At 72.6% G+C, this 227,037-nt stretch carries 199 protein-coding genes and 3 pseudogenes (2 of these 202 only partly in view); 99 read left to right on the forward strand and 103 right to left on the reverse strand.

The genetic code is table 11. The annotated features are described in order from the left end of the window. Together KIS93_RS46100 and KIS93_RS46105 are read right to left on the reverse strand one after the other, a co-directional pair. On the reverse strand, window positions 1–577 hold the 5' portion of the coding sequence (locus KIS93_RS46100) for an alpha/beta fold hydrolase (RefSeq protein ID WP_080041621.1). It extends 470 nt beyond the left edge of the window; only the first 577 of its 1,047 coding nucleotides appear in the window; its start codon is at window positions 575–577; its stop codon lies off the left edge, out of view. Further along, a complete protein-coding gene (locus KIS93_RS46105) occupies window positions 574–1,497 on the reverse strand; it encodes a zinc-binding dehydrogenase (RefSeq protein ID WP_080041622.1) in 924 nt (307 codons plus the stop codon). Before KIS93_RS46105 ends, KIS93_RS46100 begins: the two co-directional genes overlap by 4 nt. A gap of 88 nt (window positions 1,498–1,585) precedes the next feature. Here KIS93_RS46105 and KIS93_RS46110 point away from each other — a divergent pair, with 88 nt between their 5' ends. Continuing rightward, the gene (locus tag KIS93_RS46110; protein WP_080041623.1) at window positions 1,586–2,563 is read left to right on the forward strand and encodes a LysR family transcriptional regulator; all 978 of its coding nucleotides are present in this window, start codon (window positions 1,586–1,588) and stop codon (window positions 2,561–2,563) included. Here KIS93_RS46110 and KIS93_RS46115 read toward each other — a convergent pair. Beyond that, window positions 2,514–3,671, reverse strand: coding sequence for an NAD(P)/FAD-dependent oxidoreductase (locus KIS93_RS46115; protein ID WP_080041624.1), 1,158 nt, complete (start codon window positions 3,669–3,671; stop codon window positions 2,514–2,516). The two genes, KIS93_RS46110 and KIS93_RS46115, sit on opposite strands and share 50 nt — an antisense overlap. Before the next feature lie 70 nt (window positions 3,672–3,741). Continuing rightward, window positions 3,742–4,122, reverse strand: a complete 381-nt coding sequence (locus tag KIS93_RS46120; protein ID WP_080041625.1) for a hypothetical protein — start codon at window positions 4,120–4,122, stop codon at window positions 3,742–3,744. Window positions 4,123–4,260: 138 nt separating this feature from the next. On the opposite strand from KIS93_RS46120, the gene sigJ reads away from it, so the two are divergent. Continuing rightward, on the forward strand, window positions 4,261–5,157 hold the full coding sequence (sigJ, locus tag KIS93_RS46125) for an RNA polymerase sigma factor SigJ (protein WP_080041626.1): 897 nt from the start codon (window positions 4,261–4,263) through the stop codon (window positions 5,155–5,157). A gap of 56 nt (window positions 5,158–5,213) precedes the next feature. On the opposite strand, the gene KIS93_RS46130 is transcribed toward sigJ, so the two are convergent. The 6 genes and pseudogenes from KIS93_RS46130 to KIS93_RS46150 form a co-directional block, all read right to left on the reverse strand. Further along, on the reverse strand, window positions 5,214–5,732 hold the full coding sequence (locus KIS93_RS46130; RefSeq protein WP_080041627.1) for an RICIN domain-containing protein: 519 nt from the start codon (window positions 5,730–5,732) through the stop codon (window positions 5,214–5,216). A gap of 264 nt (window positions 5,733–5,996) precedes the next feature. Beyond that, window positions 5,997–6,116 (reverse strand): annotated as a pseudogene (locus KIS93_RS69295) (IS982 family transposase); the annotation flags it as partial. A 44-nt stretch (window positions 6,117–6,160) separates the two neighbouring features. Next, window positions 6,161–6,826, reverse strand: a complete 666-nt coding sequence (locus KIS93_RS46135) for a lytic polysaccharide monooxygenase auxiliary activity family 9 protein (RefSeq protein ID WP_080041628.1) — start codon at window positions 6,824–6,826, stop codon at window positions 6,161–6,163. A gap of 273 nt (window positions 6,827–7,099) precedes the next feature. After that, window positions 7,100–7,804, reverse strand: coding sequence for a response regulator (locus KIS93_RS46140; RefSeq protein ID WP_080041629.1), 705 nt, complete (start codon window positions 7,802–7,804; stop codon window positions 7,100–7,102). Then, window positions 7,771–8,892, reverse strand: coding sequence for a hypothetical protein (locus KIS93_RS46145; protein ID WP_155128290.1), 1,122 nt, complete (start codon window positions 8,890–8,892; stop codon window positions 7,771–7,773). Before KIS93_RS46145 ends, KIS93_RS46140 begins: the two co-directional genes overlap by 34 nt. Then, window positions 8,889–10,043, reverse strand: a complete 1,155-nt coding sequence (locus KIS93_RS46150) for a sensor histidine kinase (RefSeq protein WP_080041631.1) — start codon at window positions 10,041–10,043, stop codon at window positions 8,889–8,891. The genes KIS93_RS46145 and KIS93_RS46150 overlap by 4 nt, the downstream gene beginning before the upstream one ends. 314 nt (window positions 10,044–10,357) lie before the next feature. On the opposite strand from KIS93_RS46150, the gene KIS93_RS46155 reads away from it, so the two are divergent. The 3 genes from KIS93_RS46155 (at window position 10,358) to KIS93_RS46165 (ending at window position 13,019) form a co-directional block, all read left to right on the forward strand. Continuing rightward, window positions 10,358–11,113, forward strand: coding sequence for a SpoIIE family protein phosphatase (locus KIS93_RS46155; protein WP_155128292.1), 756 nt, complete (start codon window positions 10,358–10,360; stop codon window positions 11,111–11,113). A gap of 25 nt (window positions 11,114–11,138) precedes the next feature. Beyond that, complete coding sequence (locus tag KIS93_RS46160; RefSeq protein ID WP_080041633.1) at window positions 11,139–11,930, forward strand: SAM-dependent methyltransferase; 792 nt, start codon at window positions 11,139–11,141, stop codon at window positions 11,928–11,930. Between the two features lie 99 nt (window positions 11,931–12,029). After that, window positions 12,030–13,019 carry an endonuclease/exonuclease/phosphatase family protein gene (locus KIS93_RS46165; protein ID WP_080041634.1) on the forward strand — a complete coding sequence of 330 codons (990 nt, stop codon included), beginning with the start codon at window positions 12,030–12,032 and terminating at the stop codon, window positions 13,017–13,019. 6 nt (window positions 13,020–13,025) lie between these two features. Here the strand turns inward: KIS93_RS46165 and KIS93_RS66370 are convergent, their stop codons facing one another. The 3 genes from KIS93_RS66370 to KIS93_RS46175 all read right to left on the reverse strand — a co-directional run bounded on the left by KIS93_RS66370 (window position 13,026) and on the right by KIS93_RS46175 (window position 15,823). Then, the gene (locus KIS93_RS66370; protein WP_246005465.1) at window positions 13,026–13,928 is read right to left on the reverse strand and encodes a glycoside hydrolase family 3 C-terminal domain-containing protein; all 903 of its coding nucleotides are present in this window, start codon (window positions 13,926–13,928) and stop codon (window positions 13,026–13,028) included. Further along, entirely contained in the window at window positions 13,925–15,376 is a 1,452-nt protein-coding gene (locus KIS93_RS66375) for a glycoside hydrolase family 3 protein (protein ID WP_246005466.1), read from the reverse strand. Before KIS93_RS66375 ends, KIS93_RS66370 begins: the two co-directional genes overlap by 4 nt. Before the next feature lie 255 nt (window positions 15,377–15,631). Beyond that, a complete protein-coding gene (locus tag KIS93_RS46175) occupies window positions 15,632–15,823 on the reverse strand; it encodes a hypothetical protein (protein ID WP_155128294.1) in 192 nt (63 codons plus the stop codon). A gap of 332 nt (window positions 15,824–16,155) precedes the next feature. Here KIS93_RS46175 and KIS93_RS46180 point away from each other — a divergent pair, with 332 nt between their 5' ends. Genes KIS93_RS46180 through KIS93_RS46190 form a run of 3 tightly spaced genes read left to right on the forward strand, consistent with a single transcriptional unit; the run spans window position 16,156 to window position 18,644 of the window. After that, window positions 16,156–17,112, forward strand: a complete 957-nt coding sequence (locus KIS93_RS46180) for an ArsR/SmtB family transcription factor (protein WP_155128296.1) — start codon at window positions 16,156–16,158, stop codon at window positions 17,110–17,112. A gap of 19 nt (window positions 17,113–17,131) precedes the next feature. After that, window positions 17,132–17,407, forward strand: coding sequence for a hypothetical protein (locus tag KIS93_RS46185; protein ID WP_080041638.1), 276 nt, complete (start codon window positions 17,132–17,134; stop codon window positions 17,405–17,407). A gap of 37 nt (window positions 17,408–17,444) precedes the next feature. Further along, window positions 17,445–18,644 (forward strand): transglycosylase SLT domain-containing protein, encoded by a 1,200-nt coding sequence (locus KIS93_RS46190; RefSeq protein WP_080041639.1) that lies wholly within the window; start codon window positions 17,445–17,447, stop codon window positions 18,642–18,644. On the opposite strand, the gene eccB is transcribed toward KIS93_RS46190, so the two are convergent. After that, window positions 18,638–20,032, reverse strand: a complete 1,395-nt coding sequence (gene eccB / locus KIS93_RS46195) for a type VII secretion protein EccB (RefSeq protein WP_080041640.1) — start codon at window positions 20,030–20,032, stop codon at window positions 18,638–18,640. The genes KIS93_RS46190 and eccB overlap by 7 nt on opposite strands. A 148-nt stretch (window positions 20,033–20,180) precedes the next feature. On the opposite strand from eccB, the gene KIS93_RS46200 reads away from it, so the two are divergent. Further along, window positions 20,181–20,495, forward strand: a complete 315-nt coding sequence (locus tag KIS93_RS46200) for a hypothetical protein (RefSeq protein ID WP_155128298.1) — start codon at window positions 20,181–20,183, stop codon at window positions 20,493–20,495. A gap of 40 nt (window positions 20,496–20,535) precedes the next feature. Next, on the forward strand, window positions 20,536–21,357 hold the full coding sequence (locus tag KIS93_RS46205) for a hypothetical protein (RefSeq protein ID WP_080041642.1): 822 nt from the start codon (window positions 20,536–20,538) through the stop codon (window positions 21,355–21,357). A gap of 94 nt (window positions 21,358–21,451) precedes the next feature. On the opposite strand, the gene eccCa is transcribed toward KIS93_RS46205, so the two are convergent. Beyond that, on the reverse strand, window positions 21,452–25,417 hold the full coding sequence (gene eccCa, locus KIS93_RS46210) for a type VII secretion protein EccCa (protein ID WP_080047101.1): 3,966 nt from the start codon (window positions 25,415–25,417) through the stop codon (window positions 21,452–21,454). Window positions 25,418–25,521: 104 nt separating this feature from the next. On the opposite strand from eccCa, the gene eccD reads away from it, so the two are divergent. Beyond that, complete coding sequence (gene eccD, locus KIS93_RS46215; protein ID WP_186404817.1) at window positions 25,522–26,907, forward strand: type VII secretion integral membrane protein EccD; 1,386 nt, start codon at window positions 25,522–25,524, stop codon at window positions 26,905–26,907. On the opposite strand, the gene KIS93_RS46220 is transcribed toward eccD, so the two are convergent. The 9 genes from KIS93_RS46220 to mycP all read right to left on the reverse strand — a co-directional run bounded on the left by KIS93_RS46220 (window position 26,904) and on the right by mycP (window position 31,994). Then, the gene (locus tag KIS93_RS46220) at window positions 26,904–27,323 is read right to left on the reverse strand and encodes a hypothetical protein (RefSeq protein WP_155128302.1); all 420 of its coding nucleotides are present in this window, start codon (window positions 27,321–27,323) and stop codon (window positions 26,904–26,906) included. The genes eccD and KIS93_RS46220 overlap by 4 nt on opposite strands. 53 nt (window positions 27,324–27,376) lie before the next feature. Then, window positions 27,377–28,135 carry a hypothetical protein gene (locus KIS93_RS46225; protein ID WP_155128304.1) on the reverse strand — a complete coding sequence of 253 codons (759 nt, stop codon included), beginning with the start codon at window positions 28,133–28,135 and terminating at the stop codon, window positions 27,377–27,379. Next, window positions 28,132–28,455: a hypothetical protein gene (locus KIS93_RS46230; protein WP_080041646.1), complete on the reverse strand. Its 324-nt coding sequence runs from the start codon at window positions 28,453–28,455 to the stop codon at window positions 28,132–28,134. Before KIS93_RS46230 ends, KIS93_RS46225 begins: the two co-directional genes overlap by 4 nt. Before the next feature lie 4 nt (window positions 28,456–28,459). Beyond that, on the reverse strand, window positions 28,460–28,663 hold the full coding sequence (locus KIS93_RS46235; RefSeq protein ID WP_186404818.1) for a hypothetical protein: 204 nt from the start codon (window positions 28,661–28,663) through the stop codon (window positions 28,460–28,462). A gap of 116 nt (window positions 28,664–28,779) precedes the next feature. Further along, window positions 28,780–29,748: a hypothetical protein gene (locus tag KIS93_RS46240; RefSeq protein WP_186404819.1), complete on the reverse strand. Its 969-nt coding sequence runs from the start codon at window positions 29,746–29,748 to the stop codon at window positions 28,780–28,782. Beyond that, window positions 29,748–30,077 carry a hypothetical protein gene (locus KIS93_RS46245; protein WP_080041648.1) on the reverse strand — a complete coding sequence of 110 codons (330 nt, stop codon included), beginning with the start codon at window positions 30,075–30,077 and terminating at the stop codon, window positions 29,748–29,750. Before KIS93_RS46245 ends, KIS93_RS46240 begins: the two co-directional genes overlap by 1 nt. A 6-nt stretch (window positions 30,078–30,083) precedes the next feature. Beyond that, window positions 30,084–30,383: a WXG100 family type VII secretion target gene (locus KIS93_RS46250; RefSeq protein ID WP_080041649.1), complete on the reverse strand. Its 300-nt coding sequence runs from the start codon at window positions 30,381–30,383 to the stop codon at window positions 30,084–30,086. Window positions 30,384–30,401: 18 nt separating this feature from the next. Continuing rightward, the gene (locus KIS93_RS46255) at window positions 30,402–30,728 is read right to left on the reverse strand and encodes a WXG100 family type VII secretion target (RefSeq protein WP_168017471.1); all 327 of its coding nucleotides are present in this window, start codon (window positions 30,726–30,728) and stop codon (window positions 30,402–30,404) included. Between the two features lie 75 nt (window positions 30,729–30,803). Beyond that, window positions 30,804–31,994: a type VII secretion-associated serine protease mycosin gene (gene mycP, locus KIS93_RS46260; protein ID WP_080041651.1), complete on the reverse strand. Its 1,191-nt coding sequence runs from the start codon at window positions 31,992–31,994 to the stop codon at window positions 30,804–30,806. A gap of 130 nt (window positions 31,995–32,124) precedes the next feature. On the opposite strand from mycP, the gene KIS93_RS46265 reads away from it, so the two are divergent. Genes KIS93_RS46265 through KIS93_RS46275 form a run of 3 tightly spaced genes read left to right on the forward strand, consistent with a single transcriptional unit; the run spans window position 32,125 to window position 36,085 of the window. Continuing rightward, window positions 32,125–32,763: a hypothetical protein gene (locus tag KIS93_RS46265; RefSeq protein ID WP_186404820.1), complete on the forward strand. Its 639-nt coding sequence runs from the start codon at window positions 32,125–32,127 to the stop codon at window positions 32,761–32,763. Continuing rightward, complete coding sequence (locus tag KIS93_RS46270) at window positions 32,763–33,986, forward strand: hypothetical protein (RefSeq protein WP_080041653.1); 1,224 nt, start codon at window positions 32,763–32,765, stop codon at window positions 33,984–33,986. Before KIS93_RS46265 ends, KIS93_RS46270 begins: the two co-directional genes overlap by 1 nt. Further along, the gene (locus tag KIS93_RS46275) at window positions 33,983–36,085 is read left to right on the forward strand and encodes a protein kinase domain-containing protein (protein WP_186404821.1); all 2,103 of its coding nucleotides are present in this window, start codon (window positions 33,983–33,985) and stop codon (window positions 36,083–36,085) included. Before KIS93_RS46270 ends, KIS93_RS46275 begins: the two co-directional genes overlap by 4 nt. Window positions 36,086–36,220: 135 nt before the next feature. On the opposite strand, the gene KIS93_RS46280 is transcribed toward KIS93_RS46275, so the two are convergent. The 5 genes from KIS93_RS46280 to KIS93_RS46300 form a co-directional block, all read right to left on the reverse strand. Beyond that, window positions 36,221–38,605, reverse strand: coding sequence for a transglutaminase TgpA family protein (locus KIS93_RS46280; RefSeq protein WP_155128306.1), 2,385 nt, complete (start codon window positions 38,603–38,605; stop codon window positions 36,221–36,223). Between the two features lie 542 nt (window positions 38,606–39,147). Then, window positions 39,148–40,272, reverse strand: a complete 1,125-nt coding sequence (locus KIS93_RS46285) for a DUF58 domain-containing protein (RefSeq protein WP_155128308.1) — start codon at window positions 40,270–40,272, stop codon at window positions 39,148–39,150. Next, window positions 40,269–42,431 (reverse strand): hypothetical protein, encoded by a 2,163-nt coding sequence (locus KIS93_RS46290; protein ID WP_155128310.1) that lies wholly within the window; start codon window positions 42,429–42,431, stop codon window positions 40,269–40,271. The genes KIS93_RS46285 and KIS93_RS46290 overlap by 4 nt, the downstream gene beginning before the upstream one ends. 105 nt (window positions 42,432–42,536) lie before the next feature. Continuing rightward, complete coding sequence (locus KIS93_RS46295) at window positions 42,537–42,944, reverse strand: YbaB/EbfC family nucleoid-associated protein (protein ID WP_186404822.1); 408 nt, start codon at window positions 42,942–42,944, stop codon at window positions 42,537–42,539. A 72-nt stretch (window positions 42,945–43,016) separates the two neighbouring features. Then, on the reverse strand, window positions 43,017–43,742 hold the full coding sequence (locus KIS93_RS46300) for a class I SAM-dependent methyltransferase (RefSeq protein ID WP_080041659.1): 726 nt from the start codon (window positions 43,740–43,742) through the stop codon (window positions 43,017–43,019). A gap of 226 nt (window positions 43,743–43,968) precedes the next feature. Here KIS93_RS46300 and KIS93_RS46305 point away from each other — a divergent pair, with 226 nt between their 5' ends. After that, the gene (locus tag KIS93_RS46305) at window positions 43,969–45,288 is read left to right on the forward strand and encodes a serine hydrolase domain-containing protein (protein WP_080041660.1); all 1,320 of its coding nucleotides are present in this window, start codon (window positions 43,969–43,971) and stop codon (window positions 45,286–45,288) included. A 122-nt stretch (window positions 45,289–45,410) separates the two neighbouring features. Further along, complete coding sequence (locus tag KIS93_RS46310) at window positions 45,411–45,827, forward strand: hypothetical protein (RefSeq protein WP_080041661.1); 417 nt, start codon at window positions 45,411–45,413, stop codon at window positions 45,825–45,827. Between the two features lie 66 nt (window positions 45,828–45,893). Here the strand turns inward: KIS93_RS46310 and KIS93_RS46315 are convergent, their stop codons facing one another. From KIS93_RS46315 to KIS93_RS46325, 3 genes are all read right to left on the reverse strand, one after another. Next, window positions 45,894–47,111, reverse strand: coding sequence for an amidohydrolase family protein (locus KIS93_RS46315; RefSeq protein WP_080041662.1), 1,218 nt, complete (start codon window positions 47,109–47,111; stop codon window positions 45,894–45,896). A 114-nt stretch (window positions 47,112–47,225) separates the two neighbouring features. Next, window positions 47,226–50,120 carry a M36 family metallopeptidase gene (locus KIS93_RS46320; protein ID WP_246005467.1) on the reverse strand — a complete coding sequence of 965 codons (2,895 nt, stop codon included), beginning with the start codon at window positions 50,118–50,120 and terminating at the stop codon, window positions 47,226–47,228. Window positions 50,121–50,638: 518 nt separating this feature from the next. Continuing rightward, a complete protein-coding gene (locus KIS93_RS46325) occupies window positions 50,639–51,214 on the reverse strand; it encodes a TetR/AcrR family transcriptional regulator (RefSeq protein ID WP_080041665.1) in 576 nt (191 codons plus the stop codon). A 97-nt stretch (window positions 51,215–51,311) separates the two neighbouring features. Here KIS93_RS46325 and KIS93_RS46330 point away from each other — a divergent pair, with 97 nt between their 5' ends. Then, complete coding sequence (locus KIS93_RS46330; protein WP_080041666.1) at window positions 51,312–52,499, forward strand: MFS transporter; 1,188 nt, start codon at window positions 51,312–51,314, stop codon at window positions 52,497–52,499. Here KIS93_RS46330 and KIS93_RS46335 read toward each other — a convergent pair. From KIS93_RS46335 to KIS93_RS46345, 3 genes are read right to left on the reverse strand one after another with little or no spacing between them, the layout of a single operon-like run. After that, window positions 52,486–53,082: an NADPH-dependent FMN reductase gene (locus KIS93_RS46335; protein ID WP_080041667.1), complete on the reverse strand. Its 597-nt coding sequence runs from the start codon at window positions 53,080–53,082 to the stop codon at window positions 52,486–52,488. The two genes, KIS93_RS46330 and KIS93_RS46335, sit on opposite strands and share 14 nt — an antisense overlap. Then, complete coding sequence (locus tag KIS93_RS46340; RefSeq protein ID WP_155128312.1) at window positions 53,079–53,225, reverse strand: hypothetical protein; 147 nt, start codon at window positions 53,223–53,225, stop codon at window positions 53,079–53,081. The genes KIS93_RS46335 and KIS93_RS46340 overlap by 4 nt, the downstream gene beginning before the upstream one ends. A 2-nt stretch (window positions 53,226–53,227) precedes the next feature. Beyond that, window positions 53,228–53,971 carry an ABC transporter ATP-binding protein gene (locus KIS93_RS46345; RefSeq protein ID WP_080041668.1) on the reverse strand — a complete coding sequence of 248 codons (744 nt, stop codon included), beginning with the start codon at window positions 53,969–53,971 and terminating at the stop codon, window positions 53,228–53,230. A gap of 116 nt (window positions 53,972–54,087) precedes the next feature. On the opposite strand from KIS93_RS46345, the gene KIS93_RS46350 reads away from it, so the two are divergent. Next, window positions 54,088–54,417 (forward strand): putative quinol monooxygenase, encoded by a 330-nt coding sequence (locus KIS93_RS46350; RefSeq protein WP_080041669.1) that lies wholly within the window; start codon window positions 54,088–54,090, stop codon window positions 54,415–54,417. Between the two features lie 11 nt (window positions 54,418–54,428). Here KIS93_RS46350 and KIS93_RS46355 read toward each other — a convergent pair whose 3' ends face one another. Beyond that, complete coding sequence (locus KIS93_RS46355) at window positions 54,429–57,290, reverse strand: beta-galactosidase (protein ID WP_080041670.1); 2,862 nt, start codon at window positions 57,288–57,290, stop codon at window positions 54,429–54,431. Between the two features lie 245 nt (window positions 57,291–57,535). Here KIS93_RS46355 and KIS93_RS46360 point away from each other — a divergent pair, with 245 nt between their 5' ends. The 8 genes from KIS93_RS46360 to KIS93_RS46395 all read left to right on the forward strand — a co-directional run bounded on the left by KIS93_RS46360 (window position 57,536) and on the right by KIS93_RS46395 (window position 66,461). After that, window positions 57,536–58,780 carry an ROK family transcriptional regulator gene (locus KIS93_RS46360; RefSeq protein WP_080041671.1) on the forward strand — a complete coding sequence of 415 codons (1,245 nt, stop codon included), beginning with the start codon at window positions 57,536–57,538 and terminating at the stop codon, window positions 58,778–58,780. Further along, a complete protein-coding gene (locus tag KIS93_RS46365) occupies window positions 58,777–59,583 on the forward strand; it encodes an ABC transporter permease (protein ID WP_080041672.1) in 807 nt (268 codons plus the stop codon). Before KIS93_RS46360 ends, KIS93_RS46365 begins: the two co-directional genes overlap by 4 nt. Next, complete coding sequence (locus KIS93_RS46370; RefSeq protein WP_080041673.1) at window positions 59,580–60,359, forward strand: ABC transporter ATP-binding protein; 780 nt, start codon at window positions 59,580–59,582, stop codon at window positions 60,357–60,359. The genes KIS93_RS46365 and KIS93_RS46370 overlap by 4 nt, the downstream gene beginning before the upstream one ends. 32 nt (window positions 60,360–60,391) lie before the next feature. Beyond that, on the forward strand, window positions 60,392–61,360 hold the full coding sequence (locus tag KIS93_RS46375) for an aliphatic sulfonate ABC transporter substrate-binding protein (protein ID WP_080041674.1): 969 nt from the start codon (window positions 60,392–60,394) through the stop codon (window positions 61,358–61,360). After that, window positions 61,357–62,823: a sulfatase family protein gene (locus tag KIS93_RS46380; protein WP_080041675.1), complete on the forward strand. Its 1,467-nt coding sequence runs from the start codon at window positions 61,357–61,359 to the stop codon at window positions 62,821–62,823. Before KIS93_RS46375 ends, KIS93_RS46380 begins: the two co-directional genes overlap by 4 nt. After that, window positions 62,823–65,105: a family 43 glycosylhydrolase gene (locus KIS93_RS46385; protein WP_080041676.1), complete on the forward strand. Its 2,283-nt coding sequence runs from the start codon at window positions 62,823–62,825 to the stop codon at window positions 65,103–65,105. The genes KIS93_RS46380 and KIS93_RS46385 overlap by 1 nt, the downstream gene beginning before the upstream one ends. Before the next feature lie 115 nt (window positions 65,106–65,220). Then, entirely contained in the window at window positions 65,221–66,165 is a 945-nt protein-coding gene (locus KIS93_RS46390) for a hypothetical protein (protein WP_080041677.1), read from the forward strand. Then, on the forward strand, window positions 66,132–66,461 hold the full coding sequence (locus tag KIS93_RS46395; RefSeq protein WP_080041678.1) for a hypothetical protein: 330 nt from the start codon (window positions 66,132–66,134) through the stop codon (window positions 66,459–66,461). The genes KIS93_RS46390 and KIS93_RS46395 overlap by 34 nt, the downstream gene beginning before the upstream one ends. A gap of 5 nt (window positions 66,462–66,466) precedes the next feature. Here KIS93_RS46395 and KIS93_RS46400 read toward each other — a convergent pair whose 3' ends face one another. Genes KIS93_RS46400 through KIS93_RS46415 form a run of 4 tightly spaced genes read right to left on the reverse strand, consistent with a single transcriptional unit; the run spans window position 66,467 to window position 70,365 of the window. Beyond that, window positions 66,467–67,273 carry an ABC transporter permease gene (locus tag KIS93_RS46400; RefSeq protein ID WP_080041679.1) on the reverse strand — a complete coding sequence of 269 codons (807 nt, stop codon included), beginning with the start codon at window positions 67,271–67,273 and terminating at the stop codon, window positions 66,467–66,469. Then, on the reverse strand, window positions 67,270–68,100 hold the full coding sequence (locus KIS93_RS46405) for an ABC transporter permease (protein WP_080041680.1): 831 nt from the start codon (window positions 68,098–68,100) through the stop codon (window positions 67,270–67,272). Before KIS93_RS46405 ends, KIS93_RS46400 begins: the two co-directional genes overlap by 4 nt. Further along, window positions 68,097–69,296, reverse strand: coding sequence for an ABC transporter substrate-binding protein (locus KIS93_RS46410; RefSeq protein WP_080041681.1), 1,200 nt, complete (start codon window positions 69,294–69,296; stop codon window positions 68,097–68,099). The genes KIS93_RS46405 and KIS93_RS46410 overlap by 4 nt, the downstream gene beginning before the upstream one ends. A 34-nt stretch (window positions 69,297–69,330) precedes the next feature. Continuing rightward, window positions 69,331–70,365, reverse strand: coding sequence for an ABC transporter ATP-binding protein (locus KIS93_RS46415; protein ID WP_080041682.1), 1,035 nt, complete (start codon window positions 70,363–70,365; stop codon window positions 69,331–69,333). A gap of 84 nt (window positions 70,366–70,449) precedes the next feature. Here KIS93_RS46415 and KIS93_RS46420 point away from each other — a divergent pair, with 84 nt between their 5' ends. From KIS93_RS46420 to KIS93_RS46430, 4 genes and pseudogenes are all read left to right on the forward strand, one after another. Further along, window positions 70,450–71,250 (forward strand): FadR/GntR family transcriptional regulator, encoded by an 801-nt coding sequence (locus KIS93_RS46420; protein ID WP_222107895.1) that lies wholly within the window; start codon window positions 70,450–70,452, stop codon window positions 71,248–71,250. 68 nt (window positions 71,251–71,318) lie between these two features. Further along, window positions 71,319–72,050, forward strand: coding sequence for a cache domain-containing protein (locus tag KIS93_RS46425; RefSeq protein ID WP_080041684.1), 732 nt, complete (start codon window positions 71,319–71,321; stop codon window positions 72,048–72,050). A 101-nt stretch (window positions 72,051–72,151) separates the two neighbouring features. Further along, window positions 72,152–72,792, forward strand: a pseudogene (locus KIS93_RS69300) (glycosyl hydrolase family 28-related protein); the annotation flags it as partial. A 93-nt stretch (window positions 72,793–72,885) separates the two neighbouring features. Continuing rightward, window positions 72,886–74,142: a glycosyl hydrolase family 28-related protein gene (locus KIS93_RS46430; RefSeq protein ID WP_420895889.1), complete on the forward strand. Its 1,257-nt coding sequence runs from the start codon at window positions 72,886–72,888 to the stop codon at window positions 74,140–74,142. A gap of 69 nt (window positions 74,143–74,211) precedes the next feature. Here KIS93_RS46430 and KIS93_RS46435 read toward each other — a convergent pair whose 3' ends face one another. The 3 genes from KIS93_RS46435 to KIS93_RS46445 form a co-directional block, all read right to left on the reverse strand. After that, entirely contained in the window at window positions 74,212–75,078 is an 867-nt protein-coding gene (locus tag KIS93_RS46435) for a fumarylacetoacetate hydrolase family protein (protein ID WP_080041686.1), read from the reverse strand. Window positions 75,079–75,183: 105 nt separating this feature from the next. Next, the gene (locus KIS93_RS46440; protein ID WP_186404823.1) at window positions 75,184–76,662 is read right to left on the reverse strand and encodes a multicopper oxidase family protein; all 1,479 of its coding nucleotides are present in this window, start codon (window positions 76,660–76,662) and stop codon (window positions 75,184–75,186) included. A 121-nt stretch (window positions 76,663–76,783) separates the two neighbouring features. Further along, on the reverse strand, window positions 76,784–77,203 hold the full coding sequence (locus KIS93_RS46445) for a hypothetical protein (RefSeq protein ID WP_080041688.1): 420 nt from the start codon (window positions 77,201–77,203) through the stop codon (window positions 76,784–76,786). 153 nt (window positions 77,204–77,356) lie between these two features. Between KIS93_RS46445 and KIS93_RS67900 the strand changes: the two genes are divergently transcribed. Further along, window positions 77,357–78,505, forward strand: coding sequence for a sensor histidine kinase (locus KIS93_RS67900; protein ID WP_080047103.1), 1,149 nt, complete (start codon window positions 77,357–77,359; stop codon window positions 78,503–78,505). Next, window positions 78,502–79,185 carry a response regulator gene (locus KIS93_RS46455; protein WP_080041689.1) on the forward strand — a complete coding sequence of 228 codons (684 nt, stop codon included), beginning with the start codon at window positions 78,502–78,504 and terminating at the stop codon, window positions 79,183–79,185. Before KIS93_RS67900 ends, KIS93_RS46455 begins: the two co-directional genes overlap by 4 nt. 322 nt (window positions 79,186–79,507) lie before the next feature. On the opposite strand, the gene KIS93_RS46460 is transcribed toward KIS93_RS46455, so the two are convergent. Further along, a complete protein-coding gene (locus KIS93_RS46460) occupies window positions 79,508–80,701 on the reverse strand; it encodes a L,D-transpeptidase (RefSeq protein ID WP_080041690.1) in 1,194 nt (397 codons plus the stop codon). Window positions 80,702–80,823: 122 nt separating this feature from the next. Here KIS93_RS46460 and KIS93_RS46465 point away from each other — a divergent pair, with 122 nt between their 5' ends. Continuing rightward, window positions 80,824–81,519: a hypothetical protein gene (locus tag KIS93_RS46465; RefSeq protein WP_155128314.1), complete on the forward strand. Its 696-nt coding sequence runs from the start codon at window positions 80,824–80,826 to the stop codon at window positions 81,517–81,519. A 96-nt stretch (window positions 81,520–81,615) separates the two neighbouring features. On the opposite strand, the gene KIS93_RS63885 is transcribed toward KIS93_RS46465, so the two are convergent. Then, on the reverse strand, window positions 81,616–81,774 hold the full coding sequence (locus tag KIS93_RS63885) for a hypothetical protein (protein WP_222107898.1): 159 nt from the start codon (window positions 81,772–81,774) through the stop codon (window positions 81,616–81,618). A gap of 22 nt (window positions 81,775–81,796) precedes the next feature. Here KIS93_RS63885 and qcrB (KIS93_RS46470) point away from each other — a divergent pair, with 22 nt between their 5' ends. Together qcrB (KIS93_RS46470) and qcrB (KIS93_RS46475) are read left to right on the forward strand one after the other, a co-directional pair. Beyond that, on the forward strand, window positions 81,797–82,903 hold the full coding sequence (gene qcrB / locus KIS93_RS46470; RefSeq protein ID WP_222107899.1) for a cytochrome bc1 complex cytochrome b subunit: 1,107 nt from the start codon (window positions 81,797–81,799) through the stop codon (window positions 82,901–82,903). 68 nt (window positions 82,904–82,971) lie between these two features. Then, window positions 82,972–84,483 carry a cytochrome bc1 complex cytochrome b subunit gene (gene qcrB, locus KIS93_RS46475; RefSeq protein ID WP_080041693.1) on the forward strand — a complete coding sequence of 504 codons (1,512 nt, stop codon included), beginning with the start codon at window positions 82,972–82,974 and terminating at the stop codon, window positions 84,481–84,483. A gap of 6 nt (window positions 84,484–84,489) precedes the next feature. Here qcrB (KIS93_RS46475) and KIS93_RS46480 read toward each other — a convergent pair whose 3' ends face one another. Continuing rightward, the gene (locus tag KIS93_RS46480) at window positions 84,490–87,750 is read right to left on the reverse strand and encodes a glucodextranase DOMON-like domain-containing protein (RefSeq protein ID WP_080041694.1); all 3,261 of its coding nucleotides are present in this window, start codon (window positions 87,748–87,750) and stop codon (window positions 84,490–84,492) included. Between the two features lie 23 nt (window positions 87,751–87,773). On the opposite strand from KIS93_RS46480, the gene KIS93_RS46485 reads away from it, so the two are divergent. The 7 genes from KIS93_RS46485 to KIS93_RS46510 all read left to right on the forward strand — a co-directional run bounded on the left by KIS93_RS46485 (window position 87,774) and on the right by KIS93_RS46510 (window position 94,007). Further along, on the forward strand, window positions 87,774–88,373 hold the full coding sequence (locus KIS93_RS46485) for a LysR substrate-binding domain-containing protein (RefSeq protein WP_186404824.1): 600 nt from the start codon (window positions 87,774–87,776) through the stop codon (window positions 88,371–88,373). Next, a complete protein-coding gene (locus tag KIS93_RS46490) occupies window positions 88,291–89,379 on the forward strand; it encodes a polysaccharide deacetylase family protein (RefSeq protein ID WP_186404825.1) in 1,089 nt (362 codons plus the stop codon). The genes KIS93_RS46485 and KIS93_RS46490 overlap by 83 nt, the downstream gene beginning before the upstream one ends. 80 nt (window positions 89,380–89,459) lie before the next feature. Next, window positions 89,460–90,134 carry a hypothetical protein gene (locus tag KIS93_RS46495; RefSeq protein WP_080041696.1) on the forward strand — a complete coding sequence of 225 codons (675 nt, stop codon included), beginning with the start codon at window positions 89,460–89,462 and terminating at the stop codon, window positions 90,132–90,134. Between the two features lie 689 nt (window positions 90,135–90,823). Further along, window positions 90,824–92,329, forward strand: coding sequence for a PepSY-associated TM helix domain-containing protein (locus tag KIS93_RS46500; RefSeq protein WP_080041697.1), 1,506 nt, complete (start codon window positions 90,824–90,826; stop codon window positions 92,327–92,329). A 148-nt stretch (window positions 92,330–92,477) separates the two neighbouring features. Continuing rightward, window positions 92,478–93,182, forward strand: a complete 705-nt coding sequence (locus KIS93_RS46505; RefSeq protein ID WP_471633758.1) for an MDR family NADP-dependent oxidoreductase — start codon at window positions 92,478–92,480, stop codon at window positions 93,180–93,182. Between the two features lie 3 nt (window positions 93,183–93,185). Continuing rightward, window positions 93,186–93,497 (forward strand): MDR/zinc-dependent alcohol dehydrogenase-like family protein, encoded by a 312-nt coding sequence (locus KIS93_RS69565; RefSeq protein ID WP_471633759.1) that lies wholly within the window; start codon window positions 93,186–93,188, stop codon window positions 93,495–93,497. A gap of 54 nt (window positions 93,498–93,551) precedes the next feature. Next, the gene (locus KIS93_RS46510; protein WP_080041698.1) at window positions 93,552–94,007 is read left to right on the forward strand and encodes a MerR family transcriptional regulator; all 456 of its coding nucleotides are present in this window, start codon (window positions 93,552–93,554) and stop codon (window positions 94,005–94,007) included. Window positions 94,008–94,073: 66 nt separating this feature from the next. Here KIS93_RS46510 and KIS93_RS46515 read toward each other — a convergent pair whose 3' ends face one another. Genes KIS93_RS46515 through KIS93_RS46535 form a run of 5 tightly spaced genes read right to left on the reverse strand, consistent with a single transcriptional unit; the run spans window position 94,074 to window position 101,345 of the window. Next, window positions 94,074–96,881, reverse strand: a complete 2,808-nt coding sequence (locus tag KIS93_RS46515; RefSeq protein WP_080041699.1) for a DUF5682 family protein — start codon at window positions 96,879–96,881, stop codon at window positions 94,074–94,076. Then, window positions 96,878–97,993 carry an ATP-binding protein gene (locus tag KIS93_RS46520; RefSeq protein WP_080041700.1) on the reverse strand — a complete coding sequence of 372 codons (1,116 nt, stop codon included), beginning with the start codon at window positions 97,991–97,993 and terminating at the stop codon, window positions 96,878–96,880. Before KIS93_RS46520 ends, KIS93_RS46515 begins: the two co-directional genes overlap by 4 nt. Before the next feature lie 12 nt (window positions 97,994–98,005). Then, window positions 98,006–99,349 (reverse strand): vWA domain-containing protein, encoded by a 1,344-nt coding sequence (locus KIS93_RS46525; RefSeq protein ID WP_418113029.1) that lies wholly within the window; start codon window positions 99,347–99,349, stop codon window positions 98,006–98,008. Next, entirely contained in the window at window positions 99,346–100,854 is a 1,509-nt protein-coding gene (locus KIS93_RS46530; RefSeq protein WP_080041702.1) for a hypothetical protein, read from the reverse strand. Before KIS93_RS46530 ends, KIS93_RS46525 begins: the two co-directional genes overlap by 4 nt. Beyond that, on the reverse strand, window positions 100,854–101,345 hold the full coding sequence (locus tag KIS93_RS46535; RefSeq protein WP_080041703.1) for a hypothetical protein: 492 nt from the start codon (window positions 101,343–101,345) through the stop codon (window positions 100,854–100,856). Before KIS93_RS46535 ends, KIS93_RS46530 begins: the two co-directional genes overlap by 1 nt. A gap of 205 nt (window positions 101,346–101,550) precedes the next feature. On the opposite strand from KIS93_RS46535, the gene KIS93_RS46540 reads away from it, so the two are divergent. Then, the gene (locus KIS93_RS46540) at window positions 101,551–102,192 is read left to right on the forward strand and encodes a GntR family transcriptional regulator (RefSeq protein ID WP_080041704.1); all 642 of its coding nucleotides are present in this window, start codon (window positions 101,551–101,553) and stop codon (window positions 102,190–102,192) included. Window positions 102,193–102,196: 4 nt separating this feature from the next. On the opposite strand, the gene KIS93_RS46545 is transcribed toward KIS93_RS46540, so the two are convergent. Beyond that, complete coding sequence (locus tag KIS93_RS46545) at window positions 102,197–102,991, reverse strand: NAD(P)-dependent oxidoreductase (RefSeq protein ID WP_080041705.1); 795 nt, start codon at window positions 102,989–102,991, stop codon at window positions 102,197–102,199. A gap of 119 nt (window positions 102,992–103,110) precedes the next feature. Between KIS93_RS46545 and KIS93_RS46550 the strand changes: the two genes are divergently transcribed. The 4 genes from KIS93_RS46550 to KIS93_RS46565 are packed head-to-tail and all read left to right on the forward strand — an operon-like array spanning window position 103,111 to window position 106,616. After that, entirely contained in the window at window positions 103,111–103,842 is a 732-nt protein-coding gene (locus tag KIS93_RS46550; protein WP_080041706.1) for a PIG-L deacetylase family protein, read from the forward strand. After that, complete coding sequence (locus tag KIS93_RS46555; RefSeq protein WP_080041707.1) at window positions 103,839–104,531, forward strand: 4-carboxy-4-hydroxy-2-oxoadipate aldolase/oxaloacetate decarboxylase; 693 nt, start codon at window positions 103,839–103,841, stop codon at window positions 104,529–104,531. The genes KIS93_RS46550 and KIS93_RS46555 overlap by 4 nt, the downstream gene beginning before the upstream one ends. Beyond that, complete coding sequence (locus KIS93_RS46560) at window positions 104,521–105,663, forward strand: 4-oxalomesaconate tautomerase (protein ID WP_230465467.1); 1,143 nt, start codon at window positions 104,521–104,523, stop codon at window positions 105,661–105,663. The genes KIS93_RS46555 and KIS93_RS46560 overlap by 11 nt, the downstream gene beginning before the upstream one ends. Continuing rightward, window positions 105,660–106,616, forward strand: coding sequence for a catechol 2,3-dioxygenase (locus KIS93_RS46565; protein WP_080041708.1), 957 nt, complete (start codon window positions 105,660–105,662; stop codon window positions 106,614–106,616). The genes KIS93_RS46560 and KIS93_RS46565 overlap by 4 nt, the downstream gene beginning before the upstream one ends. Here KIS93_RS46565 and KIS93_RS46570 read toward each other — a convergent pair. The 5 genes from KIS93_RS46570 to KIS93_RS46590 all read right to left on the reverse strand — a co-directional run bounded on the left by KIS93_RS46570 (window position 106,603) and on the right by KIS93_RS46590 (window position 110,377). Continuing rightward, on the reverse strand, window positions 106,603–107,019 hold the full coding sequence (locus KIS93_RS46570; protein WP_080041709.1) for a cupin domain-containing protein: 417 nt from the start codon (window positions 107,017–107,019) through the stop codon (window positions 106,603–106,605). The genes KIS93_RS46565 and KIS93_RS46570 overlap by 14 nt on opposite strands. An 8-nt stretch (window positions 107,020–107,027) precedes the next feature. Beyond that, window positions 107,028–107,843 carry a phosphoenolpyruvate hydrolase family protein gene (locus tag KIS93_RS46575; protein ID WP_080041710.1) on the reverse strand — a complete coding sequence of 272 codons (816 nt, stop codon included), beginning with the start codon at window positions 107,841–107,843 and terminating at the stop codon, window positions 107,028–107,030. A 136-nt stretch (window positions 107,844–107,979) separates the two neighbouring features. Beyond that, the gene (locus KIS93_RS46580; protein WP_080041711.1) at window positions 107,980–109,278 is read right to left on the reverse strand and encodes a Tm-1-like ATP-binding domain-containing protein; all 1,299 of its coding nucleotides are present in this window, start codon (window positions 109,276–109,278) and stop codon (window positions 107,980–107,982) included. A gap of 83 nt (window positions 109,279–109,361) precedes the next feature. Then, window positions 109,362–109,700, reverse strand: coding sequence for a luciferase domain-containing protein (locus KIS93_RS46585; RefSeq protein ID WP_155128320.1), 339 nt, complete (start codon window positions 109,698–109,700; stop codon window positions 109,362–109,364). Between the two features lie 62 nt (window positions 109,701–109,762). Beyond that, window positions 109,763–110,377 (reverse strand): helix-turn-helix domain-containing protein, encoded by a 615-nt coding sequence (locus KIS93_RS46590; protein ID WP_080041713.1) that lies wholly within the window; start codon window positions 110,375–110,377, stop codon window positions 109,763–109,765. 106 nt (window positions 110,378–110,483) lie between these two features. Here KIS93_RS46590 and KIS93_RS46595 point away from each other — a divergent pair, with 106 nt between their 5' ends. The 3 genes from KIS93_RS46595 (at window position 110,484) to KIS93_RS66385 (ending at window position 114,752) form a co-directional block, all read left to right on the forward strand. Further along, entirely contained in the window at window positions 110,484–111,944 is a 1,461-nt protein-coding gene (locus KIS93_RS46595; protein WP_222107900.1) for an NCS1 family nucleobase:cation symporter-1, read from the forward strand. Beyond that, on the forward strand, window positions 111,941–112,669 hold the full coding sequence (locus tag KIS93_RS46600; protein ID WP_080041715.1) for an aspartate/glutamate racemase family protein: 729 nt from the start codon (window positions 111,941–111,943) through the stop codon (window positions 112,667–112,669). Before KIS93_RS46595 ends, KIS93_RS46600 begins: the two co-directional genes overlap by 4 nt. A gap of 124 nt (window positions 112,670–112,793) precedes the next feature. Further along, window positions 112,794–114,752: a glycosyl hydrolase family 18 protein gene (locus tag KIS93_RS66385; protein ID WP_080041716.1), complete on the forward strand. Its 1,959-nt coding sequence runs from the start codon at window positions 112,794–112,796 to the stop codon at window positions 114,750–114,752. Window positions 114,753–114,805: 53 nt separating this feature from the next. Here the strand turns inward: KIS93_RS66385 and KIS93_RS46610 are convergent, their stop codons facing one another. Beyond that, the gene (locus KIS93_RS46610) at window positions 114,806–115,651 is read right to left on the reverse strand and encodes an aldo/keto reductase (protein WP_080041717.1); all 846 of its coding nucleotides are present in this window, start codon (window positions 115,649–115,651) and stop codon (window positions 114,806–114,808) included. 145 nt (window positions 115,652–115,796) lie between these two features. Between KIS93_RS46610 and KIS93_RS46615 the strand changes: the two genes are divergently transcribed. Then, window positions 115,797–117,341, forward strand: a complete 1,545-nt coding sequence (locus KIS93_RS46615; protein ID WP_080041718.1) for a M28 family metallopeptidase — start codon at window positions 115,797–115,799, stop codon at window positions 117,339–117,341. A 43-nt stretch (window positions 117,342–117,384) separates the two neighbouring features. Here the strand turns inward: KIS93_RS46615 and KIS93_RS46620 are convergent, their stop codons facing one another. After that, window positions 117,385–118,581 (reverse strand): MFS transporter, encoded by a 1,197-nt coding sequence (locus tag KIS93_RS46620; protein ID WP_080041719.1) that lies wholly within the window; start codon window positions 118,579–118,581, stop codon window positions 117,385–117,387. Between the two features lie 5 nt (window positions 118,582–118,586). On the opposite strand from KIS93_RS46620, the gene KIS93_RS46625 reads away from it, so the two are divergent. Next, window positions 118,587–119,105 (forward strand): MarR family winged helix-turn-helix transcriptional regulator, encoded by a 519-nt coding sequence (locus tag KIS93_RS46625; protein ID WP_155128322.1) that lies wholly within the window; start codon window positions 118,587–118,589, stop codon window positions 119,103–119,105. On the opposite strand, the gene KIS93_RS63900 is transcribed toward KIS93_RS46625, so the two are convergent. Genes KIS93_RS63900 through KIS93_RS46650 form a run of 6 tightly spaced genes read right to left on the reverse strand, consistent with a single transcriptional unit; the run spans window position 119,102 to window position 124,455 of the window. Continuing rightward, entirely contained in the window at window positions 119,102–119,464 is a 363-nt protein-coding gene (locus tag KIS93_RS63900; protein ID WP_222107901.1) for an alkaline phosphatase family protein, read from the reverse strand. The two genes, KIS93_RS46625 and KIS93_RS63900, sit on opposite strands and share 4 nt — an antisense overlap. Next, on the reverse strand, window positions 119,461–120,471 hold the full coding sequence (locus KIS93_RS46630) for a sulfatase-like hydrolase/transferase (protein WP_222107902.1): 1,011 nt from the start codon (window positions 120,469–120,471) through the stop codon (window positions 119,461–119,463). The genes KIS93_RS63900 and KIS93_RS46630 overlap by 4 nt, the downstream gene beginning before the upstream one ends. A 13-nt stretch (window positions 120,472–120,484) precedes the next feature. Then, window positions 120,485–121,291, reverse strand: coding sequence for a carbohydrate ABC transporter permease (locus KIS93_RS46635; protein ID WP_080041721.1), 807 nt, complete (start codon window positions 121,289–121,291; stop codon window positions 120,485–120,487). Further along, window positions 121,291–122,175, reverse strand: a complete 885-nt coding sequence (locus KIS93_RS46640; RefSeq protein ID WP_080041722.1) for a carbohydrate ABC transporter permease — start codon at window positions 122,173–122,175, stop codon at window positions 121,291–121,293. Before KIS93_RS46640 ends, KIS93_RS46635 begins: the two co-directional genes overlap by 1 nt. Further along, a complete protein-coding gene (locus KIS93_RS46645) occupies window positions 122,172–123,437 on the reverse strand; it encodes a sugar ABC transporter substrate-binding protein (protein ID WP_080041723.1) in 1,266 nt (421 codons plus the stop codon). The genes KIS93_RS46640 and KIS93_RS46645 overlap by 4 nt, the downstream gene beginning before the upstream one ends. A 16-nt stretch (window positions 123,438–123,453) precedes the next feature. Continuing rightward, complete coding sequence (locus KIS93_RS46650) at window positions 123,454–124,455, reverse strand: LacI family DNA-binding transcriptional regulator (protein ID WP_080041724.1); 1,002 nt, start codon at window positions 124,453–124,455, stop codon at window positions 123,454–123,456. Window positions 124,456–124,707: 252 nt separating this feature from the next. Here KIS93_RS46650 and KIS93_RS46655 point away from each other — a divergent pair, with 252 nt between their 5' ends. After that, the gene (locus tag KIS93_RS46655; RefSeq protein ID WP_230465468.1) at window positions 124,708–126,105 is read left to right on the forward strand and encodes a multicopper oxidase family protein; all 1,398 of its coding nucleotides are present in this window, start codon (window positions 124,708–124,710) and stop codon (window positions 126,103–126,105) included. A 67-nt stretch (window positions 126,106–126,172) separates the two neighbouring features. Further along, window positions 126,173–126,889, forward strand: a complete 717-nt coding sequence (locus KIS93_RS46660; protein ID WP_080041726.1) for a TetR/AcrR family transcriptional regulator — start codon at window positions 126,173–126,175, stop codon at window positions 126,887–126,889. Window positions 126,890–126,897: 8 nt separating this feature from the next. Here the strand turns inward: KIS93_RS46660 and KIS93_RS46665 are convergent, their stop codons facing one another. Further along, window positions 126,898–127,545: a GOLPH3/VPS74 family protein gene (locus KIS93_RS46665; RefSeq protein WP_186404826.1), complete on the reverse strand. Its 648-nt coding sequence runs from the start codon at window positions 127,543–127,545 to the stop codon at window positions 126,898–126,900. A gap of 116 nt (window positions 127,546–127,661) precedes the next feature. Here KIS93_RS46665 and KIS93_RS46670 point away from each other — a divergent pair, with 116 nt between their 5' ends. The 6 genes from KIS93_RS46670 (at window position 127,662) to KIS93_RS46695 (ending at window position 133,655) form a co-directional block, all read left to right on the forward strand. Further along, window positions 127,662–129,065 carry an APC family permease gene (locus KIS93_RS46670; protein WP_186404827.1) on the forward strand — a complete coding sequence of 468 codons (1,404 nt, stop codon included), beginning with the start codon at window positions 127,662–127,664 and terminating at the stop codon, window positions 129,063–129,065. Continuing rightward, window positions 129,065–129,613 (forward strand): GPP34 family phosphoprotein, encoded by a 549-nt coding sequence (locus KIS93_RS46675; protein WP_080041729.1) that lies wholly within the window; start codon window positions 129,065–129,067, stop codon window positions 129,611–129,613. Before KIS93_RS46670 ends, KIS93_RS46675 begins: the two co-directional genes overlap by 1 nt. 100 nt (window positions 129,614–129,713) lie before the next feature. Continuing rightward, the gene (locus KIS93_RS46680; protein WP_186404828.1) at window positions 129,714–130,625 is read left to right on the forward strand and encodes a thermonuclease family protein; all 912 of its coding nucleotides are present in this window, start codon (window positions 129,714–129,716) and stop codon (window positions 130,623–130,625) included. Between the two features lie 192 nt (window positions 130,626–130,817). After that, window positions 130,818–131,489, forward strand: a complete 672-nt coding sequence (locus tag KIS93_RS46685) for a hypothetical protein (protein ID WP_155128324.1) — start codon at window positions 130,818–130,820, stop codon at window positions 131,487–131,489. Between the two features lie 122 nt (window positions 131,490–131,611). Beyond that, window positions 131,612–132,199 carry an SRPBCC family protein gene (locus KIS93_RS46690; RefSeq protein WP_155128326.1) on the forward strand — a complete coding sequence of 196 codons (588 nt, stop codon included), beginning with the start codon at window positions 131,612–131,614 and terminating at the stop codon, window positions 132,197–132,199. A 124-nt stretch (window positions 132,200–132,323) separates the two neighbouring features. Then, the gene (locus tag KIS93_RS46695) at window positions 132,324–133,655 is read left to right on the forward strand and encodes a glycoside hydrolase family 30 protein (protein WP_080041732.1); all 1,332 of its coding nucleotides are present in this window, start codon (window positions 132,324–132,326) and stop codon (window positions 133,653–133,655) included. Between the two features lie 65 nt (window positions 133,656–133,720). On the opposite strand, the gene KIS93_RS46700 is transcribed toward KIS93_RS46695, so the two are convergent. The 4 genes from KIS93_RS46700 to KIS93_RS46715 all read right to left on the reverse strand — a co-directional run bounded on the left by KIS93_RS46700 (window position 133,721) and on the right by KIS93_RS46715 (window position 137,899). Continuing rightward, window positions 133,721–134,536 (reverse strand): carbohydrate ABC transporter permease, encoded by an 816-nt coding sequence (locus KIS93_RS46700; protein WP_080041733.1) that lies wholly within the window; start codon window positions 134,534–134,536, stop codon window positions 133,721–133,723. Continuing rightward, the gene (locus KIS93_RS46705) at window positions 134,529–135,449 is read right to left on the reverse strand and encodes a carbohydrate ABC transporter permease (RefSeq protein ID WP_155128328.1); all 921 of its coding nucleotides are present in this window, start codon (window positions 135,447–135,449) and stop codon (window positions 134,529–134,531) included. Before KIS93_RS46705 ends, KIS93_RS46700 begins: the two co-directional genes overlap by 8 nt. Then, window positions 135,446–136,699 carry an ABC transporter substrate-binding protein gene (locus tag KIS93_RS46710; RefSeq protein WP_080041734.1) on the reverse strand — a complete coding sequence of 418 codons (1,254 nt, stop codon included), beginning with the start codon at window positions 136,697–136,699 and terminating at the stop codon, window positions 135,446–135,448. The genes KIS93_RS46705 and KIS93_RS46710 overlap by 4 nt, the downstream gene beginning before the upstream one ends. A gap of 81 nt (window positions 136,700–136,780) precedes the next feature. Then, the gene (locus KIS93_RS46715; RefSeq protein ID WP_080041735.1) at window positions 136,781–137,899 is read right to left on the reverse strand and encodes an ROK family transcriptional regulator; all 1,119 of its coding nucleotides are present in this window, start codon (window positions 137,897–137,899) and stop codon (window positions 136,781–136,783) included. 73 nt (window positions 137,900–137,972) lie between these two features. Here KIS93_RS46715 and KIS93_RS46720 point away from each other — a divergent pair, with 73 nt between their 5' ends. The 3 genes from KIS93_RS46720 to KIS93_RS46730 are packed head-to-tail and all read left to right on the forward strand — an operon-like array spanning window position 137,973 to window position 142,794. Further along, on the forward strand, window positions 137,973–139,220 hold the full coding sequence (locus KIS93_RS46720) for a Gfo/Idh/MocA family protein (RefSeq protein WP_080041736.1): 1,248 nt from the start codon (window positions 137,973–137,975) through the stop codon (window positions 139,218–139,220). 56 nt (window positions 139,221–139,276) lie between these two features. Beyond that, complete coding sequence (locus KIS93_RS46725; protein ID WP_186404829.1) at window positions 139,277–140,416, forward strand: AfsR/SARP family transcriptional regulator; 1,140 nt, start codon at window positions 139,277–139,279, stop codon at window positions 140,414–140,416. Further along, window positions 140,335–142,794 (forward strand): ATP-binding protein, encoded by a 2,460-nt coding sequence (locus tag KIS93_RS46730; RefSeq protein ID WP_186404830.1) that lies wholly within the window; start codon window positions 140,335–140,337, stop codon window positions 142,792–142,794. Before KIS93_RS46725 ends, KIS93_RS46730 begins: the two co-directional genes overlap by 82 nt. On the opposite strand, the gene KIS93_RS46735 is transcribed toward KIS93_RS46730, so the two are convergent. Next, window positions 142,761–143,462 carry a hemerythrin domain-containing protein gene (locus KIS93_RS46735; protein ID WP_080041738.1) on the reverse strand — a complete coding sequence of 234 codons (702 nt, stop codon included), beginning with the start codon at window positions 143,460–143,462 and terminating at the stop codon, window positions 142,761–142,763. The two genes, KIS93_RS46730 and KIS93_RS46735, sit on opposite strands and share 34 nt — an antisense overlap. A 338-nt stretch (window positions 143,463–143,800) precedes the next feature. Continuing rightward, on the reverse strand, window positions 143,801–144,394 hold the full coding sequence (locus KIS93_RS46740; protein ID WP_080041739.1) for a TetR/AcrR family transcriptional regulator: 594 nt from the start codon (window positions 144,392–144,394) through the stop codon (window positions 143,801–143,803). A 68-nt stretch (window positions 144,395–144,462) separates the two neighbouring features. Here KIS93_RS46740 and KIS93_RS46745 point away from each other — a divergent pair, with 68 nt between their 5' ends. Then, window positions 144,463–145,236: an alpha/beta hydrolase family protein gene (locus KIS93_RS46745; protein ID WP_230465469.1), complete on the forward strand. Its 774-nt coding sequence runs from the start codon at window positions 144,463–144,465 to the stop codon at window positions 145,234–145,236. Between the two features lie 6 nt (window positions 145,237–145,242). On the opposite strand, the gene KIS93_RS46750 is transcribed toward KIS93_RS46745, so the two are convergent. From KIS93_RS46750 to KIS93_RS46760, 4 genes are all read right to left on the reverse strand, one after another. Further along, window positions 145,243–146,352: a 5-methyltetrahydropteroyltriglutamate--homocysteine S-methyltransferase gene (locus tag KIS93_RS46750; RefSeq protein ID WP_080041741.1), complete on the reverse strand. Its 1,110-nt coding sequence runs from the start codon at window positions 146,350–146,352 to the stop codon at window positions 145,243–145,245. Between the two features lie 2 nt (window positions 146,353–146,354). After that, the gene (locus KIS93_RS46755) at window positions 146,355–147,410 is read right to left on the reverse strand and encodes an acyl-CoA synthetase (RefSeq protein ID WP_246005468.1); all 1,056 of its coding nucleotides are present in this window, start codon (window positions 147,408–147,410) and stop codon (window positions 146,355–146,357) included. Then, window positions 147,407–147,778, reverse strand: a complete 372-nt coding sequence (locus KIS93_RS66390) for an AMP-binding protein (protein WP_246005469.1) — start codon at window positions 147,776–147,778, stop codon at window positions 147,407–147,409. The genes KIS93_RS46755 and KIS93_RS66390 overlap by 4 nt, the downstream gene beginning before the upstream one ends. Before the next feature lie 89 nt (window positions 147,779–147,867). Further along, window positions 147,868–148,659, reverse strand: a complete 792-nt coding sequence (locus KIS93_RS46760) for a PaaX family transcriptional regulator (RefSeq protein WP_230465471.1) — start codon at window positions 148,657–148,659, stop codon at window positions 147,868–147,870. A gap of 102 nt (window positions 148,660–148,761) precedes the next feature. Between KIS93_RS46760 and KIS93_RS46765 the strand changes: the two genes are divergently transcribed. From KIS93_RS46765 to KIS93_RS46795, 7 genes are all read left to right on the forward strand, one after another. Continuing rightward, window positions 148,762–149,952 (forward strand): ABC transporter substrate-binding protein, encoded by a 1,191-nt coding sequence (locus tag KIS93_RS46765; RefSeq protein ID WP_080041744.1) that lies wholly within the window; start codon window positions 148,762–148,764, stop codon window positions 149,950–149,952. Window positions 149,953–149,959: 7 nt separating this feature from the next. Beyond that, on the forward strand, window positions 149,960–150,715 hold the full coding sequence (locus KIS93_RS46770) for an ABC transporter ATP-binding protein (RefSeq protein ID WP_080041745.1): 756 nt from the start codon (window positions 149,960–149,962) through the stop codon (window positions 150,713–150,715). Continuing rightward, entirely contained in the window at window positions 150,712–151,371 is a 660-nt protein-coding gene (locus KIS93_RS46775) for an ABC transporter ATP-binding protein (protein WP_080041746.1), read from the forward strand. Before KIS93_RS46770 ends, KIS93_RS46775 begins: the two co-directional genes overlap by 4 nt. A gap of 92 nt (window positions 151,372–151,463) precedes the next feature. Continuing rightward, entirely contained in the window at window positions 151,464–152,324 is an 861-nt protein-coding gene (locus KIS93_RS46780; RefSeq protein WP_080041747.1) for a branched-chain amino acid ABC transporter permease, read from the forward strand. Further along, window positions 152,321–153,301: a branched-chain amino acid ABC transporter permease gene (locus KIS93_RS46785; protein ID WP_230465472.1), complete on the forward strand. Its 981-nt coding sequence runs from the start codon at window positions 152,321–152,323 to the stop codon at window positions 153,299–153,301. The genes KIS93_RS46780 and KIS93_RS46785 overlap by 4 nt, the downstream gene beginning before the upstream one ends. 50 nt (window positions 153,302–153,351) lie before the next feature. Then, window positions 153,352–156,192, forward strand: coding sequence for a helix-turn-helix transcriptional regulator (locus KIS93_RS46790; RefSeq protein ID WP_080041748.1), 2,841 nt, complete (start codon window positions 153,352–153,354; stop codon window positions 156,190–156,192). A gap of 77 nt (window positions 156,193–156,269) precedes the next feature. Then, complete coding sequence (locus KIS93_RS46795) at window positions 156,270–157,181, forward strand: alpha/beta hydrolase family protein (protein ID WP_080041749.1); 912 nt, start codon at window positions 156,270–156,272, stop codon at window positions 157,179–157,181. A 51-nt stretch (window positions 157,182–157,232) separates the two neighbouring features. Here the strand turns inward: KIS93_RS46795 and KIS93_RS46800 are convergent, their stop codons facing one another. Next, entirely contained in the window at window positions 157,233–157,778 is a 546-nt protein-coding gene (locus tag KIS93_RS46800; RefSeq protein ID WP_155128330.1) for a carboxymuconolactone decarboxylase family protein, read from the reverse strand. A 183-nt stretch (window positions 157,779–157,961) separates the two neighbouring features. Here KIS93_RS46800 and KIS93_RS46805 point away from each other — a divergent pair. Beyond that, window positions 157,962–158,677 (forward strand): annotated as a pseudogene (locus KIS93_RS46805) (helix-turn-helix domain-containing protein). 18 nt (window positions 158,678–158,695) lie between these two features. Beyond that, on the forward strand, window positions 158,696–159,205 hold the full coding sequence (locus KIS93_RS46810) for a GNAT family N-acetyltransferase (RefSeq protein ID WP_080041751.1): 510 nt from the start codon (window positions 158,696–158,698) through the stop codon (window positions 159,203–159,205). On the opposite strand, the gene KIS93_RS46815 is transcribed toward KIS93_RS46810, so the two are convergent. Beyond that, the gene (locus tag KIS93_RS46815; RefSeq protein WP_155129882.1) at window positions 159,202–159,843 is read right to left on the reverse strand and encodes a DNA alkylation repair protein; all 642 of its coding nucleotides are present in this window, start codon (window positions 159,841–159,843) and stop codon (window positions 159,202–159,204) included. The two genes, KIS93_RS46810 and KIS93_RS46815, sit on opposite strands and share 4 nt — an antisense overlap. A 190-nt stretch (window positions 159,844–160,033) precedes the next feature. Here KIS93_RS46815 and KIS93_RS46820 point away from each other — a divergent pair, with 190 nt between their 5' ends. Both KIS93_RS46820 and KIS93_RS46825 read left to right on the forward strand, forming a co-directional pair. After that, window positions 160,034–160,435: a hypothetical protein gene (locus KIS93_RS46820; RefSeq protein WP_080041752.1), complete on the forward strand. Its 402-nt coding sequence runs from the start codon at window positions 160,034–160,036 to the stop codon at window positions 160,433–160,435. A 71-nt stretch (window positions 160,436–160,506) separates the two neighbouring features. Beyond that, window positions 160,507–161,268: a TetR/AcrR family transcriptional regulator gene (locus KIS93_RS46825; protein ID WP_186404831.1), complete on the forward strand. Its 762-nt coding sequence runs from the start codon at window positions 160,507–160,509 to the stop codon at window positions 161,266–161,268. A 372-nt stretch (window positions 161,269–161,640) separates the two neighbouring features. Here the strand turns inward: KIS93_RS46825 and KIS93_RS46830 are convergent, their stop codons facing one another. Continuing rightward, window positions 161,641–162,390, reverse strand: coding sequence for a class I SAM-dependent methyltransferase (locus KIS93_RS46830; RefSeq protein WP_080041754.1), 750 nt, complete (start codon window positions 162,388–162,390; stop codon window positions 161,641–161,643). A 43-nt stretch (window positions 162,391–162,433) separates the two neighbouring features. Further along, on the reverse strand, window positions 162,434–163,621 hold the full coding sequence (locus KIS93_RS46835; protein ID WP_080041755.1) for an MFS transporter: 1,188 nt from the start codon (window positions 163,619–163,621) through the stop codon (window positions 162,434–162,436). A gap of 81 nt (window positions 163,622–163,702) precedes the next feature. Here KIS93_RS46835 and KIS93_RS46840 point away from each other — a divergent pair, with 81 nt between their 5' ends. Beyond that, window positions 163,703–164,284 carry a TetR/AcrR family transcriptional regulator gene (locus tag KIS93_RS46840; protein ID WP_080041756.1) on the forward strand — a complete coding sequence of 194 codons (582 nt, stop codon included), beginning with the start codon at window positions 163,703–163,705 and terminating at the stop codon, window positions 164,282–164,284. A gap of 730 nt (window positions 164,285–165,014) precedes the next feature. Beyond that, window positions 165,015–166,043 (forward strand): DUF7507 domain-containing protein, encoded by a 1,029-nt coding sequence (locus KIS93_RS46845; protein WP_186404832.1) that lies wholly within the window; start codon window positions 165,015–165,017, stop codon window positions 166,041–166,043. 8 nt (window positions 166,044–166,051) lie between these two features. Here the strand turns inward: KIS93_RS46845 and KIS93_RS46850 are convergent, their stop codons facing one another. Next, a complete protein-coding gene (locus tag KIS93_RS46850; protein ID WP_080047111.1) occupies window positions 166,052–166,501 on the reverse strand; it encodes an Lrp/AsnC family transcriptional regulator in 450 nt (149 codons plus the stop codon). Window positions 166,502–166,665: 164 nt separating this feature from the next. On the opposite strand from KIS93_RS46850, the gene KIS93_RS46855 reads away from it, so the two are divergent. From KIS93_RS46855 to KIS93_RS46875, 5 genes are all read left to right on the forward strand, one after another. After that, a complete protein-coding gene (locus KIS93_RS46855; protein WP_222107904.1) occupies window positions 166,666–170,007 on the forward strand; it encodes an indolepyruvate ferredoxin oxidoreductase family protein in 3,342 nt (1,113 codons plus the stop codon). A gap of 52 nt (window positions 170,008–170,059) precedes the next feature. After that, window positions 170,060–171,199, forward strand: coding sequence for an acyl-CoA dehydrogenase family protein (locus KIS93_RS46860; protein ID WP_080047112.1), 1,140 nt, complete (start codon window positions 170,060–170,062; stop codon window positions 171,197–171,199). 601 nt (window positions 171,200–171,800) lie between these two features. Then, window positions 171,801–173,561 carry a restriction endonuclease gene (locus KIS93_RS46865; RefSeq protein WP_186404833.1) on the forward strand — a complete coding sequence of 587 codons (1,761 nt, stop codon included), beginning with the start codon at window positions 171,801–171,803 and terminating at the stop codon, window positions 173,559–173,561. Between the two features lie 768 nt (window positions 173,562–174,329). After that, window positions 174,330–174,719: a type II toxin-antitoxin system RelE/ParE family toxin gene (locus KIS93_RS46870; RefSeq protein ID WP_080041760.1), complete on the forward strand. Its 390-nt coding sequence runs from the start codon at window positions 174,330–174,332 to the stop codon at window positions 174,717–174,719. Beyond that, the gene (locus KIS93_RS46875) at window positions 174,716–175,105 is read left to right on the forward strand and encodes a helix-turn-helix domain-containing protein (protein WP_080041761.1); all 390 of its coding nucleotides are present in this window, start codon (window positions 174,716–174,718) and stop codon (window positions 175,103–175,105) included. The genes KIS93_RS46870 and KIS93_RS46875 overlap by 4 nt, the downstream gene beginning before the upstream one ends. A gap of 51 nt (window positions 175,106–175,156) precedes the next feature. On the opposite strand, the gene KIS93_RS46880 is transcribed toward KIS93_RS46875, so the two are convergent. Then, entirely contained in the window at window positions 175,157–176,353 is a 1,197-nt protein-coding gene (locus KIS93_RS46880; protein WP_080041762.1) for an AfsR/SARP family transcriptional regulator, read from the reverse strand. 202 nt (window positions 176,354–176,555) lie between these two features. On the opposite strand from KIS93_RS46880, the gene KIS93_RS46885 reads away from it, so the two are divergent. After that, a complete protein-coding gene (locus KIS93_RS46885) occupies window positions 176,556–178,154 on the forward strand; it encodes a hypothetical protein (RefSeq protein WP_155128332.1) in 1,599 nt (532 codons plus the stop codon). Between the two features lie 165 nt (window positions 178,155–178,319). On the opposite strand, the gene KIS93_RS46890 is transcribed toward KIS93_RS46885, so the two are convergent. Beyond that, window positions 178,320–179,162 (reverse strand): TolB family protein, encoded by an 843-nt coding sequence (locus tag KIS93_RS46890; protein ID WP_080041764.1) that lies wholly within the window; start codon window positions 179,160–179,162, stop codon window positions 178,320–178,322. Window positions 179,163–179,220: 58 nt separating this feature from the next. Then, a complete protein-coding gene (locus KIS93_RS46895) occupies window positions 179,221–179,916 on the reverse strand; it encodes a hypothetical protein (RefSeq protein ID WP_080041765.1) in 696 nt (231 codons plus the stop codon). 255 nt (window positions 179,917–180,171) lie between these two features. Between KIS93_RS46895 and KIS93_RS46900 the strand changes: the two genes are divergently transcribed. Continuing rightward, window positions 180,172–180,840: an HNH endonuclease family protein gene (locus tag KIS93_RS46900; protein WP_230465474.1), complete on the forward strand. Its 669-nt coding sequence runs from the start codon at window positions 180,172–180,174 to the stop codon at window positions 180,838–180,840. 17 nt (window positions 180,841–180,857) lie between these two features. On the opposite strand, the gene KIS93_RS46905 is transcribed toward KIS93_RS46900, so the two are convergent. Together KIS93_RS46905 and KIS93_RS46910 are read right to left on the reverse strand one after the other, a co-directional pair. Then, window positions 180,858–181,091 carry a hypothetical protein gene (locus KIS93_RS46905; RefSeq protein ID WP_155128336.1) on the reverse strand — a complete coding sequence of 78 codons (234 nt, stop codon included), beginning with the start codon at window positions 181,089–181,091 and terminating at the stop codon, window positions 180,858–180,860. 41 nt (window positions 181,092–181,132) lie between these two features. Then, window positions 181,133–181,801: an adenylate kinase family protein gene (locus KIS93_RS46910; RefSeq protein ID WP_080041768.1), complete on the reverse strand. Its 669-nt coding sequence runs from the start codon at window positions 181,799–181,801 to the stop codon at window positions 181,133–181,135. A gap of 154 nt (window positions 181,802–181,955) precedes the next feature. On the opposite strand from KIS93_RS46910, the gene KIS93_RS46915 reads away from it, so the two are divergent. Beyond that, window positions 181,956–183,200, forward strand: a complete 1,245-nt coding sequence (locus KIS93_RS46915) for a C39 family peptidase (RefSeq protein ID WP_080041769.1) — start codon at window positions 181,956–181,958, stop codon at window positions 183,198–183,200. Between the two features lie 89 nt (window positions 183,201–183,289). Here KIS93_RS46915 and KIS93_RS46920 read toward each other — a convergent pair whose 3' ends face one another. Beyond that, the gene (locus KIS93_RS46920; RefSeq protein WP_080041770.1) at window positions 183,290–184,264 is read right to left on the reverse strand and encodes an NAD-dependent epimerase/dehydratase family protein; all 975 of its coding nucleotides are present in this window, start codon (window positions 184,262–184,264) and stop codon (window positions 183,290–183,292) included. 148 nt (window positions 184,265–184,412) lie between these two features. Between KIS93_RS46920 and KIS93_RS46925 the strand changes: the two genes are divergently transcribed. Continuing rightward, complete coding sequence (locus tag KIS93_RS46925) at window positions 184,413–188,885, forward strand: WD40 repeat domain-containing protein (RefSeq protein ID WP_080041771.1); 4,473 nt, start codon at window positions 184,413–184,415, stop codon at window positions 188,883–188,885. Here KIS93_RS46925 and KIS93_RS46930 read toward each other — a convergent pair. The 3 genes from KIS93_RS46930 to KIS93_RS46935 all read right to left on the reverse strand — a co-directional run bounded on the left by KIS93_RS46930 (window position 188,837) and on the right by KIS93_RS46935 (window position 191,012). Then, on the reverse strand, window positions 188,837–190,345 hold the full coding sequence (locus KIS93_RS46930) for a glycoside hydrolase family 43 protein (RefSeq protein WP_080041772.1): 1,509 nt from the start codon (window positions 190,343–190,345) through the stop codon (window positions 188,837–188,839). The genes KIS93_RS46925 and KIS93_RS46930 overlap by 49 nt on opposite strands. Then, on the reverse strand, window positions 190,342–190,467 hold the full coding sequence (locus tag KIS93_RS67905; protein ID WP_268966885.1) for a hypothetical protein: 126 nt from the start codon (window positions 190,465–190,467) through the stop codon (window positions 190,342–190,344). The genes KIS93_RS46930 and KIS93_RS67905 overlap by 4 nt, the downstream gene beginning before the upstream one ends. Before the next feature lie 74 nt (window positions 190,468–190,541). Further along, window positions 190,542–191,012 (reverse strand): DUF2867 domain-containing protein, encoded by a 471-nt coding sequence (locus KIS93_RS46935; RefSeq protein ID WP_080041773.1) that lies wholly within the window; start codon window positions 191,010–191,012, stop codon window positions 190,542–190,544. Between the two features lie 163 nt (window positions 191,013–191,175). Between KIS93_RS46935 and KIS93_RS46940 the strand changes: the two genes are divergently transcribed. The 3 genes from KIS93_RS46940 to KIS93_RS46950 all read left to right on the forward strand — a co-directional run bounded on the left by KIS93_RS46940 (window position 191,176) and on the right by KIS93_RS46950 (window position 192,761). Then, on the forward strand, window positions 191,176–191,505 hold the full coding sequence (locus KIS93_RS46940) for a hypothetical protein (protein ID WP_080041774.1): 330 nt from the start codon (window positions 191,176–191,178) through the stop codon (window positions 191,503–191,505). Between the two features lie 102 nt (window positions 191,506–191,607). Further along, window positions 191,608–192,495 (forward strand): hypothetical protein, encoded by an 888-nt coding sequence (locus tag KIS93_RS46945; protein ID WP_230465475.1) that lies wholly within the window; start codon window positions 191,608–191,610, stop codon window positions 192,493–192,495. A gap of 104 nt (window positions 192,496–192,599) precedes the next feature. Beyond that, entirely contained in the window at window positions 192,600–192,761 is a 162-nt protein-coding gene (locus KIS93_RS46950) for a hypothetical protein (protein ID WP_155128340.1), read from the forward strand. A 28-nt stretch (window positions 192,762–192,789) separates the two neighbouring features. On the opposite strand, the gene KIS93_RS46955 is transcribed toward KIS93_RS46950, so the two are convergent. Then, window positions 192,790–195,852, reverse strand: coding sequence for an endo-1,4-beta-xylanase (locus KIS93_RS46955; protein ID WP_080041776.1), 3,063 nt, complete (start codon window positions 195,850–195,852; stop codon window positions 192,790–192,792). Window positions 195,853–196,071: 219 nt separating this feature from the next. Here KIS93_RS46955 and KIS93_RS46960 point away from each other — a divergent pair, with 219 nt between their 5' ends. The 3 genes from KIS93_RS46960 (at window position 196,072) to KIS93_RS46970 (ending at window position 200,374) form a co-directional block, all read left to right on the forward strand. Then, the gene (locus KIS93_RS46960) at window positions 196,072–198,327 is read left to right on the forward strand and encodes a pectinesterase family protein (RefSeq protein ID WP_186404834.1); all 2,256 of its coding nucleotides are present in this window, start codon (window positions 196,072–196,074) and stop codon (window positions 198,325–198,327) included. Window positions 198,328–198,706: 379 nt separating this feature from the next. Next, window positions 198,707–199,525 (forward strand): helix-turn-helix transcriptional regulator, encoded by an 819-nt coding sequence (locus tag KIS93_RS46965; protein ID WP_080041778.1) that lies wholly within the window; start codon window positions 198,707–198,709, stop codon window positions 199,523–199,525. Between the two features lie 123 nt (window positions 199,526–199,648). After that, entirely contained in the window at window positions 199,649–200,374 is a 726-nt protein-coding gene (locus tag KIS93_RS46970) for an SDR family oxidoreductase (protein WP_080041779.1), read from the forward strand. Between the two features lie 3 nt (window positions 200,375–200,377). On the opposite strand, the gene KIS93_RS46975 is transcribed toward KIS93_RS46970, so the two are convergent. The 3 genes from KIS93_RS46975 to KIS93_RS46985 all read right to left on the reverse strand — a co-directional run bounded on the left by KIS93_RS46975 (window position 200,378) and on the right by KIS93_RS46985 (window position 207,278). Continuing rightward, complete coding sequence (locus KIS93_RS46975; RefSeq protein ID WP_155128344.1) at window positions 200,378–202,483, reverse strand: ATP-binding protein; 2,106 nt, start codon at window positions 202,481–202,483, stop codon at window positions 200,378–200,380. Between the two features lie 176 nt (window positions 202,484–202,659). After that, on the reverse strand, window positions 202,660–205,893 hold the full coding sequence (locus KIS93_RS67910) for a DUF7402 domain-containing protein (protein WP_080041781.1): 3,234 nt from the start codon (window positions 205,891–205,893) through the stop codon (window positions 202,660–202,662). Then, window positions 205,890–207,278 (reverse strand): glycoside hydrolase family 43 protein, encoded by a 1,389-nt coding sequence (locus tag KIS93_RS46985; protein WP_080041782.1) that lies wholly within the window; start codon window positions 207,276–207,278, stop codon window positions 205,890–205,892. The genes KIS93_RS67910 and KIS93_RS46985 overlap by 4 nt, the downstream gene beginning before the upstream one ends. Window positions 207,279–207,612: 334 nt before the next feature. Here KIS93_RS46985 and KIS93_RS46990 point away from each other — a divergent pair, with 334 nt between their 5' ends. The 3 genes from KIS93_RS46990 (at window position 207,613) to KIS93_RS47000 (ending at window position 209,848) form a co-directional block, all read left to right on the forward strand. Then, window positions 207,613–207,981 (forward strand): group I truncated hemoglobin, encoded by a 369-nt coding sequence (locus tag KIS93_RS46990; protein ID WP_080041783.1) that lies wholly within the window; start codon window positions 207,613–207,615, stop codon window positions 207,979–207,981. A gap of 81 nt (window positions 207,982–208,062) precedes the next feature. Beyond that, window positions 208,063–208,869 carry a dioxygenase family protein gene (locus tag KIS93_RS46995; protein ID WP_080041784.1) on the forward strand — a complete coding sequence of 269 codons (807 nt, stop codon included), beginning with the start codon at window positions 208,063–208,065 and terminating at the stop codon, window positions 208,867–208,869. Window positions 208,870–208,978: 109 nt separating this feature from the next. Then, complete coding sequence (locus KIS93_RS47000; protein WP_080041785.1) at window positions 208,979–209,848, forward strand: intradiol ring-cleavage dioxygenase; 870 nt, start codon at window positions 208,979–208,981, stop codon at window positions 209,846–209,848. Here KIS93_RS47000 and KIS93_RS47005 read toward each other — a convergent pair. After that, a complete protein-coding gene (locus KIS93_RS47005; protein ID WP_222107905.1) occupies window positions 209,845–211,821 on the reverse strand; it encodes an elongation factor G in 1,977 nt (658 codons plus the stop codon). The two genes, KIS93_RS47000 and KIS93_RS47005, sit on opposite strands and share 4 nt — an antisense overlap. A 188-nt stretch (window positions 211,822–212,009) precedes the next feature. Here KIS93_RS47005 and KIS93_RS47010 point away from each other — a divergent pair, with 188 nt between their 5' ends. Further along, window positions 212,010–213,992, forward strand: a complete 1,983-nt coding sequence (locus KIS93_RS47010; protein WP_080041787.1) for an APC family permease — start codon at window positions 212,010–212,012, stop codon at window positions 213,990–213,992. On the opposite strand, the gene KIS93_RS47015 is transcribed toward KIS93_RS47010, so the two are convergent. Then, window positions 213,993–214,709, reverse strand: a complete 717-nt coding sequence (locus KIS93_RS47015) for a Crp/Fnr family transcriptional regulator (protein ID WP_080041788.1) — start codon at window positions 214,707–214,709, stop codon at window positions 213,993–213,995. A gap of 84 nt (window positions 214,710–214,793) precedes the next feature. After that, window positions 214,794–215,468 carry a chemotaxis protein CheB gene (locus KIS93_RS47020; RefSeq protein ID WP_186404835.1) on the reverse strand — a complete coding sequence of 225 codons (675 nt, stop codon included), beginning with the start codon at window positions 215,466–215,468 and terminating at the stop codon, window positions 214,794–214,796. 85 nt (window positions 215,469–215,553) lie between these two features. Between KIS93_RS47020 and KIS93_RS47025 the strand changes: the two genes are divergently transcribed. Continuing rightward, window positions 215,554–216,132, forward strand: a complete 579-nt coding sequence (locus KIS93_RS47025; RefSeq protein ID WP_080041790.1) for a TetR/AcrR family transcriptional regulator — start codon at window positions 215,554–215,556, stop codon at window positions 216,130–216,132. Next, window positions 216,129–217,304 (forward strand): FAD-dependent oxidoreductase, encoded by a 1,176-nt coding sequence (locus KIS93_RS47030; RefSeq protein WP_080041791.1) that lies wholly within the window; start codon window positions 216,129–216,131, stop codon window positions 217,302–217,304. The genes KIS93_RS47025 and KIS93_RS47030 overlap by 4 nt, the downstream gene beginning before the upstream one ends. A 101-nt stretch (window positions 217,305–217,405) precedes the next feature. On the opposite strand, the gene KIS93_RS47035 is transcribed toward KIS93_RS47030, so the two are convergent. From KIS93_RS47035 to KIS93_RS47050, 5 genes are all read right to left on the reverse strand, one after another. Continuing rightward, window positions 217,406–217,546 (reverse strand): hypothetical protein, encoded by a 141-nt coding sequence (locus KIS93_RS47035; protein WP_155128346.1) that lies wholly within the window; start codon window positions 217,544–217,546, stop codon window positions 217,406–217,408. A 50-nt stretch (window positions 217,547–217,596) separates the two neighbouring features. Then, entirely contained in the window at window positions 217,597–218,589 is a 993-nt protein-coding gene (locus KIS93_RS63905) for a PEP-utilizing enzyme (protein WP_222107906.1), read from the reverse strand. A gap of 8 nt (window positions 218,590–218,597) precedes the next feature. Then, a complete protein-coding gene (locus KIS93_RS63910; RefSeq protein WP_222107907.1) occupies window positions 218,598–220,085 on the reverse strand; it encodes a PEP/pyruvate-binding domain-containing protein in 1,488 nt (495 codons plus the stop codon). A 12-nt stretch (window positions 220,086–220,097) separates the two neighbouring features. Then, window positions 220,098–220,805, reverse strand: a complete 708-nt coding sequence (locus tag KIS93_RS47045) for a TetR/AcrR family transcriptional regulator (protein ID WP_080041793.1) — start codon at window positions 220,803–220,805, stop codon at window positions 220,098–220,100. Between the two features lie 88 nt (window positions 220,806–220,893). Further along, entirely contained in the window at window positions 220,894–225,960 is a 5,067-nt protein-coding gene (locus KIS93_RS47050; protein WP_080041794.1) for a tetratricopeptide repeat protein, read from the reverse strand. 124 nt (window positions 225,961–226,084) lie between these two features. On the opposite strand from KIS93_RS47050, the gene KIS93_RS47055 reads away from it, so the two are divergent. Beyond that, complete coding sequence (locus KIS93_RS47055; protein WP_080041795.1) at window positions 226,085–226,642, forward strand: hypothetical protein; 558 nt, start codon at window positions 226,085–226,087, stop codon at window positions 226,640–226,642. A 7-nt stretch (window positions 226,643–226,649) separates the two neighbouring features. Here the strand turns inward: KIS93_RS47055 and KIS93_RS47060 are convergent, their stop codons facing one another. Continuing rightward, window positions 226,650–227,037, reverse strand: partial view of a DinB family protein gene (locus KIS93_RS47060; protein ID WP_080041796.1) — the 3' portion only. It continues 116 nt past the right edge of the window; the window shows 388 of its 504 coding nt (coding positions 117–504); the start codon falls outside the window, past its right edge; it ends in the stop codon at window positions 226,650–226,652.

Genomic DNA, 227,037 nt, shown 5'->3' on the forward strand with positions numbered 1-227,037 from the left:
TCGTGGTCGTGGCCGCGAGCACGCCCTGGCCCGGCCCGTCCATGGTGAACACGGTCAGGCCCCTGCGCAGCAGCTCGTCCGTCACGGCGTGGAACTCCTCCTTGCTCGAATCGAGCCCGGGCACCACCACGACCACCGCCCCGCCACCGTCCGGCCCTCCCGGCCCGCCGGCGCGATCCGGCCTCCGCAACCAGCCGGCGAAGCCCGGCCCTTCGACGCGGCGCGCTCGCGGGTCCAGGAGCTCCAGCGCGCGGCCCATGGCGGCGTCGGCCTCGGCGGCGGCGAGCGCGCTCTCCTCGCCCGGCCCCAGCGTGGCGAAGTGGAACCAGCGGGCGGCCGTCATGAAGTGCCCGCCCGCCGAGATCGCCGTGGCGGCCTCGCCGGCCCGCGCCAGATGCCCGCGCGCGACCCGCATGAAGGTCTCGCCCCATCGGCCCAGGTCGGTCAGCTCGCCGGTGACGCGCAGGTACTCGTGCACGTCCAGCCCGGCTCCCGTCGCGCGCGACAGGTTCGCGGCAGCGAAGGCGGCGGCAGCGGACGCGGCGGCCGAGGTGGTGGCGGAGGTGGTGGCGTTCATCGTGATGCTCCGATCGTCAGGACGGCCTTGCCGCGGATCCGGCGTTCACGCAGGTCGGCGAGCACGTCGGCGGTCCGGCTCCAGTCCTCGGTGCGGCCGATCTCGGGGTGCAGCCGCCCATCGGCCACCAGGCGCAGCAGGGTCTCCAGGTCGCGCCGGTAGGGGGCGCCCGCGTAGTGGAAGTGCCTGATCACGCCGTTCTCCGGCCCGGCGAACAGGTCGAAGAAGTTCAGGGTCACCGGTGTGCGGCTGACCTGGCCGAACCAGATCAGCGTCCCGCCGGGGACCAGCCGGGCCAGCGCGGCCGGCAGGGCGGCGCCGCCCGTGGATTCCAGCACCACGTCGAACGGCCCGCCCGCGTCGGCGGCGTCGCGGACGACCGCCGTGGCGCCCAGCTCGCGCAGGCGCGCGCCGCGCTCCTCCGTGGCGGTCACCGCCGTCACCTCGGCCCCGGCCGCCGCGGCCAGCTCGGTCAGGTAGTGGCCTACCCCGCCGGAGGCGCCGGTCAGCAGGATGCGCAGGCCGGCCACCACGCCGGCCGCGCGCAGCAGCCGGAGCGCGGTGATCCCGGCCAGCGGCAGGGCGGCCGCCTGGACGGCGGTGACCTCGCGGGGCAGGACGGCGACCGAATGGGTGGGCACGGTCGCGTACTCGGCCCACCCGGCCATGGGCGGGTGACCGACGACGCGGGCGCCGACGGGCGGGCCCGAGCCGTCCGCGGCGGCCTGCACGACGAGCCCGGCCACGTCCTTGCCCGGTCTGAGCCCGGGTCGCGGCGCTTCCAGCAGGAACGTCTCCCCGCGGTTGGGCGAGAACGCCTCGACCTTGATCAGCACTTCGTCCGGCGCGGGCACGGGCTGGGCGTCCTGCGCGAACTCGACCAGCCGGGCCGGATCCCCTGTGGGCAACAATCTCCGCATGCGGCCATGGAACCGGCATCCGGCCCGCTTCCTCCAACAACGGTCGATCCAGCGCGACAACCATCGGTTGTCGCCTATGGTGACAGGCGTGGACCTCGACCTGGCGCAGGTGCGCGCGTTCGTCCTGGCGGCGGAAGAGCTGCACTTCGGCCACGCGGCTGAGGAACTGTCGATCTCGCAGCAGGCGCTGTCCAAGCGGATCGCCCGCCTGGAGTCCGTCCTCGGCAGGCGGCTGCTCGACCGCGGCGGCCAGGGGGTGCGCCTCACCGAGGCCGGGCGGCGTTTCCTGGAGCCGGCCCGGCAGGCGCTGGCCGCCGCCGACCGGGCCGTGGCGGCCGTCCTCGGCACGCACCGGCCGTTGCGGATCGACGTCTGGGGCCACCTGTACGCGCCGATGCGCACGCTCGCGCTGGTGGCCGGCGGCGAACCGCGGCCCGAGCTCGGCCACGGGCGCGACCTGCCCTCGGTGAGCACCGCGCTGCTGCGCGGCGACATCGACGCCGCTTTCGGCCGCGTCCACGCCCCGCTGCCCGCCGGCCTGCGGTATCGCCTCGTCCGGCTGGAGCCGGTGGACGCGGTCCTCAGCGCGGGCCATCCGCTCGCGCGCGCGGCGGCGATCCGGCCGGCGCAGTTGCGCGACAGCCTGCTGTGGGCGCCCGGGCCGCTGCACCGGCTCGACTTCCTGCACCGCTTCGCCGACTCCTTCGGCATCGGTGCCCGCGCCGAGGGCGCCAACCTGGGGCTGGAGCACTTCCTGGCCGATCTGGCGGCGGACCCGCGCCGCTTCAGCCTGCTGCCCGCCGACGTGCCCCTGCCCGCCGGTCCGGCTGTCAGGACGGTCCCGCTGGTGGAGCCCACTCCCCTGTACGCGTGGTCGCTGCTCTGGCGCTCCGGCGCCGACCATCCGCTGCTGGACACCCTGATCGGCGCGTTCGTCCGGGAGGCCGAGCGCAGCCGGTGGCTCGAATACGATCCGGCCCGCGACTGGCTGCCCGAGAGCGACCCCGCCGGCCGGCTCAGGTCAGGGCCGGCTCCACCGACCGGGGGCGGCCCTTCACCCACCTGACGGAGCCCGGCCTGCGGGCCTCGCCGCGGATCCTGCTCACCGCGAACGCGGAGGTCACCTCCTTGATGACGGCACCGGCGCGCCCGCCGACGTAGACGTTCACGGCGGTGTCGTCCTTGCGGGCGAGCTGCCGGATGCCCGCGTGCCGGCCCAGGCTGGCGCACGCCCCCGTGAAGCGCACGTTGATCGGCTCGGGTTCCGTTCCGGCGATGCGGCTCAGGATCGTGCGGGCGGCCAGGGCGCCGAGCGGGCCGGCGGCGTAGCAGCTCATCCGCAGCGGCCGGCCCGACGGGGCGGCGCAGTCGCCCGCCGCGACGATGCGGTCGTCGTCGAGGCTGGTCAGCGTCTCGTCGGTGAGCAGCCGGCCGAGCCCGTCGGTACGCAGGCCGCTCTCGGCGGCGAGCCGGGGCACGCCGAAGCCGGCCGCCCAGATGGTCACGGCGCTCGGGCGTTCGGTGCCGTCGGCGAGGACGACCGCGTCCGGGGTGACGGCGCTCACCTCGGCGCCCTCGATCACGGTGACGCCGTGCCGGGCCAGCCAGCGGGCGGCGTACCGGCGGCCGCCCGTGCTGAGGTACGGCGCCAGGGTCCGGCCGCACACCAGCGTGACGGCGCGCCCCCGCTCGGCCAGCTCGGCGGCCGTCTCGATGCCGGTCAGCCCGCCGCCGACCACGGTGATCCGGGCGTCGTGGGGCAGCTCGGCCAGCCTGGTACGTAGCCGCCGCGCCGGCTCGTACGCGGAGATGTCGAACGCCAGCCCGGACGCGCCCGGCACCTGCGGCGGCGGGGCGCCGGTGCTGCCGACCGCGTAGATGACGTAGTCGTAACCCAGCGCGCGGCCCGACTCCAGCCGCACCTCGCGGGCGGCGGTGTCGATGCGGGCGGCGCCGTCCACGACCAGCTCGATGCCGTCGCCGAGCAGCGTGCCGTAGTCGATCGCGGCTTCGCCGGTGCCGGCCACGTACTGGTGCAGCCGGATGCGGTCCACGAACCGCGGGCGGGCGTTGACGAGGGTGATGGCGAGGTCGTCGCGCAGGCGCAGGTGGTTGGCGGCGAGCGTGCCCGCGTAACCGCCCCCGATGACGACGACCTTGTGCAGTGCGGGCATGGTGCGGATTCCCTTCCTCGGTGGTCAGCCGGTGGCCAGCCGGGTGGTCAGTCGGGTGGTCAGCCGGTGGTCACGGCGTCTTGAGTACGCGGCTGAGGTGGAGGAGGCTCAGTCCGAACATGAGCACGCCCAGCGGCACGTGCAGCGTCGTCACGTGCGCGATGCCCAGCGCGACCTGCGCCGACGTGGCCGCCAGGAACCCGGCCGCCTGGAGGACGGGCCGGGGCGAGCCGCCGCCCGGCCGCCACGCCAGGACGGCGGCGGCCACGTGCACCACGGCCACCACGAAGATCGTGTAGGCCGCCGCGCTGTGCAGGACGTGCCCGTTGGGCGTGGTCAGCAGCAGCCCGGCGGTCACGGGGGCGGCGAAGACGGCAAGGGTCTGCAGGGCGATCACGGCACGCAGGAACGTGAGGTTGTTGCCCCGCTTGGTCGTCGTCGGTGCGGACATGGTGTGCTCTCCTCATGGTCGGTCAGTACGTCCGACAACACAGCCGCCGGGAATGTGAGGCGGGGGCGGCCTCACAGCTCGCCGTGCTGTCCGGTCGAATGGGAGAGGCCCGACACGAATGAGGGAGTCAGCACCACGATGGGCAGCACCCGACCCGACCCCGCCCTGGCCGTGATCATGAGCGAGCGGCGGCACCTGATCAACCTCGGCTACCGGCTGCTGGGCTCGCTCGCCGACGCCGAGGACGTCGTCCAGGAGACCTACGCCCGCTGGTACGCCATGTCACGGGAGGAGCAGGACGCCATCGAGTCGCCGGGCGCCTGGCTGACGAAGGTCGCCGGCCGCCTCTGCCTGAACGTGCTGTCGTCGGCGCGGGTCCGGCGGGAGACGTACGTGGGCGAGTGGATCCCCGAGCCGCTGCCCGACCTGCCCGAGGGGCCGAACGGCGACCCGGCCGACCGGGTCACCCTCGACGAGTCGGTCAACATGGCCTTCCTCGTCGTCCTGGAGTCGATGACCCCGGCCGAGCGGGTGGCGTTCATCCTGCACGACGTCTTCCGCTACCCGTTCGCCGAGGTGGCCGAGATCGTCGGGCGCAGCCCGGCGGCCTGCCGGCAGCTCGCCACCTCGGCCCGCCGCCGCATCCGCGACGCGCAGGCCCCGACGTCCGGGCAGGCCCGGCAGGCGGGCATCGTCAGGGACTTCAAGCAGGCGTGGGAGGCCAAGGACATCAACGCCCTCGTCGCGCTCCTCGACCCCGGCGCCACCATCACCGCCGACGGCGGCGGCATGGTCAGCACCCTGATCAAGCCGGTGGAGGGGGTGGAGCAGATCGTACGCGGGCTGACCAGGTTCACGCAGGTGCTGCAGGACGTGACGATCCTGGAGCGCACGGTCAACGGCCGGCCGGGGCTGATCGTCCAGCGCGGGGGCGTCACGGTGACGGTGTGCGCGTTCGAGATCGCCGATGATCGCATCAAGCACATCTGGGCCGTCCGCAACCCCGACAAGCTCCGCCTGTGGACCACGCTCTGAGGGGAACGGCCCTGCCGGGCGGGGATGGCCGAACGGCCTACGACATGAACGCATGCTCATATAGACAGGAAGCGCTGCTTACGCGATGAATCTTTCTGAACCAGGGAGATCGTCCCGTCGTCCCAGAATGTCATCGCCTTGTTGCTGTACAGCCCGTCCAGCTGGCTGCAAATAACGTACTGATAAGGACGGTATCCGCCCAGATGCTCTGTATCCACCCTCCAGAGCTGGCCTCGGTCGCCGGTGTTGCACTCACCGCGGGCGAACGGCTTGGACAGGTAGACCTTGGAGCCGTTGGTGTCGAGGCACATGTTCACGTACGTGTTGCGGAACGTGCTTCGGCCGAGGTCGTGTTCCCACTGGGCGCTCCTCAGGTCACATGAGTCCTGTACCGGGGTGGTGCTGAGATTCGCCACCAGACATTTGCCCGAGTGGACACTTTTCAGCCTGACGATCTCTTTGACCGACTCATCCGAGGAAGTCCCGGCTTGCGCGGGTGCGGTGAGAGCGAGCGAACCGAGTGCCACCGGGAGCGCGACAAGCGCACGAAGAGCCCAGCCAGACCTCTCGAACATCGATGTCCTTCCTTTCGTCGAAATCCGCGTCGAACAACGTTCGGCCTTCGATCCGTTCGACATTCCAGCCCTCGCATCAGCAGGCCACAGGCAGCGGCCACGACGGCGAGCCGTTCTCGGCCGCGGCTCACCATGACGCTGAAAGCGGGACGGAGTGATACTCGGCGAAAGGACTGTCCATGCGCCGCTCCACTTATTGACCAAGTTCTGCGGCCGGCATCCCGCGGACGCCCCGTGCGGTGACCGTGCCGATCGCCGCGGGTGCTCGGCCGGGGTCGGCACCGGCCGCCGGCCCCGTTTGCGAGGCCGTGCCCGCGAAGGCATCACGTGATCGTCCAGATAGACATGGAGTGCGGCCAGAAGGGCGTCCAAGTCTGTCTTCACACCGACCATGGACGCCCTTCGTCACCGAATGTCAGATCGGCGATCTAGCTGAAGTTGACGTCGCTGCAGAAGTAGTAGGTCTGGTCCATGTGCGAGGCCTTCCAGACCGTGAACACGATGTGGCGGCCGGTGCGCGAGCCCTTGCTGATGCCGGTGATCGGGTACGTGCCGGCGGGCGCGTACTTGGGCGTCGTGCGGACCAGTTCCAGGTGGTTCCAGCCGAGCGGGGTGGTCGTGGCGTCGTACCCCTGGCGGGTGATGTAGACGAGGATGTAGTCGGCGCCGTGGTAGGCCTGGTCGGTGAGGCGGATGTCGAACGTGCTGCCGAGGTTGGTCGTCTTCCAGGCGCCGGGGGTGTCCATGGAGCGGTAGCGGCCGTCCTGGGTGCGGCCGGCGCTGCAGAGCTGGCCGTTGGGGATGACGCCCTGGTGGTTGCCGGCGACGCCGTCACGGTAGAGGCCGTTCCAGTTCCACATGGCGTTCGGGTTGTCCTGCCATGCCTGCCAGCACATGGGGTCCAACTGGGCCATGGTGGGGTTCTGGAAGTCGCTGCCCCAGCGCAGCCAGCAGCCGTAGTTACGGGAGGCCGGGTCGACGACCGAGCCGTGCGCCGAGGCGGTGCCGGTGAGCGGGACGGTGAAGATCATCGCCAGGGCCATCAGCAGGATCAGGGCGCGCTTCGCCCGGCGGGATGGTGCTCGTTGGGGCATGTGCGGTCTCCGTGTTTCCGGTCGGGGGTTCCGGTGGTGAGGAGCGCTCCCGGTGGGGGACGGTATCTGACCGCGCGTGCCAGGCCAAGTGAGGGCGGGTGTCAGTGGGTGGCGGGCGGGCTGGGCGGCCGGGCTGAACAGCGGAAAGGGCTTTCCGGAGATGGGTCAGAGAGTTGAAAGTTTCAACCCGATCGCTCCGCCCGGCATCTCGATCGGACCTGGACCCCGGCTCTGCCGGCCCCCTCCTGCTGGGAGTGCCGGGGTCCAGGAGCTTCATTCCCGCCGGTCCGCAGGGGCCTGCGCGGCCAGTGACGTGTAGACGGTCACCTCGTCGGGGCGCACCAGGCCGTCCTGGATGGCGCAGATGAGCAGTTTCTCTTTGGTGGGCGCGGGTCTTCCGGCCGCCGCGTATTTGACCCGCGCCCGGTCTATGTACTGCCGCACCGTCCGTTCCTTGATGCCCATGCGGGCCGCCACGGACGCCTTGGACATGGACTGGAACCAGTACAGCAGCGCCGCCCGTTCCTTGTCGGACAGCTGGGGCCGGTGGGGGCCCTCGTCGGTGGCGATGGCCTGGGCCATCGGCGGAGTGACGGTGGGGCGGTCGGCGGCCACCTCCAGGATGGTCTCCAGGCACGACTCGCGGGTGGCGCGGCCCTTGCCGATGAAGGCGGAGGCGCCGGCGTCGAGGACCCTGCGCACGATCTCGGGCTCCTCGTGCTCGGAGAAGACGATGACGCGCTGGCCGCCGGCGCACAGCTCGGCGACCCGGTCCACGACCATGGTGCCGTTGAGGTTGAGGTCGAGCAGCAGGACGTCGGCGGCGGTGCCGCGGACGGACTCGATGGTGGGGCCCTGCGCGACGAGCTCCACGGGTGTGGGCGGCGCGAACCACGACCGTACGCCGTCCACCACCACCTGATGGTCCTCCACGAGGGCGACCGTCACGACGGGCCCTGCCAGATGCTGTTGACCCATACCTCACCTCCCAGCCGCTGATAGCTGACGACGACCCCGCTGGCCTCGTGGACGGGGGTGGGGCTGATGGGCAGGTCGTCGTTGTCGGCCACCACCGCCACGCTCACCATGGTGGACATGGCGGACACGGTGACCCTGGCGCGGGTTCTGGCGCCGTCGAGGGCGCGGACGGGGGCCCGGAGCAGGTCCTCGCGCACGCCGTCCGGCAGGGCGGGCAGGTGCTCGCCGAACGGCGGGGCCGTGACGAGGACCTGGCGGCGTTCGGCGGCGTCGATGCGCTCGCGCAGCACGGAGACCAGCTCGTCGGGGACGTCCTCGCGCTCGGTGATGAGCCGCCGCAGCCGCATGGCGCCGGCGGTGCAGTCCTCGCGGACGCGCGGGTCGCCGGGGTCGGCGCCGTCGGCGAGCTGGGTGAGCAGGGATTCGGCGACGTCGCGGATGGCCTCGTAGCGGCGCAGCCGGTCGGCGTGGATGCGCTGGGCGGACTCGCGCCAGGCGTCGTCGGCGGCGAGCTTGCGGGCCAGCAGCACGGTCTCCTCGGCGCGGGTGCGCAGCAGGTGGCAGCCGGCCATGTAGCCGAGCTGCATGGTGACGCCGCCGGCGATGACGACGAGGTACTTGGCGATGGAGACGCGGTCGAGGGCGCCCGCGACGGCCATGGCGGCCAGCATGATGCCGGCGTTCGCGGACAGGAAGGCGATGATCTCGGTACGCCAGCGCGGCCGCCCCCACGTCAGCATGACGCCGATCCAACCGATGGAGCCCCAGCCCCAGTCGCTGATGCCGAGCAGCTCCTCGGGGCGGGAGGCGACGATGACGGCGACGTCCACGGCGAGGGTGGCGAGGGCGAGCTCCAGGATGCGGCCGGGGCCGCGGGAGGTTCGGGACAGGGTGAGCGCGCCGACGGCGAAGATCGCGGAGTAGAGCACCCAGGCGGCGAGGGCGACCCAGGGCCAGCGGAAGGAGCTCCAGCCGGTGAGGGTGACGGTGAGGTCGTAGCCGAGGTGCCAGACGCCGGCGATGACGACGGCGCCGAGCGCGGTGTAGCGGGCGTAGCGGCGGGCGACCTGCTCGATCTCTTCGGTCATGGCCGCCACCACAGGCTCACGCGGGTGCCCCGGTCGCCGGAGGAGATCCGGGCGCCGCCGTTCGGCAGGGTGCGCATCGTGTCGAGGATGGAGCCGCGCACGCCGAACCGGTCGGGCGGCAGGCGGTGCTGGTCGAAGCCGCGGCCCGCGTCGGCGACCTCGACCACGATCTCGCCGTCGCGCCGGGAGGAGACGAGCTCGGCCTCGCGGACGCCGGCGTGCAGGGCGACGTTCGCCAGGGCCTCGGTGACGGCGCGCGCGAAGCGCTCGGCGACCTCGCCGGGGACGGTCTCGGGGGTGAGGCGGCGGTGCACGTCGAGGCCGGTGGCCCGCCCGGCCACCTGGTCGAGCAGCGCGTCGAGGGCGATGGGCACGGAGCCGGCGTGCGGCTGGTCGCGCAGCTTCTCCAGCGCCGCCAGGTCGGTGGCCACCTGGTCGCGCAGGGTGGGGGACGGCTCGTCGTACGTGCCCAGGCCGACCATGGTGAGCGTGTGCAGCGAGGTCTCGTGGATGCTGCCGACCTGGCGCAGCTCGTCCTCGCGGCGCAGCCGTTCGACCATGAGGGAGATGTCGGCGCGGACGCTCTGCCGCAGGAAGGCGTCGGCGGAGGCGGCCGAGCGCCGCAGCAGCGTCATGAGCAGCACGATCGCGAGGAGCTGCACCAGGTGGATCCCGAGGGAGCCGTACACGTCGTGGGTCGGCGAGGCCAGCCGCACGCCGGCCGCGAACGCCGCGGCCAGGACGAGGCCGGCGGGGATCGCCACGATGGGTCGCCAGGTCACGCCGGCCATGACGACGGTCATCGTGACCAGCCCGTGCACCCAGCTCGACCCCGTGACGAGCGCCTCCGTGGGGACGAGGTGGACCTGCGCGAGGCAGAGCCCGACGGTGATGGCCACATCACCGGCCACCAGCCAGTACGGCAGCAGGTCCGCGCGCCAGAAGACGCGGACGTACAGGAGCGTCCAGGCGAGGTGGACCAGCAGCATGGGCGCCAGCCACGCGAGGGAGACCGGCGGGACCGCGCCGAACAGCGCGGCGACGACCGCCACCGAGCCCACCGCGCTGCGCGCCCCGGCTCCTGTCCGCGCGACGGCCTTGGTGAGCTGCCTGGTGGCCGAGTCGTATCTCGTGGAGCCGGTGAGAGCCATGAGCCGTCCGCACGCGATATGGGCACCGAACGGATCTCACGATAATGGTTGAAAGTCCACACGAAAGGGTTTCTCCCGCGTATTTCGTGGTTTGTATGGTGACGCGTGGCGTCGTGGGCCTCATTGTCGTTTTCCTCGGCTCTGCTGCGGTGGTCCCGCCCCATCCGAACCCTGTCTCGCGGCCCGCCCCGCGGCATGACGGTCGATCGGCCGTCAGAGCGCTACGACGGCCGATCGGCCGTCAGCCGCGTCCCTTCACAAGAGCGTGTACTAGGACGCGATGTGCCGCGGAGATCGCGGCGGGAGGGGACCTCATGACAGCGTTCGTGATCACGGTCCTGCTGGGCTGCCTGTCCGTGATGACGGTCAGGGGCCGGCAGGGGAACTGGCCGGCCGGGATGCCGGTGGCCCGGCCGCGGCTGGTCGCGGTGGGGGGCACGTACGAGGGCGGGCTGGGGCGCCCGTCGGACGCGTACGTCGTCCAGGAGCGGTTGATCGCGGCGGCCAGGGGCGTGGGCGGCGGGGAGGCCGCCCACGCGGCCGCCGCGCTGACCCTCGGCGCGGTCATCGCGGCCCGGCCGCAGTACGGCGAGGAGGGGCTGGACGAGTGCGCGCAGGCGGCGCACCGGGCGGTGCGGACCGCGGCCCTGCGCGACCCGGCCGTGCCCGATCTGGTCGCCACCCTGGACCTGGTGGTGCTGGAGCGGGCGGAGAGCCCGCGGCTGCGGTTCGCGCACGTGGGCGACGGCGAGATCTGGCACTGCCCGAGGGGCGCGGAGCCGCGCCGGCTGACGACGCCGCACGTGGTCGGCGAGGGCCCGCCGGTACGCGGGGTGGGGCTGCCGCCGGCGCTGAACCCGGAGCTCGGCACGGTGACGCTGCGCCCCGGCGACCGCGTGGCGATCGTCACCGACGGGGCCGTCAGGGCGCTCGGCGCGGCGCGGGTGAAGGAGCTGCTGGCCGGGGGCGCGTCCCCGGCGGCGTGCCTGGACCGCATGTACGACGAGATGGCCGCGACGGAGCCGAAGAGCGACGCCACGGTGATCATCGCCGAATTCGTGACCGCGTGACAGTCGCCTGACTTAAGATCGCGGTGTGAGCGCACCGCACGGCATCAACCCGAACATCCCGCACTCCGCCCGGGTCTACGACTACTGGCTCGGCGGCAAGGACAACTTCGAGGCCGATCGCCGGGTGGCCGAGCAGACCATGGCCGCGGTGCCGGGCGTCCGCGAGAGCGCCAGGAACAACCGCGCCTTCCTCGGCCGGGCGGTGCGCCACCTGGCCGGCCTCGGCGTGCGGCAGTTCCTCGACCTGGGCACCGGCATCCCCAGCCAGGGCAACACCCACGAGGTGGCGCAGGCGGTGGCGCCCGAGTCGCGGGTCGTCTACGTCGACAACGACCCGATCGTCATGGCCCACGCCAGGGCACTGCTGACCAGCACGCCCGAGGGCCGCACGGCCTACATCGAGGCCGACGTGCGCGAGCCGCAGTCGATCCTGGAGCACCCCGACGTGCTGGCCACCCTCGACTTCACCCAGCCGATCGCGCTGGTCATGGTCGCCATCCTCATGCACATCCCCGACGAGGACGACCCGGAGCGGCTGGTCAAGACGTACGCGCAGGCTCTGCCGTCCGGCAGCTACCTGGTGCTCAGCCACCTGACGCTCGACCTCGTGCCCCCGCAGGTCGCGGCCGACTACCTGGAGGCGACCCGGCCGCAGGCGATGCACCGCACGCCGCGCACCGGCGAGCGGATCTCCCGCTACTTCGACGGCTTCGACCTGGTGGAGCCGGGCCTGGTGGCCGTGTCGAAGTGGCGCGACGAGCCGCTCTTCCCCGACGAGGCGGCCTGGATGTACGCCGGGGTGGGCCACAAGCGCTAGCCCGAACCTGAGGACGTTCACAGGTGGCGCCGCGCTGCCTGCGGCGATGCCGTTTAAGGTTCAGGCTGTGCATCAGTTCGGGGACGACAGGACGGCGGCGTGAGCACGACGGCCGGCATCGAACGCGCCGAGACCGGGAAGCGGACGAAGCAGAAGAGAAGGCGCAGGCGCTGGTTCTCCTGGACGGTCGCCGTGCTGCTGGCGGTGTGGGCGGTCGTCCGGGTGGGCGGCTGGGAGCAGGGCTCGTTCCCCACGCAGCTCATGACCGTGACGCCGTGGGGCGCGGGGCTGGCGGCGCTGACCGCGGTCGTGGCGCTGCTGCGGCGCAACCGGTGGGCGGCGCTCGTGGCCGCGCTCGCGTGCGTGACGATGGCCGCGGTGGTGGCGCCGCGCGCGTTCCCCGCCGAGCAGCCCCCGGCGAGCGGGCCCGCGCTGCGGGTGCTGGCGGTCAACCTGTTCGGCCGCGGTGACGCCCGGACCGTCGTCGACTTCGTCCGCCGCAACGACGTCGAGGTGTTCAGCGCCCTGGAGCTGACCCACGCCGAGGCCGCGCAGCTCGACGCGGCCGGGCTGAAGCAGCTCATGCCGTACCGGGTGCTGCAGCCGGAGGTCGACGTGACCGGCAGCGGCATCTACTCCAAGCATCCGCTGACCGAGCTGCCCGGCCTGTTCACGCCGATCGGGCACAACATGCCAGCCGCGTCCGTGACGCTGCCCGGCGGCGCCAAGGTCGAGGTGGTGGCCGTGCACCCCAACCCGCCGCTGGGCCGCAAGGAGGCCGAGTGGAACGCCGCCCTGCGCGCCCTCCCCTCCCCCTCGCCCTCCGTCGTGCGGGTGCTGGCGGGCGACTTCAACGCCAGCCTCGACCACCGCGCCTTCCGCGACCTGCTGGGACGCGGATACGTGGACGCGGCCGAGCAGGCGGGCGAGGGCCTGACGCCCACCTGGCCGAACTTCCGGCCGATCCCGCCGATCATCTCCATCGACCACATCGTGGCCGACCCCCGGGTGGCGGTGCGCCGGGTGGACTTCCTGGACGTGCCCAGGACCGACCACCGCGGCATCTTCGCCGAGCTGCGGCTGCCCTGACCGCGTTCAGTCCTCCAGAAGCGTGGCCCTGGTGGTGAGGCGGCGCGGGCCGCGCAGCACGCGGGTGGCGCCGGTGAGCCGGACGTCCTGGCGCAGCGGCGGCTCGTCCGCCGACGGGCCGGCGGACAGCGTGATGAGCCCCGGCTCGACGATGCGGCGCAGCTCCACGCCGGTGTACGAGAACGCGTCCGCCGGCACGTCGAAGACCACCGTGCGGCTCCGCCCCGCCGCCAGGCGCACCCGCGCGAACCCGACGAGCTGGAGGGCCGGCCTCGCGACCTGCGCCACCGGGTCGGAGGCGTAGAGCTGCACGACCTCCTCGGCGGGCCGGTCGCCGGCGTTGCGCACGGTCACCGACACCTCGATCGTGCCGTCCACGGGGTAGTCGGTGCGGTCGGTGGTCATGGAGACGTACTCGATGTCGGCGTACGACAGGCCGTGCCCGAACGCGTACGCCGGGGTCGGGTCGAGCACCGTGATGCCCTCGGCCTTCCTGCCCAGGGGCGGCTGCAGGTAGGTGGAGGGGTTGATGGCGGGCGCGGCCGGGATCTGCACCGGCAGCCGCCCCGACGGGTTGACCCGGCCGCTGAGCACGCCGGCCAGCGCCGCGCCGCCCTCGACGCCGGGGAAGAACGCCTGGATCGCCGCCGCGACCCGGTCCTTGTAAGCGCCCAGCGCGTACGGCCGCCCGGACACCACGACGAGCACCGTCGGCGTGCCGGTGGCCAGCACCGCCTCGACGAGGTCCGGCTGGAGGCCGGGCAGCCGCAGGTCGGCGGCGTCGCAGCCCTCGCCGGAGGTGCCGCCGCCGAACAGCCCGGCCCGGTCGCCGACGAACAGCACCGCCAGGTCGCACCCGGCGGCCAGCTCCGCCGCCGGCGCGATGCCGGACGCGTCCTCGCCGGTCACGTCGGCGCCGAGGGCGTAGCGCAGCTCGGCATGCGGGAACTCGGCCGCCAGCCGCTCCCTGACGGAGGGGATCGGCAGGCCGGTGCCGTGCTCGGGGTAGCGGTCGAGGACGTGGTTGGGGAAGGCGTAGCAGCCGAGCAGCGTACGCGGGTCGTCGGCGCAGGGCCGAGCACGGCGATGCGCGCGGTGGTGGCGGGGTCGAGGGGCAGGACGCGGCCGGTGTTGCCGAGCAGGACGATGGAACGTTCCGCGACGGCGGTGGCGAGGCGGCGGTTGCGGGGGCTGTCCAGGTCCAGCTCCGGGGCCAGCTCCGGGGCCAGGTCCGAGTCCGGGTCGGCGTCCGGGGCGGCGTCGAGCAGGCCGAGCTCGATCTTCTGCCGAAGCACCCGCCGCACCGCCTCGTCCACCAGCGCCTCGTCCACCCGTCCCGCGCGGACGTGGCCCACCAGGTGCGCGCCGTACCCGTGGGTCTCGGGCAGCTCGACGTCGATGCCCGCCAGCATGGCCACCGCCCCCGCGTCGGGCAGGTCCTCGGCCACGCCGTGCATGGACGCCAGGAACGGGATGGACCAGTAGTCGGCCACCACCGTCCCGTCGAACCCCCACTCCTCGCGCAGCACGCCGCGCAGCAGGTGCGGGTTCGCGCCGACGGGCACGCCGTCGACGTCGGTGTAGGAGTTCATGACCGAGCGCGCCCCGCCCTCGCGCAGCGCCGTCTCGAACGGCGGCAGGATCACGTCGGCCAGCTCGCGCGGCCCGATGCTGACGGGCGCCTGGTTGCGGGCCGCGCGCGAGGCGGCGTATCCGGCGAAGTGCTTGAGGGTGGCGATGACGCCGGCGCCCTCCAGGCCGCGGACGTAGGCCGCCCCGAGCTGCCCCACCAGGTACGGGTCCTCCCCCAGCGTCTCCTCGACCCGGCCCCACCGGTAGTCCCTGACGACGTCGAGGACGGGCGAGAGCCCCTGGTGCACTCCGGCGGCGCGCAGGTCGGCGCCGATGGCCGCGGCCATGCGCTCGATCAGGCCGGGGTCGAAGGTGGCCGCCCAGGCCAGCGGCGTCGGGTACGCGGTCGCCCCGTACGTGGCGAACCCGGTCAGGCACTCCTCGTGGGCGATGGCGGGGATGCCGTGCCGGTTGGCGGCCATCACCTGCTCCTGCATGGAGCGCAGCCGGGCCGCGCCCTCGGCGGGGCTGACCGGCGCGGTGCCGTAGACGCGGGTCAGATGGCCCTGACCGTACCGCAGCCGCTCCTCCATGCCGTCGGCCACGGTGAAGCGGTCTTGGAGGGGGGCGACGTTGCCGGGCTCGTCGCTCTGGACCCACACGGACCCGAGCTGCGCGACCTTCTCCTCAAGGGTGAGGTCGGCCAGCAGGCTCTCCACCCGCTCCGCGGTCGTGCGGGCGGCGTCCCGCCAGGGCGCGAGGCCCGGCACGTTGACAGATGTCATGGTTGCGACCTTCGAGAGATTCATCCCGATCATTACGCCGGGACTTTAGGTGTCCCTCGCAAACTCGTCAAGAATATTTCGACACTATTCCGAAAATTTCGGGAACGGATTTCCGGAAGAACGGAAACGGTCCCCCACCACCCCTCTTGACCAGCACTCTTGGCGCTGTTACGCCGGTGAAACTTTCAAGAAACTTGTCCGCACGGAAGCGCCCGCCCCCCTGACAGGGAGCGGGCGCCGTCGTGCTGCGGAAGGTCAGGCCACGTTGCTCCCCTCGGCCTGGCGGTTGAGCGTTTCGAGGTCGAACGCGCCGGACTTGACGGCCGCGGTGAACGCCTCCCAGTCGCGGCGAGGAACCTCCAGCACCGCGTCCGGGTTGTCCACGTGGATGAGCTCCACGTGATCGTTGATCCGCTTCGCCGCGACGCGGCTGGCGTCGTGTGACATCTGCAGCACTCCTCTCGGTGCACCTGCGGTCTCCGCCCCGGTCACCCGTTCGCAGGAGGACCGGGGCGGTTGCGGGCAGCCTCGCATCCCGGCGGGTCGCTCGGCCAGCGATATGGCGAGCCGTCCGGTGAGGAAAACCCCTCCATGGATGACGATCTTTAGACCTCGGTGGTAGAAAGGCTCCCCGCGCGGCGCCTGGAGGGAAGAGAGAGCGCTGGATTTATGGATGTTTCTAGCTTCGTTGAAGCATTCATCCGGCGATGTCCGAGCTGTCTACAGTCCTACCCGTGGGGGCCCAAGTAACAAGGACGAACGTGTGGAGCGAGCTGCGCGTGAGCTCCACACCGAAGCTCTACATCTCGATCTCACCCAACCTCACCGCCCTTGCCATGCTCACCGACGCCCTCGCCGGCCGCCGGCGGGGCCTGCCCGAGTTATGGCGCCGGGCGATCAGCTCGCGCGTCGGCCCGTACGGGCACGAGGCCGTGCGGCCTTTGTCCGCGCCGGGCATCGCGATCGCGCCCGACAGCCTCGTCCCGCACTCCCCCGTCAGCGGCGACTTCTCCATCCAGGCCCAGATCAGCGCGCTGCACGAGCTCCCCGGCGAAGCCCTCGTCGAGGACCTGGAGCGCACGTTCGGCCCCGGCACGCCGCCGCCGCACTGGCGGGCGGCGGCCGAACGGCCCACCCGCTGGCTGCGCGGCTACGCCGGCGCCCTGGCCGACGTCTGGAGCACCACGGAGCCCCTGTGGAAGCGGGCCCGCCCGCTGCTGGACAGAGAGGTCGAGCGGGTCGGCGTGACGACCGTACGGGGCGGCCCCGAGCTGCTGCTCGGCGCCATCAGCGACCGCATCGTGTACGGCGAGCGCGGCCTGCTCCTGCCCGGCCCCGACCTCGGCACGCACGAGCTGGGCGACCGCCGGCTCGTCCTGGTGCCGATGCTGGCCGGCAAGGACGCGGTCGTCCTCGGCCTGGACGACCCCTCCGCCGTGTGGATCGCCTACCCGGTGCCCGGGGCGGAGTCCCTGTGGCGCAAACCCGTCGCGCCCGCCCTGGACGAGCTGTCCGCGCTCGTCGGGCCGGTACGGGCGGACCTGCTCTGCGCGCTCGACCAGCCCATGACCATGTCCATGCTGGCCACGGACATGAAGATCGCGCCCAGCGGCCTGACGTATCACTGCGACCGGCTGCGCGCCGGGCGGCTCATCACGAGGGAGCGGCGGGGGCGCGAGGTGTGGATCGCCCGCACCCACCGGGCCGAGGAGCTGCTGGAGCTGTTCCGGCGCTGAACGTGAGGAAGGGGATCCGGTGCTGAAGTTCCACCGCGACGCGCTGGACGGGTGCGCGGCGGCGGCCAGGGCGGCCTCCGGCGCGTTCGCCGCCCTGACCGGCCCCGCGCCGGACGCCGCGGCCTTCGGGGACGTCTCGGGCTCGGCGGCCATGGCCAGGGCGGCGGGCGACCTCAAGCGCGTCTCGGAGGAGGCGGCCCGGCTCCTGGGCAGCCGCCTGGAGGCGGTGGAGCGCGCCCTGGACGCCGTCGAACGCACCCTCACCACCGCCGACAGCACGGCGGTGCGGCGATGAGCGGGAACGACTCCGCTCGGGGCGGGCGGGTGCGGCGATGAGCGCGATCGACGAGGTCAGGGCGGCTCCCGGGGGTGGGGAGCTGGCCGACCTGGCCGCCAAGCTGGTGGGCGATCCCGGCGCGATCGGCGCGGCGGCCGGTGCGTGGCGCGCCGCCGCCGGCACGGGCGAGCGGCACACCGGCGCGCTGAGCGCCGCGGCGGCCGAGGTGGACGGCGCGTGGGAGGGCACCGGCGCCGACGCGTTCGCCGGCTACCTGGGCAAGGTGACCGGCTGCGGCGACCGGCTCCGGCAGGCGCTCACGGAGTGCGCCGACCACCTCGACGCGGCCGCCCGCACGCTGCGGGACGCGGAGGCGGCGGCACAGGACATCTGCCGCCAGTACGCCACCGCGGCCCAGGAACTACGCGCCACCGCCCAGGCACCGGCCACCCAGGCGACAGGCGGACAGCCTTCGAGCGGGCCGGTTATGAACGGACCGGCTTCGAGCGGGCAGGCGCAGGTCGTGCAGGCGACCGGCGGGCCGGCGCAGGCCGTGCCGCTCACCGAGGAGCAGATCGCGCAGGCGCTGCGTCCCATGCTCGACGAGGCCCGCACCGCGTTGCAGCGACTGGTCACCGACACCGGCGCGACCCTGTCCGGCACCGCAGGAAAGATCCAGGCGGCGCTCGCCGCCGTCCCGAACGTGGCGGCCGAGCTGCCCGAGCCCGACACTCAGCCGTTCACCCCATCGCCGGGCAGGCCGATCGGCTGGTCGCCCGCGCGCCTGGAGGGCCAGGAGACCGCGCTGGCCGCCGCCACCCACGGCTTGGGCAGCGGCGGTTTCGGCGGTTACGGCCCGAGCGGCCCGCCGCCCCCGGGTGGCGGCCCCGCCCCGCAGGGCCAGGTGGCCGACTGGATCAACCAGGCGATCGCGATACTCAAGGCGAACGGTGTCCCCGCCGACAAGATGAACCCGAACGACATCTGGCTGATCATCAAGCACGAGTCGGGCGGCAACCCGCACGCCATCAACAACTGGGACTCCAACGCCGCCAAGGGCACCCCGTCGAAGGGCCTGATGCAGACCATCGACCCCACGTTCAACAGCTACAAGCTGCCCGGCCACGGCGACATCTACAACCCGGTGGACAACATCATCGCCGGGGTGCGGTACAGCATCGCCCGCTACGGCTCGGTCTCGAACGTCCCGGGCGTCGTCGGCATGAAGACCGGCGGCGGTTACCGGGGCTACTGATCGAGCGCGGGCTTCGCGGCCCGCGCCGGGTCGAGGACGGGGCCTTCGGGGATGAGCTGGAGCAGGTTCACGGGCACGGGGGTGGCCTGGGCGGCCTGGTAGCCGAGCTTCTCGAGCACGTCCGTGCCGGGCACGGCGTAGCGGCGGCCGTCCTGGGTGACGAGGTAGTACGACTGCACGGCGTCGAGCCGGCCGTCGCCGGGCAGCACTCCGGCGAGGACGGCCTGGCCGGGCGGCAGGCGTACGAGGTCGGAGGCGTCGCCGTGCGGCGGGGGCAGGGTGGCGCCGGTGGTGAGGCGGACGCGGGTGGAGCCGGTGCCGGCGTAGACGGCGCAGAGCGGGGCGGCCGGGTCGTGGGCGGTCATGCGCGGCATGGCGGCGGGCAGGCCGTCGGCGGCGACGGTGTCGCGGGAGCGGGAGCGGGGGGCGGCGTTGGCGGTGGCCGCGTCCACGGGGATCTCCCTGACCGCGCCCCCGCCGTAGGCGGCCCGGCTGGCGGGGTCGCTGAGCAGGAGCGTGGCCTGGCCTTGGGTGATGGGGGCGAGGCCGTCGCCGAGGAGCACGTACCAGCGGGGGTCGCCGCCGGCCACGCCGTCGGCGCGGAACACCTGGCCGACGGCGGCGGCCTTGCCGCCGGGGCCGGTCACGGGCCGGCCGCGGCCGGGGATGGCGGGGGCCGCCAGGTCGGGGCCTTCGGGCAGCGCGTTCAGCCAGGAGACGGGCACGGCGGCGGGTGTGGCCGAGGTGAGGCCGCGGGCGATGCCGGGGGCCACCCGCATGCGGGTGCCGCGCCAGATCGCCCACGTCTGCCCGCCGACGTCCACGAGCACGGCGTCCCCTTCGGGAACGGGCGTGCCGCCGACCTGGCGGCCGGCGACGAGCGTCACGTACGGCTCGCGCCCGGTCCGCCCGGCCCGCTCCTGCACGCAGGCGGCCCAGGGGCCGCGGGCCAGGCTCGACGGGGCGGGCAGCGAGTCGGGGGCGCCGGGGATGCCGATGGCGGCACCGCGCTCGTACATGGCCAGCGCCTCGCGCGCGACGACCCGCTCCTTGACCTGCCCGGCGGCCAGGACGAGGCGGGCGGAGGCGTAGTTGGCGACGGGGATGAGCCGGCGTTGCTCCTGGCTGTAGACGAAGCGGGCGCCGGTCTCGCGCTCGATGATCAGTGTGCCGGGGCTCTCCAGGGACAGGGTGCCGCCGGGGCGCAGCAGGCCGTACACCGCGAAGCCGACGCAGAGCAGGACGGCGACCATGACGCCGGCCAGGAAGCCGACGGTCTGGCGGCGCAGCGGCCAGTCCGGCTGGTTGGGCTGGGCGCGCAGGAGGGCCAGCCCGATGCGTTGGAGGGTGAGGCGGTAGGCCTGGTAAAGGTCGCGCTGGCTGTGCACTCCGCCCCTCTGATCACACGAGTACCTTCTTACTCCAATTTATCGGGATAAAGGCCGGGAAGCGGGTCGGTTTCCGATTTGCGAACGGTTATTGATCAGTGAATGACATCCGCACCTGACCGCGGCCGGATGTCACAAAGTGGAGAACGTGAAACCGGATACGCGTTATCTCACTCCCGACGCGATCGGCGAGGTCCGGCGCAGCATCAGGGAAGAGCTGCTGCCGATCTTCACCGAGGTGCGCCAGATCTTCGAGGAGAACAAGGCGGTCGACTTCCCCGGCTGGGGGGCCGTGGGCGAGTGGACGGTCGGCGCGCTCTACCGGTCACTGCTCGACTCGTTCCTGCGCGACGCCGACGCCGTGCTCGCCGTCCTCGGCAAGTGGGAGGGCGAGGACCTGAAGCACGCGGAGCAGAACTGGCGCACCGCCGAAGACCTGGCCGTCCAGCGGGTCAAGCCATGAGCCGCAGGGTCGCGGATCCCGCCGTCCAGCGGGTCGAGCCGTGAGCCGCAGGGTCGCGGGCCGGGCCGCGGACGGCTCGGCGCTGCGGCAGGCGAAACGCGCCCCCGACCCGGCCGAGGTGCAGCGCACGCTGCGCCTGGCGGCCAGGCTGGAGCCGTCGATCGCGCTCGGCCTGCTGGCCACCGTCCCGGCCGTCGCGAACGTGCCGGGCATCTGGACCGCGGCCTCCAACCTCCAGGCGGGCGCCGGCGGCCGGCTCGACAAGCCGGCCAACAACGCGCTCAACGACGTGATCAGGACGTCGGGCGAGAAGTGGATCGCCGAGGACCAGAAGGCGTTCGCCGCCGCGGCCACCGAGCTGCGCGCCCACCTCGACGCCTTCCGCACGAACGTGCAGTGGGCGGCCTCGCACGTGGACGGCATCGGCGACGGGTTCGCCGTGTACTGGGGCGCGGCGGCCGGGATCGCCCGCACGACGTACCTGCGGCTGCTGCGGCTGCAGGCGCTCGCGCTGGTCCCGCAGACCAGGGTGGCGGCGCGGGTCGCCATGCGCGCGACCGCCGCTCAGGCGAACGCGGCGCTGGCCGCGGCGGGCGGCCGGTTGCAGGCGTTCCTGGGCTCGACGCTGAGCGCGGTCGCCGCCTACAGCGGCGGCACGGCGGCCCTGCAGCTCAGGTTCATGCGGCCGGACGGGGCCGCGGCGATCGACTTCGGCCGCGCGGCCATCGACACGGCGAAGGCGGGCACGTTCGCCGAGCCGCCCGCGAGCGGGCTGCCCGCCGCGACCAGCACGTTCGGCTGGCGGGTCCGGACACCGGACGGCGACATGGACCTGGACGACGTGGTACGCAACCAGCCATAGGGGACGGCCAGCCGGGTAAGGGGATCAGTCGGCGGAGGGATCAGTCGGCGGGAGGTCAGCCGGCGGAGGCGGCCGGTCGGCCGGTGAAGGGCGGTCAGCCGGCGAAGGCGGTCTGGACGAGCTTCTCGCCCGACCGCCGGTCCACGTGGATGCCCCGCCCGGGAGGCAGCTGCCGTGGCCGCACGTTGCCGAAGAGCTGCCCCTCGTCCCTGGGCCCCGACAGCAGCAGCGCGGGCGTGCTCATCTCCTTCAGCCGCCGCACCACCGGGTCCATCATGCTGCGCCCGGCGCCGCCCATGGCGCGGGCCAGCACCAGGTGCAGCCCGATGTCGCGGGCCTGGGGCAGCAGGTCGCCGAGCACGGCCAGCGGGTTGGCGGAGGTGGCGACGAGGTCGTAGTCGTCCACGATCACGTACAGGTCCTGGCCGGTCCACCAGCTGCGCGTCCTGAGCTGCTCGGAGGTCAGGTCGGGGGGCGGCAGCCGCTCCTGCATGACCTCGTGCACCCCCTTGAGCAGGGTGGTGGCGGCGGTGCTGGAGGCGGCGTAGCCGATGCGGTGCGGGGTGTCGGTGGCGTCGAGCAGCGAGCGCCGGTAGTCGATGACCACGAAGCGGGCCTGCGCGGGCGTGCGCCCGTCCGCGATGCCCCGGGCGATCACCTTCAGCAGGTTGCTCTTGCCGCTCTCGGTGTCGCCGAACACCACGAAGTGCGGGTCGGCGTCGAAGTCGAGCAGGACGGGCGCGAGCGCGGCCTCGTCGATGCCGATCGGCACGCGCGTGCCGTCGGGCGGCGGCGCGGGCAGCGTGTGGGCGGGCAGCAGGGCGGGCAGCAGCCGCACCGGCGGGGCCGGATGGTCGTGCCAGGCCGCCCGCGCGGCCTCGACCAGGGCCGCGACGCCGTCGGCCAGGTCGTCCACGGTGGAGCGGCCGTCGATGCGCGGCAGCGCGGCCAGGAAGTGCAGCGACTCGCGGGTCAGGCCGCGCCCGGGGGCGCGCTCGGGCACGTTCGCGGCGGCCCTGCGGTCGATCTCGGAGTCGAACGCGTCGCCGAGCCGCAGCTCCAGCCGGGTGCCGAGCAGGTCGCGCACGCCGGTGCGGAACTCCATCCACCGGTTCGCGGTGCCGACGACGTGCACGCCGAACCCGAGCCCGCGCGTCACCAGGTCGCCGAGGTCGCCTTCGAGCTGCTCGTACTCCTGGCGCAGCACCGACCACCCGTCCACCACCAGGAACACGTCACCCCAGCCGTCGCCCTCGTAGGCGCCCGAGGCGACCATCCGCCGGTAGGTGGCCATGGAGTCGATGCCGCGCTCCACGAACAACCGCTCGCGCCGCTCCAGCACGCCCCGCACCTCGGCCACGGTCCTGCGCACCGCGTCGGCGTCGAGCCGGGCGGCCACCCCACCGACGTGCGGCAGCCCGGACAGCGCCGACAGCGTGCCGCCGCCGAAGTCCAGGCAGTAGAACTGCACCTCCTTCGGGGTGTGGGTGAGCGCGAGCGAGGCGATCAGCGTGCGCAGCAGCGTGCTCTTGCCCGTCTGCGGCGCGCCGACGATCGCGACGTTGCCCGCCGCGCCCGACAGGTCCAGCCAGTACGGGTCCCGCCGCTGGTCGAACGGGCTGTCCACGATCCCGGCGACGGCGTGCAACCGTCCCGGCCGCTCCGGGGCCGTGCCGGCGGCGGTGAGCCCGTGCGCGGGCGTGGCCTCGATGCGCGGCAGGAGCCGGTCGAGCGAGGCGGGCTCCTTCAGCGGCGGCAGCCAGATGCGGTGCGCCTCGGGGCCCTGCCCGGCCAGCCGCTCCACCACGATGTCGAGCAGCGTGTCCTGCCTGCCCGGGTCGTCCGCCACGGGGGGCGCCTCGACGGCGGGCGGCGCGGGCACCCGTTCCGCGCCGTACCAGACGATCTTGCCGCGGTGGCTCTTGGGGGCGGCCGGCGTGTGCTGCTGCTGCCTCGGCCGGTACGGGCCGGAGACGTAGGCGGCCTTGAACCGGGTCATTCCGGTCGTCTCGAACATCAGGTACGCGTTGCCCGGCTCGGGCGGCAGCGCGTACGCGTCCGCGACGCCCAGCACCGCCCGGCTCTCGGCGGCCGAGAACGTGCGCAGCCCGATCCGGTACGACAGGTGCGTGTCGAGCCCGCGCAGCCGCCCCGCCTCCAGCCGCTGCGAGGCCAGCAGCAGGTGCACGCCGAGCGAGCGGCCGAGCCGCCCGATCATCACGAACAGCTCGATGAACTCCGGCTTGGCCGACAGCAGCTCGCTGAACTCGTCCAGCACGATGAACAGCGTCGGCAGCGGCTCCAGCGCGGCGCCCTGCTCGCGGGCCTGCTCGTAGTCGCGCAGCGAGGCGTAGTTCCCGGCCGCGCGCAACAGCTCCTGGCGGCGTACCAGCTCGCCGTGCAGCGCGTCGTGCATGCGGTCGACCAGCGGCAGCTCGTCCTCCAGGTTGGTGATCACCGCGGAGACGTGCGGCAGCGCGTCGAGCCCGAGGAACGTGGCGCCGCCCTTGAAGTCGACCAGCACGAAGTTCAGCACCTCGGAGGAGTGCGTGATCGCCAGCGCGAGCACCAGCGTGCGCAGCAGCTCCGACTTGCCGGAACCGGTCGCGCCCACCACCAGCCCGTGCGGGCCCATGCCGCCCTGGGCGGCCTCCTTGATGTCCAGCTCGACCGGCCGCCCGTCGGCGCCGAGCCCGATCGGCACCCGCAGCCGGTTCCTGACCGGGCGCGGCTGCCAGGTGAGCCGGGGCGAGAGCTGCCGCGGGTCGCCGAGCCGGAGCAGGTCGGTGAGGGTGGTGTTGGTGGCGAACACGTCCTGCGACTCGGCGCCGCCCCCGGCGGTCGGGGGCCGCAGGGGTGCGAGCTGCCTGGCCAGCGCGGCGAACGCGGCCGGCGCCATCCGGTCAGGACGCCCCAGTACGGTCCTGACCTCCTTGCCCAGCTCGTCCTGCGCGACCCGGACCAGCTCGCCGGGCGTCACCTCCAGCCGCAGGGTGAGCTGCGCCGGCGCCTGCGGGGTCGCGCCGCTCAGGTCGATCACGGTCACGCCCTCGATGACGTCGAGCCCGAGCTGGCTGCCCGCCGGCACCGTCCCGCCGTCCACGACCACCACGTGGTACGGCACCACGTCCGACAGCCCCTTGCTGAACCGGGGCCGGTCCTTCAGCTCGAACCCCAGCAGCTCGTCCAGCTCGCCCAGGTCCCCCGTGATCAGCCGCACCGGCCCGGCCCCGTCCTCCTCCTCGGGGTGCAGAGCGTGCGGCAGCCACTTCACCGGCTCCCACTCGGCGGCGCGCTCGCCCCCGGCGCACACCGAGATCCGCAGGTCCTCCGGCGAGTGCAGCGCCGCCGCCTGGGCCAGCGCCGCCCGCACGAGGTCGCGGGCCGCCGCCGGGTCGCCGGTGAGCACGATCCGCGCGAACGAGTGCAGCGCCAGCGCGACGGGCAGCCCGGGAACGGTCGCGTGCGTGCGCACGAACCGGCGCAGCGCCCCCGCCGTCATCGGGTCGAGGTCCTCGACCGGCCTGGTCTCGGGCGGGATCATCGGCAGCGCCAGCCGCTGCGCCGACGTGGCGATCCTGACCTGCGCGAAGTCGTCGTCGCGTGGCCGCCGCTCCCACAGCCGGGTGGTCATCACCAGCGACCACAGGGCGGTGGGGTCGGGGTGGCTCCACGTCATGGCGCAGTGCTGCTGCGCGGCGGCCTGCCGGACCCGCTTCCTGACCTGCTCCAGGTAGCGGTAGTAGTCGCGGCGCCGGCCGTTGAGCTCGTTCTTGCGCTCGCCGGCGTTGCGCATCATCTGGCCCACGCTCATGCCGACCATGGAGATCGCGAACAGGCCGCTGGAGACCAGCATGATCGGGTTGCCGGTGGAGCCGCCGGTGAACATCAGCGCCATCGCGCCCGCCCCGGCGATCATCGGCAGGTACGTCAGGAGCTGGGTCAGCCCGCCGCCCGTCACGGTCTCCGGGATCTCCGGCGGGGACTCCAGCAGCACCTCACCCCCGGGAGGCTCGGGCGGCCTGCGCCGCTCCGGCCTGCCCACCACGATCAGGCTCACGACCCCCATGGAAGTCGCTGACGTAGGGATATATCCGATATTTCAAATTTCCTAGACGCTTTTCGCCCGCCACACTCGAGATCCGATCCATACACTCGTCCGTTGTGAGCGCCACCGGAACCGACCTGTGCCGGGTCACCGTCGTGACCCCGCGCGGCTTCCTGGACCTGGGCCTGCCGCCGGACATCCCGCTGGGCAACCTCCTGCCGACGCTGCTGCGCATCGCGGGCGAGAGCCTGGCCGAGGCGGGCCTGGCCCACGGCGGCTGGGTGCTCCAGCGGCTGGGCGGGCCGCCGTTCGCCCCCGACGCGACGCTGGCGGAGCTGGCCGTGCACGACGGCGAGCTGCTGCACCTGCGCCCGCGCGGCCACGAGCTGCCCGAGGTCGTCTTCGACGACGTCGCCGACGCGGTCGCCACCGGCGTGCTGGAACGCACCGGCCGCTGGCAGCCCGCCACCACCAGGACCTACGGGCTGCGGGCCGCCGCCGCCCTGCTCGTGCTGGGCGCCGCCGCCCTGCCCACCGTTGGGCCGCCCTGGCCCCCCGTCGCGCTCGTCACCGGAGCCGTCGCGCTCGTGCTGCTGCTGGTCGCCGTGGCCCTGTCGCGGGCGCTCGGCGACGCCGCCTCCGGCGCCGCGATCGGGTACGCGGCCCTGCCCTACGGCTTCCTCGCCGGCCTGACCGGCCCCGCCTCCGGCACGGCGCTCCTCGAACCCGACAACCTGCTGGCGGCCTGCGGCGTGCTGCTGATGCTCGCCACGGCGACCGGGTTCGCGGTGGCCGGCGGGCTGCCCGCCTTCCTCGGCGTGGCCGTCGCCGCGCTCGCCGGGCTGGTCGCGTCCGGGCTGGTCATGGCGTACGACCTGCACGCGGCCGGCGTGGCGTCGGTGCTGGCGGCCCTCGCCGTGGGGCTGACCACCGCGATCCCCGCGCTGTCGGTACGGCTGGCGGGCATGCCGCTGCCCGCGCTGCCCACCACGGCGGAGGAGCTGCGCCGCGAGGGCGGCGACCTGGACGGCGAGCTCGTCCTCGACCGGACCGTGGTGGCCGACCGCTTCTGCACCGGGCTCCTGGGCGCCGTCGCGCTGATCGTGCTCGCCGCCCAGGCGCTGCTCCTGCTGGAGGGCACCTGGACGGCGCTGGCGATGAGCGGCGCGCTGTCGTTGTCGCTGCTCATGCGGGCCCGCGTGTTCGAGGGGCGGGGGCAGCGGGCCTGGCTGCTGTCCGCGACGCTGCTCGGCGTCGCCCTGCCCGCCGCCGGCGCCGTCGTCACGGCGGCGGACCCCACCGTGCTCTACCTGATCGTGCCGGGCCTCGTCGTGCTCGCCCTCGCCGTGGCCGGGACGGCGCTGTGGCTGGCCACCGCCCGCCCGTCCCCCTTCTGGGGCCGGGCCGGCGACATCCTCGACATCCTGCTGATGATCGCGCTGATCCCGCTCGCGCTGGCCGTCATGGACCTGTACGAGACGATTCGCGGGCTGGTGAGCTAGAGAGTGCGCTCGATCCTGGCCAGCTCGGCCGTCGCCCGGTCCATGGCCTCCTCGTACGCCTCCCGCGCGGCACGCAGGCGCACGTCGGCCGGGTTGTTCTCGGCGGCCAGGTCGAGCGGGCCGTCCCCGAGCACGTCGCGCAGCAGCTCCGCCGACCTGGCCTGCATGTCGGCCAGGGACTCGGCGAGCAGCAGCAGGATCGTCTGCGACAGGCGCTGCGAGCCCCAGCGCAGCGCGCGCGGGTCGATGTCCAGCGCCGTGACGCCCTGGGCCCCGCACTCGACCCGGACCAGCCTGTCCGGGTCCTGCGCGACGCCCTTGACGGCCATGACCTGACGGTAGAGCTCGTCCAGGCCCTCCTCGTCCGGTCGCCGGGCCTCGGCGATCAGCTTGTCGATGGCGCCGTCGTCCAACACTGCCTTCGCACCTCCGTCCAGCACTGCCTTCACGCCTCCGTCCAGCACTGCCTTCACGCCTCCGTTCCCGTCGCGTGGCCGGCGGCCGCGTCGAACGGTGACTGCCGCACAGTGGGCCGGCCGGCGCCCGTGGAGGCGTCCAGGGCCGTGCTTCTGAACCGGTCCGCGACCGCCGTCTGCGCCGTCACCCCGCCGGCCACCACCGTCGCGCCGCCCAGCGCGACCTTGCCGCCCGCCGACATGCTCGCCAGCCGCTGCACCACCCGCGACAGCAGCCCGGAGTTGCTCGCGATCCACGCCCTGGCCCTGGCCGCGATCTGCCCGGCCTGCTGGTCGGCGCGGCGGCCGAACCCCGTCGCCGCCACCTCCGCGGCGACCTTCGTGTACGGGTTGAACTGCGCCACCCGGTACATCACCCCGGCCGTCAGGATGCTCGCCCCGGCCAGGAAGGCGGCCTTGCCGAGCACGTCGTACACGTCGGCCGTCAGGTTCAGGCTGTCGGCCGACGCCTGCGGCGAGGCGGCCTTGTTCTCGGCGTCGTCGGCGTACGCGGTCACCTCCTGCGTGGCCAGATCGGCACTGAGCGAGGTCCACTCGACGTCCCGCTTCGCGGCCTCCACCAGCTCCGGGTGCTCGCGCAGGGCCGTGGCCAGCGCCTGGTACGCCTGCGCCGCCGCCCGCTGCTGCGCCGTGTCGCCGTACAGGAGGGGCAGGATCAGCGTCGCGTAGCGGGCCCGGCCCAGGCCGAGCATCATCGCGCCGGCGGCGGCCATCGCGGAGCCCTCGATGACGGAGTACGGCTGCTCCATCATCGCGGCCTCGCCACGTTCGCGGCGCCCCGCTGGTCGGCGTCCAGATAGGCGTTGGCCGAGTCGAACGCCTTGTCGTGGATGCCCGACACCTCGTCGCGCTTGGCCAGCAGGTACCGCTGCGCAGCCCGCTTCACCTCGTCGAACGCGTCCCCGAGCGAGGCGCCGAGCAGGCCGAACGCGCCGTACGCGCCCGAGGAGAGCTCCACCTGCGAGATGCCCCGCAGCATGGTCTCCAGCTCGCTCATGGGCCGGTCGGCCATCGAGCGGCCCAGCGTGCGGATCGACTCGATCTGCGCCGCGACGGCGTCCCGGGAGGTCATGCCGTCACCCCACCACCGGCGGGCCGGCCTCGATCACCGGGCGGAAGAAGTCGTCGTCGGCGCTCCGCGCGGGCGTGGCGCGGCCGGCGGGCCTGCTCTCCTGGGGTGCGGCGCCGCCGAACGGCAGGAACGGCGCTCCCGCCGTGCCGGGCGCGGCCGGCTCGGCGCCGGTCGCGGGCGGGCGGGTGGCGGGCCAGGAGCCGTCCACGACCGGGACGCTGCCGGGCCGCACGGACGGGCCGGCGCCCTGGGCGGCGCTGGCGGTGGACGGGTCGCGGAAGGGGCTGACGACCGGGTTGTGGGCCGGCTCGCCTGCCGGGCTCTTCAGGCCGGGCCGGGCCGAGGGGTGGCCGGGGTGAGGGAGGGGGGTGCGGTGGCCGGCTGCCCGGCTCCCGCATATGGGCCCGCAACGCCTGCCGCGCTACCAGGAACGCCGCCCGCCGGCGTGGTGCCGGGAACGCTGCCCGGCGCGGCGCCGGCCTGACCCTGGCCCGGGCCCTGGCCCGGGGTGAGGCCGCTGAGCTGCCCGGTTCCCGCCGGCGCCGGCACGGTCGGCGGTTGCGCGGAGGCCGCCAGGTTGCCACCGGGTGGCTGCGCCCCAGGGGCCGCCTGGTATCCGGCCGGCTGGTAGGGCTGCGGCGCGGTGGTCGCCTGGCCGCCGGAGTGCTGGGCGAGCTGGGTCGCCGACCGTACCGGCACCGTGTCCTCGTACGGCAGATCGCCCCCGCTCACCGGCGTCGCCGGCCGCTCGGCGGGCGGCAGGTACGGGGCGGGCGAGGCGAGCTGGGCGTCCCACGGCAGCCGGTCCGGCAGCGCCGTGTGCGCGTTGTGGAACGCGCTGTTGAGCCGGGTCATGAACTCCTTGGCCCTCCCGTCCCCGTTGTCGGGCGATCCCGACCCCATCGCGTAGTAGTTGTGAGGCGCGGTCTCCTGCTCGAACCGCTCCTTGGCGGAGGTCAGCGCCTGGCTGACGGTCTGCAGCGAGGGCGGGACGCGGTCCACGGCGTCGCGCAGCGCCATCAGGTACGTCTGGAGCCGGTTCATGCGGGTGAGCATGGCCTTGGCGGACTCCCCGCCCCAGTTCCCGTCGGCCACGAGGCGGGCCGCGGCGTCGCCCAGCGTGGTGATCGCCGTGGTGAGGAGCCGGGAGGTGGCCAGGTACCCGTCCGCGACGTGGCCGAACTCCTCCGGCCTGGTGCCCATGACCAGCGCCTTGATGGCGTCGCGGCCGCCGTACAGGTTGGGGTTGCCGCCTTGCAGGCAGCCGTTCTTGATGGGGGTCGGCTCGGGCACTACTCGCTCCGTGGCACGGCGCGCCGGTCGGCGTCCCGTACGGTGTCGGCGGTGGCGACCAGGTCGTCGATGACGCGCTGGACCTGCTCCGCCACGAACCCCACCGTCTCCCCCGTGGCCTGCCGGGCCCGGCCCACGGTGTCGGCGTACCCCTGCGCGATGTCCCAGGTGCCCGCGGCGCCCTGGGGCAGGTCGGTCACCTGGTAGCGCAGCGCTTCGAGCTGCGGCAGCAGGTCCCTGGAGAGCTTGCCCGCCACGTCGTGCAGCGCCTCCGGCCTGCACCGCGCCTGGTCCTCGGCGGTGTCCGGGTCGATCAGCGGCTCGTTCACGTCGGGTCAGGTGCCCCAGCGGCGGACGTTGGCGTTCTCCGCGTCCCGCATGATCTCGGTCGCGTCGTGCAGCGCGGGCCCGAAGCGCTGCATGGTGTCGCCCATGGTGACGACGGCCTCGTTCCACTGGCGCTTGGCGTCGAGGTAGACGTCCTTGGCCGAGCCCTCCCAGGTCTCCAGGACCTTCAGGTCGGTCTCGAGGTCGGTCAGCTCGCCGACGAGGTTGGCGTACGCGCGGCCCAGCTCGGCCGCGATCTCCTCCATCTCGTCGAAGTTGGCGAGGATGATGTCCGGGTTGCCGCTCATTCTGATCTCCCCTCCGGCTCAGCGGGCGGTGCCGTCGAGCGCGGACCTGAGTGCCGCGGCGACGTCGTTCGCCTGCGTGTTCGCCTCGGTGTACTGGATGCCGGTCGCCTTCAGGTTCTCCGCGATCGTGTTGAGCGCCTGGATGACCTTCGTGAACTGCGGGGTCCACTCGGTGAGCACCTGCGTGTAGACGCGGGCGGCGTCGCCCTGCCAGGACGCGCCGAGCGTCTCCGGGATCTGCTGGAGCCGGTTGCGGATCTGCTCGATGTTGCCGACCGCGAGCTGTGCCCGTTCGGCGGCGCTGTGCTGGCTGCCCTCGGCGTAGGTGGTCGGTTGGAATGCCACGGTGCACCTCTCGGATCTCGTGAACCCGGGTTCGTGAATTGCCGGATCAACGTAAACGGGCCGCGGGGGCCGGATCTACGATTTCAACTTTCCTGTAAATGTCGGGTCCGTCCCGGCGCGCCATCCTCGCCGCCTGGCTCTGGGCAGCATCAGCGCCAGGAACACCACCAGCGCGGTGACCCCGGCCGCGCCGGCGGTGATCGCGACGGCGATGGCGCGCCCGCGCTCGTCCTGGGCCGGCGCGCGGGCCAGCACGACGGCCCCGCCCTCCCCGGCAGCGTGGCTCTCCTGCGCGGCCGGGAGCACCGACGTGACGGCCTGCAACGGGTTGACCAGGCCGGCCCCCGTGCCCGCCGCGCCGCCGCCCTCGGCGGTCCGCTCCAGCCTGCGCTTGACCTGCCAGTGGTCCAGCTCGGGGTGCCTGGCCCTGACCAGGGCGGCCACGCCCGACACGAAGGGGGTGGCGAAGCTCGTGCCGTCCAGTCCCGTACGGTAGCCGCCGCCCGTCCACGCGCTCGTCACGCCCGCGCCCGGCGCGGTCACCGAGATGCGGGTCGCCGCGTTGGAGAACTCCGACTTCTTGCCGTCGGGCGAGGCGGCGCCGACCGCGATGACGCCCGGGTACTCGGCCGGGTAGGCGGGCGTCACGGCGCCGTCGTCCTGCTTGACGTTGCCGGCCGCGGCGACGATGACGGCGTCCTTGCCCTGCGCGTACGTCACCGCCGCCTTCAGCACGGGCGCGTCGTGTGCCTGCACCGACACGTTGATCACGTCCGCGCCGAGGTCGGCGGCCCGCCTGATGCCCTCGGCCAGCCGCGTCACGTCGCCGGAGGTACCCTCGGTCTGCTTGATCGAGACGATCTCCGCCGCCGGGGCGACGCCCAGGACGGGCACGCCGCGCGAGGTGAGGTCGCGCCCGGCGATGATGCCCGCCACCGCCGTGCCGTGGCCGACGCAGTCGCGCAGGTCCGTGCCCGTGAGGTCCACCTGCCGCGCGACCGCTCCGGCGAGCTGCGGGTGGGTGGCGTCGACGCCGCTGTCCACGACGGCCACCGTCACGCCCTCGCCCTTGGTCAGCCGCCACACCTGCTGGAAGCGCAGCCGCTCCTGCGGCCACGGCGTGCCGGTGACCTCGGCGACGCCGGGCTCGGGGTCGCAGGACACGATGCGGGTGGGGGCTGGGGACTGGGCTGGAGACTGGGACGGGGCGGGTGTGGGCGTCAGGGCCAGGAGGACGGCTGTCATGCCGGACCAGAGAACGGACACGTACGGAGTCTGCCGACATTTCCGTTTTGGGCGGCTCTCTTAGAAATATCTTGAAATGAGGATCCGGGCCGGAACGCGCCGGATAGGCATGGTGTCGGCATGTCCATCGACGTGGACGCGGAGTGTGAGCATGACGGCAGTGCCTGAGGCCGAAGGCGGCGACGCGCACGGCAACCCCAGACCGGGCCTCGGTCGTTCGATCGAGACGCGCGAGAAGATGATCGTCGCCGCAGAGGGTGACGTCGCGGGCAGCGAGCCGATTCCCCAGGTCGACGACACCCCGAACAGCATCGAGGACGCCTACTCCGACTTCATCCACAGCCACCGCGTCGGCGGCTATCCCCCCGAGCCGCCCCCCGCCCCGACACAGGCGGATCAGGACGCGCTGCTCGCCCGCAACCGGGTCGACCCCGGCACGGCGAAGAAGACCGCGTTCGTCAAGCTGGCGGAGTACGAGGACGCGGGCGGCCGGCCGCTGCCCTCCTCCCCCGTGGAGCGGCTGCGCCAGGACCTCCAGCGGCTGCAGGGCGAGGGCGGGCAGAGCCTCAAGGTCCACCTCCAGCGCGCCCGCCTCACCGAGAACCAGCTCGGCAAGTGGCAGGCCGCCCAGGACCTGCTCGCCACCACCGAACGGACGCAGACCACGCTGGGCCTGGCCATCGAGCGCGTCTACAGCGTGTACGCCGACATCGTCGAAGCGCTCGCCGCCACCGTGGACACCGCGAAGTCGGCCGACCGGACCGCCGCGAACGGCATCAAGAGGACCTGATGACGACGGGTTACTGGCAGGAACCACTCAAGGAGCAGAAGACCCCGCAGATCGACGGCACCCAGGTCCTGGACGGCGACCCGGAGAGCAGCGACGGCGTCTCCGCCCTCATCCAGAGCACCAAACCCGACGAGATCGTCGCGGCGGGAGGACACTACGGCGAGATCGCGCACATGTGCGAGCTGTCGGTGGACGCCCTGCACCGGGAGGCGGGCCGCATCGCGGAGACGCTCGGCGGCGAGTACCTCCAGCAGATCTTCGAGAAGATCGGCGAGCTGCAACGCGACCTCGCCCGCATCGCCTTCGCCGCCAAGTCGGTCAGCGTGCCTCTGGTCTGGTACGGGGATCAGGTCCTGCCCTGGTTCCACGACAACGTGCCCAGGACGGGCGAGGTCACCTTCCTCGGCCTCAGCGACCTGGACGACTGGGTCGGCGACAACGTCATGAACACCGACACCAACGCCCACGCCCTCGCCCGGCACCACCTGCAGCAGCTCAACCGGTTCATCGTGAACGTGTACGACGCCATCCCCCCTTACGTGGAGCAGCGGGCCGTGGCACCGCGAGGCGGCCTGGGCGACGTGTCCCTGCCGCAGGGGCCCGGCCTGCCGGGCGGGCTCACGGGCGGGCCAGGCGGTCTGGTCGGCGACCCGTACGCGGGCTCCGGCCTGGGCTCCCCGTACGGCGGAACACCGGACCTCGGCGGCCCGACCGGCCTCGACCCCTCCATCCCTTCGGCCCCTTCCGCCCCCTCCACTCCTTCCGATCCGGACGTTCCGAACCTCCAGGATCCGTCTCTGCAGAACCCCTCCCTTCGGGACCCCTCCCTCCAAGATCCTTCGCTCTCGGCCCCCTCCCTGCAGAACCCCCCGAGCACCCCGTCCCTGCAGAACCCCTCCCTCAACACTCCGCAGACCCCCACCACGAACCTGTCCGGCCTCCCCCAGACGACCCTCCCGCCCACGACCGTGCCCGCCCACCCGGTGACCGGCGGCCCCGGCGTCTCGCCCGGCAGCGCGTCGGCCACCCCGTTCACCGGCAACACCCCCGGCCCGGGGAACGCCGGAGCCATGGGGCCGAACGGCATGCCGATGGGCGGCATGTACCCGCCGGGCACCGGGGCCGCGGGGCAGGAGCGCGAGCGGGAGCGGGTCAAGCTGCCGCTGGTCGAGTACGACGCGTTCGCGAGCGATGACCTGGGCGGCGAGTCCGTGATCGCATGACCGTGACCACCGAGCGGGTCCGCGGCTACGAGCTGCTGGAACAGACCGGCCAGGACGGCCCCTGGGCCGTGCACCGCGCCCGCCGCACGTCCGCGGACGGCGGGGAGGTGCTGGTCAAAACGCTCGCGTGCCGCCGCGTGGACAAGCGCGCCCTCAAGCGGATCATGCGCGGCCTCGCCTTCCCCGAGGAGCTGGCCGCACACCCGGGCGTGATCCCGGTGTTGGAGGTGGGCGCGACCGGGGACGGGCGCCCGTACCTGGTGACGCCGCCGCACGAGGGCCTCACCCTGGCCGAACGCCCGGGACGCGGCCGGCCCATGCCCCTGGAGCAGGCGACCGGGCTGCTGCGCGCCGTGGCGCGGGTCGTCGCGGCCACGCACGCGGTGGGCGGGGCGCACGGACGCGTCAAGCCCGAGAACGTCGTCATGACGGCCGGCGGGGTGGTGCTGACCGGGTTCGCCATGTCGGCGCTGATGTCCATCGTCGAGCTGCCCGACGGGACACCGCCCTCGGTGCACGCCTCCCCCGAGGAGCTGGAGGGGCACCCGCCGGTGCCGGCCTCGGACGTGTACGCGCTGGGGTCGATGGCGTACGAACTGCTCGCGGGACGGCCCGCGTTCCCCCTGGACGGGCCGGGCAGCACGGCCCGCTTCGTGCTCGGAGTCCTGACCGAGACCCCGCCCCCACTTCCCTCCTCGGTGCCACCGGACCTGGCCCGCATCCTGTCCAAGGCCATGTCCAAGGACCCGGCCGCCCGCCCCACCGCCGACGAGCTGGCCGCCGCCGCCCGCACGTCCACGCGCGGCCCGGACGTGAGCGGCCCCCGCCTCTCCCCAGCCGGAACGCCCGCCGCCCACCTCCCACCCACCGACCTCAGCCACCCCTCAACACCCCTGCCTCCGACCGGCAGACCCGCACCACAGCTCCCAACCGATGGGCCCGCGCCGCAGCTCCCGGCCGGTGGGCCCGCACCGGGACTTCCGACCGGCGGGCCCGCACCGCAGCTCCCGGCCGGTGGGCCCGCACCGGGACTTCCGACCGGCGGGCCCGCACCACAGCCCCCGGCCGGCGGGCCCGGCGGGCCCGCACCGCAGCCGCCGCTTGGTGAGGCCGGGCGGCAGGTGGCGACCGGTGGGTCCGTGCCGCAGGAGGGGTCCGGGCCGCGTGAGCTGGTGTGGACCGTGGACCCGGACCGATCCCAGGTCAGACCCCCGGCGGGCCCCCGCCCGTTCCTCCCGCCCGCCCCCGAGGCCGCCCCTCACCCAGCGACGCCGCAACAGGCCGCCAAGAAGGGCAGCAAGGTGCCGCTGGTGGTGGCGGGCGTGTCGGCGCTGGCCGTGCTCGTGGGCGTGGGCAGCGTGGCCCTGGCGATGCACGGCGCCGCCAACACCACGACCACCGCCCAGAACCAGGCCGCCGACACCCAGCCCGGCGACGGCAGCGGCAACGGAACCACCGACGGAACGGGCGACGGCGCGGCCAATACGACCGGCGACCAGGGCGGCGACGGTGCGTCCGACGGAACCGGCCACGGGACCGGCGACGGCGCGACCGACACGACGGGTGACCAGACCGCCGACGCGCCGACCGGTGCACCAACCGGGGCCGACCAGAGCCCGCAGCCATCGGCCGGCCCCACCGCATCCTCCGACCCCACCGCGTCCTCGGGCGCCACTACATCACCCGGCCCCGCGGCCTCCCCACCACCCGCCACCCTCCGCACCACGAACCCGGCGACAGTCGCCGCATACCGCCCGAAAAGCCTCAAGCTGGTGGCCGACAACGGGGCCACGGTGACGCTGTCCTGGAAGGCCGTCCGCAAGAACGACTACCCCACGATCATCCAGCAGTCGCCGGGCGACCGCCTGATGACGGCGCCGAGCGGCAGCACCACCTACACGATCGGCGGCCTGGACGCGGCCACCGGCTACTGCTTCAAGGTCGGCACCGTGGTCACCCTGGGCCAGCCGTCCTCGGTGGCATGGTCGTCCGCGCTGTGCATCAGGGGAGCGGCGGAGACAGGCCAGGACGACGAGGTACAGCCGCCGATCGTGCTCCCCCTGGCCACCCCGCCGACCGCGCCACCAGCGCAGGGCTAGTCACCGGAACCACCGAACCAAGGCCGATCACCGGAGCAAGGCTGGCCACCGGAGCAGGGCCGATCACCGGAGCAAGGCTGGCCACCGGAGCAGGGCCGATCACCGGAGCAAGGCTGGCCACCGGAGCAGGGCCGGTCACCGGAGCAGGGACAGCGGCGACAACCTCCGTACTAGTCGGCGCGTCACCGGCACCCGCCGCCTGACCAGCGCGTCCACGGCGGCGTGCTGCCGCCAGGCGAGGTCCGCGTCGGCCTGGTCGACGGGTGCGGCGCCGAACGTGGTGAGGTTTGCGAGGTCGGCGAGCACCGTCAGCGGCTCCCGCGCCTCAGGCCCCAGCTCCGCCTCCGCCCGGGACGCCACCTCCCGCGCGGTCAACGCCCCGGACGACACCGCGACCCCCGCCCGGCGCAGCCGCGCCACGGTCTGTCGCCACGCCCCCGCCACGCGCGCGCCGGGCGACGCGGCCCGCCGCGCCCGAACCCGCCTCACCACCGGCACCACTCCGACCGCGAGCAGGTAGAACACCACCAGAGCAGCCGGCACGACCAGCCACAGAAGCATCAGCCCCCCGGAGCCAGGCCGCGGCTGTGGGGTCGGGGTGGACCGGCCGGTGGGCGTCTTGGCCGGCTTGGGCTCGGAGGAGTCGCTGTTGATCGCCTGCTCGATCTCCCTGGCCTGCTTCGGCGCCCCCTCGGCCACGTCCCCACCCTCGCCGGCCCGCGTACGGGACGGCGTCGGATAGAACGGCACCCACCCGATCCCATCGAACGCGACCTCAGCCCAAGCCAGCACATCCCCGCCCCGCACCTGCCGCACCCCACCGTCGGCCACAGCACTGGCAGCACCATCGGCCACCGCGATGCCTGCACCACCGCGAGCGCCGGCCACAGCGCCAGCCGGAGCGTCGGCAGCACCACCAGCGGCACCGCCAGCCGCATCCCCCGCCAGACCGTCGGCAGGCCCGTGGGCCGCCCCGCTGGTGGCGCCGCTGATCGCAGCGCCGGTCGGGCCCTTGGGTGCGGCGGCGATCGGGTCGCCGGGGCGGAAGCCGACGACGATGCGGGTCGGCAGGCCGATCGAGCGGGCCAGCAGCGCGAACGACGCCGCGAACTGCTCGGTCGTCCCCCGCTTCGACTCCGTCAGGAAGAACTCGATGCTGCGGTACCCGTGTCCGGGCGGCGCGTTGACGTCGTTCACGGCGAGCTTGCGCAGGAACGCGGCCAGCCGGGCGGCCTGCTGCGCCGGGTTGCGCGCCCCGGCCGTGGCGCGGCGGGCGAGATCGCGCAGGCGGGCACGCTGCGGCGGCGTACGCCCGTCGGGCCCATCGGGCAGCCGCAGCGCGGCGGGGTCGGCGGCGGGGGTCGCGTCGCGCAGCTCCTCGGCCGTGTACCGGCGGATCCCCGACGTCACCTGGTACGTCATCCCTTCACGCGCCCGCGCGCCGGCCAGCGCGCCCGTGGCCGGATCGACGACGAGTCCGGGCCCGGTCGCTCGCACGGGCCGGTCGGCGGCGGGCAACCACGGCCCGGGCAGCTTCTGCAGCGTGAACCGCTGCTCGACGATGTCCCGCCGCTCATCGGCCGGGTCCTGCTGTCCGGGGGTGTCACGCTCCCCCGCCGCCTCCGGCACCCGGCCGCCCGTAGGTACGAATCCGGCGCTCGACGTCCAGCTCACCCCGTCGAACGTGTCGAGGACGGCCAGCCGCAGGTTCGCCTCCGACGTGGTGCTGACCGTGAACAGCTCGCGCTGCGGGTTCTGCAGCCAGGCCGACACCTGGTCGAGCGCGCTCACGCCGCTCATCGGGCGCGGCGGCGGCTGCTCCACCAGCTCGCGCACATCGTACGGACGACCGGCCACGGGCAGCACCGGCCCTGCGAGCACACCCACCAGCACCAGGACGGCCAGCATCGGCACCCCGGCCGCGAACGACCCGGGCGACCGGCCCGACCGCACCAGCGCCAGCAGCAGCACCAGCCCGGCGAACACCGCCGCGTACGGCACCGCGCTGCCCGCCCCCACGACGCCGAACACGATCGCGACGGCCAGCACCGGCAGCGCGGCGAGCGCGGGCAGCAGCACCGCCCTCGACCTGAGCGCCAGCTCCGCCCCCGCCGTGGTGGCGGCCCAGACCAGGAAGCTGACCAGCACGACGGCCGTGCTGTCCGGGGCGGCGGGCAGGATCGTGGTCAGCAGCTGCCCGCCCGCGTCCCGCACGCCGACCAGCGCGGCCCGCACGGCGGCCGGGCTCGGCACGAACCCCAGCCACGCCTCCGCCCTGAACAGCGTCGCCGACACCGCCGTCAACCACGCCAGCACGCTGACGGGGATCGCCCCCCAGAGCGGCACCCTCCCGGCGAGCAGCAACGCCACCACCCCGGGCCCTCCGGCCGCCACCGCCACGACCGGCCACAACGCCTCCAGGGCGAACACCCCATCGAACGCCAGCCCGGCCGCCGCCCCCAACAACACCACAACGCCAACGGCCACCAACCGCCGCACGGGCGACTCGACCGGAAGCACGGACGGCACCTCACCCCCCGACCGCCCCCTCGGCCCACCCCGCCCGGACCCGCCGCTTGCGGATGCGGCACCTTGAGACGCGCCGCTGCCGGACGCGACGCCTCCCGACGTGGCGCCATGGGATGCGACGCCTCCCGACGTGGCGCCATGGGATGCGACGCCTCCCGACGTGGCGCCATGGGATGCGACGCCTCCCGACGTGGCGCCATGGGATGCGACGCCTCCCGACGTGGCGCCATGGGATGCGACGCCTCCCGACGTGGCGCCATGGGGTGCGACGCCTCCGGACGCCGCATCCCCGGCCGCGCTCCGAACCGTTCCGGCGAAGGAGCCCGCACCGGGCGCTGCCGCGGGCGCCGAGCCGGCGGCGGCTGAGCGCGCGTGGAGCGGGTTGGTGAGCGGCGAGCCGTCGGAGGCGAAGCCGTCGGGGCCCGAACCGGCGTGCCGTGCCCCGGCGAGCGGCGAGCCGCCCAGCGACGCGGCACCGCTCGCCGGACCGCCGGTGCGTCGGCCAGCCGGTGACGGGCCGGCGGGGGGTGGGGTCAGTGTGGCCATGATGCCGCCAGGTCGGCCAGATCGCCCACCTCGACCACCGTCACCCCCGCCGCCCGCGGCACCGGCCCCTCCCCCGCGTCCCCCACCCGTACGAACACCACCTGGTCGAAGCGTCGCCGCACCGCCGCAGCGTCGGCCAGGGCCGTGAAGGAGCCGCTGACGAGTACGAGCGCGCCACCGCCGCGCACCCGCCGCAACGCGTGCAGTGGTGGTTCGGCGGTGGCGGAGCGGTTCACGGTGGCGAGCCGGTCGAGGACGTCCTCGTCCTCTCCGGGGCCTCCGGTGGCGTGGGCGATCTCGCCTTCCCCCGTGAGGACCCGCACGGGGAAGCGGTCGCGGGTGACGGCGCAGGCGGCGGAGGCCACGACGTCCACGGCGAGCTCGAACTCGTCGTCCCCTTCGTAGGACGACGGCCGGGTGTCGAGGACGGTGACGGTGTCGGGGAGGTTGACGTCGGTGAGTTCCTTCACCATGAGGACGCCGGTGCGCGCGGTCGAGCGCCAGTGCACGTGCCGGAGTTCGTCGCCGATGACGTATTCGCGCAGCCCGTTGAAGCTGCTGGCCCCGGCGGGCGCGGAGCGGGAGGCGAGGCCGTCGAGGTGGCGGCGGCGGCCGGAGTGGAGCGGGGTGAGGGGGACGGTGCGGGGCCGTACGAGGAGGAGGTCGGTGCGGCCGTAGGCGAGGGAGCGCCGGGCGAGCCCGAACGGGTCGGCGCGGTCGAGCAGCAGCGGCCCCACGGGGGTGGGGCCGCGGCGGCGGGTGGGCAGCCGGTAGGAGACGGTGCGCGCGGTGTGCCGGGCGAGCGCGGGCACGTCGACGGTGACGGTGGTGTCGCGGCAGGTGTCGCGGGCGACGAGGCCGGAGTGCCGCCACCGGCCGGTGTTGCGTACGTGCAGGATGGCCACGGCGGGCTCGCCGCGGGTCACCTTCATGGGGGTGACCTCGCGCCGCACCTCCAGCCGGGCGCCGCGCAGCGTCCACAGTGCGCCGGCGCCGACGGCGGCGAGCCCGGCGGCGGCGAGGACCGCCGACTGGGTGTATCCGAACGGCGCGCCGGCGGCGTAGACGAGCACGGAGGCGACCGCGAGCCCCCACCCGGACCTGGTGATCATTCGCATTCCCAGAGCGGGGCCGCCGGGAAGCCCCCCTTCGGGGTGGCCATCATGACGTCGTTGATCCAGCCGTTGCCGTACTGGGTCTCGACCTTGTTCCAGACGTCGCTGCTCTGGCCGTTGTAGGTGTCGGTGTAGGCGGCGCCCTTCTGCTGGCAGAGCACGGTCACGGTGATGTACTGGTCTTTCGGGATCTTGCCTGCCTCCCCGCTGGGGCTGGGCCCCGGGCGGATGATGGTGTTGGTGTCGCCGTTGTTGGCGTTCTGGAACTGGGCGGGCGGCGGGCGCAGGTCGGCGGTGGCCTCGGCGCGGTCCTGGCTCTCGCCGGCCTCGTTCTTGGCGCGCAGGGTCCACGTGTACGACTGGCCGTTCTTGAGCCCGGTCACCTCGGCGCTGGTGCCGTCCGGCTGGGCCGGGTGGGTGCCGGGGCCTTCGAGGAGGTACGTGACGCCGTTCTGGGCGTTGTCCGGGGCGGACCAGGTCAGGTCGGCGCCGTGGTTCTTGCCCTTGGCGGTGAAGCTCGCGGGCCGGCCGGGGGCGACGCAGGGGCGGACGGGGATGGTGGAGGCGGAGGGCACCTCGCCGCCGTCGTACTGGGCGGCGACCTGGAACGTGTACTCCTGCCCGCAGCTCCCGCCGGTGACCTTGAACTGGTAGGGGCCGTCGCGGTCGACGCGGGACGGGGTGACGTCGGCCCCACCGGGCGCGCCCTTGAGCGTGTAGCCGGTGACGCCCTCGCTCTGCCCCGACGGCGTGAAGACGATCTCCATGTAGCCGGGCCCGGACTTGGCGGTGACGGACGCGGGCGGCTCGGGCTTCGGAGGCGTCGGGGTGGGGGTCGGGGTTTCCGAGCGCGTGGGCGTCGGTGTGGGGGTGGGCGTGGGGGTGGCGGTGACGGTCACCGTCGGCCTCGGGGTCTTGGTCCGCGTCGGTACGGACGTCGGCGTCCCCGTCGGTTGCCTGCCCTTGGTGGGCACGATCGTCGGCTGCACCACGGTCGGCGTATAGGTGGGGATCGGCAGGGGTGTGGGCGAGTCCTTCTGGCCCACGGCCTCGTCGTACTTGCCGACCCGGTGCCCCCTGCCGTCCTGCTCGATGACCAGGGCGGTCTCGCTGAACTGGTCGTTGACCCAGAGCAGCCCGTCCTTGACGAACACCTCCAGCGGCCCGGCCTTGCCGGTGACGACCTTGTCGGCCTCGAACTGCTTGGCCACCGTGTCGTACACGATGAGCTTGCCCGTGCTCTCGTCGGCGATGTAGACGCGCCGCCCGAGCGCCTGCGGCGCGCCGAGCTTGCCGCCCTTCACCGACACGGTGGTCAGCGCGCCGGTGCCGGTGTCGACGAGGACGAGCGCGTGCTGCTTGGGCGCCAGCATCGGCACCACCTGGCTCTCGGCGACGGCGGGGACGAGCAGGCCGGCGCGGCCGGCGTCCGTCACCGTGCTCGGCAGGCTGACCTGGAGGCGGGTGCCGGTGGCGCCGATGACGAGGGCGGAGGCGGCGGCGGAGTTGGTGACGAGGGGGACGCCGCTCGCCATCGTCAGCGTGAGCGGGTCGCCCGGCTCGCCGACGGTGACGGCCTTGCCCTGCTGGGCGCCGTTGACCTGGACGAGCGTGCCCTCCTCGGGCACCGGCACCCACAGCGTGCCGTTCTTGTCGATGCCGGCCGCGCCGAGCGGCGGCTTCAGCGCGATGGGCGCGCCGATCGTGTCCACGGTGAGCGGGTCGAGCTGCTGCACGGTGCCGGCGCGCGGGTCGATCCCGTACGCCTTGCCGGCCCCCATCACGATCTGCATGCCGCCGGCGCCGAGCGAGCCTGTCTGGGCGACCTCCAGCTGGGTGGGGTCGATGCGGCTGACCTTGCCGGTGGACTCGTCCATGACCAGCACGGTGTCGCCGTCCTGGACCACCTTGAGCTCCTGCCCGCCGGCGGAGGCCAGGTCCACCCGGGCGTCCACCTGCCCGGACAGGCCGTTGGCATGCACGACCTCGCCGTTGAGGGCGCTGGCCAGCCAGGCGCCGACGTCGGAGAGCTTGGGGCGGGCGCTGGAGACGCCCGTGCCCAGGAACAGCCCGACTCCCACCAGCGCGGCGACCAGCACCCCCGCGACGATCCCCGTCGCCCGCCGTGCCGCCGCGCTCCGCCACCGAAGGGCCACCGATTCACATCCCCGGAAAATGCGTGCGCATACGTGTCCGCGGACGACATTAGGGCGCGCCGCGGCGGTCCCGGCCGTTCTTCAAAAAACCGCGAAATGTCCGGCTCAGGGCGCGTGCCGGTGCCGCTCTTCGAGAGCCTGGAGCTGCTCGTCCATGGACGCCTCGAACGCCTCCATCAGCCCGGCGAACCGCTCGTCGTCGAGGTCGTCCTGCCGGGTGCCGGGGCCCGCCATGATGGTGTCCACCTGGCGGGCGGCGTCGTCGTGCGCCTCCTGGGCGGCCCGCAGCACGGCCTCGGCCAGCTTCTGCGCGTCCAGGCGCAGGGCACGCGGCGCGAGCGTGACGTCCATGAGCCGCCCGGACGCGGCGGCCGTCACGCGCACCTGCCCGTCGGCGGCCTCGCCGCGGCCGACGACGACGTCGATCTCGCCCTTGAGCCGCTCGACGTGGACCAGCATCTCCTCGGCCCGCGCCGTGATCCGTTCCAGGTCCTCGGGGTAGAAGTCGCTCACCGAACCTCCTGTCGCTGTTGCCGGGAGCGTACGGGTTGATGCTGTCATTTCGGAAAAATTCGAAGCATGCCGCTATGGGGCGACGGCCAGCAGGGCGAAGCGGCGGGCGGTGGCCTTGAAAGGGCGGCCGCGGGTCACGTCGTCGTGGATCGCGCGCAGCCGGTCCTCGTACGCGGCCGGCTCGAAGCCCGGCACCTGCCACGCCACGGCCCGCAGGAACAGCACGAGCGCGCCCACGTCGTGGAAGACAGTGGTGAAGGTCCCCTCCTCGCTCCACACGATCTCCAGGCCGAGGTCGGCGCTCGCGCGGGCGAGGTCCCAGTCACGGTGCGGGTGCGGGGGGCCGCCGAGGGCGGTGTTGATCTCCTCCAGGTCGCGGCCCGCCACCTGCTGCGTGAGGTACGTGCCGCCCGGGGCGAGCAGGCGGCGCAGCTCGGCCGGGTCGTAGGGCGAGTGGCGGTTGAGGACGAGGTCGAAGGAGGCGCCGGGGAAGGCACGCGGGTCGGCGGCGACCTCGACCCCCAGGGGTTCCAGGCGGGCGCGGGCGATCGGCAGGTTCGGCGGGTGGCCCTCGGTGGCCGCCGTGCGCGGGGGCAGCGGGGTCAGGGACGACAGCAGCTCGCCACCGCCCGTGCCCAGGTCGAGGAGGGCGGCGGCGGTGGGCAGGCGCTCGCGGGCCAGGCGCTCGTAGTCCCAGGGCAGCGTGCCGTCGTAGGTGACGCGGCCGCGCAGGTGGGAGAAGTCCCAGCCCTCGAACGGGGTGGCCCATGCCTCGGCGATCAGGTGCTCGAAGTCCATGCCAGTGATCATTCAGGACGGGGACGGCGGCCCGCATCGCAATAAATCACCCCCGTGGCGGGGTGCTCTCCCGCAGGACGACGTGCCCGTCAGGCGGGGTCTCCTCCTCCTGGCCGCCGTCCGGCAATCGCCGCCTGCCGAGCCGCACGGCGGATGACTCCTGTCATGCGGAGTGGGTGACACCCGCGACTGCCCCGGAGCGGCCCCGGTCGAGGATGCTGGCGGCATGAAGAGACGAGTGTCCGGAAAGAAAACTTCTCGCCGCCGCGCGTTCGCCGCGCTGGCGCTCGCCGCCCTGCTCGGCCCTCTGCTCGGAGGCGTGTCGCCCGCGCAGGCCGGCACCCCATCCTTAGGAGGCCGGGCGGCCGGCGCGGGTGACGGGCTCGACCGGCGGGCGCTGCGGCAGGCGCTGGACGCCGTGCGCGAGGCCGGCATGTACGGCATCTACTCCGAGGTACGCGCCGGCGCCCAGACCTGGCAGGGCGCCTCCGGCGTCGCGGACGTCGCCACGGGCCGCCCCGTCAAGCCCGGCATGCTGCACCGGGTCGGCAGCATCACCAAGACGTTCACCTCGGTGGCCGTGCTCCAGCAGGTCGCCCGCGGCGCCGTCGAGCTGGACGCCCCGATCGGCCGCTACCTGCCGGACGTGGTGCCGGGCGAGCGCGGCCAGAAGATCACCGTACGGATGTTGCTCAACCACACGAGCCACATCGCCGACCACGTGCTGCCGGCGTTCCCGTCGCTGGCGCAGCCGTCGCCGCAGAGCATCGACGACAACCGCTTCCGCGTCTTCACCCGCGAGGAGCTGGTCCGGCTCGCCCTCGACGCCGCGCCCACGGGCGAGCCCGGCGCCACGCCGGGCATCTACTCCAACACGAACTACCTGATCGCCGGCCTGCTCCTGGAGAGAGTGACGGGCACGAACGCGGAGGAGTACATCACCCGCAACGTCATCCGCCGGGCGGGGCTGCGGCACACGTCGTTCCCGCGCACGCCGCACATCCCCGGCCCGCACTCCAAGGCGTACGAGTCGTTGTACGGCTACATCGACCCGCCCCGCGACTACAGCGTCTACAGCCCGACGTGGATCACGACGGCGGGCTCGATCGTCTCCACGGTGGACGACCTCAACCGCTTCTACCGGGCGCTGCTGCGCGGCGAGCTGATCGGCCCGGCCGAGCTGGCCGAGATGAAGAGGACGGTGCCGGTGCTGGCGGGCGGCGTGCTGAACTACGGCCTCGGCCTCTACTACTTCGACCTGCCCTGCGGCCGGTTCTGGGGGCACAGCGGCAGCGTCTTCGGCATGGGCACGGACTCGATGACCAGCGAGGACGGCACCCGCCAGGTCTCCATCGGGGTCAACCGCGCCAAGTACCAGTCCATCGACGAGAACGGCGCCATCGTCCTGCACCCGATCGACTACGCCAGCGGCGCGTACTTCCTGCTGGCGGCCTGCGGCGAGAGCGCCGCGGCGACGGCCGACGCCAGGGTGGCGCTGCCGCCGTACGTCCCGTTCGCCGTGGACCGGGTGCCGGTGCGGCGCTGAGGTGTGGTCCTGATCACCTCCGGTGTGTGGATTCCTGCACAGATGATCGCTTGAGGTCTCCGTAATGTCCCTGCTGCCGGAACGAACCCCGGCAGCACCGACATGGGGGAGGAAACCCGATCATGCGTAAGACCCTCGCGATCGCCGCTCTGGCCGGCTCGATGGCCGTCACCGGCCTGGCGCTCAGCCCGGCCGCCGCCCAGGCCGCCACGCCCGCCACCACCACCGCTGCGAGCACGGTCACGGTCGTCAAATGGGGCAAGTTCTTCTCCAGCGACCGCAAGGCCTACACCTATGGCAAGACGTGGGCCTCGCACGGCAAGGTGTTCACGAAGTGGTACGGCGTGGACCGTCCCGGCGGCAAGAAGGGCTGGGTGTGGTTCGAGTACTACCAGAACGGCTCGTGGCACAAGTTCAACAAGTCGTGGGACGGCGAGGTCGTCGGCGCCTGGAGCGGCAAGGGGATCAAGAAGGTCTACACCTTCACCTGCTGGGCCGGGAAGTTCGACAACTGCGGCAAGAAGTACCGCATCTACTGATCAGAGGTGGGGCGGGGCTGAGGCGGTGGGGGCCTCAGCCCCGTTCTCATGCCCGGACGTCCGTGCTCACCGCTCGCCCTGGCGCACGCCGGCCCGCCACACGCCGGCGATGGCGCGGGTGGCGGTGATGTCGGTGGTCGGGTCGCCGTCCACGAGCAGCAGGTCGGCGCGCAGGCCGGGCGCGATCCGGCCCCGGTCGGCGAGCCCGAAGCAGCGCGCGGTGACGCTGGTCGCGGCGGCCAGCGCCTGCTCGGGCGTGAGGCCCGCCTCCGTCAGGAGCAGCAGCTCGCGGTGGAAGGCCGCCCCGTGCACGGGCCCGAACGAGGTCGCGTCCGTGCCCGCCAGCACCGGCACGCCGGCCCGCAGCAGCGCGGCCGCGGCGTGCGCGGCGTTGACCACCCCGGCCGGGTGCATGGGGATGTCGCCGAGCTCCGGACCGCCGGGATTCTGATGGAAGGTGGCCTTCGAGCGGTCCGACATCCGCGCGGCGATCCGCGGGTCGCGCAGCAGCTCGCCGCCGCCGGTGCCGCCGGTGACCGCCTCGATGTAGACGATCGTGCTGACGACGAACGCCCCGTACGAGGCGATCCTCGCCGCGGTCTCCTCGGCCGCCTCCGCCGGCACGTCGGAGTAGAGGTGCGCCAGCCCGTCCACCCCGGCGTCGAGCGCGATCAGCGCCTCCCTGGCGGTCACGGTGTGGGCGATGACCTTGAGGCCGGCGGCGTGCCCGGCCTCCACCAGGACGGCGGCGAGCTCGGGGCTGAGGACGGGCAGGCTCAGGCCGGACGCGGAGCCGTCATCGACGGCGATCTTCAGGTAGTCGGCGCCCTCCGCGAGCCGGGCCTCGACGAACGCCTTCGCCTGCCCGGCGTCGGCGACCGTGTCGAGCCCCGTGTCGCTGCCGAGGGCGCGCAGCAGGTCGGGGGTCATGATCTGGGTGGGGTGCCCGCCGGGCGCGGTGGCGATCATGCCGGAGCCGCGCAGGTCCGCGACGTCGTCGCGCTCGGCGGCCAGGCGGCGCTGGGCGGCGAGGATGGGCGGCAGGTTGTTCAGGTCCAGCTCCGTGGTGACGCCGAATCTGAGCGCTTCGGCCAGGTCGCCGTCGAAGGCGTGCGTGTGGGCGTCGATGAGGCCGGGCAGCAGGGTCCTGCCGGCGCCGTCCACCTCCACGTCCGCTTCCACGTCTCCGGGTTCGGCGATGCGGTCGCCGTCGATCAGCACGTCGGCGCCGGGCACGGTCCGCTCGCCGTCGAAGACGCGGACGTTCCGGATCAAGGTACGCATGGTTCTCCCCAAGTGGAGTAGTTTGACGTCAAACTAGCTTTAGACCGAATAGTACGACATCAAACTACAGGGAGGGGCCGCCGCCCGCGCCGGGCGGCGGCCCCCAAAGGTGGATCAGTGGGAGAACGCCTGGAACTCCGCCGCCCTGACGTGTTCCCTGGCCGGGCTGGCCGTCGCGCAGTCCGTCGCCGAGTTCGGGTCGTTGTCCTGCTCGCCGGCGTAGCGCGGGTTGCCGGTGCACTGCGTGGTCAGCGCCCGCAGCATCAGGTGCGTGGCGCTGGTGGCGCGCACGTCGAACGACTTGATCAGCATGTCGGCGCCCCGGGGCCGGGGCAGCGTGGTGTCGAACGCGTCCGCCCTGCTGGTGTAGATCTTCGTGAAGCTCGCCGGGTCCGCGCAGTTCGCGCTGCAGGCCAGCACCTCGAACGAGCGCAGGCTGGAGAAGCGGTTCTGCGTGCCCGGGTCGGCCGCGTCGGCGCCGGGCCGCAGCATGGCGCTCACCTGCACCCTGCGGATCTTGACCGGTTCGTCGCCCGCGAGGTCCACGACGACCGACTTGCCGGCCGGCGCGCCCGTACGGGAGGCCCAGTTCGTGGCCTCGGTCTCGTCGATCAGCCGTGCCTGGTTGACGCCGTCGCCCGTCGCGGTCGCGCCGTTCGCCGCCGAGGCGTGATTGCGCGGCAGGGCCAGCGGGAGCGGCAGCCGCACGCCGGGGACGACCGCGTACTTCAGCCGCTTGTGGCCGAAGCCGGCGCCCACGACGAGGAAGTCGTACAGGCCGGGGGTCATCTCGACCGTGTCGCCGAGCTCGGTCGCCGGGTCGGTGTCGGCGACCGGGACGGCGCGGCCCTCGTAGTCGCCCACGTACAGCCGCAGCGCCGCGCCCTTCGCCTCGCCCAGCGGCTTGAGCTGCAGGGAGCCGTTCCGGCCCGCCGGGTTGACGAAGCTCGGCACCGGGTCGGCGTCGCCGGGCCCGTTGCTCGTCGCGCCCTCGCCGAGGCCGTGCTCGGCGAACGCGCGCCACATGATGTCCTGGTTCGCGCCGCCGAAGCGGATCGCGTCGGCGGCCAGCAGCGCGTCACGGTGATCGACGTAGTCGACCGCGCCCGAGGCCATCAGCAGCAGCGCGTCGAACGAGAGCTGCGCCCAGCGCCGGTTGCCCGGGCACTTGTCCACGGGCGTCTTCCCCTCGGCGCACGAGCGCTGCAGCCTGGCCGTGCCCTGGCCGTACCGCTTGACGAAGCCCGCCCGCACGTCGAACTGCGTGGCCGACCAGATCTCGCCGTCGGCGTGCACCTGCGTGCCGACGATGTCGTAGCCGAGGTCGCTGTAGTTGAGCGGCGACTTCGACATGTCGTAGTTCCTGATGCCGCGCGACCGGTCCCCGGTGACGTAGCCGCCCGTCACGTACGGGGTGTCGCCCGCCGGGCGGGTGCCGTACTCGAAGAGCTGCTCCATGGAGAACAAATCGGAGGTGCTCTCGTTCATGGCCCCGGCCTGGGCGCCGCTCCAGCCGGCGTTCGGCCCGCCGATCATGCGGCCGGAGATGGCGTGCGTGTACTCGTGCCCGATGACCGACATGTCGTAGTCGCCGTCCACGCAGGGCGAGTAGAACGCCCCGGCGATCGGCTGCCACAGGTACATGTTCGTGATCGGCGCCACCCCGTCGGGGCCGGTGATCTGGTTGGCGTTGTCGCGGACGGACAGCACCCGCGCCCCGGCCTGGGCGTTGCCCTGCTCGGGGTCGTTGCCGAGGCCGCCGCGCCCGCCGTTGTCGGCCTGCATGTTCCAGGCGGTCTCGGTGAAGCCGAGGCGGTACGACCAGTCGTGCATGCGGTTGTGCATCGCGTTCAGGTTGGCGATGGCGGCTTCGAGGTCGGCCTCGCCCGGCTGGTCGAACACGGCCGGGTCGCACTTGACCTCGTGCCAGGTGTTCTTCCACGGGTAGACGTAGTTCCTGCTCGGCGTGAGCACGTTCGAGCGGGTGCCGACCGTGAACGGGTCGCCGCTGGCCCGGTTCTCGAAGGTCCTGGCCGCGTTGCCGAAGCTGGTGAACGTGGGCTCGTTCGTCACGTGGTCGACGTCCCACGGCTTGCCGGCCGCCGGGTCGCCGCCGATCACGTAGTCACAGCCGGCGGCGGGCGCCTGGCACCAGATCTGGCGGGTGTCCTCGGCGGAGTAGTCGCCGGACGGGTTGGACGGGAAGGCCGCCCAGCGCGGGTTGTCCGGGTCGAAGTCGTGGTCGACCAGGTTCTCGCGGGTGATGACGGCGCCGGTGACCGCGTCCACCTGCGTGGTGTAGCCCGCCTCGGCGCCCTGAGCCCCGCCGATCAGCACCACCTGGTACGCGCTGTGCACGCCGTCCGGCGCGGGTACCGCCACCGGCGTGGCCTGCTTGGTGATCGCCGAGGCGAGGTCGATGCCGCCGTCCCTGGCCGCGACCTCCATGGCCTGCTGCGCGGTGATGCGGGCGGCGGGCGGCGCCTCGGTGGAGCGTGACAGGGAGGAGGTGACGTGCCTGACCTGGCCGCCGGACACGCCGATGGCGACGAGACCGTCCACGCCGGCCGGCAGGTCGCCGAAGCGCTGCCGCAGCAGCACGGCGGCGCCCGCGCCGATCGGGTTGACCGCGACCGTCTCCAGCGCGTCCACGGCCTCGGCCGTCAGCCCGAAGACGGCCTGGTTGTCCTTGAGATAGGCGCGCGCCGCCTGGACGGGGTCGCTGCCCAGGCCCTCGGCGAGCGGTTCGGCGCCGACGATGGCGGCCGGGGTGCCGAGAGCGTTCCAGCGGATCTTGCCGGCGGAGCCGGCGAGGCGCAGGCCGGCCGGGGGCGGCACCCGGCCCTGCCGGTTGTCCACATCCGGCTTGCCGGAATTTTCCGCCTGGAAGTCGTGGAGCTCGGGGGCCTGCCCGCCGGGTTCGCCCCGGGCGGCCCCCGCGAGGGGCAGGACCGACGCTGTGAGCGCGGTGACGATGAGCGTGCTGCGTAACCAGGACGTGGTCGACACGTTTTCCCTCCTGCGTGCCAGGGATGCGCAGGTTTCGCGCATCTCGCAAGAGGTAACACCGGTTTCTAAGGCTGACAAGATCTTGTAAAACCGGAAATATCAGCGTATAAGCCGAAGATAAGTGGCCGAGGGCGTGCTCGAAGAGGTCGGTCAGCGCCGGGCGGCGCACCGCGATGAGCGCGTCCGCGTCGGGGTGCTCCAGCACGAACGTGACGATCGCCCGCGGCGAGCGTCTCCAGCAGCACCCGGGCGCGCTGCCACAGGAGCGTGCCGGGCACCAGCGCGAGCAGCGCGTAACCCTCGGGGTCGCTCAGCCGGGCGCGCCGGTGGAGCTCCGCGTCGTCCCATACCGGCTCGCCGCCCCTGGACAGCTCCAGCGGCACATCATGCGTCCGGAAATGGGGGAGAAGAGGTGGGGTGTCCACGGAATTCGAGTTCAAGAATGACGAATGAGAAAGGACACCGATTTTCCGGCGCCACGTATTAACAAGCGCCTGCTTTCAGAATGCGGCGGCGTTTCAGCGGGCGGCGAGCGTGCGGACGGCGAAGTCGATGGTGGCGGCCAGCCGCTCCGGGTCGTGACCGGCGCGCTCGCGCACGCGCAGGCCGAGCACGGTGGTGAAGAGCAGGTCCACGGCGGCGTCCACGTCGAGGTCGGCGGGCAGCTCGCCGTCGCGGCAGCCGCGCCGCAGCACCGCTTCCAGCGCTTTCCTGGTGACGTCGAACGCCGCCTCGGTGCGCCGCCGGATGTCGGGGTCGTCGGCGCCGAGCTCGGTGGCGGTGTTGACGACGAGGCAGCCGCGCCCGGCCTCGTCGCCGACCATGCAGATCAGCCACTCGCGCAGGACCTCGCGCACCGGCCCCGCCCGCTCCAGCAGCTCTTCCGCCTGGGAGGTCTCGGTGGCCCGGTAGTGGTCGAGGGCGCGCAGGAAGAGGCCGCGCTTGTCGTGGAAGGTGCGATAGAGGCTGCTCTGGGTGAGCCGCAGCTCGGTGCCCAGGTCACGGACGGAGGTGGCGGTGTAGCCGCGCCGCCAGAACAGCTCGGTCGCCCTGGCCACCACGTCCTGCTCGTCGAACTCCCTCGGCCGTGCCATGCCAGCACCCTACCGCAGTTGTGGAGCGATCGCTCCCGTATTAGGGTGAGCCGCCGTACGGGAGCGATCGCTCCCAAATAGCTGGTGAGGAGACCTCATGACGACGACCCGTGCCACGGAGCCGGACGCGCCGCCCAGGAGCCGCTGGGCGGCGGTGGTCATGGTGACGGTGGCGACGTTCCTGGTGGTGACCGCCGAGCAGCTGCCCATCGGGCTGCTCACCTCCGTCGGCAGCGCGCTGTCGGTCTCGGAGGGCACGGCGGGGCTGATGGTGACACTGCCCAGCCTCATCGCCGCCGTCGCGGCGCCCGTGGTGCCCGTGCTGGCCGGGCGGATGGACCGGCGGCTGCTGCTGATCGGGCTGGTCGCGCTGACCGCGCTCGCCGGGCTGTGCTCCGCCCTCGCGCCGACGTACCCGCTGCTGCTGGCCGCCCGCGCGGTGGTCGGCGTGGCGATCGGCGGGTTCTGGGCCATCGCCGGCGGGCTGGCCGTGCGGCTCGTCGCCCCGGCGCACGTGCCGCGCGCCACCGCGCTCATCTTCGGCGGCGTTGGCACCGCGAACGTGCTCGGCGTCCCCATCGGCACCGTGATCGGCGAGCTGGCCGGCTGGCGGGCGGCGTTCGGGGCGCTCGGCGGGCTCGGGCTCGTCGCCTTCCTCGGGCTGCTCGCGATCCTGCCGCCGCTGGCCGCCACCCGGCCGGTCGGGCTGCGCCACCTCGCCGACCAGCTCCGCAACCCGGGCGTGCGGGCCGGGATCGTGGCCACGTTCCTCATCGTGGTCGGGCACTTCGCGGCCTACACCTACATCAGCCCCGTCTTGCAGGACCTGTCCGGGATCGGCGCGGCGCTCGTCGGGCCGCTGCTGTTCGGCTTCGGGCTGGCGGGCATCGCGGGCAACTTCGCGGCGGGCGCGGCGGTGGCCCGCCGGCCGCACCGGACGGTGCTCGTCATCGTCGCCGCCCTGGCCCTGATCGTGCTGCTCTACCCGCTCGCCGGCGGCACGCCTGTCGGGGGGATCGTGCTGCTGGCCGGGTGGGGGCTGGCGTTCGGCGGGGTGTCGGTCAGCCTGCAGACCTGGATGATCAAGGCGGCGCCGCAGGCGGTGGAGGCGGCCTCGGCGCTGTGGGTGGCGGTGTTCAACCTCGCGATCGGGCTCGGCTCGCTGGCCGGCGGCACGATCGTGAACGCCGTCACGCTCCGGGGCGACCTGTGGGCGGCGGGCGGCCTCCTCGTCCTGGCCGGGGCGGCGGTTTGGACCGCCCGCCGGAACCCTAACCTGAGGTGACGACGGCGGGCTCCGCCACTCCCCCGCCACCGGCCGCTCGGGTGAGCCCGGCCCCGGCCGCTGCCTGTGGGGCCACGCGGTCGGCCCAGGGGGTGATGACCTCCTCCAGGCTCGGGAGCTGGGACTCCAGCACGGCCAGGCCGGGGGTGGGCACGGTGGCGCCCAGCTCCACCAGCAGCGGGCGCAGGTGCACCTCCACCGCCAGCGCGTGCTTGGCGTCCCCCATCACGAGCAGCGGCAGCGCCGCCTTGCCCGCCAGCGCCTGCGGCGGCAGCCGGTCGAGGAACGCCTTGAGCAGCCCCGTGTACGTGCCCTTGTAGGTGGGGCTGGCCACCACCAGCACGCTCGCCTCCCGCACCAGCTCCAGCGCCACCTCCACCTGGGGGGACGCGCCGGGCGCGAGCAGGTGCGGCCCGAGCGCCGCCAGGTCCACCACCTCGTACGGCTCCGCTCCATCGGCTCCCCGGCCGAACCCGTGACCGGCCCGCTCCAGCCGCCGCCCGACGGCGCGGGCGGCCTCGACGGCCACGGTCAGCGTCCTGGAGCCTTCCCTGGGGTTGCCGACCAGCGCGACGACGCTCATCGGGCCACCCCCAGCCGGCCCCACGCCCAGCGCCTCTCGACCGTCTCGTCCGTGTCGTCCGGCACCCAGTCCTCCTCGGCCTCGTCGTCGGGCAGGTCGTACCAGTGGACGTCACCCTCGTACTCGCGCCACTCAGCCATCATGCTCAGGCCGCCACCTTTCGTCCCCGTGCCGCCGCGATCGCGTCGCGCAGCAGCCGTCCCACGTGCCGGCGCGGGTTGCCCGCGCGGGCGCGCACGTCCACGATCTCCTTGATCCGTCCAGGCCCCGGGGTCATCACGGCGACCCGCCGCCCGACCCGCACCGCCTCGCCGACGTCGTGCGTGGCGAGGACGGCGGTGCTGCCGGTGCGCTTCACGATTCGTACGAACTCATCCCCCACCCACTCCCGCGTGCGCCGGTCCAGCCCCGCGAACGGCTCGTCCATGAGCAGCACCCCCGGCGCGAAGGCGAGGCTGCGGGCCAGCGCCACGAGCTCCCGCCGGCCGGCGGACAGCTCCTGCGGATAACACTCCTCATATCCGGACATCCCCACAAGAGCGAGTAGTTCACGCGCTCGCTCCCGTTTCGTCCCAGCGTCGCCTTCCAGTCCGAACTCCACGTTGCCGAGCGCCGTGCGCCAGGGGAACAGCGTGTACTGCTGCACCACCACGCCCCGGTCGAGCGCGGGGCCGGTGACGGGGGCGCCGCCGATGCGGATCTCGCCGGTGGTCGGCTCGGTGAGGCCGGCGATGAGGGCGAAGAGGGTGGACTTGCCGCAACCGCTGGGGCCGACGAGGGTGAGCAGCTCGCCCGCGCGCACGTCCAGGTCGAGCTCGGACAGCGCGGTGTGCGGCCGATCGCCGTGGAACGTCTTGCTCACCTTCCTGAGGCTGAGATGGAGGCCCATGCGTACGAAGGTACGAGCCCCCAGGGCATGAAGTCAACATTTCCTACAGGATAACTAGAGAATTGGCCGATAGTCTCGATCCGTCATGCCGCCGACCAGCGAAGGAGCGTTTTGAGATGATCTTCATTACCGCGAAGTTCCGCGTCCTGCCCGAGCACGCCGACCGCTGGCCGGAGATCACCGCCGCCTTCACCGCGGCCACCCGCGCCGAGCCCGGCTGCCTGTGGTTCGACTGGTCGCGCAGCCTCGACGACCCGAACGAGTACGTCCTCGTGGAGGCGTTCAGGGACGGCGAGGCGGGCGCGGCGCACGTGCAGTCGGCCCACTTCAAGCAGGCCCAGCAGGAGCTGCCCCAGCACCTCGCCGAGACGCCGCGCATCGTCAACACCACCCTCGACCAGGACGACTGGTCCGAGCTGGGCGAGATGGCCGTGCCGAAGGGCTGACCCCGACGGGCTCAGGGCCCGCCGCGGACGTTGCCGTAGGCGAACAGGGTGAGCGGGCCCGGGCCGGTCGCCGGCTGCTCGGCGGTGACGGCCAGGGCCAGCGTGTTCGTCCCGTGCTCGGCCAGGATCCCGGCCGGGAGCGAGAACTCGCGTTGCGGGCCGATGTCGCCGCCGTACTGGCCGACGTTCCAGCCGTTCAGGAAGATCAGCACCCGGTACGCCGGCGACGGGTCGCCGCCGAAGCGCAGGCCGATCGGGACGTCCTGACCCTTGGGCAGGTCCAGCCGGAACGAGGTGCGGTACCAGGTGACGCCGGGGGTCAGGGCGGTCGCCGGGGCGGTCTTCCTCCACGCCTTGTCCTGATATTTCGGCAAATGCCAGCCGACGCGCTCGCCGTACAGGCCGCCGGTGCTGAGAGGGCCGCGCAGCGCGTCCGTGCCGGCTGTGCCCTGGATCTTCCAGGCGATCGGGGTGCCGCCGACAGTGCCGCTGACTGACGCGGCCACCAGACCTCGGGGCTGCTTGAAGCGCAGGTCGTCGGCGATCCAGTCGTCGTTGTGGCCCATGTTGGCGACCAGGACGGCGAGCACGTTGTCCGCGCCCGGCCGGAGCAGGCCGGGCGGGATGGCGAAGTGGCCCGGGCCGGGGTCGGGGTTCGGCGGGGTCGCCTGGTCGCCCGAGTCCGCCTGCACTCCCCCCGCCGCCGCGCCGAGGTAGCGGCCGTTCAGCCAGACGAGGTAGGTGCCGCGCAGGCCGGTGATCGCGTTCAGGTCGATCCCGGTCTCGGCGCCGGTGGCGGTGAAGTGGCCGCGGTACCAGACGTTGCCGTAGTGGTAGCCGTAGTCGTCGGCGTACAGGACGGGCAGGGTCTTGGGCGGGTGCGGGCTGGTGGTCGTGGTGTGGTCGGCGGCCGTCCAGCGGGAGTCGTCGAAGCCGGGCGCCGCCTCGGGCGCCTCGGCGCGCGCCCGCCAGCCGGTCAGCTCGGGCAGCCGCGCGGGGGCCGGCGCCCGCGTGACACCCAGGAGCGAACCACTCGGCGTCCGCGCCACGCGCACGCGTTCACTGGCGCCCTGGCCGGCGGTGAGGTCGAGGCGGGTGGCCGAGGGCGGGGCGAAGACCTCGATCTCGCCGGCGACCGTGTCCGCCGCCAGGCTGACCACGTCCCCGCGCAGGGTGGCCGAGCGGACCAGTTCGGGGCCGCGGACCAGCAGCGGACCGGCCGCCGTGGAGACCCGCCAGAAGCGGGCCGCCTCCTCGTCCGTGCCGATGAGCAGCAGCAGCGGCCGCCGCCCGCCGCCCGTGACCAGCACCCGCGCGAGCCTGTCGTGCGCGTAGTCGAGCCGCAGGTCGCCCCCGCTGTACGCGGCCCGCACCGCCCCTTCGAGCACCTTGACCGAAGGCGCGGACGGGTAGCGGAGGACGGTGGCGCCCGGCGCGCCGGCGGTGCCGTAGAGGAGTGCCACGTCGCGCCCGCCGATGGCGGCGTGGGTCATGATCTCGGAGGTGGAGACGGCGAGCCGCTGCCCGCCGAGGTCGTACCCGGCGACGAGCACGTGCGCGTCCCGCCCCTTCACCCGCACCGGCACCTGGTACCGCCCGTCCGGCGCGGCCCAGTCGAGGGTGGTGGTGTCGGTGCCGGTGGCGGCCCGGTCGGTGTGCCGGACGAGGACGAACTGGGTGCCGGTGTCGGGGTTCGCGCGGGCGACGGTGGTCAGGGCGGCGTCGCCGGGGACGGCGGGCGTGGCGAGGGCGTCGGTCCTGGCCAGCGGCGCGACGGCCTCCAGGAAGTACCCCTGCCGCTTGAACTCGTCGTACTTGGGAGTCGGCCGCCTGGCCTCGGTGAGGGCGGCGCCGTAGTCGTAGGAGGTGTAGACGTCGTTGGGCTGGGCGAGCCAGCCCCAGTTGGTGCCGCCGTAGCCCATGTAGTACGAGAACATCGTGGCGCCGGTCTGGATGAGGTTGTTCTTGTAGAAGAACTTCATGAACGCGGGCCCGGTCAGCTCGCGGCACTTGTCGTATCCGGCGTTGCCGACGTCGATCGCCCCGGCCTGGTACTCGGCGGCGAAGACGGGGATGTCGTCGCGCAGCCGCTCGGTCAGGCCCTCGCCCCACGGCCCCCAGAGGGCGGGGTTCGCGCACTCGAACGACTGCGGGTAGTCGTCCACGCCCGGGATCTGCACCGCGCCGGGCCCGCTGGCCCAGGTCGAGCTCCAGCTCCCGGCGTCGCAGCAGTCGTTGGTGGTGATGGGCACGGTGATGCCGTCGGCCCTGGCCTGGTCCTGGATGTCCTGCATGTAGGCGGCGTCGGTGCCGACCTGGTACTCGTTCTCGGCGTTGTAGAGGATGACCGGGCCGCCGCGCGGGAGCTGGTGGCGGGCGATGATCGGGTTGATGCGGTGCAGCCACTCCCGGTACGCCTCGCGGTAGCCGGGCTCGAAGCTGCGGGCCCGGCCCGGCACGGTCTTGAGCCAGGCGGGGAAGCCGCCGCCGGTGCTCTCGGCGTTGATGTAGGGCCCTGGCCGGGCGATCACGTACAGGCCGGTCTCGCGGGCGGTGCGCAGCAGCCGGTCCACGTCGCGGACGCCACTGAAGTCGTACACGCCGGGCGCCGGCGAGTGGTAGGCCCAGGAGAAGTAGAGCGAGACGGCGTTGAAGCCGGCCGCCTTGAACTTCTCCATCACGTCGCGCCACAGCTCCTGGCTGGGCAGCCGGAAGTAGTGGAACTCGGCCGACTGGAGCACGATCCGGCGGCCGTTCACGATCAGCGAGTACCGGTCGTAGGTGACCTCGGGCGCGCTGCCGGCGCGGGCCGGCGCGACGAGGGCCGCGCAGGTGAGGAGCAGGGCCAGGAGCACCGGGAGCAAGCGCCTCATGGTGGCCTTCCAGGGGGTGGGCTCGGGACGGCACGCGCTCTCATTACTTTGGCCACCATCCAAACAAACGTCAACGATCAGTTCGGCCGCGGGAAACGATCACCACCGGGCGTTACGCGAACGTTACGAGGGGCGCGGAACCCCGCCCGGAACTGTCCTCGCAGCTCACAGGCCCGATGTCAGCAGGGGTAAGTTTTTTTCCGGGTTATTGACGAAAAACACCGCACGTCGGCAGACTCTCCGTCATGTCACACCCCCGTGGCCCCCTGTCACAGCTCCGGCGCGGGCACGAAGAGCTCGTGCTGGGGCTGCTGCGCAAGCACGGCCCCCTCAGCCGGGGCGAGCTGGGCAAGCGTTGCGGGTTGTCGCGTACGACCCTCTACGACATTCTCGCCGAGCTCGTCGCCGGCGGCGCCGTGGTCACCGCCACCTCCCAGGAGGCGCCGCGCGGCCGCGGCAGGCCGGCCGAGACGCTGACCCTCAACCCCGACGCCGGCCAGGCCATCGGCATCGACTTCGCCCGCCGCGCCCTGCACGTCGCCGCCGTCAACCTGGCGCACGAGGTCGTCGGCTCGGCCAGCGAGCCGCACGACGCCGACCTGCCGTGGGAGCAGCGGGTCGAGCTGGCCGTACGGCTCGTCGGCTCGCTCACCGGCACCGGCACGGGCGCGCTGCGGCTGGGCGCGCTCGACGCGATCGGCGTCGGCGTGGTCGGCGTGGTGGGCTCTCAACACGCCGGTGAGGAAGACCGGCCCGCCGAGGAGGGCGGGGCCCAGCCCGGGCCGCATCCCGTGCAAGTGCTGCTGCGCGAGCGGTTCGGCGTCCCGGTGCTGCTGGACAACAACACCCGGCTGGCCGCGCTGGGCGAGAGCATCTGGGGCGCCGCCGCGGGCGGGCAGGACGTGCTGTACCTGCGCCTGTCGCACGGCGTCGGCGGCGGCCTGGTGGTCGGCGGGTCGCTGCACCGCGGCGCGTACGGGCTGTCCGGCGAGTTCGGCCACATCACGGTCGAGCCGGGCGGCGCCCGCTGCGACTGCGGCGGCACCGGCTGCCTGGAGACCGTCGCCTCGATCAGGGCCGTGCTGGACGCCTTCCGCGCCGCCGGCGGCCGGGCCGCGGACGTGCCGGAGCTGGTCAAGGCCGTCCGGGCGGGCGACCAGGCCGCGCTCACCCTGCTCGGCGGCGTCGGCGCCCGGATCGGCGAGGTGCTGGCCGCCCTGTGCAACGCCATCGGCCCGAGCGTGATCGTGATCGGCGGCGAGCTGGCGGAGACCGGCGAGGCGCTGCTGGCGCCGGTCGAGCGGGCGCTGCACGACCACGTCATGCCGGTCTCCCGGCACCGGGTGAGCCTGCGCCGCGCCACGCTCGGCGAGGTCGCCGGCGCGCTCGGCGGCATCGCCCTGGTGCTGCACGAATCCCCCCTGCTTTCCCGCTATCCGGCCGGCCCGGATCTCGCGGAGGACCCGATCCCCGACAAGGAGTCCCGATGACCCAGCTCACCGCGCTGGGCAAGTCGCCGGCGCAGCCCGCCCGGCGCGCCCCCAGCCGCTCGCGGCGCGCCGTCGCGCTCAACCTCGTCGCCGTCGTCATCGGCCTGGTCGTGTGGACGGCGCTGGCCACCGTCGGCGTGCAAGGGCTGCCGGGGCCGCTGGAGGTGGCGGCCAAGGCGGGCGAGCTGATCGCCGACGGCACCCTGCTCACCGACGCGCTGGCCAGCCTGCGCAGGGTGCTCGTCGGCTTCCTGCTCGGCACGCTGCTGGCCGTCCCGGTCGGCTTCCTCATGGGCTGGTACGCCACCGCGCGCGGCCTGCTGGAGCCGTACGTGCAGTTCTTCCGCACGATCCCGCCGCTGGCGATCATCCCGCTGGCCATCGTGCTCATGGGCATCGGCGAGGTGCCCAAGGTCTTCGTGATCTTCCTGGCCGCGTTCCTGTCCAGCGTCGTCTCGACGTTCCAGGGCGTCGTGGACGTGGACAGGACGCTCATCAACGCGGCCCGCGTGCTGGGCGCCTCCGACCGCACCATCTTCCTCAAGGTCGTGGTGCCGGCCTCGACGCCGTTCATCCTGGTCGGGATGCGGGTCGGGCTCGGCTCGGCCTGGGGCACGCTGGTCGCCGCCGAGCTGATCGCCGCCCAGGAGGGGCTGGGCTTCCGGATGCAGCAGGCCCAGCTCTACTACGACCTGTCCACGATCTTCGTGGGCCTGATCGCCATCGGCGTGCTCGGCCTGCTGATGGACCGCCTGCTGCTGCTCGCCGAGCGCCGCCTCACCAACTGGCAGGAGCGCCGATGAACGTCAAGATCTCGTTCAGGGACGTCGTCAAGACGTACCCGTTGAAGGACGACACCTTCACCGCGCTGGACCACGTGTCGCTGGACATCGCCGACCGCGAGTTCGTCACCGTCGTGGGCCCGTCGGGCTGCGGCAAGAGCACGCTGATGAGCATGGCCGCCGGCCTGGTCGAGCCCACGTCGGGCGAGGTGCTGGTGGACGGCTCGCCGGTGGACGGCCCCGGGCCCGACCGGGGGGTGATCTTCCAGCAGTACGCGTTGTTCCCCTGGCTGACCGTGCGCAAGAACGTCGAGTTCGGGCTCAAGCTCATGGACCTGCCCGCCGAGGAGCGCCGGCGGCGCGCCCAGCGGGCGATCGAGCTGGTCGGGCTGGCCGACTTCGCCGACGCGCTGCCCAAGATGCTCTCGGGCGGCATGAAGCAGCGCTGCGCGATCGCCCGCGCGTACGCGGTCGACCCGCAGGTGCTGCTCATGGACGAGCCGTTCGGCGCGCTCGACGCGCTGACCCGGGTGCAGCTCCAGGACCAGCTCCTCGACACGTGGAGCAAGGACCAGCGCACGGTCATGTTCATCACGCACGACGTGGACGAGGCCGTCTACCTGGCCAGCCGGGTGATCGTGATGGCCGCCCGGCCCGGCCGCCTGCACAAGGTCGTCGACGTCGACCTGCCGTACCCGAGGACCGAGGAGATGCGGCTGTCGCCCGAGTTCGGGCGGATCCGCAACGAGGTCTGGCACGCCGTCTACCACCAGGCTCCGGCCGTACCCGCGGCCTAGAAACCCAACCCCCCGGAAAGGACTGATCCGCCATGCGTTCTCTTCGCCGCGCCCTGACGGCCGCCACGGCGGTGAGCCTGCTCGCACTCTCCGTCACCGCCTGCTCCGACGACGGCTCCACGGTCCGGTTCGGCTACATCAGCGACTACAACGGCGCGAGCCTGCTCGCGATCGCGCAGAAGCAGGGCCTCTGGGAGAAGCAGGGGCTCACCCCCGAGATCAAGGTCTTCACGAACGGGCCGCTGCAGATCCAGGCGCTCGGCGCCGGCGACCTCGACTTCGGCTACATCGGCCCGGGCGCCATGTGGCTGCCCGCCACCGGCAAGGCCAAGGTCGTCGCGATCAACACGCTCGCCTACGCCGACCGCGTCATCGGCCGGCCCGGGATCAAGAGCATCGCCGACCTGAAGGGCAAGAAGGTCGGCGTGCCCGAGGGCACGTCCGGTGACATGGTGCTCAACCTGGCCCTGCAGAAGGCCGGCATGAGCGTCAAGGACATCCAGAAGGTGCCGATGGACCCGGCCACCGTCGTCTCGGCGTTCGTCGCCGGGCAGATCGACGCGGCCGGCATCTGGTACCCGCTGATCGACAACATCAAGCAGAAGGTGCCGGACCTGACCGAGCTGGCCAGCACCAAGGAGTGGCCGGACAGCTCGTTCCCGACCGCGTTCGTCGGCGGCACGAAGGTGGACGGCGAGCTCACCAACAAGGTGATCAAGGTGCTGCAGGAGGCCAACGACTGGCGGGCCGCGCACTACGAGGAGTCGATCACGGAGGCGGCGTCACTGCTCAAGCTGGACGCGGCCAAGGTCAAGGCCGACGCCGCCAACGTCAAGGTGATGACCACCGAGGACCTGGTCAACAAGACCAAGGACGGCACCGTGGCGAAGTGGCTCAACAGCCTCGGCGACTTCTTCGTCGGCACCGGCCAGCTCAAGTCCAGGCCCGACCCGGCGACGTACTACACCGGCGACCTCTACACGAAGGCCTTCACCAAGTGAACCTGCTGTTCCTGATGACCGACCAGCACCGCGTCGACACCCTGGGCTGCTACGGCAACCCGCACGTGGCCACGCCCAACCTCGACAGGCTGGCCGCCACCGGCACGCGGTTCGACCGGTTCTACACGCCCACGGCCATCTGCACGCCCGCGCGGGCCAGCCTGCTCACCGGGCAGGCGCCGTTCCGGCACCGGCTGCTGGCGAACTACGAGCGCAACGTCGGCTACCTGGAGGACCTGCGCGAGGACGCGTTCACCTTCCCCGAGGCGCTGAAGGAGCGCGGCTACAACCTGGGGCTGATCGGCAAGTGGCACGGCGGCACCAGCCGCAACGCCGCCTCCTACGGCTTCGACGGCCCCGACCTGCCCGGCTGGCACAACCCGGTCGACCACCCCGACTACCTCGCCTACCTGGAGGAGCGGGGGCTGCCGCCGTACCGGATCTCCGACCTGATCCGCGGCACGACGCCGAACGGCAACCAGGGCAACCTGCTCGCCGCGCGGCTGCACCAGCCGGTCGAGGCCACGTTCGAGCACTACCTGGCGACCCGGGCGATCGAGCACCTGGAGCGGTACGCGGCCGAGGGCAAGCCGTTCTTCCTGGCCACCCACTTCTTCGGGCCGCACCTGCCGTACCTGCTGCCGGACGAGTACTTCGACATGTACGACCCGAGCCTGGTCGAGCTGCCGCCGTCGATCGCGGAGACGTTCGAGGGCAAGCCACCGGTGCAGCGCAACTACAGCGACCACTGGACGTTCGACACGATCCCGATCGAGATCACCCGCAAGCTGATCGCGGTCTACTGGGGCTACGTCACGCTGATCGACCAGCAGATCGGCCGCATCCTCGACCGCATGGACGAGCTGGGCCTGACGGATCAGACGTCGGTGTTCTTCACCTCCGACCACGGCGAGTTCACCGGCGCCCACCGGCTGCACGACAAGGGCCCGGCGATGTACGAGGACATCTACCGCATCTGCGGCATCGTCCGGATCCCGGGGGCTCCGCCGCAGGTCAGGAACGAGTTCGTGTCGCTCACCGACTGCACGGCGACGATCCTGGAGCTGGCCGGCTGCGACCCGAAGTCGGCCGTGGACAGCCGCAGCCTCGTGCCGCTGGTGCGCGGCGAGCACCCCGAGTGGCCGGGCGAGCTGCTCGCCGAGTTCCACGGCCACCACTTCCCCTACCCGCAGCGCATGATCCGCGACGACCGCTACAAGCTGGTCGTCAACCCGGAGTCGGTCAACGAGCTGTACGACCTGCACGCCGACCCGCACGAGCTGAGCAACCGGTACACCCACCCGGAGCTGGCGCCCGTCCGGCGCCGCCTCATGCGCAGGCTGTACGACCTGCTGCGCGAGCGCGGCGACAACTTCTACCACTGGATGACGCCCATGTACGACATCGGCGCCCTCGACTACGACCCGACGCTGAGCTCGTTCGAGAAAGAGACCACTGGTTGATGCGTAAGCTCCTCGGCCTCGCCGCCCTCGCGGCGGGGCTGATCACCCCCCTCCCCGCCGCCGCACCCGCCGCTGGGCAGGCGGCCCCCACCTACTCCAACCCCGTCTCGGCCGGGGTCGTGGACACCTTCCCCGACCCCACGATGATCCGCGCCCAGGACGGCCTCTGGTACGCCTACGGCACCCAGAACCCCGTCTTCAACAGCAAGGGCGAGGACGGCGAGCGCATCCTGCCGATCCTGCGCTCCGCCGACATGGTGACCTGGGAGTACGCCGGCGAGGTGTTCACCCCGCAGACCAAGCCCGCCTGGCACGGCGACGCCCGCCTGTGGGCGCCCGACATCCGCTACATCGGCGGCACCTACTACCTGTACTACTCGCTGGCCAGCGGCGACCTCGGCCTGGCCACCGCCCCCACCCCGACCGGCCCGTGGACCGACCGCGGCGACGTGCTGCCGGCCGCCACCCAGGCGGGCTGCCCCACCGGGCACATCGACCAGGCCCAGTTCACCGACGCCGACGGCGCCCACTACATGTACTGGGGCAGCTACGACGTCATCTGCGTGGCCCGCATGAACGCCGACGCCACCCTCGTCCAGGGCACCGCGACGCAGATCGCCAGGGGCCGCCGCATGGAGGGCGGGTACGTCGTCCGCCGCGGCGGCTACTACTACCTGTTCTACTCCGACGCCGGCTGCTGCGACGGCGCCTACAGCGGTTACCAGGTCAAGGTGGGCCGCTCCACCAGCCCGTCCGGCCCGTTCGTGGACGACGAGGGCGTGGACCTGATGGAGCCGACCAGCAAGGGCGCCATCGTCGTCGGCGCCAACGGCAACAAGTGGGCCGGGCCGGGCCACAGCGGCTTCCAGACCGATCTGTCCGGCCAGGACTGGCTCGTCTACCATGCCATATCCACCGCCGACCCCGACTTCCCGCCGGTCGGCGGCGGGCGGCTGGCCGCGCTGAGCAAGCGGCCGCTGCTGATCGACCGGCTCGACTGGATCGACGGCTGGCCGGTCGTGCGTGCCGGGGCCGGGCCGTCCGAGGGGGCCCAGCCGGCGCCGGTGACCTCGTACGAGGTGGGCGGCACGTTCGGCGAGGGCTCGCTGGCCGGCTGGCGGGCCGAGGGCGGCGCCTGGACGGCCGCGACGGAGCGGGACGCCCACGGCTACGCCTCCTTCAGCGGCGGCCTGTCGTACCTGGCGACGGCCCGCAGGACGGCCTCCGCCGACGTGCGCGCCCAGGCCGACCTGCGGGTCTCGCGGGGTGCGGCGGGGCTGACGCTCGCGTACGTCAACCGCAACAACCACGTGGTGGCCTGGCTGGACAAGGACCGCGGCGTGCTCGTCACCGACGTCGTGATCGGCGGGCGCAGCCGCGGCGAGCAGGTGACCGCGCTGCCCGCCGGGTTCGACCACGACACCTGGCACACGGTGTCCGCCGAGCTGCGCGGCACCGAGCTGTCGGTGCAGGTGAGCGCCGACCGGCTCGGCGACCCGGTCGCGGAGCAGCGGCGCACGCTGCCGCGCGCCGCCGCCCGGCCCGGCTCGGCCGGCGTCGCGGCACGCGGGCGGGCCGACGCCGACAACGTGGGCGCCGCCCAGCTGTACCGGCCGGTCACCCAGCGGGTGCCCGAGCCCGCGCCCGGCGAACTGCTGCCCGAGTTCAGCGACGAGTTCGACGGCGACGCTCTCGGCCCGGCCTGGCAGTGGGTGCGCGGGCCCGCCGCCGGCGTGAGCGTCGCGGGCGGCACGCTGACCTGGCCCACCCAGAACGCCGAGCTGCACCTGGCCAGCAACACCGCCTCCGTGCTGTGGCGGCCGGCGCCGGAAGGCGACTACACGGTCGAGACGAAGGTGCGCTTCGCGCCCACTCAGGCCGCCCAGCAGGCCGGGCTGCTGCTGTACGAGAACGACGACCGCTACTTCAAGATGGCCCACAGCGCGCTGCCGCTCCAGCGGGGCAACGGGGTCGTGCTGCAGATGAGCGAGTTCGGCAAGGAGGGCGAGCGGCCGACGACCACGCCGCCGATCGCCGTCGCGAACGGGCCCATGTTCGGCGGGCCCGCCGCGGAGACGATGTGGCTGCGGCTGTCGTACCACTACGACGCCGCCAACCGCGAGAACGAGGTGCGCGCGGCCACCAGCCGCGACGGCCAGCGCTGGGTGCGCAACGGCGTCTGGACGCTGCCCGCCAAGGGCCCGCTCAAGATCGGTCTCGTCTCGATGAACCGGACGGGCGCGGTCGCCGCGTTCGACTACGTACGGACGTATCGCGACTGAGATCCGAGCCCCCGGTGGCTTCCGTCACCGGGGGCGATTCCCGTTCTGCGAAACGTGTCCCCTCCGGTGCGTCCGGTGTGCTTGACTCCCGCCTGGTGACCTCTTGGGAGGGTTCATGGGGGAGTTGGTGGGGATCGACCCCCGCGGTGCGCACGAGCTGATCCGCCGGATGGAGGCGGTGAAGGCGTTCGTGGGCCGGACGCGGCCCGGGCTCGACGCGGCGATCGCCGAAGCGGGCCAGGACTGGGCCGGCCGCCAGGGCACGACGGCGCTGCACCGCACGTGGGCGTTCCTCGACGAGTCCCAGCGGGACCTGAAGTGGCGGATCGACACGGTGGAGCAGCTCGTGCCGGTGCGCGAGCGCGGCCTGCTGACGGCGGCCTTCCCGTTCGACGCGGAGCCGGAGGCGCGGCGCGCGGCCGAGCAGACCGCCGCCGCCCTCCGCACGGCCCTCGCCACCCCGGACCCGACCGGCCAGGCTCTCGACCAGGTCCTCTCCCCCGCCGCCGCCCAGGTCGCCGACCCGGCCTACGCCGCGGCGCTCCTGGCGGCGCTCGGCCCGGCGCTCTTCGTCCGCGCCCTGCGCCTCCTGACCGAAGCGGGCGCCGGAACGCCCGGCGCACCGCAGGACGCGAGTGGCGCGCACAGCGTGGCGGGCTCGGGTGCCAGGTTGCTGACCAGGGCTTTCGCCAGTGGGGAGCGGACCGGGCGGCTCGGGGACGAGTGGCGGGCGGTGGCGGAGACGGCGCCGCCGGGCGTGCTCGGCGCGCTGGTCTCGCTCGCCCCCCAGTCCGGAACGTTCCTCAACCAGGCGGCGCTCACCCTGCTCGGCCGGCCGGACCCGCCCCACGACGTGCACGGCCTCGTCACGGCCTACGCCGCGAACCCGCTGGCGTTCCAGCAGTTCCTGGCCGAGCACCCCCGCGAGAGCGCGACCCTGCTGGCCGCCGGTGATCCGGCCCTCCAGGAGGCGCTGGACGCGGCGCTCGAGCCGGGCGTGGGCGCGGAAGGGCTGCGGGCGCGGGCGTGGGCGAACGTCCGGGGCAGCTCGGGCGGCTGACGATGCCGACCAGGGACCAGTTGCTCCGCGAGGCCGCCGACAAGGAGGCGCTGGCCGTCACGTTCCTGCGTTACGCCAGGGCGCTGCCGGAGGCGCTGGAGGGCCTGCCGGCGCGCCCGTCCGATCACGAGACCTTCTGGCGGGGCCCGGCCGCGCAGCGGTTCGTCACGCAGGTGATCAGGCTGCGCGGGGAGCTGGACGATTTGGAGGACGCCTGCCTGGCCACCGCCGAGAGCCTGCGCCGCCGCGCCCGGCGGCTGCGCGAGCAGGCCGCCCAGGTCGCCGGCCCGGCCTAGAGGTTTCAGTGGGTGCCCACGTCCGACGACAGCCGCTGGGCGAGGTAGACGGGGATCAGCGAGGCGACGATGAGCGCGGCGGCCACGACGTTCACCACGGGGGCCTGGTTCGGCCGGAAGAGGTTCTCGAAGATCCAGATGGGCAGCGTCCGCACCCCGGCCCCCGCCGTGAACGTGGTCACGATGATCTCGTCGAACGACAGCGCGAACGCCAGCAGCCCGCCCGCCAGCAGCGCCGACCGGATCAGGGGGAACGTCACCAGCCGGAACGTGGTGAAAGGCCCCGCCCCGAGGTCGGCCGACGCCTCCTCCAGGCCGATCCCCGTGCGCCGCAGCCGCGCCAGCACGTTGTTGTAGACGGTCACGACGCAGAACGTGGCGTGCCCGACGACCACGGTGAACAACCCGAGCCCCACCCCGAACGGCTCCAGCACGGTACGGAAGGCGTTGTTGAGCGCGATGCCCGTGACGATGCCGGGCAGCGCGATGGGCAGGATGATCACCAGCGAGACGGCCTGCCGTCCGAAGAAGCGGTGGCGCTGCACGGCGAAGGCCGCCATCGTGCCGAGCACCAGCGCGATCGCGGTGGCCCCGAGCCCGGCCCGGACGGAGGTCCAGAGCGCCTCGCGCACCCCGGAGGAGGCCCAGGCGGCGCCCCACCACCGCAGCGTCAGCCCGGCCGGCGGCCAGCCGAAGGTGCGGTCGGCGTTGACGGAGTTGAGCAGCACGACGGCCAGCGGCACGTAGATGACGGCGAGGCCGGCCGCGAGCGCGAGCCGGAGCAGCAGCCGGGCCGGCCGGGACAGGTTCACAGGCTCTCCAGGGCGCCGGTGCGGCGCACGGCCGCGAGGTAACCGAGCATGACGACGACGGGCACGGTGGCCACGGCGGCGGCGAACGGCAGGTCGCCGGCGGCGCCGATGTTGTCGTAGACGACGTTGCCGATGAGCTGGCTCCGCCCGCCGACGATCTTGACGGCGATGTAGTCGCCCAGCGACAGCGAGAACGTGAAGATCGACCCGGCGATCACGGCCGGGAAGGTCAGCGGCCACACGACCGTACGGAAGACCTGCCAGGAGCGGGCGCCGAGGTCGCCCGCGGCCTCCAGCAGCGAGCCGGGCAACCGCTCCAGCCCCGCGTAGATGGGCAGGATCATGTACGGCAGCCACAGGTAGGCCAGCGTCAGCACCGTGGCGGTCAGGCCGAAGCCCCAGCCGAGCAGCCCGCCGGACGACAGCATCACCCGCCACGCGTACGCCTTGACCAGGTAGCTCGCCCACAGCGGGGTCAGCACGGCGATCACCAGCCAGCGCCGCGTGCGCGGCCCGGCCAGCTTGGCCATCGCGAACGCCATGGGGAAGGCCACCACGAGGTCGATGGCCGTCACCGCGAGCGCCACCCCGACCGAGCGCAGCACGATCGTCCGGTAGACCTCGCCGGTGGCCAGGTCCAGGAAGTTCGCCCAGGTGAACGTCCGGTTCAGGGTGCCGGTGAAGGTGTCCACCGAGTGGAACGCGGTGACGAGCAGCGCCGCCAGCGCCCCCAGGTACGCCAGCCCGAGCCAGGCCAGCGGCGCCGACAGCAGCAGCGCCAGGCGCACCCCCGCCCTGCGGTGCAGGAAGGCGCCGGCCCGGCTCACCCCTTGATCTCCGTCCAGGCCCGCGTCCAGGCGGCGTAGTCCTTGCAGGTGACGTTCGTGCGGCCGTCGAGGCACTGGGCGATCGGGGTGGTCCAGTAGTGCACCTTGGAGAAGTACGCCTCGTCGGTGGCGTGGAAGGTCGCGCAGTGCTGGGGGTCGGCGGTCTCCGCGCACGCCTTCGCGTTCGACGGCGCCTCGCCGAAGTACTCGGCGACCTGCGCGTTCGCGGTGGGCGAGATGATCCAGTCCAGCCACCGGTACGCGCAGTTGGGGTGCGCGGCCCTGGCGGCCACCATCCACGTGTCGGACCAGCCGGTCGCGCCCTCCTTCGGCAGCACGGCCTCGACGGGGGCCCGCTCGCTCTTGGCCACGTTCACGATGACCTGCCAGGTGGTGCCGACGACCGAGTCGCCGCTCTTGAACGCCTGGATCTCCTTGGTGTAGTCGGACCAGTACTCGCCGACGACCTGCTTCTGCTGCTTGAGCAGGTCCACGGCGGCCTGGAACTGCCGGTCGTCCAGCGCGTACGGGCTCCTGATCCCGAGGTCGGGCCGGGTGGCCATGAGGTAGACGGCGGCGTCGGCGAGGTAGATGGGCGAGTCGTAGGCCGTGACCTTGCCCTTGTAGGGCGAGTTCGGGTCGAAGACGACGCTCCAGGAGTCGGGGGCGGGCCTGACCGTGTCGGTGCGCCACATCAGCAGGTTGGCGCCGCGGCCGTGCGGCACCCCGTACGGGACGCCGTTCACGGAGTTCCACGGCTTGCTCTTCAGGCCGTCGAACACGTCGGTGTAGTTGGGGATGAGGCTGGTGTTGACCGGGGCGACGGTGCCGGCCGCGATGAGGCGCAGCGAGGCGTCGCCGGAGGCGGAGACGGCGTCGTACTGGCCGGTGCGCATGAGCGCGACCATCTCGTCCGAGGTGCCGGCCACCTTCACGTTCACCTGGCAGCCGGTCTCCTGCTCGAACGGGGTGACCCAGTCCACCTTGGGGTCGTTGCTCCCGTCCTCGACGTAGCCGGCCCACGCGACGAGGTCGACCTGCCCCTCGCCGGTGCCGAGGGCCTGCGGGGCGCTCAGCCGGGGCGGGACGAACCCGCTCTGGCCGGGGGCGGGGGCGCCCGTGGTGGGGGTGGTGCCGCCGCAGGCGGCGGCGAGCGCGAGGGCCGCCGCCGCGAGGGCCGATCCGATCCGTCGCATGGCCTTCTTCTCCTCCGGGGTCGCGAGGTGGTGGTCAGGTGATGGCGAACTCGTGGCGCCGCTGCCACACGAGCCGGACGCGGGCGCCTCTCAGGCCGAGCACCTCCATGGAGGAGACCTGGAGGTTCTGCTGGAGGGCGATCAGCCGGCCGCCGGCGTCGAGGTCCACGACGAACCGGGTGGCGGGGCCCGCGTACACGACCTCCGCGACCGTCCCCGCCGCCGAGCGCTCGTCGGGGCCGGCCAGGGCGTCCGCGCCGGGCACCACGCGCAGCTTCTCCGGCCGCACGCTGTACGTGCCGGAGCGGCCGAGCAGCTTCTCGGCGGCGGCGCCCGCGATGAGGTTGGACGTGCCGACGAACCCGGCCACGAACGCGGTCGCGGGCCGCTCGTACACCTCGGCGGGCGTGCCGACCTGCTCGATCCGGCCCCGGTCGAACACCGCCACCCGGTCGCTCATCGTCAGCGCCTCCTCCTGGTCGTGCGTGACGAACAGGAACGTGATGCCGACCGCGCGCTGCAGCTCCTTCAGCTCGACCTGCATCTCCTCGCGCAGCTTGAGGTCGAGCGCGCCCAGGGGCTCGTCGAGCAGCAGCACGCGCGGCCGGTTGACCAGCGTCCTGGCCAGCGCGACCCGCTGCCGCTGGCCGCCGGAGAGCTGGGCCGGGCGGCGGGACTCGAAGCCCGCCAGCCGCACCGAGCGCAGCGCGGCCAGGGCCCGCTCGCGCCGCTCGGCCTTGGGGACCTTCTTCACGCGCAGGCCGTACTCGACGTTGGCCAGCACGTTCATGTGCGGGAACAGGGCGTAGTCCTGGAAGACGGTGTTGACGTCGCGCTCGAACGGGGCCAGCCGGGTGACGTCGGCGCCGCCCAGCTCGATCGTGCCGGCCGTGGGCGGCTCGAAGCCGGCGATCATGCGCAGCACCGTGGTCTTGCCCGATCCGGACGGCCCCAGCATCGCGAAGAACTCGCCGTCGCGGACCTCCAGATCGATCCCGTCGACGGCCGTGACCGGCCCGAACTCCTTGCGCAGCCCGCGTAAGCCGACGGCTGTCTCACTGCCTGGCATAACCTGAAACATATGATTTCAAAGGTTTTGCGACAAGGGCGGCTCCTGTATCAATGTCGTTGACGTCGGAGAGGTGGGGGGGCGATGGGCGCGAGTGGATCCCACCCGGCCGTGTTCGCGCCCGTAGGAGGCGCCGGCCGGGTGGACGCGGTCGTGCGCCGCCTGTCCGACGCCATCGCGCTCGGCCTGCTGGCCGACGGGGAGCAGCTGCCCAGCGAGGCCGAGCTGGCCGCCCGGCTCGGCGTCTCCACGGTCACCTTGCGGGAGGCGCTGATGGCGCTGCGCCAGCAGGGGCTGGTCGAGACGCGGCGCGGGCGCGGCGGCGGCAGCTTCGTCCGTACGCCGAGCGAGCCGCCCGAGCTGGGGGCGCGGCTGCGCGCGTTCACCGTGGACGAGCTGCGCGACCTGGGCGACCACTACGCGGCCATCGCGGGCGCGGCGGCCCGGCTGGCGGCCCTGCGCGCCCTGCCCGGCGACATCGCACCCCTGCGGCGCACCCTCGACGCCATGGCCCGCGCCCGCGCCGCCGCGGCGGAGACGGGCGCTGCGGCGGGGGCAGGCGCGGCGGGCGGACCAGGTGCCGCCGCCGATCATGGAGCGGTGTTGCGCCGGCTCGACGGGCGGTTTCACATCGAGGTGGCCGCCGCCTCCCAGTCGGCACGACTCACTCAGGAGGAGATCCGGTTACAGGCCGACATCGGGCCGTTGCTCTGGCTTCCGTACGACGAGCCCGGCAGGCACGATGAGGCCACGGCCCAGCATCGCGCCATCGCCGAGGCCATCCGCCGCGCCGACCCCGACCTGGCCGCGACCTGGCCGAACAGCATGTGCTCGACGCGATCGAACGGCTCATCGAGCTGCGGTTGCGGCTCGGCTGACGGCTGACCGCGCGCCGCGGAGCGGGAGCCTCCGGCCGTGCCGGGCGCGACCACCGGCACGGAGGTAGCAGCGCGATGCCCCAGCCCCCGACTCCCGTCCCGCCCACCGCCGCGACCGCGCCCGTCGGGCGGGCCGTCTCCCGCATCGGCGAGACCGTGCGGGGCGTGTTCACCGTCCTGGACGAGGTGCGCGCCCGCACCGCCGCGCTCGCCCGCGCCCGGCGGCCCCTGACCAGGGGCGACCTGGCGGCCCTGCGGCCGCTGCTCTTCCGCCACCTCGGCGGGCTCATCGCGGGCATCGGGTTCATCGCCGCGCCGGGCCTGCTGGCGGACGCGCCGTGGTACCTGGAGTGGTGGCAGGACGACCCGTCGGGCCCGCCGGTGCAGCTCCTGCGCGACCTCGACCCGGCCAGCAGCGCGTTCTACGACTACACGCACTGGGAGTGGTACGCGGGGCCGAGCGAGGGGGCGGAGCGGACGATCTGCGGGCCGTACGTGGACTACCTGTGCACCGACGAGTACAGCCTCACGCTGTCGGTGCCGGTGACGGCCGGGGGCGCGTTCGTGGGGGTGGCGGCGGCGGACGTGTTCGTGCGGCGGTTCGAGGGGGCGGTGGTGCCGGTGCTGCGGGAGGTGCCGGTGCCGGCGTTCGTGATCAGCGCGGCCGGGCGGGTCGTGGCGTCCAACACCGCCAGGTGGATCGGCGGGTCGGTGTTCCGTGGCGAGGCGGGGTTCGCCGTGCATCCGTGCGACGGGCTGCCGCTGTCGGTCGTCGCCGCAAGCGCCGCAAGCCCCTTGCGGTCTTAACGCAAGAATTTGAGGGATTACTGAAAGTCGTTCACAGGCTCTTGTGGAGCGGTGTGCGCGGGGCCTACTGTCGCCTCACCCCCCGAGAGAATCGAGCACGCATGCCCCGTAGCACCCTCACCGCGGCGCTCCTCGTGGCCGCCGTCGCCTGCGGGCTGACGGCCCCGCCCGCCCTGGCGGCTTCCTCGGCGCCGGCGCCGGAAGTGACGCGGGCGGCGCTGGATCCGGCGCTCGTCGCGGGCCGGGGCGCCGCCGTGGCGTTCGACGAGCAGGAGGCGGAGAACGCGGCCACGAACGGCACGGTCATCGGCCCCGACCGCAGCGCGTACACGCTGCCCGCCGAGGCGTCCGGGCGCAAGGCGGTGCGGCTGGCGCCCGGGCAGCACGTCGAGTTCACGCTGCCCGCCAGGGCGAACGCGATCACCGTGCGCTACAGCATCCCCGACGCGCCCGGCGGGGCGGCATCACCGCGCCGCTCGACGTCACCGTCAACGGCGGGCGCCGCACCACGATGACGCTGACCTCGCAGTACTCCTGGCTCTACAACCAGTACCCGTTCTCCAACGACCCCGGCGCCGGCCTGCTGCACCCCGACTGGTGGATCACCGAGTGCGCCTGCGTGCCCGCCGCGACCACGCCGCCGCCCGTCATCGCCAAGCCGTTCCGGCCCAGCCACTTCTACGACGAGCAGCGCCTGCTCCTCGGCCGCACCTACCGGGCGGGCGACCGCGTCCGGCTGACCGCGCCGGCGGGCCGGGCGGCGGAGTGGACGGTCATCGACCTGCTCGACTCCGAGCTCGTCGGCCCGCCCAAGGTGGAGCTGCGCGCGGCGAACGTGCTGGCCTTCGGCGCGGACCCGACCGGCCGGCGCGACTCCGCGGGCGCGATCGAGCAGGCCATCGCGTACGCCAAGCGCAAGCGGCTGAAGGTGTACCTGCCGCCGGGCACGTACCAGGTGAACCGGCACATCATCGTCGACGACGTGACGATCACCGGCGCGGGCAGCTGGTACACCGTCGTCAAGGGCCGCGAGGTCGCCCTGCCCGAACAGGCGCCCGACGGCTCCGTGCACACCGGCGTCGGCTTCTACGGCAGGCCCGCCGCCGAGGGCGGCAGCCGCAACGTGCACCTGTCGGGCTTCGCGATCGAGGGCGACGTCCGCGAGCGCATCGACACCGACCAGGTCAACGGCATCGGCGGCGCGATGAGCGACTCCACCATCGACGGCCTGCACATCCGGCACACCAAGGCCGGCATGTGGTTCGACGGCCCGATGTCGAACCTGCGCGTCACGAACACGATCATCGTCGACCAGATCGCCGACGCCGTGAACTTCCACACCGGCGTCACGAACTCGTCCGTCTCGAACAGCTTCATCCGCAACAGCGGCGACGACGCCCTGGCCATGTGGTCGGAGAAGAGCGCGAACGCGGGCAACACGTTCGACCACAACACCGTGCAGTCGCCCGTCCTGGCCAACGGCATCGCCGTCTACGGCGGCACCGACAACACGATCTCGGGCAACCTCGTCGCCGACCCCGTCAGGGAGGGCAGCGCGCTCCAGGTCGGCTCCCGCTTCGGCGCCGAGCCGTTCGCCGGCCGCCTCGACATCACCGGCAACACCACCGTGCGCGCCGGCACGTACGAGCTGAACTGGAACATCGGGCTGGGCGCCATCTGGTTCTACGCGCTGGAGCGGGACATCGCCGCCGACATCCGCGTCACCGGCAACGACTTCCTCGACACCACCTACAACGCGATCATGCTGGTGAGCGAGTGGTCGGTGAAGGACCTGTACGCGATCACGAACGTGCACTTCAAGGACCTGCGCGTGGACGGCACCGGCACGTCGGTGGTCAGCGCCCGGGTGAAGGGGTCGGCCACGTTCGAGAACGTCGACGCCCGCAACGTCGGCGCGGTGGGCGTCAACAACTGCGGCTCGTTCGGCTTCCCCGCCACCGGTTCCGAGTTCTCCCTGGAGGATCGCGGCGGGAACGACGGCGGCTGGCTGGCGCCCTGGCTGCTGCCCAACACGATCACCTGCGACGACCGCCCGCCGGTCGTCCCGCCGCCCGCCCCGTCCCCCTGGTGACCCCCGCCTGCCGGGCAGGCGGCCCCCTCCCGGCAGGCGGTGCGGCGGGTCACGCCGTGGCGGGCCCGGTCAGGTCAGGTCGGGGACGCCCCTGACCACGGTGGTGGACAGGGTGCCGATCTCGGCGATGCCGATCGTGACCGTGTCGCCGTCGTGCAGCGTGAACGGCAGGTCCGGCACCAGGCACGTGCCGGTGGCCAGCACGGCGCCGTCGGGGAAGACGTCGGCGCGGTAGAGGTAGCCGGCCAGGTCGTCGAGGCGGCGGTTGAGCTGCGAGGTGCTGGCCTTGCCCTCCCAGACCGTCTCCCCCGCCCGGGCGATGCCGAGCGAGATGTCCAGCGCGTACGGGTCCGCGACCTCCCAGGCGGGCCTGATCGCCGGCCCGACCGCGCAGGCACCGAGGTAGATCTTGGCCTGCGGCAGGTAGAGCGGGTTGACGCCCTCGATGGTGCGGGAGCTGACGTCGTCCACGACGGTGTAGCCGACGATCTCCCCGGCCGCGTTCAGCACCAGGCCGAGCTCCGGCTCCGGCACGTCGATCTCGGAGTCCGCGCGCACCGCGATACGCCCGCCGTGCCCGGCGACCTTCCACGCCACCGACTTGAAGAACAGCTCGGGCCGCTCGGCGTCGTACACCAGCTCGTACACGTCGGCGGCCCGCTCGCTCTCCAGCACGCGCGCCTCCCGCGAGCGGCGGTAGGTGACGCCGGCCGCCCACACCTCCATGCGCCCGTCCACGGGCGGCAGCAGCGGCACGGAGCCGGACGGGTGCCGGGTCCCGTCGGCGGAGGCGCAGCGCTCCCGCAGCTCATCGGAGGACAGCCGGAGCAGCTCGCCCACGCTGGTGATCCCCGACAGCTCCACCACCTGCTCACCGTCGTCCACCCCGACCGCGTCTGCGCTGGTCAGTGGGCTGGTGAACCGTACGATCTGCATGCCTGCTCCTAGCTCCATCGAACGAGGGGGCACATGTCATCCGATGAATGTCCCCTATGGGATCAACTTAGTAGTTTGTCGCAGTGAGCGGGAGGCCCCTCCCCGTCAGATCACGTCGAAGTCCGCCATCATCGCCATGTCCTCGTGCTCCAGATTGTGGCAGTGCAGCATGTAACGGCCCCGGTGGCCGTCGAAGCGGGCCAGCACGTCCACGACCTCGTACGGGCGCACGTCCACCGTGTCCTTCCAGCCCGCGTCCGTCGCCGCCGGCGGCCGGCCGTTCCTGGCCAGCACCTGGAAGTGGGCCAGGTGCAGGTGCACGGGATGGTGGAAGTCGCTGGTCAGCCGCCAGACCTCGGCGGTGCCCAGACGCGGGCGCGCCAGCGGCACCCCCGGCCGGTAGCGGTGGCCGTTGATCGTCCACGACTCGTCCGTCCTGCGGAAGTCGAACGTACGGGCGGCGACGGGACGCGGGCGGCCCGGCGGGCGGGACAGGACGGCGGGCACGGCGGTGTCGTCCGGCGCCCGGCGGGTGACGACGAAACGCATGACGTTGCCCGCCGGGCCGCCGGCCAGCGTGTTCAGCAGCGTGACCGTGCTGCCGGGCGGGTAGGCGGAGAAGTCCACGACGACGTCGAACCGCTCGCCCGGCGCCATCGTGATCGTGTCGTGCGCGACCGGCGCGGCCAGCAGGCCCGCGTCGCTGCCGACCTGCGTGAACCGGCCGCCCGGCGACAGCCGCAGGCGGTACCTGCGGGCGTTGGAGGCGTTCACCAGCCGCAGCCGGTGCCGCGTGGCCGTCACCTCGGCCACCGGCCAGGGCGCCCCGTTGACCAGGATCACGTCACCCTCGACGCCCTCCATGAAGTCGGGGTCGCGCGCGTGCGAGTGCCCGTGCCCGCCGTGGGCTTGGGGGTAGCGGAAGGAGCCGTCCTCCTCGAACGACCGGTCGCAGATCATCAGCGGCAGCTCCCGCTCGCCCCTCGGGAGCGGCAGCGCGTCCTCCTCCTCGTCCCGGACCAGCACCATCCCGGCCAGCCCCCGCCACACCTGCGGCGCGGTGAAGTCCATCCGGTGGTCGTGGTACCAGAGCGTGGCGGCGCGCTGCTCCACCGGGTAGCGGTAGTCCTTGACGACCGGGTGGTGCACCTCGCCCGGATGGCCGTGCGGGGCGGCGTGGCCGGCGGGGACGACGAGGTCGGTCGGGTAGCCGTCCGAGCCGGGCGGGTTGACGCCGCCGTGCAGGTGGGTGGAGGTGGGCACGGGCAGCTCGTTGCGCACGCGGAGCACGGCGGGGGTGCCGCGCCGCAGCTCGAACGTGGGGCCGGGGAAGGTGCCGCCGTACCCCCACACCTCGGTGCGCAGGCCGGGCAGGATCTCGACGGCCGCCACCCGCTGCGTCACCTCGTACCGGCCGGGGCGCACCGGCCTGGCCACCTCGGGGATCGGCAGCGGCACGGTGAACGGCTCCGGCAGGCGCGCCCTGCCGGCCAGCAGCTCACCGGCGCTCTCGGCGTCCCCGCCGCACCCGGCCACGGCCAGCCCGGCCCGCCGAGCAGCCCGAGCAACCCGCGCCGCGACCATCCCCCCGGCCGCCCGGCACCCGCGCCGGGCCTCGTGCCCGCATCGCGCCCGGCACCCGCGCCGGGCCTCGTGCCCGCATCGCGCCCTGCGCCTTCGCCTGTGCCGCGGGCCTGGCTTCGGCTCATGCCGCACCCGCCGCGCTCGTGCGCCGGCGGAGGGCCAGCCAGGTCCAGGCGGTGAAGACGGCCGACAGGCCGAAGATCGCCATCCCGAGCGGGAAGTGGCCGCCGAGCACGCGCCACTGCCCCAGTGCCACCTGCACCGTCTCCACCACCACGAGCCCCGCACTGGCCACCGCCGGCCACCCCGCTCCCCGGCCGGGCCGCCACAGCAGGACGGCCGCCAGGAGTTGCAGGTAGAGCACGGCGTGGGTGAAGCCGCCGTTGTCGCGGTGCCAGGTCAGCAGGTCGACGTCGCCGGTGACGAACAGCCCGGCCAGGGCGGCCTGCGCGAGGACGCCCGCCAGGTGCGCCGTGGCCGTCACCCGCAACGACCAGACGATCCAGGCGCGCGGCGCCGGTGTGGAGTCCGAGGAGGTCATGCCGGGAATGCTCCTTCGGCGGGCGGTCCGGCCACATCCCGCGCGGGGCGGCACCGGGCCGTACTCCCGGGGGCGTACGCGGCGGGTGCGGGGCGGGAAACGTACGCCACGGGGATGACGCCCGCCCAGGGCGGCGATGGCTACCTTATGGGCATGGACAGCCGCAGAACGGACACGCTCATCGCGGTGGGCAGCCTGGTCGCGATCGTGCCGGCCACGTACGCGAACCTGTCGTGGACGGGCCCGTACGAGCGGCCGCTCGACCCGGCGGGCCTGGCGCTGATCACGATCGCGGCCCTGTCGCTCGCCTTCCGGCGCAGCGCCCCGCTGGCCGCCGGGATCGTGGCGGCGGCCTGCGGCGTCGTGTACTACGCCGCCCACTATCCGGGCGTGTTCGCCGCCGCGCCCGCGCTGGCCTCGATCTACACCCTGGCCGTGCTGGGCCGGCGCGGGGACGCGATCTGGCTGGCGCTGGGCCTGGCGGTGCCGGTGTACGGGCTGATGGCGCTGTCGTCGGACGATCCGGCGGCGGGCAACTGGATGATGCTGCTGAGCGGCTGGCTGGTGGCCATGGTGGTGGTGGGCGAGGTGACGCGCGGCCGCCGCGCGTACCTGCACGCGGTGGAACGACGAGCCGAGGCGGAGGCGGAGCGGGCGCGGGAGGCGGAGCGGACCCGGGAGGAGGCGGCGCTGCGGCGGGCCGGCGAGGAGCGGCTGTGGATCGCGCAGGAGCTGCACGACTCGCTGACCCACAGCATCTCGGTGGTGAACGTGCAGGCGGCGCTCGCGATGGAGCTGCTGGAGCGCAGGCCGGAGCGGGTCAAGGAGGCGCTGGCGGCGATCAGGGAGTCGGGCCAGGAGGCGATGCACGAGCTGCGCGCCACCCTGGGCGTCCTGCGGCAGAGCGACCCGGAGGGGGCCGAGGCGGGGCTGTCGGGGCTGCCGCGCCTGGTGTCCAGGGCCGAGGGGGCGGGGCTGCGGGTGGCGCACACGGTGTCGGGCGACCCGTACGCGCTGCCGCCGGAGGTGGACCGGGCCGCGTACCGGATCGCGCAGGAGGCGCTCACGAACGTGCTGCGGCACGCGGGCGCGGCGGCCGTCACGGTGGCGGTCGCCTACGATCGTGCGAAGGTCGTGCTGCTGGTGGAGAACGACGGCGAGCCGGGCACGGCCGGGCCGGGGATGGGGTTGATCGGGATGCGCGAGCGCGCGGTCGCCGTCGGCGGCTGCCTGACGGCGGGCCCCGGCGAGCACGGCGGCTTCACGGTACGCGCGGAGCTCCCGTCCGGAGCGGCGGCGTGAGCGGGGGATCTCAGCCTGTCAGGGTGCTGCTGGCCGACGACCAGCCGCTGATCCGCGCCGGTTTCAGGGCCCTGCTGGAGCTCACCGACGACATCGTGGTGGTGGGCGAGGCCGGCGACGGCGCGCAGGCGGTGGAGCTGGCCGGGCGGCTGCTGCCCGACGTGGCCCTGCTCGACGTGCGCATGCCGCTGCTGGACGGCATCCAGGCCACCCGCAGGATCGGCGCCACCCCGGAGCTGAACGGCGTGCGCGTGGTGATCCTCACGAACTACGCCCTGGACGAGTACGTCTTCGCCGCGCTGAGGGCGGGCGCCAGCGGCTTCCTGCTGAAGGACATCGAGCCGGGCGACCTGCTGCAGTCGGTGCGGGTGGCGGCGCGCGGCGACGCGCTGCTGTCGCCGTCGGTGACGCGCCGCCTGATCGAGGAGTACGTGAGCACCCCGCCCCGCCCGGCCCTCGTCGCGGGCCAGGACCGGCTGACGGCGAGGGAGCGCGAGATCGTCGCCCTGGTGGCGCGCGGCCTGTCGAACGAGGAGATCGCCGAGCACCTGGTGATCAGCGCGGCCACGGCGAAGACCCACGTGAGCAGGTCGATGATCAAGCTGGGCGTGCGCGACCGGGCCCAGCTCGTGGTCTTCGCCTACGAGTCGGGCCTCGTGGTGCCCGGCACCGCGCTCTAGATCGCCAGCAGGAACTCGTAGGCGTTCAGCAGCCAGATCAGCAGCCACAGGGCGATGGCGGGGAGCCGGTGCAGCCCCCGCCAGGCTCCGTAAGCAGGCACCCGTTATCACGCCACCTTCCCTGTGCGCGGAAGCGCCGCCGGCGCGCCTTCACAGCAAGCACGAGGCTTTCCCGAATTCGCCCCTCCAACGGACTCGGTTTATCTGCTCAATTGACCGGGACGGCACTCCTGTTTCCTCCATGGTATGCCGCCGGGGGCCGGTGAAAATATCGGGAATTCGGATTCGGCACCGGAAAATCGGCGCCAAATATCCGGTGAAATCACCCGTTCACGGGCTTGCCGAGCGCGCTCCCGGCCAGCCAGTCCTCCCACGACTTGGCCCAGGGCGTGGGCCCGTTGCCGAAGCGCAGCTTGCGGGAGGTGCCGGTGACCTCGATGATGTCGCCGCGCTGGGTGAACTCGTAGAACCATTTGGCGTTGGCGGGGCTGGCGTTCACGCAGCCGTGGCTGACGTTGGAGCTGCCCTGGGCGCCGGTCGACCAGGGGGCGGCGTGGAAGAAGGTGCCGCTGTAGGTCATGCGGACGTTCCACTTGGTCTTGATGCGGTACTCGCCGGGCTCGCCGATGGTGGCGGAGTCCATGACGGTCTCGGCGGCCTTCTCCTGGGCGATCATGGTGCCGGAGTAGCTGTCGTCGCCGGGTTTGCCGAGGCTGACGGGGATGGTCCTGACGACCTTGCCGTTCGCGCGGACGACGGCCTGGTGGGTCCGGGCGTTGACCTTGGTGATGTGCTCGGGGCCGACGGTGAAGGACAGGCTGCGGTCCTTGGTGCCCCACAGGCCCGGTCCGGCGCGCAGGCCCGCGAGGTGGGCCACGACGGTGACCTTCTCCCCCACCGGCCAGTACTCGCGCGGCCTGAACTGGACCTCGCGGTCGCTCACCCAGCTCCACGCGCCCTCGACCGGCTGCGACATGCGCACCACCAGCGACCGCTCGACGGCGGCCCTGGCCTCGCGGGAGGTGACGGGCTGGGAGAGCAGGAGCTGGACGGGCATGCCGACGCCGACCTTCTCGCCGTCGAGGGGCGACATGCCGCTCTCCAGCGCCCGTTTCGGCTTGAGCGTGGTGAACGTGGAGGTGCCGGTGACCTGCTTGCCGTCGGTGCCCTTCGCCTCGGCGCTGACGGTGTAGGCGGTCGAGGGCCGCAGCGGCCACTCGGGCCGCCACTGGCCGTCGGCTCCGACGGCGCCCTTCACGGCGTGGCCCTTGGCGTCGGCCACGGTCACCTTCGTGACTTGGCCGCCGGTGGCCTTGACGGTGATGCCGGTGTCGGGGGCGACCTTCCTGGTGCCGTCGGCGGGCGTGATCGACAGCTTGGCCACCGGGCCCTGTTGCTGTTCCTGCGACGGTACGGCGGGCGCTTCGCCGCCGCCGGTCGTGCTGCATCCGGCGGCCACGGCCAGTGCCGCCGCGCAGATGGTGAGGATTGTCTGGTTGGTCCGGCCGTTCCGCATCCCTGATGCCTCCCGCGCCTGACGTATAGGCAGTCATTCACATTAGACCGTTATCGGCGATCCGGCGGACCTCTTCCCGTATTGACCGAACCCATGCGAACACGACGGCGCGGCGCGTTGCGATGATCTTGATCTGGCGTTCCGCCGACCACAATCATGGGCCGGTGGACTACTACCTGATCTCCCCGACGGCGGGCGATCGATCGCCCGCAGGGCTTTTGGTGGAGGAGTTCGTCCTGTGTGACGACTACACGGCGGCCGGCATCGACGGCGCCGAGTGGGTGGCGGAGATCGGGGCCTGGTCCGCCTCGGCCGAGCTGAGCCGGGCCATCCGCGCCGACACCGATCTGCGCTCGCGGGTGAAGCCGGTGAGCAGGCAGGAGGCGGTGCGGGCCTTCAAGCTGCTGGGCGGCGGCGGCCTGCCGGAGGAGGCCGGGCTGCGCACGCTCTTCCAGGAGCGCCGCCCGCTGCCCACCACGGCCCCGCTCAACCTCGGCAACGGCTCCTCCAGAGCGCGCCGCTACCGCATCCTGTTCGCCGGTGAGCTCGGCGAGACCGGGCTGGCCAACGCCCGTACGGCACTGCGCCTGGAGCCCACCGGCGACCCGCGCGTGGTCGGCGCGGCCTCCGCCAGCGCCGGCGGCCACGGCTTCACGTGGGAGCTGCGCCGGATCGGGGCGGGCATCGCCTGGTGCGTGGACGTGACCGCGCGCCTCGGCTCGGGCCCGATCACGGCGCTCGGCGCGCTGCTGCACCACCACCGGCAGGCCGTCCGCGAGCAGGGCCTCATCCCCGTCACCGTGGAGCGCTTCGCCTGACGATCCGCCGGCGGCTGTCACGACTCGCCACCCCTGCCCGGTCCTCCGGTACGACGATGAAACCGAGCCGGGTGCGGGGTGGCGATGAAGGGTGGCTCACTGGTCAGGGCGCTGGACGATCGGTTCGGCGGCGCCCGGTTCCTCGACCGGGCGATGCGCAAGGCGTTCAACAACCACTGGTCGTTCCTGCTGGGCGAGATCGCCCTGTACGCCTTCGTGGTCGTGCTGGTCACCGGCGTCGCACCACTGGTCCACGCTGATCTTCCTCGGCGGGATCGTGGTGCACCTGCTGCGCAACTTCTTCACCGGTTCCTTCCGCCGGCCGCGCGAGCTGAACTGGCTGATCGGCGTGGCCCTGTTCGGCCTGGTGATGCTCAACGGCCTGTTCGGGTACTCGCTGCCGGACGACCTGCTGTCGGGGGCCGGGCTGCGGATCCTGCACGGCGTGACGGTGTCGGTGCCGCTGGTGGGGACGTACCTGGCGACGTTCCTGTTCGGCGGCGAGTTCCCCGGCGCCGACATCATCCCCCGCCTCTACAGCCTGCACGTGCTGCTGATCCCCGGGCTCCTACTCGTGCTCATCCCGCTGCACGCGGTGGTGCTGACGTGGCGGCAGACGCACACGCAGTTCCGGGAGAAGGGGGTGGCCGACCACCAGGTGAGCGGGGCGCCGTTCTTCCCCGCGTTCATCGCGAAGACGACGGCGTACCTGCTGCTGGTGGCCGGGGTGGTCGCGCTGATGGCCACCGTCTTCCAGGTCAACCCGATCTGGCTGTACGGGCCGTACGTGCCGAGCACGGTCAGCGCCGGCTCGCAGCCCGACTGGTACATGGGCTTCCTGGAGGGGGCGCTGCGGCTGATGCCGCCGTGGGAGTTCACGGCGTTCGGTCACACGGTGAGCATGAGCGTGCTGATCCCCGCGCTCGCGGCGCCGGCGCTGCTGTTCGCCGGGCTGGCCGCCTACCCGTTCGTCGAGCGGTGGCTCACCGGGGACCGGGCCGTGCACAACCTGCTCGACCGGCCGCGCGACGTGCCGGGGCGGACCGGGCTCGGGATGGCGGGCATCGTGTACTACGGCGTGCTGTGGACGGCCGGCGGCAACGACGTCATCGCCCACACCTTCCACGTCTCGCTGTACGCGACCACGTGGACGCTGCGGATCGCACTCGTGCTCGGGCCGGTGGTGGCGTTCGAGGTCACCCGGCGGCTGTGCCTGGCGCTGCAGGCGCGCGACCGGCACCAGGCCGCGCACGGCGTGGAGACCGGGCTGATCGTGCGCGGTCCGGAGGGGGCTTACACCGAGGTCACGCGGCCGATGACCGAGGAGGAGAAGGGGGTGCTGACGCCGCCCGCCGAGCCCCGGCCGAAATTCATCGGCCGGTGAGTGTCACAATCGGCCGCCCTGCGCCGTCTTGGTTCTGAACGAGAAACCAAGCCGTATGCGGGGTGGCTATGCAAGGCAGCTCTCTGGCCAGAGCGCTGGACGACCGGCTCGGCGGCGCCGGGTTCGTGAAGAAGGCGATGCGCAAGATCTTCCCCGACCACTGGACGTTCCTGCTCGGGGAGATCGCCCTGTACGCCTTCGTGGTGATCCTCCTGACGGGCGTCTTCCTGACGCTCTTCTTCAAGCCGAGCATGCGCGAGGTCGTCTACGACGGCGTCTACGTGCCGCTGCGCGGCGTCACCATGAGCGAGGCGTACGCCTCGTCGCTGGACATCAGCTTCGAGGTGCGCGGCGGCCTGCTGATGCGGCAGATGCACCACTGGGCCACGCTGATCTTCCTGGCCGCCATCGTGGTGCACGCGCTGCGCAACTTCTTCACCGGCGCCTTCCGCAAGCCGCGCGACCTGAACTGGCTGATCGGCGTCGCCCTGTTCGCGCTGGTCATGCTGAACGGCCTGTTCGGCTACTCGCTGCCCGACGACCTGCTCTCGGGCGCCGGGCTGCGGATCCTGCACGGGGTGACGATCTCCGTGCCGCTGGTCGGCACGTACGTCGCGATGTTCCTGTTCGGCGGCGAGTTCCCCGGCGAGGACGTCATCCCCCGGCTCTACAGCATCCACGTGCTGCTCGTGCCCGGGATCCTGCTGCTGCTCATCCCGCTGCACGCGGTGGTGCTGACCTGGCGGCAGACGCACACCCAGTTCCGCGCCAAGGGGCTGAACGACCGGGTGGTGCGCGGGGCGCCGTTCTTCCCCGCGTTCCTGGCCAAGACGACGGTGTTCTTCCTGTGGGTGACCGGGGTGGTCGCGCTGCTGGCCACCGTGTTCCAGATCAACCCGATCTGGCTGTACGGGCCGTACATGCCGGGCCACGTCAGCGCCGGGTCCCAGCCCGACTGGTACATGGGCTTCCTTGAGGGCGCGCTGCGGATCATGCCGCCGTGGGAGTTCACCGTGTTCGGGCAGACGGTCACGATGAGCGTGCTGATCCCCGCGCTGGTGGCGCCGGGGCTGCTGTTCACCGCGCTGGCCGTCTACCCGTTCGTGGAGCGGTGGGTGACCCGCGACCAGGCCATCCACCACCTGCTCGACCGGCCGCGCGACGTGCCGGTGCGGGCCGGGCTCGGGGTCGCCGGCGTCGTGTACTACGGCGTGCTGTGGGCGGCGGGCGGCAACGACCTGATCGCCACCACGTTCCACATCTCGTTGTACGCCACCACGTGGATCTTCCGGGTGGCCGTCGTGGCCGGGCCGGTGCTGGCGTTCGTCGTCACGCGGCGCATCTGCCTGGGGCTGCGGGCCCGCGACCGGCACACGGTCGAGCACGGCGTGGAGACCGGCGTGATCGTGCGCGGCGTCGAAGGCGGCTACACCGAGGTGGAGCGGCCGGTCGGCGAGGAGGAGGCGGCGGTGCTGGTGCCGCCCGCCCGGCCGGAGCTGCCGCCGGTGGTCGAGGGCGACGTGCCGCCCCCGGCCAAGCGGCGGCTCCAGGACGCGTTGCAGCGCTCCTGGGACGGTTGAGCGGAATCAGGGCACCTGCACCGCCGGGACGGTGACGGGGCCGAGGAGCGGGTTCAGCACGTCCGCCTGCGACCGCCCCGGGGGCACGAGCACGTCGAGCGCCTTGGGCACGGTGCCCGGGTCCACCGCGCACAGCGGGGCCGTGCCGCCCTCGGCGCACACCCCGAACTGGTACGGCTGCGGCGTCGCGGCGAACGACCTGGCCTGGTCGGGGCTGAACCCGTCCTGACCGGCGAGCACCACGGCGAAGCGCCACCCCGGGCCCGGCGTGCCGAAGACGGCCCTGGGCAGCGCGATCGTGATCGTCCGCGTGCTGCCTGACGCCCGGACCACGGCCCCGGCCTTCGCCGTCCCGTCCGCCGCCACCCAGACGGGGGCGGCGAAGCCCTGCGCCTCCACCCGCTGGCTCCACCCGTCCTGCTCGGCGATGCGGTGGTTGCGCTGCGGGAACGCGGCCTCCGTCGAGGTGGTGGTGGCCGCCGGGTCCCGGACGTACACGTCGAGGAGCTGCGCGCCCATCTGGTTGCCGAACGTGGGAGTGAGGTCGCGCAGCGCGGCCCGCAGGTAGACGGTGCTGTCGTCGGTGATGACCTGGAACCTGCGCAGGTCGAAGGCGCCGTCGTGGAAGTCGGCGGCGGTCGGGTACGCGTACGTGCCGGGCCCGTCGTCGTCGCCCTCGGGGTCATCGGCGTCGAGCACCGTAGTGGCGCCCACGATGTCACCGACGACCGTTCGCCGGGCGTACCCGGTGCGCCGCCCGTCGGAGGTGGTGGCCGTCACGGCGAGCACGACCTCGCCGAACGCGACCGGGGCCGAGGCGGTGAAGGCGCCGTCCGCGCCCGCCCGTACCGAGACGACCCGGGTGGGCGCGCCGGTGTCGATGGGCGTGGCGGCCACCTCGACGCGGGCGCCGGGGACGGTCGTGCCCGTGACGGCCACCGACGTGCCGGGCACGGCGGTGCCGTCGGCGGGGGCGGTGACGGTGAGCGGGGCGGCCTGGGGCGGGTCGGCGTAGCGGCGGCGCACCACGTCGGGCTGCTCGACCGGCCGGGTGGAGCCGAGGGAGAGGACGAGCCGGACCACCTGGGCCTGCGCCCACGTCAGCGGGGACGCCGAGCCGGCCGGGCCGCCGTCGCGGAAGCCGATCGAGGCGGTGGCCGGGTCGGTGCCGTACGGGGAGGCGGGCAGGGCGACGTTCTCCCACGCTTGCTCGGGGATGAGCCCGGTGCCGGACGCCATCGCCCGCATGGCGGTCAGCAGCCGGGCGGCGCCGGCCTGGTCGCCGGTCTGAAGCGCCTGCTCGGCGCGCTCGCCGGCCAGCACCGGCCACACGTGACCGCTTCCGTTGTTGCCGGTGGGCCACGGCTTGCCGGACGGCGCGCAGGCGGTGGGGTCGGGCTCGTGGCAGTCGCCGTAGCCGTCCTCGGTGCCGGGGGTGTCGGAGCCGTAGCGGTACCAGCCGGGGCCGCTCGCCGTGTCGCGCCTGATCACCCGGTCCACGACGGGCAGGCTGGCCAGCACGTCCGGGTCGTCGGGCGGCAGGATGCCGAGCCTGGTCAGCTCCAGGAAGCCCGCGTCCACCACCCGGCGCTGGTCCTCGGTGGGGCCGCCGTTGCCCAGGTTGTAGCTGACGGCGGCGTCCGGGTCGCCGGTGCGGGACAGGCGCAGGAAGGAGCGGGGGGCGTACGGGCCGGTCGTGGTGACCGTCCACGCCTTGATCGAGCGGGCGAAGTGGTCGGCCGTGGCGCGGTAGACGCGGGCCCGGGCCTGGTCGCCGTTCCCGGTCGCCAGCTCGCCCGCCGCGACGAGCGCGGCGATCTCGGCCGCGATCGTGGACGGCGAGTACCCCGACTGCTCCTCCCACCGCTCCACGCCGAACGCCGGGCCGTGCGAGACGAGGAAGTCGGCCGCCGCCCGCACGTCCTCCCACACGCCGCTCAGCCCGGACTGGTAGGCCATCAGGATCGGGTACGCGGTCTCGTCGAGCTGGTCGCCGCCCGAGTCGGGGGCCAGTTTCCCGTTGAGCAGCGAGTTGCGGGGCAGGCGGCCGTCGGGCAGTTGCTGGCGTTCCAGCAGGAAGCGGGCCGTGGCGCGGGCCGTCGCCAGGTCCCCGGCGGCCAGGAAGCCGGTGAACGCCTCGTACAGGTCGCGGGCGAACACCTCGCGGTAGGAGCCGAAGTAGACGGCCTCGCCGCCGACCAGCTCGCCCGCGCCGATCGCCTGCCCCCACGGGCTGGCCAGGGACGCGACGACCGCGCCGGGGAACGTCTTGTCCTCGCTGGCCTTGAGCACGTTGGCGGAGAGCCGGTAGAAGTCGGCCAGCGCGGCGGGCGGCCTGCGCAGGGTCGCGTCATAGGCGGCCCAGCCGGCCTCGTACCGGGCCCGGGTGACCTCGAACGGGCGCGCGGCGGCGGCGTCGGCGGTCCGCAGCGCGGCGGCCCGGTCGCGGCCGAAGCCCAGCGCGAACGTGACCTCTCCCCTGGCGTCGATCGGCAGCCGGGCGGTGGCCACCACGTTGCCGGCGGGCGCCTCGGTGTAAGGGGTCAGCTCGCGGGCGGCGTCGAGCTGGACGGCGCCGTCACTGGGCGTGCCGGCGTAGCCCACACTCGCCTGCGGCAGGCGCCGCTCCGCGCGCAGCGCCAGGTGGGTGGGGACGGCGTAGTCGCGGGCCGGGGCCGAGGTCCGCGTGTTGTCGTCCCAGACGACGGGGGCGCCGGTCGTGGCGTCCACCACGCCGCTGTCGGGGCCGCCGTTGGGCGTTCCGCCGCCGCCGTTGCCGTTCACGCTCGCGTCCAGCCTGGCGTACAGGCGCAGGGTGGGCGGCTGGAGGCGGGCCCGCACGACCACCGCGTTCCTGTCGGGGTCGGTCAGGTAGGTGGTGGTCAGGCGGTAGCGGCCCGCCCTGCTCGCGGAGGTGATCGTGCACGTCATGCCCGAGTGGTCGGTGCTCACCTCGTAGGTGGTGTCTCGGGCCTGCAGCTCGGTGAACGTCCGGCCGTCGGTGACGGCGAACTGCAGGGTCTCGACGTTCGTGTTGTCGATCGTGGGCTCGTACACGTCGGACAGGACGCCGCCCGCCACCGTGTACCAGACCTTGGAGGCGCGCCCCGCCGCGGTGCCGACGCAGTCCTTGCGGGCCAGGCCGAAGTGCGACGGGACGCCGGGCCCGCCCGGCGCGGGGGTCCGGGCGAGCACCGGGTCTCGGGGGACGGTGATGAGCGCGACGACGACGATCAGGGCCAGCGCGGATCGGCGGATCGCGTTCATGCGGGGCTCCCCTCCCTACCCCGATGGGACGAGAGAAGACCAGCCTCGCGCGGCTGTCAACCCCGTGCCGCGGGAACGACGGCGATCCCTGCGACACCGTCGGCCTCGAGTCCAGCCGGGTCGTGCACCGGCCGCTGGGCGTCGTGCTCCCCGCCGGCCATCCCGCCGCCGAGCAGGACGTCGTCCGCCTGCGCACGCTCGACGGCTGCTCCCTCGTGATCTTCCCCAGGGAGATGGCGCCGCAGCTCTACGACCACGTGCTGGAGGCGTGCCGCGACAACGGCTTCCTGCCCAGCGCCATCCGGCACGCCCGCAACCCCCACTTCGTCCACGGGCTCGTGTGGCGGGCCTGCGCTCGGTCGGCCACGCCTGACATCCGTCGTCCAGAACGCGTTCCGGTGCGAACCAGGAGCAACCGCCAGGAGTCCAACCCTTTGGAACGATCCTGGCGCCCGTCCAGACGCCGGGATCACCACACGGGCCCCACCTGGGGCTCCGTACGGGGAGACGGCACCGGGGGCGGTGCTCACTGGGGGAACCATGCACATCGGCGGGACGCCGCGCGGGCCCGGACGGCCGGCGCGGGACGGGGGCCGCGCGAGCGATCGCCGCGGTCACACTGACGGCGGCGCTCAGCGGGGCGGGCACGCTCGTCACCACGACGCAAGCCGCACGGGCCGCGGTCGTCGCGACCACGCCTGGGCGGCAGACGGGCACGCCTGCGCCGCAGACGGGCACGCCTACACCGCAGACGGGCACGCCTACACCGCAGACGGGCACACCCGCGCCGCAGGCGGGCGCTCTTGCGCCGCAGGCGGGCACGCCCGCGCATCGGACCACCACCACGACCACCATCACGGCGCCGCGGACCACGGTGCCCTCGCCGCACGCCACACCGACGGCGCCGCCGGCAACCACCACCACATCGCCGCCGGCCACACCCACCGGGCCGCCGGCCACGCCGACGGCGACCGCCACCGCCGGGGCGCCTTAGCCGGGGTCGGCAGCACCGCGCCGGCCGACGCCGGCTCGGTCGACTGCCGCCGGGTCAAGTGCGTGGCGCTCACCTTCGACGACGGTCCTGGCCCGTACACGAAGACCCTGCTGCGGACCCTCGCCGCCTACGACGCGCGCGCCACGTTCTTCGTCGTCGGGCAGAACGTCACCGCGTACCCGGGCATCGTGCGCCGGGCGCACGCGGCGGGGCACGAGATCGGCAACCACAGCTGGTCGCACCCCGACCTGTCGAGGTTGCCCGCCAAGGCGATCCGCTCGCAGCTCGCCCGCACCGACCGGGCCGTCGAGGCGGCCACCGGGGTCAGGCCGGCGCTCGTCCGCCCGCCGTACGGCGCGTTCGACGCGAGCGTGCGGCGGCAGGCCAAGCGACCGCTGGTGTTGTGGAGCGTCGACACCCTCGACTGGCGATACCGCAACAGCGCCAGGGTGGCCCGCAAGGCGATCAAGTCGGTCCGTCCGGGCAGCGTCATCCTGTTCCACGACATCCACCCCACGACCGTGCGCGCCATCCCGAAGGTGCTGCGGACCCTGTCCAAGCGCGGCTACCGGTTCGTGACCGTCAGCCAGCTCTTCGGCGGCCGGCCGCCACGCCTCGTCTACAGCCGCGGCTGACTGGCTCGCGAACTTCTCTCACATCCGGTGAACCGGGGCCCGGCGGCCGGCGTATCTGTCGGTGTGAGCGGTGATCGCGCATGAACCCCGACCAGAAAGGATGCGGCACCGGCAGCAGGGACACCGCGCAGGCCGGGCGGCCCGGCCTGCGCGGGCTGCGGGCGGCGGTGTTCGCGGTCGTCTGCGTGCTCGCCGCCCTCGGGATGCACGTCCTGGCCGGCGGGCCGATCACCGGCCTGGGCACGGTGGTCGCGGCGACGGTCGCGACGGGTGCGGGCGCGTTCGCGCTGGCCCGCCGCAGACGATCCCTCGGTACGCTGCTCACCGCCTCCTTCGCCGCCCAGTACGGCATGCACCAGCTCTTCACCGCCGGCACCCTCGCCCCGCCCCACCACCACACCGCCCCTGGCGCCGACACCACCGCCCTCACCACCAGCCTCACCACCGGCCTCACCACCGGCCTCGCCGACCACCATGGCGGCGGCCTCTACAGCGGGATCGGCATGCTGCTGGCACACGTGCTGGTGGCGGCCGTGTCGGCGTGGTGGCTGGACTGCGGCGAGACCGCGCTGGCCGCGCTGCTGCGGCTCCTGGCCTGCTCGCTGCACGACCTGTGGGCCCTTCTGACCGCCCGCGCCACCGCGCTCGCCGCCCTTCCTCTCCGGGCGCCGGCACCGGTGAGCGCGGGCACCACAGCCGTTCTCACCTCCCAGGTGCTCGCCTGGACCCTGTGCCGGCGAGGCCCACCCCGCTGACCAGCGGCCGGCGGCATCGTCCCCGACCTGCGAGGCGCCATCGCGACCTGCGAGGGGCATGGCCACCGCGACCCGCGAGCGGCATCACTCCCGCGACCTGCGTCACCATCGCCACCCGCGAGCGGCATCGCAGCGCGCCCCGCGCGTCACGTCGCCCTCGCGACCCACGGGCGGCATGGCAGCGCGACCCGGAAGCCGCGTCGCCCTCGCCACCCGCGAGCGGCATCGTCCCCGCGAGGCGCGTCACCATCGCCACCCGCGAGCGACATGGCAGCGCGACCTGCGAGCCGCGTCACCACCGCCACTCGCGAGCGACATGGGCGACCTGCCAGCCGTGTCGCCCTCGCAGCCTGCGAGCGGCATGGCAGCGGCAGGTCGTGGCGACCGTCTCCGGTTCGGCCGCGGCTCACGTGACGAGCCGGGTGCGGCACGAAGGTGCCCGCACCTCTCACGTACCTTGCCCTGCCTTGCTGCCTTGACCGCACCTGCGTGAGCCCGGCGCCGGCGCACCCCAGTGCCTGCCTGCCCCGCACTCGTGCGACCACCTGACCGTGGTCTCCCCCGCACACCCCCGCATGCCCTCTCGCGACCGCGTGCGGAGGCTCCCGCGGCGGTGCGGAGGTCGGCCACGCACGCCACCCCAACCCCCTGACTTCATCCAACGCGCGCACTCCGGAACGGAGCCCCCCATGACCTCGGTCGAAACGCGCCCGGAAACCCCCTTCACACCCCCGGCCAAATCCCCCGCCCCCTCCTCGTCCCAGCGTTACCGGGCCGTCTGGCGCTGGCACTTCTACGCCGGCCTCGTCGTCGCCCCCGTCCTGCTCGTCCTGGCCGTCACCGGCGCCATCTACCTGTTCAAGGAGCCTTTCGAGGAGTGGCGCTACCAGGACGTCCGCACCCTCGCCGAGCCCGTGCCCGCCGCCGCGGCGCGTCCGCTGTCGGAGCAGGTCGCCGCCGCCCAGCAGGCCCGGCCGGGCGCGCCCGTCATGTCCGTCATCCCGCCCACCGCGCCTGACCGCACCACCCGCGTCATCCTCCAGGGCGCCGACACGGGCCCCTTCGCGCAGGGCGTCTCCGTGTACGTGGATCCGGGCACGGCGACGGTGGTCGGGCAGATCGACGACGGGGCCACGTTCATGCGCGTCGTCCGGACGATCCACGGCGAGCTCATGTCCGGCACGGTCGGGGACCGGGTCGTGGAGACCGCCGCCTGCTGGGCGCTGATCCTCGTCGCCACCGGCTCCTACCTGTGGTGGAGCGGCCGGCGTACCCGCAGGAAGCCGGCCCGGGCGGGACGCGGCCGGCTGCGGCGGCTGCACATCCTGACGGGGCTGGGCGGCGGCACGGTGGTCGTGTTCCTCGTGCTGTCCGGCCTGCCGTGGTCGGGCGTGTGGGGTGACGGCCTGCAGCGCCTCCAGGAGCGTACGGGCTCGACCTACCCGAGCGCCGACGACTTCCCGCACACCTCGACCCCGCCCCTGTCCGGCGACCTGTCCGCCAACCCGGACGCCAAGGTGCCCTGGGCGGCCGAACGCCTTCCGGTACCGCCCTCCCAGGACGGGCCCTCGCAGAACGGGTCCTCGCAAGACGGGTCCTCGCAGGACGGGCATGCGGGGCACGGTAGCGCGCACGGCGTCCTGCAGCCCGGTGCCCTGCCGATCGAGGACGCCCTGGCCGCCGTCCGGCCCGCGATCCGGTCCTGCCCGCCGGCCGAGTGCGACCTCAAGGTCCTCCTGCCGGACGGGCCCCGAGGGGTCTACACGATCGTGACCGACCCGCGCCGCGACCCGTCGGCCGCGCAGACCCTCCACGTCGACCAGTACAGCGGCCGGGTGCTGGTCTCCTACGGCTGGGCGGAGTACGGCGTGCTGGCCAAGGCCGTCGAGCAGGGCGTCACGCTGCACGAGGGCCGCCGCTACGGCACCGCGAACCTGCTCGTGATGCTGGGCGCCTGCCTGACCATCATCACGCTGGTGGTGACGGGCGCGTGGATGTGGTGGAAGCGCCGCCCGCGAGGCCGCGCCGGCGCCCCGGCCCGCAGCACGGACCGGCGCACCACGTACGGGGTGATCGCCGTGATGGCGGTGCTGGGCCTGCTGTTCCCGCTGGCGGGGGTGACGATGGCGGCGGCGCTGCTGGCGGACCGGCTCCTGCTGCGGCGTGTCCCGGCGCTCGCCCGCCTCCTCGGCTGACCGCTCCCGCCGGGCGGCTCCTGAGCGACCGAACGCCCCTCCGGTGCTTGCCTGAGGGGCGTTCGGGGCTTCAGCTCGACGGACGTGACCGGGTTTGTCGGCGCGAAGCTTGACCTTCACGTATACGTCAATCCTTAGCGTCGCTCCCATGACCACGACCGCGACGAAGAACCGTGAGATCCGCCTGGCCGCCCGCCCCGACGGGCTGCCCGGCCTCGACTCCTTCCAGTTGGCCGAGACCGCCGTCCCCGACGTCGGCCCCGGCCAGGTGCTCATCCGCAACCTCTACATGTCCGTGGACCCCGGCATGCTCATGCTGATCGGCGCCTACCCCGGCCTGCCCATGCCGGCGTACGAGGTCGGGGCCCCGCTGTACGGCGACGCGGTCGGCGAGGTGGTGCTGTCCCGCGACCCGTCCGTCCGGGAGGGCGCGACCGTGGTGCACCGGCTCGGCTGGCGGGAGTACGCGCTGGCCGAGGCGGGCGAGGTGCGCCAGGTGGATCCGGACGCGTACCCGTCGCCGTCGTTCCATCTCGGGTTCGGGCTCGTCGCCTACGCGGGGCTGACGGCGGTGGCGGGGCTGCGTACGGGCGAGACCGTCTTCGTCTCCAGCGCGGCCGGCGCCACCGGCGGCATGGCGGGGCAGATCGCCCGGCTGCTGGGCGCCGGGCGGGTGGTGGGCAGCGCCGGCTCGCCGGAGAAGGTGGCCCGCCTCACCGGGGTGCTCGGTTTCGACGCGGCCTTCGACCACCACGACGCTCCGCTCGCCGAACGGCTGCGCGAGGCCGCGCCCGGCGGCGTGGACGTGTACTTCGACAACGTGGGAGGCGAGCAGTTGCGTGCCGCCCTTTAGGTCATGAACGTGCACGGCCGGGTCGCCCTCTGCGGCGCCCTGTCCCGGCAGAGCGCGGGCGGGAGCCCCGATGCCGGGCCGGTCGGCGATCCGCTGGCGCTGATCGGCAAGCGGATCACGTTGCGTGGCTTCCGGGTGTCCGACCATTTCGACCTCGCGCCCGAGTTCGGCCGGCGGTTGCGCGCGTGGCTGGCGGACGGTTCGATCGTGTACGACGAGACGGTGCTCGACGGGCTCGACAGCGCCCCCGCCGCCCTCCTCGGCCTGATCCGCGGCGCCTACACCGGGAAGGTCGTGGTGCGGCTGGCGCGTTGAGCCGTCCGGATATACAAGCGACCGGACGTACAAGCGAAGGGAACGACCCGCGACATGCTCATCGGCGAACTGGCCCGCGAGACCGGCACCACCCCTCGTGCCCTGCGCTTCTACGAGGAGCAGGGCCTGCTCACCTCCGAGCGCACGCCGGCCGGTTACCGCGTCTACGGGCCGGACGCGGCGCGCCGCGTGCGCAACATCCGCGACCTGCTGACGTCCGGCTTCACCGTCGAGGACGTGCAGTCGTTCCTGCCGCACCTGGACGGTGACCTGCCGCCGGTGATCTGCTACCACCCGAGTTGCGAGGCCGACTACGAGGTGGCCGAGCGGCGCCTGGCCGCCCTGGACGAGCGCATCGCCACCCTCACCCGGCTACGCGACCAGGTGGCCGCGCGCATGCCCTGGCTCGACCGCGCCCGCCGGCCGGCGGGCGAAAGGGCCGAGCCCCACGCCCACCGACCGGCGGACGACCGGGCCGAGGCCCACGCCCACCGACCGGCCGGCGCGTGAGCGGACGCCCCGTACCCGCCGTTCAGCGGACGCGTGAGCCGGGGCCCGCGCGCGGCCCGAGGGCGGTCAGGCCAGCAGGCCCGCGACCGCCAGCACCGGCTCCGGGTGATCGGCCAGCAGGGCGCTCACCTCCTGGTGCTCGCTCCCGGCCGCCCCGGCCGCCCGCCACTCGCCCTCGCAGCCCAGCAGCCCCGCCACCGCGTCGCACGCGTCCGGATGGGCGCCGAGCAGCGAGGCGACCGGCCCGGCGGCCACCGGTGCGGAGGTGGTGGCGGCGGGTTTGGGGCGCGGGGTCCACGGCGGCACCCAGGCGTCCACGGCCGTCAGCGAGCCGGGGAACGTGCGTCCCGCCTCCCGGATGAGCACCGGCACCAGCTCCGCCGCCCCGTCCCGCAGGGTGGTGATCAGCTTGGGCAGCCACGGCAGCAGCACGTTGTCGGGCAGCCGGCCGAACGCCTTGGAGATCACCTCCACCACGAACCCGGACAGGCCGGGAGCCGGCTCCATGGCCTGCACGAACCCCATGATGTAGCGCGGGAACGACGGGATCACCAGCGGGTTGGCCAGCAGCTCGTCCACCCGCTCCCGCAGCGAGGCGATCGGCAGCAGCCCGAGCTGGTGGTGGGCCGCCCACAGCAGTGCCACCTTGTCGGGCGCCTCGGGGTGCGACTGCCGCACCGCGAGCTCGAGCTGGGCCCGGTCGCAGCCGAGCGCCAACGCCAGGCTCTCCATGGTGAACAGGAAGCCCAGCATGGCCGCCACCTGCCGCACGCCCGTCTCGTCGTCCACGAACGCGGTCGGCAGCAGCGTGCAGTAGTGCGCGTAGCCGGCCGTCACGAACGACTCGCACCAGGCGGGCAGCTCCGGCTCGTTCGCCCGGTAGTAGGCGAGCAGCCGCCGGATGCGGCGCAGCACCTCGGGCGCGTCGTCCACGGTGCGTTCGGCGGCGAGCAGCTCCACCGCCCGCGCGCCGAGCTCGTCGGCGAAGCGCCGGCTGCCGAGGAACAGGATGGAGTCCTCGACGGCCGCCAGCGCGACCGCCGCCGTGGCCTTGGGGTCGTGCACCGAGCGCCGCAGCCGCTGCTCCAGCACCTGCTCGATGGTGACGCCCTCGTAGCCGAGCTCGATGATCGAGCGCTGGTGCTTGCCGAACGCCAGGTCCCAGCTCTCCTGGATGGAGCGCTCGCCGAGCCGGCGCTCGCCCATGATGGGCCGCACCGCGTCGGACGGCAGCAGGTAGCGCAGCATCCACAGGAGGTCGGAGCAGGGCACCAGCTCGGGCTGGGCGTTCAGGTCGAGCAGCGCCCGCTGGATGGTGCGTTTCTCCAGGTCGAGGCCGAGCGGCGCGAGCCGGTCGTAGACGTTCCTGGCCAGCGGCGGCAGCGCGTCGTAGCCGACCTCGCCGAGCCGGTCGCCGCCGAGCAGGATCTCGCACAGCCGCCGGACGTCGCGCCGGCCCGGCACGGCGTCCTTCTCGATGCAGGTGACGGCGGCGTCCTGGAAGTCGTACGGGGTGGGCCTGGCGCGGTTGCGCATGCCCGCGAGCAGGATCGAGGTCTCGTAGACGGCGATCGCGTCGGCGGTGCTGGCCAGGTAGCCGTTGCGGCGGGCCAGCCGGACGATGTCCACCGACCAGTTGACCAGCTCGGCGTCGTCGAGCGGGTCGAGCGCGGGCGGCCTGGACAGGAAGCCGGTCAGCTTGTCGGCCACCTCGCCCTGGGGGACGGGCGGGGGCAGCTTGGCCGCACGTTTGCGCGCGCCCTTCTGCCCTTCGAGCTGGAACGGGGTCAGCCTGCTGCGGGTGAGTGCCTTGGCCCAGGTGGCCGCCGCGATCGACACCGAGCCCGAGGCGAGCCCGAACTGCGCCTCGATGGCCGAGTGGCTGGACGGGATGAGGCCGTACAGCCATTTCGTGCCCGTGCGCGGGCTGATCTCGAAGGCGGCCGTGGAGCGCAGGCCGAACTGCTCGACGTGGCTGGCGGCGTGGAAGGCGCCGCACACGTAGAGGCAGTCGGCCGGGTCGGCGCCGGAGGCGGCCAGGTGCTCGCGCATCCTGGTCCACATGTAGCGCTCGCGGTCCTCGTCCACCGTCGTGCGGGCGTCGTCGTCGGGGCGCAGCCGGCGGAACAGGCTGCCGATCAGCACCATGACCTGGCGGTAGGTGTCGTAGTCGGCGCCGGACAGGGGCTGCTCGACGTACTGGTCCCACCACTCCGACCAGTGGCGCACCTTGCCGTGGTGCAGCAGGTGCTCCTCCAGCTCGGCGAAGCGCGGGCGCAGGTCGCCGATCTCGACGCCGACCGCGTCGCCGTGCAGGCCCGCCCCCTCCTCCTTCGCCTGGGCGGGCGGGGGCTCCTCCTTGCCGTCCCACTGGAAGACGTGGTCGACCGAGCGGTCCACCAGCACCAGCTCCACGCCCGGGGTCTCCAGCGCGTACGAGATGGCCTGGTACTCGGCCGACGCCTCCGTGATGGGCGCCACCACGCTGAGCGGCGCCGACTCCTTGGGGAAGCCGTCGAGGTCGGTCGCGAACGCCTGCAGCGCCACCGGCAGCCGGCAGTTGCGCAGCTCGGTCAGCAGCGGCTGCAGGTCCTCGCACAGCTCCAGGTAGATGACCTTCGGCTGCTTCTCGCGCAGCCTGCGCACCATCGCCAGCGCGGAGGCCGGCGAGTGGTGGCAGACCGGGAAGATCTCCAGCTCCTCGCGCAGCGCCCGGTCCACGTCGTCGACCAGGCCCGACAGGATGCCGGACACGGCGACGGGGCTGCCGGCGAACTGCTCGGCGGCGTCGAGGAGCTGCTCGCGCAGCGCGCCGAAGGGGCTGTCGTGAGCGCTCGCCGGGGCGCCGTCCCCGGTGCTCGTACGGCCGGTCATGAGAGCGTCGAGATGGCCTCGCGGCCGCCCTCGAGGAACTCCGGCCACTCGCCGCCGGCCTTCTTGCTGCGCGGCTCGACGACGCCGTGCCAGTACTTGTTGAGGATCGCCAGGTCTTCGGGGCTGCGCCGGGCCAGGGAGCCGACCAGCGACGAGGCCAGCGTCTGGGCGCGCAGCACCCGGTCGCCGAAGAAGTGGCTGTGCAGGATGGCGTCCTCCAGCACGCCGATCTGCTCGGCCGTGGACAGCGCCGACTCCAGCTTCTCGTCGTCGCTGGTGGCCGAGGCCGCCGCCGAGCGCAGGTCGGCGAAGCTCTGCAGCAGGATGTCGAGCAGCGTGGGCGGCAGGTCCAGCTCGATCTGGTGCCGGCGCAGCAGCTCCTCGGTGCGGAAGCGGACGATCTCCGCCTCGCTCTTCTTGTTCGTCACGACCGGGATGCGGACGAAGTTGAAGCGCCGCTTCAGCGCCGAGGACAGGTCGTTGACGCCCCGGTCGCGGCTGTTGGCGGTGGCGATGATGGAGAAGCCGGGCTGGGCGAAGACGATGTTGTCGTCGTCGAGCTCGGGGATGGAGACGTACTTCTCCGACAGGATCGAGATGAGCGCGTCCTGGACGTCGCTGGTGGAGCGGGTCAGCTCCTCGAAGCGGCCGATCACGCCGCGCTCCATCGCCGTCATGATCGGCGAGGGGATCATCGACTCGCGCGACTGGCCCTTGGCGATGACCATGGAGACGTTCCACGAGTACTTGATGTGGTCTTCCGTGGTGCCGGCCGTGCCCTGCACCACCAGGGTCGAGTTGCGGCAGATCGCCGCCGCCAGCAGCTCGGCCAGCCAGCTCTTGCCGGTGCCCGGGTCGCCGATCAGCAGCAGGCCCCGGTCTGAGGCCAGCGTCACGATGGCGCGCTCGACGAAGCTGCGGTCGCCGAACCACTTCTGCGGAATCTCCCGGTCGATGCCGTCGGAGCGCTCGGAGCCGAGGATGAACATCCGGATCATGCGCGGGCTGAGCCGCCACGTGAACGGCTTGGGGCCGTTGTCGATCGACTCCAGGTAGTCGAGCTCCTCCGCGTACTTCACCTCTGCGGGGGCGCGCAGCATGTCGTCACTCATTTGGCGTGTCTCCTAAGTGAGGAAGTTCTTGAGCTCGAAGACGAGCTTGTGGATGTGGCCCGAGATCACCGGGGTGCCCAGGTCCTTGAATTTCTTGCGGAACCACGGATCGACGCTCTGCACGCCGGAGCTGTTGACCGAGCCGACGGGGATGAACTTCACGCCCGACCGGTACACGGCCTCGATGCCCTCGTAGAGCGGCTGTGAGGCGCCGAACTCGTAGAAGTCGGAGATCCAGACCATCACGGTGTTACGCGGATCGCTGATCTTGGGGCGGGCCATGGCCATCGCGACCGGCCCGTTGTTGCCGCCGCCCAGGTTCGTGCGCATCAGCACCTCGAACGGGTCGTGCACCCACGGCGTCAGGTCGATGGCCCTGGTGTCGTACGCGATGAGGTGCACGTCCACCTTCGGCAGCCCCGCGAAGATCGAGGCCAGGATCGTGCAGTTGACCATCGAGTCCGTCATGGAGCCCGACTGGTCGACGACCACGATCAGCCTGGCCGGCGTGGTGCGGTGCGCGGTCTGCTTGTAGAAGAGCCGGTCGACGTAGAGGCGCTCGTCCTCGGCGCTCCAGTTCGTGAGGTTCTTCCAGATCGTGCGCTGCACGTCGAGGTTGCGGAAGACCCGCTTGGGCGGCACCGACCGGTCGATCACGCCCGCGCTGGTCTTCTCCACCTGGGTACGCAGCACCTCGGCGACCTCGTCCACGTACTTGCGGATCAGCGCCTTGGCGTTGGCCAGCGCCACGCCCGACAGGTTCGACTTGTCGCGCAGCAGCTGCTCGATGAGCGACATGCTCGGCGTGAGCTGCGCGGCCAGCGCCGGGTCGGCGAGCACCTCACGCAGGTGCATGCGCTTGACCAGGTCGCCCTCCAGGCCGGCGAGGACCTTGGCCAGTTCCTCGTTGCCGGGGCTGTGGCGCAGCCCGCCCGCCTCGCAGCCCATGCCGCGCTCGAACCAGGCCGCGTCCTGCTTCCAGCTTTCGAGCTGGCCCGCGGTGACGTTGCCGGAGCCGGTCGCGAACACGTTCAGCAGCAGCTTGGAGACCAGCGCCGCGCGGCGCACCTCGTCGCCCGCCTCGTGCTCCTTGTCGGCCATCAGGCCCTCGAACTCGGCGGCCAGGTCGGGGAAGCGCTGCACCAGGTTGTCGACCGACACGCCGGGGTCGAGCAGCGCGAGCGGCAGGCCGAGGTCGCCGACGATGCCGAGGCTCGCGGTCTCCAGCGCGGGCTGCTCGTCGGGGCTGAACAGCCGCGACATCAGCCGCCAGTAGAGCACCTGCCGCCGCGTCTCGTCGGCACTCTGCCCGCCCGCCTCGGGGGGCATGTCCGTCGTTTCCGTCATCTCTGTCATTTCCGCAGCAGCCGTCCCGCTCGCTCGCGCAGCACCGCGACCACGTCGCCGTTCTTCGCCTCGGCCTTGGCCACCTTGGGGTCGGTGGGGCCGAGCGCCCAGTCGCCGTTGTGCGCGGCGACCGGCTGCTTCTTGACCGACGCCTGCACGGCGAGCGGCTGCAGCGACCACTGCCCGCCGTCCCAGCGCACCAGCCCGATGCACGCCGTGGACGCCTTGAGCAGCGCCGGGGTGAGCGGGCCGCAGGACGGCAGCCGGTCGAGGTCGAGCGGGAGCTTGTTGCCGCCCAGGTCGACGCTCTGGCCGTCGCACTTGTAGCCCTCGACGAGGACGGGCTCGGCGATGCGTACGGGATGCCGGTCGAGCGGCGTCACCGGCGGCGGCGTCGCGGCGGCCAGCTGGACTCGCGCCGTGGCGAACGGGTCGCTCTCCTCCGCCGCGCGCGCCCGGTGGTTCTCCCACACGAGGTCGCCGCCGGGCAGCAGCCGCATGTCGGTGATCTCCACGCTGCGGTGCTGGGCCAGCGCGGACAGCAGCACGGGCTGGTCGCGCAGGAGCTTCCACACGGTCGGCCCGACGATGGTGTCCACCTTGGCGGCGGCCATGCTCGCGCGGACCAGCCTCGCGGGCCCGCCGCCGGCCGGCTCGAGGACCGCGTGGATCTGGACGCGGACGACCGTGGCGTGCTCGTGCACGTCGGCCCCGAGGATCAGCAACCGTCCCGACACCAGCTCGGCGCCCCCAGGGCCCCCGGCCCCCGCGGCCCGCTCGGCGCCGGGCCCGCCGGCGTGCCAGGGGCCGTGCTGGGACAGCAGCATGGCGCGCGTCCACAGGTCGGCCCACCTGCGGGCGGGCAGCCGGTCCATCGTGGCGACCGGGCTCGACGCCCGCAGCTCCGCGGCCAGCCCGTCGAGCAGCACCGCCAGCCCGCGCAGCTCGGGCACGGCCAGCAGCGCCTCGATCGTCTGGTCGGCCGCGGAGACCAGGTCGTGGTCGACGCCGCGCCAGCCGACGATGGCCAGCTCACGCAGCCAGACCCGGCATCCGGCCAGCAGGTTGTCGGGCACCCCCGCGCCGCCGCCCGCCGCCTCATTGGAAGAGCCGCCCGCCGAACCATCCGCAGTCGCCGGACCGTCCGCGGAGTCGCCTGCCGGGTTCGAGGCGGGCGGCCACGGGGCGCGGGTGCGGCCCAGCGCCGTGTCGAGGCGGGTGAGCAGCGCGTCGTGCACCGCGCCGAACAGCGCGGCGCGCGCGCCCGCCAGCGCCGCCAGGTGCTCGTCGGCGACGGACCCGGCCGTCACCTTCTCCACGGCCTCGGCCACCCGCTCGCCGATGGGGCTGCCCGCCAGCGCGCCCGCCAGGGCGGCCAGCGCCGCGGCCGGCTCCTCGCCGATCCGGGCCAGCCCGTGGGTGAGCGCGCCGTCGAACCCCGCCACCAGGTCGAGCGCCTCACCGACCCCCGCGGGGGCGTCGCCCAGCAGCTCGCTCAGCTGTACGTCGAGCATCACCTCACCGCCCCTGTCGCCGGGAACCAGTGCAGCTCGGCCAGCGGCTCCGTGCTGTCGGGCACCTCCAGGTAGGCGAGGTGGCGCAGGAACCGGCTGAACACGACGGCCGCCGGGGTGCGCTCGACGTGCCCCGTGATCACGTGCATCAGGTGGCCGCCCTCGGGCACCTCGACCCGCAGGTAGCGGGCCACCCGGTCGAGCCCGTACTGCACGACGGCCTCGTCGGCCAGCATGCGGATGTGCTTGCACGCGTAGCCGTGCAGCGCGCCGCACGGCCGGTTGTTGTTGGTGCTGCAGCTCAGTGCGTGGGTGCCCGCCGTGATCGACGAGACGTAGACCCGTTCGATGTCGGATCCGCTCGACACGACTCCTTGCAGCCGGCCGTCGGCCAGCTCGACGAAGGGCACCTTCGCCAGCTTGCGCGGCTCGACGGGTGACACCACCCGGGCCACGCTGCGCTGCTCCCACGCGGTTTTGTCCGCGTCCACGACCTCAGAACCTCCCGCCCGCCGGCTCGGGAGGGCAGGCGGAAGTGCCCGCACCCGCGCGGCCGGCTGATCAATTGCCCGGGAACTTACCGGAGGCCACCGACAGACTTCGGGTAAATGATCAAAGCTCCCGGCGAGGGCAGGCGCGCACGATCAGGAGAAGATTGTCCATAATATTGTCCATCAGGACACGGAGGAGGACGGCGTGAGCTCAGGGCCCCCGCACGCGGAGACGCTGACCGACCAGGTCAGGGCGGCCATACTCGGCGGGGACTTCGTGCCCAACCAGCGGCTGGTCGAGGCGGACGTGTGCGAGCAGTTCGGCGCCCCGCGCGCCGCCGTGCGCGAGACGTTCAAGGAGCTCGCCGGCGAGGGGCTGGTCGAGATCCTGCGCAACAAGGGCGCCCGCGTCCGGGCGATCTCGAAGGCGGAGGCCGTCGAGATCACGGAGGTGCGGATGGTGCTGGAGGGGCTGTCGGCCGCCAAGGCGGCCGAGCGGGTCACGTCCGAGCAGGCCGCGCGGCTGCGGGAGATCGTCGCCGACATGCGGGCGGCGGTGGAGCGCAACGACCTCGACCGCTACTCGGAGCTGAACGCCGAACTGCACGCCGAGGTGCGCCGGATCGCGGAGCACCGGACGTCCGCGGCGATCATCGAACGGCTGGGGGCGCAGGTGGTGCGGCACAAGTTCCGGCTGGCCCGGCAGCCGGGGCGGGCGGCGGTGTCGTTGCCGCAGCACGAGCTGATCGTGGCGGCCATCGTGGCGCGCGACCCGGAGGCGGCGCAGACGGCCATGCGGCAGCACCTGCGCAGCGTCGCCAAGGCTTTGGAGGCCACTCCCGACTGACGCCTCACGAGGGGATGGGCGGGACGCCGGTGCGGGTGACCTCGTCGAGGGCCACGGTCGTGGCGCGGGTCATCGTGTGCGGCACGCCCAGCGACTCCAGCATGCGGGTGGCGGCCTCCATCTCGTGCACCCGCCGTACGCCGTGCTGCGCCGCCCCCTTCAGCAGCCGCACCACGAACTCCTCGTCGGCCGACGTGACGGTCTCCACCAGATGCCCCCAGAACCACTCCCCCAGCCCGGCCTCCCCGGCGGCCCGCTGCGCCTCGATGACGAGCGCGCTCAGCCCCTTGACCAGCACGCTGCGCAGCAGCTTGCGGGCGGCGGCGTCGCCGGGCGCGCCCCCGATCGGCGTCACGGACATGCCGAGGCCGCCCGCGAACGCGGCGAACCGCTCCGCCTCAGGCCCGCTCGCCAGGATCGGGGTGGCCAGGCCCCGCAGCGGTACGGGGGCCATGATCGCGCCGTCCACGACCGCCGCGCCGACCGGCTCCAGCAGCTCGGCGAGCTGCCGCTTGTCGCCGGGCGCGCCGGTGGACAGGTCGGCGTAGAGGACGCCCGGCCGCAGGTGGGGGCGGGACTCGGCGCCGGCGGTACGGCTGTCGGCCCCGGTGGTCACGGCGATGACGACGTCGGCTTCGCGCACGGCGTCGGCGTTGCGGGCGACCAGCGCGAACCCCTCCGCATCGCCCGGCGGGTACGCGGGGTCGTACACGCGCAGCGGCACCTTCCCCGCCAGCCCGGCGGCGAGAACGCGACCGACCTCGCCGTAGCCGAGCAGTGCCACCCGGGGTGCATCCATGCCACCATTCTCCTCATCGTTGACAATATTGTGCGACAGCAAGGCGCAGCTCGCCACAAACCCGCCGCAATCAGGGAAAGTGTTGACAATATAGTCGCCACGCTCCTAGCGTCAGCGAAGTGACCTCTCCTCGTACCCTGTTGGTGATCAGTGCGCACGCCGGCGACTTCGTCTGGCGCGCGGGCGGCGCGATAGCCCTGGCCACGAGCCGCGGCGAGCGCGCGAAGGTGGTGTGCCTCAGCTACGGCGAGCGCGGCGAGTCCGCGAAGGCGTGGCGCGCGGGCAGGACGCTGCAGGAGATCAAGGCGATCCGGCGCGAGGAGGCGGAGCACGCCGCCGCGGCGCTGGGCGCCGAGATCGAGTTCCTCGACGCGGGCGACTACCCCTTGGTGGAGAGCCGGGAGCTGGTGGACCGGCTGGTCGGCGTCTACCGAGAGGTGGTGCCGGACGTGGTGCTGACGCACCCGATGGCCGACCCGTACAACGGCGATCATCCGGCGGCGGCCCGGATGGCGTTGCAGGCGCGGGTGCTGGCGCAGGCCATCGGGTACGACGCGCCGGGCGAGCCGCTGGGCGCGCCGCCCGTGTTCTTCTTCGAGCCGCACCAGCCGGAGCAGTGCGACTTCAAGCCGGACGTGCTGCTCGACATTACGCCGGTGTTCGGCGCGAAGCGCAAGGCGATGGAGTGCCTGCCGGCCCAGCAGCACATGTGGGACTACTACACCGACCTGGCCAGGCGCCGCGGCGTGCAGCTCAAGCGCAACGCGGGCCCGAACCTGGGGCTGGCGCACGACACGATAGGCGAGGCGTACATGCGGCTGTATCCGCAGGTCACGGACGTGCTGTCGTGAGGAACGTGGTCGTCACCGGCATCCCGCGCGCCGACCTCGGCCGAATCGACACGCTGGCCTCGTACGGCGTCGCGACCGTGCACGAGGCGCTGGGCCGCACCGGCTACCTCGGCCCCGGGCTGCGCCCCGCCTGGCCGGGCGCCCGGACGGGCGGGAACGCGGTCACCGTGCTGTGCTGGCCGGGCGACAACCTGATGATCCACGTCGCGGTCGAGCAGTGCCAGATAGGCGACATCCTGGTCGTCACCACGACGTCGCCGTCCACGGACGGCATGTTCGGTGAGCTGTTCGCGACCGCGCTGAGGTATCGCGGGGTGCGCGGGGTGGTGATCAACGCGGGCGTGCGCGACGTGGCGGAGCTGCGCGCGATGGGCTTCCCGGCCTGGAGCGCGGCCGTCAGCGCGCAGGGCACGGTGAAGGCCACCCCGGGCGCGGTGAACGTGCCGGTCACGATCGGCGGGCAGCTCATCAGGCCCGGCGACACGATCCTCGCCGACGACGACGGCGTGCTCGTCTGCCCGCGCACGGACCTCGACCGGGCCATCGCCGCCTCCGCCGCCCGCGCGGACAAGGAGGCCACCACCCGCGCCGCCTTCCTCAAGGGCGAGCTGGGTCTCGACCGGTACGGCCTGCGCGAGCGCCTGCCGGCGCTGGGCATCACCTACGAGGAGTACGACGGTGACCGATGAGGGCGTGCGCTGCATGCTGATGCGCGGCGGCACCTCCAAGGGCGCGTACTTCCTGGCGGGGGACCTGCCGGCGGACCCCGGGGAGCGCGACGACCTGCTGCTGCGCGTCCTGGGCAGCCCCGACCCGCGCCAGATCGACGGCATCGGCGGCGCGCACCCGCTGACCAGCAAGGTCGCCGTCGTCTCGGCCAGTGCGGACCCGTCCGCGGACGTGGACTACCTCTTCCTCCAGGTGGCGGTGGACGAGCCGGTCGTCTCCGCCCGCCAGAACTGCGGCAACATCCTGGCGGGCGTGGGCCCGTTCGCCGTGGAGCGGGGGCTGGTGGAGCCGGGCGGCGACCGTACGGACGTGCGGATCCGCCTGGTGAACACGGGCGGCTTCGCCACCGCGAGCTTCCCGACGCCGGGCGGCCGGGTGGACTATCGGGGCGGCACCGCGATCTCGGGCGTGCCGGGCACGGCCGCGGCCGTGGTGCTGGGGTTCGAGGACACGGCCGGCTCGGCGACCGGCGGGCTGCTGCCGACCGGCCGGGTACTGGACGTGATCGACGGCGTGGAGGTGACCTGCGTCGACAACGGCATGCCGGTCGTCGTCGCGGCGGCGGAGGACCTGGGGATCACCGGTTACGAGCCGCACGAGGAGCTGGCGCGGGACGCCGCCCTGCTCGACCGGGTCCAGTCGCTGCGGCTCCAGGCGGGCAAGCTGATGGGGCTCGGCGACGTGAGCGCCGCGTCGGTGCCGAAGACCACGCTGGTCGCCCCGCCGAGGGACGGCGGCGTGTTGTGCACGCGCACGTTCATCCCGGTCCGGCCGCACGCGGCGATCGGGGTGCTGGGCGCGATCAGCGTCGTCACGGCCGCCCTGCTGCCGGGCGGCGTGCCGGGCCGGCACGCCCGCCTGCCCGGGGGCGGCCGGTTCGACGTCGAGCACCCGACTGTGGGCGGGCGGTTCGACGTCGAGCACCCGACTGTGGGCGGGCGGTTCGATGTCGAGCACCCGACCGGGCACCTGGAGGTGGAGGTGGAGCTCGACCTGTCCACCGACCCGCCCACCGCGGTGCGCGCGGCCAACGTCCGCACCGCGCGCAAGCTCTTCGACGGAACGGTCTACCCGAGGGAAGGAAATCCGTGAACGCGCTGCTGCACGACGTCGCCCACCTCGGCCACGTCGAACTGCTCACTCCCCAGCCCGAGCGCAGCCTGTGGTTCTTCACCGAGATCCTCGGCATGACGGCCGCGAGCCAGGACGGCGACTCCGTCCACCTGCGCACCTACGACGACTACGAGCACCACAGCCTGACGCTGACCGCGCACCACACCTCTGGCATCCGGGCGACGGGCCTGCGGGCGAGCAGCCAGGAGGCGCTCGACCGCCGGGTGCTGGCGATCAAGGACGCGGGCCTCGGCATCGGCTGGCGCGACGGCGAGCCCGGCCGCGGCCCCACCTACGCCTTCCGCGACCCCGACGGCCACGAGTTCCGGCTGTACTGGGAGTCGGAGTGGTACGAGGCGCCCGAGGAGCTGCGCCCGGCGCTGAAGAACCAGCCCCAGGCGTTCCCCGGGCACGGCGTCGGCGTGCGCCGCCTCGACCACGTCAACTTCCTGGCCGCCGAGGCCGCGGCGAACGGCGCGTTCGTCCGGGACGTGCTCGGCGCGCGCGTCACCGAGCAGATCATGCTCGACTCCGGCCGCGTCTCGGCCCAGTGGCTGCACTTCGCCAGCAAGTCGTACGACCTCGTCTACACCGACGACTGGTCCGGCTCGTCCGGCCGCCTGCACCACCTCGCCTTCGCCACGAACGCGCGCGAGGACATCCTGCGCGCGGCCGACATCTGCCTGGAGAACGGCGTCTTCATCGAGACGGGCCCGCACAAGCACGCCATCCAGCAGACGTTCTTCCTGTACGTCTACGAGCCCGGCGGCAACCGGGTCGAGCTGTGCAACCCGCTGACCAGGCTCATCCTGGCCCCTGACTGGCGGACCATCACGTGGACGGAGGCCGAGCGCGCCAAGGGCCAGGCGTGGGGGCTGAAGACGATCGACTCCTTCCACACGCACGGGACGCCGCCGGTCAGCCCGGCTTGACGGCCTCCCAGGTGGGTTGCTCGCCCGGTGCCAGCTCGACGAAGTCCGGCAGGTCGCGCAGCGCCTCCTCGGCGCCGCCCGGCGTGTACGTGGCGATGATCCGCAGGGGCCGCCACCCCGTGTTGAACGTCGAGTGCATCGTCCCCATCGGGATGTAGACGGCGTCGCCGGCCGTGACCGCGAACTCGGGCCCGTCGCCGACCGTCTGCCTGCCCTCCCCTTCGATGATGTAGAGCACCTCGTCGGAGAGGGGGTGCTGGTGGCGGTCGTGTCCCTTGCCCGGGTTGATCACGACCTCGCCGAACGTGGACGAGGCGCCCGGCACGCTGCCGGGCGTCACGTGCCACTTGATCGAACCCCAGTCGAAGACCATGGTCGGCACGTCGTCCGGTCTGCGGTGCATGCGTTCTCCTAAAGGCCCTTGAAGGCCCGTAGCTGGTCGGCGATGGCGCGCTCGGCGGGCAGGCGCTCCATGGAGGAGGCGCCGAAGAAGCCCGCGACGCCGCTGGTGCGCGCCTGGATGTAGGCGACGTCGTCGGGCTCGGCGATGGGGCCGCCGTGGCACAGGACGATGATGTCGGGGTTCACGGCGACGGCGGCGTCGCGCATCTCCTGGACGCGCACGGCCGACTCGTCGAGGGTGAGCGCGGTCTTGGCGCCGATGGTGCCCTTCGTGGTCAGGCCCATGTGCGGCACGATGATGTCGGCGCCCGCCCGCGCCATGGCCGTGGCCTGCTCGGGGGTGAACACGTACGGGGCGGTGAGCAGGCCGCGCTCGGCGGCCAGCCGGATCATCTCGATCTCCAGGTCGAAGCCCATGCCGGTCTCCTCCAGGTTCGCCCGGAAGACGCCGTCGATGAGGCCGACCGTGGGGAAGTTCTGGACGCCGGCGAAGCCCATGGCCTTGAGCTGGTCGAGGAACTGCGGCATGAGCCGGAACGGGTCGGTGCCGCAGACGCCGGCCAGCACGGGGGTGTCCTTGACGACCGGCAGCACCTCGCCGGCCATCTCGACCACGATCGCGTTGGCGTCACCGTACGGCAGCAGCCCGGCCAGCGAGCCGCGCCCGGCCATCCTGAACCGGCCGGAGTTGTAGATGATGATCAGGTCGGCGCCGCCCAGCTCGGCGGCCTTGGCGGACAGCCCGGTGCCCGCGCCGGCCCCGATGACGAGCCGGCCGCTCTTCTGCTCGGCCCTGAGCCTGCTGAGCGCCTCGTCGCGGTTCATACCGCTCCTTTCCGGATCAGCTCGATCTTTCGGATCGGCTCGATTCCTGCATCAGCCCGATTTCTGGATCAGCCCAGTGTCTGGATCAGCCCAGTGTCTGGATCAGCCCAGTGTCTGGATCAGCCCAGTGTCTGGATCAGCCCGATTTCTGGATCAGCTCGTGCAGCCGGTCGGCGGCGGCGACCGCGAACCGGGGCTGGTTGATGTCGTCGTCGCTGTCCACCACCTGGACGCCGGTGCCCGCCACCGCTTCCGTCACGGCATCGAAGCAGGCGGCGGCGGCCGCGGGGTCGTGGAACGGGCCGCCCTCGACGTCCACGGCGGAGACGCCGCCGCGCGGCACGAACAGCGCCACCGGACCTGTGGCGGCGGCCAGCTTGGCGCCGATCTGCCGGCCGATCGCGGCGCACTCCTCCGCCGTGGTGCGCATCAGCGTCACGGTCGGGTTGTGCACCAGCAGCCGCCGCCGCGCGAACCGCTCGGGGACGGTGTCCATCGGCCCGAAGTTCACCATGTCGACCGCGCCCAGGCTGACGACCTGCGGCACGCCGGCGGCCCCGGCGGCGGACAGGCGGTCGGGCCCCGCCGACAGGACGCCGCCCACCAGCTCGTCGGCCAGCTCGGTGGTGGTCAGGTCGAGCACGCCGGCGAAGTAGCCGTCCCTGATCAGTGCCTCCATGGCGCGCCCGCCGGAGCCGGTGGCGTGGAAGACGACCACCTCGTAGCCCAGCTCCTCCAGCCGGGCCCGGGCGGCGGTCACGGCGGGCGTGGTCACCCCGAACATCGTGGCGGCGACCAGGGGCCGGTCGTCGCGCGGCGCCTCGCGGCGGCGCGCGTCGCAGGCGGCGGCCATCGCGGCGATCGCCGCCGCCGCGTTGCCGAGGATGGGGCGGGAGATCGCGTTGACGCCCGCGACGTCGACGACGCTGTACATGAGCGTCACGTCGCTCTGCCCGACATACGGGGAGACGTCGCCGCTCGCCATCGTGGAGACCAGCAGTTTGGGCACCCCGACGGGCAGCGCGGCCATGGCGGCCGCCGCGATCGAGGAGCCGCCGCTGCCGCCGAGCGCCAGCACGCCGCTCAGCCGGCCGCGCTCCCACAGGTCTCTGGCGAGCCGCGCGGCACCGTCGGCCATGACGCGCAGGGCGGCGCCGCGGTCGCCGTCGCTCCTGAGCCGCGCCAGGCTCGCCCCGCCCGCCTCGGCGACGACCTGCGCCGGCACGTCGGCGACCAGCGCGGGATCGCCCGCGCCGGGATCGCCCGTCACGCCCGCGCCGGGATCGCCCGTGACCCCCGCGCCCGGCTGCGCGGGATCGCCCATGACGCCCGCGTCGAGCAGCACCACCTCCTGCCCGGCCGCCGTGACGAGGTCACGCACGTAGGCGTACTCCGCGCCCTTGGTGTCGAGGGTCCCGATCAGTAACACGGCCATGACCGCTCCTCCTCCGGGTTCGCCGCCACAGTGCAGCCTTTGCCACAGTGCAGCCTCCCCCGCGGTGCGGGCCGTCACGCCTCTCAGGGCACGTGAGCCTTGATGGCCACACTGGTCAGGGCGAGCAGCAGCGCCAGGTCCGGCTCGGCGTCGACGTACACCGCCACCCAGGCCCGGTCCTCGCACGCCTGCACCTGCTCGCACGTGCTCAGGTAGGGCCGCAGCCGGTCGATGGCCGGGGCGGTCAGGCGCACCTGGATCTCGTCGGCGCCGCTGAGCCGGACGATCTCGGTGCCGCTCACGGCGAACGTCGTGCCGCGCCGGCCGTCGCGCGCCGCGAGCGCGGGCCACGACCGCAGCTCCGCCACCGCTCGGGCCACGTACGGCCCCCGACGTTCAGCCTCCCGCCGCCAGGCGGTCATCCCTGCCACACCTCCATGCTGAGGGATGCGCGTACGCGGCGTCATGGTCCGTTCCGCAACCGTTATCGGGCGTGCACGATCAGCCAGATGGCCACCGCCGTCACGCTGCCGGAGCGGTTGCCGATGATGTGCGGGCGGCTGCACGGGAACGTGACCGAGTCGCCCTCGGCCAGGGTGACGGCCTCCGACTCGAACTCGATCGTCAGCTCCCCCGCCGTCACCGTGCCGACCTCGTACCCCTCGTGCCGCAGGAACCGGCCGTGAGCGGTGGAGACGGCGTGCGGCGGATAGGTGGACTCGAAGAACTCGACGTCGGGCGTGGGGCCGGGCGACAACCGCCGGAACGTCACCCCGCCGCCGAGCCGGATCGGCGCCACCTGCCCGGCCCGCCGCACGGCGAGCTCGGGAGCCGGCTCCCGCTCCCCGGCCGGGCCCGGCGCGGGCCCGCGCTCCTCCCGCGGGTCGAACACGGCGGCCAGCGGCACCCCGATGGCCGAGGTGTAGGCGATCAGCCGGCTCACCGAGGGCCGCATCGTGCCCCGCTCGATCTGCGACACGGCGCTGGCCGAGATGCCCAGCTCGCGGGCCACCGCCCGCAGCGACTTGCCGGAGCGGGCGCGCAGCTCCCGCAGCCGGCGGCCGAGCCGCTCGCCGCTGACCGCCTCCAGGTCCTCCATGGCTCCTTCACGGGGTGTTAACACGGACGCAATGCGCGCCCTCGAACCCAGGTGTTAAGTGATGACTTAACACCGTCCGGCGACCTACCCCCCAAGGATGCCGCAGATGACACAGCCCACCGTCGCCCCCGCCCCTTCCTACGACCCCCGGCTCACCAACGAGGATCTGGCCCCGCTGCGCGAGCAGACCTGGTCGTCGTACAACATCTTCGCCTTCTGGATGTCCGACGTGCACAGCGTCGGCGGCTACGTGACCGCGGGCAGCCTGTTCGCGCTCGGCCTGGCGAGCTGGCAGGTGCTGTTCGCGCTGCTGGCCGGCATCGTCATCGTCAACGTCTTCTGCAACCTGGTGGCCAGGCCGAGCCAGGTGACCGGGGTGCCGTACCCGGTGATCAACCGCGCCGTCTTCGGGGTGCTCGGCGCGAACATCCCGGCCATCGTGCGCGGCGCGATCGCGATCGCCTGGTACGGCGTGCAGACGTACCTGGCCTCGCAGTCGCTGATCATCATCTTCCTCAAGTTCTGGCCCGCCACGGCGGCGCTGAACGAGCCGAGCTTCCTCGGCCTGTCCGTGCTCGGCTACCTCTGCTACGCCATCCTGTGGGTGGCGCAGGCGGCGGTGTTCTGGCGCGGCATGGACGCGATCCGCCGGTTCGTGGACTGGGCCGGGCCCGCCGTGTACGTGGTCATGGTCGTGCTGGCCGGCTACCTGGTCAGCCAGGCGGGCTGGGAGAACGTCAGCCTGGACCTGTCGCAGGGGCGCAGCCTCGGGTTCGCCGAGTCGATCCCGGTGATGCTCAGCGCGATCGCGCTGGTCGTGTCGTACTTCTCCGGGCCGATGCTGAACTTCGGGGACTTCTCCCGGTACGGGCGCTCGTTCCGGGCCGTCAAGCGCGGCAACCTCCTCGGCCTGCCGGTCAACTTCCTGTTCTTCTCGCTGCTGACGGTGATCACGGCCTCGGCCACCGTGCCGGTCTTCGGCGAGCTGATCACCGATCCGATCCACACGGTGCAGCGCATCGACACGCCGTTCGCGATCCTGCTGGGCGGGCTGACCTTCGTGATCGCCACGGTCGGCATCAACATCGTGGCCAACTTCATCTCACCGGCCTTCGACTTCTCCAACGTCAGCCCGCAGCGCATCAGCTGGCGCACCGGCGGGATGATCGCCGCGGTCGGGTCGGTGCTGCTGACGCCCTGGAACTGGTACGGCAACCCCGACGCCATCCACTACACGCTGGGCCTGCTCGGGGCGCTGATCGGGCCGCTGTTCGGCATCCTGATCGCCGGTTACTACGTCTGCGCGCGGCAGCGGGTGGCGGTGGACGAGCTGTTCACGCTGGACCCGGGCGGGCGCTACTGGTTCGACCGGGGATACAACCGCAACGCCGTGTGGGCCATGGTGCTCAGCGGCGTGCCCGCCATCGCCTCGGTCCTGGTGCCGAAGCTGGTCACGGCCGCCGGCCTGGCGTGGATCGCGGACTACAGCTGGTTCCTGGGCTGCGGGCTCGGGTTCGTGGCGATGGTCGCGCTGGAGCGCCGTACTCCGCGGATCGTCCCCGCATGACCCACGTCCGCGTGATCAATCCGAACACCGCCCTGGCCATGACCGCCGCCATCGGCCGTCGCGCCAGGGCGGTGGCGTCCCCGGGGACCCTCGTCACGGCCGTGAGCCCGGCCATGGGGCCCGAGTCGATCGAGAGTCACTACGACGAGGCGCTGGCCGTGCCGGGGGTGCTGGCCGAGATCGCGGCCGGCGAGCGGGAGGGGGTGGACGCGTACGTCATCGCCTGCTTCGGCGACCCCGGCCTGGACGCCGCCCGCGAGCTGGCAACCGGCCCCGTGATCGGTGTCGCGGAGGCCGCCATGCACGCCGCCACGCTGGTCGGCCGGCGCTTCAGCGTGGTGACCACGCTGGCCAGGACGACCGGCCGGGCCTGGGAGCTGGCCCACCGCTACGGCTTCGCCGCCGCGTGCGCGGGCGTGCACGCCTGCGACGTCCCGGTCCTGGCCCTGGAGGAGCCGCCGGCCAGGAAGGCGGTGATCGAGCTGTGCGCGGCGGCGCTGGAGCGGGACGGGAGCGACGTGATCGTGCTGGGCTGCGCGGGCATGGCCGATTTCTGCGCGGAGGTGTCACGGGTCACGGGGGTGCCGGTGATCGAGGGGGTGGGCGCGGCGACCCGCTTCGCGGAGTCGCTGGCGGCCCTCGGCCTGCGGACGAGCACCCGCGGCGAGTACGCCCGGCCGCTGCCCAAGCGTTACTCCGGTTTACTGCGCGATTTCACGATCTGACCGTCACGTATTGACTCGTTCCGCAGGTTGGGGATACCGTCGGCCCATAACTAAAAGGAAACTTTCCTAATAGTTTCCTAGGCATCCCACCCCCCATACACCCCCCAACGGATGTCGGAGCATCATGAGACACACCATCCTGAGCAAGGTCCTCGCCGGGCTGGCGGCGTTATCGCTGCCGCTCACCGCGGCCGTCATCGCCCCGCCCACGGCCGCCGCCTCCACCGTGCGGCTCGCCGCCGCCGAATGGGCGGCCTGGACGGCGTACGCGGCGGGCGCGCGCGTCACGTACAACGGCGTCGAGTACGAATGCGTGCAGGCCCACACCTCCCAGCCCGGCTGGGAGCCGCCGAACGTACCGGCCCTGTGGAAGCTCGCGACCGGCGGCGGCACCGACACCACCGCGCCGAGCGTGCCCGGCAACCTCCGCTCGACCGGCGTCACCAACACCAGCGTCAGCCTCGCCTGGGACGCCGCCACCGACAACGTCGGCGTCACCGGCTACGAGATCTACCGCGGCGGCACCCTCGTCACCACCGTCACCGGCACCACCCACACCGACACGGGCCTGAGCGCGAACACCGCGTACAGCTACACCGTCCGCGCCCGCGACGCCGCCGGCAACCGCTCCGCCAACAGCGCCGCGGTCACCGCCACGACGACGGGCGGGGGCGGCACCGACACCACGCCGCCGAGCGTGCCCGGCAACCTGCGCTCGACCGGCGTCTCGAACACCAGCGTCTCCCTCGCGTGGGACGCCGCCAGCGACAACGTCGGCGTCACCGGCTACGAGATCTACCGCGGCGGCACCCTGGTGACGACCGTCACCGGCACCTCGCACACCGACACGGGCCTGTCCGCGAACACCGCGTACAGCTACACCGTCCGCGCCCGCGACGCCGCCGGCAACCGGTCCGCCAACAGCAACACGGTCACCGCCACGACCACCGGCGGCAACGGCGGCGGCGGCAACAAGGTGCTCGGCTACTTCGTGCAGTGGGGCGTCTACCAGCGCGGCTACCACGTCAAGAACATCGACACCAGCGGCTCCGCGGCCAAGCTGACCCACATCAACTACGCGTTCGGCAACGTCCAGAACGGCCAGTGCACGATCGGCGACAGCTACGCCGACTACGACCGCTTCTACCAGGCGGGCGAGAGCGTGGACGGCGTCGCCGACACGTGGGACGCCGGCGCGCTGCGCGGCAGCTTCAACCAGCTGCGCAAGCTCAAGAAGAAGTACCCGCACCTGAAGGTGCTCTTCTCCTTCGGCGGCTGGACCTGGTCCGGCGGCTTCGGCCAGGCCGCCCAGAACCCGGCCGCGTTCGCCGACTCCTGCTACAAGCTGGTCGAGGACCCGCGCTGGGCGGACGTGTTCGACGGCATCGACATCGACTGGGAGTACCCGAACGCCTGCGGCCTGACCTGCGACACCAGCGGCCCGGCCGCGTTCAGGAACGTCATGTCCGCGCTGCGCTCCCGCTTCGGCTCCGGCAACCTCGTCACCGCCGCGATCACCGCCGACGGCACCGACGGCGGCAAGATCGACGCGGCCGACTACGGCGGCGCCGCCCAGTACGTCGACTGGTACAACGTCATGACCTACGACTTCTTCGGCGCGTGGGCGGCGCAGGGCCCGACCGCCCCGCACTCGCCGCTCACCTCCTACTCCGGCATCCCGATCGCCGGCTTCCACTCCGACAGCGCCATCCAGAAGCTGAAGAGCAAGGGCGTGCCGGCGAGCAAGCTGCTGCTCGGCATCGGCTTCTACGGCCGCGGCTGGACCGGCGTCACCCAGGCCGCACCCGGCGGCACCGCCACGGGGCCGGCGCCGGGCACGTACGAGCAGGGCATCGAGGACTACAAGGTCCTCAAGACGCGTTGCCCGGCCACGGGCACGGTCGCGGGCACCGCGTACGCGTTCTGCGGCAACCAGTGGTGGAGCTACGACACGCCGGCCACGATCGGCGGCAAGATGAGCTACTCGAAGAACCAGGGCCTCGGCGGCGCGTTCTTCTGGGAGCTCAGCGGCGACACCACGAACGCCGAGCTGCTCACGGCCATGAAGAACGGCCTGGGCTGACCTCGTGAAAGACCGGGGCCGGCCCTCCGCGCCTGGGGGCCGGCCCCTTCGTCTCAGCCCAGCTCGCGCAGCTGCTCGGCGGTCAGCTTCACGGTGGAGGCTCCCAGGTTCTCCTCCAGGTGCTCGATCGACGACGTGCCGGGGATGGGCAGCGTCATCGGGCTGCGGGCCAGCAGCCAGGCCAGGCTGACCTGCGACGGCGTCGCCCCGACGGCCTTGGCCACGTGCTCCACCGGGCTGTCCGGGCCCGTCAGCGCGCCCTTGGCGACCGGGCTGTAGGGGATGAAGACGATGCCCTGCTCCGTGCAGTGGTCGAGGACCGGGTCGGAGAAGCGGTTGCTCAGGTTGTAGCGGTTCTGGACCGAGACGATGTGCGTGACGCGCCGCGCCTGCTCCAGCTGCTCCACGCTCACCTCCGACAGGCCGATCTCGGCGATCTTGCCTTCGTCGCGGAGCGCGCCCAGCTCGCCGACCTGGTCCTCCAGCGGCACCTGCGGGTCGACGCGGTGGAGCTGCAGCAGGTCGAGCCGCTCGACGCCGAGCCTGCGCAGGCTCATCTCGACCTCCTGCCGCAGGTACTCGGGCCGCCCCACGGGGTGCCACTGGCTCGGCCCCGTACGGACGAAGCCGGCCTTGGTGGCGATCAGCAGGCCCTCCGGGTACGGGTGCAGGGCCTCGCGGATGAGCTCCTCGTTGACGTACGGGCCGTACGAGTCGGCCGTGTCGATGAAGGTGACCCCCAGCTCGACCACCCGCCGCAGCACCCGGACGGCCGCGTCGCGGTCGGCGGGCGGCCCCCAGACGCCCGGCCCCGTCAGGCTCATGGCGCCGTAGCCGAGGCGGTGCACGGTCTTGCCGCCGATGGCCAGCGTGCCGGTGGACGGGAGCGAAATGGACATGTGGTTCCTCACCTCGACTTGCGACGTTCCAGGTCCGTGATGCAACGGATACGTGCTCTCTCTTCCCTACCACGCGACCCATGAATACGTTTCGGGGCATCTGCGCTTTTTGACCTGGTTCACCCTCCACGTTCCGAGGAGCAGCATGAGGTCCCGCTTACGTCAAGGAGTCGTCGGCGCCGTCACCACGGCGGCCCTGGTCCTGTCGCCGATCGCCCTCGCCGGGCCGGCCGACGCCCACGGCGGCAAGGATCCCGCACACAAGCTCGTCAAAGCCGTCTCAGGCAAGAACGTCAAGAAGCATTTGTGGGCGTTGCAGGCCATCGCCAAGGCCCACGGCGGCACCCGCGTCTCCGGCACCCCCGGCTTCGACGCCTCCCGCGACTACGTGGCCGGCAAGCTGCGCCGCGCCGGGTACGACGTCACCATCCAGCCGTTCGAGTTCACCTTCGACGGCTACGTCACCCCGCCCGTGCTCAAGCGGACCAGCGGGGAGCAGAAGACGTACACGTACGGGTTCTTCAGCGACTACGTCGCCATGCAGGACTCCCCCGCCGGAGCCGTCAGCGGCACCCTCCAGGCCGTGGACCTCGTGCTGCCGCCGGGGCCGGCGGCCAACTCCTCGTCCTCCGGCTGCGAGGCGAGCGACTTCGCCGGCTTCACCGCCGGCAACATCGCGCTGATGCAGCGCGGCACCTGCAGCTTCCGCATCAAGGTCGACAACGCCATCGCCGCCGGCGCCTCCGCCGCCATCGTCTTCAACGAGGGGCAGGACGGCCGCACCGAGATCGACCTCAACCCCACCCTCGGCGGGCCCGGCGTCACCATCCCCTCCTTCTTCACCAGCTTCGCGGTCGGCAACGAGCTCGCCGCCACCGCCGGCACCACCGTCCAGATGAACTGGGACCCCATCGTCGAGACCAGGACCACGTACAACGTCATCGCCGAGAGCAGGAAGGGCGACCCGGACAACGTCGTCATGCTCGGCGCCCACCTCGACAGCGTCCAGGAGGGTCCCGGCATCAACGACAACGGGTCGGGCAGCGCGGGCATCCTCGAAGTGGCGCTCCAGATGGCCAGGACCAAGCCGAAGAACAAGATGCGCTTCGCGTTCTGGGGGGCCGAGGAATTCGGGCTGCTCGGCTCGCAGCACTACGTCGACAGCCTGTCCGCCGAGGAACGGGCCAGGATCGCGCTCTACCTCAACTTCGACATGATCGCCTCGCCCAACTACACGTTCGGCATCTACGACGGCGACGGCGACGCCTTCGGCACCGCCGGGCCTCCCGGGTCGGACGTCATCGAGGAGGACTTCGAGAAGTTCTTCGCCGGCCGCGGGCTGCCGTACACGGCCACCGCCTTCACGGGACGCTCCGACTACGGCGCGTTCATCGCGGTCGGCATCCCGTCCGGCGGGCTGTTCACCGGGGCCGAGGTGCGCAAGACCGAGGAGGAGGCGGCGATCTTCGGCGGAACGGCCGGCATCCCGCTCGACCCCTGCTACCACAGCGCCTGCGACACGATCCGCAACATCAACGACCGGGCGCTGGACGTGAACGCGGACGCGATCGCGATGCTGGCGGGCACGTACGCGTTCGCCACCGGCACCATCGGCACGGCCGCACCGGCCCCGGCGGCCCGCGCCGCCGCTGAGGCGCACCCGCACCACCCCGCGGACTCGGCGAGCTGACCGCCGCCGCGACCCGCGCCCGACGAGCACGGGCGCGGGCCGCTCAGGGGTGCTCGTCCTGGGGCAGCGTGCGTCTGCGGACGAGGGCGACGGCCAGGGCGGCGAGCAGGGCGGCGGCCGGGAGGAGGAAGGCCGGGCCGCCGCCGTACCGGTCGCCGAGGGGGCCGGCGAGGGCGGCTCCGACGGCGCTGCCGATCTGGCCGACGGTGGTCAGCCAGCCGTACAGCTCGGCGGCGCGCGGCCCGGCGGCCATGGCGGTGAGGTGGTCGCCGGTGGCCAGCCACGGGGCGAGGGCGACGCCGAACAGGGCGATCGCGACGGCCATCGCCGGAACCGTGCCGGGCAGGGCCAGCGGCAGGGAGGTCGCGGCGAGCGTGCCGAGCAGCCACAGGTAGCGGTCGCGCTGCGCGCCGCGCGGCCCGCGTACGGCCAGGGCCAGGCCGCCGGCGAGGCTGCCGATCGACCAGAGCGCGACCAGCAGCCCCGCCTGGTGCGCGGCGCCGGCGTGGGCGGCGAAGGCGGGCAGGAGCACCCACATCGCCCCCATGCAGATCCAATACGCGAGGTAGGTACTGCCGAGCGTCCGTACGGCGGGCAGGGCGACGAGGGACGGCCCGGCCTGGACGGGCGGGCGCGGGACGGCGGGGGTGACCGCGAGCCCGGCGGCCAGGGCGGCGGCGCCCGCGAGCGCACTGGCGACGAGCGCGGCGGGCGCCCCGGCGAACGCCGCCCAGCCGGTCACCCAGAGGGGCGAGGCGATGTAGACGGTCTCGTTGGCGACGGCGTTGACGGCATACGCCCGGCCCGAACCCGCCTCGGACGCGGCGGCCCGCCGGTGGTCGCCGCCGCCCGCACCCGTCCTGGCCAGGGCTTTGGGGGTGACGAGGTGCGGGAGCATCGAGCGGAGGCTGCTGGAGAGGGGCGGCGTGCACAGGCCGCACAGCGCCGCCGTGGCGACGACCGGCACGAGGCCGTGGGCGGCGGCGAGGGCGAGCTGGGTGGTGAGGAAGAGGGCGCCGGACAGGAGGAGGACGGGCCGGTCGCCGAAGCGGGACAGGGCGCGCGACCACCAGGGGGCCGACACCGCCATGCCCGCGGCCGCCGCCCCGCCGGCGAGGCCGGCCGCGGTGTAGCCGCCCGCCTGCTGGGCGGCCACGAGGGAGATGAGCAGGGGCCGCATCGCCACGGGGAGCTGGGCCGCGTTGTAGGAGACAATCAGCCCGAGAACGCGTACATTCATTAGTGATGAATGTTCAGGAGAAGCAGGTGGCAAACCTGCTGGGCGCATCCGCCCTGCTCGTGGCGGGTGTCGTGCGCGACGCGGTGACCGGCGCGGTCGGGGCGGGCGGCGCGCTGGCGGAGGCGCTGATCGCGATCAAGGACCAGCCGGGCCGCACCGCCGACTGGCTGGGCACGGTGCTGGGCATCTCCCAGCCGGGCACCGCCCACCTGGTGCGCCGGTTGACCGAGCAGGGCTGGGTCGTGCGGGGCAGCCAGGGCCGCGCGCGCCCGCTGCGGCTCACCGCCGAGGGTGAGCGGGTGGCGGCGCGGGCGCTCGCGGCCCGCCAGTCCGCCCTGGAGGAGCTGGTCGGGCGGCTGACGGATGAGCAGCGCGAGCACCTGGTGTCCATCGCGGCGGCGCTGCTCGGGCCGGAGGCGCGCAGCGAGCATCGGCTGGCCGGCCTGTGCCGCCTGTGCGACCGGGGAAGTTGCCCGGAGTGCCCGGTGTACGACGGCTGGCGCCGGGCGAGTTGCTCCGGCTAGGAGGTGGTGCGGGGCTGGTGGCCGTAGCGGACCGGCTCGGGGCCGTTGAGGCGGACCTCCGGGTCGGGCATCGCCTGCTCGCGCCCCGCCCGCGCCCGCGCCGGCTCGATGACGGCCGTCGTGCCCTCGGCCTCGAGGATCCGCCGGACGAGGCGGTCGCGCAGCCCGGCGGCGACCCCGGCGTGCGAGCCGTACCCGGCCAGATTGACCAGCTCGTACGGATCGTGGTCCAGGTCGTACAGGGCCTGCTCGCGGTAGGCGGGCGCGGCGGGGTCGTCCCAGGGGTGGGCGTCCTCGGCGACGGCGTAGTACTTCCACCGGGACGTGCGGATCCCGCGCCCCACCTCCGACTCGCTCACCTGGAAGAACACCTCCTCGGGCCACGGGCGCCGCGCGGGTCGCGCACCAGCGGCAGGAACGAGCGGCCCTGCATCTCGGCGGGCACGGGCAGCCCGGCGGCCTCCAGGAGCGTGGGCGGCAGGTCGAGGGTGCTGACGGGGCGGGAGATGGCGCCGCCGCCGTCGAAGCCGGGGCCGCGCAGCGCAAGCGGCACGCGCAGGGACGCGTCGTGGCAGGAGCGCTTGTACTCGCCGTTGCGGGTCTTGAAGTGGTTGCCGTGGTCGGAGGTGTAGGCCACGATCGTGTCGTCGAGGAGGTCCATGCTGCGCAGGGCGTCGAGGAGCCGCCCCAGCCCTTCGTCGAGCCGCTTGACCTGCCCGAGGTAGCCGCCCATGTGCTGGTGGGCGGTGCCGCCGAGGGCGGCCAGGTCGGGCGGCATCCAGGTGCCCTGGTAGCGCTGCTCGTAGCCGTCGGGGGCGGGGTAGTCGTCCACCTCGTTCTGGTGGTGCGGCTCCAGGAACGACAGGAACAGGTAGAACGGCTCGCCGGCGTGGTCGGCCACGAAGCGGACGGCGGCGTCCACGAGCGCGTCGGAGCGGTAGCCGGGCAGCAGGACGGGCTCGTTCGCCTCGTCGTAGACGATGGTGCGGTACGCGTCGGAGGTGTGCTCCAGGGCGTTGGCGGCCAGCCACGAGCGGTAGCCGCCGCGCCGTTCCTCGGGCACCGGCTCGGTGCCGGCCAGGTGCCATTTGCCGATGTAGCCGGTGGCGTAGCCGGCCGCGCCGAAGTGGTGGGCGAGGGTGCGCTCCTCGGGGGGCAGCACGCGGCCGTTGCGGTAGACGCCGGTCGTGGTCGGGTAGCGGCCCGTCTGGAGCGCGGCGCGGGCGGGCGCGCACACCGGCTGCGGGGTGAGCGCGACCGTGGCCTGCGTGCCGTGCCTGGCCATGCGGTCGAGGTTGGGGGTGAGGGGGCCGACGGTGTCCCACCGCTGCTGGTCGGTGAAGACGACGATCACGTTCGGGCGCAAAGCGGAAGGCTCCTTATTTCAGACCGGTCAGGGCGATGCCCCGGACGAAGTATCGCTGGGTGAGGACGAACAGGACGGCGGTGGGCACGAAGAGGATCACGGAGCCGGCGGCCGTGAGGTGCCAGAGCGTGAAGTACTCCTGGTTGAACAGGGTGAGCCCGACGGGGATGGTGCGCATCTCGGGCGTGGAGGTGGCGACGAGCGGCCAGAGGAACTCGTTCCACTGGAAGACGAACGTGAACAGGCCGAGCACGGCGAGCGCCGGCCGGGTCTGCGGCAGGATGACGCTGCGGTAGATGCGCAGCTCGGAGGCGCCGTCGATGCGGGCGGCGCTGATCAGGTCGTCGGGGATGGGCTGGATGAACTGCCGCATGAGGAAGATCCCGAACGCGTCCATGAGGAACGGGGTGATGAGCCCCTGATACGTGTTCAGCCACCCCACGTTGGCCATGAGCACGTACAGCGGGATCATCCGCACGAAGAACGGCACCATGAGCGTGGCCAGCAGCGCCACGAACAGCGTGTTGCGCAGCGGGAAGCGGAACTTGGCGAAGACGTACCCGACGAGCGGGTCGAACACGAGGTGCGCCAGCGTGATCGCGCCGGCCACGACGAGGCTGTTGACGATGAAGTCGCCGAACGGCGCCCGCCGGAACAGCTCGGCGTAGTTCCCCCATTGGGGCGATGCGGGCACCAGCACGGCGTCGGCCGACAGCGTCTCCGCCTCGGTCTGCAGGGAGAGCGAGAGCATGTAGAGCAGCGGCACGACCGTGATCAGCGAGGCCAGCCCGAGCAGGGCGTAGAGCAGCCCTCTGCGCATCAGTACGTCACCTCCGAGCGCCGCCCCGCCCTGAGCTGGACCAGCGTGAACGCGACGATGACGATCAGCAGCAGCACCGACTGGGCGGAGGAGTAGCCGAAGTCCCTGGTGCGGAAGGCGACGTTGAAGATGTGGAAGACGGACAGGTCGGTGGCGTCGCCGGGGCCGCCGCCGGTGATGATGTACGCCTGCCCGAACGCCTGCAGCCCGGAGATGACCGCCATCACCGACACGAACAGCGTGGTCGGGGCGAGCAGCGGCAGCGTGATCCGCCAGAAGCGGCGCCAGGCGTCGGCCCCGTCGATCTTCGCGGCCTCGTGGTAGGTCTCGGGGATGCCCTGGAGCCCGGCCAGGAACAGCACCATCGTGTAGCCGACGCTCTGCCAGAGGGTGACGGCGGCGATGGTGAGCAGCGGCGCGGTGTTGAGCCACTGCTGGGCGGGCAGCCCGAGCGCGAGCAGCACCCGGTTGAGCACGCCGAGCTCGGGGTCGAGGATGTTGCGCCACAGCAGGCCGACGATCGCGACGGAGGTCAGGTACGGCACCAGCAGCACCACCCGGAAGACGACCCGGCCCTTGAGCGGCTGGTCGATGGCCAGCGCCAGGGCCAGGCCGAGCACGATCGAGCCGATCACCACGATCACCGAGAAGCCCGCCGTGACCAGGAACGAGTGCCGCACGGCGGGGTCGGCCAGGGCCTGGGTGTAGTTGCCGAGGCCCGTCCACTGGTCGGCCATCGGGCCGGTGCGGAAGCCGGTGGCGACGACGTTGCCGATCGGCAGGTAGAAGAAGGCGGCGAAGAACAGGATCGCGGGGAGCAGGAACAGGTACGCGGTCCTGGCGTAGCGGCCCTGGAGCGTGCCGGGCCGGAGCAGGCGCCTCACTTGAGGAAGCCCTCCGCGGCCTTGACGAAGCTCTCCATCGCCTCGGCGGCCGGCTGGTTCTGGATGAGCACCTGCTGGTACATGACCTTGAGCTGCTCCTCCCACTTGCCGAGCTGCCCGGTCAGGCGCACCTGCTGGGAGGAGTCCTGAGCGGTGGGCAGGGCGTCGGCGAAGACCTTGGTGATCGGGTCGGACTGCACCTCGGGCAGCTCGGCCCACGACTTGCGGGGCATGAGCATGCCGGTCTCCTTGGTGGCGGCCTGCTCGACCTGGAGGGTCGTGACGCGCTTGATGAAGTCCCACGACAGCTCGGGCCTGGCGGCCTTGGCGGGGACGAACATGCTGACGCCGGCCGCCTGCGTGGCGGCGGTCCTGTTCTTCAGCGGCGGCGCGACGCCGAGCTCGATGTCGGGGCTGGTCTTCCTGATCGGGTCGAGGTCCCACGGGCCGGTGAGGATCATCGCGGCGCGCTTGGCGGAGAACAGCTTCTGCGGGCCCGAGTAGTCGGTGCCGGCCGTCGGCACGGGCGCCACCTTGTGCTTGTGGACGAGGTCGGCCTGGAACTGCAGGGCGGCCACGGCGTCGGCGCGCGGCTCCATGACGGCCTTGGTCTGCAGGTCGTAGGGGGTGACGCCGGCCTGCACGAGCCATGGCCACATGTAGGTGAAGTCCTGGTTGAGCGCGACGCCGTACACGCCGTCCTTGGTCAGCTTCCTGGCCGCGTCGAGGAACTCCTCCCACGTCGTGGGCGGCTCCACGCCGGCCGCGGCCAGCATGCCCTTGTTGTAGAACAGGGTGTTGCAGGTCAGGTGGAGCTGCACGCCATACACCTTGCCCTGGTAGGAGTTGCGCTCGACGGTCACCGGCTGCCAGTCGGAGGGGAAGCCCATGGCCTGGCCGTCGCGGTCGACGAAGTCCTGCAGCGAGCGCGCGTTGCCGGAGACGGCGAACTCCTGCACCCACCCGCCGGGCTCCTCGACCAGGTCGGGCACGGTGCCGGCGGCGAAGTCGGCCAGCAGCCTGGTCCGCAGGTCGGGCCACTGGTACTTCTGCAGGTTGACCTTGACCCGGTTGGCCTGCTCGAACTCGGCGATGACCGTGCGGTACGCCTGGTAGTCGTGCCCGGCGTTCCAGTAGACGGTGAAGGTGCCGGGCGCGGTGGCCTGGGTGGCGGGCGCGCCCGCGCACGACGACAGGATCGGGACGGCGGCGGCGGCCCCGGCGAGGCGGAACAGGTCTCGGCGTGAGGGGTGGGAAGACATGCGGGGGTTCCCCTTTCTAGGACGAGCCCCGCCGCACGAACGTCCACGACCGGACGATCTCGCGGGCGGGTGGCGGCTCCTCGGCCTGGAGGCGGTCGAAGAGCAGGCGTACGACGTCGGTGTAGTCGTGGCGCAGCGGGCCGACGGTGCTGAGCTGCGGGTTGCTGATGAGACCCTCGTCGATGTTGCCGACGCCGACGACGGCGACGTCTCCGGGCACGCTCAGCCCGAGGTCTCGCGCGGCCCAGATGGCGCTGATGGCGGCCCGGTCGGAGGCGGCGAAGATGGCGTCGGGCCGGTCGGGCGAGCCGAGCAGCTCGGTCGCCGTCTGGTACGCGGCCACCCGGTCGTCGGCGCCGCCGGTGATGATCCGTTCGGCGCTGCCGTGCCGGTCCATGGCCTGGAGGTAGCCGAGCAGCCGCCCTTCGGGCTGCTCGCGGTAGACCTCGTAGCGCTGGCCCATGAACGCGATGCGCCGCCGGCCGGTGTCGAGCAGGTGCCCGACGGCCTCGGCGCACGCCTCCACCTCGGGGGTGCGGACGACGTCGCAGCCTTCGAGCCCGCTCTCGTTGCTCATCACGACCATGGGCAGCCCGGTGGCGGCGAGCCCGCTGAGCAGGTCGCGCTCAAGGTGGTCGCCGGTGACGCGGATGAGGGCGCCGTCGGCGATGCCGCCGCGCAGCACCTCGACGGCCGCCTGGGCGCGGGCGGCGGAGTCGACGGAGAGCGTGACCACCGAGTAGCCGCGCGCGTCGGCCATCTCGTGCAGGTCCATCGCCAGCCGGGCGTCGGACGGCACGCCGCCGACCGTGCTCAGCACCAGGCAGACCCGCTGGGTACGGCGTTTGCGCAGGCTTCTGGCGGCCTGATTGGGGGTGTAGCCGAGCTGCCTGGCGGCGTCGAGCACCCGCTGCCTGGTCTCGGGGGCCACCGGTCGGTCGCGGCCGCTGAGCACGTAGGAGACGGTCGCCACGGACACGCCCGCCAGCTCGGCCACTTGTCGCGCTGTTGGTCTCATGTTAGTCGAATAACCTAGCATTCCCTACTGGGTTATGGGGATATAGAGGGCGTCACATCTCGGCTGATGGGGACGCATGGGGAAAGTCTTCACCAGTGAGGTTCCGCTTGCTGTTAAACGATTAACACCATATTTCGCGCTGGTCGCCCGTTCAAGGGGTGGAGCCAGCGTGGCGCGGCGGCATTCTTGATCACTCTCGGTTACCTTGCGAGAGGGATGGGGGGATCCGCAATGAATGGTTCGTATGGTCAGGTGTCTCGCAGGTTGTTCGTCACCGGCCTGTTCGCCACGGCGGCCACCGCCGCACTGCCGGTGGGCACAGGGGCCGCGCGCCCGCGTACGCAGGTGCTGCGGGCCAAGCCCGCGAAGGTCTCGATCGGCGCGCGCACCGTCTCCACCTGGACCTACGACGGCCGGCTCCCCGGCCCGCGCATCGAGGCCACGGCCGGCGGCGTCGTACGCGCCCGGCTGGTCAACGACCTGCCCGCGGCGACCACCGTGCACTGGCACGGCATCAGGCTCGACGCCCGCATGGACGGCGCCCCCGGCTACACGCAGAAACCGGTCCCGCCGGGCGGCACGTTCGACTACGCGTTCACCACCCCCGACCCCGGCACGTACTTCTACCACTCGCACGTCGGCATGCAGAACGACCGCGGCCTGTACGGAACGCTGATCGTGACCGACCCGCACGAGCCGCTCGGCTACGACCAGGAGTTCACGGTCGTGCTGGACGACTGGCTGGACGGCATGATCGGCACGCCCGACGACGCGCTGCGGCGGCTGAACGCCAGCACCGCGCACGACGACACGCTGCGCAGCGACCTGCTCGGCGGGGTCACGGCGGAGCTGCGCCACCCGTACTACCTGGTCAACGGCCGGGCGGCGGAGGCGCCCGAGGTGTTCGAGAGCAAGCCGGGGCGGCTCGTCCGGCTCCGGATCATCAACGCGGCGGCCGACACCGCGTTCCGGGTGGCGCTGGGCGGGCACCGCCTGGGGGTGACGCACACCGACGGGTTCCCGTGCGCGCCGCTCACCGTGGACACGATCCTCATCGGCATGGGCGAGCGCTACGACGTGCTCGTCCGGCTCGGTGACGGGGCGTTCCCGCTGGTGGCGGAGGCGGAGGGGAAGGGCGCGCGGGCGTTCGCGATCGTGCGCACGTCCAGGAAGGCCGGCGCGCCCCGCAGCGGCGTGCGGCTGAGCGAGTTGTCGGGGCGCCGGCTGACGTACGCCGACCTGAACGCCCGGCGGGCCGACCGGCTGCCGCGCCCGTCGAGGAGCGTCACCGTGACGCTCGGCATGCGCCCGTCGGGCAACGAGTGGACGATGAACGACCGCCTGGCCGCCGACCCGATGCGGCTGCGCGTGGAGCGGGGCGAGACGATCAGGATCGTGCTCGACAACCAGTCGCCCATGTGGCACCCGATGCACCTGCACGGCCACACCTTCCAGGTGCGGACGTCGTCGGGGCCGCAGGGGCCGCGCAAGGACACGGTGAACGTGCTGCCGCGCGAGCGCCTGAACATCGACGTGCACGCCGACAACCCGGGCGAGTGGATGTTCCACTGCCACAACCTGTACCACCAGGAGCAGGGCATGATGGGCACGCTCGGGTACGGCCCCGCGAAGCGGGCGATGAAGCACTGAGCCTGCGTCCGGTGTACGCAGGACGCGCACGCCGTACGCTAGGATGAGGGGCGGAAAGGAGCCCCTCATGCCGGCAGACGACAAGCAGATCCCCTCGGTGTGGGCCCGGCCGCGCCCCGACCGGCGGCAGCCGCTGCTCACCCGCGAGAGCATCGTGGCCGAAGCGGTGCGCCTGCTCGACGAGGAAGGCCTCGACAACCTCAGCATGCGCCGCCTCGGCAGCCGGCTCGGCGCCGGCGCCACCTCGCTCTACCGCCACGTGGCCAGCAAGGACGAGCTGCTGGAGCTGGCGCTCGACGCCGTCTACGAGGAGCTGCCCCTGCCCGACACGGGCGACTGGCGCACCACCGTGACCGAGGTGGCCCGCGCCATGCGCGCCACGATCCTGCGCCACCCGTGGCTGGCGGCCAAGCTCGGCGACGCGGGGCTGGCCTACCTGGGGCCGAACATGCTGCGGCAGAGCGAGTTCGTGCTCGGCGTCATGGAGGACGCCGGGTTCCCGCTGGCGGAGGCCGACCAGGCGGTGACCACGGTCATGGCGTACGTGGTGGGCATCTCGACCGGCGAGGCCGCGTGGCTGTCCACGGTGGCGCGCAGCGGGCTGAGCGAGCAGGAGCTGACCGAGAAGCTGTGGCCGGCCGCCGAGCAGGCGGTGCAGGACTACCCGCGCCTGCGCGCCCGCTACGCCCAGCAGCGCGACGGCGACACCTCGGGCGTCAACCAGGACACCTTCGAGTACGGGCTCCAGCGCGTCCTCGACGGCTTGCAGGCCCGCCTCGCCTGATCCCCCTCTCAGTCGGCCAGGCCGCCCTTGGCGACCATGCGGCCCACGCTCTCGCCGGCGGCCTGCTTGAACGCCGCCGCGACCAGGCCGCCGAGCCGGTCGCGGCCGGCCACCTCGGCGGCCCGCCGCCGGTCGGCCCTGGGCAGCGCCTTGGCGATGAGCCCGGCGGCGTGCGCCAGCGAGACGAGCGCCAGCGTGCGCGGATCCGGCTCGCCGCCGGCCTCCAGCGCGGCGAGCACCCGCCGGTGCAGCGCCGCGCGCGGCGCCGGGTCCACCTCCGGGTAGACCTCCTCCTTGAACAGCTTCAGGTACGTCCGCGTCTCGCGGGTGATCGCCCCGCGCTCCGCGAGCCGCGCCAGCAGCCGGGCCCGCCGCTCGGGCGTGTACATGGCGGGCCACCAGTCCTCGAACAGTGGCGCCTGCTCGCGCATGGAGAGCCGGTCGAGCGTCGGGTCGAGCTCGGCGTCGCCGGTGGGGGCGGGGGCGGGGGCGGTGACGTCGATCCGCCCGTCGCGTAATTGGATCCGGCCGCGCAGCATGAGGTCGGCGAGCACGCCCGCGCTGAGTGTCCAGTCAAGCAGCTCCAAGTTGACCAGCGGCTTGCCCTTGGGCGTGTGGGCGAGCAGGAGCAGTTCTTCGGCGATCAGCAGGTCCATGCCTTCCAGACTGGCGCATCGAGCCGCCCGCGGCGCTCTTGCGAGGCGGCCCCGGCCTGCGAAAGGATCTCGGATCGAACCCCCCGCCCCTTGCATGACGACTGGAGAGGCCTGTCGTGCGCACACAACAGAACATTGAGCAGTTCGGTTACCGGCAGGAGTTACGTCGCGGGGTCGGGCTGACCGACCTCGTGTTCTACGGCCTGGCGTTCATGGTGCCGATCGCCCCCTTCGCGATCTTCGGCACGGTCTATGCGCAGTCCGGCGGCATGCCGGCCCTGGCGTACCTCGTCGGGATGGTCGCGCTGCTGTTCACCGCCGCGTCGTACGCGCAGATGGTGAAGGCGTTCCCGCTGTCGGGCTCGGTCTACAACTACGCCGGGCGCGGCATCGCCCCGCCGGTCGGGTTCATGACCGGGTGGATGATCCTGCTGGACTACATCCTCGTCCCCTGCCTGCTCTATCTCGTGGCGGCCGTCGCCATGAACGCCAGCGTGCCGGACGTGCCCGTCTGGGCCTGGCTGGTCGTGTTCGTGGCCGTCAACACGGTGATCAACCTGCGCGGCATCAAGATGACGGTCAAGCTCACCCGCATCATGATCGTGTTCGAGCTGGTGGTGCTGGCGCTGTTCCTCCTCGTCGGCCTCTGGGCGCTGCTCCAGGGCAAGGGCAGCGGCTTCAGCCTCTCCCCGCTGTTCGACGCGGACCACTTCTCGTGGCCGGTGGTGTTCGCGGCGGTGTCGGTGGCCGTCCTGTCCTTCCTCGGCTTCGACGGGATCAGCATGCTGGTGGAGGAGTCCACCGGCGGCTCGGAGCAGGTGGGCCGGGCGATGCGGCTGGCGCTCGTGCTGGCCGGCGTGCTGTTCATCGTGCAGGTGTGGGTGGCCGCCCTGCTCGTGCCCGACCCGGGCGGGCTGCTGGCCCACCCCAGCGACACCGCCTTCTACGACGCGGCGGCCGTGGCGGGCGGCGAGTGGCTCAGGCACGTGACCTCGCTGGCCACCGCGCTGTCGTGGGGGCTGGCCAACACGATGGTCGCCCAGGTGGCGGTCTCGCGGCTGCTGTACGCGATGGCCCGCGACCGGCAGCTCCCGTCGTTCCTGGCCAAGGTGTCGGTCAGGCACTCGGTGCCGGCCAACGCCATCCTGCTCGTCTGCCTGCTGTCGGTGGGCGTCGGCGTCTGGATGTCCACCCGCAGTGACGGTGTCGCCCTGCTCTCCAGCCTGATCAACATCGGCGCCATGGTCGCGTTCATCGTCCTGCACGTGTCGGTGATCGTGCACTACTCGCTGCGCCACGGCTCGGGCCGATGGTGGCCGCACCTGCTCGCGCCGCTGATCGGCGCCGGGATCCTGGTGTTCGTGGTGATCAACGCGAACGTGCTCGCGCAGGTGCTCGGCCTGGTCTGGCTCGTCCTCGGCCTCCTGGTGCTGGCCACCTTGTACGTGCTCGGCCGCCCCCCGGCGCTGCAGGGCATGCCGGCCGGGCCGGATCGACTGAAGCGGAGCGTCCCCGACTGATGGACCGCCTGCCGCTGCACCACGACCTGTACCTGATCGGCCACGACCAGGCCGGCCGGCCGCTCATCCACGCGTCGTCGCTGGCGTTCGGGCTGGCCGGCGCCGCGCTGCTCGACCTGCTGCTGGCCGGCCGGCCCGCGCCGGCCGACCCGAGGGCGGAGCTCAAGCGGGCGGTGGCGGACGCCGTCTACGACCGTACCCGGGAGGAGCTGCTCGCCTCGGGGGTGCTCGTCCGGGTGAGCGGGCGGCGCATGGGCGTGCTCCCGTACACCCGCTACCAGCTCGCCGACATCGCCTCCGTCGTGCGGGCCTCCTCGGGGGTGCGCTCGGCGGTGGAGGGCTGGAAACCGCCGGACGCGCGCTGCGCGGGGCTGTGCGGGCTGGTCGCGGTGCTGCGGCTGGAGGCGGAGCTCTACCTGGACCAGCCGGCGAGCCGGCTGGTCGCCCGGCTGCGCGAGATCGCGGCGGCGGCGGGCCCGCCGGTGACCACGCTGGTGGAGATCGTGGACACGCTGGTCGCGGAGGCGGCGGTCGCCGTGTACCGGTAGGCGCGGTTTATGGGCGATTCATGGACGCTGCCCCTTGTGCGAGTTACGCTCCGCTGACCAACAGTCGGGGGACCCGGAACGGCTCGCATGGGGGGACTCCATGAGCTACACACTGTTACGCGGCAGCTTCGTGATCCGCTACCCGGACCTGCCCCGCCAGGGGCCGGAGCCCGACGGCGACACCGTCAAGTTCCTGCCCGACACTCCCGCTCTGGTCGAGGGCCTGCCGCGGCGCTCCGGCCGGCCGCCGAACATCAACCGCCGCGGCATCTCCGTACGCCTGGAGGCCATCGACGCGCTGGAGACGCACTTCGCGGAGACCCACCAGGAGCTCGAAGGGGCGAACGCGGCCCGCGACGAGCTGCTGCGCCTGCTCGGCTTCACGAACGTGCGCTTCTTCGAGGACCTGCCGAACAAGGTGCGCTCCGCCGACCAGGACTCCATCCGCGGCCACGTGCTCTCCAACGGCATCGACGGCAACGGCCGGCTGATCGCGTTCGTCTACGCCGGGGACCACCAGGGGGCCGACGGAACGCGCGTGTTCCTGGACGGGCCGCTGACCGACCGCTCCGCCAACGCGCACCTGCTGGCGGCCGGTCACGTCTACCCCGCCTTCTACGCCACGCTGCCCGCCGACCTGCGCACGCACCTGGCGGAGGTGTCACAGGCGGCCCGGCGCAAGGCGATCGGCATCTGGCCGCGCTCGACCGCCGACCCCAACGGCGCGGCGGAGGTGGAGAGCCTGGACGGGCTGGAGCGGCTGGTCATGTGGCCGAAGCTGTTCCGGCGCGTCGTGCCGTACCTGGCGGCGGGGTTCCCCGACTTCGGCGGCTTCGACGCCTGGCTGCGGGCGGACCCGGTCAACCGGGACGACCCGCTCTTCCTGATCCCCAAGCTCGAGCACGGCAACCTGCACGACGTGATCAAGGGGACGGGGCACCGGATCCAGCTCACGATGTGGCCGGAGGACTTCATCATCAGCCCGGACCCGGCGCCGCCCGCCGTCCGGTGAGGAACCCCTGACGGGCCGCCCGGGCAGGGCGGCCCGTCGTTTTTCGGGTGGAGTGAGAGCATTTGAGCAGCGATCGGTTCGGCCGCACGCCGTTTCCCCTATTCTCGTCCTGACCGGGAAAGCGCGGCACAATCCACAAGTCGGGCAAACGGCATTTTGCCCTCTTTTCTTGGGATATTCCGGGAGGGCGCCTTGGGAAACGAACCGGGTCCGAGCCCCCAGGACCGACCGGCCGCCTCTCCCGCGCGGCGGCGCGCCCCGGTGCTGATCAGCCTCGCCGTGGCCCTGCTCGCCTTCGCCGTGACCTGGTGGATCGTGACCGCGAACCCGTCGCGGCCGATCCAGCACGCCGGCGCCGGCCAGGGCGTGGCGCCCACCAGCCCGAAGACCCGCACGGAGCGCACTCCCAAGACGGCGGCCTCGGCCCGGCGCCAGGCCGAGGCGATCGAGGAACTGCTGTCGAACAGCAGGTCCGCCCGTGCCGGCCTCTCCGACGCGCTCGCCGCGGCCGGCCGGTGCGACCCGAAGGGGCTGGAGGCCGTCCGCGACATCACGGTCAGCCGCCGCGACCAGCTCGCCCTGGCCAAGGCGCTCGACGTGAGCGCGCTGAAGGGCGGCAGCCGGATCAAGGACGCCCTGGTCGACGCGCTGAACCTCTCCCACGACGCCGACATCGCGTTCCTGGCCTGGGCGGGGCGGCACGCGGAGGAGAACTGCGCGGGGCCGGTCGGGAGCGACCGCGACTACCGGCGGGGACTGGAGCGGTCGGAGGCGGCGCAGAAGGCGAAAACGCGTTTCGCGGCGGCGTGGCGGCCGATCGCGCAAACGTACGGGCTGACCGCGTGGAAGCCCGGGCAGATCTGATCTCCCGCCATTTCGCCGCCCCGCAATTTGTGGTTGAGTCGCGAAATAGCGGAATGCCGCTTGATCCGTCACGGGTCGCAGACGAGCGTCCCACCGGCGACACGAAGGAGGCACGCATGTTCATGCCGCGCTCTCTGTTCAGGCTGGCGGCCGGCGCGGCGGCGGGGTACCTGCTCGCCGTCCGCCCGTGGCACCTGCGCTGGGGTGCCGACGACCGCGAGGTGCACGCGGAGATGCCGGGCGACGACCTCGTCAGGCAGCCGCAGTACCAGGCCACCAGGGCGATCACGGTCGAGGCGCCCGCGGCCACCGTCTGGGCCTGGCTGGTGCGGCTCGGCGGCTACCAGCCCGACGCCGCGCCCCGCCCCGCGACGAGCGGGCACGAGGAGCCGCCAGGGCGGGAGCAGCAGGACCTCAAGGTCGGCGACGTGCTGGCGAGCGGGTCCGGCGGCTCCGGGTTCGTGGTGGAGCAGATCGACCCGCCGCACACGCTGGTGCTGATCATGCGGGGCGCCGACGCGACCACCACGTGCTCGGTCGCGCTGCGCGACCTGGAGGACGCCAGGACCCGGCTGATCTTCCGGGTGCGCATCCGGGCGGAGCCGGGCGTGCGCGGCACCACGTACCTCGCCACGATGGACATCGGCGACTTCCTCACGGTGCGGCGGCAGCTGCTGACGATCAAGGAGCGCGCCGAGTCCTCCCGCTGACGGCCCGCCGGCCACGACCGCCTTCACCGGGCGGTCGTGGTTGACGTGACGGCCTCCGCGCGCTTACGGTTCCGGCGTTCGGCGATATATATCGTCACATATCCGAAACTTTCGGAGGCGCGCCATGTTGCGAGGACTCGTCGCCATCAGCCTGCTCGGCTTACCCGCGCCGCACCCGGCCCAGCCCGTCGGCCCTCCGGCCATCACGGTGAACGAGCGCGTCCGCCACCAGGAGATCGACGGCTTCGGCATCTCCCAGGCGTTCCGGCGCAACGAGCTGCTCAAGGCCCTGCCGGCCGACAAGCAGCGCGAGGTCCTCGACCTGTGGTTCGACCGGAACAAGGGGGCCGGGCTGAGCATCCTGCGGCTCGGCATCGGCTCCTCCCCCACCGGCAGCCCGTACGACCACATGGTCTCCATCCAGCCCGACAACCCCGGCGGCCCCGACGCCCCGCCCAAGTACGTGTGGGACGGCGACGACAACAGCCAGGTGTGGGTGGCCAAGGAGGCCCAGCGGTACGGCGTCAAGCGTTTCTTCGCCGACGCCTGGAGCGCCCCCGGCTACATGAAGGACAACGGCGACGACAAGAACGGCGGCACGCTGCTGCCCGAGTGGCAGCGCGCGTACGCGAACTACCTGGTCGCCTACACGAAGTTCTACGCGAAGGAAGGCATCAGGATCACCGACCTCGGGTTCACCAACGAGCCCGACTGGACGGCCTCCTACGCCTCCATGCGCTTCACCCCGGAGCAGGCCGCCCAGTTCGTCAAGGTGCTGGGGCCGATCGCCAGGAACACGAAGCTGGTCTGCTGCGACTCGTTCGGCTGGAACGAGGCCAAGGCGTACACGGCGGCGATCGAGGCCGACCCCGAGGCCCGCCGCTGGGTGAAGACGCACACCGGCCACACCTACGCCAGCCCCGTCGACGCCCCGCTGCCGACGGCCAGGAAGAGCTGGATGTCGGAGTGGAACCCCAACGGCAGCACGTGGAACGAGGCGTGGGACGACGGCAGCGGCTACGACGGCTTCGCGATCGCGCAGGCCGTGCACGACGCGCTCACGCTGGGCGACGTCAGCGCCTACGTCTACTGGCTGGGCGGCTCGCGCGGCACGACCAGGGCGCTGCTGCAGCTCGACGACGTGAACAAGGAGTACCACGTGTCGAAGCGGCTGTGGGCGCTGGCCGCGTACAGCCGGTTCATCCGGCCGGGCGCGGTGCGGGTGGAGGCGAGCGCGGCCGATCCGGCGGTGAAAGTTTCAGCGTTCCGCAACGCGGACGGCTCGCGCGTGATCGTGGCGCTCAACACGGGCACCACGCCCGTCACGTGGCAGGGCGTCCACGGGCGGGCGACCGCGTACGTGACGGACAACGCCAACAACCTGACCCCGTCCGCCGTGACGGGCCGCACGGTGACGCTCCAGCCGCGCGCGCTCACGACCGTCGTGATCAGGTGAGATCTCGGGCCCGCGGCGGGAGGCGCAGCTCCCGCCGCGGGCCCGACCCCCACACCGGCGCGGGCTCAGCCCTTCGTCCCGGTGTGGGCGATGCCCTGGATGAACTGCCGCTGCAGGAAGACGAACACGGCGATCACCGGTAGCGAGGCGATCAGCGACCCGGCCATCAGCACGGGGTAGTCGGTCTGGTACTGCCCCTGGAGCGCGGCCAGGCCCGCCGACAGCGTCATCTTCTCCGGGTCGGTGTTGACCACCAGCGGCCAGAACAGGTCGTTCCACGCCCACAGCAGCGTGAGCACGGCCAGCGCGACCAGGCCGGGCCGGGCCAGCGGCAGCATGATCGACCAGTAGATCCGCCACGGCCCCGCGCCGTCGAGCCGGGCGGCCTCCTCGATCTCGCGCGGCAACCCCAGGAAGAACTGCCGCAGCAGGAACACCCCGAACGCGCTGAACAGCCCCGGCACGATGATCGCCTGGAGGCTGTTGAGCCAGCCGAGCGCGGACATGATCTGGTACTGCGGGATCACGAAGAGCTGCGGCGGCACCATGAGCACCGACAGGAACAGCCCGAACAGCAGGTTCCTGCCGGGGAAGCGCAGCCGGGCGAAGGCGTAGGCGGCCATCGAGCAGAACAGCACCTGCCCGGCCACCCGCCCCGCGGCCATGACGACGGTGTTGAGGAACTGCTCGCCGAATGGCAGCAGGTCGAAGACCTTCGCGTAGTTGTCCCAGCGGCCCTCGGGCAGGAACGTCGGCGGCACGGCGGTGGCGCTGCTCAGCGTCTTGAGCGAGGTGATGATCTGCCAGGCGAACGGCGCCACCATCAGCAGCGACGAGATGATCAGCACCGCGTGCAGGCCCAGCGGGCGACGCTCAGACATAGTGCACCCACCTGCGCTGGAGCCGGAACTGCAGGATCGTCAGCACCGCGATGAGCACGAGCAGCGCCATCACGATGGCGGCGGCGTAACCCCGGTCGTTGGTGACGAAGGCCCGCTCGTAGAAGAGCTGCACGACGGTCTGCAGCCGCGAGTACGCCGGGTTCGCCCGCGCCGCCTGCCCCGACCCGGTCATCACGAAGACCAGGTCGAACAGCTGCAGCGAGCCGATCACGGAGACGATCGAGATGAAGAACGCGGTCGGCGACAACATCGGCAGCGTGATCCTGAAGAACTGGCGGACGCGGCCGGCGCCGTCCATGGACGCGGCCTCGTACAGCTCCTTCGGGATGGCCTGCATGCCGGCCAGGAAGATGATCAGGTTGTAGCCGACGCTGCTCCAGACACCCACGACGATCAGCGCGTACAGGGCGGTGGCCGGGTCGGCGATCCAGTTGGGGCCGTCGATGCCGGCCAGCGCGAGCACCTGGTTGATCAGGCCGTAGTCGCCGTTGTAGAGCCAGCGCCACAACATCGCGACCGCGACCGGCATGGTCACCACCGGCAGGAAGAACGCGGTGCGGTACAGGGTCACGCCGCCGAGGCCCGGCCGGTTGAGCAGCGCGGCGAACACGATCGCGATCGGGATCCCGAGCAGGCCCAGCACGGTGTAGGTGAGCGTGTTGAGCACCGCCCGGCCCACCTCGGGATCGCCGAACAGGCGGGCGTAGTTCTCCAAACCCGTCCAGGTGTGGCCGCCGAACGCGCCCCACTCGGTGAAGGAGAAGTAGGCGGTCTGCAGGACGGGCCACAGGTAGAAGATCGCCAGGCCGAGCCCCGTGGGGGCGATGAACGCGTACCCCCACAGGGCCTCGGTCCACGGCTTGCGGCTCGCCGCGTGTTTTCTTCCGGTCATTCCTTGGCCAGCAGGTCGTTCATCGCCGCCGCGAGGTCGGCCGCCGCCTTCTCGACCGGCACCTCGCCCGTCCACGCCTTGGTGAGGTGCGTGAGCTCGGCCTCCTGCCAGGCGGCGGTGTTCTTGGAGACCGGGTACGGCACCGCGTACGCGACCGAGTCGAGGAACGTCTGCAGCTTCCACTCCGGGTGGGCCTTCACCCAGTCCTGCTGGGTGCCGTTGTACGCCGGGATCGGGCCCTTCTTGCCCAGAATCTCGGCGGCCTTCTTGGAGCCGAGGAACTTGACGAATGCCCACGCCTGCGCCGGGTGCTCGGTCTTGGCCGACACGACGTTGGCGACGCCGTGGATGATCGTGGCCTGCTTCTCGCCCTTCGGCAGCGGGGCGACGTCCACCTTGTCCTTGGTGTAGTCGTTCTTGCCGAACTCGGCCACGTTCCAGGAGCCGCCCCAGTACATCGCCAGCTTGCCGGCCTCGAAGAGCTGCAGCGGGGTGGTGTCGGTCATGGTCTTGAGGTCGGGCGACTGCTTGGCGGCGATGAGGTCGGTCCAGAACTTCAGGCCGGCGATCGTCTTCGGGTCGGCGTAGCCGGACTGCTTGCCGTCGGGGGAGATCACGTAGCCGCCGGCCTGGTAGATCGTGTTGTACTGGTACTCCTGGAAGCTCGTGAGCTGGGCGCCGACGGCGTACACGCCCTTCTTCGCGTCGGTGAGCCTGGCGGCGGCCTCCTTGAAGTCGGCCCAGGTCCAGTCGTCGGCCGGATACTTCACCTTCGCGGCGTCGAAGAGCGTCTTGTTGTACCAGACGCCGACCGTGTCCATGTCCTTCGGCAGGCCGTACAGCTTGCCCTCGTAGGTGTAGAGGTCCACCAGCGGCTTGGGGTAGACCGAGGTGTCGACCTGCTCCTCGATCGGCCTGATCACGCCGTTGGAGGCGTAGAGCTGGAAGTTGGGGCCGTTCATCCAGAAGACGTCGGGCGCCGCGCCGCCGCTGACCGCGGCCTTCATCTTCGTCCAGTAGTCGACCCACGGGGTGAGCTGGACGTCCACGGTGATGCTCGGGTAGGTCTTGGTGAACTCCGCGGCCAGCTCCTGCATGACCGCCTGCTGGGTGGCGTCCCAGACGCCGTAGGACAGCTTCACCCTCTCCTCGGGCTGCGTGTCCGTGCCGGCCTGCTCACCGCCGCCGCAGGCGGAGGCGAGCAGTGCCGCGCAGAGGAGGGCCGCACCGCTCCGTGCCGACTTCCACATCTCCCGGTCCTCTCCTAGAACGTGGGAGTAATGATGGAGTCCAGGAAAATTGTTGGCAAGAGTGGCCGTGTTACAGAACCCTCACGGGCGGCTCACAAGAGGGGTCCGCCCATCCAGGAGACGGTCCTCGACGTCGTCGAGCGCCAGGCGCACGGCGCCCAGCACCACGGCCTCGTCGCCGAGCGCCGACATGCGCACCTCCGGCGTGCGGATGCACCAGCGGTCCAGCTCCCGCTTGAGCGGCTCGATGAGCACGTCGGCCGAGCGCGAGAAGCCGCCGCCGACCACGACCATCTGCGGGTCCAGCGTCAGGACCAGCGCGGACGCGCCCAGCGCGAGGTCCTTCACGTACTTGCGCACCGCCGCCAGCGCCGCCTTGTCGCCCTCCCGCGCGGCGGCGAAGACGTCCCCCGCCTCCCCACCCAGGTGCTCCTGGGCGCGGATCCAGCCGAGCACGGGCAGCGCGCCGATCTCGCCCGAGGCGTTGCCGAAGCCCCGGTGCAGCTTGCCGTCGATGACCAGGCCCGCCCCGGTACGCAGGCCGGCCAGCAGGAACACCATGTCCTTGGCGTACCGGGCCACGCCGCGCCAGCACTCGGCCAGGGCGGCGAGCTTGCTGTCGTTCTCGACCAGCACGGGGGCCGGGGCGAGGCGGCGTACGTGCGCGGCCAGGTCCACGCCCGTCCACTCGGGCAGCGCCTCCGACAGCATCACCTTGCCGCCGCCGTCGACCAGCCCCGTCGTGCCGACCCCGGACGCCCACACGTCCGCGCCCGCCAGCCCGGCGCCCTCCAGCGCCTCCTCGACCGCCCGGTCCACCGCCTCCAGGCGTTCGAGCCGGCCCATCTCGGGGGTGACCGGCACGCGGGCGGTGTGCTGCACGTTCCCGTCGAGGTCGGCGACCACCGCGCGGATCTTGTGCCCGCCGATGTCGACGCCGAGCACCCGGCCCGCGTCGGCCCTGAACCGGTAGCGCCTGGCCGGGCGGCCCACCCCGCCCGCCGTGGCGCCCGCCTCCGCCACCCAGCCCTTCCGCAGCAGCTCGCGCACCACGTCCTCGGTCGAGGCGCGCGACAGGCCCGTGCGCTTGGCGACCTCCGTGAGCGTGAGCGACGGCTGGCCCTTCAGCACCCTGATCACGGCCAGCGCGTTGAGCTGCCGGAGCCGCGACAGGTCACCGCCGCTCATCTCCGCGGCCATCGGCCCCCCTTGCTGTCCGCTTTCTCAGCCCGAATAATGATGGTCTCCATGATATTTCTTCGGGGAAGGTTCCATGACTGAGGTGACTCTAGCCGTCGTCGGCGGGGGCCTGCGAGGGCTGACGTACGCGCGCCGCGCCCACGCCACCGGCGCGGGCCGGGTGGTGGCGGTGGCCGAACCCGACCCAGGGCGGCGGGCGGCGTTCGCGGCCGAGTTCGGGATCCGGCCCGAGCGGGCGTACGACGACTGGAAGGCGCTCGCCGCCGCCGGGCGGCTCGCGGCCGCCGCCGTCATCGCCACCCACGACCGGCTGCACACCGACCCCGCGGTGACGCTGGCGGACCTCGGTTACCACATTCTCCTGGAGAAGCCGATGGCGACGGACGAGGAGGAATCCGTCATGATCGCCGACGCCGCCCAGCGCAACGGCATCATGCTCGCCGTCTGCCACGTGCTGCGGTACACGCCCTACACGCGGGTCGTGAAGGAACTGCTGGACTCCGGGCGGATCGGGCGGCTCGTCAGCGTCCAGCACCTCGAATCGGTGGGCTGGTGGCACCAGGCGCACTCCTTCGTGCGCGGGCACTGGCGCCGCCAGGACACCTCCGCCCCCATGCTGCTCGCCAAGGCGTGCCACGACATCGACTGGCTCGTCCACCTGTTCGGCCGGCCGCCCGTGCGGGTCTCGTCGTTCGGCTCGCTGTCCCACTTCCGCGCCTCGGAACGCCCCGCCGAAGCCGCCGACCGCTGCCTCGACTGCCCACTCGAACCCACCTGCCCGTACTCGGCGCCCCGCCTCTACCTCGGCTGCCTCGGCGACCCCGACAGCGAGTTCTGGCCCCTGTCGGCGGTCACGCCCGGCCGCACGGAGGAGGCGGTGCTGGAGGCGCTGCGCACCGGCCCCTACGGGCGGTGCGTGTACGCCTGCGACAACGACGTCGTCGACCACCAGGAAGTCGTGATGGAGTTCGACGACGGGGCCACCTGCTCGTTCACCATGAGCGCGTTCACCCCGCTGGAGCACCGCCGCACCCGCCTGTTCGGCACCCACGGCCACATCGACGGCGACGGGCTCAGCCTGCGCGTCGTCGACTTCCGCACCGGCACCGAGGAGACCCTCCACACCCAGGACCTCACGGGGCCCTCGGCGGCGGACGGGCACGGGGGCGGCGACGAAGGGCTCACCGACGCCTTCCTCGCCGCCGTCGCCACGGGGGACGCGTCGCTGCTGCGCTCGTCCGCGACCGAAAGCCTGATGACGCACCGCGTCGTCTGGGCCGCCGAACGCGCCCGCCACACCGCCTCCGTCGTCACCCTCTAGACCCCACGACCCGGCGTTGCCGTAGGATCAGGCGACTTCGTGGAAGTGGTAGCGCTGTGGACATCCGGGTACTCGGCCCGCTGGAGATCGCCGGCGGTGACGGCCGGCCGCGCGGGATCGGCTCGCTGAAGCTGCGGACGCTGGTGAGCGCGCTGGTGCTGGCCGAGGGCCGGCCGGTGGCACCGGCCGTGCTGATCGACCGGCTGTGGGGCGACGAACCGCCGGCCGAGGCCCAGGCCTCCTTGCACTCGTACGTGTCCCACCTGCGCCGCCTGCTCGAACCCGGACGCCCGGCCGGGGCGCGCAGCCGGCTGCTCACGTTCGGGCCGGTCGGCTACACGCTGGCGATCGACCAGGAGCAGGTGGACGCGGCCCGCTTCCTGCGGCTGGCCGGGCAGGCCGAGCACGCCTCCGAGCCCGCCGAGGTCGAACGGCTCGCGGGCGAGGCGCTGGCGCTGTGGCGCGGCGAGCCGTACCAGGACCTGGACGACCAGGCGTACGTGGCCGCCGTCAGGGCGCGACTCACCGAGGCCAGGGAACGGGCCCGCGAGCTGCGCGTGAGCGCGGTCATCCGGCAGCACCGCCACGCCGAGGCGCTGGGCGAGCTGGAGGCGCTGACGCACGAGCACCCGCTGCGCGAGCGCCTGTGGGCGCTGCGCGCGCTGGCGCTCTACCGGAGCGGGCGGCAGGGCGAGGCGCTGGAGGCGCTGCGCACCGCGCGCCGGATCCTGGCCGAGGAGCTGGGTGTGGATCCGGGCGAGGAACTGCGCGCGCTGGAACGCGACATTCTGGGCCAGTCCCCCGCACTGCTGCCCGACCCGCCCCCGTCGCCGCTCGGCCAGTCCCCGCGCCGCCGGCCGACCGGTCCCCGTCGCCGCTCGGCCAGTCCCCCGCGCCGCCGGCCGACCGGTCCCCGGCACCGCTCGGGCAGTCCCCGGTGCCGCCGGCCGACCGGTCCCCGGCACCCCTCGGGCAGTCTCCGGCGCCTGCTGGGCACGCTCCGGTGCCGCTCGGCCAGTCTCACGTGCCGCTTGGGCAGGATCCGGTGCCGCCTGGCCAGTCCCCCATGCGGCCTCGCCGGCCGCTCGCAGCGGATGGGGCGGGCGAGCGGGGGATGGCGGGGCGGCGGGAGGAGCTGGCCGCGCTGGACGGGCTGCTCGAAGCGGCCGCGGCCGGGCGGCCGGGGTTCGCGCTGATCACCGGGGAGCCGGGCATCGGCAAGACCCGGCTGGCCGACGAGCTGGCGGGCCTGGCCCTGGCCAGAGGCTTCACGGTCGCGGTGGGGCGGTGCGCGGCGACGGAGGGCGCGCCGGCGTTCTGGCCGTGGGCGATGGTGCTGGAACGGCTGGCCGACGCGCTGCCGCCGCTGCCCGCCGACGTGCGCGCGAACCTGCCGGGCGTCGGCTCCGCCACGGAGAACGACCCCGAAGGTGCCCGCTTCCGCACGTACGAGGCGGCGGCGCGGGCCCTGACCGCCGGGCGGGAGCCGCTGCTGGTGATCCTCGACGACCTGCACTGGGCGGACCGGTCCTCGTTGCGGCTGCTCGGCTACCTGGCCGAGAACGTCCGGGAGGGCGGGCTGGTCGTGGTGGGCACGGCCCGCGACCTCCCGCCGCCGGAGGGCACGCTGGCCGAGGCGTTCGAGGCGTTGTCGCGCCGCCAGGCCGTGCGGCTGCCCCTGTCCGGCCTGTCGGCGTCCGACCTGGCCGAGCTTGCCCCGGCGGGCACCGACGTGCGGGCACTGCGCGACCGGACGAACGGCAACCCGTTCTTCGTCACGGAGCTGCTGCGCTTCATGGACGCCGGCCCGCGCGGCGGCGCGGCGTTGCCGCTGGGCGTGCGGGATGTCGTGCTCGGCCGGGTGGGCCGGCTGCCGGAGCCGTCCGGCGAGCTGCTGCGGGTGGCGGCGGTGGCCGGGCGGGAGTTCGACGTCGCGATCGTGGCCGAGGCCGCCGGGCTGAGCCTGGACGCGGCACTGGACCGGCTGGAGCCCGCCATGGCCGCCGGCCTGGTCGCGGAAGGGCGGCCCGGGCGGTTCCTGTTCGTGCACGCGCTGGTGCAGGAGGCGCTGACCGAGGTGGTGCCGGTGCTGCGGCGCGCCCGGCTGCACGCCGCCGTGGCCGCCGCGATCGAGTCACGCGCCGACGGCTCCCCCGCCGGCCGGCTGGCCGCCGCCGCGCACCACTGGTTCGGGGCGATCCCGGCCGGCCACGTCGCGCGGGCCTGGCGGGCGGCGTGGCGGGCGGCCGGCGAGGCCAGCCTCCTCCGCGCGTACGACGCCGCCGTCGAGCTGCTCGAACGCGCCGTGCGGGTGGCCGGCGACGACCCGGCGTCGAGCCCGGGCGAGCGGATGGACCTGCTGCTCGCGCTGGCGGAGGCCAGGTTCGGGGCGGGCGACTCGGCGGGGCAGGAGGCCGAGCTGGCGCGGGTCCGCCGCCTGGCCAAGCAGGCCGGCGACCGGCGGCGCTGGATCGAGGCCGCGACCGGCTACGGCGGCCGGATCCTGCAGCCCTGGAAGGTCTACGGCCACTACGACGCCGAGCTGACGGCCGACCTGCTGGAGCTGGCCGCCGACGACACGCTGGAGCGCGCGGCCCGCGCGCGGGTGCTGGCCTGCCTGGCGCTCCAGACGTACTACGAGCCGGGACGGGAGCCGGCGCAGCGGGAGCGGTGGAGCGCCGAGGCGGCGCGGCTGGCCCGCCAGGAGAACGACGCCACGCTGCTCGGCCGGGTGCTGTTCGCCCGCTTCTACGCGCTGCTCGACCCCGAATCGGTGCACCACCGGCTGGAGGCGGGCGAGGAGATGGCCCGTACGGGGCTGGAGGCCGGCGACGACGAGCTGCGCACGATCGGGCTCGTCTGCCAGGGCGGCACGCTGCTGGAGCTGTGCCGGGTCCGGGAGGCCCTCGACGTGCTGGCCGAGGCGGAGCGGCTGGTCGGCCGGACGCACATGCCGTACCTGCGCATCATCCTGGGCTGGCTGCGGCTCGGCGTCGTCATCCATCAGGGCGATCTGGAGGCGGCCGAGTCGCTGCTCGCGGCCACCGCCGCCGAGCAGCGTGCCACCTCCATGTGGGGCGTCGAGTCGACCACGGCCGGCGCCGAGTACCAGGTCGCGCTCATGCGGCTGCGCCAGGGGACCGCCGGGGCGGCGCGGCCCCCGCAGGACGTCTCGCACGAGCTGCTCGACCGGTTCAACCTCGACGCGTACGCCCACTACCTGGTCGTCATGGGCCGGCTGGAGGAGGCGCGGCGGGTGCTCGGGCCGTGGGAGCGGCAGTCCCCGATCCCTCGGACGTTCGTCTACCTGTTCTGGCTGGTCGTCCGCTGCGAGGTGTGGGCGGTGCTGGGCGACCGGCGGGCCTGCGCCGACCTGTACGAGGAGGCGTCCCCGTACGCCGGCCGGATGGGCATGTCCGGGCTGAGCATGCTGATGTGGCCGGTCAGCCGGTCGCTGGCGCAACTCGCCGAGGCCCTGGGCGACACCGAGGCGGCGCGGCGGCACGCCCGGCACGCCGAGGCCGTGGAACGCGAGCTCGTTCAGCCCCACAGCGCGGCCATCCGCCTGCGGTAGCGGCCCTCCGTCAGGGTGTGCAGCAGCAGCATCGGCGCCGGCGCGTTGCCGCGCACGTGAGCCTCGGCCGCGGCCGGCAGCTCACTGGTGATCCACCCGACGAGCCGGACGAGGTTGCGCAGCCCGTACTGCTTCATCAGCGCCTTGTGCATCTCCGCGTCCTCATGCGGCGTGATGTGGGCCATCATCAGCGGGATGCCCTCGGTCTCCTCGTGCGCGAGATGCGCGCCGAGGGTGTCGGCCAGCGCGCGCAGGGCGGTGACCAGCCGCTCGCGGCCCTGCTCGGACGGGTGCGCGTCGAACGCCGCGAACGCGTCCGTGCTCTCGCGGATCCAGCGGTCGCAGGCCTCGTGCTCCGCCTCCAGGGCGTCGATCGTGCCGGCCGACCCCGGCGCCCGCTCCCGCAGCCTGGGCCAGATCGTCTCGTCCTCGGCGGTGTGGTGGTGGTGCAGGACGTACAGCACCCAGGCGTGGTGCTCACGCAGGGCGGCGATGCGGCGGCGCTCGCCGAGCGGGACGCGGGCGGTCGTGGTGAGCAGGTGGCCGAGGTCGCGGCGGAAGCCGTAGTGCGCCAGGTACATGTTGCTCATGTCGAGCGGCCCGGGTGCGGCGGCGGCCTGGCCCGGCAGCATGAGCTGCGGCACGTCCGGGTGTGCGGCGGTCCACATGGGGTGACTCCTTGTCCTCGTTGGTCGGGTCACGTCATCGTGGCCGCCCGCCCTTGACCGATCCTGGAAGATCGTCTTCAAGAACGCCTCAAGAACCCGCCGCCCCTCCTGGAGACCACCCTCAAGGACACCTCAAGAGCCGGAGGCCACCCTCAAGGACGGCTCAGGGGGCCGCCGTCACCATGGCGGCCATGACGCCTCTCCTTCCCACGGCGGCGACGTTCCGCAGTGCCGTGGTCTGCGCCTACACCTCGCTCACGCGGGACGAGCGGCCCATCACCTGGCCCGTCACCCCGTACACCGGGCACCGCACACACGCGACCACCGGGCGCAGCACGTTACGGGGTCGGGCGGGCGGTGGTGAGGAGGGTGAGGGCGGCGTCGCGGGCCAGCCGGGCCGCGTACGGTGTGCCCGGGTGCTGGTCCGCCACGACGGTGCAGCCGGTCACCAGGACGAGCCACTGCCGGGCCAGCGCGCCGGGATCGGGCACGCCCGCGCGATCGGCGATGGAGGTGAGGAGGGCGAGGCGCCGTTCGAGGTGGCGGCCGGCCACGTCGAGCTCGGGCCCGCCGTGGTGCTGGGCGCCGGCGTTGAGGAGGGCGCAGCCGCGGAAGCCGGGCTCGGCGTGCCATCCTGACAGGGCGTCGAAGACGGCGGCGAGCTGGTCGGCCGGGTCGTCGCCGGCCGCTTCGACGGCCTCGCGCAGCCACCGGGTCACCCGTTCGCTGCGGGCTTCGAGCACCGCTTCGATGAGCCCCTCCTTGGAGCCGAAGTGCCGGTAGAGCGTTTCCTTGGAGACGCCGACGGCGGTGCACAGCTCGGCCACGCCCACCCCGTCGAGCCCGCGCTCGTACAGGATCGGCATGGCCGTGTCGATGATCGCGGCCCGGGTGCGGTCGGGGTCGAGGGTGCTTCCCTTCGGTACAGGCACCCCTAGATGGTACTCATCGGTTCGATCCCTGCTATCGTACCGATCGGTTCGATCTGAGGAGGAACATCGTGCGAGCCGCTACCCCCGCCGTGACGTTCGAGAGCGGCGGCGTGACCCTCGCGGGGCTGCTGCACCTGCCGGCCGGCCCGGGCCCGCATCCCGTCGTGCTGCTCCTGCAGGGCTTCCCCGGCAACGAGCGCAGCCTGGACCTGGCGCAGGCGCTGCGCTCGGCCGGTTACGCCGCCGTGGCCTTCCACTACCGCGGCTCCTGGGGCATGGAGGGCACCTGGTCCTGGGCGAACGTCCTGGAGGACGCCGCCACCGTGGCCCGCGCGGTGCGCGCCGAGCCGTTCGCGGCCCGCTACCGGCTCGATCCGGGCCGGCTGGCGCTGTTCGGGCACAGCGCGGGCGGGTTCGCCGCGCTGATGACCGCCGCCGCCGACCCGTCCATCCCCGCCGTCGTGTCGGTGTCGGCCTTCGACTTCGGTACGGTGGCCGCCTCCCTCGACGCGCGGACCCGCGCCGCCTACGTCGAGGACTGGGACGGCGAACTGCTGCCCCTGCGCGGCACCAGCGGCGAGGCGCTGGTGGCGGAGATGGAGCGGGCGGGCGAGGCGTGGCGCCTGGCAGGCCTGGCGCCACGGCTGGCGGGCCGGCCGGTCCTGCTGATCGGAACGTCGGAGGACGCCGTGACACCGGCGGCCGTGCACCACCGGCCGCTGGTGACGGCGTACTCAGGAGCGTTGCTCGACCATCACGAGTGGGCCACCGACCACGCCCTGTCCGATCACCGGCAGCGGCTCATCGAGACGGTGCGCGGCTTCCTCGACGGCCACCTGTGACGGAGCTCAGCCCCACACCTCCTCGGCCGTCTCGACGATCAGCCGGAGCTTGGCGAACTGCTGCTCCTCCGTCAGCTCGTTGCCCTCGACGGTGGAGGAGAAGCCGCACTGCGGCGACAGGCAGAGCTGGTCGAGGTCGACGAACTTGGCCGCCTCATCGATGCGCCGCTTGAGCGCGTCCTTCGACTCCAGCTCGCCCCGCTTGGTGGTGACGAGCCCGAGCACGACCATCTTGCCGGGCGGCACGAACCGCAGCGGCTCGAAGCCGCCGGACCGCTCGTCGTCGAACTCCAGGAAGAAGCCGTCCACGTTCAGCTCGTTGAACAGCGCTTCCGCGACGAAGTCGTAGCCGCCGGAGGCGACCCAGGAGGAGCGGAAGTTCCCGCGGCACATGTGGGTGGTGATCGTCATGCCGGCCGGCTTGGCGGCGAGGGCGGCGTTGATCTGCTTGATGTAGCGCAGGTGCAGGTGCTCGGCGTCGTCGCCGCGCTCGGCCAGCTCGGCCCGCTGCGACGGGTCGTTGAGGTAGGCGAGGCTGGTGTCGTCGAACTGCAGGTAGGTGCAGCCGAGCGCGCCGATCCTGCGCACCTGCTCGGCGTAGGCGGCGCTGAGGTCGCGCCAGAACTCCTCGACGTCCGGGTACACGCCGGGGTCGATGGAGGCGGGACCGCCCCGGTAGTGCACCATGCTGGGCGACGGGATGGTCAGCTTGGGCACCACGCCCTCGCCGACGGTGTCACGCAGGAAGGCGAAGTCGTCGGCGAAGATGGGCTCGCTGAGCCGGATCCGGTCGTGCACGCGCAGCGCCGCGGGGGTGAACTCGATGTCGCCCTGCTGGTTGTGGAAGCGGACGGTGATCTGCTCGTCGGCGGCCTGGCCGATGCCGTCGAGCCGGTAGATGAAGTCCATGTGCCAGGAGGCGCGGCGGAACTCGCCGTCGGTGGCGCTGCGCAGCCCGGCGTCGCGCTGTTTGCGCACCACGTCCCTGATGGCCGCGTCCTCGGCCTCGCGCAGCGCGTCGCCGGTCAGTGTCTCGCGGGCGCGCAGCAGCTCGGCCGGGCGGAGCAGGCTGCCGACGTGGTCGGCGCGGAAGGGCGGTGTGGTACGCGTCGTCATGGTCATCCTCCATAGAGCTTTCTCAGCGGGGCCTTGAGGAGCTTGCCCGCCGCGTTCTTAGGCAGTTCAGGCACGAATTCCAGATATTTCGGGACTTTGTAGCGGGCCAGGCGGCCGTCCAGGTGCTTCAGCAGGTCGTCGGGCGAGGCCGTCGCGCCGGGGCGGAGCACCACCAGGGCCTTGCCCACCTCGCCCCACTTCTCGTCCGGCACGCCGATCACCGCGCACTCGGCGACCGCGGCGTGCTCGTACAGGGCGCTCTCCACCTCGGCGGGATAGATGTTCTCGCCGCCAGAGATGATCATGTCCTTGACGCGGTCGGAGATGCGCACGTACCCGTCCTCGTCGGCGACGCCGATGTCCCCCGAGCGGAACCAGCCGTCGGCCGACAGCACCTCGGCGCTCTCCTCCGGTCGCCGCCAGTAGCCGGGCATCACGTTCGGGCCCTGCACGTACAGCTCGCCCGGCTCGCCGGGCGCGGCGGGCGAGCCGTCGGGCGCGACGAGCCGCACGTCGGAGAAGAAGCACGGCACCCCGGCCGAGCCGGCCTTGTCGCGCGAGCGGTCCGCGCCGAGGAACAGCGCGCCGGGCGCGGTCTCCGTCATGCCGTACCCCTGCATGAACGCCAGCCCGCGCTCCAGGTACGTCTGGATCAGCGGCTGCGGCACCGGCGCCCCGCCGCACAGCAGGTGCCGCAGGCTCGACAGGTCGGCGCCCGCCCAGCGCGGCGAGGCGGCGAGGAACTGGAACATCGTCGGCACCCCGGCGATCAGCGTCACCCGCTCGGCCTCGATCAGGTCGAACGCGCGCTCCACGTCGAACGACGGCTCCAGGATGGCCCGCCCGCCCTTGAGCACGGTCGGGAGCAGCGCCTGCCCCAGCGCCGCGATGTGGAACAGCGGCGCCCCGATCAGCGCCACCTCGTCGTGCGCCAGCGGCACGTCCACGAGCAGGTTGACCGTGTTCCAGGTGAGGTTGGCGTGGGTGAGCATGGCGCCCTTGGGCCGGCCCGTGGTGCCCGACGTGTACATGATCAGGCACACGTCGTCCTGGCTCACGGGCTCGTCGATCGGCTCGGGCGAGCCCGAGGCGAGCAGCGCCTCGTAGTCGGCGGCCCGCAGGTGGCGCCCGGCAGCCCCTCGCCGTCCCGCTCCTCGCCGAGCACGAGCAGCGCCGGGTCGGCGTCCTCCAGGATGAAGCGCAGCTCCGGCCCGGCCAGCCGGGTGTTGAGCGGCACGAACACGGCGCCGAGCAGCCCGGCCGCGAACAGCGTCTCCACCATCGCGGGCTGGTTGGCCCCGAGGAAGGCGACCCGCTCGCCGCGCCGCACGTCGAGCGCGGAGGCCAGCCTGTTCACGCGTTCGCGCAGGTCACGATAGGTGTAGTGGTGATCCTTGTACGACAGCGCGACCGCGTCGGGCGTCATGCGTGCCCTGCGCGCCGGCCACGAGCCAATCCCCTGATTACGCATTCGGCGACTCCCGGGACCCAAGTTAGGCCACTATGCGATTGCTGTCACCGTTCTGCCCAACTTTCGTCGGGAACGGTGTCGAGCAGCCCCGCCACGATCCTGGCCGCCTCCGGCCTGAACCGCTCGTGCAGCGTATGACAGACCCGCTGCGCCTTCTCGGCGGGCCAGTCGTGCGGCAGGTAGCGCAGCGGCAGCCGCGGGTCGGTCCTGATGATCTGCAGCCAGCCGGTGAGCAGCATCAGCGAGCGCGCCAGGTCGTCGGGCGCCTCGGGCGCAGGGTCGGCCCGGTCCCAGCGGCGCAGGAACGACCGGTAGCGCTCGCCGAGGCCGGCCAGGTCGTACGCCTCCCCGACGAGCGTCTGCATGTCGGTGGGCCGGCGCGGCTCGGCGGCGAACACCTTCACGCCCGCGCCCAGGTCCTCGAGCACCCCGGTGGCGTCCACCTCGCCAGGAGCGATCCACAGGCCGTTCTGCAACGGCCCGAACCCGGCCCAGACCAGCCGCGAGCGCAGCTCGTGCCGCTGCCGCTGCCACGACTCGGGCAGCGAGAAGCCGATCAGCGTCCACCTGTCCTCGTCGGCGTCGTTGACCACGCCGCTGTGCCAGATGCGCCGCTCGCCGTCCCTTAACACCTCGTCGCTGGTCGGGGTGAGGCCGAAGTACATGCGCCGGCCCGAGCGCTGGCGCCGCAGCAGCCCGCGCCGCACCATCCGGGTCAGCGTCGAGCGGGTGGCCTCCTCCGAGATGCCCACCTTGCCGAACGCCTCGATGAAGCTCTGCGAGGAGACGCAGATCCCGCGACCGTGTACGTGGTCTCCGAGGAAGGTGAGAATCACCGATTGAGGCCGCATAACAGCTTGTCTCCGGAAATTAGGCACTCTATTGACAGCCGTAATGTACCTGCCTACTTTTGGGGCCACCCGGCCCAGGAGGTCCTGATGCGCAGGTTTCTTCCGTCCCTGGTCTGCCTGTCCTTAGTGGTGACGGCGTGCGGCAGCGGGGGCGGGTCCGGCAACACCCCGCAAGACCCCGTCAAGGTGGGCCTCATCGTCTCCCTGACCGGCAACTACACGCCGCTCGGCAGCGAGGACAAGAAGGCCGTGGAGCTGGCCGTCGAGCAGGTCAACGCGCAGGGCGGCCTGCTGGGCCGCAAGGTGGAGCTGGTCACGCGCGACGACAAGACCGCCCCCGACCAGGGCATCGTGGCCTACAACCAGATCAAGGGCGAGATCGACGCGCTGATCGGGCCGGTGTTCTCCAACTCGGCGCTGGCCGTCGAGCCGCTCGCGCAACGCGACAAGATGCCGTACCTGTCGCTGGCCCCGGCGCAGGAGCAGGTCGAGCCGATCAAGTCGTACATCTTCGTCACCCCCGCCCTGTCCAGCATGTACGCCGAGCGCTACCTCCAGTACATCCAGGCCAAGGGCATCAAGACGATCGCCGTGGCCTGGGACTCCAAGAGCGCGTACTCGGTCTCCGGCCACAAGTCCATGGTCGCGCTGGCCCCCAAGTACGGCGTCACGATCGCCGTGGACGAGCCGTACGAGACCACCACCTCCGACTTCAGCCCCATGTTCACGCACGTGCGCGACTCCAAGGCCGAGGCGCTGGTCTTCTGGGGCTCCGGCGCGCCGGGCGTGACGGCCGCCAAGCAGTACGTGGCCTCCGGGCTCAAGACGCCGCTGTTCCTGACCGCGTCGCAGGCCAGCAAGCTGTGGCTGGAGCCGATGGGCGCCCAGGCCGAGGGCATGACCGTGCAGAGCGCGATCGGCGTCGTCGGCGACCACCTGCCCGCCGGCAAGCAGAAGCAGGTCATCGACCAGATGGCCGGGCCGTACAAGCAGAAGCACGGCTACCCGCCGCCGCAGTTCGCCCAGGACGGCTACAGCGCCTCGCTGCTGCTGTTCGAGGCGATCAGGAAGGCGGGCAGCACCGACAAGACCAAGGTGCAGCAGGCACTGGAGACCATGGACCTGATCACCCCGAACGGCCGCTTCCGCTACTCCCCCACCGACCACTCCGGGCTGTCCCCCGAGTTCATCTCGGTCAACACGGTGAAGAACGGGCAGTTCGTCCCCACCGAATGGGCCAAGGAGCAGCTCACCAAGACCGTCAACGCGCAGGGGTAGGAGCCGCGTGCTGAATGTCAGCGGGGTCTCCCGTTCCTTCGGGGGCGTCTACGCCGTCCGCGACGTCTCGCTGAGCGTCGCGGACGGCGAGGTCTGCGGCGTCATCGGCCCGAACGGCGCCGGCAAGTCCACCCTGTTCAACCTGATCACCGGGCACCTGGCCGCCGACCACGGCCGCATCTCCTTCCTCGGGCAGCGCGTGGACCGGCTCGCGCCGCACCGCAGGGCCCGGATGGGCATGTCGATCGTCTTCCAGGCGGCCCGCGTGTTCCGCGGCATGACGGTCGAGGAGAACGTCATGGTGGGAGCGCACGGGCACACGCGGGCCGGGTTCGCCGCGGCGGCGCTGCGGCTGCCCCGGCACCAGGCCGACGAGCGCGAGATCGCCGCCGAGGCCGCCGACGCCCTGGCGCGCGTGGGGCTGGCCGAATGGGCGGACCGGCCCGCCGACCTGCTGCCGATCGGCCAGCAGCGGGCGCTGCAACTCGCCCGCGCCCTGTGCGCGCGGCCCCGGCTCCTGCTCCTCGACGAGCCCGCCTCCGGGCTGCGCGCCGAGGAGCGCGAGCGCCTCGCCACGCTCGTGGAGGAGCTGCGGGCGGCCGGGCTGACGATCCTGCTCATCGAGCACGACGTGGGGTTCGTGACCCGGCTGGCCGACCGCGTCGTGGTGCTCGACCTCGGGCGGGTCATCGCCGACGGCCCGCCCGCCGAGATCCGCTCCGACCCGGCGGTGCTGGCCGCCTACCTCGGACAGGCCTCATGATCGACGTCCAGGACCTGGTGGTCTCGTACGGCACCGCGACCGCGCTGGAGCACGTCACGCTCACCGTCGGCAAGGGCGAGATGGTGGCCCTGCTCGGCCCGAACGGCGCCGGCAAGTCCACCCTGGCCAACACGCTGGCCGGGCTGATCCGGCCCGCGTCCGGCACCGTGCGGGTCGGCGGGCGGCTCGCGCTCATCCCCGAGGGCCGCCAGCTCTTCCCCGACCTGACCGTCGCCGACAACCTCGCGCTGGGCGGCTGGCGCTCCGGGCAACGCGACCCCTCCCCCGTCTACGAGCTCCTGCCCCGCCTGGCCGAGCTGGCCTCCCGCCGCGCCGGGGTGCTGTCCGGCGGCGAGCAGCAGATGGTCGCCTTCGGCCGGGCCATGATGTCGCGCCCCGACGCGCTCGTCGTGGACGAGCTGTCACTCGGCCTCGCCCCCGCCGTCACCGCCGACCTCGCCGCGCACCTCGCCGAGCTGAACCGCACGCAAGGGCTGACCGTGCTGCTCATCGAGCAGAACGCGCGGCTGGCGTTCGAGCTGTGCCGGCGGGCGTACGTGCTGGAGTCCGGGCGGGTGGTCACCGGGGGCGACAGCGCCGAGCTGGCCGGCGACCCGCGCGTGGCCAGCGCGTACCTGGGCGGGGCGATCACATGAGCAGGCGATCACCCCTCACGAGAGGTCACATGAGCAGGGCGGTCACATGAGCAGGGCGGTCACATGAACGGCGGCAAGGGGGCGGCCCGACCATGAGCGCCTTCCTCACCTACCTCCTCAACGGGCTCGCGGTCGGCTCGGCCATCGCGCTCATCGCCAGCGGCCTGGTCGTCATCCACCGCGTCACCGGCGTCGTCAACTTCGCCCAGGGCACGTTCGCCGTCGTCGCGGGGCTGTGCACGTCCTCGCTGCTAGGGCTGGGCGTCCCGCACGGGGTCAGCGAGGTGGCCGCCGTCCTGGCCGCGGCCCTGGCGGGGCTGCTGACCGGCCTCGCCGCCGTCGGCAGGCCCGGCACCAGCCCGCTGTCGTCCCTGATCGTCACGCTCGGCGTGGGCGTGCTCGCGTACGCGGTGGAGATCGTCCTGTGGGGCGACCAGCCGCGCTCGGCGCCCGGCCTGGCCGGCTCGGTGACGCTGGCCGGAGCCCGCATCCAGACCCAGCACCTGCTCGTCATCGGCGTCGCCGCGGCGGCCTTCGCGCTGCTCGCGCTCTTCTTCGGCCGCACCTACCTCGGCAAGGCCCTGACCGCGTGCGCCTCCAACCCGTACGCCGCCCGCGTCGTCGGCATCGACGTGCGGCGGATGGGGCTGCTGGCGTTCGCGCTGGGCGGGCTGCTCGGCGGCATCGCCGGAGTGCTGGTCACACCGCTGCGGCCGATCTCGTTCGACACCGACGTCACGCTCATCGTCAACGGCTTCGCCGCCGCCGTCTTCGGCGCCCTCACCCGGCCCGTCGTCACGCTCGCCGGCGCGCTGCTGCTCGGCGTCGCCGAGACCATGGCCGCCGGCTACGGCTACGGCGCGCACCAACTGGAGGTCGCGCTGGGTCTCATGCTCGTCGTCATGATCGTGCAGGCCGGCCGCCGCCCGGCCATCTCCCAGGAGTCCGCGTGACCAGGCGGCTGGGGCTCGCCGCCGGCCTGCTGGTCGCCGCCGTCACGCTCGCCCTGCCCGCCGTCCTGGACGACAGCGCGCTGGCCGTCTACATCCTGCTCGGCCTGGCCGCCATGGTCACCGTCGGGGTGTCGCTGCTCATGGGGTACGCGGGCCAGGTGTCGCTCGGCCAGGGCGCCTTCTACGCCATCGGCGCCTACACCGCGGCCCTGCTCGCCCTGAACGGCGCTCCCCCGCTCCTGGGCCTGGTGGCCGCCCCCGTGGCCGCCGCGCTGTCGGCCCTGCTCATCGGCGTCCCGCTGCTCCGGCTGCGCGGCCACCACCTGGCCTTCGCCACCCTCGCCATGCAGCTCATCCTGCTGTCGCTGGCCGGACAGCTCGACTTCACCGGCGGCGACATCGGCCTCCAGGGCATCCCCCAGTTCTCTGTGGGCGCGTTCGAGGCGAGCAGCGCGTCCGTCTACGCGTACCTGACCTGGGCCGGCCTCGCCCTCGTCATGCTGATCACCCACAACGTCATCACCTCCCGCCCCGGCCGCGCCCTGCGCGCCCTGGCCACCAGCGAGATCGCCGCCGCCTCCGCGGGCATCCCCGTCGGACGCTACAAACTGGTCGTCTTCGCCCTCTCGGCCACGTTCGCCGGCCTCGCCGGCGGGATCTACTGCTTCTACACCGGGTACGTGGCGCCCGGCTCGTTCCCCGTGCTCATCTCCATCCAGTACATCGTGATGGCCGTGGTCGGCGGCCTCGGCACCATCTGGGGCGCCGTGGCCGGCGCCGCCGCGATCACCCTGCTGGTCCAGGGGCTCGACCGGCTGGCGTCGCTGCCGGGCATGCCGAGTTACGCGCCCAGCGTCCTGTCGTACGCGGTGTACGCGCTCGTCCTCATCGTGGTCGTCCTGTTCATGCCCCACGGCCTCGTCCCGGCCGTCTCCCGCCGCCTGTCGAGGAGGCGGGCGGAGGTCCCGTATCGGTGAAATCACCGGTCTCTCTTCAAGTCCTGACATCTGCGCGTAACACTGACGACGTGTCTCCTGACAAGCCTCCGTTACGCGGCCGGGGCGAGGAGGAACGCGCCCTGCTGCAGCTGCTCGACCGCGCCCGCGAAGGCGCCGGCGGGGCGCTGCTCCTCGTCGGTGCGCCCGGCATGGGCAAGACGGCGCTGCTCGACCTGGCCGCCGCCCACGCCGGCCCCGAGTTCCGCGTGCTGCGGGTCTCCGGGGTGGAGGCGGAGTCGCGGCTGCCGTACGCCGGGCTGCACGGCCTGCTGCGACCGGTCGCCGCGCACGCCTCCGCCCTGCCCGACGCGCAGGCGCGGGCCCTGCTTTCGGTGCTGGAGTCCGGTGCCCTGGATTCCGGTACGGGCGCCGGCGGGCTCGCGTTGCCCGCGGCGGTGCTCGGCCTGCTGTCGGCGGTGGCCGCCGGGCAGCCGGTGCTGGCCTGCGTGGACGACGTGGACCTGCTGGACGCGGACAGCCGGGACGTGCTGTCGTTCGCGGCCAGGCGGATCGCGGGCGAGCGGGTGGCGCTGCTGTTCACGGCCGGAGAGGGCCGGCCGTCGGCGATGCCGTGCACGGCCGGAGACAGCGAACGGCCGGTGATGTCGCCCGCGGCCGGAGAAGGCGAGCGGTCGGCCATGCCGGGGGTCCCCGTGCGCACGCTGGGCGGGCTGGACGGGGCGGCCGTGCGGGAGCTGGCTGATGACGTGGCTCGCGATCCGGCGGTGGGCAAGGTGGCGGAGGATCTGCTCGCCGCGCTGGACCACATCGCCAGGGGCAACCCCCTCGCTCTGGCCGAGCTGATCGGCGCGCTCACCCCCGACCAGCTCGCCGGCCTGGCCGCGCCGCCCGTGGCGCTGCCCAGGGGCGGGCGGGCGTGGCGGGGGCACGCGCGGCGGCTCGCGGCCCTGCCCGGCGAGGCGCAGCGGCTGCTCCTGTTGATCGCCGCCGACCCCGGGCTCGACCTGCCCACGCTGATCCGCGCGGCCCGCCCCTCGTGCGCGCTGACGGTGCTGGAGCCGGCCGAGCGGGCGGGCGTCCTGCAGTCCACCGGCGACCGGTACGACTTCCGCGACCCGGCCATGCGCGGCGTCGTCTACTACGGCGCGTCCCTCCTGAGGCGGCGCAGCGCCCACCGGCTCCTGGCCGCGCTGCTGGCGGACGAGCGGCCCGAGCCGCCCCGGCTGCGGCTGGCCTGGCACCGGGCGTGCGCGCTCGACGGCCCGCCCGCCGCCCTGGCCGACGACCTCGCCAAGGCCGCGCTCGACGCCCGTCCCGCGTACACGCATCCCGAGCCGTACCTGGCGCTGGAACGCGCGGCGGAGCTCACCGACCCGCACGACCCGGCCAAGGCCGAGCGGCTGGCCGCCGCCGCACGGTATGCGTGGGTGGCCGGACACCCGCAGGTGGCCCGTTCGCTGCTGGCCCGGCTGCGCAACCTCAGGGCGCCCGACGAGCTGCGCGCCCACGTCCAGCTCCTGCACGGCAGCCTGGAGCTGCTCGGCGGCGAGACCGGCAGCGCCCGCGAGGAGCTGCTCGCGGCGGCGGGCTGGCTCCTGGAGAGCCACCGCATGCTGGGGGTGCGCGCGCTGGTGCGGGCCGCCGACGCCAGCTACCGGGCGGGCGACAACCGCGCGTTCATCGCGATCGCCCGCCAGGCCGCCGCCCTGCGACGGCCGGACGAGACGGTGCCGACGCAGCTCATGTTCGAGTACCTCGCCGGGATGGCCTCCACGTTCAGCGGCTCGCACCAGGAGGCGGCGGCGCCGCTGCGGCGGGTGGTGGAGCTGGCAGAGTCGGTACGCGACCCGTCCGTGCTGGTGTGGGCGTGCGTGGCCAGCATGCTGCTCGGCGAGGACGCGACCGCGCACCGGCTGTCGGCCCGCGCCATCGAGGCGGCCCGGGTGCGCGGCGCGGTGTCGGCCATGCCGCAGCTCCTGGAGTACATGATCTACCCGGAGATCTGGATGGGCCGTTACGCCGCCGTGGCCGCGACGGCCGCGCAGGGCCTGCGGCTGGCGCAGGAGACCGGCCAGCTCAACATGGCCGCCCAGCACCTGGCCTGGCTGGCGATCACGGCGGCCGTGGAGGGCGACCAGGAGACGTGCCGGGCGCGCGCCGACGCGGCCATCGACCTGGCCAGTGCCCACGACCTGGGCATCGCGGGCGCGATCGGCAACTGGGCGCTGGCCTACCTGGACCTGGCCGGAGGCCGCCCCGCCGACGCGGCGAACCGGCTGCGGGCCGAGCGCCGCACCAACAACCACGTCGTCATCCGGGTCATGGCCACGCCGCACTTCATCGAGGCGTGCGCGCGTACCGGCGACCACGAGGCGGCCGGGGCCGCGCTGCGCGTGATGGAGCGGTGGGTGGGCAGCACGCGCAGCCCGGACCTGCGGGCGCTGGTGTCCCGCTGCCGCGCGCTGCTGGCCGGGCCCGGCGAGGCGGAGGAGCTGTTTAAGGAGGCGCTCGACCTGCACGGGCAGGGGGTGTACGAGTTCGAGGCGGCACGTACGAGACTCCTGTACGGGAGCGCGCTGCGGCGCGACCGGCGGCCCGGCGCGGCCAGGACGCACCTGCACGCGGCCCTGGAGACGTTCGAGCGGTACGGCGCCCGCCTGTGGACCGAGCAGGCCAGGGCCGAGCTGCGCGCCTCCGGCGACTCGGTGCGCCCCGCCTTCGACGCGACGACCGGCCAGCTCACGGCGCAGCAGCTGCAGATCGCCCGCATGGTCGCCGAGGGCGCCACCAACAAGGAGGTGGCCGAGCAGCTGTTCCTGAGCCGCCGCACCGTCGAGCACCACCTCAGGAACATCTTCAGCCGCCTCGGCATCCGCTCCCGCGTCGAACTGGTCAGGCTCATGACCTGAATTCAGGACCGGTGATTTCACCGATGCACGGCTTACTGCTCATCCGAACAATGGCCACAGAAAGCAGTCACCCCCCGATGAGCAGGGAGTATGACGACGTGCAGCTATCCACCCCCCGGTTCGGCGCGCGAACGTTGACCAAGCTCGCCCTCACCGTCTCACTGGTCGGCGGCGCCCTGATGGCCGCCTCCCCCGCCCAGGCTCAGGGTCCGTACGAGCGCGGCCCCGACCCCACGGACGCCATCCTCGAGGCGGGCCGCGGCCCGTTCTCGACCTCGCAGACCAGCGTCTCCTCGCTGAGCGTCAGCGGCTTCGGCGGCGGCACCATCTATTACCCGACCGACACCAGCCAGGGCACGTTCGGCGCGATCGCGATCTCGCCCGGGTACACGGCCAGGTGGTCGAGCCTGGCGTGGCTCGGCCCGCGCATCGCCTCGCACGGCTTCGTCGTGATCGGCATCGAGACCAACACGATCTACGACCAGCCCGCCAGCCGGGGCCGCCAGCTCCTGGCGGCGCTCGACTACCTGGTCGAGGACAGCTCGGCCACGGTACGCAGCCGCATCGACCCGTCGCGGCTCGCCGTCGCCGGGCACTCGATGGGCGGCGGCGGCACCCTGGAGGCGGCCAACGACCGGCCGTCGCTGCAGGCCGCCGTGCCGCTCGCGCCCTGGAACCTGACGAAGTCGTGGACGGGGGTGCGCGTGCCCACGATGATCATCGGTGGCGAGGCCGACACCGTCGCCCCGGTGGCCACGCACTCGGAGCTGTTCTACTCCAGCATCCCGGCCTCCTCGGAGAAGGCGTACCTGGAGCTGAACAACGCCAGCCACTTCTTCCCGCAGACCACCAACACCACGATGGCCAAGTCGATGGTGGCCTGGCTGAAGCGGTTCGTCGACGACGACACCCGCTACGAGCGGTTCCTGTGCCCGCCGCCCAGCGGGCTGTCGATCGAGGAGTACCGCCACACCTGCCCCAGCTCGTGACGACCTGATCCGCCGATGGCGGCCGTCTGCCCGCGGCCGCCATCGGCCTTCCTACGCTGTGGCTTGCCACGCCTTGCCCGCGAGGGCGGCGTCGAGGGGCGTGCCGGTCACGTTCGCCGCCCAGTTCGCCATCGTCGTGAACGCGGCCTGCGCGATCACCTCCAGCACCTGCTCCCGCGAGTACCCGGCGGCCAGCACCGCGGCGAGGTCGTCCGCCGCCACCAGCCCGCCGGTGCGCAGGATCGCCCCGGTGAACGCGGACAGCGCGCTGACCTGCTCGCCCTTGCCCTCTCGCAGCGCCTCGATCACCTCGGGCGCCAGGCCCGCCCGCTCGGCGAACACGGTGTGCGCGGCCACGGACCAGGCGCACCGGTTCGCCACGCTGACCGTGAGCCCGACCACCTCGCGCTCGGCGGGGCTCAGCGCGGACTGCCGCAGCGCCCGCTGCAACTGGTTGAACCCGTCGATCGCGGCCGGGGCCGCCGCGAGGCTCCCCGCCAGGTTGGGCACGAACCCCACCCGCTGCCGCAGCTCGTCCAGCGGCTGCCGGGACGCCTCGGGCGCCGATTCGACGGTGTGCACGGTGAAGACGGTCATCTCGTCCGACCTCCGTGGGAGGGCCAGGAGCACGTCCCCTGGCCGGGCTCCTCACTGTCGGCGGCCCGGCGCCGCGTTCCAATTCCCTCCGGGGGAAGTGCGTGCGGGCGCGCGGCGTCGTTCACTGTGAGGGTGAGCACCCCACTCGGCGATCTGCTGCGCCACTGGCGGCGGGTACGGCGGATGAGCCAGCTCGCCCTGGCCCACCACGCGCAGGTCTCGCCGCGCCACCTCAGCTTCGTCGAGAGCGGCCGCTCCACCCCCAGCCGCGAGTGGATCATGGGTTTGGCCGGCGCGCTCCAGATCCCGCTGCGCGAACGCAACGACCTGCTGCTCGCGGCCGGCTACGCCCCCGCCTACCGCGAAACGGGCATTGCCGAGCCGACGATGGCCACGATCAGGGCGGCCCTGGAGCGCGTCCTGACCCATCACGAGCCGTATCCGGCCGTGGTCATGGACCGCCACTGGAACATCACGCAGGCCAACCACCCCGCCGAGGTCATGTTCGGCTACTTGCGCGCCACCCCGCCCGCGACCGCCTCCGCCAACGTGATCAGGCTCATGTTCGACCCCGCGAGCTGCGCCCGCACGTCGCCAACTGGGACGAGGTGGCCCCCGCTCTCATCCAGCGCGTGCACCGCGAGGCGGTCGGCGGCCTCCCGGACGCCACCACCCGCGCCCTGCTGGAGGAGATCCTGCCTCCCGACCGGCGCGGGCCCGACCTCAGAGCCCCGCTCCTGCCGGTCGTCCCGGTCACCTTCGCCAAGGACGGCCTGACCGTCAGCTACTTCTCCATGATCACCACCGTCGGCACCCCGCAGGACGTCACGGCCCAGGAACTGCGCGTGGAGAGCTTCTACCCGGCCGACCCCGCCACGGAGAAGCACCGGTGGGCATGAACCGCATAGCGTAGCCCTGTGACGTTCACGACATCCCCCGCCTCCGCCGCCGACGCCGACGCGGTGGGCGAGATCCACGCGGAGTCCTGGAGGGCCGCCAACGCGCCCTTCTTCGCGCCGCGGTTCTTCGCCGACGCCCTGCGGCACCGCCGCACCAAGTGGCACGACGTCCTGGCGTCCGAGGACAAGAACACCGTTCTGCTCGCCTTCCTGGACGGCCGCCCGCTGGCCTTCTCCTACTTCGGCCCCTCGGCCGCCCACCCGGGCTCCGTGGAGATCTACGGCTTCTACGGCCATCCGGACGGCTGGGGCAGCGGCATCGCCTCGGCCCTGATGACCGCGACCCTCGACCGCATCCGCGCGGACGGCTTCGGCCACGTTCACCTGTGGACGCTGCGCGACACCCCGCAGTCGCGCCGCTTCTACACCAAGAGCGGCTTCACCGAGTCCGGCACCGTGCGCACCCACGACTACGGCGACGGCAACCCGCTCCCCCAGGTCGAGTACGAGCTGAGGTTTCCGGCCTAGGCGTGCTGCCTGCGCACCATCTCGCTGATCCAGACGGGCGCGAACGGGGACGTGCAGCCCGGCGACGTCGGGTAGTCCTTGAGCACCTGGAGGCGTTCACCGATGTCGACGGCGCGGGCGCGGTGCTCGGCGTGCTCGATGCCGATCTGCGCCAGGCAGTGGTTCATCGCCCACTGCAGGCGGTCGGGGGCGTCCTTCATCTCGGCCTCGATCACGTCGAGCAGCCCCGGCAGGTCGAGGCCCTCGGGCTTCTTCGCCACCCGTTCGGTCGTCAGCGCCCACCCGGCGCTGGCCACCACCGGGTCAGGATCGGCGGACCAGGCCACGCGCAGCTCCTCCGCGTGCGGACTCTTCTTCACCACGTAACTGACCAGCCAGTCGTGCACCTTGGGCGGGCGCGCCTGGCGGATCATGGTGTCCAGCTCGTCCCGCCCGAACGCCTTCGGCCGGCAGATCAGCAACGCCAGCAGGCGCGCGGCGGTGTCGCCGGTCTCCCAGAGCTGCCGGGCCAGCTCCTGCTGGGTCTTCAGGCGCTTGGCGAGGGCGCGCAGCTTGCCGAGGTTCACGCCGTGGTCGTCGCCGTGCCGCTCGTTCACCTCCCGGATCCGCGGATCCTCCAGCGCGGCCAGCTCGGCCATCACCTCAGCCACCGTCTCCCCGGTCACCGGCTTTCCCGCCACCGTCGCCCCGGTCACCGTCTTCCCAGCCTCCGTCGCCCCGGCCACCTCTGCCTCCCGCCGTCGTCGTCCCGGCTGAGAGCCTATGCGGTGCGGTGCCCCACCAGCACTAGCACCGAAATTGACGGTGCCGTTGGTTAGGGTCCGGCGCATGGCCGTTCGACCCACCACCCACTGGCGCGAGAACGTCGCCGAGGAGGCCCGCCTGGTCGCCTCGGGCGAGCTCGACCCCGCCGACGCGTACGCCGCGGAGCTGTTCCCCGAGTCCATGCTGCTCGGCACCGACGAGGTCCTGTCCCGCTTCGAGGCCGACCTCGCCGCGCTGTCGGCCCCCTCCGACGAGGAGGTGTTCGCGGCCGTCGAGCGGGCGGTGCTCGCCCTCAACCAGGTGAACGAGCAGCACGGCGAGGCCGCCTACGAAACCGGCGAGCGCGAACACCTGTGCGCCTTCATCGAGGAGTCGATCGTCGAGGCCGGCATCGACGTCGACGCGTTAGCGGCCCGCCACGGCCTGACCCGCCACGAGATCACCGACAAGTGGCGAGAGTGGTGAACGACGTTCGCGTGCCCTGAACGCCGTTTAATCAAGCTGAACGGTGATCGTTGTTCGAGTACGGTGTGGAAGTGCCTCTCTCAGACTCCGCCGACGGCTCAGTGTGGCTGCGCCGCGAGCGCCCGCTTCGCGACCGCCGGCTCAGCCGCGCCCACATCGTGGGCGCCGCCGTCCCCGTGCTGGACACCGAGGGGCACCGGGGCCTCTCCATGCGCCGGATCGCCACCGACCTCGGAGTGACGGCCGGCTCTCTCTACTGGTACGTCCGCACCAAGGACGACGTGCTGGAGCTGGCGCTCGACCGGGTGCTCGGCGAGGTGAACGCCGACCCCGAGGAGCCCGACTGGCGGCACGGGCTGGCCGCGCTCGCCCGCAACACCCGCGCGATGCTGCTGCGCCACCGCTGGGCGCTGCTGGAGCTGACCGTCCGGCCCAACCTGGGCCCCAACGCCTTCACGCTGGCCGAGACGGGCCTGCACCTCCTGTCCAGGGCCGGCTTCGCCGACGCCGACCTCGACGCCGCCATGGCCACGGTCAACGACCAGGTGGTGGGCGCCGTGATCGCCGAGGTCGCCTGGCGCGACACGCTGACCCGCATGCGGGAGAGCGGCGCGGAGTGGACCCAGCACGCCACCACGGCGTACCTGCGCGACGTCGCCGCCCGCCACCCGCTCCTGGCCCACCGCATGGCCGCCGGCAAGGGGGCCGACGTGGAGCGAGACAGCGAACGCCGCTTCGAGTTCGCCCTGAGCTGCCTGCTGGCGGGGTTGTCGGCAACCTGCGACGCGACAATCCCGAGCGAACACCCCCAAGCAGCACCCGCAGCCCGCTGACCACCGGCCGCCGCTCACAGGCGAACGACCGCCGGAGACCACTCACGGCCGACCGACGCGCGCGAGCGGCCAGCCGACGAAAGCCGCTCACCGGCGGGCAGCGAAGACCGATCACCAGCAGCCGACGCGCGCGAGCGGGCAGCCAACGGAGGCCGTTCATCGGCGGCCGACGGGCACGAGCGGCCCGCCGACGCGGGCGAGCGCCCGGCCGATGGAGGCCCTTCAGCGGCAGCCTGGCCCAAGCGAGCGGCCCGCCGACAGAGGCAGCTCACCAGCCGCCACGGGCGCGAGCGTGCGGCCGGCGGAAGCCGATCACCGGCGGACGGCCGGCGCGGGCGGGTGGGCGAGGCTGGGCGGGTGCCGGGAGGGGCTCTACTCGTCAGCCGATGGTGGGGCGGTGTTGCCCTTGACGCATCTCAGCACGAGGAACACGGGGAACCTGGCGGCATCCGGACGTTTCGCGGCCCACTCGGGGGCGGGCTCGGGCTCCGCCATCTCATCCACCCACAGGTCGTGGCGGCGCAGGGTGTTGACGTACGTCGAGAGCGTGCGGTGGTTCGCGCCCACCTGGCGGCGCAGCGACGACAGCTCGCCGTCGGCCCGCCACCACCCCTCGTCGTAGTAACGCCCGTCACCGCCCGCCCACGACCCCGACACCCCTGTGCCGCCGGGGAAGCAGGGGTGCAGGATCGAGCACATGAAGACGCCGCCGGGCCGGAGGGCCGCGGCGGTGGTGGCCACGGCGCCCTCCAGGTCGTCGATGTCGGACAGCCCGAAACTGCACACCACGGCGTCGAACACCCCGAGCTCCCGCACCGAGCCCGCCCCCGCCGAAACGGTGGCGTCGGCGTGGAGGTAGCGGATGCCGAGCGGGGATTCGCGTTCGGCCGCCTCCGCCTTCGCGATCAGCGCGGCCGAGAGGTCGGCGCCCACGACCGAGGCGCCGCGCCGGGCGAGTGCCCGGCTGATGCGCCCGTGGCCGCAGGCGAGGTCGAGGACGCGCCGCCCGGCCACCGGCTCGGCCAGGGAGAGCAGGCGGCGCGCGGCGGGGTCGTCGACGGTGTCGGTCCAGCCGGCCGCGTAGAAGTCGGCGATCTCGTCGTACCGGGCGGTGCCTGCCATGCCCCGACCTTAGGCGAGCCGGCGGTGGCGGCAGAAGGGGTGTTCATCGAGCGCGGAATCGGCGTCCCGCCAGCCAGAACAGGGCGAGGGCGATCAGCTCGACGGCGGCGGCCACGGCGGGCAGCCAGCCGCTGCCGTGCCCGGCGAGCACCAGCCCGCCCACCGCGCCCCCGCCGGACACGCCGGCGTAGACGGCGCTGCTGTTGAGCGCGAGCGCCTGCGGCCCGGCCGGGCCGGCCAGGGCGAGCAGGCGGGTCTGGGCGGGCGGCGGGATCCACCAGGACACGCCCGCCCACACGGCCAGGAGGGGCAGCAGCGCCGGCAGCGGCACGGGCCGCAGGAGCAGGCAGGCGCTGAAGACGGCCATCACCGCCGCGAACCCCACGATCCCGGCGATCAGCGCCCGGTCGGGGCCCCACCGGTCGGCGGCCCGCCCGCCGAGCTGCCCGCCGGCGAACCCGGCGACCCCCGCCAGCACGAACACCCAGCCCAGCTCGACGGGCCCCGCCCCGGCCAGGTCGTGCAGGAACGGGGCGAGGTAGGTCAGCACCATCATGCTGCCCAGCACGATCGCCACGATCCCGAGCAGCCCGAGCAGCACTTCGGCGCGGGCCAGCGGCGCCAGCCGGTCCCGGACGGGCATGGCGGCGACGGGCGGCGTCTCCGGCAGGGTCGCCAGGAGGGCCGCCAGCGCGACCAGCCCCAGCGCCCCGCCGACCCCGAACGTGGCCTGCCAACCGAACGCGCCGCCCACCCACGTGCCGATGGGCACGCCGAGCGCGAGCGACCCGGTCAGCCCGCCCATCACGAGGGCCAGGTAGCGGCCCTGGCGGCCGTCGGGGGCGAGGGTGGTGGCGATGGCGTACGCGGCGGGCACGACGGCCGCCGCCGCCACCGCCGCCAGCACGCGCAGGCCCATGAGCAGGGCGTACGAGGTGGTGAACGCCGCCGCCCAGTTGGCCACGACGAACACCGCGAGCGCGCCGGTGAGCAGCCGCCGGCGCGGCCAGGTGGCGGTCACCACGGAGGCGACGGGCGCGGCCAGCGCGAACGCGAGCGAGAAGGCGGTGACGAGCTGCCCGCCCGCCGCCTCGCTGACGCCGAGGTCGGCGGAGACGGCGGGCAGGACGCCGGCGATCACGTAGTCGTCGGTGGCGAAGGTGAACGTGGTGAACACCAGGGCGAGCAGCCAGGCGGGCAGGCGGGCGCGCTGCCGTACGGCGACGGGCATGGGGATCCCCTCGATAAAGGTAACGACTGTTTCCCCGTTAGGGTAACAGTCGTCACCTCAATGACGTCAAAGGGAATCGCGATGGCCAGGACCGCCGACCCGCACCGCCGCGCCGAGCTGCTCGACCAGATCGTCGACTACCTGGCCGACCACGGCCTCTCGACGTTGTCGATGCGGCCGCTGGCCCAGCACCTGGGCAAGTCCACGCGGGTGCTGACCCACCACTTCGCCGACAAGGAGGCCCTGCTGTCGGCCACCATGGAGCGCCTGGACGAGCGGCACCGCGCCTGGCTGCGCTCCCTGCCGGGCTGGTCGGGGGCCGACAGCGTGGGGACGATCATCCGGCGCACCTGGGACTGGCAGGCGCAGGAGGAGAACCTGCCGGTCGCCCGGCTGATCCACGAGATCGAGGGGCTGGCGGCGGCGGGCAAGCTCGCCGGGCACGTGCCCAGGCTGCTGGCGGACCGGTCGGAGTTCGTGGCGGGGCTGCTGCGGGAGCGGGGGGTGCCCGAGGCCGACGCCCTGCGGATCTCCACGCTGGCCAACTCGGCGTACACGGGGCTGCAGATCGACTTCCTCACCACCGGCGACCGGGAGCGGGTGGAGGCGGCGCTGGACCAGCTCTGCGCCCTGGTGGACGAGTGGGTCGCCGCCGCCACCTGAGCAAGCGCCACCTCGTGAGCAGGCACCACCTCGTGAGCAGGCACCACTTCATGAGCAGGCACCACCTCCTGAGCAGGCACCACCTGAGCGGGGGCCACCTGGGCGGGCGCCCCGAGGCAAAGTCTCCGTCATGGCGGCGCATGGTTGCGGTCTGACCGCCTCCGCGACCCCGGCGGCCGGTAGGAGGCTGATCCCCGGGTCGAGCAGGCACGAGGCGGGGGTAGGACATGGGCGGCAGGCCCGGGATCGCGGCGCTCATCGCGCTCGCCGCGCTGAGCGGCAGCGGCTGGGCCCCAGCCTCCGCCACCACGCCGAGCATCGGCCGCGCCACCATCCCCGCACCGCTCGACAACCGAGCCGCAGCCTCCGCACCGCTCGACGGCCGAGCCGCAGCCGCAGCCTCCGCACCGCTGGACGGCCGAGCCGCAGCCTCCGCGCCGCTCGGCGGCCGGGTTCCAGCCCCAGCGCAGGCCCCAGCCTCACCACCGCTCACCGCGCGCGGCGGCGGCCGGCTCGCGGCCCCGCACCGCTCGACGGCCGGGCTCCGGCCCCAGCGCCGGCTCCAGCGCCGCCACCGCTCGCCGCGCGGAGCGGCGGCCGGGTCGCGGTCCCCTCGCCGCCGAACCCCGCCCTCCCCTCCCAGCCCGGCCCCGACTCCCCCACCCGGCCGGGCCCGGACCCGGCTCCGCCGCCGGGCGCCGACCCCGGTCCCGCCGTCCCGCCCTCGCCGGTGGACCCGTCCCCCATCGGCCCGAGCCTGCACCTCACCGGGGACCTCAGCCCCGTGGTGGCCGGCACCGAGTCCCGTTACACGCTGACCGTCACCAACACCGGCGACCAGCCCGCGGACGGCGTGATCGTGGCCGCCCTCCTCGACCACAACGCCACCCCCGGCCGCCTTCCCTCGGGCTGCTCCCGCACCGGCCGCACGATCACCTGCGGCGGCCCCGGCCTCACCGTCCCGGCGGGCCGCGGCGTCACGTACGAGCTGCCGATCACCACCGACCCGGCCCTGAGGGACGGCACGACGCTCACCCACCGCGCCCACGTCTCCGCCCCCGGCGCCTCAGGGGACGAGTCGCAGTCCACCGCGCAGGCCATGACCAGGGCGGACGTCGAGCTGGTCAAGACGGCCACCACCGGGGACGGCACGATCACCTACACGCTGACGGTCACGAACCGCGGCCCGTCACAGGCGACGGACGTCACCGTCCAGGACCCGACCGGGGCGACGATCGCCGCCCGCCCCGCCGAGTGCCCGGGAGACGGCCCCACCCTGTCGTGCCCCATCGGCCCGCTGCCGCCGAACGAGAGCAGGACGCTCACGTTCACGGTCACTCCCAGCACCACGGGCGTCGTGCGGAACTGCGCCACGGTCAGCACGGGCGATCGCGAGGAGCGTACGGCTGACAACCGCTCCTGCGCGGACGCGCTGGTGGAGCCGGCGCCGTCACCGTCCAAGAGCCCCAAGAAGAGCAGGCGGGAGGAGCCTGAGGCGCCGCTCGCCGAGGCGCTGCCGCCCGAGCCCGCCCCGCCCACCGCGCAGACCGGCGCCGCCGCCGACCGGAACGACGTGCCGCCCCCGGCGCACCACCTCAGCCCCGAGCTGCCCCTGACCGGCGCCTCGTTCTGGATGCTGGGCCTCGGCGTCGCGGTGCTGCTCGCGATCGGCCTGCTCGTGCGGTACTTCTCACGCCGGGACGACCGTCGGGACGACCGCCATGATGAGCACCGTGCCGAGACCGGGCAGGAGAGCTGACGGGCCTGTCACGGCACCGGCGTGTCGCGGGTCCAGGAGCCCAGGACGAGCAGCGTCTTCGTCCCCGTGACGTCCCCGGCTCGGCGCAGCCGGTCGATGACCTGCTGGAGGTGGCCGAGGTCGCGCACCCGTACGTGGATGAGCGCGTCGGGGTCGCCCGCGATCGTGAACACCGCCTGCACCTCGGGCACGTCGGTGGCGGTGCGGATGATCTCGGCGACGGGCGTGGTGCCGGGGTAGCGCAGCTCGGTGAAGGCCTCGATGCCCCACCCGAGCTTGGCGTAGTCGATCTGCACGGTGAAGCCGGTGATGACGCCCAGCTCCTTGAGCCGGTCGACCCTCCGCTTGACCGCCGCCACCGACAGCCCGATACATTCGGCCATCTCGGAGAACGTCCGGCGCCCGTCCTCCCGCAGGAGCCTCAGCACTCGATGGTCGATCTCGTCCAGCTCAGGCACGGAGCACGCCTCCTTCAGGCGCAAATAACATCATCCACGAAGCCCATGAACTCATATTGTTTGCGTCTTCAGCCCACTTTCTCATCTAATACTTGCGCATGTCATGCCCGCGTTGCTGTGCTGGGAATCACCAAGCGAGCACGTACGACACCCAGGAGGTCCGCGTGAGCGTGAGCGAGACTCCCGCCCCCGTGTCGCTCGACGACAAGTACACCGCGCTCGACGGCCGGGTGCTCATCTCCGGCATCCAGGCCCTGGTCCGCCTGACTCTGGAGCAGCGCCGCCTCGACCAGGCGCGCGGCCTGGACACGCGGGCGTACGTCAGCGGCTACCAGGGCTCGCCACTGGCGGGCGTGGACCTGGAGATGGGCCGGGCCAAGCGGTTCCTGGACGAGGCCGGCGTGGTGTTCCAGGCCGGCCTGAACGAGGAGCTGGCCGCCACGGCGGTGGCCGGCACGCAGCTGCTGGAGCAGGTGCCGGGCCGCCGGCACGACGGCGTGATCGGCTTCTGGTACGGCAAGAACCCCGGCCTCGACCGCGCCGCCGACGCCATCAGGCACGCGAACGTGGCGGGCACGGCCCCGCTGGGCGGCGCGGTCGCCTGGATCGGCGACGACCCCGGCTGCAAGTCCTCGACGTTGCCGAGCTCGTGCGAGCCGATGTGCCAGAGCCTGTCGATGCCGCTGCTGGCGCCTGGCTCGGTGGCGGAGATCATCGAGTTCGGGCTGCACGCGGTGGCGATGTCGCGGGCGAGCGGCCTGTGGGTGGGGCTGAAGATCGTCGCGGACATTGCGGACGCCTCCGCCACCGTCGACCTCGCCCCGCTGCGCGCGGACGTCCCGGTCCCGGCCGGCGGCTCGAAGGGCTCCGCGCCGATCCTGCTCGGCCCGGCCGCCCTGGACGCCGAGCACGACATGCTGACCCGCCGGCTCGACCTGGCCCGCGCCTACGCCCGCGCCCACGGCCTGAACCGGGTCATGGCCGGCGCCCGCAACACGGCCCTGGGCGTGATGGCGTCCGGCGCCACGTACGCGGTGGTCGAGCGCGCGCTGGCGGACCTGGGCCTGGACGCCGAGGAGGCGGGGCTGCGGCTGATCAGGATGGGCATGCCGTTCCCCGTCGCGCCCGACGAGCTGGCCGAGCTCACCTCCGGCCTGGACAAGGTGCTGGTCGTCGAGGACAAGGTGCCGTTCCTGGAGGGGCTGCTCAAGCAGTCCCTGTACGGCGGCGAGCACGTCCCGGCCGTCGTGGGCCGCGAGCTGCTCACCGCGCGCGGCACCCTCAGCGCCGAGGACGTCGCCACGGCCATCGCCACCTGCCTCGGGCTCGAAGCGCCGCGGAAGGCGTCCAGGAGGCGCGGCCTGCTGCCGGTGGTCGCGGCGCGCACCCCGTACTTCTGCTCGGGCTGCCCGCACAACACCTCCACCCGCACCTCCGACGACACGCTGGTCGGCGTGGGCATCGGCTGCCACGCGATGATCGCGCTGGACGGGCACGGGCGCGGCACCCAGGTCGGCATCACGCAGATGGGCGGCGAGGGCGCCCAGTGGATCGGGCTGTCGCCGTTCACCGACGACCGGCACTTCGTCCAGAACCTCGGCGACGGCACCTTCCACCACTCCGGCTCCCTCGCGATCAGGGCCGCCGTCGCGGCCGGGGTGCCGATGACGTACAAGCTGCTCTACAACGACGCCGTCGCCATGACCGGCGGCCAGCGCGCCGAGGGCCGCCTCGACGTGCCCGCGCTCACCCACGAGCTGGCCGTCGAGGGCGTGCGCCGGGTGGTGATCACGACGCCGGAGCCGGAGACGTACCGGGGGGTGCGGCTGGCGCCGATCGCGTCCGTGCGGCACCGCGACGACCTGGCCGAGGTGGAGAAGGAGCTGGCGGCGCTGGGCGGCGTGACCGTGCTCATCCACGACGACCGCTGCGCGGCCGAGGAGCGCAGGCTGCGCAAGCGCGGCAAACTGCCCACCCCCACGCGCAAGGTCGTCATCAACGAGCGCGTCTGCGAGGGCTGCGGCGACTGCGGGGACGTCTCCACGTGCCTGTCCGTCCAGCCGGTCGAGACCGAGTACGGCCGCAAGACCCGCATCCACCAGGCCTCCTGCAACTCCGACGAGAGCTGCCTGAAGGGCGACTGCCCGTCGTTCCTGCTGGTGGAGCCCGGCACGAAGGAGCCCAGGAAGGCGCCGCCGCTGCCCGTCGAGCCGCCCGAGCCGGTCACCGCGCACGGCGACGAGGTGCTGATCAGGATGCCCGGCATCGGCGGCACCGGCGTGGTCACCGTCTCGCAGATCCTGCAGATGGCCGCCCACCTCGACGGCCTGCACGCGGCCGGACTGGAGCAGACCGGGCTGGCGCAGAAGGGCGGCCCGGTCGTCAGCGACGTGCGGATCGGCAAGTGGGCGCCGAGCGGGTCCGTACGCGCCTCGCGGGGCGGCGCCGACGTGCTCATCGGGTTCGACGTGCTGGGGGCGGCGGCCGACGCCACCCTCGACGTGGCCTCGCCCGAGCGCACGGTCGCCGTCCTGAACACCTCCGTCGTGCCCACCGCCGCCATGGTCACCGGCCGGGTGCCCGTGCCCGGCCACGCCGCCGCCGTCTCGCGGGTCGAGTCCGCCACCCGCGAGCAGGTGTGCGTGGACGCGCACGCGCTGTCGGAGGCGCTGTTCGGCGACCACATGCCGGCGAACCTGCTGCTCCTCGGCGCCGCCTACCAGCACGGCTGCCTGCCCGTCAGCGCCGCCTCGATCGAGCGGGCCATCACGCTCAACCGGGCCGCCGTCGAGCAGAACCTGGCCGCCTTCCGCTGGGGCCGGGCTGCTGTCTCCCACCCGGATGCCGTCCGCGCCGCCCTCCTCGACGCCCCCGAGGAGCCCCAGGGGCTCGACGACGTGATCGCCACCCGCGTCGCCGACCTGACCGGCTACCAGAACGCCACCTACGCCCGCACGTACGCCGACGACGTGCGGCACGTACGGACGCTCGCCGTCGAGCGGGCCGGCGAGACGGCCGGCACCGCGATCGCCCTCGCCTACGCGCGCGGCCTGCACAAGCTCATGGCCTACAAGGACGAGTACGAGGTCGCCCGCCTCCACCTCGACCCCGCCGAGAAGGCGCGGCGCGAGCGCGAGTTCGGCGCCGACGCGGTCGTGTCCGTGCTGCTGCACCCGCCCGTGCTGCGCGCCATGGGCATGAAGCGCAAGATCAAGGTACGCCGCTCGGCCGGCGTCCTGTTCCGCGGCCTGCGGGCGGCCCGGGTGCTGCGCGGAACCGCGTTCGACGTGTTCGGCCGCGCCGGCGTGCGGCGGGTCGAGCGCGAGCTCATCCCCGAGTACCGCGGCCTCGTCCGCACGGCGCTCGACCGGCTCACCCCCGAGACCGCCGCCGTCGTCGAGGAGCTCGCCGGCCTGCCCGAGCTGATCCGCGGGTACGAGGACATCAAGCTCGCCCGGGTGGCCGAGTTCCGCGAACGCGCCGCCAAGGCACTGGAAAATCTGTAGCTCCGCGAACGCGCCGGCAAGGCACTGCAAACCTCCGACCGAGGGAGTGATCGTGACAGTCGACCGCCTCCTGCCCCACCAGGATGCCAAGGACCTCATCGACCTGACGAGGGAGATCGCCGACAAGGAGCTGGCGCGCCGGGTGGACGAGCACGAGCGCGCGGAGACGTACCCGGAGGGCCTGTTCGCCACCCTGGGCGCGGCCGGGCTGCTCGGCCTGGCCTACCCGGAGGAGTACGGCGGGGGCGGGCAGCCGTACGAGGTGTACCTCCAGGTGCTGGAGGAGCTGGCGATGCGCTGGGCCGCCGTCGCCGTCGCCACCAGCGTGCACACGCTCGCCTGCTTCCCCGTGTACGCGTACGGCACGGACGAGCAGCGCGCCCGCTGGCTGCCCGACATGCTGGCCGGCCACCTCATCGGCGGCTACAGCCTCTCGGAGCCCCAGGCCGGCTCCGACGCCGGCGCCCTCGCCTGCAAGGCCGAGCCGGTCGAGACCGGCTGGCGGATCACCGGCAACAAGGCGTGGATCACCCACGGCGGCATCGCCGACTTCTACGCCCTGTTCGCCCGCACCGGCCCCGGCTCCCGCGGCGTCTCCTGCTTCCTCGCCCCCGGCACGGCCGAAGGCCTCACGTTCGGCCGCCCCGAGGAGAAAATGGGCCTGCACGCCATCCCCACGACCAGCGCCCACTGGGACGGCGCCATCCTCGACCGCGACCGCCTGATCGGCGAGGAGGGCCAGGGCCTCCAGATCGCCTTCAGCGCCCTCGACTCGGGCCGCCTCGGCATCGCCGCCTGCGCCACCGGCCTCGCCCAGTCCGCCCTCGACGAGGCCGTCACCTACGCCAAGGAACGCCAGACCTTCGGCAAGAAGATCATCGACCACCAGGGCCTCGGGTTCCTTCTCGCCGACATGGCGGCGGCCGTGGACAGTGCCCGCGCCACGTACCTCGACGCGGCCCGCCGTCGGGACGCAGGCCTCCCGTACAGCCGTCAAGCCAGCGTGGCCAAGCTGGTGGCCACGGATGCGGCCATGAAGGTGACTACCGATGCGGTGCAGGTTCTCGGGGGGTATGGGTACACGCGGGAGTTCAGGGTGGAGCGGTACATGCGCGAGGCCAAGATCATGCAGATCTTCGAGGGCACGAACCAGATCCAGCGGCTGGTGATCAGCCGACACCTGGCCAAGTAGCTTTCTGACATGCATAAACCCCGCTTCCCTGTGGTGGGAGGCGGGGTTCTCTGTGTGGGGATCGGGCGTCTAGATGATCATTGTTCCGTGCCTGTTCCGTGAGACCTCGCGTGGACGGAACAGGCGGTCGTCGATGGCCTTGCGGGCGCGGTCGTGGGAGCCGGGCATCAGGTGGGCGTAGACACGGAGGGTGAACCCTGGGTCGGCGTGGCCGAGGTAGGGCGTGGCCGAGGTAGTCCGCGAGCTCGCTGACCGAGACGCCGCCGGCCAACATGACGCTCGCGTTGTAGTGGCGGAGCTGGTGTAGCCCCTCCTTGCGGGAGGTGGTGCAGCGCCTGCGCTGGCAGGAGTCCTTGCCCGGTAGTGGAATCACTCCCGCTCGAACGAGTGCGGGTTTCCATACGATCTCGCTGTAGGTCCGGGACCTGATATGGCGGTCGTCTGTCCATCGAAAGCAGGTTCTGAGTGCGCGACTTGCTTACCAGCTTTCCTAGTGCAGGGGGAGACCAGCAGATGGTAGACCGCGAAGAGAGGCAGCCGTCCGTGGATGACCTCCCGAACGAGCGGCGGATCCGCGGGCACGACAAGGACTGCGGCTCCCATGCAGGCCCTGGTCGCCACCGGCGTCAAAGGCGCCGTGTCGTTGTTGTCAGCGGTTCCCTCTACGCTCAGGCAGAAATATGAGATTCGTAGTGAAGGGAAGCAGATGCATCAGCCCGTTCCCGCCAAGCAGTGGCGCGATCGCAGCAATTCACTCGGCTATATCCAAGGCGGCACTGGGGCTCAGGCAGCCCTGCTCAGACAGGTACTCCTTCAACTGCCACGTGAAGGCACCGAAACGCTGGAGTGGCAGACCCCGGAGGAGAAGCTTGTCAGTGCCCGCTGCGAGGACCTTTGCCGTCGGGTCCTTTCCGCTCCAGGGCTGGCCGAGCGGTCGGCCGGAGGTCAATGGAAGGCAAGTGCCTACGCGCAGCAGTGGCTGGAGAACGAGGACAGTTCCTTCCTGGCCGCTCACCTGCACGCCAACGTCAAGTTCATCGGCGAACTCCTCCTCGCGATCGGGAATCAGACGAAGCATGCGGACTTGTTGGAGGTGGCGAGAGAGTCGTACGGGTTGAACTGGGCGACCTTGTCCCCTGTGCGGGACCGCACGGGTTGGCTCAGGAGCCTGGGGATGATCGAACTGTGGGGCCAGCAAGTCGTCAGGACCGAACTGGGGGACGCTCTGCTGGAGATTCTCCCACTCTGCCCGCCCGAGAGCGCCCGAGGAGAAAGAGATGAGGCCACAGAACTGGACGATGGCGAAGAGGGGGAATTGTCGTTCTACGACAAGTCCCTACAGTTGGAGCAGGTTGACCTGAGGAGCCGTCGTGCTCTGATTGGTTACATCCCCCGAGGGAACACTTCCGGCAGCCGCGACGGGGATTCAACCCTCACGGCATCCGCCGCCCTGCGTAAACTGGTGGCCCTGTTGGGCGACGGCGCTGGGCTCGAGGAGTACAGCGAGCAGTGCGGCAGCGAGTTCGGCATCAGCAAAGCGTCCTTCACCTCGACGATGCACACCCTGCGGCACACCGGACTCGTAGAGCAGACGGCGTTCAACCACTTCGCGCCGAGCGAGGAAGCGCACCGACTCGTCGACGAGGGGAATGAGCGACTGCTCGCCGCATATATGCATGCAAGGTATTTGTTCTTCGGTGAGATTTTGTGCCACTTGGGCCAGCCTGCTACCACCTCGGCGCTGGTGGCCGTGGCGAAGAATGTGTATGGCTACACTCAGGCTACAAATGGAGAGGTTCGCCTGAGGCTCTCCTTCCTCCAAGACGCCGGTCTCATCGAGAGGGTGGACTGGCAGCGGTTCCGTGTCACTGCGGCCGGCTTGAGTTTCGCCAAGATGCTGACACTTCAGCTGCACATCGAAGCAGAGCCGGAGGAGACAGGGACGGCCGAACCTCAGAATGCGCCCCCTTACCCGGAACCTGAAGCGGTTATCGCCCAGCTTCGCCAGTATGGCAATGTCGGCACGGACAGCCGAGACTTCGAGCAAGCCGTCGCCCGAGCCTTCGCCTTCTTCGGGTTTCAGACCGAGCACCTCGGCGGCTCGGGCCGCACGGACGTCCTGGGCATCGCACAGTTGGCCACGAAGGATCGCTACAGGATCATCGTGGACGCGAAGAGCTCAGGGAGCGGCCAAGTTGCTGAGTCCAGTGTCAAATTCGATGCTCTGCGCGACCATAAACGCAAACACAAGGCTGATCACGTGGTCGTCGTGGGGCCCGAATTCGCGCCACGGCTCAAGAACTGGGCAGCGGAGAATAAGGCCATCCTTATGCGTATCCCCGTCCATCCCGGCAAGAGGTAGACGAATTGATCGCCTTCTTGTCGAGCCCCGTCATAGCCGCGCTCGAGTCCACCAAAGGACGCCACAAACTGATCGACTCACCTCGCAACCTGACGCTGCGCTTGTTCGGACTAGGCAGCGCCATCGCCCTGGATTGAGGGACCGCTCATTACGTGGACATACGACAGATCGGCCGGCGGTAGGTGATGTCGTCCACAGTGCTGAGCCGTGATCCTTTCTTAGGGATCTGAGGGGTGCTCGTGATCATGCTTGCCATTCACTCACTGGAACATAGGAACACCCGGAATCATGCGGTCTTGCCCAAGGTCTACTGTCTGAAGCCGGTCGGACGTTGAGCCGGGGGTTGGTGCGAAGCGGGCACGGTCGCATCCGCTCATGCGCCTGCCCCGTTCCGTCGCTGTTCCGTGAGGACAGCACGACCAACGAAAGCTGATGAGAGCCGGCCACAGGTGTAATGCCTGGATCAACCCTCTGATCGCAGGGCTTCCCATGTGTCTGCGTTGGGTGTCGGAGATCATGCAGCCTTCGAGGCCGCCAATCAGATCCAGCGGCTGGTGATCAGCCGTCACCTGGTCAAGGAGCCCTAAGCGTGTCGAGACGTGGCTTCCCCATGTCCGCAGCGCCAAATGGCACTCGATCTGGCACTGTTCCCCTGGACGGCCTGAACCATAGCGGCCTTCCGCTCAGCCAAGCCCCAGCGAGACGTGTCGAAGGGGCGACGGCGTTTGCGCCACCATCCAAAAGTAAAGGGACGCCTATACTCGAAGGGTGCAGGACGAGTGGAGCATCTACGTCACCGACGAGGTCGATGCCTGGATCAGCAGTCTTGATCCGGGCTCGCACAGGCTTGTCATCGATGCGCTCGATCGGCTCGCTGAGAACGGCCCCGCGCTGGGCAGGCCACTCGTGGGCAAGGTGAACGGCTCGCGTATCGCCAACCTGAAGGAACTGCGCCCCCGCTCCACCGGACGTAGCGCACTTCGACTGCTGTTCGTCTTCGACCCAAGACGGGATGCCATCGTCCTTGTCGCCGGAGACAAGATCAAGACGAGTCCTCGAGACCCTAACCGCTGGTACGAGGAGGCCGTACCGCACGCAGAACGGCTGTACGAGAATTACCTGAAAGAGCGCGCAGAAGGGGAGCGGCAGGATCGATGACGACCTTCAAGAAGTGGGACCGCGCCAAGCACGTCGAGCAGGCCGGAGGGGAAGAGGCTCTGGCCGAGACCCGACGGATGGTTGACGAGTTCATTGACGCCTGGCAGCTTGCCCAGCGCCGCAAGAGCGCCGCTCTCACGCAGAACGAGGTCGCCGCCATGATGGGGGTGACGAAGGCGCGGGTCTCGCAGATCGAGCGGGGGGAAGTCACCTCGGTCGACGTGGTGGCCCGTTATGTGGAGGCCATCGGCGGGCATCTCGAACTCACCGCCACCTTCCCCGGCGCCACCTACCGGCTACGCGCCAGTGGGATGAGGAAGGCGTGTAAGCGACATTTCAAGTTCATGGGCTCGCATGTGAAGTCGCGCACCACTGACGCTCTATAGCTCTAGGGTCGGCAGGCAGACCATGTCCAGGCTCAGACGCTCGGGCCGGGCTCAGGTGGGTGGTTCCAGCCAGATGTAGCCGGCCACCGCCACCAAGGCGAACAGTGTCAGGCCCGTGGCGTGTAGCGCCTTCTTCCAGCGGGGCAGGTCCGCGGAGCGCGTAGGGGTGAAGACGTGTTCGCGGACCAGGACGGCGTGGCAGGTTCCGCCGAGCCACAAGGTGATCAGCGCGAGCATGGGGATGATGTCCAGCTTGTTGAGGCCGTCCTCGTCGCTCAGCGGCACCACCAGGAAGATGCCGCACAGTGCCACATAGACGAGGGCCGACAGGGCGAGGGTGAGTGAGCGGCGTCTGACCGCCGCGTACACGAACGCCCATGGGGTGCCGTAGCCGCAGCTGAGGAGGGGGATGGCGGCCCACAGCCAGCTGCCCCATGTGGTGCCGGAGGAGGTGGGCGGGGTGCCCAAGGCAGTGGGTGCGGGGGCTGGGGCAGTGAGTGGCTGGGGAGGCGGTGGGTTCAGGGTGGGGTCGGCGGTCAGGATGCGGGTTTCCAGATCGCGCAGGGCGGGGCCGGGCTCGATGCCCAGTTCCTCGATGAGGACCTCGCGGGCCTCGCGGTAGGCCGCCAGCGCCTCCGCCTGGCGGCCGGAGCGGTACAGGGCGAGCATCAGGCTCCGGCGCAGTCCCTCGCGCAGCGGGTACGTGTCGATCAGGCTGTACAGCTCGGCGATGGCCTGGGCGTTGCGGCCCAGGGCGAGGTCGGCTTCGACGGCCGCTTCCGCGGTGGCCGCGCGTTGTTCCTCCAGGCGCCGGGCGGTCATGGCGATGGGGCCGAGGTGATCGACGTCGGCGAAGGGGGGCTCCTGGGCCAGGGCGAGGGCCTCGCGGAGCAGGGTGCCGGCGCGGGCCGGATCGTCGCAGGCGCGGGCGGCGGTCACCAGGTCCTCGAAGCGGTCGGCGTCCAGCTCGCCTGGTTTGACGGTGAGTGCGTAGCCGCGGGGTTCGCGGACGACGCGGGTGCCGTCGCCGAGGAGCTTGCGGAGCTGGGAGACGTAGACGCGGAGGTTGTCGACGGCGGACTTGGGCGGGTCGTCGCCCCAGAGCACGTCGATCAGGCGTTCGCGCGACACCGGTTCGTTCGGATGGCACAGCAGCACCGCGAGTAACAGTCGCGTCTTGCCCGTCGGCACTCGGGTCTCGCTGCCGTCGCGGACGACGCCGAGTGATCCGAAGATCCTGAATTCCATGATGCCCCGCCGTGCGACGCCAGATCTGGAGATCCTATCCGGCCCGGCCGGGCGCGCTGATCGTCCGGCTGCGGGCCGGTGTGACGTGGCTGCTCAGGCGGTGTTTATACGGTGCATGTACGGCCCGCGCAACGTCCCGTCCCTAGGGTGAACCCCGAGCGGCGGGAGCTGTCGCTCACCTGAGAAGCCGGACAGGAGTCACATGAACCTCACCAGGAAGCGATCGCTGGCCTTATCCGCGATCGTGATCCCGATATTCACGCTCATCAGCCCATCCGTTCCGGCTCATGCGGACGTGGGCTCCGCCATCGCCCCCGAATCCTGGGCGCTGGTCACCTCGAAACATCCGCACCGCGCCCACTACGTCCCGTATGAGCCGACCTGGGACGGCGACGACGACGCGGTGGTCGGCCGGACGAACCAGCCGAAGAACATCACGCGTGCGTTCTTCCAGGTGAAGGTCTCCTCGTTGGCGGCGAAGCGGGTGTTCCGCGCGGATCTGGCCCTGGGCATCCGGGACGGCAGCGACTGCGACACCCAGATCGAGGTCTGGGAGACCACGGCGATCGGCCCGCGTACGACCTGGAAGCGCCAGCCGCGGTGGCTGCGCAAGCTGAGCACGACCACACCCGAGCTCACCTGCCCTTCGGTCATAGGCATCTCGCACTCCGTCACCCAGGCGGTGCAGGACGCGGCCGCGCGTGGCGACGAGTACCTGACGATCGGCCTCAGGTCGGCGGACGAGAGCGTGGCCGGCCGGCGCCTGTACCGGACCACGTCCGTCAGGGAGAACAGCGGGCCCGCCCTGATCACCCGGTACAACACCGCGCCCGACGTGCCCTCCGAGCTTTCCGTCCGTAACGGCTGTCAAGGCGCGGCCGCCGGCCCTGACGTGGGGACCAGTACACCCTCCCTGCGGGCCACCGCCACCGATCCGGACACCGAGACCAACGCCGAGGTGCTGAGGGTACGGTTCGAGTGGGCGGACGCGTCGGGCGCCAAACTCGGCGAATCCGTCAGCGCGGAGACCTCCAGCCCCTCACCGCACTGCGTGACCGTTCCGGCAGGACAGCTCACCGACGGGGGAAGATACACCTGGCGGGCACGTACGGAGAACGCGTACCGGACGGAGAACCCCGACGGCACCGGCTGGCTCGAAGGCTGGGACCACAGCGCGTGGACTCCCTGGCAACCGGAGTTCACCGTCGACACCACCAAGCCCGGCCAGCCCCTGATCAGCTCGGCCGACTTCCCCCAGGGCCAGGTCGGCGGCCGGGTGGGCCTGCCCGGCACCTTCACCTTGTCGCCGAACGGCTCGCCGGACGTCGCCTCCTACTCCTACTCCTTCAGCACAGGACAGACCGGTAAGGTCGCGGTCTCCGCCGACGGGTCGGCCGTGCTCACCTACACGCCGACCCTGACCTTCCCTGCCACGCTGACCGTGTCCAGCGTCGACAGGGCGGGGAACCAGGGCCCGGCCACGACCTACACGTTCCGGGCCGCCCCGGCCGCTCCCCCCACGGTCTCCTCCGCCGTCTATCCCCCGGACGTGCCCGGCGGAGGCGTGGGTGTGCCGGGCGAGTTCGTCTTCGGGGTGAACGGCGTCGACGACGCGACCACGTTCCGCTATCGGCTGGAAAGCTCGCCCGAGCAGAACGTCGCGGTCGGTGCGGACGGCACGGCCACGGTGACGATCACCCCCACCCGGGCGGGCGCCAACCGCCTCACGGTCACCACCCTGAACGCCGCCGGCGTCCGGCTCGGCACGAAGACCTACACCTTCACCGTCGGCGCCGCCTGACGCCGGGCTCGCGGCGAGACGCACCCCTGCGGCGCACCGGCCGGTCTCCCGGACGTGTGTGCCGCGGGCACCTGTGTGCCGCAGGCGCGCCGGCCGGTCTCCCGGACGTGTGCGCCGCGGGCACGCCGGGCGGTGCGTCGACGGCACCCCTCGCGCCCGGAGGGATCACCAGGCGACGCGGTTCCAGTGGGCCGGCTCGGCTCGCATGAGCAGGGAATGGCCGGCGCCGGCCACGTCGAGCAGGACAACGTCGCCGTAGCCGACCAGCAGCCGCTCCCCCGCCGCGTCGAAAGCCAGGTCGGCCTGGGCCGGGTCGGTGCGGGCGGCGGGCCGTTCATACAGGACGCGTTCGTCCTCGCCGTTCATCGGCATGAGCGAGACCACGAAGCGGGCGCCGTCGTGCCGGGTGCTCGCCACCGCCACCGACGTGCCGGACGGCGACACGGCGGCCGCGACGATCTGGAAGATGCCGCGTTCGCCGTCGGCGGCGATCCTGGAGCCGGTGTCGTGGAGCAGCAGTTCGCGGCGCTGCGACAGCAGGTCCACGACGGCGAGCAGGACGCCGTCGGGGCCGAGCGAGACGTCGAAGACGTGGGTGTCGCCCCGCGTGGTCATCAGGACGGTCGCCGGGGCGCCGCCTGATACGGGGACGAGGAGCACCTGCTCGCAGCCGTTCTGCTCGCGGTCCACGACCAGGGCGACGTGAGAGCCGTCCGGGGAGAGCGACATGCCGTAGAGCAGCGGCGAGTGGATGGGGGCGAGCGGGATGCGGCGCGGAGCACGGTCGGCGCCGTCGATGCGGTAGAGGCGCAGAACGGAGTCAGGGTCGCCGGGGACGTGGGTCGCGGCCACGGTGACGCCTCCGCCGCCGGCGAACGGCGCCTTCCACCACTCTCCCGCCGGCGCCGGGACGTGTGCCGCCCCGCGGATGGTCAGGACGGGAGCGCTCCGGCCGTCCGGCGTGCCGCGAAGAATCGGGTGAACCGCCGGGGCGCCGGTCGCCTTCATGGTCACACTCCTGAGAACGAACATGCTGGGCGCCCACAGCCTAGTTCGGGCGCGAGCGTCAGCCGGCTTCCGGGCGGATGACGGAGGGCTGGTCGGTGTTCCAGGTGAGGTGGACGTTGGCGGGCTCCCCGGACGTGAAGCGGATGCTGAGGTCGGCCTCGTAGACGCCGTCGTCGAGGCGGAGCCCCGGGGTCCAGATGTCGCGGTTGCCCACCTCGCTCACCGGGGCCGTGTCGTAGTTCCAGACGGCGGTCTGGCGGCCCTCGGGGGATCTGCGGATGATGTCGAGGGCGATCGAGGCTATTCTCATGTCGCGGAAAGGCGGGCGCTTCATCTCCTCATCCTTGGGGGTCAGGAATTGGGCCCACACCACTCCGCATTTGGGATGAGGATTGTGTACGAGGGTGAAATTCCCAATGATGCCCCAGCTTCTGGCGATATCGGCGCTGGCGGAGATTTGGTGGGTGCCGTTCAGGTAGCGGCAGCCGTGGGCGATGGGGTCGATGCCGTCGCCGGGGCGGCCGAGCACCACGACCCAGACCGACAGGGCGGCCAGCGCCGCGAAGGCGCCGCCGGCCAGGGCGAGGCGGGGGCGGGTGCGCCTGAGGTCGCGCAGGAGCGGCCACAGGCCGACGATCACCATGCCGAGCAGGGCCCAGCCGATGATCACCCAGGTCAGGGCCGGTCCGTAGACGTCGAGGCCGAGGCCGGCGACGCCGAAGCTGCTGACCAGACCCAGGATGGCGGCGAGCACGGTGCCGATCGTCGCCCGGACGGCGCTGCCGCGCTTTTTCGCGCCATTCTCAGGAGTTTTCTCTTCTTGTATCGTGCTGCCGCCCGCCATTTCCCTGCCCCTTCCCCGCGGCTTGGACGGTCCCAGGATTCCACAGGGTGTACGGGGCGAGGAATGGAATTTCGCCGGTGTCCCCACGGGAAAGCGATGGTTTATGCGGCTTTTGTCGGGGAAGCGGGTGGAATATTGTGGCGGCGGCTGGGGACGCCGGTGGGTATGGGTCGAACAGTGATCTCCCCGCGGCGGGCCCTCTGCGTCGCCGTGCTCGCCCTCGTCCTCCTCCCGATCACCGCCATCCTCACCACGCCTTTGCCGGCGGCGGCCGAGCCGCACAAACGGTCGCAGGCCGAGTCCGCGGCGCTCGCCCGGCGCATGCTGGCCAAGCTCAAGGTGGCCAGGCCGTTATCGCTGCGCGGCTACAGCCGCAAGCGGTTCCTGCCGAAGGAAGGGCGGCGCACGAGCAGGTGCAGCACCCGGGAGACCGTCCTGGCCCGCGACGGGCGGCGGGTGCGCAGGAACGCCCACTGCCACCCGGTCAAGGGCACCTGGTACAGCCCCTACGACGGCAAGGTGCTGAAGAGCGAGAGGTACGTCGACGTCGATCACGTGGTGCCGCTGTCGTACGCGTGGCGGTCGGGGGCCAAGCGGTGGAGCGCGGCCAAGCGGCGCGCCTTCGCCCATGACCTCGTCCGGCCCGAGCTGATCACCGTCAGCCACTCCGCCAACATCGCCAAGGGCGGCCAGGGGCCGCAGAGCTGGCGCCCGAGTCGGCGCGCCCACTGGTGCCGGTACGCGACCTCATGGATCACGGTGAAGCACCACTACCGGCTCTTCGTGACCCGCAGCGAGCGCACCGCCCTGCTCAACATGCTGCGCACCTGCTGACCCGGCGCCCTGGCCGCTCAGCCGAGGCCGGCGATCATGCCGGGGAGGACGCGTCTCCGCTCGGGCGACAGTGCCGCCGCCACGACCTCCAGGTAGGCCAGCCGGTCCCGCGTCTTGTCCGTTTCGTGTTTGTCGAGCAGGTCGGTCAGTACAGCGGCCAGGGTGGTGCCGCGGCCCCGCTCGTCGGCGATGGCGATGAGCCGGTCGCGGACGTTCTTGGGCACCTTGATCGTGGTCATGTCCGCAGTCATACCGGGAGACTAGCCAGTAAGCCGGGGGTACACCGGCGGGTTCAGCCCGACAGGCGGGCGTTCGACGGGAGGTAGGGCGGGAGGTTGAAGCGGGTGCGGATGGCGCGCTGGACGGTGGCCTTGTCGGCGCGGGCGTCGATCGTCATCACGTACTCCTTCCGCTTGAACAGCTCGATCACCGGGTCGATCTTGCTGTGGTAGTCGGCCAGGCGGCGGGCCAGGGCGTCCGGGGTGTCGTCCGCCCTGGTGACGAGGTCGCCGCCGCAGACGTCGCAGCGGCCCTCCACCTCCGGCCGGTGCGCGATGAGGTTGTAGTCCATGCCGCAGCGGGAGCACAGCCGGCGGGCCAGGACGCGGCGGCGGACCTCGTCGTCGGGCAGGTCGAGGTGGATCACGCCGTCGAGGTCGTAGCTCTCCAGGAAGAACTCCGCCTGGCGGCGGTTGCGGGGGAAGCCGTCGATGATGAAGCCGTAGTTCCAGTCGTGGAGCTGGAGGCGGTCTCTGACGACGGATTCCACCAGGTCGTCGCCGACGAGCTCGCCGGCCGCCACCAGGCGGCGGACCTGGGCGCCGATCTTGGTGTGGTGTTTGACGTGCCAGCGGAAGATGTCGCCGACGCTGATGTGGACCAGGTCGAGGTCGGCGGCCAGCAGGGCGCTCTGGGTGCCCTTGCCGCTGCCCTGCACTCCCATGATCACGTATTTCCGCATAAGTCATCTCATTTCAGGACGTGAGCCTCACCTGAGCATCGTCACCCTCTATCGAATCAGTGGGGGCGGCCGAGTACGTAGATCTCCCGATGCTTTGCCGGGGCCGCCGAGCTTAGGGTCGGCGGCATAGAGCGCGCTCCTGGAAGGTGGGTTCATGCCTGCGCTGTCCGTGGTCCTGTCCGCCCTGCTCCTCCTCACCCCCATGACGAGCACCACCACCGGGACGAAACCGGCGGCCGTCCCCGACGTCGTCTACCAGCGGGCCGACTTCTCCTCCGGCACCCCCGAGGGCACCACGGCCGGTGACGGGCTGGCGTTCGGGCAGGCGGCGGGGACGATGACGTACACCGACGCGCTGGGCACCAAGACCTGGGAGTACGCGCGCTGGACCGGCCCCGAGCGGGACATCGGGTTCGGGGCGACCGAGCTGATCGCGTCGTGGACGGCGGACGTGCCGCCGGGGAGCTGGATCCAGGTCGAGGCGCGCGGCAGGAACGCCGAGGGCCTGACCAAGTGGTACTCGCTGGGCCGCTGGTCGTACGCCGAGGGCGACATCCTGCGCACGTCCGTACCGAACCAGGGCGACGCGGACGCGTCGGTGGCCGTGGACACGCTGGTCGCGGCGGCCGGCAAGCCGCTCAGCGGCTACCAGCTCCGCCTGACCCTCTACCGCAGGCCGGGGTCGGAGGTGACGCCGCGCGTGCGCACGTCCGGCGTGATGAGCTCGAACGTGCCCGAGCGCAAGAGCGTGCCCGTCAGCCCCGGCGGCGGCGCGTGGGGCACCAAGCTGGCCGTCCCGCGCCGCTCCCAGAACGTGCACCTCGGCCACTACCCCGAGTGGAACGGCGGCGGCGAGGCCTGGTGCAGCCCCACCTCCACCACGATGGTGCTCGGCTACTGGGACCGGTGGCCGAGCGAGCAGGACACCTCCTGGGTCGACCCCTCCGACCCGAACCCCGAGGTCGACCACGCCGCCCGCTACACCTACGACCACGCCTACGAGGGCACCGGCAACTGGCCGTTCAACACGGCGTACGCGGGGCGGTACGGCGTGGACGGGTTCGTCACCCGGCTGCGCTCGCTGACCGAGCTGGAGCTGCTGATCAAGGCGGGCGTGCCGGTCATCACCTCGCAGTCGTTCAAGAAGGGCGAGCTGCCCGGCGCCGGGTACGGCACCGACGGCCACCTGATGGCCGTCGTGGGCTTCACCTCGACGGGGGACGTGATCGCCAACGACCCGGCGTCCTCCAGCAACGCGGCCGTGCGGCACGTCTATCCGCGCGCCGACTTCGAGAACGTGTGGCTGCGCAGCTCCAGCAGCGGCGGCGTCGCCTACGTCATCCACCCGCCGGACCACCCGCTGCCCCCGACGACCCCGGGCCTGCCGGCGAACTGGTGACGGCCCTCGGCCGGCGGGCTGGTGGCCGTTCCCGGCGAGGGCCACTACTCCGGGGGCCGGGCGCGTAGCTCCGCCCCCGGCGAGGGCCGCTACTCCGGGGCCCGGGCGCGTAGCTCCGCCATTCCCTCCTCCCTGGTCCTGACCGGGCGGTAGCCGAGCTCGGCGGTCGCCTTGCCGATGTCGATCGTGCACTCCATCCCGGCCAGCCAGACGCTCATGTAGTCGAGCGGCGGCGCCCCGCGCAGCCGCAGGCCGCGCCAGACGGTCTCGCCCGCCGCCGCGACGGCCAGCGCCGCCCCGAGGGGCAGGGAGCGGCCGGGCGGGGTGACGCCGCGGGTGGCGAGCAGCTCGGTGATGAAGTCGCGGAAGACGACGGGACGGCCGTCGGTGACGAAGTACGCCTCCCCGGGCCGCCCCCGTTCGGCGGCCAGGACGAGCCCTTCGACGGCGTTGTCCACGTGCGTGGTGTCGGTGCGGTGCCGGCCGCCGCCGATCCACGCGAACCGCCCGCCGCGCACCATGGCGACCAGCTCGGGCAGCACGGTGGTGTCGCCGGCGCCCCAGACGAAGCGGGGCCGGAGCACGACGGTCTCCAGCCCTTCGGCGGCGCGGACGAGCCGTTCGGCGGCGGCTTTGGAGGCGGCGTAGTGGGCACGCGAGCCGGGCCGCAGCGGCGCGGTCTCGTCCACGCCGACGAGCGGCCGGCCGTCCATCAGGGCGGCCTCCGTGCCGACGTGCACGAGCCTGCGCACTCCCGCCTCGCGGGCGGCGCGCAGGACGTTGGCGGTGCCCTGGACGTTGTCGGCCCAGAAGCGCGCGCGGTCGCCGTCTCGGGTGGTGCGGGCGGCGGCGTGGAAGGCCAGCTCGCAGCCGGTCATCGCCTCCCGCAGGCTCGTGGGGTCGCCGATGTCGCCGCGTACGGGTGCCGCGCCCAGCGCTTCGACGGCGGCGGCGGAGGCGTCGCTGCGCGCCAGGGCCCGTACGGTGTGGCCGTCCTTGATGAGGCGGGTGACGAGGCGCCCGCCCACGAATCCTGATCCGCCAGTGACGAACACCACTGTCATGATCTGCCCCTATATGTGGCGATCTCTACCTAGATATTAGGCCGCGCCTTAGCAGAATGCGCCGTATGCGGCCTCGACGGTGCCGCAAGGACCTGCGTAACCTGAACAACGCCGTTTTTCGCCAACCCCCACGCCCGTGGAGCGCCGGATGACCGAGGACGATTCGACGACGCTCGAGAGGACCCGGCTCGTCCGGCCGGCCGGCCGGAACGATCCACCCCTGCTGCTGGCGTCCGAGGGCGCCCGGGTGGTCGTGGCCGGCACCGGCGCGCACCGGCCCTCGTCACGGCTGCCGCAGATGCCCGCCGTGCCGGCGACCGTCACCGACCTCGGGCAGTGCCTGGTCGACCGGGCCGGCCTGGCCCCGCAGCACCTCACCGTGCTGCTCGACCCGGCCACCCCCGCCAACCTGGGCGAGGCGCTCGAGCACGCGGCGCGCGAGGCGACGAGCGTGCTGATGTTCCACTTCGTGGGGCATGCCCTGTTCGCCCCCGACAACGAGCTGCACCTGGCCACGCGGGCCACGGTCGACCTGGGGCAGGGGGCGCCCGGCTTCCAGGCGCTGCCGTACTCGATGGTGCGCCGCATCCTCGGCTCGTCCCGGGCCGAGCACGTCGTCGTCGTGCTCGACTGCTGCTTCACCAGCGGCAACCGGCCGGTGCCCGCCAAGGCGATGGACCAGACGTTCGACGCCTCCTGGCGCGGCGCGTACGTGCTGACCTCGGCCAGCAAGGACGAGAACGCCTGGGCGCTGCCCGGCGTCCGGCACACCGCGCTCAGCGGGGCGCTGCTGCGGCTGCTGAACGACGGCGACCCGGCGGGGCCCGCGGCGTTCACGCTCGACCACGTGCACCACCACCTGGCCCGCGTGCTGCCCGCCGCCGGGTTCCCCCGGCCCAGGAGGCAGGCCGGGGAGGTCAAGGAGCTGCCGCCGCTCACCGTCAACCCGGCCCACCGCGCCACCCGCACGCACGCGGGCCCGCCGATCAGCTCCCCCGGCGACCTCAACAGCCCCTACCGGGGGCTGGCCGCGTACGGGCGCGACCACGCGGAGCTGTTCCTCGGCCGCGAGGAGGCGACCAGGTCGCTGGCCGCGCGGGCCCGCCAGGCGCTGCGCTCCGCCGGGCCGCCGGTGGTCATCGGCTCGCAGGCGTTCGAGGCGGGCGGCCCGCTCATCGTCACCGGCCCGTCCGGCTGCGGGAAGACGTCGCTGCTGCACGCCGGCCTGATCCCCGCCGTGCGCGAGGACGCCCGCAGGAGCGTCGTGCTGACCCCCGGCCCGCTGCCGGTGGCCGCGCTGGCCCGCGAGCTGGCCGCGCTGAGCGGCGGCGATCCCGAACGGCTGCGCGCGATCATCGACTCCGACCCCGGCGCGGCCCGGCGCGGGCTGCCCGCGCGCACGCTCGTGGTGGTGGACCAGTTCGAGGAGCTGTTCACCCTGTGCGACGACGAGGCGGCCCGGCGGCGGTTCGTGGAGGCGCTCGTCGAGGTGTCCCGATCGGCCGCCGTGGTGATCGCCGTGCGGGGCGACTTCTTCGCCCGCTGCGCCGCGTACCCCGGCCTGCTGGAGACGATGCGGCGGCCCGAGATCGTCGCCCCCATGACCCCGGCGGAGCTGCGGCGCGCGATCGAGGAGCCGGCAGTCCGCTCCGGGCTCTCGCTGGAGCCCGGGCTGACCGAGCTGATCCTGGAGGACGTCCAGGCGCTGGCGGGCGCCGACGACCTGCTGCCCCTGCTGTCGCACGCGCTGCTGGCCACCTGGCAGCGGCGCTCCGGCGGGGTGCTCACCATGGCGGGCTACCGCGCGGCCGGCGGGGTCGCGCGGGCGGTGGCGCTGAGCGGCGAGGAGACGCTGCGGCGGCTCGGCGCGGAGTTCGAGCCGGTCGCGCGCGGGCTGCTGGTGCCGCTCGTGCACGTGGACCCGCAGGCGGGGGCGCTGCGGCGGCGCGTGCCGGTCTCCCGGCTGAGCTCCGGCGCGGCCTCCGTCGAGGGGCAGGTGCTGGCCGAGCTGGTACGCGCGCGCCTGGTCACCGTGACGGTCACCGACGAGGGCGAGCAGGCGGAGCTGGCCCACGAAGCCCTCGTACGCGCCTGGCCCCGGCTCGGCAACTGGGCCGAGACCGCGCGGGCCGGGCTGCTCGTACGGCGGCGGCTGGCCGAGGACGCCGAGATGTGGCAGCGGGACGGCCAGGACGCCTCCTACCTCTACACCGACGACCGCCTCGCCACCGCCCAGGCCGCCGTCTCGGCCCTGAGCAGCGCCTCGGCCCCCACCGCCGCCGCCCAGCCAGCCCCGGCCACGGTGACGCCTGTCGAGAAGGAGTTCCTCGACGCGTCCCGGCGCCGGCAGCAGCGCCGCAAGCAGATCACCCGCGGCGCGATCGCCACCCTCAGCCTGCTCTTCCTCGTGGCCGCCACGGGCGCCGTGGTGGCGCTCGTCCAGTCGAGCCGCTTCAGCCACCAGGCGACCGAGGCGGCACTCCAGCGCGACCAGGCGCTGTCCCGCCAGGTGGCCGCGGCGGCCGCCGGCACGGGTGACAGTTCGCTGGGCTCGCAGCTCGCCCTGGCCGCCTACCGCCTCTCGGCCACCCCCGAGGCGAGGGGCGCGCTGCTCGGCTCGCTCTCCCGCCCGGTCGGCGCCCGGATGACCGGTCACACCGCCCCGGTGGAGCGGGTGGCCTACCGCCCCGACGGCCGCGTGGCCGTGACCGCCTCAAGCGACACCACCGCCCGGCTGTGGAACGTCACCGACGCCCTGCGGCCCAAGAGCGCGGGCGTCGTCAAGGGGCACACGGGAGGCGTGCTCGCCGCCGCGTTCAGCAAGAGCGGCAAGGTGCTCGCGACGGGGTCTGCCGACGGCACCGCCCGCCTGTGGGAGGTCTCCGACACCGCCAAGCCCCGCGCCCTGGCCACGCTCAAGGGCCACGAGGAGCAGGTGGGCTCCGTCTCGTTCAGCCCCGACGGCAACGTGCTGGCCACCGCGTCCACCGACGGCACGATGCGGCTGTGGAACGTCAAGGACCCGGCCAAGCCCGCGCAGGTCGCGGTCGTCAAGCAGGACGCCGACCCCACGAGGACGGCCTTCTCCCCCGACGGCCGGCTCGTGGCGCTCGGCTCGACCGACGGCACGATCAAGCTCCTCGACGTGCTCACCCCCGCGAAGCCGGCCGTGCTGGCCACGCTCACCTCGGCGGAGGGCGCGGTCAGGAGCGTCACGTTCGCGCCGAACGGCCGCTACCTGGCCTCCTCCTCCGACACCGGCAAGGTGCAGGTCTGGGAGATCACCGCGACGAAGCTGGTCGGCACCGCGAGCGGCCACTCCGGCTCGGTGGACGACGTCGCGTTCAGCCCCGACGGCAACGTCCTGGCCACCGCCTCCGCCGACGCCACGGTCCGGCTGTGGAGCGTCCAGAACCCGCGTGAGCCCGTGCTCACCGCCACCCTGGCCGGGTTCCCCGACGCGGTGACCGGGGTGGCGTTCAGCCCGAACGGCCAGAACCTGCTGACCTCCGCCGCCGACGGCGTCGCCCGGCTGTGGAACGTCTCCAACACCTCCCGCACCGCGCCCTTCGCCCGGCTCGGCGCGCACACCGGGCAGGTCAACGGCATCGCCATCGCCAAGGGCGGCGCCACGCTGGCCACCGCCTCCGACGACGAGACCGTCCGGCTCTGGAACATCTCCGACCCGGCGGTGGCCACGCCCGAGTCCACGCTCAGCGGGCACACCGAGCCGGTCGCGTCGGTGGCGTTCAACCCCGAGGGCACCCGCCTGGTGACGGCGTCCGACGACAAGACGGCCAAGATCTGGGACGTCTCCGAGACCGCGACCCCGAAGCTGCTCGGCACGCTGACGGGGCACACGGCCGGCGTGCGGTCGGCCGCGTACGGGCCCGACGGCAAGACGGTCGTGACGACCGGCCGCGACGGCCGGACGCTGCTGTGGAACGTCGCCACCCCGTCCAGCCCCAAGCAGGTCGCCACCGTCGGCGCCGCCGACCGGCGGGTGAGCACGGCCGCCTTCCGTCCGGACGGCCGCGCCCTGGCCGTCGGCTCGGGCACCGGGTCCGTACGGCTGTGGGACCTGTCGAAGCCGGCCGCGCCGCGCTCGCTCGGCACGTTCTCGGCCGGCCCGGGCAGCGTCCTCGACCTGCGGTTCAGCCGCGACGGCAAGACGCTGGCCACGGCGTCGTCCGACGGCGTCGCCCGCCTCTGGAACGTCGCCGCGCCCGCCGCCGTCAAGAAGCTCGCCGACCTGCCAGGACACTCGGCCGCCGTGTCGGCGCTCGCCTTCAGCGCCGACGACCGCACGCTCGTCACGGCCTCCGAGGACGGGAGCGTGCGGGTGTGGAACGTCGTCACGCCCGCCCGTCCCGAGCTGTGGGCCGTGTTCGCGGGCCGGGGCGCGGCCGGTGACGTGGAGCTGGGCCCCGACGGCACCGTGCTGGCCGCCGCCTCCGGCAGCGCCGCCCAGCTCTACGGCCTGAACGTGGAGCAGGCGACGGGCAACGTCTGCGAGGCGTCGGGCACGTCGATCAGCGGCGCCGAGTGGGCCCGGTACGTGCCCGGCCGCCCCTACGCGCCGCCGTGCTCCACCGCCACGGCATCGGCCTCGGGCTCATAGATCGCGTTGTCGAAGACGGCTTCGCAGCCCTCGCCGGCCAGGTCCTGCACCCACAGGCCGACGAACGCGCCGGTGAAGCCGAACGCGCGCACCTGGCCGTCGATGATCTCGTCGGCGTGCTCGTCCGACAGGATCGTGGCGTCCAGCTCCACGGGGATGGCGTGGCCGTCGTACGAGAAGCGCAGCACCGGCCCGTCGAGCTCCAGCGCGAGGCGGCTCGCGGTGCCCGGGGCGGTGAAGTGCACGGTGCGGGCGCCCCTGTCGCTGCCCGTCAGGACGACGCCGTCGGTGGTCAGCGCGAGGTGGTACCAGGTGCGGGAGTTGTAGTAGGCGGTGATCCCGGCGGACTGGTGCACGCTGCGGGGCTCGAACGTCACGTTCGCCGCGAACGTGCCCCGCTGGGCGGTCACCCGCTGGGCGACCAGGCTGGGGGCGCGCCGCCCGTACGGTGACTGGCCGCCGCTGACCGTCACCCGTCCGTCCTCGAACCGCACCCAGTCGGGCGAGGCCGGCCGGCGCAGCGTGCTCCACACCCCCTCGGCGGCGGGCCAGCGGTGCGGCGGCAGCTCGGGCGCGGACACGTCCACCGCCGGCACTCCCCCGGCCACCCGCGGCCAGCCGTCCACCCACTCGACGCGCTGGATCGCGCTCTCCCTGCCCAGCACGCACCGGCCGCGCGGCGTGTACGGCCGCGCCGCGAGATGCGCCATGTACCACTCGCCGCCCTGCGTCCGCACGAGGCAGCCGTGCCCGGCCTTCTGCAGCTCCAGGCCGGGGTCGTGGCGGGAGGTCAGCATCGGGCCGGCCGGGTCGGGCTCGTACGGGCCCTCCAGCGTGCGCGAGCGCAGCACGCTCACGCAGTGCTCGTAACCGGTGCCGCCCTCGGCGACCATCAGGTAGTACCAGCCGTCCACCTTGTAGATGTGCGGCCCCTCCGTGACGCTGCGGTTCTCCAGGATGAGCTTCGGCTCGCCGCCGCCGAGCGGCTGCAGCTCGATGCCGGAGAAGCCGCGCCCGGGGCGCGAGTCGAACACCATGTTCAGCAGGTATGCCGTGCCGTCGTCCTCGTGGAACAGCGCCGCGTCGAACCCCCGGCCCGGCAGCCGCACCGGGTCCGACCACGGGCCCTCGATGGCGGGCGCGGTGACGAGGTAGTTGGCGACGTCCTTGTAGCCGTGCGCGTACGTGTCCATCACGCTGTAGACCAGGTGGAACAGCCCGTTCGCGTACGTCAGGTCAGGCGCCCACACCCCGCCCGAGTCGGGCACCCCGGACAGGTCGAGCAGCCTGCGCTCGGTCAAAATGCCGCCCAGGGGACGCCAGTGCACCAGGTCACGCGAATGGTGCACCAGGACGCCCGGATACCACTCGAACGTCGAGGTGGCGATGTAGTAGTCGTCCCCGACGCGCAGGATGGACGGGTCCGGGTGGAAGCCGGGCAGGACGGGGTTACGGATCATCGGATCTCCACGAGATGGGGTAGGCCCGCGGCCAGGTCGAGCCGCGTACGCAGCCCTGAAGCGCGGTGGATCAAGGTGACGGCCTGGTCAGCCGGCGAGCGCAGCACGTCCCAGATCTCCATGCCTGAACCCTGCCAGAGCCATGATCGGCGGCTCACCCCGCCCCCCGGCCTCCGCCCGGACTTGGGGGCTCAGGTCACGATGGAGACCGGGTGGCGGCGAGGCGGCGCCGGGCCGAACGCATCATCGCGTGCACGACGACCGGATGCGCCAGACGTACCGGCATGAAGTACACCCTGCCCCGCCACCCCTTCAGCCGCACGGTGGTGGTGACCCGCACCAGCCGCGCGGCGGCGTCCACGGCGACGCCGCAGCGGAAGTCGAGATGCCGGTCATCGGCCACGATGAGCGCCTCCTCCCCCTCCACCCGCGCCACCCGGAAGACGTCGCGAGGAGCCCGCCGGACACCGAGCAGCGGCACGAGAGCCTGCCGCACCGCCATCGCGGCACCGACCCAGCGCGGCAGCGCCCGCAACGAGAAGATCTCCTCCGCCCAGACCCGCGGATCCTCGGAAGCACCGGGAGGCAGCACCCCGATCATCACATCGGCATAGTCGGGCACCGGAATGTCCTCAAGCGCCGACGACCAGTAGACGGGAGTTCTCATGACGCCTCCATACGCTGCCGTATGGTCCTTACTGTACGCCCCCGTACGGCGCCCGCCCCACCCGGGTCCGACCAGCGATGACACCGATCTGCAGCCGACATGAAGCCGCCCCTTGATGGTGTGGCCTCATCACCGCGATCGACCGCAGAACGGGGAGAACACGATGCGGACCAGGAGAGCACTCACGATCGCCGCCACCGGCACGGCCCTCGCCCTCGGCACCCTGGCAGGCGTCGCAGCCGCGACCAGCGCCCTGCCCACGACGACGGGCCAGCACGAGAACACGACCCCCGCCGGCCACTGGGACGGCGGCATCGCCCCGGCCGGCCATTATGACGGCGGGGTCGCCCCGGCCGGCCACATCGACGGCGGGGTCGCCCCCGCGGGCCACGTCGACGGCGGAGTCGCCCCCGCAGGCCAGCACGACAACGTCATTCCCGCCGGCCAGCACGAGGGCAACATCGCCCCGGCCGGCCACGACTGGGTGGGATGAGCGCCGCGCGGCCGGGTGCGATGACACCCGCACCCGGCCGCACGACGAGCAAGTTCGGCGAACTTCATATCTAGACGTAGGTATACAGCTACCATACGAGTCATGCCGTCACCTCCCCACGACGCACTCGTCCAGATGTTCAGCGACAACCCGCACTTGGCCGTGGAGCTCCTGCGCGACATCGTCAAGGTGGACCTGCCCGACACTCCTGCGATCCAGCAGGAGGAGCGCACGTTCAACACCCGGATCTCCGACGACATCGAAGCCGACCTCGTCTTCACCCTGGGGCCGGCACAATGCCCGCAGCACGTCATCATCGTGGAGATCCAGCAGGGCAGGGGTAAGAGCGTCGTACAACTCGCCCGCTACGCCGCCGCCGCCTGGCTGCTGCTGCGCTGCGACGTCACGGTCCTGGTCGTCTGCCCCAACCAGCCGGACGCCGATCATTACGGGCAGCCGATCGACTCGGGGCTGACCGGCTATCGCTTCCAGGCCCGCACGGTGGGCCCGGACGACATCCCGGCCATCATCGACCCGCAGGAGGCCACCGCCGACCTGCCCCTCGCCGTCCTGTCGGTCATGGCTCAGGGCCGCGACTGCAAGGTACTCAAAGCCTTCACCGAAGCGCTCAGCAGCCGCCCCGATGGTGACGCTACGAAGTACTATGAATACGCATACAGCATGTCCGGGCCCGAGGTCCGGAAGCTCTTGGAGGAGATCATGGCGTCCACCACGTGGCCGGTCTACAGCCCCTTCGCCCGCGAGCACTTCGGCCGCGGGGTGAAGGAAGGCACCGCCAAGGGCAAGGCGCAGGAGGCCGCCGAGGCGGTGCTGCTCGTGCTCGATGCGCGTGGCGTCGCCATCTCAGAGGCCACCCAAATCTGCATCACCACCTGCACAGACGTTGACCAGCTCCACACGTGGCTCATTCGCGCAGCCACCGCGCACTCGCCAGAAGACCTGTTCAACTACCCCGACGACCAGGAGTAGGGAGCGCCATCGGGTCTTCGGCATTACCGGAAACGATCTTTACTTGCGGTCAGTCCCACGTGATCTGTTTCCGTTTTGCCCAGCTTGACGAAGGCAGGACGGACATGAGAGACCTGACAGCCCGATCACCGTCTCTGCGCCACCTCGCGCTGATCGCGGCCCTGGCGCTCGGCTCGCCTCTCATCGCAACGGCGGCCTGGACGTCGGGGCAGGCGGGTCGCGGGCTCATGCTGCGCCTGTCCCGCCGCTCCCCCGTCGTGGGGTGAGCGGCGGGGCGGGCCGCAGGGGTGTCGGTCAGTGGGTCAGGCGGAGGACGCCCCAGTGGCTGGTGTCGAGGTAGCTGCGGGACGTCGCGTCGTTCCACGTCACCGCACTCGTACGGGCCGCTCCGGTCGCGTCGTTGACCTGGACGTCGAAGCCCAGCAACGTGCCTTCCCCGAGGGTGATGGTGGGCAGGTCGATGGCCGCCTCCACTACGTACCCGCCGGGTGCCGGGGCGGCCGCCGCCCGGATGTGGTCCTTCACGCCGGCCGCGTCGAACGTGCCGCCCACCGTCACGCGGCCGGTGAAGCTCACCCGGTACTGGCCGTCGTCGTCCGAGTAGCCCTTGGTCTTGCCGTTGCCGGGGTCGACGAAGATCTCGACGGAGTCCTGTTCCCATGGGTTGGCGGACTGCTCGCTCAGCGTGGGGTCGGTGACCTGGGCGAGGACGTACAGGGTGGGGCCGGACCACAGGGTGCGGACCCTCGCGGTGGCGCCCGTGGTGCCCTGGATCCAGGTGGCGGTGCGTACCTCGGGGGCGCCGGTCCAGGCGCGGTCCACGGCGCCGTCCAGGACGGGGGGCGTGGGGCGGTGCGGGGCGGTGGTGTGCTTGACGGCGGGGGCGGGGGTGATCCGGCCGGTCCAGGTGATCTCGGTGCTCCGGTCTCGTACGGTGAGCTGGACGTCGGTGCCGCCGGCGAGCAGGGCCTCGACGCGGTAGCCGGTGGCGGTGGGGCGGACGCCGGGCGAGGTGCGGGTGAGGGTGCGGGAGCGGCCGTCCACGGTGAAGGTGACGCGGTCGTCCTTGTTCACGGTGCGGTCGGTCACCTCCGCGAGCACGTACAAACCGGAGGCTGTGCCGGGGCGCGCGAGAGAGCTGCTCGTCGTGGCGGCGTGCGCGGGAGAGCTCGTCGTGGCAGCGTGCGGGGGAGAGCTCGTCGTACCGGCGTGCGTGAGAGAGCTCGTCGTACCGGCGTGCGCGGGAGAGCCGGTCGTGGCCGTGCGGGCCTGGAAGCCGGCTGAGACGTCGCCGACGCGGGCGAGGGGCGTGTCCGGCAGCAGATCCCATTCGGGGTCGCGCCTGCCGTCGACCTTGATGACGCCGGCGGGCGCCTCCAGCTTGCGGACGAGCGGGTCCAGCTTGGACGGGTCCACGACGCCCCAGTACGCGGGCTTGGCCTGGAGGTCGTCGTCGAAGAGCAGGGGTGCGTTGAGCCGCGTGATGGGCCAGGAGCGCAGCCAGCTGACGTCGTCCGATTCGCCCCACACGGTGACGGAGCCGAGCCGGGCGGCCTGCCGCCTGAAGACGTCGAACAGCTCCTTGTAGCGGTACCCCTGCTCCAGGAGCAGCTCGGGCGGGATCGTGTCGTAGGTGGAGACGAAGTCGGTGTAGATGCTCACGTCGAGCTCGGTGACCTGCTGCTCGAGGCCGAGGCCGGCGAAGCGCTCGATGGTGGCTTCGACGTCGGCGGCGGGTGGGTGCTCGATGTTGAGGTGGAGCTGGTGGCCGACGCCGTCGATGGGCACGCCTTCGTCCTTGAGCTGCTTGACGAGCCTGTAGAGGGCTTCGCGTTTGCGCGGGAGCTCGGTGTTGTAGTCGTTGATGAACAGCTTGGCGGCGGGGTCGGCCTCGTGGGCGACGCGGAAGGCGGTGCGGATGAAGTCGAGCCCGGCGATCTCGTACCACTTGGAGCGGCGCAGCCCGTCGGGCTGGTTCTCGTCCACGACCTCGTTGACGACGTCCCAGACGGCGATCCTGCCCTTGTAGCGGGTGACGAGCGTGCGGACGTGCCGTTCGAGGCGTTGCAGCAGCACCTCCTTGGTGGCGTTGTCGAAGACCCAGTCGGGGGTCTGGCTGTGCCAGGCGAGGGTGTGGCCGCGGATGGTCATGCCGTGCTCGGTGGCCCAGTCGACCAGGTAGTCGCCGTCGGTGAAGGTGAACTCGCCTTCCCGGGGCTCGGTGGCGTCCCATTTGAGCTCGTTGCCGGGGGTGACGCCGTTGAAGTGCTTGGCGAGGAGCTGGCCGTGGACGCCGAGCGTGTCGGGGCGGGTGAAGGCGGAGCCCATCGTGAACGGCACCTCGTCCTTGAGCGAGGGCAGCCCGGTCTGGATGGGTTTGGGCTCGACGTAGGTGAGGGTGAAGTCGTCGAGGTGGAAGGGGAAGGTACCGGTGTCGGACTCGATGTAGACGCTGAGGAAGTCCACGTCGTACGCGAGCGTGTACGTCCCCGATAGCTGTACCCATTGGCCGGCGGGCACGTCCTTGGGCGCGACGACGCGCTCGTAGCTGGGGGTGCCGCCGGTGTGGCGTTCGATGGACAGGCCGAGCTTGCCGGCGGCGGTGTCGGGGCCGAGCCGGACCCAGACGGACAGGGCGTACTTGTCGCCCTTGCCCATGCGGCCGAGGACGTTCAGGGCAGGGCCGTCCCAGGAGGCGGAGCGGCCAGTGACGGTGAGGGCGCGGGTGCCGGTGTGCGCGGTCGTCCCGGTTTCCAGGACGGCGGCGGCGCGCGATGACCAGTCCTGGGCGGTGCCGTCCTCGAAGTCGCTGGTGATCGGCTCGCGGGTGGGGTCGCCGAGCGGGGTCACGACGATGTCGTCGAGGTGGTACTGGGAGGTGGCGTCAGAGCTCTCGACGTAGAGCTGCACGCCGGTGGACTCGGCGGTGAACAGGTAGCTGCCCGACAGCCGCACCCATCCTGCGTCGGTGACGGTGGCCGCCGCGACCCGCTCGTACGTGGTCTCGCCGCCGGTCGGGGTGCGCTGCACGGTCATCGCGATCGTGCTGGAGGGCTGGCCGGCGGCCAGGCGGGCGTACGCGGTGACGGTGTAGCCGACGCCCCTGGCGAAGGGGGCGGTGATGGCGGCGCCGTGCCAGGTGGCGGTCCTGCCGGTGACGGCGAGGCCGCCGCCGCCGGTGCGGGCGGCGTCCGGGGTGACGGTGACGGAGACGCCGTCGCCGCGCGGCCCCCACCCCTGCGTGGTGCCGTCCTCGAAGTCATACGAGAGGTCGGACGTGAGGCCGGTCGCGTGGGCTGGAAGCACCGGCACGAGGCATGACAAGGCGGCGGCCACCAGGGCTAAGAGGGTGCGCACAGTGCTCCTACGGCATCCGGACTGAAAGTTTCAGGAAAACGCCGATAAATATCAGGCGGACTGTAGAGGCGAGGCTCAGGCGGGTCAACAACCTCGAATCAGGCTGCAATCGCTTGTTGCAGGAAAGGTGCAGTTTCACTGCAGGTCATTGACGAAGTGAGGGGTTTGGGCGAACGTTTCATGCAACCGATTGCCGCACTCCCCGTCGAGGTTGCGCAGATGCGACTTCTGTTACTCCCCCCAGTCATCGCCCTCGCGGTGGTCGCGACCATGACCCCGGCCGCCACGGCGGCGACCCGCAGCACGATCGTCGTGGCCGCCGACGGCTCGGGCGACCACGCGACCGTGCAGGACGCGGTGAACGCCGTGCCCTCCGGCAACACCCGCCCGGTCACCATCCTGGTCCGCAAGGGCACGTACAAGCAGCAGGTGGTCATCCCCGCCGACAAGCCGCACATCACGCTGGCCGGCGACACCCGCGACCCGCGCGAGGTGGTGCTGACGTTCGACGCCTCGGCGGCCACGCCGAAGCCGGACGGGTCCGGCACCTACGGCACCTCGGGCAGCGCCTCGTACGTGATCAGCGCCCCCGACTTCACCGCCCGCAACCTCACGTTCGAGAACTCCTACGACGAGGCCGCGCACGGCAACAGCCAGGCCGTCGCGGTCCGGACGACCGGCGACCGGCAGGTGTACGACAACGTCAGGTTCCTCGGCAACCAGGACACCCTGTACGCCAACACCGGCTCCGCCACCACCTTCGCCCGCCAGTACTTTCACAACTGCTACGTCGAGGGCGACGTGGACTTCATCTTCGGCCGCGCCACGGCTGTGTTCGACCGCTGCGTGATCAAGGCGCTGAACCGGGGCAGCGCGGACAACAACGGCTACGTCACCGCCGCCAGCACCGAGATCACGAACCCGTACGGCTTCCTGATCTACCGCAGCCACCTCGTCAGCGACGCGCCCGCCCGCACATTCCACCTGGGCCGCCCGTGGCCGGCCGGCGGCTCCGCGACGGCGCGCGGCCAGGTGCTGGTGCGGGAGTCGTGGCTGGGCCAGCAGGTCAAGGACGCGCCCTGGACCGACATGTCGGGCCTGAACTGGCGCGAGGCCCGCCTGTCGGAATACCGCAACCACGGCCCCGGCGCGACCGTCAACGACGACCGCCCGCAGCTCACCGCGGAGCAGGCCAGGGCGTACACGCCGGAGAGGTACCTGGCGGGCAGCGACGGCTGGAACCCGCTGCGCCGTCCCTCTCCCACCAGGCCCGAGCCGGGCCGACAGGTGCTGCCGCGCGACGACGGCTGGGCGGCCGCCACGACCGGCACCACCGGGGGCTCGGCCGCCCGCCCCGAGAACGTGCACGTCGTCTCCACGAGGGCGGAGCTGCTGGCCGCGCTGGGCGACCCGGCCGACAACACCCCGCGGATCATCTACGTCAAGGGCGCCGTCGACGCCGACACCGACGCCTCCGGCAACCCGCTGACCTGCGACGACTACGCCGTCAACGGCTACAGCCTGCCCGCCTACCTGGCCGCCTACGACCCGGCCGTCTGGGGCAGGACGAGCGTCCCCTCAGGGCCGCTGGAGGAGGCGCGCAAGGCGTCGTACGCGAAGATGGCCGAGCACGTGACGGTCACCATCGGCTCCAACGTCACGCTCATGGGCCTCGGCGGGGACGCCGCGCTGAAGAGCTTCGGCCTGCGCATCAGCAACGCCGACAACGTCATCGTGCGCAACCTGACCATCACCGACACCTCCGACTGCTTCCCGCAGTGGGACCCGACGGACGGCGCCGAGGGCAACTGGAACGCCTCCTTCGACAACATGGAGGTCTCCGGCTCCACCCACGTGTGGCTGGACCACAACACGCTCAACGACGGCGACAACCCCGACTCTGGCCAGCCGCTCTACTTCGGCCGCCCGTACCAGGTGCACGACGGGCTGCTCGACGTCGTGCGCGGCTCGAACTACGTGACGCTCTCCTGGAACCACCTCAGCGGCCACGACAAGGTGACGCTCATCGGCAACACCGACAACCCGGCCCGGTACGGCGAGCAGGACAAGCTCAAGGTCACCCTGCACCACAACTACTTCGAGGCGCTCGGCCAGCGCGCGCCGCGGGTGCGCTTCGGGCAGGTGCACGTCTACAACAACTACTACCGGGGCGGCGACGGGCACGGCTACAGCATCGGGGTCGGCGTCGGCTCCAAGGTGTACGCCGAGAGCAACGCCTTCGACGGGATCGACGCGGCCAAGGTGCTGACGGTGTTCGGCGGCAAGGCGATCACGGCCGAGGACAACCTCGTGGACGGGGTGGTCACCGACGTGGTGGCCGCGTACAACGAGGCCAACGGCACGACGCTCGGCACGGACGCGGGCTGGACGCCCACGCTGGTGCCCCGCGTGCATCCGGCCAAGGCGCTGAAGCACCTCGTCCCGGCGGGCGCGGGCGCGGGCCGCCTGCGCTGAACCGACCCGGTCGTGCGTGAGACGACCGCGATGACCCCGGCGGCGGGCGGTCCGCGCGCCGGCGGCCCCCACCCGGGCCGCCCGCCCCGGTCAACGCCGCGGCCCGGCATCCGGGCCCGGCTCTTCAGATGACGAACCCGTCGTGGTTGACGATGTAGAGCACGCCTCCCGTGACCATCAGCACCGCGCCGACCACGATGGCGGCCCAGCCGCCCACCCACGCCGCGATCATCAGCCCTACGCAGGCAATGACAATCCCGGCAAGCCTATAGATTTGGGCATTTCTACTCACATAAAGAGCTTTGCCGTCTGAAGGTGGGTGTATCCCACCCAGCTTGGGCACTCTTTTCTGACCCCGTCCTCGCCTAGCCTCGAAGGCATGGACACCGACAACCTGCTCGGCCAGTTCCTGCGGGCCCGCCGCGAGCGGCTCCAGCCGGAGGACCTCGGCATGCCCGCCGGCACCCGCCGGCGCGTGCGGGGCCTGCGCCGCGAGGAGGTCGCCCGGCTCGCCGGAGTCAGCACGGACTACTACGTCCGCCTGGAGCAGGGCCGCGAGCGGCACCCGTCGGCCCAGGTGGTCGACGCGCTGGCCCGCGCGCTGGAGCTGGAGGAGGACGCCGCCACGCACCTGCACCAGCTCTCCCGCCCCGCCCCCGCCAGGCGGCGCCCGCGCCCCCGGCGCGAGCAGGTCGGCCCCGGCCTGGTCCGCCTGATGGCGGCCTGGCCGCACACCCCCGCCATCGTCCTCGGCCGGTGCCTGACCGTGCTGGCCGCCAACCCGCTCGGCAAGGCGCTCTACGACGGCCACACCTACAGCGACGACCTGGTCAGGCTGGTGTTCCTCGACCCCGACGCCCGCGACTTCTTCCCCGACTGGGACCGGGTGGCCGTCAACACCGTCGGCGGGCTGCGCTCGGCCGCCGGCGACGACTACGACGACCCCCGGCTCGTCGAGGTCGTCGGCGAGCTGTCGCTCAAGAGCGAGCCTTTCCGCCGGCTGTGGGCCCGCCACGACGTCCGCCAGAAGACCCACGAGACCAAGCGCTTCCACCACCCGCTGGTGGGCCCGCTGACCCTGCACTACGAGTCGCTGACCGTGAACGGCGCACCCGGCCAGCAGCTCGTCGTCTACCAGGCCGACCCCGGCAGCCCGTCGGAAGAGGCCCTGTCCCTGCTGGGCAGCCTCACGGCCTGACCCCACCCGTTCACCAGGCGCGGAGCACACCGCGCCATCCCGGCATGCCCGAACCCGGAATCCGGAATCCGAATCCGGAAGGACCGGGCTGCGTCGACCACCCCGTCTGAGGAGCAGAACACCATGGAACAGAAAGTCGTCCTGATCACCGGCGCGAGCAGCGGCATCGGCCGGGCCACCGCGCTGCGCCTGGCCCGTGAGGGCCATCAGGTGGTGCTCGGCGCCCGCCGCGAGGACCGCCTCGCCGAGACCGCCGCGGCCATCGAGGCCGCCGGCGGCAAGGCCGACGCCCGGCGGCTCGACGTGACCGACCGCGCGGACGTGGCCGCGTTCGTGGACGGCGCCGCCGAGCGGCACGGCCGCGTGGACGTCCTCGTCGGCAACGCGGGCGTGATGCCGCTGTCGCGGCTGGACGCGCTGCTGGTCGAGGAGTGGGACCGGATGATCGACGTGAACGTGCGCGGCCTGCTGTACGGGATCGCCGCCGCCCTGCCGCACTTCCAGCGGCAGGGCGCGGGGCACTTCGTCACCGTGGCCTCCATCGCCGCCTACCGGGTCTCGCCGGCGGCGGCGGTCTACTGCGGCACGAAGTACGCCGCCTGGGCGATCACCGAGGGGCTGCGCCAGGAGCTCGACCCGAGCATCCGCGTCACCACCGTCTCCCCCGGCGTCGTGGAGTCGGAGCTGGCCGAGAGCATCACCGACCCGGGCGCGCGGGAGGCGATGCGGACGTACCGGGCGGAGTCGATCCCGGCCGACAGCATCGCGCAGGCGATCTCGTACGCGATCGGCCAGCCGGCCGACGTGGACGTGAACGAGCTGGTCATCCGCCCGGCCCGGCAGCGGTAGGGCTCAGCCGAGCCCGTTGTGCAGGCCCTCGCCCTCCGGTTCGAGCGCGTAGTTGATGCCCGCGTCGATGTCGCTGTCGAACCCGGTGCGGAAGGCGACCTCGTAGGCGTTGTCGCCGAGCAGGTCGCGGGCCTGCTTCTCGCAGGTGCGCCGGGCCGTCACCAGGGCGGGCACGCCGGCCTGCGCCTGGCCGTGGGTGCTCCAGATGCGCTGCGCCAGGCCGAGCAGCCGGGCCGCGCGGTGTGCCCGCCCGGCCGCGCCCGCCGCGAGGGCGAGCAGGTCGACGGTGCGGCCCATGCCGAAGCTGTCGTGCAGCCGCCGCTTGGTGCGCAGGGCCGCCTGCCCGTAGGCGACGGCCAGGTCGAGGCGTCCGGCGCTCAGCTCGGCCTGGCCGCGCAGGAAGTCACCGTGGGAGCGCATCGACAGCTCGCCGCACCGCTCGCACAGGGCGCGGGCGTCCTCCAGCACGGCGACGGCCTCGTCGATGCGGCCGTCGGCGGTCAGGGCGTGCGCGCGGCAGTAGAGGCCGGTCAGCTTGGCGATGGTGAGCGGCTCGTCGTCGAAGCGGCTCTGGTAGGCGGTCTCGGACTCGGCCATGGCCTGGACCAGGTTGCCGCGGATCACCCCGGCCATCGCGCGCAGCGCGCCAGCGCAGCTCGCCGCGTAGGGGTCGCCGGGCTCGGCGGCCAGTTCGATCTGGGCGGCCCTGATCTCGGCGGCGCCGGCGTCGCCCTGCGTGGCCGCCAGGTGCCCGTCGGCCCACAGGGCCTGCACGAGCTCGGGGCCGGGCCGGGTGTCGAGGTCGAGGGCCTGCTGGAGGTAGTGGCGGCCCTCCTTGGCGTAGCCGCAGCCGTACCAGAAGAAGGCGAGCAGGCCGGCCAGGCGCAGTGCGGGCAGGCGGTCCTTGGCGGCGAGCGAGACCTCCAGGGCGGCGCGGAGGTTGTCGTGCTCGCCGATCATGCGGTCGTACCAGGAGATCTGGCCGGGGCCGAGCCAGCCGGCGGCGCCGCGGACGGCCAGGGACAGGAAGTGGTCGCGGTGGCGGCGCCGGAAGCGCTCCGCCTCGCCGAGGTGGCGCAGCCGGTCCGCGCCGTACTCGCGCAGCGTGTCGAGCATGCGGTAGCGCTCGCCGGCGCCGGTCGGCAGCCAGGTCAAGATGGACCCGCCGGCCAGCGCGTCGAGCAGCAGCCCGATGTCGGCCTCCGGCAGCCGCTCGTCGGCGCACACCTCGCGGACCGCCTCGGCGTCGAAGTCGCCGGCGAACACCGACAGCCGCGCCCAGAGCAGCCGCTCGGCGGGCTCGCACAGCTCGTGGCTCCATCCGATGGCGGTCCGCAGCGCCTGGTGCCACGGTGGGCCGGAGACACCCTCCGGATCGCCGTCCGGCGCGGAGAAGCGGTCGTCGAGCCGGTCGGCCAGCTCGGGCACGGACAGCTCGCGCAGCCGCGCCCCCGCCAATTCGATGGCCAGCGGGATGCCCTCCAGCCGCCGGCACAGCCGGCTGACCGCCTCCTGGTCCTGGTCGGCGAGGTCGAAGCCGGGCACGGCCTCGGCGGCGCGCTCGGCCAGCAGCGCCACCGCGTCGCCGCAGGCGGGCCCCGCGGCTCCGGCGGCCGGCACCGGCAGCGGGTCGACCAGGTACACCAGCTCGCCCGGCACCTCCAGCGGGCGGCGGCTGGTGGCCAGCACGCGCAGCCCCGGCACGGCTTCGAGGAGCGTGATGACCATACGTGAGCAGGCGCCCGTCAGGTGCTCGCAGGCGTCGAGGACGAGCAGCACCTCGCGGCCGGAGAGGTGCTCGGCCAGCACCTCGACCATGGGGCGGGCGGTCTGGTCGGTGAGCCGGAGCGAGGCGGCGATCGCGTGCGGCAGCAGGGGGCCGTCGACCGGCGGCGACAGCTCCACCAGCCAGGCGCCCCCGCCGAACTCGGGCCGCAGGGCGGCGGCGGCACGCAGGGCCAGGCGGGACTTGCCGACGCCGCCCACGCCGGTGAGGGTCACCAGCCTGGACCGGCGGCAGGCGCGGCGGATCTGGTCGAGCTCGCCACGACGGCCGACGAGGCTGGTCGGCTCCGCCGGGAGGTTTCCCGCCTGCCACTTACCTGCCATCGCGATCGCCACCCATCGGCTTCAGTTGTGACAGCAGCTTGCCTGATTCCACCGCGCTCCGTCACTAAAAGTAAGAAAGTAACTACGCCTGATGCACGTGATGGTGCTCCCGTGGAGAGGGTGACGTCAAGGTGCCGGTCAGGGCGCGCCCGTGCCCGGGCGCGCCCCTTTCCGGCTCAGCCGCCGTAGGCCTTGACCTCCAGCAGGCCCACTGAGCTGGTGCCGGTCCCGGTGAGCAGCACCCGCAGGCGGGTGGTGCTGGTGGCGGTGAAGGTGACGGAGTTGTAGGCGTTCTTGTTCAGCGTGTACGCCGACGCGCCGGGCACGTCCACGTACGCGCTGCCGTTCCAGTACTGCAGCTTCCACGACGCCGGCATGTCGATGCCCTCGTCGTCGTCGAAGAAGTACACCTCGGCTTTGCCGAGCGTGCGGGCCGACGGCCAGGTCAGGTCCACCCACTGCTGCCCGGTCTCCGGCCAGCAGCCCCAGCGGGGGTTGACGGTGTCGTTGGAGGAGGGCGGGTCGATGCCGTCGTTGACGGCGGCCACGCTCTCCCAGGAGGAGGTGTAGGACGCGGTGGCCGTCGCCGACGTCGCCAGGTTCGACGGCGGCTGGACGCCGCCCCGGTTGTGCACCTTGATCTCGGTCAGGCCGGTCCTGGCGCCGGAGGCGGCCGTGGCCAGCACCCGCACCCGCTGGGCGGTGACGGCGGGGAACTGCACCACGTTGTAGTTGGCGCGCGGCGTGGCCGGGGTCTTGGCCTGGGAGGGCACGCTGACCCAGGCGCTGCCGTTGTGGTACTGGACGTCGTAGGAGGCGGGGGCCCGGTAGGTGGTGCTCGCCGGGCGGCTGTCCTTGAAGTAGAGCCGCACCTCGTTGAGGGTGCGGGCGGCGCCGAAGTTCAGCTCGTACCAGTCCTGCCCGGCGGTGGTGCCGCCCCAGAACGGCTCGTTGACGGGGTAGCCGTCCACGGCGCCGGCCGTGGAGCTGCCGGAGGCGGTGGTGGAGGCCGTGGCGGTGGCGCCGGCGGCGAGGTTGGTGAGGGTGGCGGTCAGGTCCACGCCGGCCTTGGCTAGCATGTCCACCATCCGGGCGCTGTTCTGGACGACCTGGGTGGGCGCCTGCATGCCGGGGACGGCGACGTGGTGGGTGACGGTGCCGGAGGTGGTGACGGCGCCGGTGGCCGGGTCCCACGTGAACGGCACCAGCGACGACACGGTGGCGGCGCGGCTGCCGTTGACGAAGATGGAGTAGCCCTCGGGCACGCCGGGGTAGCGCACCACGCCGTCGGCGGGGTCGTCCCAGACGATGGTCAGGTCGGCGTTGCGGTAACGCAGGTTGTTGACCGTGAAGTGGCTCCAGCCGATGGTGATCGGCGACAGCTCCACCTTGGCGTCGTTGCGCGGCCGCAGCCCGGCGACGTCCTCGATGACGGTCCAGTTGCTGGAGCCCAGGATGTTGTGGTGGATCCAGGAGCGGTAGGTGATCGAGGAGCCGTTCCAGTCGGCCCAGAACTCGTTGGCGTCGGGCCACTGCGTGTTGCCGTCGATGTACTGCGCCCAGGCGTTCCAGTACAGCAGCTTCTTGTACCAGGTGGCGTCGATCCACTCGTTCGGGTAGTTGCGCAGCACCGACGACAGCAGGCGGAACTGCACGGTGGAGTTGATCGTGGAGAAGTTGTTGCTGCCGGTGCCGGAGGCCGCCTTGTCGGCCTGGTTGGCGGTGTAGAAGGGGAAGATCGGGTACTGGGCCGGGTCGTCGAACAGGCGCAGCGCCTGCTTGTACGTGGCGGTGTTCGGCACCGCGCCGACCGCGAACGGGTAGTAGTTGTTGATCTCCTTCCACGGCACCCACTCGTTGGTGGACTTCAGCCGGTGCTCGAAGAGCTGCCTGCCCGGGTTCCACAGCACGCCGACGATGGCGTTGCCGATCTGGGTGGCCAGGGTGCGCAGCTCGGTGGCCTTGGCCTGGTTGCCGACGGCCTCGTACGCCTGCGCGGCGGCCAGCGCGCCGCTGTACTGGTAGGCGGCCTCGGCCCGGTCCATGCGGCCCGGCTTCCAGTGGAAGGACACGGCGTCGGCGTCGTTGCCGGTCAGGGCGCCCCAGTCGTACTCGATGAGCTTGTTGTTGTCGGTGTCGTAATAGGCGAGCTGGCCCTTGACGTCCTGCTCGGCGTAGCGGGCCAGGTTCGCGGCGATGGCCGGCTGGCCGCCGTGGATCTGGTAGCTCTTCCAGGCCGCCTCGCCGATGTACTGGGTGTAGCTGTTCGACCAGTTCTCCGGGTCGCCCGGGTTGTCGAGGAAGCGGCCGTTCTTGGAGGTCTGGCCGACGCTCAGCCAGTCGCCGTAGGCGTAGATCGGGTTGCGCAGGTACTTCAGGTCGTCGATGTGCATGGGCTGGGTCAGCGCGATCGCGTTGTTGTAGCCGAGCGCGCCCTCGACGGAGGTGGGGAACTGGAAGGTCTGCCCCGGGATGTCGGCGTCGAGGTGGTTGAAGCGCATCAGCCACCAGCGGTAGTAGATGTTCTTCTTGATCGCCGGCTCGGGCACGTCGATGTACGGCACGTTCTCGGCCCACCAGCGGTTGTACGCCCGCACGTGCGTGGCGAACGCGGTGGCGGCCGAGTAGCCGGCGTAGGCGTCGTACTCGGTGCGGGAGGCCGGCAGCTCGTTGGTGACGAAGCCCATGACGACCTTGACCGTCACCGTGGCGCCGGCGGCGATGGTGAGCGAGCGGTTGAGGCCGCCGCTGGAGACCGCGCAGCCGTCGCAGGTGAGCCTGGGGTAGAGGGTGGTGAGGTTGTTGTAGGCGTTGACCTGGCCGGTCAGCTCGCTGCCGCTGCCGCTGGTCGCGTACGGCGAGGTGGCCCGCAGGGTCAGCGTGGTGGAAGCGGAGCCGCCGTTGGTGATGGCCAGGTTGGCCACGGCCACGTTGTTGTCGGTGATGAACTTCGTCTGGTCGACGGTGATCGAGCCGCTGGTGTGGCGGCTCTTCCAGTGGCTGGGCACCTGCCGCCGCGAGGCGACCTGTTCGGTGAACGTGCCGGGGCTGAGGGAGACGGTGAAGGCGTTGTTGTTGCTGATGCTCTCCCAGTACGCGACCTGCCCGGCGAAGCCGAGCGTGCCCGGGGTGTGCGTCTTCATGAACAGCGCCCGGCCGCGCGTCATGAGCCAGGTGCCCGCCGGGTCGTTGCCGGTGCGGGCCAGCAGGCGGTCCATCCAGAAGTCGGTGCCGGAGCTCTCGGCGTCGTACATGGCCTGCATGTAGTTGCCGGTCGTGTACGTCCCCGGCGGGGCGGGCACGGCCGGGCCGGTGAAGGTGGGGTAGCCGATGGTCTGGTCGGCGTGGGCGGCGGCCGGCACCGACACCAGGCCCAGGACGAGTAACAGGGCTGACAGTGCGCGCCTCATGCGAAGGCCCTCCATTCGAGCACGCCGGTCGAGTAGCCGGATCGAGAGGTGATGTTCAGGCGCAGGCGGGTGGTGCTGACGGGGGTGAACGTGGTGGCGTTGAAGGCGTTGGCGGCCACGCCGCAGCCGGAGGCGCCGGGCACGTTGACGTAGGCGCTGCCGTTCCAGTACTGGAGCTGGCAGGAGGCCGGCAGGTCGATGCCCTGGTCGTCGTCGAACCAGTACACCTCGGACCTGGAGATCGTCTGGGCGGTCGGCCACTGGTACTCGATCCACTCGGTGCCCTGGTGGTTCCAGTTGCCGTAGGCGCCGTGGCTGTGGTCCTGCGAGTTCGCCGGGGTGTGGCCGTCCTTGATCGCGCCGAGGGTCTCCCACGGCGAGACGTACGAGGTGGCGGGCGTGGCGCTCGCGGCCAGGTTGCCGGGGGTCGTGGGGCCGCCGGTCTGCACGACCTTCCGCATGGTGCCGTCGGCGTTGAAGTACAGCTTGTCGATGGTCACCGAGCGGCGGAAGTTCCCGCCGCCGGGGCTGGAGGCGTTGTGGTAGACCATGTACCACTGGCCCTTGAACTCGATGATCGCCGGATGGTTCGTGGTCGAGGTCACCTGGTCGAGCACGACGCCGCGGTGCGTCCACGGGCCGAGCGGGTTGCTCGCGGTGGCGTAGCGGATACAGGCGTAGCCGGGCGCCGAGCAGGCCGAGTCGTTGGCCGCGTACGCGAGGTAGTAGACGCCGTTCCGCTTGAACATCCAGGGCGCCTCCCAGAAGTTCGACACGCCACTCGGGGTGATGACCGAGCCGTTGATCGAGGTCATGTTCGGGTTGAGGCGGGCCGCGCGCAGGCCGTAGTAGGAGCCCCAGTACATGTAGACCTGGCCGTCGTCGTCGGTGAAGACGGTGGGGTCGATGTTCAGCGGCGAGGAGTTGGGCGTGCTGTCACTGACCAGCGGGCCGCCCTTGGCGTCGGTGAACGGGCCGAGCGGGCTGTCGCCGACGGCCACGCCGATGTCCATCCAGCCGGCGCCGTTGCCGTTGACCGGGACGTACCAGTAGTAGCGGCCGTCGGCGCCGCGCTCGACCTCGCCGGCCCAGGCGTCCGCGCCCGCCCAGGAGAAGTTCGAGATCGACAGCTTGGCGCCCTGGTCGGTGAACGTGGCGGCGTCGGTGGAGGTGAAGACGTGCCAGTCGCGCATGACGAAGTTGGTGCCGCCGGGCGGGGCCTCGTCGTGGCCCGTGTAGAGGTACAGGGTGTCGCCCACGACCAGCGCGGCCGGGTCGGCCGTGTAGATCGCGGTGGTGATCGGCGCGCCCGCGAGCGCGGGCCGGGCCTGGGTGAGGAGGAGCAGGAGTGCCGCGGCGACGGCCGCCGCCCATCGTCGTCTCATGTGTCGGGCCCCTAAATGATGTGAGCGCTAACAGTGAGGGATCGAGACCGCCTAAAAGGTTTTCGGGAAGGTAGACCGGCCCGATGAGGGCTGTCAATCGTTGACTGCAATCCCCTGCATGCGCCTTGACATGGCGAGATGCCGGATCCTGGCGACTGATCAGCAAGCGAGCATTCGGTCACGGTTTCATATCAACCGAAAAGGATTTCGGGACACAGGGTTACGAGACCGTCATTGCGGTGAGTGGCCCGTTTCCCATGAATTGCCGCCGCGTCATGCCCGCGGAACGACCGGACGACATCCTCCTTGCACCGCACGGAAGGAGACAGGCAGGATGACGTCCATTTTCGACCAGGTCGGCGGCGCGAGCGCAGTCTCGGCGGTGGTCGACGAGTTCTACACGCGAGTCCTCGCCGACCCCTCGCTCCAGGGCTACTTCACCGGTACCGACGTCGGCAGGCTGAAGGCGCACCAGCGCAGCTTCGTGGCGGCCGCGCTGGGCGGGCCCCAGCAGTATCGCGGGAAGAGCATGGCCGAGGCGCACGCCGGCATGGGCATCACCGGGGCCGACTTCGACGCGGTGGTCGGCCATCTGGCCGGCTCGCTGGCGCACTGCGGCGTGCCCGGCGAGACCATCGCCACCATCGCCGGCGCGCTCGCCCCGCTGAAGGACCAGATCGTATCCGCCCAGGTCAGGGCCTAGACACGCGCTCCAGCCTGCGGGAAAAATCCCCCTGATCGTGAGATGTTCCGAGAAGTAGCTCCTGACCGTTGAGGAACTTCCGTGGGACACGATCACGAGGGCCGGCGGGTCAGCCGGCGGAAACTGATCACCGGGATCGGCTCGATCGGCCTCGGTGGCCTGCTCACCGCCGGCGATCCTGGCGTCCAGGCCACCGTGGCCGACGCCTTCTCCGACCCCGACACGTACGCGAAGGCCGACGCGCTGTTCGCCGAGGCCCGGACGTGCCGGATGACGTCCAGCACCAAGCAGGGCCCCTACTACTTCGAGACCGAGGCGCTGCGCAGCGACATCCGCGAGGACCGGGAGGGCGTGCGGCTCCGCCTGGCGCTCAAGGTGCAGGACGGCGGGAACTGCCGGCCCCTCGACAACGCCGTGGTCGAGATCTGGCACTGCGACGCCGCCGGGATCTACTCCGGCGCCGAGACGCAGTCGCGCGAGGTGCTGAGCAAGGGCGGCAAGGTCAAGGTCAGGCCCGGGACGAAGTTCACCGACCTGAAGCCCTCCGACGGCCGGCGCTACCTGCGCGGCGCCCAGGTGACCGACCCCGACGGCATCGTCCGGTTCACCACCATCTGGCCCGGCTGGTACCCGGGCCGCACCGTGCACATCCACGTGATGGTGGTCGTGAACGGCGACCGGGCCCTGTGCACGGAGCTGATGTTCGACGAGGCGCTGAACCGGCGGGTGCTGGCGCTGCCGCCGTACCAGGGGCACGAGCAGCCGCGCGACACGTTCAACGGCAACGACCCCATCTACAAGGAGGGCATGCTCACGCACGTCACGACGGACGGCGACGGCTACCTCGGCGTGATCGTCCTGTCGGCCGGCCCCGACGAGCGGCGCTAGAGCGATCCTCTGTTCCTCATGAGAACTTCATCCTCGGCAAAGGCACGGGTAAGAGGCCGCGGCCTACGGTGTGGTCCCCAGCAATTCGGGACACACCGGAGGATTCTCTGTGGCACACGACCACGAAGGCCAGCGGGTCAGCCGCCGGCGCCTGTTCGCGGGCATCAGCTCGATCGGCCTCGGCACCCTGGTGGCGGCCTGCTCCGGCTCGGACACCTCGGCCGTCACCACCTCGACCGGCACCACCGTGACGCCGCAGGCCACCACGGCCACGACCGGTGACCTGGCCGCCCTGTTCGAGGGCGCCGGCACGTGCCGGCTGACCGCCACCACCACGCAGGGCCCGTACTACTTCGACGCCGACAAGGTCCGCGGCGACATCCGCGAGGACCGGCAGGGCGTGCGGCTGCGCGTCGCGATCAAGCTGCAGGACAGCGAGACGTGCGAGCCGCTGAAGAACGCGGTGGTCGAGATCTGGCACTGTGACGCGGCCGGGCTCTACTCCGGGGCGGAGTCGCTGTCGAAGAGCGGGGGCGGCAACCCGCCAGGCCGGCCCACCGGCGCCCCGCCGAGCGGCGGGCCCGGCGGCGGCGATGGTGGTGGTGAGGATGGCGGGTCGATGGACCTGAAGCCCACCGACGACCAGCGGTACCTGCGCGGCGCGCAGGTCACCAACGCCGAGGGCATCGTCGAGTTCACCACCATCTGGCCGGGCTGGTACCGGGGGCGCACGATCCACATCCACGCCATGGTGCACGTCAGCAACGAGCGCGTGCTGACCACGCAGCTGATGTTCGACGAGAAGCTCAACAGCGTGGTCATGGCCAGGGCGCCCTATTCGGCGCACACCGGGCGCGACACGTTCAACGACGGCGACAGCATCTACCAGGACGGCATGCTGATGAAGGTCAGTGAGGACGGTGACGGGTACGTGGGTGCCATTGTCTTCTCCGCCGACTCTGACAAGGACGGCCGTTAGACCCTGCGGACCACGTGCAGGAGGTACTCCTTCCTGTCGAGCGGGTTGTGGTCGGTGCGCGGGCGCTCCGGGATCGGGCCGCGTACGGGCTCGTACCGGTCGAAAGCGCACTCCAGCACGCCCTCGCCCCGCGTCAGCCCGGGCAGCCGCTGCTCCAGCTCGTGCACCCTGGCCGCCGGGATCCGCCCTTCCACCACCGACGAGTGGCGGGTGCGCGGGATCGCGCCGAGCCCGGACAGGACGGGCAGCACCGCGCCCAGCGTGTCGGGCGGCAGCTCCAGGCGGAAGCGGTGCAGCGGCTCGTACACGATCGTGCCCGCCCGCCGCAGCGCGGTCATCAGCACCAGCGGGACCAGGTTGCGGAAGTCGCCCGCCGTGCTCGACATGCTCTTGTCGAACGTGCCGTGCGCGTGGCTCTGCCTGGCCCAGTAGCCCGAGCGGGTCAGCGTGACCACGCAGTCGTGCACCTCCCAGCCGTGCAGGCCCTGCTTCAGCGTCTCGTGCACGGTCTCCTCGATCGTGCGCATGAACGCGTACGGCAGCGAGCCCATCTCCACCTCCAGCCCGAACCGCACCCCGCTGCCGGGCGGGCCCGGCTCGACCCGGAGGCCGACGGTGGCGAGGAACGGGTTGGGGTCGACGGCGATCACCTCGGCGGCCTCGCCGGTGCCGGCGGGGCGCTCGACGCAGATCGTGGTGGTCTCGCGGAAGGTGACGTCGAGGCCGTAGTCGGTGGCGAGGGTGGCCTCGATGACCTCCTTCTGGACCTCGCCGTACAGGGAGACCGACACCTCCTGGCGCAGGTCGTCCTGCCGGAGGTCGATGAGCGGGTCCTGCTCGGCGAGCTGGGTGAGCACGAGCAGCAGCGCGCCCCTGTCGGCCGGGCGGCGCGGGACGACGACGGTCTCCAGGGTGGGCGGCGCGAACTGCGGCTCCGCCCTGGGGGACGGGCTGCCGGCCGTACCGCGGTCGAGCGGGTCGCCGATACGTACGTCGGCCAGGCCCCACAGGCGGGCGATGCGGCCCGCCGGCACCTCCTGGGCGCGCACCGACGTGCCGGCGTCGAAGACGCTGATGGCCGTGACCTTGCCCGCCCGGCCGGGCCCGAAGCTCAGCCGGTCGCGGACGCGCAGCGTGCCGCCGAACACGCGCGCGTACGCCGCCTTCTCCCCCGCCGGCCCCCGCTCGACCTTGAAGACGGTGCCCGACAGCGGCCCCTCCGGGTCGCCCTGGGCGGCGGGCAGCAGCTCCTCGACGCCCGCCATCAGCGCCTCCACCCCGGCGCCCGTGATGGCCGAGCCGAAGAACACCGGATGGGCCACCGCCCGCCCCGTCTGGGCGGCCAGTTCGGCGCGCAGCCGCGGGTAGGTGAGCGACGCCTCGTCGGCCACGTACGCGGCCAGCAGCCGGTCGTCGTGGGAGGCGAGCACGTCCAGCAGGCTCACGGCGAACTCGGGCCGGTCGCCGAACGGCGTGAAGGTGGCGGCGGGCGTGCCCAGGCCGTCGACGTCGCCCATGGCGATCACTCCGGGCGACAGCTTGGCCGCGAGCTCCCGCAGCACCCCGTCGTATCGGGCGCCCCGGCGGTCGATCTTGTTGACGAAGATCAGCGTGGGCAGGCCGAGCCGGCGCAGCGTGCGCATGAGCACGCGGGTCTGGGCCTGCACCCCCTCCACGGCGGAGACCACCAGGACGGCCCCGTCGAGCACGTGCAGCACCCGCTCGACCTCGGCGATGAAGTCGGGGTGGCCGGGCGTGTCGATCAGGTTGACCGTGGTGCCGCCGATCGGGAAGGAGACGACGGCGGATTTGATCGTGATGCCGCGCCGGCGTTCGAGCGCGAGCGTGTCGGTGCGGGTGGTGCCCGCGTCGACGCTGCCGACCTCGTCGATCACTCCGGCCGCGTGCAGCAGCCGCTCGGTCAGGCTGGTCTTGCCGGCGTCCACATGGGCCAAAATTCCCAGGTTGAGCATGCGCAACTGACGTCATGTCCTCTGATCGGTCCGACTCCTTCTGTCTTGTGGGACACGACAGTTGCCCGCATCTTCCGCTCCTCCCGCTCGTATGGACCGGGGGTCAGAACACCAGAGCGGCTCCCGGCGCAGCAACCCATTTACGCGCCGCTAAGGTGATACACCGTTCACGACGAGAGGGAGATCCGGTGAACGGTAGCGGTGGACCAGCCGTCCCCGAAGTGGTGGAGACCCCTGGCCGGACGGCGCCGCCGGCCAACGGCGTGCTGCGGTGGCTGCTGAAGCACCGGGTGCAGCCCGTCGGCCCCGAGACGGCCGAGGGGCACGCCCCGCCCCAGGCGTGGTGGAAGGTCATGTGCCTGACCGGCGTCGACTACTTCTCCACCCTCGCCTACCTGCCCGCCATCGCCGCGACGGCGGCCGGGGCGCTGTCGCCGCTGGCGACGATGCTGATCGTGGCGCTGACGCTGCTGGGCATGCTGCCGATGTACCGGCGGGTGGCCAAGGAGTCGCCGCACGGGCAGGGGTCGGTGGCGATGCTGGAGCGGCTGCTGCCGTTCTGGCGGGGCAAGCTGTTCGTGCTGGTGCTGCTCGGGTTCGTGGCCACGTCGTGGATCATCACGATCACGCTGTCGGCGGCCGACGCCTCCGTGCACGTCGTGGAGAACCCGTTCTTCCCGGCCTTCCTGCACGGCCACGAGGTCATCCTGACCGTGATCCTGCTGCTGGTGCTCGGCGGGGTGTTCCTGCTCGGCTTCACCGAGGCGGTCGGCGTGGCCATCCCGCTGGTGGCGATCTTCCTCGGGCTGAACGCCGTGGTCGTCGCCGTGGGGCTCACCGACGTCTTCTCCTCCCCCGGCGCGCTCAGCGCGTGGACGGACGCCCTGGTCGAGGGGCGTGGCGGCCTCGGCGGCGTCATCGGGCCGGCGATCCTCGCCTTCCCGCTGCTCGTGCTCGGCCTGTCCGGGTTCGAGACGGGCGTCAGCATGATGCCGCTGGTCGAGGCCAGGGGCGCGACCGCGGAGGAACGGCTCGGCGCCCGCATCCGCAACACGCGCAAGCTCCTCACCTCGGCCGCGCTCATCATGAGCGTCTACCTGATCGCCACCAGCTTCGTGACGACCGTGCTCATCCCGGCCGCCGAGTTCCGGCCCGGCGGGCAGGCGAACGGCAGGGCGCTGGCGTACCTGGCGCACGAGCGGCTCGGCGAGGCGTTCGGCACCGTCTACGACATCAGCACCATCCTCATCCTGTGGTTCGCCGGCGCCTCCGCGATGGCCGGGCTGATCAACATCGTGCCCCGCTACCTGCCCGGCTACGGCATGGCGCCCGACTGGGGCCGCGCCGTGCGCCCCGTGGTGATGGTCTACACGCTCGTCTGCGTCGCCCTGACGATCGCGTTCGACGCCGACGTGGACGCCCAGGCCGGCGCGTACGCCACCGGCATCCTGGCGATGATGGTCTCCGGCGCGGTCGCAGTGACGATCTCCGCCGTCCGCAAGCGGCAGCGCGGGGCGATCGCCGGGTTCACCGTGCTGACGCTCGTCCTGCTGTACGCGCTGGTCGAGAACATCAGGGAGAAGCCCGACGGCATCGCCATCTCCGCCCTGTTCATCCTCGGCATCATCGTCATCTCGCTGATCTCCCGGGTCACCCGGACGACGGAGCTGCGGGCCGACCGGATCGAGTTCGACGAGGCCGCGCGGCGGTTCGTGGCCGACTCCCTCGCCTACGACGGCCAGCTCAACCTCATCGCCAACCGCCGCCAGCGCGGCGACAAGGCCGAGTACGAGGCCAAGGAGGCCGAGCAGCGCGGCATGAACCCGGTGCCGGGCCGCGCCGACGTGCTGTTCCTGGAGATCGACGTCATCGACCCGTCGGAGTTCAGCAACGTGCTGCGGGTGCACGGCGTGGAGGTGGACGGGCACCGCGTGCTGCGCGCGGAGAGCCCCGCCGCGCCGAACGCCATCGCCGCCATCCTGCTCGCCCTGCGCGACGCCACCGGGGTGCGGCCGCACTGCTACTTCGAGTGGGCGGAGGGCGCGCCGCTGATGCACATGTTCCGCTACCTCATCCTCGGACGGGGTGACACGGCTCCGGTCGTACGCGAGATCGTCCGCGCCGCCGAGCCCGACCCGGCCCGCCGCCCCGGCATCCACGTGGGCGGCTGATCACAACCCTTCGTACGCCCGTCGCACGGCGTCGCGGACGACGGCGTAGCAGTCGCAGGCCCGCGCGCGCAGCGCCGCGCGGTCCTGGATCACGATCGTGCCCCGGCTGTAGGAGATGCACCCTTCGGCCTGCAGCTCGGCCGCGACCTCGCTGACCGAGGCGCGCCGCACGCCCAGCATCTGGGCCAGGAACTCCTGGGTCAGGTCGAAGGTGCCGGCGTGCATGCGGTCGGCGGTCATCAGCAGCCACCGGGCGCAGCGCTGGCGGATGTTGTGCATGCGGTTGCACGCGGCGTTGCGAGCGAGCTGCGTGAACATGGCATGCGTGTAACGCTGCATGGCGAGCTGCAGCCGGCCGTCGAGCACGGACACGTCGTGCCGGAACTGCTCGGCGCTCATCCTCAGCGCCCGCCCGGCGATCTGCACGGAGGCCCGCTCGGCGGGCGGGCCCGCCCCGAGGAACACCGGCAGCCCCACCATGCCCTCGTGGCCGACCGTGGCCACCTCCACCACGGTGCCGCCGCCGAGGTCGGCGACCAGCGACACGACTCCGGCGATGGGGAAGTAGACGTGGTCGATGCTGCCGCCCGGCTCGTAGAGCACCGTCCTGAGCTTCAGGTCGACCGGGGTCAGGTGCCCGGCGAGCCCGCGCTGCTCCGGTTGGGGGAGCGCGCCGAGGATGAGGTTGCGGCGCATCTCGTCCGCTGTCGGCTCCATCGGGCCACCTCCACGACCATCCTCGCATCCGGCGTCCGCACGTCCGGCTGGCTCACCTCCGGCATCCTCGCATCCGGCGGGCGGTCAGCCCGCGTAGGCGGGGCGGGGTGTCACGACGCGTGCCCATGACGGCAGCGCCACGCGCATCATGCCGGCCGCGCCCGGCACCATCACCAGCGCGGTCAGCGCGTCGGCCAGCACCTCCAGCGGCAGCACGAAGTCGACGCAACCGGTGGCGATGGCCGCCGCGGGCATCTGGAAGCCCAGCTCGCCGCAGGTGGCCTCGTCCTGGGCGAGCACGCGCCCGCCCGCGCCCTTGACGTTGCGCACGCCCTTGGCGCCGTCGTCGAGCCGCCCGGTCAGCACGGCCGCGAGCACCCGCGGCCCGAACGCCTTGGCCGCCGAGGCGAACAGCTCGTCGGCCACCCGGTGCCCCTCTGCCTGCCGCAGCCACGGCTGCCCGCGGTCGTCGAAGACCGCGCGGGTGCGCCCGGGCACGACGTGGACCGTGCCGGGGCGCAGCGGCCGCCCCGAGGCCAGCGGCACGACGGGCAGCGCGGAGCGCCGCCCGAGCACCGCGACGAACCGGTCCTCGGCGTCGGCCGGCCGGTGCTGCACCAGCACCACGGGCGCGGGGAACGTGGCGGGCAGGCGGGCGAGCAGCTTCCCGTACGCCTGGACCCCGCCGAGCGAGGCCGCCAGGCACACCACGTCGAACGGCCCCCGGGAGGACTGCTCGATATGTACGCCACCGGACACAACTCCACCATACGGTACGCCGCCGTACAAAGCCGCGTGCTAAAGTTTTGGACGATCGCCCAAGTCGAATGCCCAAGAGGAGAACATGGCCAACGTCTCCGCCGAACGCGGCAGGTCCACCCGCCAGAGGCTGCTCGACGCGGCCGTCGCCCTCGTCCCCGAGGTCGGCTGGAGCGGCGTCTCGACCCGGCTCGTCGCCGAGCGGGCCGGGGTGGCGCCCGGCGTGGTGCACTACCACTTCGCCTCGGTCACGGACCTGCTCGTCGCGGCCGGTCTCGGCGTCACCGAAGCCCTGCTCGGCCGGCTCGCCACGGAGCTGCGCGCGCGGCCCGACATCGGGGAGGCGGTCGAGTGGCTGCTCGGCGAGCTGTCGCGCTACAGCGGCACCGACCCGGCCTCGCTGCTGCTGGTCGAGATGTTCCTGGCCGCCACGCGGCTGCCGGAGCTGCGCGAGCGGCTCGGCGAGCAGGTCGGCCGGTTCCGCGCCATGGTGGCGTCCTGGCTGGTCGAGCGCGGTTATCAGGGTGATCCGGCCGTGGCGGCGGCGCTGCTGGCCGCGTCGATCGACGGGATCATGCTGCACCGCGCCCTCGACCCCGGCCTCGATCCGGCCGCGCTGGGCGGGCCGCTGCGGGCCATGCTCGGGAAGGGAGCACCATCGTGAGGACCGTGATCTGCGGCGCCGGCATCGCCGGCCTGACGCTGGCCTGGCACCTCGAACGCGCCGGATGGGAGGTGGAGCTGGTCGAGCGGGCGCCGGCGTTCCGCGACGGCGGATACATGATCGACTTCTACGGTCCCGGCTACCAGGTCGCCGAGCGCATGGGGCTGCGGCCCCGGCTGCTGCGCGACCGCTACCGGGTCGGCGAGCTGAGCTACGTCGGCCGCGACGGGCGCCGCACCAGCCGGCTGAAACTGGGCTCCGCGCTGGACGACGTCTACAGCCTGCTGCGCGGCGACCTCGCGCGGGCCGTGGCCGACGACGTACGCGCCCCCGTCACGTACGGCACCACCGTCGAGGGCTCCGAGCAGCACCCCGGCGGCGTCACCGTGCGGCTGAGCGACGGCACCACCCGCGAGGCGGACCTGCTCGTCGGCGCCGACGGAGCCCGCTCCCGGGTGCGGGAGCTGGCCTTCGGCGACGTTCCGCAGCGCTACCTCGGGCACCAGGCGACGGCCTTCGTCCTGGCGGAGGCGGAGCTGAGCCGCCGGATCGGCGGCAGCGTCCAGATGCTCACCGAGCCCGGCCTGATGGCCGGCGCCTACGCGCTGCGCGGCGACCGGCTCGCCCTGCTGTTCCTGCGCCGCGAGCCGGACCCCGCCCTGCCCGCCGACCCCGTCGCCGCCCTGCGCCGCCACTTCGGCGGGCTCGGCTGGATCCTGCCCGAGGTGCTGGAGCGGGCCCCCGGGCCCGGCGGGCTCTACCACGACCTCGTGACCCAGGTGGAGCTGGAGCGCTGGCACAGCGGCCGGATCGTGCTGCTGGGCGACGCCTGCCAGGCGGTGTCGCTGTTCGCCGGGCACGGGGCGAGCATGGCCATGGCGGCGGCGTGGGTGCTGGCCGACGAGCTGACCGCCCCCGGCGATCCGGCCGCCGCGTTCGCCCGCTACCAGGCGCGGATGGCGCCGGTGATCGCCGAGGTGCAGGCGTTCGGGCGGCGGGCCGTACGGTGGATGGCCCCGCCGAACCGGTGGCGCATCCTCACCCGCGACCTGTTCCTCCGCCTGGCCGCCCTGCCCGGCGGCGAGCGCCTGTTCGTCAACGCGCTCAGCCCGGGCGGCCACGCCCTCATCAGCGCCCGTTCGGACGTGCTGGAAAGCGTCCGCCAGGACTGACCGGGCAGGCGGGGGCGCCGTACGAGAAGCCGCCCCGGCGCGGCTACAAGCCCGCACGGCGCCCGGCGGGCGCTACCGGCGACGCCGGCGGCCCGGCCCGCTCACGCCGCGGAGTCCTCCTCTTCCTCGATGTCGTCCCCGCCTTCGCCGTGGTCCAGCGTCTGCTTGGCGGCCCTGAACCGGGCGCAACGCGCCTCCAGCTCCCGTTCGTCTTCCAGGATCCACTGTTCGATCATGGTCAACGAAGTGATCACAGGCCGCCCGGCGCGCGGGCCGACTTGACGCAGACTTTTCACCCCAGCAACTCGACCGTGCCCCGCTCGCCGTCCACCCTGATCCGGTCGCCGTCACGGAGCCGCATGGTCGCGTTGCCGGTGCCGACGACGGCGGGGATGCCCAGCTCGCGGGCCACGATGGAGGCGTGCGAGAGGGGCGCCCCCATGTCGGTCACGACGGCGGCGGCGCGCGGGAACATCGGGGTCCAGCCCACGTTCGTGAGCGTGGTGACGAGGATCTCGCCCGGCTTGAGCCGCTCGCCCTCCTCGGGCCCCGCGATCACCCGGGCGACGCCCTCCACCACGCCGGGGGCGCCGGGGAAGCCGGTGACGGTGTCGCTCACCGGCGCGGTGGCGCCGCGCGCGTCGTACAGGTCGGCCCGCCGGTCGGGGTCGGCGGCCCAGCGCACCGGGTCGAAGCGGCCGACGATCAGCGCCGGGTAGGGCGGCAGCGCGGCGTAGTGCTCGTAGGTGGCCCGCCGCACCGGCGCCTTCTCCAGCACCGACCGGTCGCCGCGCAGGAGCGCGAGCAGCTCGGGCAGGTGGAGGAAGAACACGTCGGCACCGGCCCCGGTCAGCTCCCCGGCCCGCACGGTGAACGCGCGCAGCACCCAGAACGCCCGGATGTTCTCCGATCGGGCGCTCTCCCGGTCGCGCACGACGGCGTTCCACCGCCGCACCCGCTCGCGCATCGCGGCCTCCTTGCCGGGGTAGCGCTGCGCGAAGCGCGCCCACGCCTCCTCCCTGGCCTTGGCCTGCCGCTCCAGCAGCTCCTCGGTGCCGGCCCGCAGGTCGCGCAGCCCGGCGAGCTGGGCGTCGATCCACGCCGGGTCCTCCCCCGGCCGGGCGATCGACACCTCGAACTCGTGCGGGCCGCGATGCCCGTACCGGCGGGCGAACTCCTCGCGGGTGATCTCGCCCCTGGCCAGCCTGGACAGGCCCATCACCGGCCCCATGCTGGCCAGCTCGCCGTCGGCGTTGACGCCGGTCAGCATCGCCTCGGCAGCCACCTCGCCCATCATCTTGCGCAGCCGGTCGCGGGTGAAGACGAGCGTGGCGCCCCCTGGCGGCCGGCGGCCTCCAGCATCTGGGAGGAGGTGACCAGGTGCGGCGCGATCTCCCGTTCCCACAGCTCGGCCAGCGCGGCGGGCGTCGCGGTCGCGGCGACGCGCTCGCGCAGCTCCTCGCACCGCCTTGGGGAGTCGGCCAGGAACGCGTGCATGTGCTTGAGGTGGCGGGCGACGCGGCGGCGCAGGCGGATCGCCATGGGGACCGCCTTCCTGATCAACTCCCACCGCGACACCGGCACCAGCGGCACCTCCAGGCCGGGCGGTATCTTGCCGAAGACCTGGTCGACCACGCCGAGCCGGCTCTTCATGCCCATCGCGGCGGCGATGGAGTGCAGGACGCTCAGGTTCATGTAGAAGCGCCCGCCGATGTTGCCCACCAGGTCGAGGCCGGGCAGCGTCGAGGCGGACATGGCCTCCTGGATGAAGATCCGCACGTACGACCACGTGATCGGGGTCATCACGTCGGGGATGGCCTCGCCCAGGTTGCCGCCGGTCCACAGGTAGTCGCCCTTGAGGCTGTCGTTCCACTCCTCCAGGCGCGGCTTGAGGCCGGTGATCGGGCGCGCCTGCACAATGGCGAACGTGCCCGCGCGCCTGGTCCACTCCACGTCCATCGGCGTGCCGTACAGGGCCTGGACGCGGGCGCCGAGCGCGGCCAGCTCCAGGGCCTGGGCGTCGTCGAGCACGGGTGCGGCGCGCAGCTCGGCGGGCACCGGCCGTTCCTCGGTGCCGCCGTCGACGCGCACGGTCATGACGGCCTTGTCGCCGGTGCGCGTCTCGATCACCTTGCCGCCGGACACCTTGATCGTGTCGGGGGTGACCTGGCCGCCGACGACCGACTCGCCGAGGCCCCACGAGGCGTTGATGACGGTCTGGTCGCGGTCGCCGGTCAGCGGATCGGCGGTGAACATGACGCCCGCCGCGTCGGCGTCGACCAGCTCCTGCACGACCACGGCCAGCGCGACGTCGTCGTGCGGCACGCCGTTCTGGTCGCGGTAGGCGATCGCGCGCGGGTTCCACAGCGAGGCCCAGCAGCGCCTGACGGCGTCGAGCAGGGCGTCGCCCCTGATGTTGAGGTAGGTGTCCTGCTGCCCGGCGAACGACATGTCGGGCAGGTCCTCGGCGGTGGCGGACGAGCGCACCGCCACGGGCACGTCGTCGCCGAGCGCCGCGTACGCCCGCAGGATCTCCTCCGCCAGGCCGGCCGGCAGCTCGCGGGCGGCGAACAGCGGCGGGATCCGGGCGGGATCCTCGGCGGCGGCGCGCAGGATCTCGTCGTGGCAGCCGGCCACGAACGCGCGATAGGCCCCGGTCGTGACGTGGAACCCGCCGGGCACGGGCAGCCCGGCCCTGGCCATCCTGGCCAGGGAGGCGCCCTTGCCGCCCACGGTCGCGAGGTCGGCCGCATTGTCGTCGAGAGGAAGTACGGCCCTCACTGCACACGCTCCTTAGAGCCCTAGGGAGGTCTCCAGCTTGCGCCGGGCGATCTCCACAGAGGCGTCGAGAAATTCGAGGGTGGCCCGCGCGGCCGCCTCGGCGTCGGCCGGAGGCAGCGGGCGGCCCGTGGCCAGGGTGCGCTCGATGGTGTCGGCGACCAGCTCCGCGACGCGCTCGTCGGACGGCCTGGTGTCGTCGGGCAGCGACTCCCGCAGGAACAGGAACCCGTAGACGATCGAGCCGACCGTGACCAGGTGGTCGCCGGGGTCGTCGCGGACGGCGCCGCGCTTGACCAGCTCGGCCACGTACGGCTCGAAGGCCGCCTCCGTCAGCGCCCAGCGCGTGCTGGTGCGCCTCTGGCGGGTCAGCTTGCCCAGCACCTGGGAGTCGCCCGTGAGCACCGCCTGGAGCAGCGGGCGCCGCAGCAGCGCCCGCGCGAACTCGCCGAACAGCTGGCTCAGCGTGGCCGGCGCCCGGTCGCGGACCTCGGTCATCATGAGCAGCCGCTCGCGGCGCAGCAACGCGGCGAAGATGTCGTCGCGCGTCTTCCAGTGCAGGTAGATCGTGCCCTTGGCGACGCCGGCGCGCTGGGCGATGTCGTCGATCGTGGTCTTGTCGTAGCCCCAGCGCAGCACCAGCTCGGCGACGGCGTCGAGGATGCGGTGCGCCCGCTCGATCTGGCGTGCCGGATCCCGTGGCGGCCGTCCTGCCCTGGCCATGCGTCTCACCCCATTTGTTTGACCCGATGAGATTATCTGGTCAATTTATTAACCGCAAGTTCACCCCGAAGAGGGTGAACCCGCTGTTTCAGGCGATCTTGGCCAGCAGCGTCTCGGCCTCCGGGGCGAACGCCGGATCGCCCGTCCCGGCGGCCGTCGCCAGCAACCGGCGGGCCAGCTCCAGGTCGCCGCGCTCGTACCGGATCTCGCCGAGCCTGAACGCGGCCTCGGCCACCAGCTCCGGCCGCTCCGTCAGCTCCAGCATCAGCTCGTAGTACCGCAGCGCCCCGTCGCGGTCGCCCAGCCAGTAGCACAGCTCGCCGAGATGCGCCGCCGCCATGCCCGACTCCGGGTCGCCCGCGTCGATCACGCGCTGGTACCAGGTGAGCGCCTCCGGGAAGTTCCTGTCCTGCTTGGCCAGCGCGCCCAGGTACATCGCGGCCAGCGCGCCGACGTGCCCCTCGCCCTCCTCGACCGCCCTGCGGTACCAGGCGCGCGCCCGCTCCGCGTCCTCCTCGTGGTACGTCTGCCCCAGCGCGATCATGGCCCGGGCCGCGAGATCGCCGTCGTCCGCCTCCAGCACCCGCAGGTACACCTGCCGGCCCTCCTCCACGTGACCGGCGCCCACGAGCGTCTGCGCGTACACGCTGAGCGTCGTCGGCTCGCCGCTCTCGGCCGCCGCCCGCAGCGTGCGCAGCGACGTCTCCGTGTCGCCCTGGCGCTCCTGCAGCATGCCCAGCAGGCCGCCGAACACGCCCGGCACCGGGCTGTCCGCGTCGCCCGCGCGCCGCTCCGCCAGGTCGTAGAACGCCTCGGCGTCACCCGCCGAGTCCAGCAGCTCCAGCAGCCTGCCGCCCGCGACGAAGCGCACGTCGGCGTCCTCGTGCTCGTTCAGCCGCTCGTACGTGGCCCGCGCCGCCGCCGTCTCCCCCAGCTCCGCCAGCCGCCCGGCCGCCTCGATCTCGGTGTACGGGTCGGACCCGGCCAGCTCGAAGTACCGCCGCACCGCGTCCGGGTCCGTGCACCGGGCGCCGAGGTCGCGCGCCTGGGCGGCGGCGTGCTCGCCCATCAGCCCCAGCACCTCCAGCGCCGGCCCGTGCTCGCCCCGGTCGCACAGCTCCTGCGCGATGCCGTGCAGGGCGTCCAGCGCGGTCCCGGCCATGCCGGTGCCGAGCGCGGCGGCGAACGACCGGGCCGCGGCCAGCGGCCGGCCGTCCTCGTACCGCCAGACGCCGAGCTGCACGCTCGCCTTCGCCGCCACCCACGCCACGCCCGAGCCCGCCGCCAGGTCCAGCTCCCGCTCGGCGCCCGCCGCGTCGCCCAGCTCGCGCAGGGCCGCCGCCAGATCCAGTCGCAGGGACGCCGACAGCTCGCGATGCCCGGCCTCGATCCCCTTGGCGTACATGCCGGCCGCCTCCCGCAGGTCACCCCGCGCGGCCAGGGCGCCGCCCCACGCCCAGTAGCCCACCGCCACGGTCTCCGGGTCGCCGCTGCCCACCGCGCGCTCCGCCTCCTCGATCGCGGCGGCGTGGTCCTTCTCGCCCAGCAGATGGACGAGGAGGCGGCGCAGGCATTCGAGGTCGCCCGCCGCGGCCGACTCGGCCAGCAGCCGCCGCGCCTCGGCGGCGTCGCCGCGCTCGGCGAGCAGGTCGGCGGCGAGCACGGCCGTCGTCGGCAGCCCGGCCCTGGCCGCCTCCACCGCCCCATCGAGGTCGCCGCGGCGGTGCCGGACCACCGCGATGTTGCGCCAGGCCGCGCCCGCCGTCGCCGGGTGGCCGATGGCGAGCAGGAAGCACAGCTCCGAGCGGCAGTTGTCGCCGTCCTCCGCCAGGCGCGCGCCGAGGTCGATCGCCGCCCCGGCGGCCGGCTCCGGGTCGCCCTCCTCGATGACCAGGCGGTAGAACTCGCTCGCCTTGGGGGCACCGGCCAGGATCTCGTCCAGCGCCCGCGCCCGCTCGTCCTGACCGAGGGCGGGCAGCAGGCGGCGCACCTCCCGCCCGTCCTCGTCGTGCAGCGCGAGCAGCAGCGCGGCCAGCGGCTCCGACCCCGTCCGGCCGGTCAGTGCCGCCAGCGCGCCCGGCCGGTCGCCCTCCGCCAGCAGCACCCACGGCAGCTCCTCGGGGGTGGCGCGGCCGAGCAGGTGGCGGGCCACGGCGGCGGCGTGCTCGTCGTCCTCCTGCGCGGCGGCCCGCTCCAGCGCGAAGTGGCCGGTCTCGGTGTCGCCGGCCGCCAGCAGGCAGCGGCCCGCCTCCAGCATGATCGCCGGCTCCCCGTCCGGGTCGAGCGCGGCGGCCCGCTCGTACGCCGCCCGCGCGCCCTCCAGGTCGCCGGTCTCGGCCAACAGGCTGCCGAGCAGGCACTCCGACGCCCCGGACACCTCACCCCGCGCCTCCCGCAGGACCGCCAGCGCGGCCTCGGAGTCCCCGTGCTCGCGCAACATCCGCGCCAGGTGCCACGCGCCCTCGCCGCCCGGAACCGCGCCCGCGCCGTCCGGCACCACATCCGGGCCGCCCGCGCGCTCGTGGGCGGCCGCGCGCCCGTCGGGGTCCGCCGCGCCGAAGGCCGCGGTCAGGCGCTCGGCGGCCTCTGTCACGCGGCCGCACGCCACCAGCGAGCCGGCCATCATCAGCGCCACCTTGTCGTCGGGGTCGGGCACCTGTTCCAGCGCCTGCACCGCCTGCGCGTGCTCGCCGAGCTCGCGCAGGATCTCGGCGGCCGAGCGCAGCGCCACCCCGTTCAGGTCGTCGTCCTCGCCCAGCGCCCCCAGGAACGCCTCGACCGCCCCGCGCCGGTCGCCCGCGTCGCCGCGCAGCGCGCCGAGCAGGCAGCCGGCCTGCTGGCGCTGGGCGGGATGGCCGGCGGCGGCCACCAGCGCGAGCGCCCCGTCGGCGGCCTCGACCACGCCGGTGTGCTGCCAGGCGTTCGCGCACTCGATGGCGAGCAGCCCGGCCATCGCCCGCGCCTCCCCCTCGGGGAACGCCCGCGCCGCCGCCTCGAAGTCGCGGTCGAGCACCAGCCGCCCGAACGCGCACAGCTCGTCGGTGCCCAGCTCGAACGCGGCCCGCGCCCCCGCGACGTCGTCCAGCCTGATCCGGTTGAACGCCAGCGGCAGCGCGGCCCGCTCCGGCTCCCCGTCGGCGATCACCCGTTCGTGCAGGCGGCAGGCGGCGAGCAGGTCGCCCTGCCGCTCGTACACGCCGGTCAGCCCGGCCGCCGCCTCGAACCGCAGCCCCCGGTGCCCGGCCGCGAACGCCGCCTCGTACGCGGCCCGCGCCTCCCCCGGGTCCTCCTCGGCGACCAGCTCGCCCAGCGCCCACCCCACCCAGGGGGCCAGCCCCGGATGACCGTCGGCCAGGGCGTCCCGCAGCAGCCCGGCCGCGCGGGCCCGGTCGGGCAGGACGTCCTTGCAGATCATCGCCGTGTACGACAGCGCCAGCGGGTCTCCGCTGCCCGCCGCCGACAGGAACATCTCGGAGACGTCGGACAGGTCGTACCCGATGGAGGCCAGCACCTGCGCGAACACGGCGGTGCCGATGGCGGACACGGCCGGGTCGGGGTGCCGCGCGGCCTCCTGGTAGCGGGCCAGCCCCTCCTCCCTGCCGAGCCGCTGGTGGTCGAGCATCGCGGCGAGCACGGGGTGCGGCTCGTCGCCGGGGGCGCGCAGCAGGTGCAGCAGGAACGCCGCGTTGAAGCCCTGGAGCACGTCGTCGCCCTCGGCCACGTACGACAGCAGCTCGTCGGCCTGCTCCCGGTCCCCTTCGCCCAGCTCCAGCTTGGCCAGCACGACCATGGCGCGCAGCGACTGGGCGGGCGCGCCGGAGTCGGCGGCCCTGCGCAGCAGGCGCCTGGCGGTGGCCAGCTCGCCGGCCCGCAGCGCCTCCATGCCGTCGTCGGTGTCCTGGAGCGCCTGCTCCTCGACGGGGTCGGCCAGGGGCTGCTGCCTGGCGGCGTGGTCGAGCAGGAGGGTGGCCTTGAACGCGGTGTCCTGATCGTCGTGGCCGGCGGCGGCCCGCAGCAGCTCGACGATCTCGGCACGGATCTCTGCGCTGGTCTCGGGGCTGGTCTCGGGGCTGGTCCCCGCACTGGTCCCCGCACTGGTCTCCGCGCCGGCCTCAGGGCTGGTCTCGGGGTGCTGGTCGAGCAGCAGGCCGAGCAGGGTGACGCAGGCGGAGGACCACGTGTCGTCGCCGGACTCCAGCACGGCGCGCGCCGACGCCAGCGCCTCGGCGGCCTCGCCGGCCTCGGCGTGCATCTGGGCGAGGCAGGCGTGGGCCTGGGCGGCGTACTCGCGGTGGCCGCTGGCGATCACGCGGTGGAAGATGGCCTTGGTCTCCTCGTCGTCGCCGAGCTGCGCGGTCACCTTGGCCAGCTCGACGAGCGAGGGCAGCCGGATGTCCGGCCTGGGGTCCTCGGCGGCCACCCGGTACGCGGCGGCGGACTCGGCGTACTCGCCCAGGTCCACCAGCACCGCGCCGAGCAGCTTGTGCGCCATGGCCCGGTGCTCGGGCGAGCCGACGGCGATGGCGTGCTCGCACGCCTCGCGGGCGGCGTCGAAGTCGCCCTCCTCGGCGTGGATCTGGTAGAGCCGGAACGCCGACAGCGCCACGATCTCCGGGTCGCCGCAGGTCAGCAGCGCGCGGTAGTCGTCCTCGTCCTCCGCCTCGGCATAGAGGTCGCGGGCGGAGGCCGGGTCCTGGTGGAACTCGGGCAGCTCCAGCCGGGCGGCCAGCTCGGCGACGGCGGGGCTGTGGCACCGACGGGCCCGCTCCAGCGACTCCTGCGCGCCCTGGGCGTCGCCGAGCTGGGTCAGCACCAGCACGAGCGCCGTGTCGGCGAGCGCGGCCACCTCGAAGTCGGCGCCGTCGGAGGCGATCATCAGCACCCGGTGCGCCGCCGCCCATTCCTCGGCGGTGACCAGCATCATCCCCATGGCGATGGCCGAGCGCTGCCCGAACACCGGGTCGCCCGACTGGATCACCGACCGGTGCGCCGCCTCGGCGCCCTCCAGGTCGCCCTGCTCGTGCAGCAGCCCGGCCAGCAGGTGGGAGGCCTCAGGGTCTCCCGTGGCCGCGATCTGCCTGAACAGCGCGGCGGCCCGGTCCAGGTCTCCCGCTTTCCAATGGTCCATGGCCGCGTCGAGCTGTTCGGACGCCATCGCTCACCCCAATGTCACTCAACAATGTGAAAAAGCTACAGATCTGCCACCCACGTGACAGCGCATTCCGAGATCTTGGGGGTCCGGCCGCCCGGAAGCGCCGGAGCGCCGTAGCGTAGAGGCCATGGGCAAGGCGTTCTGGATCGATCAGGAGTTCGACAGAGACCGTGACGGGCGCTATGCCGTACACGTGCGCAAGAACCTCGACGAGTTCGAGTGGGGCGACATCGCGCCCGTCCGGTTCGCCTGCACGGCGTGGGAGCTGGCCACGCCGCCGTCGCTGGCCCCCGGCTTCGTCCGGTGGGACCGGCGCATCCTGGAGGCGAGCTGCCACCGCAACACCTGGGACGGCACCCTCTACGCGCGGGTCAGGATCGTCTCCCCGCTGCCGGAGGAGCTGCGCCGCTCGCGCGCCTGGTGGCGCGACCGCGGCTGGCTGGGCTGGCAGGAGACCTTCGGCCAGTACGTCGAGCCGACCCAGCAGGACCTCGCCCGGCTGCCGTTCCTGCGGGCCTCGCTGCTCGTGGAGGCGCCGCTGCCGCTCGACGACCTGCCGCCCGAGCCGGAGGGGCCGCACATGGAGGTCGAGCAGAGCGCGCACCGCGCGGTGACCGTGCTGGCCCGCGAGCTGAACGCGCTGGTGTCACCCGTGCTCGACCAGCTCGGCGGCACAGCGGGCTAGAGGCGGGCTAGAAGCCCTTCGTCCCGTCGATCAGCTCGCGCAGGATGTCGAGGTGGCCGTTGTGGCGGGCGGTCTCCTCGGTCATGTGGCCGATGACCCACCTCAGCGTGAGGTGGTTGCCCTGGCTGTCGGTGCCCTTGGAACGCTCGTCCAGCGGGATGCCCGCGATGAGCTCGTCCACCTTGCGGCACTGCGCCTGGTAGTCCTCCAGGACCCGGGCCAGCGGGTCGCCCAGCGTCGCGGTGAAGTCGGCGTCGGGGTCCTCGTCCGTCCACGGGGCCCGGTCGGGACCGCCGAGGAACATCACCTCGAACCAGTAGTGCTCGTTCCAGCGCAGATGGCTCACCACGCCGGAGATCGTCATCAGCGGTGAGGTCGCCAGCGGCGCCCGCCTC

The organism is [Actinomadura] parvosata subsp. kistnae (genome assembly GCF_900323885.1).
Lineage (GTDB): Bacteria > Actinomycetota > Actinomycetes > Streptosporangiales > Streptosporangiaceae > Nonomuraea > Nonomuraea composti.

What these genes read in the sequence shown, in the direction of transcription:
- KIS93_RS46865 (WP_186404833.1), top strand. Translation starts at nt 171,801, where the DNA reads ATGCAGGCCCTGGTCGCCACCGGCGTCAAAGGCGCCGTGTCGTTGTTG.
- KIS93_RS46610 (WP_080041717.1), bottom strand. Translation starts at nt 115,651, where the DNA reads ATGTCCATTTCGCTCCCGTCCACCGGCACGCTGGCCATCGGCGGCAAG.
- KIS93_RS46175 (WP_155128294.1), bottom strand. Translation starts at nt 15,823, where the DNA reads ATGTCACACGACGCCAGCCGCGTCGCGGCGAAGCGGATCAACGATCAC.
- KIS93_RS46915 (WP_080041769.1), top strand. Translation starts at nt 181,956, where the DNA reads ATGCCTGCGCTGTCCGTGGTCCTGTCCGCCCTGCTCCTCCTCACCCCC.
- KIS93_RS46950 (WP_155128340.1), top strand. Translation starts at nt 192,600, where the DNA reads ATGAGAGACCTGACAGCCCGATCACCGTCTCTGCGCCACCTCGCGCTG.
- KIS93_RS46135 (WP_080041628.1), bottom strand. Translation starts at nt 6,826, where the DNA reads ATGCCCCAACGAGCACCATCCCGCCGGGCGAAGCGCGCCCTGATCCTG.
- KIS93_RS46465 (WP_155128314.1), top strand. Translation starts at nt 80,824, where the DNA reads ATGATCTTGATCTGGCGTTCCGCCGACCACAATCATGGGCCGGTGGAC.
- KIS93_RS46940 (WP_080041774.1), top strand. Translation starts at nt 191,176, where the DNA reads ATGCGGACCAGGAGAGCACTCACGATCGCCGCCACCGGCACGGCCCTC.
- KIS93_RS46775 (WP_080041746.1), top strand. Translation starts at nt 150,712, where the DNA reads ATGATCGACGTCCAGGACCTGGTGGTCTCGTACGGCACCGCGACCGCG.
- KIS93_RS47055 (WP_080041795.1), top strand. Translation starts at nt 226,085, where the DNA reads ATGGGCAAGGCGTTCTGGATCGATCAGGAGTTCGACAGAGACCGTGAC.
- KIS93_RS46875 (WP_080041761.1), top strand. Translation starts at nt 174,716, where the DNA reads ATGACGACCTTCAAGAAGTGGGACCGCGCCAAGCACGTCGAGCAGGCC.
- KIS93_RS46485 (WP_186404824.1), top strand. Translation starts at nt 87,774, where the DNA reads ATGGGACGAGAGAAGACCAGCCTCGCGCGGCTGTCAACCCCGTGCCGC.
- KIS93_RS46820 (WP_080041752.1), top strand. Translation starts at nt 160,034, where the DNA reads ATGGCCGTTCGACCCACCACCCACTGGCGCGAGAACGTCGCCGAGGAG.
- KIS93_RS46750 (WP_080041741.1), bottom strand. Translation starts at nt 146,352, where the DNA reads ATGACGACGCGTACCACACCGCCCTTCCGCGCCGACCACGTCGGCAGC.
- KIS93_RS46370 (WP_080041673.1), top strand. Translation starts at nt 59,580, where the DNA reads ATGAACGTCAAGATCTCGTTCAGGGACGTCGTCAAGACGTACCCGTTG.
- KIS93_RS66385 (WP_080041716.1), top strand. Translation starts at nt 112,794, where the DNA reads ATGAGACACACCATCCTGAGCAAGGTCCTCGCCGGGCTGGCGGCGTTA.
- KIS93_RS46705 (WP_155128328.1), bottom strand. Translation starts at nt 135,449, where the DNA reads ATGACCGGAAGAAAACACGCGGCGAGCCGCAAGCCGTGGACCGAGGCC.
- KIS93_RS46975 (WP_155128344.1), bottom strand. Translation starts at nt 202,483, where the DNA reads ATGGCAGGTAAGTGGCAGGCGGGAAACCTCCCGGCGGAGCCGACCAGC.
- KIS93_RS46900 (WP_230465474.1), top strand. Translation starts at nt 180,172, where the DNA reads ATGGGTCGAACAGTGATCTCCCCGCGGCGGGCCCTCTGCGTCGCCGTG.
- KIS93_RS46615 (WP_080041718.1), top strand. Translation starts at nt 115,797, where the DNA reads ATGAGGTCCCGCTTACGTCAAGGAGTCGTCGGCGCCGTCACCACGGCG.
- KIS93_RS46515 (WP_080041699.1), bottom strand. Translation starts at nt 96,881, where the DNA reads ATGACCGGCCGTACGAGCACCGGGGACGGCGCCCCGGCGAGCGCTCAC.
- KIS93_RS46420 (WP_222107895.1), top strand. Translation starts at nt 70,450, where the DNA reads ATGGGCGCGAGTGGATCCCACCCGGCCGTGTTCGCGCCCGTAGGAGGC.
- KIS93_RS46675 (WP_080041729.1), top strand. Translation starts at nt 129,065, where the DNA reads ATGGACCGCCTGCCGCTGCACCACGACCTGTACCTGATCGGCCACGAC.
- KIS93_RS46905 (WP_155128336.1), bottom strand. Translation starts at nt 181,091, where the DNA reads ATGACTGCGGACATGACCACGATCAAGGTGCCCAAGAACGTCCGCGAC.
- KIS93_RS46140 (WP_080041629.1), bottom strand. Translation starts at nt 7,804, where the DNA reads ATGGGTCAACAGCATCTGGCAGGGCCCGTCGTGACGGTCGCCCTCGTG.
- KIS93_RS46440 (WP_186404823.1), bottom strand. Translation starts at nt 76,662, where the DNA reads ATGGTCGCGGCGCGGGTTGCTCGGGCTGCTCGGCGGGCCGGGCTGGCC.
- KIS93_RS46620 (WP_080041719.1), bottom strand. Translation starts at nt 118,581, where the DNA reads ATGAATGTACGCGTTCTCGGGCTGATTGTCTCCTACAACGCGGCCCAG.
- KIS93_RS46650 (WP_080041724.1), bottom strand. Translation starts at nt 124,455, where the DNA reads ATGAGACCAACAGCGCGACAAGTGGCCGAGCTGGCGGGCGTGTCCGTG.
- KIS93_RS46155 (WP_155128292.1), top strand. Translation starts at nt 10,358, where the DNA reads ATGACAGCGTTCGTGATCACGGTCCTGCTGGGCTGCCTGTCCGTGATG.
- KIS93_RS46230 (WP_080041646.1), bottom strand. Translation starts at nt 28,455, where the DNA reads ATGACCTCCCGGGACGCCGTCGCGGCGCAGATCGAGTCGATCCGCACG.
- KIS93_RS46375 (WP_080041674.1), top strand. Translation starts at nt 60,392, where the DNA reads ATGCGTTCTCTTCGCCGCGCCCTGACGGCCGCCACGGCGGTGAGCCTG.
- KIS93_RS46885 (WP_155128332.1), top strand. Translation starts at nt 176,556, where the DNA reads ATGAACCTCACCAGGAAGCGATCGCTGGCCTTATCCGCGATCGTGATC.
- KIS93_RS46500 (WP_080041697.1), top strand. Translation starts at nt 90,824, where the DNA reads ATGACCTCGGTCGAAACGCGCCCGGAAACCCCCTTCACACCCCCGGCC.
- KIS93_RS46530 (WP_080041702.1), bottom strand. Translation starts at nt 100,854, where the DNA reads ATGCTCGACGTACAGCTGAGCGAGCTGCTGGGCGACGCCCCCGCGGGG.
- KIS93_RS46590 (WP_080041713.1), bottom strand. Translation starts at nt 110,377, where the DNA reads ATGGAGGACCTGGAGGCGGTCAGCGGCGAGCGGCTCGGCCGCCGGCTG.
- KIS93_RS46880 (WP_080041762.1), bottom strand. Translation starts at nt 176,353, where the DNA reads ATGGAATTCAGGATCTTCGGATCACTCGGCGTCGTCCGCGACGGCAGC.
- KIS93_RS46800 (WP_155128330.1), bottom strand. Translation starts at nt 157,778, where the DNA reads ATGACCGTCTTCACCGTGCACACCGTCGAATCGGCGCCCGAGGCGTCC.
- KIS93_RS46890 (WP_080041764.1), bottom strand. Translation starts at nt 179,162, where the DNA reads ATGAAGGCGACCGGCGCCCCGGCGGTTCACCCGATTCTTCGCGGCACG.
- KIS93_RS46190 (WP_080041639.1), top strand. Translation starts at nt 17,445, where the DNA reads ATGAGCGCGATCGACGAGGTCAGGGCGGCTCCCGGGGGTGGGGAGCTG.
- KIS93_RS46835 (WP_080041755.1), bottom strand. Translation starts at nt 163,621, where the DNA reads ATGCCCGTCGCCGTACGGCAGCGCGCCCGCCTGCCCGCCTGGCTGCTC.
- KIS93_RS46585 (WP_155128320.1), bottom strand. Translation starts at nt 109,700, where the DNA reads ATGACCGCCTGGCGGCGGGAGGCTGAACGTCGGGGGCCGTACGTGGCC.
- qcrB (WP_080041693.1), top strand. Translation starts at nt 82,972, where the DNA reads ATGCAAGGCAGCTCTCTGGCCAGAGCGCTGGACGACCGGCTCGGCGGC.
- KIS93_RS46425 (WP_080041684.1), top strand. Translation starts at nt 71,319, where the DNA reads ATGCCCCAGCCCCCGACTCCCGTCCCGCCCACCGCCGCGACCGCGCCC.
- KIS93_RS46730 (WP_186404830.1), top strand. Translation starts at nt 140,335, where the DNA reads ATGGCGGGGCGGCGGGAGGAGCTGGCCGCGCTGGACGGGCTGCTCGAA.
- KIS93_RS67900 (WP_080047103.1), top strand. Translation starts at nt 77,357, where the DNA reads ATGGACAGCCGCAGAACGGACACGCTCATCGCGGTGGGCAGCCTGGTC.
- KIS93_RS46145 (WP_155128290.1), bottom strand. Translation starts at nt 8,892, where the DNA reads ATGACCGAAGAGATCGAGCAGGTCGCCCGCCGCTACGCCCGCTACACC.
- KIS93_RS46710 (WP_080041734.1), bottom strand. Translation starts at nt 136,699, where the DNA reads ATGTGGAAGTCGGCACGGAGCGGTGCGGCCCTCCTCTGCGCGGCACTG.
- KIS93_RS46795 (WP_080041749.1), top strand. Translation starts at nt 156,270, where the DNA reads ATGAGCAGGGAGTATGACGACGTGCAGCTATCCACCCCCCGGTTCGGC.
- KIS93_RS46330 (WP_080041666.1), top strand. Translation starts at nt 51,312, where the DNA reads ATGACGACGACCCGTGCCACGGAGCCGGACGCGCCGCCCAGGAGCCGC.
- KIS93_RS46960 (WP_186404834.1), top strand. Translation starts at nt 196,072, where the DNA reads ATGCGACTTCTGTTACTCCCCCCAGTCATCGCCCTCGCGGTGGTCGCG.
- KIS93_RS46275 (WP_186404821.1), top strand. Translation starts at nt 33,983, where the DNA reads ATGACCGTGACCACCGAGCGGGTCCGCGGCTACGAGCTGCTGGAACAG.
- KIS93_RS47005 (WP_222107905.1), bottom strand. Translation starts at nt 211,821, where the DNA reads ATGCTCAACCTGGGAATTTTGGCCCATGTGGACGCCGGCAAGACCAGC.
- KIS93_RS46735 (WP_080041738.1), bottom strand. Translation starts at nt 143,462, where the DNA reads ATGTGGACCGCCGCACACCCGGACGTGCCGCAGCTCATGCTGCCGGGC.
- KIS93_RS46265 (WP_186404820.1), top strand. Translation starts at nt 32,125, where the DNA reads ATGACGGCAGTGCCTGAGGCCGAAGGCGGCGACGCGCACGGCAACCCC.
- KIS93_RS46920 (WP_080041770.1), bottom strand. Translation starts at nt 184,264, where the DNA reads ATGACAGTGGTGTTCGTCACTGGCGGATCAGGATTCGTGGGCGGGCGC.
- KIS93_RS46680 (WP_186404828.1), top strand. Translation starts at nt 129,714, where the DNA reads ATGAGCTACACACTGTTACGCGGCAGCTTCGTGATCCGCTACCCGGAC.
- KIS93_RS46365 (WP_080041672.1), top strand. Translation starts at nt 58,777, where the DNA reads ATGACCCAGCTCACCGCGCTGGGCAAGTCGCCGGCGCAGCCCGCCCGG.
- KIS93_RS46310 (WP_080041661.1), top strand. Translation starts at nt 45,411, where the DNA reads ATGCGTAAGACCCTCGCGATCGCCGCTCTGGCCGGCTCGATGGCCGTC.
- KIS93_RS46385 (WP_080041676.1), top strand. Translation starts at nt 62,823, where the DNA reads ATGCGTAAGCTCCTCGGCCTCGCCGCCCTCGCGGCGGGGCTGATCACC.
- KIS93_RS46625 (WP_155128322.1), top strand. Translation starts at nt 118,587, where the DNA reads ATGAATGTTCAGGAGAAGCAGGTGGCAAACCTGCTGGGCGCATCCGCC.
- KIS93_RS46510 (WP_080041698.1), top strand. Translation starts at nt 93,552, where the DNA reads ATGCTCATCGGCGAACTGGCCCGCGAGACCGGCACCACCCCTCGTGCC.
- KIS93_RS46150 (WP_080041631.1), bottom strand. Translation starts at nt 10,043, where the DNA reads ATGGCTCTCACCGGCTCCACGAGATACGACTCGGCCACCAGGCAGCTC.
- KIS93_RS46480 (WP_080041694.1), bottom strand. Translation starts at nt 87,750, where the DNA reads ATGAACGCGATCCGCCGATCCGCGCTGGCCCTGATCGTCGTCGTCGCG.
- KIS93_RS46105 (WP_080041622.1), bottom strand. Translation starts at nt 1,497, where the DNA reads ATGCGGAGATTGTTGCCCACAGGGGATCCGGCCCGGCTGGTCGAGTTC.
- KIS93_RS66390 (WP_246005469.1), bottom strand. Translation starts at nt 147,778, where the DNA reads ATGACGCCCGACGCGGTCGCGCTGTCGTACAAGGATCACCACTACACC.
- KIS93_RS46600 (WP_080041715.1), top strand. Translation starts at nt 111,941, where the DNA reads ATGACCCACGTCCGCGTGATCAATCCGAACACCGCCCTGGCCATGACC.
- KIS93_RS46340 (WP_155128312.1), bottom strand. Translation starts at nt 53,225, where the DNA reads ATGATGGCTGAGTGGCGCGAGTACGAGGGTGACGTCCACTGGTACGAC.
- KIS93_RS46250 (WP_080041649.1), bottom strand. Translation starts at nt 30,383, where the DNA reads ATGAGCGGCAACCCGGACATCATCCTCGCCAACTTCGACGAGATGGAG.
- KIS93_RS46840 (WP_080041756.1), top strand. Translation starts at nt 163,703, where the DNA reads ATGGCCAGGACCGCCGACCCGCACCGCCGCGCCGAGCTGCTCGACCAG.
- KIS93_RS46415 (WP_080041682.1), bottom strand. Translation starts at nt 70,365, where the DNA reads ATGCCAGGCAGTGAGACAGCCGTCGGCTTACGCGGGCTGCGCAAGGAG.
- KIS93_RS46300 (WP_080041659.1), bottom strand. Translation starts at nt 43,742, where the DNA reads ATGGACTTCGAGCACCTGATCGCCGAGGCATGGGCCACCCCGTTCGAG.
- KIS93_RS46990 (WP_080041783.1), top strand. Translation starts at nt 207,613, where the DNA reads ATGACGTCCATTTTCGACCAGGTCGGCGGCGCGAGCGCAGTCTCGGCG.
- sigJ (WP_080041626.1), top strand. Translation starts at nt 4,261, where the DNA reads ATGGGCAGCACCCGACCCGACCCCGCCCTGGCCGTGATCATGAGCGAG.
- KIS93_RS46505 (WP_471633758.1), top strand. Translation starts at nt 92,478, where the DNA reads ATGACCACGACCGCGACGAAGAACCGTGAGATCCGCCTGGCCGCCCGC.
- KIS93_RS67905 (WP_268966885.1), bottom strand. Translation starts at nt 190,467, where the DNA reads ATGGAGATCTGGGACGTGCTGCGCTCGCCGGCTGACCAGGCCGTCACC.
- KIS93_RS67910 (WP_080041781.1), bottom strand. Translation starts at nt 205,893, where the DNA reads ATGAGGCGCGCACTGTCAGCCCTGTTACTCGTCCTGGGCCTGGTGTCG.
- KIS93_RS46965 (WP_080041778.1), top strand. Translation starts at nt 198,707, where the DNA reads ATGGACACCGACAACCTGCTCGGCCAGTTCCTGCGGGCCCGCCGCGAG.
- KIS93_RS46815 (WP_155129882.1), bottom strand. Translation starts at nt 159,843, where the DNA reads ATGGCCGAGCTGGCCGCGCTGGAGGATCCGCGGATCCGGGAGGTGAAC.
- KIS93_RS46325 (WP_080041665.1), bottom strand. Translation starts at nt 51,214, where the DNA reads ATGGCACGGCCGAGGGAGTTCGACGAGCAGGACGTGGTGGCCAGGGCG.
- KIS93_RS46130 (WP_080041627.1), bottom strand. Translation starts at nt 5,732, where the DNA reads ATGTTCGAGAGGTCTGGCTGGGCTCTTCGTGCGCTTGTCGCGCTCCCG.
- KIS93_RS47015 (WP_080041788.1), bottom strand. Translation starts at nt 214,709, where the DNA reads ATGGAGCCGACAGCGGACGAGATGCGCCGCAACCTCATCCTCGGCGCG.
- KIS93_RS46525 (WP_418113029.1), bottom strand. Translation starts at nt 99,349, where the DNA reads ATGACAGAGATGACGGAAACGACGGACATGCCCCCCGAGGCGGGCGGG.
- KIS93_RS46780 (WP_080041747.1), top strand. Translation starts at nt 151,464, where the DNA reads ATGAGCGCCTTCCTCACCTACCTCCTCAACGGGCTCGCGGTCGGCTCG.
- KIS93_RS46660 (WP_080041726.1), top strand. Translation starts at nt 126,173, where the DNA reads ATGCCGGCAGACGACAAGCAGATCCCCTCGGTGTGGGCCCGGCCGCGC.
- KIS93_RS46335 (WP_080041667.1), bottom strand. Translation starts at nt 53,082, where the DNA reads ATGAGCGTCGTCGCGCTGGTCGGCAACCCCAGGGAAGGCTCCAGGACG.
- KIS93_RS46720 (WP_080041736.1), top strand. Translation starts at nt 137,973, where the DNA reads ATGACTGAGGTGACTCTAGCCGTCGTCGGCGGGGGCCTGCGAGGGCTG.
- KIS93_RS46270 (WP_080041653.1), top strand. Translation starts at nt 32,763, where the DNA reads ATGACGACGGGTTACTGGCAGGAACCACTCAAGGAGCAGAAGACCCCG.
- KIS93_RS46910 (WP_080041768.1), bottom strand. Translation starts at nt 181,801, where the DNA reads ATGCGGAAATACGTGATCATGGGAGTGCAGGGCAGCGGCAAGGGCACC.
- KIS93_RS46765 (WP_080041744.1), top strand. Translation starts at nt 148,762, where the DNA reads ATGCGCAGGTTTCTTCCGTCCCTGGTCTGCCTGTCCTTAGTGGTGACG.
- KIS93_RS46390 (WP_080041677.1), top strand. Translation starts at nt 65,221, where the DNA reads ATGGGGGAGTTGGTGGGGATCGACCCCCGCGGTGCGCACGAGCTGATC.
- KIS93_RS46575 (WP_080041710.1), bottom strand. Translation starts at nt 107,843, where the DNA reads ATGAACCGCGACGAGGCGCTCAGCAGGCTCAGGGCCGAGCAGAAGAGC.
- KIS93_RS46945 (WP_230465475.1), top strand. Translation starts at nt 191,608, where the DNA reads ATGCCGTCACCTCCCCACGACGCACTCGTCCAGATGTTCAGCGACAAC.
- KIS93_RS46225 (WP_155128304.1), bottom strand. Translation starts at nt 28,135, where the DNA reads ATGATGGAGCAGCCGTACTCCGTCATCGAGGGCTCCGCGATGGCCGCC.
- KIS93_RS46490 (WP_186404825.1), top strand. Translation starts at nt 88,291, where the DNA reads ATGCACATCGGCGGGACGCCGCGCGGGCCCGGACGGCCGGCGCGGGAC.
- KIS93_RS69565 (WP_471633759.1), top strand. Translation starts at nt 93,186, where the DNA reads ATGAACGTGCACGGCCGGGTCGCCCTCTGCGGCGCCCTGTCCCGGCAG.
- KIS93_RS46715 (WP_080041735.1), bottom strand. Translation starts at nt 137,899, where the DNA reads ATGGCCGCGGAGATGAGCGGCGGTGACCTGTCGCGGCTCCGGCAGCTC.
- KIS93_RS47025 (WP_080041790.1), top strand. Translation starts at nt 215,554, where the DNA reads ATGGCCAACGTCTCCGCCGAACGCGGCAGGTCCACCCGCCAGAGGCTG.
- KIS93_RS46645 (WP_080041723.1), bottom strand. Translation starts at nt 123,437, where the DNA reads ATGTCTTCCCACCCCTCACGCCGAGACCTGTTCCGCCTCGCCGGGGCC.
- KIS93_RS46570 (WP_080041709.1), bottom strand. Translation starts at nt 107,019, where the DNA reads ATGCACCGCAGACCGGACGACGTGCCGACCATGGTCTTCGACTGGGGT.
- KIS93_RS46355 (WP_080041670.1), bottom strand. Translation starts at nt 57,290, where the DNA reads ATGAGGCGCTTGCTCCCGGTGCTCCTGGCCCTGCTCCTCACCTGCGCG.
- KIS93_RS47045 (WP_080041793.1), bottom strand. Translation starts at nt 220,805, where the DNA reads ATGGCCAGGGCAGGACGGCCGCCACGGGATCCGGCACGCCAGATCGAG.
- KIS93_RS46690 (WP_155128326.1), top strand. Translation starts at nt 131,612, where the DNA reads ATGCCGCGCTCTCTGTTCAGGCTGGCGGCCGGCGCGGCGGCGGGGTAC.
- KIS93_RS46410 (WP_080041681.1), bottom strand. Translation starts at nt 69,296, where the DNA reads ATGCGACGGATCGGATCGGCCCTCGCGGCGGCGGCCCTCGCGCTCGCC.
- KIS93_RS46495 (WP_080041696.1), top strand. Translation starts at nt 89,460, where the DNA reads ATGAACCCCGACCAGAAAGGATGCGGCACCGGCAGCAGGGACACCGCG.
- KIS93_RS46520 (WP_080041700.1), bottom strand. Translation starts at nt 97,993, where the DNA reads ATGAGTGACGACATGCTGCGCGCCCCCGCAGAGGTGAAGTACGCGGAG.
- KIS93_RS46445 (WP_080041688.1), bottom strand. Translation starts at nt 77,203, where the DNA reads ATGACCTCCTCGGACTCCACACCGGCGCCGCGCGCCTGGATCGTCTGG.
- KIS93_RS46925 (WP_080041771.1), top strand. Translation starts at nt 184,413, where the DNA reads ATGACCGAGGACGATTCGACGACGCTCGAGAGGACCCGGCTCGTCCGG.
- KIS93_RS46695 (WP_080041732.1), top strand. Translation starts at nt 132,324, where the DNA reads ATGTTGCGAGGACTCGTCGCCATCAGCCTGCTCGGCTTACCCGCGCCG.
- KIS93_RS46635 (WP_080041721.1), bottom strand. Translation starts at nt 121,291, where the DNA reads ATGCGCAGAGGGCTGCTCTACGCCCTGCTCGGGCTGGCCTCGCTGATC.
- KIS93_RS46315 (WP_080041662.1), bottom strand. Translation starts at nt 47,111, where the DNA reads ATGCGTACCTTGATCCGGAACGTCCGCGTCTTCGACGGCGAGCGGACC.
- KIS93_RS66375 (WP_246005466.1), bottom strand. Translation starts at nt 15,376, where the DNA reads ATGACATCTGTCAACGTGCCGGGCCTCGCGCCCTGGCGGGACGCCGCC.
- KIS93_RS46360 (WP_080041671.1), top strand. Translation starts at nt 57,536, where the DNA reads ATGTCACACCCCCGTGGCCCCCTGTCACAGCTCCGGCGCGGGCACGAA.
- KIS93_RS46935 (WP_080041773.1), bottom strand. Translation starts at nt 191,012, where the DNA reads ATGAGAACTCCCGTCTACTGGTCGTCGGCGCTTGAGGACATTCCGGTG.
- KIS93_RS46345 (WP_080041668.1), bottom strand. Translation starts at nt 53,971, where the DNA reads ATGGGCCTCCATCTCAGCCTCAGGAAGGTGAGCAAGACGTTCCACGGC.
- KIS93_RS46285 (WP_155128308.1), bottom strand. Translation starts at nt 40,272, where the DNA reads ATGATCACCAGGTCCGGGTGGGGGCTCGCGGTCGCCTCCGTGCTCGTC.
- KIS93_RS46545 (WP_080041705.1), bottom strand. Translation starts at nt 102,991, where the DNA reads ATGGATGCACCCCGGGTGGCACTGCTCGGCTACGGCGAGGTCGGTCGC.
- KIS93_RS46595 (WP_222107900.1), top strand. Translation starts at nt 110,484, where the DNA reads ATGACACAGCCCACCGTCGCCCCCGCCCCTTCCTACGACCCCCGGCTC.
- KIS93_RS46580 (WP_080041711.1), bottom strand. Translation starts at nt 109,278, where the DNA reads ATGGCCGTGTTACTGATCGGGACCCTCGACACCAAGGGCGCGGAGTAC.
- KIS93_RS47050 (WP_080041794.1), bottom strand. Translation starts at nt 225,960, where the DNA reads ATGGCGTCCGAACAGCTCGACGCGGCCATGGACCATTGGAAAGCGGGA.
- KIS93_RS46985 (WP_080041782.1), bottom strand. Translation starts at nt 207,278, where the DNA reads ATGAGACGACGATGGGCGGCGGCCGTCGCCGCGGCACTCCTGCTCCTC.
- KIS93_RS46120 (WP_080041625.1), bottom strand. Translation starts at nt 4,122, where the DNA reads ATGTCCGCACCGACGACGACCAAGCGGGGCAACAACCTCACGTTCCTG.
- KIS93_RS46435 (WP_080041686.1), bottom strand. Translation starts at nt 75,078, where the DNA reads ATGCAGATCGTACGGTTCACCAGCCCACTGACCAGCGCAGACGCGGTC.
- KIS93_RS46305 (WP_080041660.1), top strand. Translation starts at nt 43,969, where the DNA reads ATGAAGAGACGAGTGTCCGGAAAGAAAACTTCTCGCCGCCGCGCGTTC.
- KIS93_RS46970 (WP_080041779.1), top strand. Translation starts at nt 199,649, where the DNA reads ATGGAACAGAAAGTCGTCCTGATCACCGGCGCGAGCAGCGGCATCGGC.
- KIS93_RS46930 (WP_080041772.1), bottom strand. Translation starts at nt 190,345, where the DNA reads ATGATCCGTAACCCCGTCCTGCCCGGCTTCCACCCGGACCCGTCCATC.
- KIS93_RS46830 (WP_080041754.1), bottom strand. Translation starts at nt 162,390, where the DNA reads ATGGCAGGCACCGCCCGGTACGACGAGATCGCCGACTTCTACGCGGCC.
- KIS93_RS46700 (WP_080041733.1), bottom strand. Translation starts at nt 134,536, where the DNA reads ATGTCTGAGCGTCGCCCGCTGGGCCTGCACGCGGTGCTGATCATCTCG.
- KIS93_RS46115 (WP_080041624.1), bottom strand. Translation starts at nt 3,671, where the DNA reads ATGCCCGCACTGCACAAGGTCGTCGTCATCGGGGGCGGTTACGCGGGC.
- KIS93_RS46460 (WP_080041690.1), bottom strand. Translation starts at nt 80,701, where the DNA reads ATGCGGAACGGCCGGACCAACCAGACAATCCTCACCATCTGCGCGGCG.
- KIS93_RS46665 (WP_186404826.1), bottom strand. Translation starts at nt 127,545, where the DNA reads ATGGACCTGCTGATCGCCGAAGAACTGCTCCTGCTCGCCCACACGCCC.
- KIS93_RS46350 (WP_080041669.1), top strand. Translation starts at nt 54,088, where the DNA reads ATGATCTTCATTACCGCGAAGTTCCGCGTCCTGCCCGAGCACGCCGAC.